This window comes from Roseibacterium elongatum DSM 19469, assembly GCF_000590925.1.
In the GTDB taxonomy this organism is placed as follows: Bacteria; Pseudomonadota; Alphaproteobacteria; order Rhodobacterales; family Rhodobacteraceae; genus Roseibacterium; species Roseibacterium elongatum.
This window is the reverse complement of the sequence record NZ_CP004372.1, coordinates 2,857,737-3,084,413: the sequence shown is the minus strand read 5'-3', so window position 1 is coordinate 3,084,413 and position 226,677 is coordinate 2,857,737. Positions and strand designations below refer to the sequence as shown.

Annotated in this window: 188 protein-coding genes, 4 tRNA genes and 23 pseudogenes (2 of these 215 running past the window's edge); 104 read left to right on the top strand and 111 right to left on the bottom strand. The window is 66.5% G+C overall.

The annotated features are described in order from the left end of the window. The 6 genes and pseudogenes from ROSELON_RS14970 to ROSELON_RS14945 form a co-directional block, all read left to right on the top strand. Positions 1 to 646, top strand: the 3' portion of a protein-coding gene (locus ROSELON_RS14970) for a bifunctional enoyl-CoA hydratase/phosphate acetyltransferase (protein WP_025313130.1). It extends 740 nt beyond the left edge of the window; the window shows 646 of its 1,386 coding nt (coding positions 741-1,386); its start codon lies beyond the left edge, outside the window; the stop codon is at positions 644 to 646. Further along, positions 643 to 1,793, top strand: a pseudogene (locus tag ROSELON_RS14965) (acetate/propionate family kinase). Before ROSELON_RS14970 ends, ROSELON_RS14965 begins: the two are co-directional and overlap by 4 nt. 97 nt (positions 1,794 to 1,890) lie before the next feature. Next, the gene (locus tag ROSELON_RS14960) at positions 1,891 to 2,337 is read left to right on the top strand and encodes a DUF1499 domain-containing protein (protein ID WP_025313129.1); all 447 of its coding nucleotides are present in this window, start codon (positions 1,891 to 1,893) and stop codon (positions 2,335 to 2,337) included. 133 nt (positions 2,338 to 2,470) lie between these two features. Beyond that, entirely contained in the window at positions 2,471 to 3,544 is a 1,074-nt protein-coding gene (prfA, locus tag ROSELON_RS14955; RefSeq protein WP_025313128.1) for a peptide chain release factor 1, read from the top strand. Between the two features lie 205 nt (positions 3,545 to 3,749). Then, positions 3,750 to 4,613 carry a peptide chain release factor N(5)-glutamine methyltransferase gene (gene prmC / locus ROSELON_RS14950; protein ID WP_025313127.1) on the top strand — a complete coding sequence of 288 codons (864 nt, stop codon included), beginning with the start codon at positions 3,750 to 3,752 and terminating at the stop codon, positions 4,611 to 4,613. A 244-nt stretch (positions 4,614 to 4,857) separates the two neighbouring features. Then, complete coding sequence (locus ROSELON_RS14945; protein ID WP_025313126.1) at positions 4,858 to 5,517, top strand: DUF4167 domain-containing protein; 660 nt, start codon at positions 4,858 to 4,860, stop codon at positions 5,515 to 5,517. Positions 5,518 to 5,567: 50 nt separating this feature from the next. On the opposite strand, the gene rsmA is transcribed toward ROSELON_RS14945, so the two are convergent. The 6 genes from rsmA to lptF form a co-directional block, all read right to left on the bottom strand. Further along, positions 5,568 to 6,410 carry a 16S rRNA (adenine(1518)-N(6)/adenine(1519)-N(6))-dimethyltransferase RsmA gene (gene rsmA, locus ROSELON_RS14940; protein WP_025313125.1) on the bottom strand — a complete coding sequence of 281 codons (843 nt, stop codon included), beginning with the start codon at positions 6,408 to 6,410 and terminating at the stop codon, positions 5,568 to 5,570. 172 nt (positions 6,411 to 6,582) lie between these two features. Further along, complete coding sequence (gene pdxA / locus ROSELON_RS14935) at positions 6,583 to 7,575, bottom strand: 4-hydroxythreonine-4-phosphate dehydrogenase PdxA (protein WP_025313124.1); 993 nt, start codon at positions 7,573 to 7,575, stop codon at positions 6,583 to 6,585. A 9-nt stretch (positions 7,576 to 7,584) separates the two neighbouring features. Continuing rightward, positions 7,585 to 8,832 (bottom strand): peptidylprolyl isomerase, encoded by a 1,248-nt coding sequence (locus tag ROSELON_RS14930; protein WP_025313123.1) that lies wholly within the window; start codon positions 8,830 to 8,832, stop codon positions 7,585 to 7,587. Positions 8,833 to 8,977: 145 nt separating this feature from the next. Beyond that, positions 8,978 to 11,149 (bottom strand): LPS-assembly protein LptD, encoded by a 2,172-nt coding sequence (locus ROSELON_RS14925; RefSeq protein WP_025313122.1) that lies wholly within the window; start codon positions 11,147 to 11,149, stop codon positions 8,978 to 8,980. After that, the gene (lptG, locus tag ROSELON_RS14920; RefSeq protein ID WP_025313121.1) at positions 11,146 to 12,240 is read right to left on the bottom strand and encodes an LPS export ABC transporter permease LptG; all 1,095 of its coding nucleotides are present in this window, start codon (positions 12,238 to 12,240) and stop codon (positions 11,146 to 11,148) included. Before lptG ends, ROSELON_RS14925 begins: the two co-directional genes overlap by 4 nt. Next, on the bottom strand, positions 12,237 to 13,376 hold the full coding sequence (lptF, locus tag ROSELON_RS14915) for an LPS export ABC transporter permease LptF (RefSeq protein ID WP_025313120.1): 1,140 nt from the start codon (positions 13,374 to 13,376) through the stop codon (positions 12,237 to 12,239). Before lptF ends, lptG begins: the two co-directional genes overlap by 4 nt. A gap of 213 nt (positions 13,377 to 13,589) precedes the next feature. Here lptF and ROSELON_RS14910 point away from each other — a divergent pair. Beyond that, positions 13,590 to 15,057 (top strand): annotated as a pseudogene (locus ROSELON_RS14910) (leucyl aminopeptidase). Positions 15,058 to 15,064: 7 nt separating this feature from the next. Continuing rightward, a complete protein-coding gene (locus ROSELON_RS14905) occupies positions 15,065 to 15,529 on the top strand; it encodes a DNA polymerase III subunit chi (RefSeq protein ID WP_025313119.1) in 465 nt (154 codons plus the stop codon). 16 nt (positions 15,530 to 15,545) lie between these two features. On the opposite strand, the gene ROSELON_RS14900 is transcribed toward ROSELON_RS14905, so the two are convergent. From ROSELON_RS14900 to ROSELON_RS14880, 5 genes are all read right to left on the bottom strand, one after another. Further along, positions 15,546 to 16,130, bottom strand: a complete 585-nt coding sequence (locus ROSELON_RS14900; protein WP_051508424.1) for a retropepsin-like aspartic protease family protein — start codon at positions 16,128 to 16,130, stop codon at positions 15,546 to 15,548. Between the two features lie 40 nt (positions 16,131 to 16,170). Continuing rightward, positions 16,171 to 16,788 (bottom strand): MarC family protein, encoded by a 618-nt coding sequence (locus ROSELON_RS14895; protein ID WP_025313117.1) that lies wholly within the window; start codon positions 16,786 to 16,788, stop codon positions 16,171 to 16,173. Between the two features lie 108 nt (positions 16,789 to 16,896). Beyond that, on the bottom strand, positions 16,897 to 17,337 hold the full coding sequence (locus ROSELON_RS14890) for an EF-hand domain-containing protein (protein ID WP_025313116.1): 441 nt from the start codon (positions 17,335 to 17,337) through the stop codon (positions 16,897 to 16,899). A 19-nt stretch (positions 17,338 to 17,356) separates the two neighbouring features. Continuing rightward, a complete protein-coding gene (locus ROSELON_RS14885; protein WP_025313115.1) occupies positions 17,357 to 17,851 on the bottom strand; it encodes a cytochrome b in 495 nt (164 codons plus the stop codon). A gap of 120 nt (positions 17,852 to 17,971) precedes the next feature. Next, a complete protein-coding gene (locus tag ROSELON_RS14880; protein WP_025313114.1) occupies positions 17,972 to 19,846 on the bottom strand; it encodes an ABC-F family ATP-binding cassette domain-containing protein in 1,875 nt (624 codons plus the stop codon). 113 nt (positions 19,847 to 19,959) lie between these two features. Here ROSELON_RS14880 and ndk point away from each other — a divergent pair, with 113 nt between their 5' ends. Then, complete coding sequence (gene ndk, locus ROSELON_RS14875) at positions 19,960 to 20,382, top strand: nucleoside-diphosphate kinase (RefSeq protein ID WP_025313113.1); 423 nt, start codon at positions 19,960 to 19,962, stop codon at positions 20,380 to 20,382. Between the two features lie 201 nt (positions 20,383 to 20,583). Here ndk and ROSELON_RS14870 read toward each other — a convergent pair whose 3' ends face one another. The 7 genes from ROSELON_RS14870 to ROSELON_RS14840 all read right to left on the bottom strand — a co-directional run bounded on the left by ROSELON_RS14870 (position 20,584) and on the right by ROSELON_RS14840 (position 28,001). Then, positions 20,584 to 21,639 (bottom strand): cytochrome-c peroxidase, encoded by a 1,056-nt coding sequence (locus ROSELON_RS14870; RefSeq protein ID WP_198020765.1) that lies wholly within the window; start codon positions 21,637 to 21,639, stop codon positions 20,584 to 20,586. Positions 21,640 to 21,772: 133 nt separating this feature from the next. Then, on the bottom strand, positions 21,773 to 22,123 hold the full coding sequence (locus tag ROSELON_RS14865) for a TfoX/Sxy family protein (protein ID WP_025313111.1): 351 nt from the start codon (positions 22,121 to 22,123) through the stop codon (positions 21,773 to 21,775). 616 nt (positions 22,124 to 22,739) lie between these two features. Continuing rightward, on the bottom strand, positions 22,740 to 23,495 hold the full coding sequence (locus tag ROSELON_RS14860) for an ABC transporter ATP-binding protein (RefSeq protein WP_025313110.1): 756 nt from the start codon (positions 23,493 to 23,495) through the stop codon (positions 22,740 to 22,742). Positions 23,496 to 23,516: 21 nt separating this feature from the next. Continuing rightward, entirely contained in the window at positions 23,517 to 24,275 is a 759-nt protein-coding gene (locus ROSELON_RS14855) for an ABC transporter ATP-binding protein (RefSeq protein WP_025313109.1), read from the bottom strand. 12 nt (positions 24,276 to 24,287) lie between these two features. Further along, positions 24,288 to 25,499 (bottom strand): branched-chain amino acid ABC transporter permease, encoded by a 1,212-nt coding sequence (locus ROSELON_RS14850; RefSeq protein WP_025313108.1) that lies wholly within the window; start codon positions 25,497 to 25,499, stop codon positions 24,288 to 24,290. A gap of 4 nt (positions 25,500 to 25,503) precedes the next feature. After that, complete coding sequence (locus tag ROSELON_RS14845) at positions 25,504 to 26,535, bottom strand: branched-chain amino acid ABC transporter permease (RefSeq protein WP_025313107.1); 1,032 nt, start codon at positions 26,533 to 26,535, stop codon at positions 25,504 to 25,506. Positions 26,536 to 26,657: 122 nt separating this feature from the next. Then, positions 26,658 to 28,001 (bottom strand): substrate-binding protein, encoded by a 1,344-nt coding sequence (locus tag ROSELON_RS14840; RefSeq protein ID WP_025313106.1) that lies wholly within the window; start codon positions 27,999 to 28,001, stop codon positions 26,658 to 26,660. A gap of 463 nt (positions 28,002 to 28,464) precedes the next feature. Here ROSELON_RS14840 and ROSELON_RS14835 point away from each other — a divergent pair, with 463 nt between their 5' ends. Then, entirely contained in the window at positions 28,465 to 29,178 is a 714-nt protein-coding gene (locus ROSELON_RS14835; RefSeq protein WP_025313105.1) for a FadR/GntR family transcriptional regulator, read from the top strand. A gap of 17 nt (positions 29,179 to 29,195) precedes the next feature. Here ROSELON_RS14835 and ROSELON_RS14830 read toward each other — a convergent pair whose 3' ends face one another. Then, entirely contained in the window at positions 29,196 to 29,921 is a 726-nt protein-coding gene (locus tag ROSELON_RS14830; protein ID WP_025313104.1) for a DUF1028 domain-containing protein, read from the bottom strand. A 119-nt stretch (positions 29,922 to 30,040) separates the two neighbouring features. Between ROSELON_RS14830 and ROSELON_RS14825 the strand changes: the two genes are divergently transcribed. The 4 genes and pseudogenes from ROSELON_RS14825 (at position 30,041) to ROSELON_RS14810 (ending at position 35,551) form a co-directional block, all read left to right on the top strand. Beyond that, the gene (locus ROSELON_RS14825; RefSeq protein ID WP_025313103.1) at positions 30,041 to 31,618 is read left to right on the top strand and encodes an ABC transporter substrate-binding protein; all 1,578 of its coding nucleotides are present in this window, start codon (positions 30,041 to 30,043) and stop codon (positions 31,616 to 31,618) included. Positions 31,619 to 31,775: 157 nt separating this feature from the next. After that, entirely contained in the window at positions 31,776 to 32,723 is a 948-nt protein-coding gene (locus ROSELON_RS14820; protein WP_025313102.1) for an ABC transporter permease, read from the top strand. Beyond that, positions 32,720 to 34,597: a dipeptide/oligopeptide/nickel ABC transporter permease/ATP-binding protein gene (locus tag ROSELON_RS14815; protein ID WP_025313101.1), complete on the top strand. Its 1,878-nt coding sequence runs from the start codon at positions 32,720 to 32,722 to the stop codon at positions 34,595 to 34,597. The genes ROSELON_RS14820 and ROSELON_RS14815 overlap by 4 nt, the downstream gene beginning before the upstream one ends. Beyond that, a pseudogene (locus tag ROSELON_RS14810) lies at positions 34,594 to 35,551 on the top strand (ABC transporter ATP-binding protein). Before ROSELON_RS14815 ends, ROSELON_RS14810 begins: the two are co-directional and overlap by 4 nt. A 122-nt stretch (positions 35,552 to 35,673) precedes the next feature. Here ROSELON_RS14810 and bfr read toward each other — a convergent pair. The 9 genes and pseudogenes from bfr to ROSELON_RS14770 form a co-directional block, all read right to left on the bottom strand. Then, positions 35,674 to 36,159, bottom strand: coding sequence for a bacterioferritin (bfr, locus tag ROSELON_RS14805; protein ID WP_025313100.1), 486 nt, complete (start codon positions 36,157 to 36,159; stop codon positions 35,674 to 35,676). Beyond that, the gene (locus ROSELON_RS14800) at positions 36,107 to 36,406 is read right to left on the bottom strand and encodes a (2Fe-2S)-binding protein (protein ID WP_025313099.1); all 300 of its coding nucleotides are present in this window, start codon (positions 36,404 to 36,406) and stop codon (positions 36,107 to 36,109) included. The genes bfr and ROSELON_RS14800 overlap by 53 nt, the downstream gene beginning before the upstream one ends. 186 nt (positions 36,407 to 36,592) lie before the next feature. After that, the gene (locus ROSELON_RS18245; RefSeq protein ID WP_156945955.1) at positions 36,593 to 36,742 is read right to left on the bottom strand and encodes a hypothetical protein; all 150 of its coding nucleotides are present in this window, start codon (positions 36,740 to 36,742) and stop codon (positions 36,593 to 36,595) included. Positions 36,743 to 37,049: 307 nt separating this feature from the next. Continuing rightward, positions 37,050 to 37,863: pseudogene (gene phnE, locus ROSELON_RS14795) on the bottom strand (phosphonate ABC transporter, permease protein PhnE). After that, entirely contained in the window at positions 37,860 to 38,669 is an 810-nt protein-coding gene (phnE, locus tag ROSELON_RS14790; RefSeq protein ID WP_025313098.1) for a phosphonate ABC transporter, permease protein PhnE, read from the bottom strand. The pseudogene phnE (ROSELON_RS14795) and the gene phnE (ROSELON_RS14790) overlap by 4 nt, the downstream one beginning before the upstream one ends. Further along, entirely contained in the window at positions 38,666 to 39,487 is an 822-nt protein-coding gene (phnC, locus tag ROSELON_RS14785; protein ID WP_025313097.1) for a phosphonate ABC transporter ATP-binding protein, read from the bottom strand. Before phnC ends, phnE (ROSELON_RS14790) begins: the two co-directional genes overlap by 4 nt. A 68-nt stretch (positions 39,488 to 39,555) precedes the next feature. Beyond that, on the bottom strand, positions 39,556 to 40,506 hold the full coding sequence (gene phnD, locus ROSELON_RS14780) for a phosphate/phosphite/phosphonate ABC transporter substrate-binding protein (protein WP_025313096.1): 951 nt from the start codon (positions 40,504 to 40,506) through the stop codon (positions 39,556 to 39,558). 243 nt (positions 40,507 to 40,749) lie between these two features. Then, positions 40,750 to 41,637, bottom strand: a complete 888-nt coding sequence (locus ROSELON_RS14775) for a UTP--glucose-1-phosphate uridylyltransferase (RefSeq protein ID WP_025313095.1) — start codon at positions 41,635 to 41,637, stop codon at positions 40,750 to 40,752. Between the two features lie 32 nt (positions 41,638 to 41,669). Then, on the bottom strand, positions 41,670 to 43,061 hold the full coding sequence (locus ROSELON_RS14770; protein ID WP_025313094.1) for a WecB/TagA/CpsF family glycosyltransferase: 1,392 nt from the start codon (positions 43,059 to 43,061) through the stop codon (positions 41,670 to 41,672). A gap of 295 nt (positions 43,062 to 43,356) precedes the next feature. Here ROSELON_RS14770 and ROSELON_RS14765 point away from each other — a divergent pair, with 295 nt between their 5' ends. From ROSELON_RS14765 to ROSELON_RS14755, 3 genes and pseudogenes are all read left to right on the top strand, one after another. Continuing rightward, a complete protein-coding gene (locus tag ROSELON_RS14765) occupies positions 43,357 to 43,971 on the top strand; it encodes a response regulator transcription factor (RefSeq protein ID WP_025313093.1) in 615 nt (204 codons plus the stop codon). 109 nt (positions 43,972 to 44,080) lie between these two features. Then, entirely contained in the window at positions 44,081 to 45,580 is a 1,500-nt protein-coding gene (locus ROSELON_RS14760) for a GumC domain-containing protein (protein ID WP_025313092.1), read from the top strand. Then, positions 45,577 to 46,865 (top strand): annotated as a pseudogene (locus tag ROSELON_RS14755) (O-antigen ligase domain-containing protein). Before ROSELON_RS14760 ends, ROSELON_RS14755 begins: the two are co-directional and overlap by 4 nt. Before the next feature lie 213 nt (positions 46,866 to 47,078). On the opposite strand, the gene ROSELON_RS14750 reads toward ROSELON_RS14755, so the two are convergent. From ROSELON_RS14750 to ROSELON_RS14735, 4 genes are read right to left on the bottom strand one after another with little or no spacing between them, the layout of a single operon-like run. After that, positions 47,079 to 48,083: a glycosyltransferase gene (locus tag ROSELON_RS14750; RefSeq protein WP_025313091.1), complete on the bottom strand. Its 1,005-nt coding sequence runs from the start codon at positions 48,081 to 48,083 to the stop codon at positions 47,079 to 47,081. Positions 48,084 to 48,109: 26 nt separating this feature from the next. Continuing rightward, positions 48,110 to 49,102 carry a glycosyltransferase family 2 protein gene (locus ROSELON_RS14745; protein WP_025313090.1) on the bottom strand — a complete coding sequence of 331 codons (993 nt, stop codon included), beginning with the start codon at positions 49,100 to 49,102 and terminating at the stop codon, positions 48,110 to 48,112. 11 nt (positions 49,103 to 49,113) lie between these two features. Continuing rightward, positions 49,114 to 50,040 (bottom strand): glycosyltransferase family 2 protein, encoded by a 927-nt coding sequence (locus tag ROSELON_RS14740; RefSeq protein WP_025313089.1) that lies wholly within the window; start codon positions 50,038 to 50,040, stop codon positions 49,114 to 49,116. 3 nt (positions 50,041 to 50,043) lie between these two features. Continuing rightward, the gene (locus ROSELON_RS14735) at positions 50,044 to 51,312 is read right to left on the bottom strand and encodes an oligosaccharide flippase family protein (RefSeq protein WP_407059664.1); all 1,269 of its coding nucleotides are present in this window, start codon (positions 51,310 to 51,312) and stop codon (positions 50,044 to 50,046) included. Between the two features lie 177 nt (positions 51,313 to 51,489). Between ROSELON_RS14735 and ROSELON_RS14730 the strand changes: the two genes are divergently transcribed. The 3 genes from ROSELON_RS14730 to ROSELON_RS14725 all read left to right on the top strand — a co-directional run bounded on the left by ROSELON_RS14730 (position 51,490) and on the right by ROSELON_RS14725 (position 55,641). Beyond that, positions 51,490 to 52,539, top strand: coding sequence for a polysaccharide biosynthesis/export family protein (locus ROSELON_RS14730; protein ID WP_342665302.1), 1,050 nt, complete (start codon positions 51,490 to 51,492; stop codon positions 52,537 to 52,539). Beyond that, the gene (locus ROSELON_RS19120; protein ID WP_342665301.1) at positions 52,536 to 52,703 is read left to right on the top strand and encodes a hypothetical protein; all 168 of its coding nucleotides are present in this window, start codon (positions 52,536 to 52,538) and stop codon (positions 52,701 to 52,703) included. Before ROSELON_RS14730 ends, ROSELON_RS19120 begins: the two co-directional genes overlap by 4 nt. A gap of 172 nt (positions 52,704 to 52,875) precedes the next feature. Then, positions 52,876 to 55,641, top strand: coding sequence for a phosphoenolpyruvate carboxylase (locus tag ROSELON_RS14725; RefSeq protein WP_025313087.1), 2,766 nt, complete (start codon positions 52,876 to 52,878; stop codon positions 55,639 to 55,641). A 322-nt stretch (positions 55,642 to 55,963) separates the two neighbouring features. Here ROSELON_RS14725 and ROSELON_RS14720 read toward each other — a convergent pair. Both ROSELON_RS14720 and ROSELON_RS19240 read right to left on the bottom strand, forming a co-directional pair. Next, positions 55,964 to 56,038, bottom strand: a tRNA-Asn gene (locus ROSELON_RS14720). A 63-nt stretch (positions 56,039 to 56,101) separates the two neighbouring features. Then, positions 56,102 to 57,051, bottom strand: a pseudogene (locus ROSELON_RS19240) (MBL fold metallo-hydrolase). Positions 57,052 to 57,182: 131 nt separating this feature from the next. On the opposite strand from ROSELON_RS19240, the gene ROSELON_RS14710 reads away from it, so the two are divergent. Continuing rightward, positions 57,183 to 58,364 carry an ATP-binding protein gene (locus ROSELON_RS14710; RefSeq protein WP_342665299.1) on the top strand — a complete coding sequence of 394 codons (1,182 nt, stop codon included), beginning with the start codon at positions 57,183 to 57,185 and terminating at the stop codon, positions 58,362 to 58,364. A 13-nt stretch (positions 58,365 to 58,377) separates the two neighbouring features. Here the strand turns inward: ROSELON_RS14710 and ROSELON_RS17905 are convergent, their stop codons facing one another. Both ROSELON_RS17905 and ROSELON_RS14700 read right to left on the bottom strand, forming a co-directional pair. Beyond that, on the bottom strand, positions 58,378 to 60,078 hold the full coding sequence (locus ROSELON_RS17905) for a calcium-binding protein (protein WP_025313086.1): 1,701 nt from the start codon (positions 60,076 to 60,078) through the stop codon (positions 58,378 to 58,380). Between the two features lie 47 nt (positions 60,079 to 60,125). Then, a tRNA-Ile gene (locus tag ROSELON_RS14700) sits at positions 60,126 to 60,199 on the bottom strand. A 136-nt stretch (positions 60,200 to 60,335) separates the two neighbouring features. On the opposite strand from ROSELON_RS14700, the gene ROSELON_RS14695 reads away from it, so the two are divergent. From ROSELON_RS14695 to rnd, 4 genes are all read left to right on the top strand, one after another. After that, complete coding sequence (locus tag ROSELON_RS14695) at positions 60,336 to 60,749, top strand: hypothetical protein (protein WP_025313085.1); 414 nt, start codon at positions 60,336 to 60,338, stop codon at positions 60,747 to 60,749. A gap of 72 nt (positions 60,750 to 60,821) precedes the next feature. Next, positions 60,822 to 61,871, top strand: coding sequence for a phosphoribosylformylglycinamidine cyclo-ligase (gene purM / locus ROSELON_RS14690; RefSeq protein WP_245605354.1), 1,050 nt, complete (start codon positions 60,822 to 60,824; stop codon positions 61,869 to 61,871). Further along, positions 61,868 to 62,470, top strand: coding sequence for a phosphoribosylglycinamide formyltransferase (gene purN / locus ROSELON_RS14685; RefSeq protein WP_025313084.1), 603 nt, complete (start codon positions 61,868 to 61,870; stop codon positions 62,468 to 62,470). The genes purM and purN overlap by 4 nt, the downstream gene beginning before the upstream one ends. Positions 62,471 to 62,546: 76 nt before the next feature. Next, positions 62,547 to 63,707 carry a ribonuclease D gene (gene rnd, locus ROSELON_RS14680; RefSeq protein ID WP_025313083.1) on the top strand — a complete coding sequence of 387 codons (1,161 nt, stop codon included), beginning with the start codon at positions 62,547 to 62,549 and terminating at the stop codon, positions 63,705 to 63,707. Between the two features lie 8 nt (positions 63,708 to 63,715). Here rnd and ROSELON_RS14675 read toward each other — a convergent pair whose 3' ends face one another. After that, a complete protein-coding gene (locus ROSELON_RS14675) occupies positions 63,716 to 64,162 on the bottom strand; it encodes a hypothetical protein (protein WP_038651733.1) in 447 nt (148 codons plus the stop codon). 122 nt (positions 64,163 to 64,284) lie between these two features. Between ROSELON_RS14675 and ROSELON_RS14670 the strand changes: the two are divergent. Beyond that, positions 64,285 to 64,712 (top strand): annotated as a pseudogene (locus ROSELON_RS14670) (SufE family protein). A gap of 93 nt (positions 64,713 to 64,805) precedes the next feature. Here ROSELON_RS14670 and gltA read toward each other — a convergent pair. Together gltA and gltX are read right to left on the bottom strand one after the other, a co-directional pair. Continuing rightward, the gene (gltA, locus tag ROSELON_RS14665) at positions 64,806 to 66,098 is read right to left on the bottom strand and encodes a citrate synthase (RefSeq protein WP_025313081.1); all 1,293 of its coding nucleotides are present in this window, start codon (positions 66,096 to 66,098) and stop codon (positions 64,806 to 64,808) included. Positions 66,099 to 66,205: 107 nt separating this feature from the next. Continuing rightward, positions 66,206 to 67,624 carry a glutamate--tRNA ligase gene (gltX, locus tag ROSELON_RS14660; RefSeq protein ID WP_025313080.1) on the bottom strand — a complete coding sequence of 473 codons (1,419 nt, stop codon included), beginning with the start codon at positions 67,622 to 67,624 and terminating at the stop codon, positions 66,206 to 66,208. Between the two features lie 109 nt (positions 67,625 to 67,733). Between gltX and ROSELON_RS14655 the strand changes: the two genes are divergently transcribed. After that, positions 67,734 to 69,866, top strand: coding sequence for a ComEC/Rec2 family competence protein (locus ROSELON_RS14655; protein ID WP_342665298.1), 2,133 nt, complete (start codon positions 67,734 to 67,736; stop codon positions 69,864 to 69,866). On the opposite strand, the pseudogene lexA reads toward ROSELON_RS14655, so the two are convergent. The 6 genes and pseudogenes from lexA to ROSELON_RS17900 all read right to left on the bottom strand — a co-directional run bounded on the left by lexA (position 69,860) and on the right by ROSELON_RS17900 (position 74,783). Next, positions 69,860 to 70,551: pseudogene (gene lexA, locus ROSELON_RS14650) on the bottom strand (transcriptional repressor LexA). The gene ROSELON_RS14655 and the pseudogene lexA overlap by 7 nt on opposite strands. A 107-nt stretch (positions 70,552 to 70,658) precedes the next feature. After that, entirely contained in the window at positions 70,659 to 71,858 is a 1,200-nt protein-coding gene (locus tag ROSELON_RS14645) for a molybdopterin molybdotransferase MoeA (RefSeq protein ID WP_025313078.1), read from the bottom strand. Further along, positions 71,855 to 72,342: pseudogene (moaC, locus tag ROSELON_RS14640) on the bottom strand (cyclic pyranopterin monophosphate synthase MoaC). The gene ROSELON_RS14645 and the pseudogene moaC overlap by 4 nt, the downstream one beginning before the upstream one ends. Further along, a complete protein-coding gene (trpC, locus tag ROSELON_RS14635; protein ID WP_025313077.1) occupies positions 72,342 to 73,148 on the bottom strand; it encodes an indole-3-glycerol phosphate synthase TrpC in 807 nt (268 codons plus the stop codon). Before trpC ends, moaC begins: the two are co-directional and overlap by 1 nt. 33 nt (positions 73,149 to 73,181) lie before the next feature. Continuing rightward, positions 73,182 to 74,198, bottom strand: a complete 1,017-nt coding sequence (gene trpD, locus ROSELON_RS14630; RefSeq protein ID WP_025313076.1) for an anthranilate phosphoribosyltransferase — start codon at positions 74,196 to 74,198, stop codon at positions 73,182 to 73,184. Next, positions 74,195 to 74,783, bottom strand: a pseudogene (locus ROSELON_RS17900) (anthranilate synthase component II). The gene trpD and the pseudogene ROSELON_RS17900 overlap by 4 nt, the downstream one beginning before the upstream one ends. A gap of 168 nt (positions 74,784 to 74,951) precedes the next feature. Here ROSELON_RS17900 and ROSELON_RS17605 point away from each other — a divergent pair. Further along, entirely contained in the window at positions 74,952 to 76,793 is a 1,842-nt protein-coding gene (locus ROSELON_RS17605; protein WP_156945954.1) for a divergent polysaccharide deacetylase family protein, read from the top strand. An 85-nt stretch (positions 76,794 to 76,878) separates the two neighbouring features. On the opposite strand, the gene trpE is transcribed toward ROSELON_RS17605, so the two are convergent. The 4 genes and pseudogenes from trpE to ssb all read right to left on the bottom strand — a co-directional run bounded on the left by trpE (position 76,879) and on the right by ssb (position 82,077). After that, entirely contained in the window at positions 76,879 to 78,390 is a 1,512-nt protein-coding gene (gene trpE, locus ROSELON_RS14620; RefSeq protein ID WP_025313074.1) for an anthranilate synthase component I, read from the bottom strand. Next, entirely contained in the window at positions 78,390 to 80,243 is a 1,854-nt protein-coding gene (locus ROSELON_RS14615) for a peptidylprolyl isomerase (protein WP_025313073.1), read from the bottom strand. Before ROSELON_RS14615 ends, trpE begins: the two co-directional genes overlap by 1 nt. 42 nt (positions 80,244 to 80,285) lie before the next feature. After that, positions 80,286 to 81,490, bottom strand: a pseudogene (locus tag ROSELON_RS14610) (aminotransferase). Positions 81,491 to 81,564: 74 nt separating this feature from the next. After that, a complete protein-coding gene (ssb, locus tag ROSELON_RS14605) occupies positions 81,565 to 82,077 on the bottom strand; it encodes a single-stranded DNA-binding protein (protein ID WP_025313072.1) in 513 nt (170 codons plus the stop codon). Between the two features lie 233 nt (positions 82,078 to 82,310). Here ssb and ROSELON_RS14600 point away from each other — a divergent pair, with 233 nt between their 5' ends. Beyond that, positions 82,311 to 82,838, top strand: a complete 528-nt coding sequence (locus ROSELON_RS14600; protein WP_245605353.1) for a lytic transglycosylase domain-containing protein — start codon at positions 82,311 to 82,313, stop codon at positions 82,836 to 82,838. Positions 82,839 to 82,842: 4 nt separating this feature from the next. Here the strand turns inward: ROSELON_RS14600 and ROSELON_RS14595 are convergent, their stop codons facing one another. The 7 genes from ROSELON_RS14595 to ROSELON_RS14565 form a co-directional block, all read right to left on the bottom strand. Continuing rightward, positions 82,843 to 83,058 carry a hypothetical protein gene (locus tag ROSELON_RS14595; protein ID WP_025313070.1) on the bottom strand — a complete coding sequence of 72 codons (216 nt, stop codon included), beginning with the start codon at positions 83,056 to 83,058 and terminating at the stop codon, positions 82,843 to 82,845. After that, a complete protein-coding gene (locus ROSELON_RS14590) occupies positions 83,055 to 84,212 on the bottom strand; it encodes an aromatic ring-hydroxylating oxygenase subunit alpha (RefSeq protein ID WP_051508423.1) in 1,158 nt (385 codons plus the stop codon). The genes ROSELON_RS14595 and ROSELON_RS14590 overlap by 4 nt, the downstream gene beginning before the upstream one ends. Positions 84,213 to 84,369: 157 nt before the next feature. Next, the gene (locus ROSELON_RS14585) at positions 84,370 to 84,975 is read right to left on the bottom strand and encodes a hypothetical protein (protein WP_025313068.1); all 606 of its coding nucleotides are present in this window, start codon (positions 84,973 to 84,975) and stop codon (positions 84,370 to 84,372) included. Further along, complete coding sequence (ilvN, locus tag ROSELON_RS14580) at positions 84,972 to 85,532, bottom strand: acetolactate synthase small subunit (protein ID WP_025313067.1); 561 nt, start codon at positions 85,530 to 85,532, stop codon at positions 84,972 to 84,974. The genes ROSELON_RS14585 and ilvN overlap by 4 nt, the downstream gene beginning before the upstream one ends. Before the next feature lie 107 nt (positions 85,533 to 85,639). Further along, positions 85,640 to 87,298 (bottom strand): BCCT family transporter, encoded by a 1,659-nt coding sequence (locus tag ROSELON_RS14575; RefSeq protein WP_025313066.1) that lies wholly within the window; start codon positions 87,296 to 87,298, stop codon positions 85,640 to 85,642. Between the two features lie 92 nt (positions 87,299 to 87,390). Next, complete coding sequence (locus tag ROSELON_RS14570; RefSeq protein WP_025313065.1) at positions 87,391 to 87,810, bottom strand: universal stress protein; 420 nt, start codon at positions 87,808 to 87,810, stop codon at positions 87,391 to 87,393. A 240-nt stretch (positions 87,811 to 88,050) separates the two neighbouring features. Beyond that, on the bottom strand, positions 88,051 to 89,802 hold the full coding sequence (locus ROSELON_RS14565; RefSeq protein WP_025313064.1) for an acetolactate synthase 3 large subunit: 1,752 nt from the start codon (positions 89,800 to 89,802) through the stop codon (positions 88,051 to 88,053). Between the two features lie 556 nt (positions 89,803 to 90,358). Between ROSELON_RS14565 and ROSELON_RS14560 the strand changes: the two genes are divergently transcribed. The 3 genes from ROSELON_RS14560 (at position 90,359) to ROSELON_RS14550 (ending at position 94,886) form a co-directional block, all read left to right on the top strand. Continuing rightward, positions 90,359 to 91,444 (top strand): TRAP transporter substrate-binding protein, encoded by a 1,086-nt coding sequence (locus ROSELON_RS14560; RefSeq protein ID WP_025313063.1) that lies wholly within the window; start codon positions 90,359 to 90,361, stop codon positions 91,442 to 91,444. Between the two features lie 110 nt (positions 91,445 to 91,554). Then, on the top strand, positions 91,555 to 92,466 hold the full coding sequence (locus ROSELON_RS14555; protein ID WP_025313062.1) for a TRAP transporter small permease subunit: 912 nt from the start codon (positions 91,555 to 91,557) through the stop codon (positions 92,464 to 92,466). Between the two features lie 71 nt (positions 92,467 to 92,537). Continuing rightward, entirely contained in the window at positions 92,538 to 94,886 is a 2,349-nt protein-coding gene (locus tag ROSELON_RS14550) for a TRAP transporter large permease (RefSeq protein ID WP_025313061.1), read from the top strand. A gap of 139 nt (positions 94,887 to 95,025) precedes the next feature. Here the strand turns inward: ROSELON_RS14550 and ROSELON_RS14545 are convergent, their stop codons facing one another. The 9 genes from ROSELON_RS14545 to ROSELON_RS14505 all read right to left on the bottom strand — a co-directional run bounded on the left by ROSELON_RS14545 (position 95,026) and on the right by ROSELON_RS14505 (position 103,808). Beyond that, positions 95,026 to 95,850, bottom strand: a complete 825-nt coding sequence (locus ROSELON_RS14545; RefSeq protein ID WP_025313060.1) for an arginyltransferase — start codon at positions 95,848 to 95,850, stop codon at positions 95,026 to 95,028. Between the two features lie 86 nt (positions 95,851 to 95,936). Further along, complete coding sequence (locus ROSELON_RS14540; protein ID WP_038651724.1) at positions 95,937 to 96,377, bottom strand: RDD family protein; 441 nt, start codon at positions 96,375 to 96,377, stop codon at positions 95,937 to 95,939. 138 nt (positions 96,378 to 96,515) lie between these two features. Further along, a complete protein-coding gene (locus tag ROSELON_RS14535; RefSeq protein ID WP_025313058.1) occupies positions 96,516 to 96,950 on the bottom strand; it encodes a DUF2852 domain-containing protein in 435 nt (144 codons plus the stop codon). 370 nt (positions 96,951 to 97,320) lie between these two features. Further along, on the bottom strand, positions 97,321 to 98,196 hold the full coding sequence (mmsB, locus tag ROSELON_RS14530; protein ID WP_025313057.1) for a 3-hydroxyisobutyrate dehydrogenase: 876 nt from the start codon (positions 98,194 to 98,196) through the stop codon (positions 97,321 to 97,323). A 37-nt stretch (positions 98,197 to 98,233) separates the two neighbouring features. Continuing rightward, positions 98,234 to 99,268 (bottom strand): enoyl-CoA hydratase/isomerase family protein, encoded by a 1,035-nt coding sequence (locus tag ROSELON_RS14525; protein WP_025313056.1) that lies wholly within the window; start codon positions 99,266 to 99,268, stop codon positions 98,234 to 98,236. A gap of 41 nt (positions 99,269 to 99,309) precedes the next feature. Further along, on the bottom strand, positions 99,310 to 100,455 hold the full coding sequence (locus tag ROSELON_RS14520; RefSeq protein ID WP_025313055.1) for an acyl-CoA dehydrogenase family protein: 1,146 nt from the start codon (positions 100,453 to 100,455) through the stop codon (positions 99,310 to 99,312). A gap of 87 nt (positions 100,456 to 100,542) precedes the next feature. Beyond that, positions 100,543 to 101,670, bottom strand: coding sequence for a carboxylate-amine ligase (locus ROSELON_RS14515; protein WP_025313054.1), 1,128 nt, complete (start codon positions 101,668 to 101,670; stop codon positions 100,543 to 100,545). A 92-nt stretch (positions 101,671 to 101,762) separates the two neighbouring features. Further along, complete coding sequence (locus tag ROSELON_RS14510; RefSeq protein WP_025313053.1) at positions 101,763 to 102,182, bottom strand: hypothetical protein; 420 nt, start codon at positions 102,180 to 102,182, stop codon at positions 101,763 to 101,765. A gap of 126 nt (positions 102,183 to 102,308) precedes the next feature. Next, entirely contained in the window at positions 102,309 to 103,808 is a 1,500-nt protein-coding gene (locus tag ROSELON_RS14505; RefSeq protein WP_025313052.1) for a CoA-acylating methylmalonate-semialdehyde dehydrogenase, read from the bottom strand. A 120-nt stretch (positions 103,809 to 103,928) separates the two neighbouring features. Between ROSELON_RS14505 and ROSELON_RS14500 the strand changes: the two are divergent. The 7 genes and pseudogenes from ROSELON_RS14500 (at position 103,929) to ROSELON_RS14470 (ending at position 110,103) form a co-directional block, all read left to right on the top strand. Then, positions 103,929 to 104,844 (top strand): annotated as a pseudogene (locus ROSELON_RS14500) (LysR family transcriptional regulator). Between the two features lie 77 nt (positions 104,845 to 104,921). Beyond that, positions 104,922 to 105,356 (top strand): CBS domain-containing protein, encoded by a 435-nt coding sequence (locus ROSELON_RS14495; protein ID WP_025313051.1) that lies wholly within the window; start codon positions 104,922 to 104,924, stop codon positions 105,354 to 105,356. 160 nt (positions 105,357 to 105,516) lie between these two features. Further along, positions 105,517 to 106,014: a pantetheine-phosphate adenylyltransferase gene (gene coaD / locus ROSELON_RS14490; protein ID WP_025313050.1), complete on the top strand. Its 498-nt coding sequence runs from the start codon at positions 105,517 to 105,519 to the stop codon at positions 106,012 to 106,014. 33 nt (positions 106,015 to 106,047) lie between these two features. Then, the gene (locus ROSELON_RS14485) at positions 106,048 to 106,551 is read left to right on the top strand and encodes a peptidylprolyl isomerase (protein ID WP_025313049.1); all 504 of its coding nucleotides are present in this window, start codon (positions 106,048 to 106,050) and stop codon (positions 106,549 to 106,551) included. After that, positions 106,544 to 107,147: pseudogene (locus ROSELON_RS14480) on the top strand (peptidylprolyl isomerase). Before ROSELON_RS14485 ends, ROSELON_RS14480 begins: the two are co-directional and overlap by 8 nt. Positions 107,148 to 107,253: 106 nt before the next feature. Further along, positions 107,254 to 108,225 carry a DUF3179 domain-containing protein gene (locus ROSELON_RS14475; RefSeq protein WP_025313048.1) on the top strand — a complete coding sequence of 324 codons (972 nt, stop codon included), beginning with the start codon at positions 107,254 to 107,256 and terminating at the stop codon, positions 108,223 to 108,225. 45 nt (positions 108,226 to 108,270) lie between these two features. Next, a complete protein-coding gene (locus ROSELON_RS14470) occupies positions 108,271 to 110,103 on the top strand; it encodes an ABC-F family ATP-binding cassette domain-containing protein (RefSeq protein WP_025313047.1) in 1,833 nt (610 codons plus the stop codon). Here ROSELON_RS14470 and ROSELON_RS14465 read toward each other — a convergent pair. Continuing rightward, on the bottom strand, positions 110,100 to 110,543 hold the full coding sequence (locus ROSELON_RS14465; RefSeq protein ID WP_025313046.1) for a DMT family transporter: 444 nt from the start codon (positions 110,541 to 110,543) through the stop codon (positions 110,100 to 110,102). The genes ROSELON_RS14470 and ROSELON_RS14465 overlap by 4 nt on opposite strands. A 16-nt stretch (positions 110,544 to 110,559) precedes the next feature. Further along, positions 110,560 to 111,246, bottom strand: a complete 687-nt coding sequence (locus ROSELON_RS14460) for a hypothetical protein (RefSeq protein ID WP_025313045.1) — start codon at positions 111,244 to 111,246, stop codon at positions 110,560 to 110,562. A gap of 138 nt (positions 111,247 to 111,384) precedes the next feature. On the opposite strand from ROSELON_RS14460, the gene ROSELON_RS14455 reads away from it, so the two are divergent. Then, on the top strand, positions 111,385 to 111,786 hold the full coding sequence (locus ROSELON_RS14455; RefSeq protein WP_025313044.1) for a c-type cytochrome: 402 nt from the start codon (positions 111,385 to 111,387) through the stop codon (positions 111,784 to 111,786). Beyond that, on the top strand, positions 111,783 to 112,187 hold the full coding sequence (locus tag ROSELON_RS14450) for a c-type cytochrome (protein ID WP_025313043.1): 405 nt from the start codon (positions 111,783 to 111,785) through the stop codon (positions 112,185 to 112,187). Before ROSELON_RS14455 ends, ROSELON_RS14450 begins: the two co-directional genes overlap by 4 nt. Positions 112,188 to 112,218: 31 nt before the next feature. On the opposite strand, the gene ROSELON_RS14445 is transcribed toward ROSELON_RS14450, so the two are convergent. The 3 genes from ROSELON_RS14445 to ROSELON_RS14435 all read right to left on the bottom strand — a co-directional run bounded on the left by ROSELON_RS14445 (position 112,219) and on the right by ROSELON_RS14435 (position 116,633). Next, positions 112,219 to 112,923, bottom strand: coding sequence for a DUF5765 domain-containing protein (locus ROSELON_RS14445; RefSeq protein WP_025313042.1), 705 nt, complete (start codon positions 112,921 to 112,923; stop codon positions 112,219 to 112,221). 492 nt (positions 112,924 to 113,415) lie between these two features. Continuing rightward, positions 113,416 to 115,377, bottom strand: a complete 1,962-nt coding sequence (gene parE, locus ROSELON_RS14440; protein WP_025313041.1) for a DNA topoisomerase IV subunit B — start codon at positions 115,375 to 115,377, stop codon at positions 113,416 to 113,418. A gap of 86 nt (positions 115,378 to 115,463) precedes the next feature. Further along, a complete protein-coding gene (locus ROSELON_RS14435) occupies positions 115,464 to 116,633 on the bottom strand; it encodes a hypothetical protein (protein WP_025313040.1) in 1,170 nt (389 codons plus the stop codon). A 191-nt stretch (positions 116,634 to 116,824) separates the two neighbouring features. Between ROSELON_RS14435 and ppk2 the strand changes: the two genes are divergently transcribed. Further along, positions 116,825 to 117,829 carry a polyphosphate kinase 2 gene (gene ppk2 / locus ROSELON_RS14430; protein WP_025313039.1) on the top strand — a complete coding sequence of 335 codons (1,005 nt, stop codon included), beginning with the start codon at positions 116,825 to 116,827 and terminating at the stop codon, positions 117,827 to 117,829. Positions 117,830 to 117,938: 109 nt separating this feature from the next. Here ppk2 and ROSELON_RS18470 read toward each other — a convergent pair whose 3' ends face one another. After that, a complete protein-coding gene (locus tag ROSELON_RS18470; RefSeq protein ID WP_198020764.1) occupies positions 117,939 to 118,418 on the bottom strand; it encodes a Flp family type IVb pilin in 480 nt (159 codons plus the stop codon). Positions 118,419 to 118,654: 236 nt separating this feature from the next. On the opposite strand from ROSELON_RS18470, the gene ROSELON_RS14420 reads away from it, so the two are divergent. From ROSELON_RS14420 to ROSELON_RS14410, 3 genes are read left to right on the top strand one after another with little or no spacing between them, the layout of a single operon-like run. Next, the gene (locus ROSELON_RS14420) at positions 118,655 to 119,341 is read left to right on the top strand and encodes a DUF1007 family protein (protein WP_025313037.1); all 687 of its coding nucleotides are present in this window, start codon (positions 118,655 to 118,657) and stop codon (positions 119,339 to 119,341) included. Further along, positions 119,329 to 120,237: a nickel/cobalt transporter gene (locus ROSELON_RS14415; protein ID WP_025313036.1), complete on the top strand. Its 909-nt coding sequence runs from the start codon at positions 119,329 to 119,331 to the stop codon at positions 120,235 to 120,237. The genes ROSELON_RS14420 and ROSELON_RS14415 overlap by 13 nt, the downstream gene beginning before the upstream one ends. A gap of 38 nt (positions 120,238 to 120,275) precedes the next feature. Next, positions 120,276 to 121,652, top strand: a complete 1,377-nt coding sequence (locus ROSELON_RS14410; protein WP_025313035.1) for an MATE family efflux transporter — start codon at positions 120,276 to 120,278, stop codon at positions 121,650 to 121,652. A gap of 141 nt (positions 121,653 to 121,793) precedes the next feature. Here the strand turns inward: ROSELON_RS14410 and ROSELON_RS14405 are convergent, their stop codons facing one another. After that, the gene (locus ROSELON_RS14405; protein ID WP_025313034.1) at positions 121,794 to 123,170 is read right to left on the bottom strand and encodes a M20/M25/M40 family metallo-hydrolase; all 1,377 of its coding nucleotides are present in this window, start codon (positions 123,168 to 123,170) and stop codon (positions 121,794 to 121,796) included. Between the two features lie 343 nt (positions 123,171 to 123,513). Between ROSELON_RS14405 and hemA the strand changes: the two genes are divergently transcribed. The 3 genes and pseudogenes from hemA to ispG all read left to right on the top strand — a co-directional run bounded on the left by hemA (position 123,514) and on the right by ispG (position 127,416). Next, a complete protein-coding gene (gene hemA / locus ROSELON_RS14400; protein WP_025313033.1) occupies positions 123,514 to 124,737 on the top strand; it encodes a 5-aminolevulinate synthase in 1,224 nt (407 codons plus the stop codon). A 156-nt stretch (positions 124,738 to 124,893) separates the two neighbouring features. Beyond that, positions 124,894 to 126,138, top strand: a complete 1,245-nt coding sequence (locus tag ROSELON_RS14395; RefSeq protein ID WP_025313032.1) for a helix-turn-helix domain-containing protein — start codon at positions 124,894 to 124,896, stop codon at positions 126,136 to 126,138. Between the two features lie 146 nt (positions 126,139 to 126,284). Continuing rightward, positions 126,285 to 127,416, top strand: a pseudogene (gene ispG / locus ROSELON_RS14390) (flavodoxin-dependent (E)-4-hydroxy-3-methylbut-2-enyl-diphosphate synthase). A 6-nt stretch (positions 127,417 to 127,422) separates the two neighbouring features. Here ispG and ROSELON_RS14385 read toward each other — a convergent pair. Next, a complete protein-coding gene (locus tag ROSELON_RS14385) occupies positions 127,423 to 127,902 on the bottom strand; it encodes a hypothetical protein (RefSeq protein ID WP_025313031.1) in 480 nt (159 codons plus the stop codon). Between the two features lie 93 nt (positions 127,903 to 127,995). On the opposite strand from ROSELON_RS14385, the gene ROSELON_RS14380 reads away from it, so the two are divergent. Both ROSELON_RS14380 and ROSELON_RS14375 read left to right on the top strand, forming a co-directional pair. After that, positions 127,996 to 129,408, top strand: coding sequence for an FAD-binding oxidoreductase (locus ROSELON_RS14380; protein WP_025313030.1), 1,413 nt, complete (start codon positions 127,996 to 127,998; stop codon positions 129,406 to 129,408). Further along, positions 129,408 to 130,124, top strand: coding sequence for a VIT1/CCC1 transporter family protein (locus ROSELON_RS14375; RefSeq protein ID WP_038650469.1), 717 nt, complete (start codon positions 129,408 to 129,410; stop codon positions 130,122 to 130,124). The genes ROSELON_RS14380 and ROSELON_RS14375 overlap by 1 nt, the downstream gene beginning before the upstream one ends. On the opposite strand, the gene ROSELON_RS14370 is transcribed toward ROSELON_RS14375, so the two are convergent. The 3 genes and pseudogenes from ROSELON_RS14370 to putA all read right to left on the bottom strand — a co-directional run bounded on the left by ROSELON_RS14370 (position 130,121) and on the right by putA (position 135,859). Beyond that, on the bottom strand, positions 130,121 to 131,218 hold the full coding sequence (locus tag ROSELON_RS14370; protein ID WP_025313028.1) for an N-acetylglucosamine-6-phosphate deacetylase: 1,098 nt from the start codon (positions 131,216 to 131,218) through the stop codon (positions 130,121 to 130,123). The two genes, ROSELON_RS14375 and ROSELON_RS14370, sit on opposite strands and share 4 nt — an antisense overlap. Then, positions 131,215 to 132,000 carry a BadF/BadG/BcrA/BcrD ATPase family protein gene (locus tag ROSELON_RS17890; protein ID WP_245605460.1) on the bottom strand — a complete coding sequence of 262 codons (786 nt, stop codon included), beginning with the start codon at positions 131,998 to 132,000 and terminating at the stop codon, positions 131,215 to 131,217. The genes ROSELON_RS14370 and ROSELON_RS17890 overlap by 4 nt, the downstream gene beginning before the upstream one ends. 354 nt (positions 132,001 to 132,354) lie before the next feature. Then, positions 132,355 to 135,859: pseudogene (putA, locus tag ROSELON_RS14360) on the bottom strand (bifunctional proline dehydrogenase/L-glutamate gamma-semialdehyde dehydrogenase PutA). 129 nt (positions 135,860 to 135,988) lie between these two features. On the opposite strand from putA, the gene ROSELON_RS14355 reads away from it, so the two are divergent. Beyond that, the gene (locus tag ROSELON_RS14355; protein ID WP_025313026.1) at positions 135,989 to 136,450 is read left to right on the top strand and encodes an Lrp/AsnC family transcriptional regulator; all 462 of its coding nucleotides are present in this window, start codon (positions 135,989 to 135,991) and stop codon (positions 136,448 to 136,450) included. A 66-nt stretch (positions 136,451 to 136,516) separates the two neighbouring features. Here ROSELON_RS14355 and ROSELON_RS14350 read toward each other — a convergent pair whose 3' ends face one another. The 3 genes and pseudogenes from ROSELON_RS14350 to ROSELON_RS14340 form a co-directional block, all read right to left on the bottom strand. Continuing rightward, entirely contained in the window at positions 136,517 to 137,467 is a 951-nt protein-coding gene (locus ROSELON_RS14350) for a glucokinase (protein WP_025313025.1), read from the bottom strand. A 23-nt stretch (positions 137,468 to 137,490) separates the two neighbouring features. Then, a pseudogene (locus ROSELON_RS14345) lies at positions 137,491 to 138,818 on the bottom strand (GH1 family beta-glucosidase). A gap of 10 nt (positions 138,819 to 138,828) precedes the next feature. After that, positions 138,829 to 139,867 (bottom strand): annotated as a pseudogene (locus ROSELON_RS14340) (substrate-binding domain-containing protein). 291 nt (positions 139,868 to 140,158) lie between these two features. Here ROSELON_RS14340 and ROSELON_RS14335 point away from each other — a divergent pair. The 11 genes from ROSELON_RS14335 to ROSELON_RS14285 all read left to right on the top strand — a co-directional run bounded on the left by ROSELON_RS14335 (position 140,159) and on the right by ROSELON_RS14285 (position 152,747). Continuing rightward, positions 140,159 to 141,508: an ABC transporter substrate-binding protein gene (locus ROSELON_RS14335; RefSeq protein ID WP_025313024.1), complete on the top strand. Its 1,350-nt coding sequence runs from the start codon at positions 140,159 to 140,161 to the stop codon at positions 141,506 to 141,508. 123 nt (positions 141,509 to 141,631) lie between these two features. After that, on the top strand, positions 141,632 to 142,609 hold the full coding sequence (locus ROSELON_RS14330; RefSeq protein ID WP_025313023.1) for a carbohydrate ABC transporter permease: 978 nt from the start codon (positions 141,632 to 141,634) through the stop codon (positions 142,607 to 142,609). A gap of 19 nt (positions 142,610 to 142,628) precedes the next feature. Next, positions 142,629 to 143,777: a carbohydrate ABC transporter permease gene (locus tag ROSELON_RS14325; protein WP_025313022.1), complete on the top strand. Its 1,149-nt coding sequence runs from the start codon at positions 142,629 to 142,631 to the stop codon at positions 143,775 to 143,777. Positions 143,778 to 143,802: 25 nt separating this feature from the next. Continuing rightward, a complete protein-coding gene (locus ROSELON_RS14320) occupies positions 143,803 to 145,476 on the top strand; it encodes an alpha-glucosidase family protein (protein ID WP_198020762.1) in 1,674 nt (557 codons plus the stop codon). A gap of 78 nt (positions 145,477 to 145,554) precedes the next feature. Continuing rightward, positions 145,555 to 146,688, top strand: a complete 1,134-nt coding sequence (locus ROSELON_RS14315) for an ABC transporter ATP-binding protein (protein ID WP_025313020.1) — start codon at positions 145,555 to 145,557, stop codon at positions 146,686 to 146,688. Positions 146,689 to 146,721: 33 nt separating this feature from the next. After that, complete coding sequence (locus ROSELON_RS14310) at positions 146,722 to 147,612, top strand: YiiX/YebB-like N1pC/P60 family cysteine hydrolase (protein ID WP_025313019.1); 891 nt, start codon at positions 146,722 to 146,724, stop codon at positions 147,610 to 147,612. A gap of 63 nt (positions 147,613 to 147,675) precedes the next feature. Continuing rightward, positions 147,676 to 148,437, top strand: coding sequence for an SDR family NAD(P)-dependent oxidoreductase (locus ROSELON_RS14305; RefSeq protein ID WP_025313018.1), 762 nt, complete (start codon positions 147,676 to 147,678; stop codon positions 148,435 to 148,437). Positions 148,438 to 148,515: 78 nt separating this feature from the next. Further along, complete coding sequence (edd, locus tag ROSELON_RS14300) at positions 148,516 to 150,321, top strand: phosphogluconate dehydratase (protein ID WP_025313017.1); 1,806 nt, start codon at positions 148,516 to 148,518, stop codon at positions 150,319 to 150,321. Positions 150,322 to 150,377: 56 nt separating this feature from the next. After that, a complete protein-coding gene (eda, locus tag ROSELON_RS14295; RefSeq protein WP_025313016.1) occupies positions 150,378 to 151,019 on the top strand; it encodes a bifunctional 4-hydroxy-2-oxoglutarate aldolase/2-dehydro-3-deoxy-phosphogluconate aldolase in 642 nt (213 codons plus the stop codon). 199 nt (positions 151,020 to 151,218) lie between these two features. Beyond that, the gene (locus ROSELON_RS14290) at positions 151,219 to 151,824 is read left to right on the top strand and encodes an outer membrane protein (RefSeq protein ID WP_025313015.1); all 606 of its coding nucleotides are present in this window, start codon (positions 151,219 to 151,221) and stop codon (positions 151,822 to 151,824) included. A 314-nt stretch (positions 151,825 to 152,138) separates the two neighbouring features. After that, positions 152,139 to 152,747, top strand: coding sequence for an outer membrane protein (locus ROSELON_RS14285; protein ID WP_025313014.1), 609 nt, complete (start codon positions 152,139 to 152,141; stop codon positions 152,745 to 152,747). Between the two features lie 3 nt (positions 152,748 to 152,750). Here ROSELON_RS14285 and ROSELON_RS14280 read toward each other — a convergent pair whose 3' ends face one another. Together ROSELON_RS14280 and ROSELON_RS14275 are read right to left on the bottom strand one after the other, a co-directional pair. Then, positions 152,751 to 153,932, bottom strand: coding sequence for a pyridoxal phosphate-dependent aminotransferase (locus tag ROSELON_RS14280; RefSeq protein ID WP_025313013.1), 1,182 nt, complete (start codon positions 153,930 to 153,932; stop codon positions 152,751 to 152,753). Positions 153,933 to 154,007: 75 nt separating this feature from the next. Continuing rightward, positions 154,008 to 154,172: a hypothetical protein gene (locus ROSELON_RS14275; protein ID WP_198020761.1), complete on the bottom strand. Its 165-nt coding sequence runs from the start codon at positions 154,170 to 154,172 to the stop codon at positions 154,008 to 154,010. A gap of 361 nt (positions 154,173 to 154,533) precedes the next feature. Between ROSELON_RS14275 and cysS the strand changes: the two genes are divergently transcribed. The 4 genes from cysS (at position 154,534) to ROSELON_RS14255 (ending at position 159,170) form a co-directional block, all read left to right on the top strand. Next, positions 154,534 to 155,913 (top strand): cysteine--tRNA ligase, encoded by a 1,380-nt coding sequence (cysS, locus tag ROSELON_RS14270; RefSeq protein WP_025313012.1) that lies wholly within the window; start codon positions 154,534 to 154,536, stop codon positions 155,911 to 155,913. A 91-nt stretch (positions 155,914 to 156,004) separates the two neighbouring features. Next, a complete protein-coding gene (gene cimA, locus ROSELON_RS14265) occupies positions 156,005 to 157,624 on the top strand; it encodes a citramalate synthase (RefSeq protein WP_025313011.1) in 1,620 nt (539 codons plus the stop codon). Positions 157,625 to 157,680: 56 nt separating this feature from the next. Beyond that, on the top strand, positions 157,681 to 158,403 hold the full coding sequence (locus tag ROSELON_RS14260; protein ID WP_025313010.1) for a class I SAM-dependent methyltransferase: 723 nt from the start codon (positions 157,681 to 157,683) through the stop codon (positions 158,401 to 158,403). Then, entirely contained in the window at positions 158,400 to 159,170 is a 771-nt protein-coding gene (locus tag ROSELON_RS14255) for a squalene/phytoene synthase family protein (RefSeq protein ID WP_025313009.1), read from the top strand. The genes ROSELON_RS14260 and ROSELON_RS14255 overlap by 4 nt, the downstream gene beginning before the upstream one ends. 63 nt (positions 159,171 to 159,233) lie before the next feature. Here the strand turns inward: ROSELON_RS14255 and ROSELON_RS14250 are convergent, their stop codons facing one another. Further along, entirely contained in the window at positions 159,234 to 160,475 is a 1,242-nt protein-coding gene (locus ROSELON_RS14250) for an MFS transporter (RefSeq protein WP_025313008.1), read from the bottom strand. Between the two features lie 141 nt (positions 160,476 to 160,616). On the opposite strand from ROSELON_RS14250, the gene ROSELON_RS14245 reads away from it, so the two are divergent. From ROSELON_RS14245 to pgi, 8 genes are all read left to right on the top strand, one after another. Further along, the gene (locus ROSELON_RS14245; protein ID WP_025313007.1) at positions 160,617 to 161,246 is read left to right on the top strand and encodes a DNA-3-methyladenine glycosylase family protein; all 630 of its coding nucleotides are present in this window, start codon (positions 160,617 to 160,619) and stop codon (positions 161,244 to 161,246) included. Further along, positions 161,243 to 161,923: an alpha/beta hydrolase gene (locus ROSELON_RS14240; protein WP_025313006.1), complete on the top strand. Its 681-nt coding sequence runs from the start codon at positions 161,243 to 161,245 to the stop codon at positions 161,921 to 161,923. Before ROSELON_RS14245 ends, ROSELON_RS14240 begins: the two co-directional genes overlap by 4 nt. A 199-nt stretch (positions 161,924 to 162,122) precedes the next feature. Further along, positions 162,123 to 162,719, top strand: coding sequence for an HNH endonuclease (locus ROSELON_RS14235; protein ID WP_025313005.1), 597 nt, complete (start codon positions 162,123 to 162,125; stop codon positions 162,717 to 162,719). 55 nt (positions 162,720 to 162,774) lie between these two features. Continuing rightward, complete coding sequence (gene speB, locus ROSELON_RS14230) at positions 162,775 to 163,731, top strand: agmatinase (protein WP_038650462.1); 957 nt, start codon at positions 162,775 to 162,777, stop codon at positions 163,729 to 163,731. Positions 163,732 to 163,863: 132 nt separating this feature from the next. Continuing rightward, complete coding sequence (gene zwf / locus ROSELON_RS14225; protein ID WP_407059663.1) at positions 163,864 to 165,153, top strand: glucose-6-phosphate dehydrogenase; 1,290 nt, start codon at positions 163,864 to 163,866, stop codon at positions 165,151 to 165,153. Then, complete coding sequence (locus ROSELON_RS19235) at positions 165,143 to 165,310, top strand: hypothetical protein (RefSeq protein WP_407059662.1); 168 nt, start codon at positions 165,143 to 165,145, stop codon at positions 165,308 to 165,310. The genes zwf and ROSELON_RS19235 overlap by 11 nt, the downstream gene beginning before the upstream one ends. Further along, complete coding sequence (gene pgl / locus ROSELON_RS14220) at positions 165,310 to 165,984, top strand: 6-phosphogluconolactonase (protein WP_025313004.1); 675 nt, start codon at positions 165,310 to 165,312, stop codon at positions 165,982 to 165,984. The genes ROSELON_RS19235 and pgl overlap by 1 nt, the downstream gene beginning before the upstream one ends. Positions 165,985 to 166,007: 23 nt before the next feature. Next, complete coding sequence (gene pgi / locus ROSELON_RS14215) at positions 166,008 to 167,621, top strand: glucose-6-phosphate isomerase (RefSeq protein ID WP_025313003.1); 1,614 nt, start codon at positions 166,008 to 166,010, stop codon at positions 167,619 to 167,621. Here the strand turns inward: pgi and ROSELON_RS14210 are convergent. Then, positions 167,618 to 168,106 (bottom strand): acyl-CoA thioesterase, encoded by a 489-nt coding sequence (locus ROSELON_RS14210; protein ID WP_025313002.1) that lies wholly within the window; start codon positions 168,104 to 168,106, stop codon positions 167,618 to 167,620. The two genes, pgi and ROSELON_RS14210, sit on opposite strands and share 4 nt — an antisense overlap. Before the next feature lie 132 nt (positions 168,107 to 168,238). Here ROSELON_RS14210 and ROSELON_RS14205 point away from each other — a divergent pair. Beyond that, positions 168,239 to 170,674: pseudogene (locus ROSELON_RS14205) on the top strand (GcvT family protein). 30 nt (positions 170,675 to 170,704) lie between these two features. Here the strand turns inward: ROSELON_RS14205 and ROSELON_RS14200 are convergent. The 6 genes from ROSELON_RS14200 to ROSELON_RS14175 all read right to left on the bottom strand — a co-directional run bounded on the left by ROSELON_RS14200 (position 170,705) and on the right by ROSELON_RS14175 (position 175,545). Further along, positions 170,705 to 170,778 (bottom strand) — tRNA-Gly (locus tag ROSELON_RS14200). 60 nt (positions 170,779 to 170,838) lie between these two features. Beyond that, positions 170,839 to 172,884, bottom strand: coding sequence for an ASKHA domain-containing protein (locus tag ROSELON_RS14195; RefSeq protein ID WP_025313001.1), 2,046 nt, complete (start codon positions 172,882 to 172,884; stop codon positions 170,839 to 170,841). 105 nt (positions 172,885 to 172,989) lie between these two features. After that, the gene (locus tag ROSELON_RS14190; protein ID WP_245605352.1) at positions 172,990 to 173,181 is read right to left on the bottom strand and encodes a hypothetical protein; all 192 of its coding nucleotides are present in this window, start codon (positions 173,179 to 173,181) and stop codon (positions 172,990 to 172,992) included. A gap of 74 nt (positions 173,182 to 173,255) precedes the next feature. Next, positions 173,256 to 174,245 carry a methyltetrahydrofolate cobalamin methyltransferase gene (locus ROSELON_RS14185; RefSeq protein ID WP_025312999.1) on the bottom strand — a complete coding sequence of 330 codons (990 nt, stop codon included), beginning with the start codon at positions 174,243 to 174,245 and terminating at the stop codon, positions 173,256 to 173,258. Between the two features lies 1 nt (position 174,246). After that, the gene (locus ROSELON_RS14180; protein WP_025312998.1) at positions 174,247 to 175,197 is read right to left on the bottom strand and encodes a methylenetetrahydrofolate reductase; all 951 of its coding nucleotides are present in this window, start codon (positions 175,195 to 175,197) and stop codon (positions 174,247 to 174,249) included. A 30-nt stretch (positions 175,198 to 175,227) separates the two neighbouring features. Further along, positions 175,228 to 175,545 carry a virulence factor gene (locus tag ROSELON_RS14175; protein ID WP_025312997.1) on the bottom strand — a complete coding sequence of 106 codons (318 nt, stop codon included), beginning with the start codon at positions 175,543 to 175,545 and terminating at the stop codon, positions 175,228 to 175,230. 344 nt (positions 175,546 to 175,889) lie between these two features. On the opposite strand from ROSELON_RS14175, the gene ROSELON_RS14170 reads away from it, so the two are divergent. From ROSELON_RS14170 to ROSELON_RS14150, 5 genes are all read left to right on the top strand, one after another. Then, positions 175,890 to 177,047 (top strand): Ppx/GppA phosphatase family protein, encoded by a 1,158-nt coding sequence (locus ROSELON_RS14170; protein WP_025312996.1) that lies wholly within the window; start codon positions 175,890 to 175,892, stop codon positions 177,045 to 177,047. A gap of 162 nt (positions 177,048 to 177,209) precedes the next feature. Next, positions 177,210 to 177,914 carry an RlmE family RNA methyltransferase gene (locus ROSELON_RS14165; protein ID WP_025312995.1) on the top strand — a complete coding sequence of 235 codons (705 nt, stop codon included), beginning with the start codon at positions 177,210 to 177,212 and terminating at the stop codon, positions 177,912 to 177,914. Positions 177,915 to 178,141: 227 nt separating this feature from the next. Then, complete coding sequence (gene guaB, locus ROSELON_RS14160; RefSeq protein ID WP_025312994.1) at positions 178,142 to 179,596, top strand: IMP dehydrogenase; 1,455 nt, start codon at positions 178,142 to 178,144, stop codon at positions 179,594 to 179,596. 34 nt (positions 179,597 to 179,630) lie between these two features. Next, positions 179,631 to 180,791 (top strand): RsmB/NOP family class I SAM-dependent RNA methyltransferase, encoded by a 1,161-nt coding sequence (locus ROSELON_RS14155; RefSeq protein WP_025312993.1) that lies wholly within the window; start codon positions 179,631 to 179,633, stop codon positions 180,789 to 180,791. Between the two features lie 105 nt (positions 180,792 to 180,896). Further along, a complete protein-coding gene (locus ROSELON_RS14150) occupies positions 180,897 to 183,455 on the top strand; it encodes an ATP-binding protein (protein WP_025312992.1) in 2,559 nt (852 codons plus the stop codon). Here the strand turns inward: ROSELON_RS14150 and ROSELON_RS14145 are convergent. Then, entirely contained in the window at positions 183,452 to 184,069 is a 618-nt protein-coding gene (locus ROSELON_RS14145; protein WP_025312991.1) for a hypothetical protein, read from the bottom strand. The genes ROSELON_RS14150 and ROSELON_RS14145 overlap by 4 nt on opposite strands. Positions 184,070 to 184,255: 186 nt before the next feature. Here ROSELON_RS14145 and recA point away from each other — a divergent pair, with 186 nt between their 5' ends. The 3 genes from recA (at position 184,256) to ROSELON_RS14130 (ending at position 188,435) form a co-directional block, all read left to right on the top strand. Next, positions 184,256 to 185,326: a recombinase RecA gene (recA, locus tag ROSELON_RS14140; protein ID WP_025312990.1), complete on the top strand. Its 1,071-nt coding sequence runs from the start codon at positions 184,256 to 184,258 to the stop codon at positions 185,324 to 185,326. Positions 185,327 to 185,479: 153 nt separating this feature from the next. Beyond that, complete coding sequence (alaS, locus tag ROSELON_RS14135; protein ID WP_025312989.1) at positions 185,480 to 188,143, top strand: alanine--tRNA ligase; 2,664 nt, start codon at positions 185,480 to 185,482, stop codon at positions 188,141 to 188,143. Position 188,144: 1 nt separating this feature from the next. Further along, on the top strand, positions 188,145 to 188,435 hold the full coding sequence (locus tag ROSELON_RS14130; RefSeq protein WP_025312988.1) for a DUF1330 domain-containing protein: 291 nt from the start codon (positions 188,145 to 188,147) through the stop codon (positions 188,433 to 188,435). 111 nt (positions 188,436 to 188,546) lie between these two features. Here the strand turns inward: ROSELON_RS14130 and ROSELON_RS14125 are convergent, their stop codons facing one another. From ROSELON_RS14125 to ROSELON_RS14110, 4 genes are all read right to left on the bottom strand, one after another. Beyond that, the gene (locus tag ROSELON_RS14125) at positions 188,547 to 189,158 is read right to left on the bottom strand and encodes a YitT family protein (RefSeq protein ID WP_025312987.1); all 612 of its coding nucleotides are present in this window, start codon (positions 189,156 to 189,158) and stop codon (positions 188,547 to 188,549) included. A 151-nt stretch (positions 189,159 to 189,309) separates the two neighbouring features. After that, on the bottom strand, positions 189,310 to 190,524 hold the full coding sequence (locus tag ROSELON_RS14120; RefSeq protein ID WP_025312986.1) for an NADP-dependent isocitrate dehydrogenase: 1,215 nt from the start codon (positions 190,522 to 190,524) through the stop codon (positions 189,310 to 189,312). Between the two features lie 129 nt (positions 190,525 to 190,653). Further along, the gene (locus ROSELON_RS14115; protein WP_025312985.1) at positions 190,654 to 190,887 is read right to left on the bottom strand and encodes a hypothetical protein; all 234 of its coding nucleotides are present in this window, start codon (positions 190,885 to 190,887) and stop codon (positions 190,654 to 190,656) included. Between the two features lie 13 nt (positions 190,888 to 190,900). Next, the gene (locus ROSELON_RS14110; RefSeq protein WP_025312984.1) at positions 190,901 to 191,554 is read right to left on the bottom strand and encodes an alpha/beta hydrolase; all 654 of its coding nucleotides are present in this window, start codon (positions 191,552 to 191,554) and stop codon (positions 190,901 to 190,903) included. Between the two features lie 202 nt (positions 191,555 to 191,756). Here ROSELON_RS14110 and ROSELON_RS14105 point away from each other — a divergent pair, with 202 nt between their 5' ends. The 5 genes from ROSELON_RS14105 (at position 191,757) to ROSELON_RS14085 (ending at position 195,579) form a co-directional block, all read left to right on the top strand. Beyond that, positions 191,757 to 192,218, top strand: coding sequence for a Fe-S cluster assembly transcriptional regulator IscR (locus ROSELON_RS14105; RefSeq protein WP_025312983.1), 462 nt, complete (start codon positions 191,757 to 191,759; stop codon positions 192,216 to 192,218). 84 nt (positions 192,219 to 192,302) lie between these two features. Then, entirely contained in the window at positions 192,303 to 193,346 is a 1,044-nt protein-coding gene (locus tag ROSELON_RS14100; protein ID WP_038650457.1) for a cysteine desulfurase family protein, read from the top strand. Between the two features lie 143 nt (positions 193,347 to 193,489). Next, positions 193,490 to 195,010 carry a Fe-S cluster assembly protein SufB gene (gene sufB / locus ROSELON_RS14095; protein ID WP_025312980.1) on the top strand — a complete coding sequence of 507 codons (1,521 nt, stop codon included), beginning with the start codon at positions 193,490 to 193,492 and terminating at the stop codon, positions 195,008 to 195,010. Between the two features lie 32 nt (positions 195,011 to 195,042). Continuing rightward, entirely contained in the window at positions 195,043 to 195,354 is a 312-nt protein-coding gene (locus ROSELON_RS14090; protein ID WP_025312979.1) for a heavy metal-binding domain-containing protein, read from the top strand. Between the two features lie 18 nt (positions 195,355 to 195,372). After that, positions 195,373 to 195,579 carry a hypothetical protein gene (locus tag ROSELON_RS14085; RefSeq protein WP_025312978.1) on the top strand — a complete coding sequence of 69 codons (207 nt, stop codon included), beginning with the start codon at positions 195,373 to 195,375 and terminating at the stop codon, positions 195,577 to 195,579. Between the two features lie 30 nt (positions 195,580 to 195,609). Here ROSELON_RS14085 and ROSELON_RS18825 read toward each other — a convergent pair whose 3' ends face one another. Beyond that, positions 195,610 to 195,753, bottom strand: a complete 144-nt coding sequence (locus tag ROSELON_RS18825) for a hypothetical protein (RefSeq protein WP_245605466.1) — start codon at positions 195,751 to 195,753, stop codon at positions 195,610 to 195,612. Here ROSELON_RS18825 and sufC point away from each other — a divergent pair. The 5 genes and pseudogenes from sufC (at position 195,709) to ROSELON_RS14060 (ending at position 201,180) form a co-directional block, all read left to right on the top strand. Continuing rightward, a pseudogene (gene sufC / locus ROSELON_RS14080) lies at positions 195,709 to 196,412 on the top strand (Fe-S cluster assembly ATPase SufC). The gene ROSELON_RS18825 and the pseudogene sufC overlap by 45 nt on opposite strands. Next, positions 196,412 to 197,716 carry a Fe-S cluster assembly protein SufD gene (gene sufD, locus ROSELON_RS14075; protein ID WP_025312977.1) on the top strand — a complete coding sequence of 435 codons (1,305 nt, stop codon included), beginning with the start codon at positions 196,412 to 196,414 and terminating at the stop codon, positions 197,714 to 197,716. The pseudogene sufC and the gene sufD overlap by 1 nt, the downstream one beginning before the upstream one ends. Before the next feature lie 4 nt (positions 197,717 to 197,720). Then, on the top strand, positions 197,721 to 198,833 hold the full coding sequence (locus ROSELON_RS19110; RefSeq protein ID WP_025312976.1) for a Yip1 family protein: 1,113 nt from the start codon (positions 197,721 to 197,723) through the stop codon (positions 198,831 to 198,833). Beyond that, positions 198,830 to 200,054, top strand: a pseudogene (locus ROSELON_RS14065) (cysteine desulfurase). The gene ROSELON_RS19110 and the pseudogene ROSELON_RS14065 overlap by 4 nt, the downstream one beginning before the upstream one ends. A gap of 109 nt (positions 200,055 to 200,163) precedes the next feature. Then, positions 200,164 to 201,180 (top strand): methyltransferase, encoded by a 1,017-nt coding sequence (locus tag ROSELON_RS14060; RefSeq protein WP_025312975.1) that lies wholly within the window; start codon positions 200,164 to 200,166, stop codon positions 201,178 to 201,180. Here the strand turns inward: ROSELON_RS14060 and ROSELON_RS14055 are convergent. Next, positions 201,177 to 202,289: a fused MFS/spermidine synthase gene (locus tag ROSELON_RS14055; protein WP_038650454.1), complete on the bottom strand. Its 1,113-nt coding sequence runs from the start codon at positions 202,287 to 202,289 to the stop codon at positions 201,177 to 201,179. The genes ROSELON_RS14060 and ROSELON_RS14055 overlap by 4 nt on opposite strands. Positions 202,290 to 202,372: 83 nt before the next feature. Next, positions 202,373 to 202,564, bottom strand: a pseudogene (locus ROSELON_RS18955) (fused MFS/spermidine synthase); the annotation flags it as partial. Positions 202,565 to 202,808: 244 nt separating this feature from the next. Between ROSELON_RS18955 and ROSELON_RS14050 the strand changes: the two are divergent. Next, a tRNA-Arg gene (locus tag ROSELON_RS14050) sits at positions 202,809 to 202,885 on the top strand. Positions 202,886 to 203,065: 180 nt separating this feature from the next. On the opposite strand, the pseudogene ROSELON_RS17880 reads toward ROSELON_RS14050, so the two are convergent. The 3 genes and pseudogenes from ROSELON_RS17880 to ROSELON_RS14040 form a co-directional block, all read right to left on the bottom strand. Further along, positions 203,066 to 203,255, bottom strand: a pseudogene (locus ROSELON_RS17880) (transposase); the annotation flags it as partial. Positions 203,256 to 203,413: 158 nt separating this feature from the next. Then, on the bottom strand, positions 203,414 to 205,480 hold the full coding sequence (locus ROSELON_RS14045; protein WP_025312974.1) for a LamG-like jellyroll fold domain-containing protein: 2,067 nt from the start codon (positions 205,478 to 205,480) through the stop codon (positions 203,414 to 203,416). Further along, positions 205,477 to 206,886, bottom strand: coding sequence for a glycoside hydrolase family 68 protein (locus ROSELON_RS14040; RefSeq protein ID WP_025312973.1), 1,410 nt, complete (start codon positions 206,884 to 206,886; stop codon positions 205,477 to 205,479). Before ROSELON_RS14040 ends, ROSELON_RS14045 begins: the two co-directional genes overlap by 4 nt. Before the next feature lie 228 nt (positions 206,887 to 207,114). Between ROSELON_RS14040 and ROSELON_RS14035 the strand changes: the two genes are divergently transcribed. Beyond that, the gene (locus ROSELON_RS14035) at positions 207,115 to 207,282 is read left to right on the top strand and encodes a hypothetical protein (protein WP_156945953.1); all 168 of its coding nucleotides are present in this window, start codon (positions 207,115 to 207,117) and stop codon (positions 207,280 to 207,282) included. Between the two features lie 269 nt (positions 207,283 to 207,551). Here the strand turns inward: ROSELON_RS14035 and ROSELON_RS14030 are convergent, their stop codons facing one another. The 7 genes from ROSELON_RS14030 to ROSELON_RS14000 form a co-directional block, all read right to left on the bottom strand. Further along, positions 207,552 to 207,863 (bottom strand): hypothetical protein, encoded by a 312-nt coding sequence (locus ROSELON_RS14030; RefSeq protein ID WP_025312971.1) that lies wholly within the window; start codon positions 207,861 to 207,863, stop codon positions 207,552 to 207,554. A 9-nt stretch (positions 207,864 to 207,872) separates the two neighbouring features. Continuing rightward, a complete protein-coding gene (locus ROSELON_RS14025; protein WP_025312970.1) occupies positions 207,873 to 208,118 on the bottom strand; it encodes a FeoB-associated Cys-rich membrane protein in 246 nt (81 codons plus the stop codon). Then, the gene (feoB, locus tag ROSELON_RS14020; RefSeq protein ID WP_025312969.1) at positions 208,115 to 210,625 is read right to left on the bottom strand and encodes a ferrous iron transport protein B; all 2,511 of its coding nucleotides are present in this window, start codon (positions 210,623 to 210,625) and stop codon (positions 208,115 to 208,117) included. The genes ROSELON_RS14025 and feoB overlap by 4 nt, the downstream gene beginning before the upstream one ends. Then, positions 210,618 to 210,941: a FeoA family protein gene (locus ROSELON_RS18530; RefSeq protein ID WP_217520175.1), complete on the bottom strand. Its 324-nt coding sequence runs from the start codon at positions 210,939 to 210,941 to the stop codon at positions 210,618 to 210,620. The genes feoB and ROSELON_RS18530 overlap by 8 nt, the downstream gene beginning before the upstream one ends. Before the next feature lie 75 nt (positions 210,942 to 211,016). Next, positions 211,017 to 211,802: a DUF4198 domain-containing protein gene (locus ROSELON_RS14010; RefSeq protein ID WP_025312967.1), complete on the bottom strand. Its 786-nt coding sequence runs from the start codon at positions 211,800 to 211,802 to the stop codon at positions 211,017 to 211,019. A gap of 158 nt (positions 211,803 to 211,960) precedes the next feature. Beyond that, positions 211,961 to 212,146 carry a hypothetical protein gene (locus ROSELON_RS14005; RefSeq protein ID WP_025312966.1) on the bottom strand — a complete coding sequence of 62 codons (186 nt, stop codon included), beginning with the start codon at positions 212,144 to 212,146 and terminating at the stop codon, positions 211,961 to 211,963. 54 nt (positions 212,147 to 212,200) lie between these two features. Then, positions 212,201 to 213,034 carry a BKACE family enzyme gene (locus ROSELON_RS14000; RefSeq protein ID WP_025312965.1) on the bottom strand — a complete coding sequence of 278 codons (834 nt, stop codon included), beginning with the start codon at positions 213,032 to 213,034 and terminating at the stop codon, positions 212,201 to 212,203. A 160-nt stretch (positions 213,035 to 213,194) separates the two neighbouring features. Here ROSELON_RS14000 and ROSELON_RS13995 point away from each other — a divergent pair, with 160 nt between their 5' ends. Then, positions 213,195 to 214,136: a 1-phosphofructokinase family hexose kinase gene (locus ROSELON_RS13995; protein ID WP_025312964.1), complete on the top strand. Its 942-nt coding sequence runs from the start codon at positions 213,195 to 213,197 to the stop codon at positions 214,134 to 214,136. Between the two features lie 4 nt (positions 214,137 to 214,140). Here the strand turns inward: ROSELON_RS13995 and msrA are convergent, their stop codons facing one another. The 3 genes from msrA to ROSELON_RS13980 form a co-directional block, all read right to left on the bottom strand. Beyond that, on the bottom strand, positions 214,141 to 214,656 hold the full coding sequence (msrA, locus tag ROSELON_RS13990) for a peptide-methionine (S)-S-oxide reductase MsrA (RefSeq protein WP_025312963.1): 516 nt from the start codon (positions 214,654 to 214,656) through the stop codon (positions 214,141 to 214,143). After that, positions 214,653 to 215,102, bottom strand: a complete 450-nt coding sequence (msrB, locus tag ROSELON_RS13985; protein ID WP_025312962.1) for a peptide-methionine (R)-S-oxide reductase MsrB — start codon at positions 215,100 to 215,102, stop codon at positions 214,653 to 214,655. The genes msrA and msrB overlap by 4 nt, the downstream gene beginning before the upstream one ends. Before the next feature lie 224 nt (positions 215,103 to 215,326). Beyond that, positions 215,327 to 215,887, bottom strand: coding sequence for a YcbK family protein (locus ROSELON_RS13980; protein ID WP_025312961.1), 561 nt, complete (start codon positions 215,885 to 215,887; stop codon positions 215,327 to 215,329). A 433-nt stretch (positions 215,888 to 216,320) separates the two neighbouring features. Here ROSELON_RS13980 and ROSELON_RS13975 point away from each other — a divergent pair, with 433 nt between their 5' ends. Genes ROSELON_RS13975 through ROSELON_RS13960 form a run of 4 tightly spaced genes read left to right on the top strand, consistent with a single transcriptional unit; the run spans position 216,321 to position 220,611 of the window. Further along, the gene (locus ROSELON_RS13975; protein ID WP_051508480.1) at positions 216,321 to 217,955 is read left to right on the top strand and encodes a L,D-transpeptidase family protein; all 1,635 of its coding nucleotides are present in this window, start codon (positions 216,321 to 216,323) and stop codon (positions 217,953 to 217,955) included. A gap of 37 nt (positions 217,956 to 217,992) precedes the next feature. Beyond that, a complete protein-coding gene (locus ROSELON_RS13970) occupies positions 217,993 to 219,090 on the top strand; it encodes a UDP-3-O-(3-hydroxymyristoyl)glucosamine N-acyltransferase (RefSeq protein ID WP_025312959.1) in 1,098 nt (365 codons plus the stop codon). 33 nt (positions 219,091 to 219,123) lie between these two features. Then, complete coding sequence (locus tag ROSELON_RS13965) at positions 219,124 to 219,393, top strand: acyl carrier protein (protein ID WP_025312958.1); 270 nt, start codon at positions 219,124 to 219,126, stop codon at positions 219,391 to 219,393. Positions 219,394 to 219,399: 6 nt separating this feature from the next. Beyond that, positions 219,400 to 220,611 carry a beta-ketoacyl-[acyl-carrier-protein] synthase family protein gene (locus tag ROSELON_RS13960; protein ID WP_025312957.1) on the top strand — a complete coding sequence of 404 codons (1,212 nt, stop codon included), beginning with the start codon at positions 219,400 to 219,402 and terminating at the stop codon, positions 220,609 to 220,611. Between the two features lie 72 nt (positions 220,612 to 220,683). Here ROSELON_RS13960 and ROSELON_RS13955 read toward each other — a convergent pair whose 3' ends face one another. Next, positions 220,684 to 221,316 (bottom strand): invasion associated locus B family protein, encoded by a 633-nt coding sequence (locus ROSELON_RS13955; RefSeq protein ID WP_084613806.1) that lies wholly within the window; start codon positions 221,314 to 221,316, stop codon positions 220,684 to 220,686. Positions 221,317 to 221,795: 479 nt separating this feature from the next. Between ROSELON_RS13955 and ROSELON_RS13950 the strand changes: the two are divergent. The 4 genes and pseudogenes from ROSELON_RS13950 to ROSELON_RS13935 form a co-directional block, all read left to right on the top strand. Beyond that, positions 221,796 to 223,350 (top strand): annotated as a pseudogene (locus tag ROSELON_RS13950) (helicase HerA-like domain-containing protein). 126 nt (positions 223,351 to 223,476) lie between these two features. Then, positions 223,477 to 225,465: a heme lyase CcmF/NrfE family subunit gene (locus ROSELON_RS13945; RefSeq protein ID WP_025312955.1), complete on the top strand. Its 1,989-nt coding sequence runs from the start codon at positions 223,477 to 223,479 to the stop codon at positions 225,463 to 225,465. 83 nt (positions 225,466 to 225,548) lie between these two features. Further along, entirely contained in the window at positions 225,549 to 225,992 is a 444-nt protein-coding gene (locus ROSELON_RS13940) for a cytochrome c-type biogenesis protein (RefSeq protein WP_038651691.1), read from the top strand. A 76-nt stretch (positions 225,993 to 226,068) separates the two neighbouring features. Continuing rightward, positions 226,069 to 226,677 carry the 5' portion of an enoyl-CoA hydratase-related protein gene (locus tag ROSELON_RS13935; protein ID WP_025312953.1) on the top strand. It continues 168 nt past the right edge of the window, so only the first 609 of its 777 coding nucleotides appear in the window; the start codon lies at positions 226,069 to 226,071; its stop codon lies off the right edge, out of view.

Genomic DNA, 226,677 nt, shown 5'->3' with positions numbered 1-226,677 from the left:
ACGCGCCGTCATGAAGGGGCATCTGCACACCGACCAGCTGCTGCATGCGATCCTGAAGAAGGAGGGCGGGCTGCGTACCAATCGCCGCCTCTCCCATGTCTTCGTGATGGATGTGCCGGGGCTGGATCATTTCCTGTTCGTGACCGACGCCGCGATCAACATCGCCCCCGATCTCGATTGCAAGGTCTCGATCGTGCAAAACGCCATCGACCTGGCCCGCGCGATGGGGATCGAAACGCCCAAGGTCGGCATCCTCTCGGCGGTCGAGACGGTGACGCCCTCGATCCCCTCGACCATCGACGCGGCGGTCCTGTCGAAAATGGCAGACAGGGGCCAGATCACGGGCGGTCTGGTGGACGGGCCGCTCGCCATGGACAATGCCGTCGATCTGGGCGCCGCCCGCACCAAGGGCCTGACCGGGCTGGTCGCGGGGCATGCCGATATCCTCGTCGCCCCGAACCTCGAGGCCGGCAACATGATCGCCAAGGAGTTGACCTTCCTCGCCCATGCCGAGGCCGCGGGCGTGGTCATGGGGGCGCAGGTGCCGGTGATCCTGACCAGCCGGGCCGATGACGACCGCGCGCGGCTGGCCTCGTGTGCGGTGGCCGCGCTCTATGCCCATGCGCAGGCCGGGACCACGGAATGAACCGCGCCATCCTGACGCTCAACGCCGGGTCCAGTTCGATCAAGTTCGGGCTGTATCATGCGGCGGACGACCCTGTCGAAGAGGCGCGCGGCCAGGTCGATGGCATCGGCCCCGAGGCAGCGCTGGTCCTCAGCGACGATGGCGGCCGGACGCGCACGGCCGTGGACGCCCCGGATCACGGCGCGGCCCTTGCCGCGATCATCGCGGCGTTGCGGCCGCGCCTGGCTGGTGACGAGATCGCAGGCGTGGGGCATCGCGTCGTCCACGGCGGGCCATATCTCGACGGGCCGCGCCATATTGACGACGACCTGATCACCTATCTCGACACGCTCTCGCCGCTGGCCCCCTTGCATCAGCCGCACAACCTGGCCGGGATCGCGGCCGCGCGACGGGCCTTTCCGGGGGCGCCCCAGATCGCCTGTTTCGACACGGCCTTTCACCGCGGTCACCCTTGGGTGAACGACACCTTCGCCTTGCCGCGCCGGTTTCATGACGACGGCGTGCGGCGCTACGGCTTTCACGGGCTCAGCTACGACTACATCACCAGCCTGTTAAGGCATGACTTCAATAACATATCTCAAGGCAATGTTATCATTGCGCATCTTGGCAATGGCTCGTCCCTGTGTGCCACGCGGGACGGCGTCTCGATCGACAGCACCATGGGGTTCTCGGCGCTTGACGGCATGCCCATGGGCACCCGGTCGGGGCAACTCGACCCCGGTGTGATGCTCTACCTCATGCAATCGGGCATGGCGGCCGAGGCGCTCACGACGCTGCTGTACAAGGAAAGCGGCCTCAAGGGTCTGTCGGGGATCAGCCATGACATGCGCACGCTGCGGCCTCGGAGGACCCGCGCGCGGCACAGGCCGTGGCCTATTACGCCGCCCGCCTGTCGCGCGAGATCGGCGCGCTGGCGGCCTCGCTCGGCGGATTGGACGGGTTGGTTTTTACCGGCGGGATCGGCGAGAACGCCGCGCCCGTGCGGGCCATGGCGCTTGAAAAGCTCGGGTTTCTGGGTCTGACGCTGGATGACGCGGCCAATGCCGCCCATGCGCGCCGCATCGACAGCGGCCCTGTGCCCATCCTTGTCCTTCCCACGGATGAAGAGCGTGTCATCGCCCGTGCAACCGCGCGCTTGCTGTCGTAGTGGCAGACCTACCACCCCGCACGCCACGCCAAACCCGCTCGAGTGGTCGCGCGTGGCGGGGCTTGATCCATCCGGCCAAATCCCCACCTGAGGTGTCATGCGTATTCTGTTCACCATCGCCATTCTGCTCGTCGTCGTGACCGTCGCCGGTGCGATCTATTTCCGGCAGGTGCCCATGCCCGCCGAGGTCTGGCATGTCGAACCGGCCGACGTCACGCCGCCCACGACGCCCAATTACGTGTTGCTGGGTGGGCGACGAGGCCCCGCGCCACCCAGGGCAGCCCTTGCCGCGACGGCCGACCTTCTCGAACAGGCGGCCACGGCCGAAGGCGCCACCCGCATCGCCGGCGATCTGTCGGACGGGCACGCGACCTATGTGGCGCGCACGGCGCTGATGGGCTTTCCCGACGCCGTGTCGATCCGCCTGGTGCCCGATGGCGATGCCACCCGCGTCGAGATTTTCTCGCGCTCGCGGTACGGCCAGTCGGATCTTGGGGCGAACCGGGCGCGGGTGAACCGCTGGATCGCGCCGCTGGCGCCGTGAGGGCTCCTGACACCGTGACGGTCTGGCGCGGCGACCCCAGGCGCCTCGACGGGCCGGGGCGCGCGCCCGCAACATCCCGCAGGGGCGCGAAGCGCCCTTGACCGCGTGGCCAACGCGCGGCACTTCCCCCGACATGCAACCCGCCAACCTCCCCCTCGATCGCCTGCGCCAGATCACCGATCGCTTCGAGTTTCTCGAGGCCCAGCTCAATGCCGGCCCCGATCCCGACAAGATCGCCGAGATCAGCCGCGAGTACAGCGAACTGAAGCCGGTCGTGGCCCAGATCGCCGCCCATGACGCGCTGCGCAGCGCACTGGCGGAGGCCGAGGCGATGGTGGCCGACCCCGAGATGCGGGACCTCGCCGAGGAGGAAATCGCCCGGATCCGCGCCGAACTGCCCGCGGCCGAACATGCCCTGCGCCTTGCGCTCTTGCCCAAGGACGCCGCAGATGCCCGCGCGGCCATGCTCGAAATCCGGCCCGGCACCGGCGGCGAGGAGGCGGCGCTGTTCGCCGGTGACCTGCTGCGCATGTACACCCGCTATGCCGAGGCGCGCGGCTGGACGGTCGAGATCGTGGATCTTCAGGAAACCGAGCTTGGCGGCATCAAGGAAGTGACGGCGCGGATCGTCGGCGAAGGCGTGTTCGCCCGGCTGAAATACGACTCGGGCGTGCACCGCGTGCAACGCGTCCCCGAGACCGAATCCGGCGGGCGCATTCACACCTCGGCGGCCACCGTCGCCGTTCTGCCCGAGGCCGAGGCGGTCGAGATCGACATCCCAGCCCAGGATATCCGCATCGACACGATGCGGGCCTCTGGCGCGGGGGGGCAGCACGTCAACACGACGGATTCGGCGGTGCGCATCACCCACCTGCCCACCGGGATCGTCGTGACCAGTTCCGAGAAATCGCAGCACCGCAATCGCGAGATCGCCATGGGCGTGCTGCGGGCGCGCCTGTTCGACCTGGAACGTCGCCGCGCCGAAGAGGAACGCTCGGCCGATCGCAAGGCCCAGGTGGGCTCGGGCGACCGCTCGGAGCGCATTCGTACCTACAATTTCCCGCAAGGTCGCGTGACCGACCACCGGATCAACCTGACCCTCTACAAGCTGGGCGAAGTGATGACTGGCAATCTCGACGAGGTGATCGACGCGCTGACCGCCGATGCCCAGGCGCAGATGCTGGCCGAAATGGAGGGGCAGCCATGATCGCGGTTGCGCCGTCTGCGACGTCGCCCGGTGGGGTCGCGGCCTCGTGCCTCGGCGTTGCCGAGGCCTCGTTCGCGCCCGGCGCCCCGTTGGGTCGCCGGGGCACCGGGCCGGACCGGGCGCCACCGCACCGCGCCTGCGCGCGGTGCCACCGCGGTGGTGGGCGCAGGCCGCAGGCCGAGCCACCCCGCAGGCCAGCCAGACCATGACACGCAGCGCCGCGGACTGGCTGCGCGCGGCCACGGCGCGCCTTGCGCCGCTGATCGGCCTGAGCGAGGCGCAACGCGACGCGCGCCTGATCCTGCGCGCTGCAACCGACTGGTCGGCCGCGCGCCTTGTGGCCGAGGGCGCCACACCGCTGGACGCCGGGCCGGAACTGCGGGCCGATGCCATGCTCGCGCGTCGCGCAGGCCATGAGCCGCTGGCCCAGATCCTGGGTCACTGGCCCTTCTACGGTCGCGCCTTCGCAGTGGATCGTAACGTGCTGACCCCGCGTGCCGATACCGAAACGCTGATCGAGCTGGCCTTGTCCGATCCCTTCAAGACCATGATCGACCTCGGGACAGGATCGGGGGCCATTGCCGTCACCCTCCTGGCCGAGCGCCCGACCGCCCGAGGTGTCGCCACGGATCTTTCGCCAGCCGCCCTGTCGATTGCGGCGCGCAATGCCACGGCCCATGGCGTCGCGTCGCGTCTCGATCTGGCGGCGGCCGACTGGTGGGCGGGGATCGGGGGGCGGTTCGACCTGATCGTCTCGAACCCGCCCTATGTGACGGCAGCTGACTATGCAGCCCTCGCCCCCGAGGTGCAGCAGTATGAACCGATGGCCGCGCTGACCCCTGGCGGCGATGGGCTGTCGGCCTATCGGGCGATCCTCGATGGCGTTGCGGCGCATGCAAACCCCGGTGCGCGTCTCCTTCTCGAGATCGGCGCGTTGCAGGGGCAGGCCCTGCGCGACATGCTGACACAGGCCGGGTTTCAGGACGTCTCGATCCAGACCGACATCAACGGAAAGGACCGCGTCGCCATGGGCCGTGTCGGCACAGCACAGGCGGATCGGTGCCGATAGGTCACTGTGGCCGGCGAAAACCGGCTTTTCGGCGTGAAAACCGGGTGATTTCGTCGTTTTGCCCTTGTTTTACCGGGTCCCGCATGTTTACTCAGGTCTGAGCAGACGACACGGCACATGCCATCGTCGGCGTCTTTGCCAAATTTCCGCGGCCCCCTTCGCAGCGCGTTGGACTGCCGCACGAGCGGAACGGGGCCTTGGCCGCGTCCCTTTGCAAACCAGGGCAACTGGATCAAAGAACCACATGAGATCATCTAAGAACCGTTCGCGGTCGAAGGGTAACCGCAACCGCTCTGTCGGGAATATCGTCAACCGTGTCTTCGACAGTTCGGGGCCCGAGGGCAAGGTGCGCGGCACCCCGCAGCAGATCATCGAAAAGTACAACCAGCTGGCGCGCGATGCCCAACTGGCCAATGATCGAGTCGCGGCCGAGAACTTCCAGCAGCACGCCGAGCACTACCTGCGCCTCCTGGCCGAAGCTCAGCGCGAGCAGGAGGCCCGCCGCGAACAGCAGCAGGCACAGCAGAACCAGCAAAACCAGCAGGGCGGCCAGCAGTCGGGCCAGGGCCACTCTCCGAAATCGCAATCCGATGCGCCCAAGGGCGCCGGGGGCGAGCAGGCCAAGACCGACGAGCCGGCCAAACCCGACGAGGCTACCAAGCCCGAGGGCGACTCGAAACGCGATGACCGGCCCTTCGACGCCGTGATGGAGGATCAGGGCGGCGATAGCGGGCTGGTGGAAACCCCGGAAAGCAAGCCCAAGCGCACGCGCCGTCCCCGGCGCGCCCCGACCCAGGAGGGTGGTGAAAAACCCGCGCGCAAACCACGCAAGAAAGCCGAGCCCGACCAGGGCGCGGCTGACGGCTCCGATGGCGACCAGCCACCCAAAGAAGCGGCCGAGTAAGGCAATGATCGCGAAAAACCGCCCCTCGGGGCGGTTTTTCATGCCCCGCGTCAGGGTTTGGCGACCTCGCGGGCCAGGGCACAGAACCCTTCCAGCGACACCTGCTCGGCGCGGTCGGTGGGCGCGATTCCGGCCGCGCGCAACCGCTCCTCGATATCCGGCGCCACCCCTTTCAGGCTGGCGCGCAGCATCTTGCGCCGCTGGTTGAAGGCCGCGGCGACCACCCGGCTCAACACGGCCGCATCGGCGGGAAAGCGCGGCGCGGGCAGGGCCGTCAGATGCACCACAGCCGAGCGGACCTTGGGCGGCGGGGTGAAGGCCTCGGGCGGCAGGCCGAGCGCGATCTTTGCCTCGCATCGCCATTGCGACAGGATGGCCAGCCGCCCATAGGTTTTCGATCCGGGCCGCGCCACGATCCGTTCAGCGACCTCGCGTTGGAACATCAGGGTCAGCGAGTGCCACAGCGGTGGCCAGTCCGGCGGCGTCAGCCAGCGCACCAGCAATTCCGTTCCGACATTGTAGGGCAGGTTGGCCACGACCTTGACCGGCGGCGTCAGATGCGCGGCCCAGTCGACCTCGAGCGCATCGGCATTCAGGATCTCCAGCCGCCCGGGATAGGCCGCGGCGATCTGCTCCAGCGCGGGCAGGCAGCGCGCGTCCTTTTCCACGGCCACCACGCGCCGCGCGCCCTCGGCCAGCAAGCCACGCGTCAACCCGCCTGGGCCCGGTCCCACCTCCAGCACATCGGCCCCGCTCAGATCGCCCGCCACCCGCGCGATCCGCGCCGTCAGGTTCAGATCCAGAAGGAAATTCTGCCCCAGCGATTTCCGGGCCGACAGGCCGTGGGCCGCAATGACCTCGCGCAACGGGGGAAGAGTGTCGATGCCGCTCATGCGCGCCAGATGCGCAGAACTCGCCCAGAGGCGCAAGACCCGGGCCGCGTGAGGCCCCGTAAGGCCCTGGGGCGCAGCCCGCCTGCATCTTTATCCCTCAAATATGCAAAAAGACGCCGAAGGCCTCGGTGCCCGACGGGGGCTAGATGCCCCACGAGGGCGCGCCGCGCGCTCAGCCGGTGTCGCGGGCCGCCCGCGCAACCGCCATCTCGGCGGCCATCTCCAGCGCGGCGATCAGGCTGGCCGGGTCGGCCACACCCTGTCCGGCGATGTCGAAGGCCGTCCCGTGATCGGGCGAGGTGCGAATGAAGGGCAGACCAAGGGTCACGTTCACGCCCTGGTCGAAGGCCAGCGTCTTGATCGGGATCAGGGCCTGGTCATGATACATGCAGATCGCCGCGTCATAGCGGGCGCGGGCGGCGGGGTGGAACATCGTGTCGGCCGAATGCGGGCCCGACAGGGCCAGACCCTCGGCCCTCAGCGCCGCGATCACCGGCGCGATCAGCTCGATCTCCTCTCGGCCCATGGCCCCGCCCTCGCCGGCATGGGGGTTCAGCCCCGCCACCGCCAGCCGTGGCGTCTCGATGCCGAAATCGTGGCGCAGCGCGGCCTCGGTCATGCGGATCGTATCCATCAGCAAGGGCCGTGTCAGCGCCTCGGGCACGTCGCGCAGCGCGATATGGATCGTCGTCGGCACGACGCGCAGATCGGCGCCGGCCAGCATCATCACCACCCGGTCCACGCCGGCCAGATGCGCCAGGTATTCCGTATGGCCGGGAAAGCGGAAGCCCGCACCGTCCTGCAGGGCCTTCTTGTGGATCGGGCCGGTGGTCAGCGCGCCGGCCTGACCGCGCAGCACCAGATCCACGGCGCGCGCGATGCTCGAAATCACGGCGCTGGCGTTCTCGGCGGCGGGCTGTCCCGGCCGGCGCGCGGCGGGGAAGGGATGCGGCAGGACCGGCAGGCCGTGAAACACCGCCGTTTCCGCCTCTGACGGGGCATGGATGGGCGCCAGCGGCACGCCCAACCCCTCCAGATGCGCCGGATCGCCCAGGACGAAGAACGGCAGCCGCCCCGCCAATCTCTGCCAGGCGCGCGCGGCGATTTCCGGGCCGATCCCGGCCGGTTCGCCCAAGGTCAGGACGATCGGGGCACGTGCCGTCATCGCGCTGCCTCAGCCGCCCGTGTAGGAGATGATCGCATCGGCCCGCAATTCCTGCAGATAGCCCGAGGCATAGCTTTCCAGCCGTTGCTGGAACAGGACCTGCTGCACCTCGTCCCGCGCGGTCTCGGGCACGTTGAAGCTGCGCCCGCAGAGCATGGTGAACAACAGCACGGTGCCGTCGCCACGGGTCACATCCAGCGAGGCCTCGTCCTCGTCCAAGGTTGCCAGCGCCGCCGCGATGTCCGAGGGGATCTCGCCCACCGGCTGCGTCACGCGTTCGAACCCGCCGGGCATGAGGCCGTAGAAATCGTCACAGGTATCCACACGGTCGCGCAGGCGCTGCGCCTCGGCCAGCGCCTCGGGGCTGCGCCCGCCGGGAATGGCGACGGTCAGGAAATCGATGCTCGACACCTCGGGCGCGCCGACCGGCGTTTCCGACAGGCCGCGCAACTGGAACAGACCCACCGCGTTGCCCAGGTTGATCGGGTCGGTGACCTGACCCGGCGACAGGCGCATCATCAACTGCTGCAATTGCGGCGGCAGCGCCGTCAGCGGGCGCCAGTCGGTCAGCCCGCCCGCCTCGCGCGAGGGGGCGGCGGAAAACCGGCGTGCGGCCTCGGAAAACCGGGTGTTGGACCCCTGCACATCCGCCGCCAGACGGGCCAGTTCACTGGTCAGATTCGCCTCGTTCTGCGGCGTGATCGGGATGATCAGTTCGGCCAGACGCACGCGCATGCCGCCCGTCGTGATCCCCGAGGCCAGGGCGCGGTCGATCTCGTCCTCGCTGACGCGGGCATCGCGCCCGAAGCGTGCGCGCACCACATTGCGCCAGGTGATGCCGGCCGCGACGAAATCGCGAAAGGTCTCGGGGGCGACGCCCTCTTGGGCCAGCGCGCGCACGAATTGCTCGGCCCCCATATTCGCACGGCCGGCGAATTCCTCGACCCCGGTTTCGATCTGCTCTTCGTCGGCAACCACGCCCAGCCGTTCGCCCGCCTGGTTTTGCAACCGCTCGTCGATGAGGGTTTCCAGAACATCCTCGGCGCCGGTGTCGGGGGCGTTCAGCACCCTCAGGAACTGCTGGCGCTGGCCGATCTCGTAATAGGTCACGATGGAATCGTTCACGCGCGCGGCGGCCGAGAACGGGCTTTGCGCGCTGGCCGTCGAGATGCCGGACAGTGCGGCGGCACAGCCGGTCACAACAAGGCAGAACAGGGCAAAAAGCGTGGTGCGCGGGAACAGGGCGGTCTTGGTCATGCGTGCTGCCATCTATCCGGGTCTGACTGCGGCGGGGCGGGGCAGGGTAGGGCCCGCGGTGGTGCACCGCATATTTCGGTTTCGTCTCTTGCGGGACAGATGGGCCCGCTTGCAGGCCGCATGCAACCCCTTTTGCCGTCCGGTCCTATTGTCGGCAGGACCGGGCCTGACTGCGCCCCTCGCGGGTGGCGCCGAATCCGTTCAGCGCGACCGTCAGCCCGAAAGAGGTCGTCGGCTCCAGCGTGCTGGCGTTTGTATAGCGGCGCGAGACGGTGAATTCCACGTCCACGCATTCATTGGCGTAGCCGATCGACAGGCCGGTGCGGCTCGGTTCATCCTCGACGAAGTCATAGCGCCAATCGACGCCGGCCTGCCAGAAATCGTCGATCCGGTACGAGGCGTCGAACGCCCATTCCGACAGGTCCTCGACCCGTCCCTCGTCGATATCGGCCGCCAGCCAGATATAGCTCGAGGACAGGTCGTATTCCTCGTTGCCCCAAGTCAGGGCCATCTCGTTCGAGGTGAAATCGAAATCCGAGTTGAAGATCGCCCGATTGATCAGCCGCCAGCGGTCGTCCACCCCGACATGGGCCGCGAACAGCCAGTCCGACTGCACGCCATCAAGGCCCGAGCCGGCTGTGAAGGGGTTGATCTCCTCTTCGCGCAGCACAAGCCCTGCGGTCACGCCGGCCGACCAGCCCAACGGGTCCGTGCGGGTATAGATGACGCCCAGATTGGCGCGCGTGCCTTCTTCGCGCCGGTCCGAGCCCGGATAGCGGTCGAGCGCGAAGAGGTTGGCCTCGTCGAACTCGACGATGGCGCTGTCTTCGACCGGGACAGGGTCCCCGCTGGTGCGCGACCAGCCCAGTTGCACGACCGGTTCGATCAGGTGGCTGACGCCACCCTGCGACAGGCGCTGCAACGGCCAGCGCAACTCGACCTGGCCGTAGGGGGTGATGCGCGTCGTTTCGCCGTTGAAATCGGGATCCTCGCGCACGCTGTAGAGATCGGCGAACAGAGCCGCCTCGTAGGTCAGCAGCAAACCGGCTGGCAGGATGGTCGAGCGTTGCCAGTCGATTCCGGCCGTCAGCCGCGCGACATCCGTGCCGAGCGGATCGCCGGTCACCGCGTCAAAACCGATCGCGTCCGAGGGGCGGGCATAGGCCATCGCCTCGAGATTGACCTGGGCGATTCCGCCGATCAGATCCGGCGTGAAGCGATGCGTGTAGCTGCCTTGCACGACCTGCGTGGGCAATTCGTCATTGTTCACCCCGTCGCGCAGCGAATTGTACAGCGTCGCGCCCACCTCGAGATAGCTGTCGGCGGTGACCCGGCTGACGCGCAGATAGCTTTCCAGCAGGTCGGGATCGGGGAAGTCGTAGGTGGTCAGATAGCCTTCGTCGCTGACCGTCTCGACGGCGAAATCCAGCGTCAGGTCGCGCGGCAGATCGAACCTGCCATAGGAAAACAGATAGCCGCGGAAATCGTCATTCGTCAGATCGTCGGCGGTCAGCGCGCCGGTGGCCGTCACGCGGCCATTGCGGAATGCTTGCCGATAGCGCAATTCGACCGTCTGGCTGTCGCCGGTGCCCAGCCACGGCGTCACCGTCACGTCGGCGTGGTCGCCCAGCATGATGAAATAGGGCACCCGCAGTTGCGTCCCCGTCACGTCATCCGAGCGGATCGACGGCGCGAGGAACCCGGACGCGCGATCCAGCGTCGGATCGGGCAGGCGCATCTGCGGCAGATACATCACCGGCACGCCGATGACGCGGAACTGCGCCCCTTCGAAATAAAGCTGCTGTTCCTCGGCGTCGTGGATGACGCGGCGGGCGCGGATTTCCCACAACGGCGTGGGATTGTCGGCGCAAACCTCGCAAGAGGAGGCGACCGCCTGATACATCTGGGTATAGCGCCCGTCGCTGCGGTCGATCTGTGTGGCGGCGATCTGCATCTGCCGGTCCAGTACCAGCCGCGCCGATTGCAGCACCCCCTCCTGCAGATCGGCGGACAACTCGGCGAAATCGGCCAGGATGATGGCGCCACCCGACGGGTCGATCAGGGTGATCGGCCCCTCGACGGTGATCCGGTCGCCGCCCGAGGAATAGGTGATCGCCTCGGCCCTCAGCCGGGTGCCTTCCCAGAACACCTCGACGCCGCCGCGGGCGGTGATGGCCTGTCCGACGTTGTCGAACTGGATGTCGTCGGCGATCAGGGTGGCGGGCACAGCCTGTGCGTTCGTCGCCCCCTGGGGGGTGAACGCGATCAGGCCCGCCGCAAGGGCGGTGCTCAGGATATGACGCGCCCGGCGCTTCATCCATCCTCCGTATGCAACAACAGCCCCAGTGCCAGAAGAATGGCCGCCACGGGGGGCGTCCACGCGACCAGCGATGCGGGCAGCTGTCCGGTCTCACCCAGAACTTCGGCGAAATCGCGGATAAAATACACCCCGAATCCAAGCAAAATCGCCCCCAGAACCAATAAACCCGTCTTTCCGAAGCGCGTATGCCGCATCGTGAAGCCCGCCGCGATCAGGACCATGGCCGACAGCATCAGCGGATTCGACAGCTGCATTTGCAGCCAGATACGATGCTGGGTGGCGGCAAAGCCCGCGGCGTTGAGTTGCGCGATAAAGCCCGGCAACTGGTAGATCGGCACCGTTTCCGGCGCACCGAAACTGTCGCGGATCTGGTCCGCGGTCAGCGTCGAGGGCAGGTCCAGCCGCGCGATCTGCCGGGCGGCCGCCTCGGGGTTCTCGGCCTCGGCAATGGGCCACAGCGTGGCCTGCGACAGCGTCCAGGCCGCCGAGGCCAGACGCGCCTCTTCAGCGCTGATGCGCTGGATCAGCAGGCCGTCCGCGTCGAAGGAAAAGAAGGTCGCGTCGAACAGATGCGTCCCGTCCGAGTTGGTCGCAGCGGCGTGGATCACCGTCTGGCTGTCGGGGGTGCCCTGCCGCAGCCACAGACCTTCGTCGCTGACCGACAGCGTCCGCTCCTCGTCGCCGCGCAGCCGCGCGAAGGTCAGATCGTATTGCTGCTGCGTCGCCGCCACGATCGGGTTGAGGATCGCCAACGCCGCCACGCCCAGCAGAAAGGCCATCGCCACCGGTGAGGCGGCCGAGCGCAGCGCCGAACGCCCCGCGGCGCGCACCACCACCAGTTCCGATGTCCGCGCCAGCCCCAGAAACAGGAACAGCGTGGCGATCATGACGAACAGCGGCAGCCACGCATAAAGCGCGCCGGGCAGGTTCAGCAACGACAGCTGGAACACCGCGCCGAGGCCCGCATCCGGGCCGACGCGCCCCAGATGATCGGCGATGTCGATCGGCATCAGGATGCCGACGAAGACGGCGATCACCATGATCAACAGCCGCAGGAACCGGCGCGCGATATAGACATGCAGGATCATGCCGGCGCCTCGCGCAGCCGGCGCATCAGCCCGCTTTTGCGCCGCCGCCGCGCCGCGGCCAGTCCCAGCAGCGTCAGGGTTATCGTCGCCGCCACCGCCGCCTGAAGATAGGCCAGCGGCCAAAGGGACGCATCGCGCGTGGCGGTGGCCTCGGCCCAGTTCCAGACCACCTGCAAGGGCACGATCAGAACCACCGCGATCAGGATCTGCCGCCAGACCCCAAAGCGCGAGAAATGCCCCAGCATCAGCGTCGCCGCCGCGATCAGCGGCGGGAACATCACGAACAGCGCCCGGCCGATCCGATCATGCCCCTCGTAGAGCACTTCGGCCAGCGGGTCGCGCAGCGCCTCGGCCAGGGCCGTGTCCGCCGTGATCAGCGCCAGGGTGGACATCTCGCGCGAGTCCATGCGCCGGGGGCCGCCATCGGCGATCAAGGCGCCGATATCATAGGCGAAATCGGCGAACTGCACCGTCGAAAGCCGCCCCGTGACCCGGTTGAGGGATTGCGCCATGCCGTCGAACATCACCAGACGCGGCCCCGTATCGGACCGCACCAGAAGGGCGCTGGTGGCGGTATAGGTGACCTCGACATCCTCGCCCGAGGCGTCTTGCAGGAACAGGTCGCGAAACTCGCCCAACTCGGTGATTTCGCGGATATAGACGGTCAGCCCGTCGGCGGGGTGGATGAACTGCCCCTCGCGCAGAAACCGCCCGGTCACATCCTCGCCCACCTCGCTGCGGCGGTCGTTGAACTGCTCGCGCGCGGCGGGGGCCAGGATATTGGCCAGGATCAGCACCAGCAGTGACAGGATCAGCCCGAAGACGAACACGGGCCGCAACAGCCGCGCCGCCGACAGGCCCGCCGTCTGCAACACGACCAGTTCGCTTTCGTTGATCATGCGGTTGAACACGTACAGCGTGGCGACAAAGCTGGCCACGGGCAGGACCAGCAACATGATCTCGGGCAGGGTCAGCGCCGTGAACTCCAGAAACACCCCGAGGTTCTGGCCATCCGCGATCAACTCGCCGAACAGCTCGACCGCCGCCTCGATCCAGTAGACGGACACGAGGACGAGGCTGAAAAAGCCGAACAGCCCCACAAGCTGCGTCAGGATATAGCGGTCATACCGCCCCACGCCGTTCCGCCCCCATCCATTGGCACTTCGTTCCTGTCGGGGGGCCGCATCGTGACGGGCCACCCCACATCCTGCGTTCGGTGGCAGCCGACCGCGCTTATGTCGTTGTAATCCAATTCCATGTCGGTCGTAAGGGTGATCTGGTCAACCGGCCCGCGCCGCCCTAATGTCGCGGCAAGAATGACACGCTGACCTGAGCAGGGGGCCTTCGCCATGACGACGCCGATCACCATCGACTTTACCGAAACCGATCTCGACGCGCTGAAAGAGGCCGGCGGCACGGTGGCCGCGATCGTCACCCCCGAGGGCAAGCTCGACCCAGCCGCGCGGCGCCTGAACCGTCTGACCAAGGGGGCCGTGGCCCGCCTGGTCGAGGCCGCGCGCTTCGACAAGGCCAGGGACGGCGACGCGATCGCGCTGGCTTTTCCCGCCGGGGTGGCCGCCGACACGCTGGTGGTGCTGAAACTGGGCCGCCGCCCCACGCTCGAGGCCGCGCGCAAGGCCGGCGCGGCGCTGGCCCGCGCCCGTGGCAAGGGGCCGCTGACGCTGTGTGCGGGGGCCACCAACAGGATCGAGGAGATCGCCCTTGGCCTTGTCCTGCGCAGCTATGATTTCACCGATCACAAGAGCGGCGAGGCCGACGCGCCCGAAGGCGCCACGATCATGGTCGGCAAACCCGACGCGGCCGCCGCGGCCTGGGCCGACAAGGCGGCGCTGGCCGAGGGGGTGTTCTTTACCCGCGATCTGGTCAACGAACCGGCCAATGTGCTGACCACCACCGAGTTTGCCGAGCGTCTGTCGGCCCTGTCGGCCCTTGGGGTCGAGGTCGAGGTGCTGGACGAGGACCAGTTGGCCGAGCTGGGCATGAACGCCCTGCTGGCGGTGGGCCATGGCTCGGACAGCCCGTCCAAGGTCGTCATCATGCAGTGGAAGGGCGGCGGTGACGCGGCCCCGCTGGCGCTGGTCGGCAAGGGCGTCGTCTTCGACACCGGCGGTATCAGCCTGAAACCCGCCGGCGGCATGGAGGACATGACCATGGACATGGGCGGCGCGGGCGTCGTGGCCGGCGCCATGCGCGCCATCGCGCAGCGCAAGGCAAAGGCGAATGTGGTGGGCCTTGTCGGGCTGGTGGAGAACATGCCCTCGGGCCGGGCACAGCGCCCCGGCGATGTGGTCACCTCGATGAAGGGCGACACGATCGAGGTCATCAACACCGATGCCGAGGGGCGCCTCGTGCTGTGCGATGTCATGTGGTACGCGCAGGAGCGGTTTTCGCCCGCGGGCATGGTCGACCTCGCCACCCTGACCGGGGCGATGATCATCGCGCTGGGGCATGAGAACGGCGGCGTTTTCTCGAACAACGACGCCTTCGCCGATGCCTTCCTGAAATCCGCCGCCGCCGAGGGCGAAGGCGCCTGGCGCCTGCCCATGGGCAAGGCTTATGACGACATGCTCAAAAGCCGCATCGCCGACATGAAGAACGTGGGCGGTCGCGCCGCGGGGTCGATCACGGCGGCGCAGTTCCTGGGACGTTTCGTCAAGGACGACACGCCCTGGATCCATCTGGACATCGCGGGCGTGGCCAGTGTGAAATCCGACACGATGCTGGCGCCCAAGGGCGCGACGGGCGTGGGGGGTGCTGGCCCTCGACCGGCTCGTGCGTGACAATTACGAAGGGTAGGGCGGTTTTGGGGGCGGCCTTTTTCTACCACCTGACGCGCCATCCGGTCGAGGTGACGCTGCGCACCCTGCTGGAGAAATCGCGCCAGCAGGGATGGCGCGTGGCGGTGCGCGGCCGCACCGACGAGGCGCTTGATCGGCTGGATGCGCAATTGTGGCTGGGCCCCGAGGACGGCTTTCTGCCCCACGGCCGTGCAGGCGGGCCCCATGACGCCGATCAGCCCATCCTGCTGACCACCGGGGCTGCGGCCCCCAACCGGCCCGATTGCGTGATCTCGGTCGAGGGCGCCGGGGTCGCCGCGCCCGAGGTCACGGCCCTGTCGCGGGTGATGATCCTGTTCGATGGCCATGACGAGGCCGCCAAGCAGACCGCGCGCGAGCAGTGGCGGTCACTGACCGACGCAGGCGTCGAAGCGAAATACTGGTCCGAGGAATCCGGCCGGTGGGAGATGAAGGCGCAATCGGGCGGGTGAAGCCGGGTGAGGGCTCTCACCGCACCAGTACGAGGCGTTGATCCGAGATCTCGAGCCGGTCAAAGCGTTGCAGATAGCGCATCCCCAGCAGGCTGTCGGGCATCTCGCCGTGATTGATCACGGCCCGAACCCCGCGTTCGACCATCCCGCCCAGTTCCAGCGTCTCGAGGCGCACGGGCGAGGTCTGGACCATGCCATTGGCCGTGTAGGCGCGCCCGGTGTAGATCAGCGCATCCAGGTCGATGCCGGCGCGCGCGGCGTCACGGCGGCTCAGCACCATTTCCGTCGCCCCGGTATCCACGACAAACCGCACCGGCGTGCCATTCACGCCGAGCGTCAGGTAGAAATGTCCGTCGGCGGCCTGCGGCACCTCGATCCGCTGGCCTTGCATCATCACCGATTGGCGCGGCGCAAGATCGTTGCGGATATCGGTGAACAGGCCCACGGCGACGACCGCGCCAAGGAAAATGAAGATCCAGATCGCCGCATATTGCGTCAGCTTTCCGATGTTTCTGCGGTTCGAAGCCACCATCCATCCGGCAATCGCCGTGCCCAGCAAGGCCAGGTAGATCAGGCTTCCGATTTGTTCGCCATTCAGCATCTGCACACCCCTTTGGCCATCATATAGGGCGGGGACGGCGTCAGATCACCGCCAGATCGCGCAAACCGTCGATCACGAATTGCACCGACAGGGCCGCCAGCAGCATGCCCAGCAGGCGTGTGACCACGTTGATGCCGGTTTCGCCCAACAGGCGTTCCAGACGGCCCGCCAGCAGGAACAGCACGAAAACCGCCAGCAGAACGACCGCCATCACCAGGTGGATCAACGCGACATGCAGCAGATCGCCGCCCTCCTGTCCCGTCAGCAGTATCATCGTCGCGATCGAGCCGGGCCCGGCAATCAGCGGGATGGCCAGCGGAAACACCGAAGGATCGTCGGAATGCTCGGCCTCGGCCTGGCCCTGCCGGCGCTGGCTGCGGCGCTCGAACAACATGTCGAGCGCGGTCAGAAACAGCAGGATCCCCCCCGCCATGCGGAAGGCCGGCATCGAGATGCCGAGGAAATTCAGCACCGCCTCGCCCGCCAGACCGAACAGGGTCAGCAAGCCAAAGGCCACGAGGCACGAGCGGATCGCGACCTTGCGCCTTTGCGTGGCGTCCATGCCCGCCGTCAGCGCCACGAAGAGCGGCGCCATGCCGATCGGGTCGATGATGACGAACAGCGCCACGAAGGCAGGAATGTAGACGGCCAGTTCCATGCGCCGACCCCTGCCGCGCCGGGGCGCAAAGGTCAATGGCGCGTGCAGGCCATGGGGCGGGCCGGGCCGCGGGTCTCGGGTGCAAACAAGACACGCGGCCCGGCCCTTTCAGCGCATGAAATCTGCGCTGGTCACGACGCCGTTCCCGTCCCGGTCGATCTGCTCGAGCCAGGCATGGGTTCCGGCGATGAACTCGTCCCGCGTCACGCGGCCGTTGCCGTCGGCGTCATTGGCGGCGCGGCCAAGACCGTCGGCCACCATCTGCATCCTTTCGCGGGCCGGGTCCGGCCCCTCGAAATTCGCCAGGTCGGCGGCCCGCGTCTCGTCGAAGGCGCGATATTCCTCGGTGTTCAGCGTGCCGTCCGCGTCGCTGTCGAACATGGCGAAGACGATGCCGCGCATCTCCTGCAACTCGGCCAGTGTTGCCGTGCCGTCGGCGTCCAGGTCCCACACGCTCAGGAATTGCGCGCCCGGCATGGCGTGGGAATTGGCAAAGGCCACACCCGCCCCCATCGCCAGGATCAGAAGGGTCGGTTTCAGCGGTGTCATCTGTCAATGCCCCCGAATGTCAGGCGACGGGATGTTTCATCCGTGCCATGACGTTGGTTTTTTGGACGAACTGTTGCACCAGCGCGCCGACGACATGCAGCGCGATCAGGGCCAGCAGCGCGACTTTCATCACGTTATGGGCGATCGCTGCCCCCTCGGCCCCGCCGAACCACGCGACCGAGCCCGAAATCGGCATCAGCAGAAGCAGCGCGTAAAAGGCCCATTGCGTGGCCAGGGCGACCTTGGCCTTGCCCGGTGCGCTGTCGGCTCCCGCCGGGGCCGGGGCGCCGTGGCTGACCCGCAGGCCAAGACGCCACAGGGTCAGCAGCGCCACCAGCGCGCCCAGAAAGACATGTTGCGCGATCATCGGATCAAAGGCGATCTCGGCCCCGGCCTGCCAGTCGTCCCAGGCCTGCGAAATCGCGCCCTTGAAGATGTATTGCAGGGCGACGAGGCCCATGATGATCCAGTGAAGGCGGATCTGCGTCCGCGTATATCCGGCGGGGTTGGCCATGACAGGACTCCTATAAATTGCACCTGTCAATAATGTACATCAGCAATATATGTTTTGAAACACCACCGGCGCGTGGCACGCTGTCGCGCCGCGCCCGGATATCGCCAAGGGGGGGGCTGGTCAGCCCGCCTTGGCCCGATCCAGCGCCTCGGCCGCGGCCATCCACAGCGCCTCGGCCCGCGCAAGCCCGTCCTCGACCTCGGCGAACTTTTTTTGCCAGACATCCAGATCGCCGGCGCGATCGTCTTCGTAGAGCGTGGGGTCGGCCAGTTTCGCGGCCAGTTTCTCGCGCATCTCCTCGATCTTCTGGACGCGCGCCTCGGCCCGGCGCAGCTCGGCCCGCAACTCCTTGACCTGATCCTGGCTGGGTCGCCTTGCCTTGGCGGGGGCGGCGGGTTTGTCGGGTTTGTCGGGTTTGGCGGGTTTGGGGGTCTTGTCCTCGCCCCTCAGCAGCATCTGCCGATAGCTGGCCAGATCGCCGTCATAGGGGGCGACGCGCCCGTCCTTGACCAGCCACAGCCGGTCCGCCACAAGGCTGAGCAGATGCATGTCGTGGCTGACGAGGATCACCGCGCCGGAATAGGCGGTCAGCGCCTCGACCAGCGCCTCGCGGCTTTCGATATCCAGATGGTTGGTCGGCTCGTCGAGGATCAGCATATGCGGCGCCTCCAGCGTCGCCAGCAACAGCGACAGCCGCGCCTTCTGCCCGCCCGACAGACGGGCGACCTCGGTCTCGGCCTGATCCGCGCCCAGGCCGAACCCCGCCAGCCGCGCGCGCAGGCGCGGCGGCGCCTCGTCGGGGCGTTCGCGCTGGATGTGTTGCAAGGGCGTTTCGTCCAGATGCAACTCGTCCACCTGGTGCTGCGCGAAATAGCCCACCCGCAGCTTGGACGATGTCGTCACCCGCCCCTCCATCGCCGTCAGCTTGGCCGCCAGCAGTTTCGACAGGGTCGATTTCCCCTCGCCATTGCGGCCCAGCAGGGCGATCCGGTCATCCTGGTCGATGCGCAGGTTCAGCCGCGCCAGAACGGGTGTGCCGTCATAGCCGACCGATGCCCCTTCGAGGTTCACGATGGGCGGCGACAGCTGGTCCGGTTCGGGGAAGGTGAAGACGGTGCGCGCCGCATCCTCGGGCGCGCGGATCGTTTCCATCTTTTCCAGCATCTTGACCCGCGATTGCGCCTGTTTCGCCTTGGACGCCTTGGCGCGGAACCGGTCGACAAAGCTTTGCAGATGGGCGCGCTGCGCTTCCTGCTTTTTCGCGGCCGCGGCCTGCACCGCGCGCTGCTCGGCGCGGGTGCGGGCGAAGGTGTCATAGCCCCCGGAATAGAGCGTCAGCTGCCTGTCGGTCAGGTGCAGGATATGCCCCACCGCCCGGTTCAGCAGGTCGCGGTCATGGCTGATGACCAGAACGGTATGCGGGTATCTCGCCAGGTAGCTTTCCAGCCACAACGCCCCCTCGAGGTCGAGGTAGTTGGTCGGCTCGTCCAGCAGCAGCACATCGGGCTGCGCGAACAGCACGCCCGCCAGCGCCACGCGCATCCGCCAGCCGCCCGAAAAGGCGGAACAGGGCATCTGCTGCTCGGCATCGGTGAAGCCCAGGCCCTTGAGGATCGAGGCGGCCCGCGCCTCGGCCGACCAGGCGTCGATATCGGCCAGGCGCGTCTGGATATCGGCCATGCGGTGGCCATCGGCCGTCTCGGCCTCGGCCATCAGGGCGGCGCGTTCGACATCGGCCTCGAGCACCGTGTCGATCAGCGAGGTCTCCGACGAGGGCACCTCCTGCGCGACGCCGCCGATGCGGGCGCGGGCGGGCACCTCGATGCGGCCGCTGTCGAGCGTCAATTCGCCCCGGATCAGGCGGAAAAGCGTGGTCTTGCCGGTGCCGTTGCGGCCGACGATGCCCACCTTGTGCCCGGCGGGGATGGTGGCCGAGGCGCCCTCCAGCAGGGGGCGCCCGGCGACGGAATAGGAAATGTCGGAAATGCGCAGCATGGGCGCGGTGTGACGCGCCGCGCGCGGGCTGTCAATCATCGCCTTTTCAACCCGCACCCCCCGTGTTAGAGGGCGCGCGATCTTTCACCAACCCCGTTTTACCGGAGCGAGACATGGCCATCCAGCGCACCTTTTCCATCATCAAGCCCGACGCCACCAAGCGCAACCTGACCGGCGCGATCAACGCCAAGATCGAGGCCGCCGGCCTGCGCATCATCGCGCAAAAGCGGATCCACATGACCCCCGCGCAGGCCGGCACCTTCTACGCCGTCCACGCCGAACGCCCCTTCTACGGCGAACTGTGCGAATTCATGGCCTCCGAGCCGGTCGTGGTGCAGGTTCTGGAAGGCGAAGACGCCATCGCCAAATACCGCGACGTGATGGGCGCGACCGATCCGGCCGAGGCCGCCGAGGGCACGATCCGCAAGGAATTCGCCCTGTCCAAGGGTGAAAACTCGGTCCACGGCTCGGACGCGCCGGAAACCGCGGCCGAGGAAATCGCCTATTTCTTCGCCGGGATCGAACTGGTCGGCTGAACGCCCGACAGATCGGACCAACAAGGGGCGGGTGCCGAATGCGGCAGCCGCCCTTTTTTCGTTCCGCCGCCCGTGACCGTGCCCGACTGTGCCAGCCCGGGTCGGGTTTGACCCCCGCCGGAGGGCAGATCGAAAAAGGCCGCCCCTGTCGGAGCGGCCTTTGCGTGGTTTCGGTCCGCGGCCCTGGCCGCAAAGCGGTGCTTACATCGGCTCGGGCAGCGGGGTGTCGGCGGTGCGCGGCGGCAGCACCGGGTGGACGACCTCGGGGATCTCGCCGGTCAGGGTGCGCAGGAAGGCGGCGATGTCGCTGATTTCCTGTTCGCTCAGATCGGCCCCCAGCTGGGCCACGCCCATCACGGCCACGGCCTCTTCCAGTTCCCAGACGACGCCCGAGTGGAAATAGGGGGCCGTCAATTCGATGTTGCGCAGCGGCGCGGCGCGGAAGACATAGTCATCCATCGCGGTTTCGGTCACGGCGAACCGGCCACGGTCGCCCTCGGGCAGAACATCGGCGCCCGGACGCTCGACCAGACCGAAGGGATAATAGTCCTGACCGCCCATGTTCACGCCCGCGTGGCAGGCGGCGCAGCCCTGATCGATGAAGGCCTCGAGGCCGGCAAGCTCCTGCTCGTCGAGCGTATCGGCGCCCATCAGGAACTGGTCAAAGCGCGAGTTCGGCGTTGTCAGCGTGGCCTCGAACGCCTCGATGGCCAGCGCGAAATTGTCGAAGGTCACGGGGTCGTCCTCGCCGGGGAAGGCTTCGGCGAAGGCGTCCACATAGGCCTGCATCGAGTTCAGCGTGTCGATCACGCGTTCGGGCGTGTTGTTCATCTCGACGCCGGCCTGCACCGGGCCGACCGCCTGTTCGGCCAAATCGGCCGCGCGCCCGTCCCAGAACTGGGCGATGTTGAACACGGCGTTGAAGACGGTGGGCGAGTTGCGCGGCCCGGCCTGCCAGCCATGGCCGATCGACGTTTCCAGACCGTCAACGCCGCCGGTGCCGACGTTATGGCAAGACTGGCACGAGAACAGCCCCGAGCGCGACATGCGCGGGTCGAAGAACAGCATCGCGCCCAGATCGACGCGCTGACGGGTGACCATGTTGCCGTCGAGGTCGGGCGTGGAAAGCGGGATCGGCTCGAACAACTCGTTCGCGTACTCGCGCAACTCGTCATTGGCCAATGCGGGACCTGCAATCGCGGTCGCAAGGGCAACAGCGGCGGTAAGCGTGGTACGGAACATGATCTGAATCTCCATTCGTTTGGCGCGCTTCCGGGGAAACTTACTGGAATGATTCCAGATTATGCGCAGGCACAGGGTGATGTGGTTGACCTAGGTCAAGAATTTCTGCGCCTGCACGAATTTTTCTGCGCTGTGCGCATCGGCGTATTCACCGGCGCAGCCCGGTGCCGATCCGGTCCAGCATCCGCTCGAGATCGGGGTCGGCGCCGCCGCTGTTGCGGGCGGTTGCGATCAGGGCATCGAACCTCTCTCGCAGCGCCGTCTTCTCGGCCCCTTTGCAATCGTTCCAAGGCCGCCCCTGCAGCGCCATGACCAGCGCGTAGAAGGCGATGAAATGCGGCCGCGTCCCGGTGTCGACCATGCGGGCATAGGCGGTCTCGGCGCCGATCCGGCGCAACTGCGTCGCCGTGGTGATCCCGGCCCGCGCCAGCGCCTCGGCCTGGGCCGGGCCGATATTTCGGATCGCGGTGACCGGGTCATCCGCCAAAGGATCGCTCATCTTCGGGGCCTTTCGAAGATCAGCCTATCAGATGCTGGCCCAATCCTTGAAGCGCACAGGCTTGGGACGGGGCTTTTTCGGGGCCTCAGGGCGGGGCGGGGTAGGGGGTGTCGAGCTGGGCATGGTCGCCTCGTGTCATCTGCTGCGTCGATGACATCACAGGGTCTGCGCCTTGCGCGGCAGCGACGTGCCCGAAATGCGGCGGAATTGTGGCTGTGGCGGATGGGTCACAGCGCGCGTTGCGCTGCAAAAGAAAAAGCTGACGATCCGACCATGTGGAAGAGAGACGAGGAGGCGGATCGTCAGCCAGTCCTTTCGCGCCGGGCTTTCGGGACCTGCAAAGGAAGGGAGGAGACTGATCCCGAAGCGCCCGGCAAGATCACCGTCGCATGGGCTGGTCGACACGGGTAGGAAAACCGGCGTGCTGCGCCGCGGCATTCATCGTCTGCACAATTCTTGGGCGGTCCTTTCTGTCCCATCTCGGCATCTTGTGCGGTTTCGGGGCGGGTTTCGGACGTTTGGCCCGACTCGCCCGCGAAAACGCCTCGCCCCCCCCCACGCGCGCCAGGGGGCGAGGCGTCGGCCTCTGCGCTGGTGTCAGCCGTGGGGCGGCGTTTCAGATCGCGAGGTATTCCTCGCGCAACTCGGTATTGTCCAGCACTTCCCTGGCGTCGCCGTCGAACACCACCGACCCGGTATCCAGGATCACCGCCCGATCCGCCAGTTCCAGTGCGGCCACGGCATTCTGTTCCACGATGATCGTGGTGATGCCCTGGTCGCGGATCACGTTCAGCGTCTTGGCGATTTCCTGCACGATGACGGGGGCCAGCCCCTCGTAGGGTTCGTCCAGCAGCAGGATCTTGATGTCACGGGCCAGCGCGCGGGCGATGGACAGCATCTGCTGCTCCCCGCCGGACAGCGTCACGCCCTCCTGCTTGCGCCGCTCGCCCAGGCGCGGGAACAACTCGTAGATGCGTTCCAGCGACCAGCCATGGGGCGGGGCGATCTGGGCCAGCTTGAGGTTTTCCTCGACCGTCAGGCCGGGAATGATGCGCCGGTCTTCGGGCACCAGCGCCAGGCCGCTCTGGGCCGCCTCATGCGATTTCATCTCGTGCAGCGGCTTGTGATCCAGCCAGATCTCGCCGTGGCGCAACGCGGGGTCGTCGACGCGCGCGATGGTGCGCAGGGTCGAGGTCTTGCCCGCCCCGTTGCGTCCCAAAAGGGCCAGGATCTCGCCCTCGTGCACGTTGAAGCTGATGCGCTGGACGATGTAGCTTTCGTCGTAATAGGCGTCGATCTCCCAGACCGACAGAAAGGCCGGGGCCGTGGCCGCGTGGTTGGCGTTGGGGTTGAAATCGGATTTCACGTTCATCTGTTGTCCTCCTGCCGGTCCTCAGACCTGCGCTTCGCCCAGATAGGCCTCGCGGACCTTTGGGTGGCCCTTGATGTTCTCGGGGATATCCTCGACCAGCGGCGTGCCCTGGGCCAGCACCGTGATCCGGTCGGCCAGGCTGAAGACCACGTGCATGTCATGCTCGATGATCGCCATGGTGATGTTGCGCTTTTCCTTGATCTCTTTCAGCAGTTCGATCGTGTTGTTGGTGTCGGCCCGCGCCATGCCGGCGGTCGGTTCGTCCAACAGCAGCAGGCGCGGCTGCTGCACAAGGCACATGGCCATTTCCAGGCGGCGCTTGTCGCCCCGCGACAGGGCGGCGGAATGCATGTCCTTCTTGTCGATCATGTTGACCTCTTCCAGCATGCCCTCGGCCTCGTCCAACAGCTCGCGCTCGTTGGCGATGGTCTCGTAGGCATGCAGGCGAAAGGTGCCGTCGCGCCGCGCGAAGACCGGCATCAGCATGTTTTCCAGCACTGTCAGATCGCCGAAGATCTCGGGCGTCTGGAACACGCGGCTGATGCCCATCTGGTTGATCTGGTAGGGTTTGCGCCCCAGCACGCTTTCGCCCTGAAAGGTGACCGAGCCGGTATCGGGGATCAGCTTGCCCACGAGGACGTTGAGCAGTGTGGACTTGCCCGCCCCGTTGGGCCCGATGATCGCGTGACAGGATCCTTCCTGCACCGAAAGGTTCACGTCGCCAAGCGCTTGCAGCCCGCCGAAGCGCTTGTTGACGCCTTTGACTTCCAGGATACCCATAAGCCTCTCTCCTTATTCGCCGGGTTTCGGCGCGGCCGAGGCCGAGCCCTGCGCGCTGTCATCGGCGCGTTTGCGGCGGAACAGGTTCGCGATGCGCTTGCCGCCTTCGACGATCCCGCCGGGCAGGAAGATGACCACCAGCATGAACACGATGCCCAGCGTCAGGTGCCAGCCCTTGCCGACGAACGGGTAGATCACCGCCACGACGAAATTCTCCAGCCCGTCGGGCAGGAAGGCGAACCACTGGTGCAGGATGGTCGAGTTGATGGTCGAGATGATCGATTCCAGGTACTTGATCACGCCCGCGCCCAGGATCGGGCCGATCAGCGTGCCGACCCCGCCCAGGATCGCCATCAGCACCACCTCGCCCGAGGCGGTCCAGATCATCCGCTCGGCCCCGGCCAGCGGGTCCATCGCCACCATCAGGCCGCCCGCCAGCCCGGCATACATCCCCGAGATGACAAAGGCCGCCAGCGCATAGGGGCGCGGGTTGAGGCCGGTATAGGTCATGCGCGAATTGTTCGACTTCACCGCCCGCAGCATCAGGCCAAAGGGCGAGCGGAACAGCCGGATCGCCAGATAAAAGGCCACCGCCATGACGATCGCGCAGAAATAGTAGCCGATATTGAAGGTGAAGGACCACGCGCCCAGCTCCCAGGTGGCGGAACTGCTCATCTCCAGCCCGAAGAAATGCGGCGCGGGGATATTGCCCTCGGCCGTCTGGCTGGCGCCCAGCACGCGCGGGTCGTTCAGCGACAGGGTCAGGCCCGTCTCGCCCCCGGTGATCGGCGTCAGCACCGAATAGGCCAGGCTGTAGCACATCTGCGCGAAGGCCAGCGTCAGGATCGAGAAATAGATCCCCGACCGGCGCAGCGAGACATAGCCGATCACCACCGACAACAGCCCCGCCACCAGCACCGACACGATCAGCGCCGGGATGACGTTCATGGTCAGGAGCTTCATCATCCAGACCCCGGCGTAGGAGCCGACCCCCAGAAAGGCCGCGTGTCCGAAGGACAGATACCCGGTCAGACCGAAGAGGATGTTGAACCCCACGGCGAAGATGCCGAAGATCACCAGCTTTTGCAGCAGATCGGGATAGCCGCCGTTGAACTGCGCCAGGCCCGAGCCCTCGGGGAAGGGGTTCATGATGAAGGGCGCAAAGATCAGCAGCCCCAGAACGATCACGTAGAGGCGCAGATCCGCCTTGTTCAATCCAAGCATGGGATCACTCCTCCATCACGCCCTTGCGGCCCATGAGGCCACGCGGACGGGTCAACAGCACGATGATGGCGACCAGGTAGATGATGACCTGGTTGATGCCGGGAATGAGGTCGATGACCTGCGACATGGAGGCGAAACTCTGCAGCACGCCCAGCAGGAACCCCGCCGCCACCGCGCCGCCCAGGCTGCCCATGCCGCCGACAACGACGACCACGAAGCTGAGCACGAGGAAATCCATCCCCATGTGATAGTTGGGCGACAGGATTGGCGTGTACATCACCCCCGCAAGCCCCGCGACGATGGCCGCGATGGCGAACATGGTGGTAAAGCGCTTGTCGATGTCGATGCCCAGAATGCCCACGGTCTCGCGGTCGGCCATGCCGGCGCGCACCACCATCCCGAAGGTCGTGAATTGCAGAAAGGCAAACACTGCGCCAATGACGATCGCGGCAAAGGCGAAATAGACCAGACGCCAGTAGGGATAGACGATCGCGAAGGGCTCGAACCCGATCAACTGTCCGACATCGAACGACCCGCGAAAGGCGTCGGGCGCCGGGGTCGGGATCGGGTTGGCGCCGTAAAAGGCCTTGACGATCTCCTGCAGCACGATGGCCAGGCCGAATGTCACAAGGATCTGGTCGGCATGGGGCCGCTTGTAGAAGTATTTGATCAGGCCGCGTTCCATCGCGATGCCGATCAACGCCATGATGGGAATGGCCACGATGATCGCCAATGGCACGGACCAGTCGATGATCGCGGCCCCCGTCTCGGCGCCGAACCATTGCTCGACATAAGGCACCTCCACCTGCATCGGATTGCCCAGGAAGTCGGTGCGGGTTTCGTCGATCACGGTGAAGGACAGGTTGAAGATACGGTTCAGCGTCACGGCCACGAAGGCGCCGATCATGAACAACGCACCATGGGCGAAGTTCACGACGCCGAGCGTTCCGAAGATCAGAGTGAGGCCGAGTGCGATCAGTGCGTAGGCCGAGCCTTTGTCCAGACCGTTCAGGATCTGCAGAATGATGGCTTCCATGTCGCGCCCTTGTGGATGTGTCTGCGGAAATCGGGCGCGCGAACGCAGGTATGGCGCCGCGCGTCATGAAACCCGGGCGGATCTGTCGCCGCCCGGGTCTTGGGGTCGGTTGTCAGGCCGCCTCAGGCGCCCGGATTGCAGGTGCCCAGGTTGCCGCCCGCAAATTGCGGGTGGTCCGGGGCATAGGTGACCTGCTCGACCGGCGTGACCTCGACGATCTCGAGAAGGTCGAACTGGTTGTCCGGGTTGGCCTTGCCGCGCACGACCAGAACATCCTTGAAGCACTGGTGATCCTCGGCCCGATACAGCGTCGGGCCGTTGCCCAGACCGTCGAACTCGAACCCTTCCAGCGCCTCGACCACGGCGCAGGGGTTGAAGCTGCCCGCGCGGGTGACCGCATCGGCATAAAGCAGCGTCTGCACGTAGCAGGTATGCGCCGCCTGGCTGGGCGGGAAGCCGTATTTTTCGCCGAAGGACCGGGTGAAGGCCTGGCTGCCCGCGTCCGGCAGCGACCAGTGCCAGTTGGTCGAGCCGAAGATGCCCTGGATCGCCTCGCCGGCGCCGCTGGCCATCAGGCGCGAGAAGAGCGGCACGATGATCTCGAAGTCGCGGCCATTGGCCTGGGCTTCGCGCAGGCCGAACTGCACGGCTTGAGTCAGCGAGTTCACCATGTCGCCGCCGTAATGCACCAGCACCAGCGTATCGGCGCCCGAGCCCAGAACCGGTGTGATGTAGGACGAGAAGTCGCCCGCGCCCACCGGCGTCAGAACGGTGTTCACCGTGTTCCAGCCCACCGCTTCGGTGGCTTCGCGCACGGCCTGCTCGGTCGTGTAGCCCCAGTTGTAGTCGGCGGTCAGGTAATAGGCGTTGCGGTCGGTGCCATAGGCGTTGGCCAGAACCGGCGCCAGCGCCGCGCCCGACATGTAGGAGTTGAAGAAGTGGCGGAAGCCGTTGGCCTTGCGGTCCTTGCCGGTCGTGTCGTTCGAGTGCGTCAGGCCAGCCATGAAGATGATGCCCGCCTCTTGGCAGAGCGCCTGCACCGCCACGGCCACGCCCGAGGACGAACCGCCGGTGACCATGATTGCGCCGTCGCGCTCGATCATCGAACGTGCCGAGGAGCGCGCCGCATCCGATGAGGTCTGGGTGTCGCCGGTCACGTATTCGACACGGCGCCCCAGGATGCCGGTGCCGTCGAGAACCTGGCTGGAGAACGTGTTGAGCATGCCGCCGTCGCCTTCACCGTTCAGGTGTTCGACCGCCAGTTGCTGCGCCCGCAATTCGTCGGCGCCTTCATCGGCATAGGGGCCGGTCTGGGGCACGTTGAAGCCGAGCGTCACCGACGACGAGCCGGGCTCGTTCGTAAAGGCACGGGCGGCTCCCGTGAAGAAGGTCGGCGTGGCCAGCGCAACGCCGGTTGCGGCGCCGGCCTTGAGCAGGCCGCGACGCGAAAGGTTCTTGTCAGTCATGTAATCCTCCCATGGATTTCAGAGCCTGGACCTCCCAATCCAGACACGGGCGACGGACACCCACCCTTACGTTCCGTGAGATGCGTTTTATTATCCAGCGCGGCGGTCCCGCGAAATTTAGTTTTGAAAAGGAGTTTACAACCTTTCGCGCGAGTTGAAAAAAACGAATGAAACCAAATCACAAAAGGCCGTTTTCGCCTGTGCCCGTGGGCTCCGCGCGGCATGCGGCGGGCGATCTCACAGTTCGAAATTCGGTATACCGTGATCGACCGCCGCCGTCTGCCCATGCACCGCCCGCCCGGTCCGGCATCTTGTGGTGGGATGCGCCATGCGCTACCCCGTTCCCTTGCTGCGCGCCCGGATCTGCAGCCTATCGGGATCGGCCATGGAACACAGCCCATCGGGCAAGACGCCCCCAGAGCGACGCAAAGGCGCCTCGGTGCCGGGCCGCCGGTCGCGCCCCGTGCGGGTGGCCGAGGCGATCAAGGATTGGGTCGTCGAGCGCAACATGCAAAAGGGCGACCGCCTGCCCGGCGAGGCCGAGTTGATGGCCCGTTTCGGCATGGCCAAGGGCACCATCCGCGAGGCGATGCGCATTCTTCAGGCGCAGGGGCTGGTCGAAACCCGGACCGGCCCCGGCGGCGGCAGCTTCGTGGGCGAGGTGACGGCGGACCGGGCCAAGGCACTCCTGGCCAATTACTTCTATTTTCAGGACCTTTCGGTGGCCGATATCTACCAGTTGCGCCGCGTGCTGGAACCCGAACTGGCCGCCTCGCTTGCCGGACGCCTCAGCGACGCGCAACTGGCCGAGCTCGAGGCCGTGGTCGCCCAATACCCCGACCCCGCCCGCAGCGCCGAGGAAGAGCGCGACCAGCACGTCGCCTCGCTGGCCTTTCACCGGCTGCTGGCGAATTTCTCGGATAACGCACTCTTGGCTTTCGTGGTCAGTTTCATGGCGCGTATTCTGGCCGACCTGACCGTGTATCGGCGGCTCTACGACCCGCCCAACCGCGATCTGCACGCCCGGGGCGTGGCGTTCCAGCGCGACCTGATCGCCGCCCTGCGCGAGGGCCGTCCCGAAGAGGCCCGCGCGATCATGACCGCCCATATGCAAACCGCCGAGGCGCTGATGCAGGCGCAAGAGGCGCAGGTGCTGCGCCGGTTCATCCCCGAATAGCCGCGCCCGGGCCTGCCTTAGCGCGCCGGTGGCGGCGCGACATCCACGATGGGCTCGGGGTGGTCGGGCACCGCCTCGGGTCGCGGAGCGCGATAGGGGTCGTCCAGCACCGGCACCACCTCGGTCCAGCCGCGATAGGGCTCGGCCTGCGACGCCGCGTAAAGGTCGGCCAATGCCTGCAGTGGCGTGTCGGAACAATCGATCCGCAGCGTCAGCGGCGCGCGGTCGCGCCCCACCACCAGCAGCGCCGCCGATTTCAGGCCGCGCGCATCGCCCCCCGCACGCGCCGCCGCCTGCAACGCCGCCATCAGACGCTCGGGCAGGGGCAGGGCGGCCGCGCCGGCATAGCCCGCCAGGGCCGCGGCGATCACCTCGGGTCCGGTCAGCATGTTGCCGGCCACCACAACGCCGGGGGCCTGCGTCGCATCGGCGAAGCCCACACTGTCGGCCCCGGTGAAGGCCCCGGTCTGACCCTGGGCCGAGAGCGCGGCAAGCTGCCGATGCGCCCGGCCGGGATCGGCGCCCGTCACCTGTGCCACGGCCGCCGCGGCCCCCTGACCGCCCGCCATGGCGCTCAATACGTCCTCACCCCACAACGTCGAGGGCGCCGTGCCCTGGCTGGCCGACAGGCCGCGCGCGGCATCCCCGCGCAGAACCCAGCCGCCGACGCACAGGCTGCCGGTTGCGGCGGCACCGCCCAAAGCGCCCGAAATTTCATCGCGCGCAAGGATCGAAATGGTCACGACCGGTCCCTCCGACAGCTGGGGCTTGCATTTATCATGATAATTTGTCCTGATCTCGCTTATCACAATCAATTGCCGGCAAGGCAATAGCGACAGACCCGATAGGAGAGGATCACGTCATGGCACTTTTGTCCTGGACGCGCCGGATGGCCCTGGCCGGCGGCACAGCACTCAGCCTCGCGCTGGCCGCGGGGCTTCCCGCCGCCGCGCAAACGCCGCCGGGCGTTCTGGTGGTCGGCCAGGTGGCCGAACCGCAGGCGCTCGACCCCCATGCGGTCACAGCGGTGAACGATTTCCGCATCCTGATGAATGTCTATGACGGGCTGGTGCGCTACGCCTCGGGCACGCTCGAGGTCGAACCGGCGCTGGCCACCGACTGGGAGATTTCCGAGGACGGCACCGTCTACACCTTCTCCCTGCGCGAGGGGGTGACCTTCCACGATGGCAGCCCCTTCAACGCCGAGGCCGTGGTCTTCAACTTCGAGCGCATGCTGAACGAGGATCATCCCTATCACGACACCGGCCCGTTCCCGCTGAGTTTCTTCTTCTCGTCGGTCGACAGCGTCGAGGCGGTCGATGACCTGACGGTGCGCTTCACGCTGACCGCGCCCTATGCACCGTTCCTGTCGAACCTCGCCTATCCGACGGGGTTGATCGTCTCGCCGGCGGCGGTGAGGGAACACGGGGCCGAGTTCGGCCGCAACCCGTCGGGCACGGGGCCGTTCACCTTCACCGAATGGCGCTCGAACGAGGCCGTGGTGATCGAGGCCAACCCCGATTACTGGGATGGCGCGCCCGACCTTCAGGCCGTGGTCTTCCGGCCGATCACCGATGCCAACACCCGTGTGGCCGAGATGCTGTCGGGCGGGATCGACCTGATGGTCGAGGTGCCCCCGGTGGCCCTGTCCGAATTTCAGGGCGACGCCTTTGAGATCGTCGAACAGGCCGGCCCCCATGTCTGGTTCCTGATCCTGAACATGCGCGAGGGGCCGTTCACCGAACAGGCCGTGCGTCAGGCCGCCAATTACGCGATCAACAAGACCGCGCTGGTCGAGGATGTGCTCGAAGGCACCGCCGAGGTCGCCGCCGGCCCCACGCCCCCCGCCTTCGCCTGGGCCTACAACGAAGAGTTGGAGCCCTATCCCTACGACCCCGACCGTGCCCGCGAACTGCTGGCCGAGGCCGGTGTCGAAAATCCCGAGATCACCTTTTTCGTGACCGAGGGCGGGTCGGGCATGCTGGACCCGGTCGCCATGGGCACCGCCATTCAGGCCGATCTCGAGGCCGTGGGCTTTGACGTGACCATCGAGACCTACGAATGGAACACCTTCCTGGGGCGGGTGAATCCGGGGCTCGAGGGCGAGGCGGACGCCGCCCAGATGGCCTGGATGACCAACGACCCCGATACGCTGCCCTATCTTGCCCTGCGCACCGAGGCGTGGCCGGAACAGGGCGGCTTCAACTCGGGCTATTATTCCAACCCCGAGGTCGACGCGCTCTTGGAAGAGGCCCGCACCGCCACCGATCAGGATCGCCGCGCCGAGCTGTACCGCGAGATGCAGGTGATCGTTCAGGAAGACGCGCCCTGGGTCTTCGTCGCCAACTGGGTGCAGAACGCGGTGACCAGCGACCGGGTCGAGGGTTTCGCGCTCGAGCCGTCCTTCTTCCTGCTGCTCGACGACGTGGCCAAGAACTGATCCCCGCGCCCCGGGGCGAGACGGCCGCCTTGGGGCGCAACGGAATTCTCGAGAATTCCGGCCAGAAATTCTCGAGAATTTCTGCCTGTGCGTATGCACAGGCTGTGTACGCGCTGTGTACGGCCTGTGACCTGCCATTTTCGCCGGAAAGGGCCCCATGACCCGCTACATCCTCAGACGCCTGATCTCGGCCATTCCGGTGCTTCTGGGCATCTCGGTGATCGTCTTCGCGATCATGGCGCTGATCCCCGGCGACCCGGCCACGGCAATCCTCGGCAGCTATGCCACGCCGGAAAACGTGGCCCGCCTGAACGAGGATCTGGGTCTCGACAAGCCCTTGATACAACAGTATTTCATTTGGCTCGGTAATATGCTGCAGGGCGATTTCGGGCGCTCTTTCGCGTTGAACCGCCCCGTGCTCGACGAGGTGGTCGAGCGCTTCAATGCCACGCTGGTCCTGGCCGGGACCAGTTTCGTTCTGTGCTCGGTCCTGGGCATCGTCGCCGGCGTGATCTCGGCCGCCAATCAGTACGCCTGGCCCGACAAGGGCATCACCTTCGTGGTTTTGTTAGGTATATCAATCCCTTCCTTCTTTCTGGGCATGATGATGATCCTGACCTTCGCGGTGAATTTGCGGTGGTTCCCGGCCTCGGGCATGTGGCCCATCTTCGGCGACCGTGACCTGTTTGCGCTGATCCGTCATCTGACCCTGCCGGCACTGGCCCTTTCGGTTGTCGCCACCGGCGTGGTGGCGCGGCTGTCGCGCTCGGCCATGCTCGAGGTTCTGCGGCAGGATTTCATCCGCACCGCCCGCGCGAAAGGCGTGCCCGAACGCGGCGTGATCTGGCGTCATGCCCTGCGCGCGGCGATGGTGTCGATCATCCCCGTGCTCGGCATCCAGGCGGGGTTCGTCCTGTCGGGGGCCGTCTACATCGAGGTCGTGTTCCAATGGCCCGGCATCGGGCGGATGCTGGTGGACGCGATCCTGCGCCGCGACATCCTGCTGGTGCAGGGCGGCGTGGTGTTCGTGGCGGCCTGCTACGTGTTTTTCAACATCGTGGTGGACGTGGCCCAATCCCTTCTGGACCCGAGGATCAAGACGTGAGTTTTCTGGCGCTGCTCGCCCGCAACCGTCTGGCCCTTGGCGGGTTGATCGTCATGGGGCTGGTGGTGCTGCTGGCGCTGCTGACACCGATCCTGCCGCTGGCGCCGCCCAACGTGACCGATACCGCCAACCGCTTCCTGCCGCCGTTTTCCGAGGGCGCGCTTCTGGGCACGGACCATCTGGGGCGCGATCTGCTCAGCCGGTTGATGTGGGGCACGCGCCTGTCGCTGGCCGTGGGGTTCGCCGCCGCGCTGATCGCCGCCACCATCGGGGCCGCGATCGGGATCGTCGCGGGGTACTATGGTGGACGCACCGACAACATCATCATGCGCGGCGTCGACATGCTGATGGCGTTTCCCTACATCCTGCTGGCGCTGGCCATCGTGGCGGCGCTCGGCCCCGGCCTGATGAACGCGCTGATCGCGGTCGCGGCGGTGAACATCCCGTTTTTCGCCCGCAACATCCGCGGCATCACCGTGGGCATCGCCAACAAGGAGTTCGTCGATGCCGCGCGCCTTGCCGGCCTGTCGGATGCGCGCATCATCCTGACCGAGATCCTGCCCAATGTGGTGCCGGTGATCGTCATCGCAATGTCCACGACGGTGGGGTGGATGATCCTGGAAACAGCGGGCCTGAGTTTCCTGGGCCTCGGCAGCCAGCCGCCGGTGGCTGATCTCGGCTCGATGCTGGGCGAGGCGCGCGCGGCGCTGATCACCAACCCCCACACGTCGGTCGTGCCGGGGGTTATGATCCTGATCATCGTGATGGCCATCAACCTGTTGGGCGACGGCATTCGCGACGCGCTGGACCCGCGCCTGAAATCCGGCGCGCTCAACCGGCCGCTGCCCGCCACACTGGTTGCGCGCGGTCGTCAGCCCGCGCCGCAGGGACAGGCGGGGGTGTTGACGCTGGACAAGCTGGAGACGCAGTTTCACGTCAAGGACCGCAACTATCGCGCGGTGGGCGGTGTCAGCCTGTCGGTGGCGCCGGGCGAATGCCTGGGCATCATCGGCGAAAGCGGCTCGGGCAAATCGGTCACGGCCCTGTCGGTGATGGGGCTGGTCGCCTCGCCGCCGGGGCTGATCGCGGGCGGGTCGGTGCATTACAAGGGCGAGGACCTGATCGGCGCCCCCTATCGGCGCTTGCGCACGCTGCGTGGCCGAGAAGTGGCGTATATCTTTCAGGATCCACTGGCCACGCTGCACCCGCTTTACCGGGTGGGCGATCAGCTGATCGAGGCGATTTCCGCGCACCGTGCCATCGGTCGGGCCGAGGGGCGGCAAAAGGCGGTCGACCTGCTCGAGGCGGTGCGCATTCCGAATGCCGCCGCGCGCATCGACGACTATCCGCACGAGATGTCGGGCGGCATGCGGCAGCGCGTCGGCATCGCCATGGCGCTGGCCAATGACCCCGAGGTGATCATCGCCGACGAGCCGACCACGGCACTGGATGTGACGGTGCAGGCGCAAATCCTGTCGATCCTTGATGATCTGCGCCGCGCGCGCGGCCTTGCGATCATCTTCATCACGCATGATTTCGGCGTGGTCGGGCAGCTGTGTGACCGGGTGGCGGTGATGTATGCGGGCAAGATCGTCGAGGAGGGGCCGACGCGCGCGATCCTCGACACCCCCCGGCATCCCTACACGGCGCGGCTGATGGCCTGCGTGCCGGAACTGGGGGGCGGGCGACGCCGGCTCGAGGCGATCCCCGGCCTGCCACCGGCGGTGAACGACCTGCCGCCGGGCTGTGCCTTCGCGCCCCGCTGCGACCGCGCCAGCGCGGCCTGCCGCAGCGGAGAGATCGCCCTGGCGCGCGACGGGGGGCGGGCGCTGCGCTGCCTGCATCCCGTGGCCGAGCAGGAGGCCGCATCATGACCCCGGCGCTGCGTTTGGAAAACCCTGTCCAAGACCTTCCCCCTCGGGCGGACGCTGTTCGGGGGGGAACGCCCCGGCGTGCGCGCCGTGCACCCGGTCACGCTGGATGTGGCTCATGGCGAAACCCTGGGGATCGTGGGGGAGTCCGGCTGCGGGAAATCCACTCTTGCGCGGATGCTGGTTGGCCTGCTCGACCCCACGACCGGCAGTATCGAGATCGAGGGCGCGCCGCTGGACAAGGCCGATCCGGCCGCCTTTGGCCGGCGCATCCAATACGTGTTCCAGGACCCGATAAGCAGCCTCAACCCCCGCAAGACCATCCGTCAGATCATGGAGGCCCCGCTCAAGCGGCTGCACCGGATGGATGCGCCCCGCCGGGCCGCGCGCATCGCCGAGATCTTCGACACGGTCGCGCTGCGGCACGAGTTTCTGGACCGGTATCCGCACGAGTTCTCGGGCGGGCAGGCGCAGCGCATCGGCATCGCCCGCGCCCTGGCCGCCGAGGCGCGCATCCTGATCCTCGACGAGCCGGTCTCGGCGCTGGACGTGTCGGTGCAGGCGCAGGTCTTGAACCTGCTGGCGGATCTGAAGGCGCAGTTGGGGCTGACCTACCTGTTCATCTCGCATGATCTGGCGGTGGTTGAGGCGGTCTCGGACCGGATCGCGGTGCTCTATTTCGGTTCGGTCGTGGAATTGGGCCGGGCCGAGGAGATCTTCCGCGCGCCCCGCCATCCCTACACGCGCCTTCTGGCCGACAGCGCGCCGGTCGTGGGCCGCCCGCTCAGCGCACCAGAGGCGCGGGAAAGCGAGTTGCCCGATCCGTTGAACCCGCCGCGGGGCTGTGCCTTTCGCGCGCGCTGTCCTCTGGCCTCGGATCGCTGCGCGCACGAGGTGCCCAAGCTGCGCCAGGTCGGGGGGCACGCCGTGGCCTGCCATCACCCGATCGGCACGTGATGCCTGGCGCGTGACGCGTTGGCTGTGCCGGACACAGGTGCGTCGCCCCGGTGCGGCTTGGCCGTTGCCGCCGATGGGGATTGCCGCCGAGGGGCGGCCCCGGCCAGATCGCCGCCGCGCCCTTATTCGGCCTCGTCCATCCTGGACGCGTTGAGATGCGCGTAATTCTGCGCCCCGACGCGGTCGTGCAGGTCCAGTTGGGTTTCGAGAAAATCGATATGACCCTCTTCATCGGCAAGGAGTTCTTCGAAAAGCTCCTTGCTGACCCAATCGCCGACCGAGGCGCAGTATTCGCGGGCTTCCTTGTAGAGCGCGCGGGCCTCGTGCTCGGCGGCGAGGTCGCATTCCAGCGTTTCCTTGGGGGTCTGGCCGGTGCGGATCGGGTCGAGTTTCTGCAGGTTCGGGTGGCCTTCGAGGAACAGGATGCGCGCGATCAGCTTGTCGGCGTGATGCATCTCTTCGATGGATTCCTCGCGGCTTTTCTTGGCCATATGGCCAAGGCCCCAATCCTCTTGCAGGCGATAGTGCAGCCAGTACTGGCTGACGGCGGTCAGTTCACTGCGCAGCGCGCGATTGAGATACTCGATGACCTTGGTGTCGCCCTTCATCCGATGCGTCCTCTTGTTGTTTTGCCGCGCGGCGCAACCCGCGCAATTCCATGGGTACGGGCATGTTATCGTTCTGGCGCATCGTGTCCACGAACAACGCGACACAGCCACCGCAATCCGCCGATTTGCCGAGCGCGCGATAGACCTTGCGCGGCGTGATGATCGCATCGGGGTCCGCGGCGCGCATCCAGTCGATGGCGGCATGAATGTCGTGGTCGGTGATGTTGGTGCAATGGCAGATGATCATGACGTTTCCCGCAGGTCGGGGCCAGCGCAGCACGGCGCCGCCGCGCCGGGGGTCACGCGCGCATCGCCAAGGACGTGCCGAGGGCGTCGGGGCCGTGCGGTGAACCCGCTGCGGCGGCCACCGACCGGGTGGCTTGGGTTGGCGCAGTCGGCGCGGGCCGGAAGGGCCAGCGCCTGCCGGTTTCCGTCACCGCCGGGCATCACGGGTGCCTTCCAGCCGGTCAAGCCACCATTCCAGACCGCCAAGGCGCAGCGGCACGCCTTCGGCGAGAAGGGGCCATACCTCTTCGGGTCTCAGGGCGGGTTCGCGACCTTGCGCCATCGTGGAGCGGGTCATGTCATGCCTGTCCGTCATCTTATGCCCTTTGCTGTGTCAGGCTATGGCGTCCCTGGCCGGATCGGCGCGGGTGGCTTGCATGGCACCTATTCTTGAGTGAATAAGTCGGTTTTGTCAATCCGACTTTTTTGATCGGGATTGGCGTGATCTGTCGCAGGGTGTCCAGCGGATGCACCATCGCGCACGCAGGGGCGCGCCCGGGCGCCACGCATCGGCGTGTGCCGAACAGAGGATGTCGCGGGCACGGCGCAGACCGCGCCCCGCCGCTGCCCGCAGGTATCGACCGCCTTGGGGTGGGCCGGCTGTCTCAGATGATGGCGTGGCGCACCCGGGCCGAGACCCATTCGCTCAGCACGACGGTCGCAAGGATCAGGATCAGGATTACCGAGACCTGGCTCCAGGCCAGGGTGTTCAGCGAGGCTTGCAGTTTCAGCCCGATACCGCCCGCGCCCACGAGGCCCAGGATCGTGCTTTCGCGGATGTTGATATCCCAGCGGAAGACGGTGATGCCCCAGAAGGCCGGCATGATCTGCGGCACGATGCCGTAATTCAGAACCTGTGCGCTGCTGGCGCCCGTGGCCTCGATCGCCTCGATCTGGGTGGCGTCGGTTTCCTCGATCGCCTCGTAAAGCAGCTTGCCGATGAACCCGATCGAGCGCAGGGCGATGGCGACGATCCCCGCCAGCAGGCCCGGGCCGATGATGGCCACCAGCAGCAGAGCCCAAATCAACGAGTTGATCGAGCGCGACGCCACGATGATGAACAGCGCGATGGGCCGCAGGATGGTGGCCGAGGGTGTGGTGTTGCGCGCCGCCATGAAGGCCACCGGCACGGCCATGATGACGCCGCCAAGCGTTCCCAGCGTCGCGATGTTGATCGTATCCCACAGCGGCTGCATCAACTCGGGCAGATACTCCCAACGGGGGGGCGACCATGCGCCCGCCGATATCGGCGGCCTGCCGCGGGGCGTCGGCGACGAAGAACCAGATCGTGTTCTCGGTCATCAACTGCCAGCACCAGACGAACAGGGCGACCAGTGCCAGCCATCCGGCCCAGATCAGCAGGCGCTTGCGCGGGGTGCGATGGGTCCAGACCTGGCTGTAGTGGGTGATCTCGGTCATTGTAGGAACTTCCGCAGGTAGCTGGAGCCATATTCGGCCACCATGACGATGGCGATGATGATCAGCAGGATCGCACCCGCGCTGTCATATTCGTAGCGGTCGATGGCGGTGTTCAGCGTGGCGCCGATGCCGCCCGCGCCGACGATCCCGATCACCGCGCTTTCGCGGAAATTGATATCCAGCCGATAGAGCGACAGGCCGATCAGGCGCGGCATCACCTGCGGCTGCACGGCGTAGTTCACCAATTGCCACCACGATGCCCCGGTGGACCGGATCGCCTCGGCCTGTGTCTCGTCGATTTCCTCGATATCGTCGGCCAGAAGTTTGGCGATGAAGCCGATCGTGGCGAAAGACAGGGTCAGGAACCCGGCAAATGGGCCGAAACCGAACATGGCCACGAAGAAGATGGCGATGATGATTTCCTGCAACGCGCGGCTGACGGCGATGATCGAGCGGCAGATAAAGTAGATCCAGCGCGGGGCCAGATTGCGGGCCGCGCCGATGCCGATGGGCACCGAAATGGCCACGCCGACCACCGTCGAGGTCAGCGTCATGGTCAGGCTTTCGATCAGGCCCTGGCTGATGTCGCGCCAGCGGCTGGTGAAATCGGGTTGCAGGAAGCCCATGATGAAGCGCTGGCCACGGTCGAGCCCGTCATAAACGCGGGCCCAGTTCACCTCGACCGAGCCGATGGCCAGCACCAGATAGACAAGGATGCCAAGCTGCAGCGCGATGCGCCAGCGACGGTCGGTGACGATCTGCGGCGGACGCCGCCACGTCCTGGGGTAGGAGTCGAGCGTGCTCATCGCGCCAGTGCCGCCATTCGGTCGCGCGCGTCGGCCTCGGCCGCCTCCTGTTCCTGATCGCCCCGGCGCATCTCGTGCCAGTCTTCTTCGCCATAGATCGTGGTCAGCGTCGCCTCGGTCAGTTGGTCGGGCGTGCCGTCGAACACCACGCGCCCGGCGCGCAGGCCGACGATGCGCTGCATGAATTGCTGCGCCAGTGGCACGTCATGGATATTGACGATGGCAGGCAGCCCGCGTTCGGCGCAGATCTCGGTCAACAGGCGCATGATCTGGCGGCTGGTCTTGGGGTCGAGGCTGGCCGTGGGTTCATCGACCAGCAGCAATTCGGGGTCTTGCGCCAAGGCGCGTGCGATGCCGACGCGCTGGCGCTGCCCGCCCGACAGGGCATCGGCGCGGTTGTCGGCCTTGTCCAGCAGTCCCACGCGATCCAGCAGCTGATAGGCGCGTTGGATGTCGGCGGTCGGATATTTCCGCATGAAGCTGCGCCAGAAGGGAACGTATCCCAGGCGCCCCGACAGGACGTTTTCCATCACAGTCAGGCGTTCGACCAGCGCGTATTCCTGGAAGATCATCCCGATGCGGCGGCGTTGGCGACGCAGATCGGATTTCGACAGGCCGACCAGGTTCACTTCCCCCAGCATGACCTTGCCTGCGGTCGGTTCCACAAGGCGGTTGATGCAGCGGATCAGGGTCGATTTGCCCGCCCCCGACGGCCCGATCAGGCCCATGATCTGCCCCTTCGGCATATTCAGCGTCACGTCGGACAGTGCCGGATCGCCGGTCTTGTAGGTCTTGGACAGGCCTTCGAGTGTCAGCATTCAGGTGATCCCCGCAAAATCACGCGGGCGGCCCAGAGCCGCCCGCGTTTCGTCCTTGGCAAACAGGTTCAGTCGCAGTCGTACTCGACGCCGTTGAACGCGTCGATGGTGCGGATCACGGCCCAGTTGTCCTGGAAGGTGATCGGGATGAACTGCGACTCCCCGTTGCGGCCGAATTCCTCGGCCAGCGGCGTGCCTTCCCAGTCATAGCTGAAGAAGGCTTCCCGGATGGCCTCCTGCAATTCGGGGGTCAGGTTGTAGACGGTGCCGTAGCCCGTGGTGGGGAAGGTCTGCGAGGTGTAGATCGACACGATCTGGTCTTCGGTCACGACCTCGCGGTCGAGCATCCGGCCCATGACCGAGTTCGCCACGGCGGCGGCCATGTAGTCCTGGTTAGCCACGCCGAGGATCGAGTTGTCATGCGCGCCCGAGAAGACGGCTTCGAAATCCTCGCCCGGCGTCATGTCGAACTCGTCGTTCAGGATTGCCGAGGGGGCCTTGAAGCCCGAGTTCGAGGTTTCCGAGGTAAAGGCCATCTGCTGGCCGCGGATATCCTCGACCGCTTCGATGCCCGAACCGGGGTAGGTGATGATCTCCATCTCGTAGCCGAAGGACCCGTCCTCGGCCGCCATCATCGCGAAGGGGCGGAACCCGGCGCAGGCCACGGCCAGCGGGTTCGAGCCGGTGTTGAAGCCCGCGATATGCAGACGGCCAGCGCGCATCGCCTCGATCTGGGCGGCGTTCGACTGCACCGGGAAGAACTGCACGTCGCGGCCGGTGGCCTCGGACAGGTGGTCGAGGAAATCGGCCCAGACCTCGGCATAGACGGCGGGGTCTTCGACGGGCGTGTAGGCAAAGATCAGCGTGCCGGGATCGATCAACTGATCGGGATCGGTCGGGATATCTGCTATAAGATCGCCATCGGCGTCGGTGTAGCGATCGCCGAGCGCGAATTCGGCATGCACGGGAAAGGCGACTGCGAGCGCGGCAACTGCCGCAAGCGTTGTGTATGTCTTCATGATTCTCCCCAATATCTGGTGTCGCTGCGTGGCGCGTACCGAGTTTGTATAACAACGATATGACAGTTGGGGCCGATGCGGCAATAATCTGTTGCGCATCTGGGCGCGAACCCCTGGCCATGACGCGTCACGGGCTGCGCGGCCTCGCCCGGATCGGCCCGCGGCCCGGAATTCGCCAGCCACCTCTGTGCGACGGTCTCTTAACCTTGCGAAACGCTGACGACCGTAATCACGTCATCGGCGTCAGGCCGCCAGATCCTGCCGCGGGGCGCGGCCCGCGACCGCGCTGTCGATGGCCCGGGCGAGATCGGGGTGATCCAAGGCGAAGGCAACCGTCGCCTTCACATAGCCAGCCTTGGACCCGCAATCGAAGCGGGTGCCCTCGAATTGCAGACCGTGCACCGGGGCATGGCGCGTGTCGGCGTTGATGGCGTCGGTCAGTTGCAACTCACCCCCTGCGCCCGGCCCGATCCTGTCGAGCTGCGCAAAGATCGACGGTGCAAGGATGTAACGCCCGACCACCGCCTGCCGCGACGGGGCACGCTCGGGGGCGGGCTTTTCGACAAGGCCCCGCGCCCGAAACAGGCCGCCGCGCTCAGAGGTCACGTCGAGCACGCCGTAGTTGCGGGTTTCGGACTTGGGCACGGCCATGGTGGCTACCATGTGCCCGCCGAGATCGGCATGGGCGTCGATCATCTGGCGCAGGACCGGTACGTCGGATTTCAGCACGTCGTCGGGCAGCAGAACCGCAAAGGGTTCGTCGCCGATCAAGCGCCGCGCCAGGCGCACGGCATGGCCCAGGCCACGGGGGCGGTCCTGCCGCAGGATCGACATCTTGCCCTCTTCCATGCGGGTGCAGGCCAGCTTTTCCAGAGCGTCATGCTTGCCCTTGTCGGCAAGGTGGCGTTCCAGAGCGGCGGCGGTGTCGAAATAGTCCTCGAGCGCGGATTTGCCCGCCGAGGAGACGAAGATGAACTCCTCGATCCCGGCAGCGCGAGCTTCGTCCACGGCGTATTGGATGATCGGACGGTCGATCAGGGTGATCATTTCCTTGGGCACGGATTTGGTGGCCGGCAGCAGGCGGGTGCCCATCCCGGCGACGGGAAACACGGCTTTGCGGATATGGGTCATGGTCGTGTCCTTTTCGAATTTGTAGGGGCCGGTCAGTAGGCCCCGCGCCCCGAGATCACGGCGCGGAAGGTCAGGGCGATGAGGATCAGATCGAGCAGCAGGCTGCGCGACCGGGCATAGGCGAGGTCCATGTCGATCATCTTGTCGAAACCGATCTCGGCGCGGCCCGACACCTGCCAGATGCCGGTCAGGCCGGGCTTGATCGACAGACGTCCAAGCGCGCGGGCGGGATAGGCGGCGACTTCTGCAGGCAGGGCCGGGCGCGGCCCCACGATCGCCATGTCGCCGCGCAGCACGTTGAGGATTTGCGGCAGCTCATCGAGCGAGAAACGGCGCAGCAGGCGCCCGACGCGCGTCACGCGCGGGTCGTTGCGGGATTTGAAGCAGATCCCGGCGCGGTCCGACGTGGCCAGCAGGGCGGTGCGGCGCGCCTCGGCATCCACATGCATCGAGCGGAACTTGAACACCGTGAACGGCGTGCCATCCTTGCCAACGCGCGTCTGGCGGAACAGGACCGGGCCGCGGCTGGTGGCCGCGATGGCCAGGGCGATGGTCAAAAGCACCGGGCCAAGCAGGATCAGCGCCGCACCCGACAGGCCCAGATCCATCAGGCGGCGCAATAGCGCCACCCGGTCCGTGCCATTGGCGGCGTGGCGCAGGGCACGCGCCACGAAGATGGGGTTGCCCAGCAGGTAACGCCCGGCCATGCGGCGCGGCTCTTGCAGCAGGCGCCAGGCCCATTCCAGCCGGGCGCGGCGCAGCGCCACGGGCGCACGGGCGACAGTGCCGGCGAGGAAGTCGAAACAGGCGCCCACCCCAAGACAGATCCGCGGCACTAGGCGGTCGGCATGCGCGGCGATCCAAGTGTCCTGCATCGGCACGCCAAGCGCAACCAGCAGGATATCCGCCCCCGAGGCGTTGACCTGTGCAATGACCTGCTCGGGGTCCGTGGCATCCGCGTACCCGTTCAGCGTGCCCGCGATCCGCAGGCCCGGCGCCAGGCCGGTCAGGGTGTCGGCGGCGGCCTCGGCGGTGCCGGGACGCCCCCCGAACAGAAAGACCGAGTGGCCCGAGGCGGCAGCGGCCCGGAGCAGGTTCGGCACGAAATCGGTTCCGTTCAGGTTCTCGGGGATCGCCTTGCCGCAAAGACGGGCGGCCAATTCGATGCCGGCCCCGTCCGGCAGGATCATGTCGGCCGTCGCCAGGGCGCGGCGATAGCCTGCGTCGCGCGCCATCGTGTTGATGCAATGCGCGTTGACGAAATGCACGCGATGCCGACCCGGCGCCATCAATGTGGCGATGGCGGCATCGGTCGTGTCGGCCACAAGACGCAGGTCGAACAGGTCGATGTGGCGCAACGGCCTTTGCCGGGCGAATTGTTTGGCGAAATCCGGGTCGCAGAAGGTTTGGAGCGTATCGGGCATGGTGCGATCCTCTCGTGACGGCGTTGCGCCCAAGCTGCCGCCGGGCGGCCGGCGACGCGACCGCGCAACCGGTCTGACACGGGACGAGGAGGTGTGGCCGATCGCTTCGGATGGGTGCCGCCCACGCCGCATTCGGCGGCCGGGCTATACGTTCGGCTAGCCGTTTTCCCCTTTCGGGTTGCGCGGCACGCGCGCATGCGCGAACGGGCGGAAAACGGTCTTAGTCTGGCCAAGGTTTCGGCTATGATGGCAAAGACCGAGTCCCGATGTACCGTATTGCGAGGCGGAGAGCAGAATGCGCATCTTGATAGCTGACGACCACGATCTCTTGCGCGACACGCTGGTCATGTATCTCGAAGGGGTTGGCGGGTTCGACACCGTCGCGGTGCAGGATTTCCCCGCGGCGATGGCGCATTTGCAGGATGGCGCGGCTTTCGACGTCGTTCTGCTAGACCTGAACATGCCCGGCATGAACGGGTTGCAGGGGTTGCGCGAGGCGTTGGCCGCGCGGGACGGGCTGCGTGTGGCGCTGATGTCGGGTCTGGCGACCCGCGCCATCGCCGCCGAGGCGCTGGAGATGGGGGCCGCCGGGTTCCTGCCCAAGTCGCTGCCGGCGAAGTCGTTGGTCAATGCCGTGAAATTCATGGCCATGGGGGAACAGTTCGCCCCTCTCGACTTCATGACCGCCGAGGACGAGACACCGGAACACCCGCTCGCTGCCAAACTGACCGAGCGCGAATTGCAGGTGCTCCAGGGCCTGACCGAGGGCAAGTCGAACAAGGAAATCGCCCGTGATCTGGACCTGACCGAGCCGACGATCAAGCTGCATATGAAGACCCTGTATCGCAAGGTGGGGGCCAGCAACCGCACGCAGGCTGCGCTGATCGCGCGCGATGCGGGCATGTTCTGAGCTATCCGTAAGGGTAGGGTAGGGCACCCCGTCTGCCCCGGCCCTTAGCCGTTGGCGCGGGCGCGCCTTCTTCGCAAATCTGGCAGATCGTCAGGCGAAGGAGACTGCCATGTTCATCCAGCGCGCCCCCAAGGCACCGTCCGCCCCCGACCTGTCCCCCGGGGCCGCCGCGGCCCATGGCAAGTGGCCTGTGCCGCAGGTCATCCGCAGCCCGTTGCGCGCGCTGACATTCCGGCGCCTTCTGCGCGGCGGCCGCCCGAACGACGCGGGGCGTTTGCCGCGCTACGCCGGGTTCTTTCTGCTGGGGGCCGCCGCGATCTGGGCGCCCCTCACGGGATATCTGCAAACGGCGCCGTTGCGCTACAGCTCCGAGATGTCCTTGATCCTGCCGGGCGCCGGCGCGTCGGCATCGGTCAACCTGTCCGAGATCGGGCAGGCGTCGTCTTACGCCGACTCGCCCTATGCCAGCAGCGCCATCAGCCCCACGGTCACCTATCAGCGCCTGATCGGGGCAGATCGTATTCTGGATTCGGCTGCGGAACGGCTGGGGATCGCGCGCAGATCCTTCTGGGCGCCGCGGGTCGAACTGATCGACCAGACGGGGATGATCCAGATCCGCATCACCGGGGTCTCGCCCGAGGATGCGCAGGCGCGGGGCGATGCGCTGCTCGACGCGTTCTTCGCAGAAATCGACGCGCTGCGAGAGGACGAATTGACCGTCCGCGAAACCGGCGGCGTGGGCGCGATCGAGGATTACCGGGCCTCTGTCGCCGCAACGCGCGTGCAGATCGAAACGCTGCAGCGCGAGACCGGGCTGATCTCGGCCGCGCAATATGACGAGCTGGTCTCGGAAACAAACGCGCTGGCGCGACGGCTGGCCACGCAGCGCACCGCATTGCAGGAACAGACCGAGGCGGTGCGCGCCCTGGAAAGCGCCCTGGACGTCACGCCGCAGATCGCGGCGGCGACGCTGCGCCTGCATGCCGACAGCGAGTTCGCCGCCCTGATCGAGGAGATGTCGGCGCAAGCCGCAGCGTTGGCCGAGGCCGAAAGCCGCTTCGGCCCGAACCATCCCGTCGTCCTCGATGCACGGGCGGGGCACGGGGCCACGCGCGACATGGCCCGCCTGCGCGCGGCGACGGTCACGGGCCTTGCCGACGCGCACGTCGCGCAGCTCGATCTTGCCCCGATCGGGGGGCGCGCGGCGCTGCTGGCGGATCTGGTCGAATTGTCCTCGCTCCGGCAGGGGCTGGCCGCCGAGGTCGCCTCGCTCGAGGAGCGTCTGGCCGCCGACGAGGCCCGCATCGCGGCGCTGTTGACCCCGGCCGCGCAGCTTGAGGACCTGCAGCGCGATTTCCAGGTGGCCGAGGCGGTCTTTGCCTCGGCCATGGCGCGGGCCGAAACAACCAAAAGCGACCGCTACGCCTCGTATCCGCTGGTGCAGGTGCTCGAAAACCCGTCGCTGCCGCAGGGGCCGTCCTCGCCGCGCACCAAACTGGCCATGGCCGCCGGAATTGCCGCAACCATGATGTTGCTCTTCGGTCTGCTGCTCGGCTGGCTTCGACGCCCGCTGATCGACAAGCTGATCGTGCGGGCCGAGCCGGAATGACCCTGTCCAATCCCGCCGAACGCATGGTGTGGCATGCGCTGGTCCTGACCTGGCCCTTCTATGCCTTTGGCGCGCTTTACGTGGTCGGGCCGGTTCTGGCCTGGCTGCGTGGGGGGGCTGGCGATCCTGTCGCTCTATCTGGGGCCGGCCATTCGGCGCGATCTGGCGGCGACCGGGCCGATCCCGCCGGTCGTCTGGGGCTGGATCGCGGGCATGGCCGTGATGCTGATCGCGCTGTGGGTCGGGCATGTCGACGTGGGGACTGGGGGCCAAGCAGACGATCAAATCCTCGATCGGTTGGGCCAAGGGCTGGGCCCTGATGGCCCTGTTTCCACTGGCCGGCGCTGTTCTGCCGATCCGCCGCGCGGTTCTGATCCGCGCGCAATGCGTGGTGGGGTTGTGGACTCTTGCGCTGGCCCCGGTGCTGCTGGCCGCGCCCTATATCGGCCTGCCGGAACGGATCTTCACCTCGCCGCTGCGCGCGGTCGGCGGGCCAGGTCCCGAGTATTTCTCGGTCTATTTCTACACCATCGACCCGTCGAGCTGGACGCCCCGCTGGCAGTTCTACGCCCCCTGGTCGCCCTTTGCCGCGCTGTTGGGGGTGATCATGGTTCTGTTCGCGCTCGAAGAGACCGACAAGAGGTGGCGCGCTGTCGGGGTGGCGGCGGGTACGCTGATGATCCTGGCTTCCAAGTCGCGAATGGGACTGGTTGGACTGGTGGCCTGTACGATGGGGCCGCGCATGATGCCGCTGGTGGCGCGGGCCTGGGCCTGGCATGTCGCGGCTGCAGCGACCGCGTCGCTGGCGGTTCTGGGCACGGCGCTGCTGCAACTGATGCAGGATGCCTGGGGGGCGTTTCGCGCGGCGCGGGCCGACAGCACGCGGGTCCGCGAGACGCTGCAACGCATCGCCGGGGAAAGATGGCGCGAAGAGGCCGTCTGGTTCGGCCATGGCACCGTTCAGCCCGGCCCGCATCTGGTGGAATACATGCCCATCGGCAGCCACCACACATGGTGGGGCCTGTTGTTCGTCAAGGGTGCGGTGGGGTTCTTTGCCTTGCTGGTGCCGCTGGTCTGGCAGGTCGCGCTGGCGCTTTACGATGCGGCGCGTGGCCCGCGTGGTCGGTTGCCGCTGGGGATCTGCATGACCATCGTTCTGCTGTCCTTTGGCGAGAATGTCGAGATCGAGGCCTATATGCTGTGGCCCGGGCTGATCGTTCTGGGCCTGCACGCCCGCGAATTGGCCGATGAAAGGGTGCGCGCCGCGGTGCCGGACCCTGCGTGACGGCCGCGCCCGAGACCCCCGTCAAGCGCAGGTGCCAACGCTCGGATCATCGCCGCGCCGACCCTGCAAACGTCGGCACGCGGGCATGTGAGGTCCCAGCCGGGCCAAGACGGTCCAGCCCAGCAGGACAGGCCGCAGCACGGCTCTCCCTCAAACGAAAACCCCGGGCGCGCGCGCCCGGGGTATCCTGGTCGTTCGATGCGGCCCTGCGCCTCAGGCGGCGCGCGCGGTCTCGGCGGGTCGGGTGATCGCACCGATCAACGCGCCCCAGCCACTGGCGAAGCGCGCCTGTTCGACGCGGGCTGCATCCCGCCGGGCGGTCAGGTCGATGGCATGGCGTGTCTCTTGCAGGCGGTTCAGGGCCTCGGCCCAGGCCATCGGGCCATCGCCGTCCACGGCGATTGCGCCTTGGGCCAGATGATCGTGCAGTCCATCGACGCGCGCCGCCAGCAAGGGGCGGCCTGCCGCGCGGGCCTCGAGCGCGACGAGGCCATACGCCTCCCACCGCGAGGGCATGGCCACCGCGTCCACCTGCGCCATGGCCGTCGCCGGGTCGGCCCAACCCCGGAACCGGATGCGCGGGTCACCGGCCGCGAGCGCCTCGAGCGCCTTGCGGTCGTTGCCGTCGCCGTAGATGTGCAACTCGAGCGTCCGGTCGGCGCAGGCGCGAAAGGCCGGAATCAGCGTGTCGAACCCTTTCTGCGGCTCCAGCCGCCCGATCGCGCCCACAACGCGCGGACGTCCGGCGGGCAGCGGCAGCGCCAGGAATGGGGCCAGATCGACGGTCGAGGGGATGACGCACAGATCGTCCGGGCTCACCAGCCCACGGCCCCGCAGCCAGTGCCCCTGCGCCGCGCTGACGGCCACGACCCGGTCGAACAGCGCATAGGCCGTGGACAACAAGGTCAGAAACCGCGCGCGACGAAACACGTTCTGCGCCATGAAGGCCTCGGTATAGCTGTGTTCGACATGGACCATCGGGACATGCGCATGGGTGGCGCGCAACTGGATCAGGGCGGGCAGGCGGCGCCAGCTGATCGACAGATGCGACACGAGGATATCCGCCTCGAGCGCCAACGGCGTCGCGCGCCCGCGCGAGAGGGACACAACCCGGTGCGCCCCAAGGCGCGCCATACGAGGGCAAGAGCAGATATGGTGCAGAACACGCATGACGCCGCCGGCGGTGGTGTCATCGACGAGATGGACGATACGAAGCATGATGTATTCCTTTCGTTTTATGATGATCAGGCGCCGTGCGACGGCCGCAGCATGCGTGCGGCCCGACGCATCAGGTTCGATCCTGCCGCGCTGCGCATCACGCAGGCGGCCGCCAGTGTGGTCAGGGTCTTGGCGGGTTCCTCGGTGATCGGGCGGCGCGAGCTTTTCAGGGCTTCGACGATCAGTGCCCACGCGCGCGGTCCATCGCCCGACGCCACCGCGCGACGTGCGAGGTAACGCAACTGGTAGGCGCGGGCGGTCGGGGCGTGGTCCGCGAAAAAATCGGGCGCGATCGGCGTCAGTTTGCGAACCATATCCTCCCACGAGGCCAGTTGTCGGTCGGTCGCCGCCGACAATCCCGCGCCGTTCACGCGGTAGCGCAGCAGCGCACCGGGCACGCCCTCGATGTGCCAATCCGTGGTCAGGGCCAGCCGCAGCCAGCACTCGATATCCTCGGACTGGGCGAAGGTTTCGTCAAAGACCCAGTCGCGTTCGGTTTCATGGCTTGGCCGGTACGCGATTGCATCGGCGGCCTCGCGGCGCATCACCGCCGCCGACCCGTTCCCGATCGGATTACGCTTGAAGACATGGGCCGCCGTGATGCCCATCAGGCGCGGGGCCTGAACCAGACCAAGCGCGCGATTGTCGTCATCCACCAGCAGGGAGCCGGAAAAGCTGAGGCCGACGCGAGGGTTGGCGTCGAGATGGCGGATATGCGCGGCGAGTTTCTGAGGCTCCCAGATGTCGTCGGCATCGCAAAAGCCGATATAGGCCCCGCGCGCCGCGGCAATCCCGGTGTTGCGGGCGCCGGCAAGGCCGCGGTTCGCCTGTCGCAAGACGCGGATCCGGGCATCCCGGGCCATGGCCTGCGCGGCGATGGCGGGTGTCTCATCATGGCTGCCATCGTCGACGATGACGATTTCCAGATCGCGTTCCGTCTGGGCCCGGAGGGACCTGAGGGTTTCGGGCAGGGTTCGTGTGACATTGAAGGCGGGCACGACGATGGTGGCTTTGGGCATGGCAGGCTCCGTCACTTCGAGGAGAACAGGGCACGGCGCAGGGGCCGCGGGAAAACGGGCGCAAGCAGCGCGGCAAGCGCGGTCGCCGCGCCGCGCCGTAGCGGGAAGAGGAAGGCGACCGGGTTCGTGCGAAGCCCGCGCAAGGCAAACCCGAGGGCAAGCCGCGCCTCGGCATCGAGGCGCAACGCCCTGCGGGCGAGGTAGCGGGCAAAGATGGCCTCGGCCCGCGCATCGGGCCGAACGCCGAAGGTCGCCGCGCTGTCGAGAACCCGTGTACGGCTGTCCCGCATCCGCATGAGGTCAGAGGACAGGCCACCGGGTGTGCGGCGATACAGGACATGCAAGGCCGGATCGCCGATGATCCGGCGGCCGGTACCGACGCAGCGGACCAGCCATTCCAGATCCTCGTTATGGACCAGTCCCTCGTCAAACCCGCCGGTTGCGGCGAACGCCTGACGCGTGACCGACAGGTTCGATGTCGTGCAGACCGGGTTTTCCCCCAGCAGCATGGCGATGGTCACAGGACCATCGGGCACGGTCGACCGGCGCATCCGCGCGCCCGCGTCGCCGTCGAAGAAAGCGACCTGGCCGTACACCGCATCGGGGTCAGCCGTCTCAAAGATCGCGCTCAGGCGTTCCAGCTTGCGCGGCTCCCACAGGTCGTCGGCATCGCAGAACGCCAGGATTTCACCCGTGGCATATGACAGGCCGCCAGTGTTGCGGGCGGCGCTCGGCCCTTTTCGCGGGTTGCGGATGAGGCAGATGCGGTCGTCCTGCGCAGCATGTGCATCTATGATTGAAACCGTGTCATCGGTTGAACCGTCATCGACGCAGATGACTTCCCAATCGCGGCAGGATTGCGCGCGAATGCTCTCTAGCGTGTCCGGCAGCGTGGCCGCGGCGTTGAAGCAGGGCAGGATGATCGAAAAGCGGGGCATGATCTATACCTTGGCGGGTGAACGGGACAGGAAAGCGACCGACAGCGCAGGCCACGCGGCGGCGACCTGCGTGACGGCGGCCACGACCAGATAGCCGATGGCGATGTGCATCAGGCCGAACGGCGCCATGACGATCGTGTTGACGATCAGCGCCGCGGCCATGGCGGTCGTGGCGGTGAACTCGGCGCCGGTACGCGCCTCGGCGCGCAGCCAACCGGCAGCCGACGACCAGATAATCCCCGGAATGGCGGCAAGGCACAGCACCGACACGATGCCGCTGGCGTCCTCCCAGCCGGGGCCGAACAGGATCGGCACGTAGATCGGCGCCATGAGCGATTGCAGAACGACGACCGGCGCGATCAGGCCAAGCGCCAGCACGAGGCTTTGACGCAGCGCGGTGGGGCGATCCCGCGCCTGGCACAGATGGGGGAAGAGCACGGTCGAAAAGGCCAGCGCAAAGGAATTGGCAAGGCCGAGGCCCGCGTTGAACGCCATGAAATAGAGGCCCAGTGCCTCGGCCCCGAGTATCCAGCCGACAATCAGCTTGTCCGCCTGCATGCGCACGGCGCGCACGATCTCGACCCCCAGAACACCGGCGCCGAACCGCACGAAACCCGACACCGGCGCGGGCGGCACCGCCCGGTCCACGCGCCAGGGGTGCAGGCGGCGCATCGCGATCAGCCAGATCGGCGCCGACAGGACACGCGGTAGAACGAGCGCCAGCGGCGAGGGCCAGACAAGCACCAGCGCCGCCGTCAGGGCATTGGCCCCCACGACCTGCGCGCCCGCGATGGTCGCGGTCTGGCGCAGCTTGCCGGCCCGCATCGCGAGCGCCGCCTGCACCAGCCCGGCCGGCATGAACAGGTATTCGAGGGCCAGAAGCGCAATCAGCGCGCCCAGCATGACCTGCCCCGAGATCAGGATCACCGCCGCGCCGATCGCAACCTGCACGGCGACCAGCCCCAGGCACCAGACCCAGAAGATGCGGCGCGCCGTGCGGCAGGCAGCGGGCAGATCGGCATCGCTTGTGGCGATGATCCGGTGCCCGACCCCGTTCTCGGTCAGGGCCTTGAGGATATCCGAGGCCGCCATCGCCGCCGCCGCAACGCCGAGCGCGGCCACATCCATGCTGCGCGCGACGGCGATCACGACCAGCAGGCGCGACGCCTTGGCCGCGCCCTCGGACACGCCATAGGCCAGCAGGTTTCGACAAAAGGGTCCAAGGGTGTGCGACAGGGGCATGGGTTTCCCGCGTTTCAGGTGATGCGCCATGTCTGGGGCAACTGCGCCACAACAGCGAGCGCGCCGCCGGAGGGGGGCATGTCGCACTTGCCCCGTCGCCTATCCGTTCGAATAGTCTGGCTAGACCACGTCGCAGGCGCGCGTCGGGTGCCGTCATGCTAGGGATGACGCCCAACACCGCTCAAACCGGAAAGCTGCACGGATTCGATGACCGATTTTATCTTGAGACTGGCGCTCGGGTGGGCCGCGCTGACCCTTGCGGCCTGTGCGCAGGTGTCCAACCCGTCCAATATCGAACCCGTGGACAGCGGCGGCGGCTATCAGGCGCAGTACCGCGACCCCGACCCGGTGACGCGCAACGCGCCGCCGCGTCTGATCTCGCCGGACCTGAACGCGCAGCAGTGCCATCCGCCCCGTGGCGGGGCCGCGCGACAGGGACCAAGCCACGCCGCGCTGGTCTTGACCGCCGAGCGTTTGACCCGCGGCGACCTGCTGGATGTGCGGGTGGCCGATGACGAGACCTTTTCGGGCAGCTACGAGATCTCGCGCGATGGCACCCTGCGCCTTCCGTTTCTCGATCCGATCCCGGCCCATGGCCGCCGCACCGAAACGGTCGAGGCCGAGCTTGCGACAGCCCTGGTGGCGGGCGGTTTCTACGTCGGGCAGCCGCGGGTCTCGGTGCGTGTGATGGACGCCGCCGGTGTCAGCGTCAGCGTCAGCGGCGCGGTGTTCGAGCCGCGCCCTGTCGATATCGGCGGCGTGGCGGGTGACGAGGTGGACAGCCTGCGCCAGGCGGCGCTGGGCGCCTCGGCCGAGGGGCGGGATCTGGCGGCGGCGCTGCGCTCGGCCGGGGGCATCCGCCCCGATGCCGATCTGTCGGCGGTCGAGATCCGCCGCCGGGGGGTGGTGCATGTGATCGACCTGCGCCCGGTCCTCGACGGTCTCGACCGGGCGGACGTGCCGCTCTTGACGGGGGACGAGGTATTCGTCCCGTCGCGCGGCTGTTTTCAGGACGCGTTGATGCGGCCCAGCCCGATCAGCCCGCCGGGCGTGACCCTGTTCCTGTCGAACCTGACGCAACCGGCTGCGGGCACGCGGTGTCGGCCGTCGGGCGAGAGGTGCGCGAGGTGCCCTATGGCACCCGGTTCCTGCAGGCGGTCGTCGATACCAATTGCGTGGGGGGCGCCCGCGCGACCAGCGCCTGGCGGTCGGCGGCGCTGTTGTCCCGCAATCCGGTCAGCGGTGTCTCGACCGTGATCGAGCGCGATATCGAAGGGATGTTGCGCCGTGCCGATCGCGACGATTACGATCCCTATGTCCTGCCGGGCGACGCGATTGCCTGTTATGACAGCCGGCTGACCAACCTTGCCGATCTGGCCGGGGCGGCGGTGACTGTTGCGGGGGCCTGGGCGCTGCCCTGATCGGGTCAGCACGTGTGCGCTTTCCTTGACCCTGCGCAAGGCGCGGGGATGAGTGGGGCGGCTAGCCTGCCTGCGGGACGCCGGAACTGGCAAGGGGCCCGGCATCGGGCCCCGCAACCCGCCCGACGACATGATATGCCCAGGGATCGACAGGACCTGCAGGACCGCCACCGTGACCGACCTTGATCTGACCGCCATCAACCGCCAGCAGAAAACCGACGAGACGCTACGCTTCCTGATGCGCTGTTTCGGCGATGTCCTGGACGGGCTCGGGGCCCGGGACAGTGCCGCGGCGCTGCCCTGGCAGGCCCTGTGGGACGGTCCGGGGCAGGGGCAGGGGGTGCCCGATCTGACCTCGGAAGATTTGCGCGCCTATGTGATTGCCTTGCAGCTTCTGGCTCAGTCCGAGGAAAACGCCATCGCGCAAACGCGTCGGGCCGACGAGGCCCGAGGTGGTCTGGACCAAGATGCCGGCTCATGGGACCAGCATTTCGCCAGGCTGAAGGCGGCCGGCCATGATGGCCCCTCGCTGGCACGGGCGCTGGCCAAGATCCGGGTCGAGCCGGTCCTGACCGCACATCCCACCGAAGCCAAGCGGCGCACCGTGCTTGCGCATCACAGGGCGCTTTACCGGCTGCTGGTCGAGCGCGAGAACACCATGTGGACCGACGCAGAGCGCAGCGATCTGCGCACCGCCGCCTGCACCGAGATCGAGCGGCTGTGGCGCACCGGGCATGTCCATCTCGAAAAGCCGACCGTTGCCGATGAACGCGCCAGCATCCTGTACTATCTGTCCACGGCGCTTCCCGAAACGCTGCCATGGATCAACCACCGGCTTGGCGCTGCGTGGCACCGGGCCGGGTTCGATCCCGATCTGCGCGCCGAGCGTCGCGGGCGGCCCCAGCTCCGCTTTGGCGATTGGGTCGGTGGCGACCGCGATGGCCATCCGCTGGTCGACGCCGCCACGACACAAGACACGCTGACCCTGTTTCGTGCCGAAGCGCTGGCCCTGCATGAAAGACAGCTTGCGGCTCTGGCCGAGCGTCTGAGCCTGTCGGAACACCGCTTTGCGCCGCCGGACGCACTCTTTGCCTGGATCGACCGGCGGGCCGCCGCGTTGGGAGAGGCCGGCGCGGCGGCGGTTGCGCGCAATCCCGGCGAGCCCTACCGCCAGGCGGTGAACCTGATTGCCGCCGCGCTGCCCCCGGCCGAGGGTGAGATCGGGCCCGGGCGCTATACCGAGGCACGGGCCTATCACGCCGAGTTGCTGCACCTACGCCGCTGGCTGATCGAGGCCGGGGCCGGACGCCTGGCCGAGGCCGATCTCGACCCGCTTCTCGATCTGGCGGAATGCTTCGGGTTTCATCTGGCAACGCTCGATATCCGGCAGAACAGCGCCTATCACGACCGCGCGATGGCCGAGCTGCTGCAAGGCTCCGCCGGCCCTGAGGGGGCCGCGTTCCCCTCCTGGCCAGCCGCGCGGCGCGCCGACCTGATGCGCCGGGAATTGGCGACGCCGCGGCCCTTCGTTGCGCCCGGCACCTCGGTCGGGCCCGTGGCCGACGACATGCTGGCCCTCTACCGGGTACTGGCCCGGCATGTGGGCCGCCATGGCACCGCGGGGCTTGGGGCGCTGATCGTGAGCATGACCCGAGGGGCCGAAGACCTCTGGGCCGTCTACCTCTTTGCGCGTGAGGCGGGTTTGCTCCAACACGGGCCCGACGGGCCCTGGCTGCCGCTGCCCGTCGTGCCGCTGCTGGAAACCATCGACGATCTGGAGCGCTGCGAAGAGGTGCTGGAGGCGTTTCTCGATTGCGACGTGGTCTGGCGGTCGCTGATGACCCAGGCCGAGCGCTCGGGCGAAGACCTGCCCGTGCAGCAGGTCATGATCGGCTATAGCGATAGCGGCAAGGATGGCGGCGTGGTGGCCAGCTTCTGGGCGCTGTACCGGGCGCAAACCCGGCTCGTGGCGCTCGGGCGTCGGCGTGGCGTCCGCATCCGCTTTTTCCATGGCCGCGGCGGTGCGATCGGGCGCGGGGCGGGGCCGACGCATCGCTTTCTCAGCGCGCTGCCCCCCGGCGCGGCGGGCGGCGACCTGCGCATGACCGAACAGGGCGAGACCATCGCGCAGAAATACGCCAACCGCGTGACCGCCGCCCACCATCTCGAATTGCTGATGGCCGGAACCCTGGGCGCCACCTTGCACCCCCGCACCGACCCGCCCGAGCTTTTGGCGGCGATGGATTTCCTCGCCGAGACCAGCTTCGCCGCATGGCGCGCCCTGGTGGAGGCCGAGGGGTTTCTGGAGTTCTTCGCCGAAGCCACGCCCATCGATGTCATCGAGCAGAGCCGGCACGGCTCGCGACCTGCGCGGCGGACCGGCAAACGCAGCCTGACCGACCTGCGGGCCATTCCCTGGGTCTTTGCCTGGAATCAGGCGCGGTTCCTGCTGCCCGGCTGGTATGGTCTTGGCACGGCATTGGAACGCCTGCAGACCGAGGCGCCCGACCAGTTCGCCGCGCTTGTCAACGCCAAGGCCGAGGCGACACGCTGGCCCCCGATCCATTTCCTCGTATCGAATGCGGCGACCGCGCTGGCCCGCGCGGATACGGCCCAGATGCAGGCCTATGCCGGGCTGGTTCAGGATCGGGAGGTGGCAGAGCGGTTCTTGTCGCGGATCCTCGCCGAACACGCCCGCACGGGCGCGATGCTTGGCACGATTTACGGCGCTCCGCTGGCCGAGATCCGGCCCGAGGTCCAGCAGGGCCTCGACCGGCGCCATGCTGCCCTGGTCCCCTTGCATGCCAAGCAACGCAAGCTCCTCATGCAGTGGCGCGCCGCACAGACCGCCGGCGACGAAAAGGCCGCCGGCGACCAGGTCCATGACCTGCTCCTGACCGTGAACGCCATCGCGGCCGGTATCGGGGCGACAGGGTAACCGGCCGACATGGCCGGACCCTGCCCATGGCACGTCCCGACCGGCCGTAACAGGGCATGCCGCAACCCGGGCGCATGGCCGAGCGTCCGTGCCAATCATCCAAAAGCCGCCCGGCAATCGGCGCCCCGCCGCGTCTCGCGCGCTGCGCCCGTCCAGCCATCTCCGGCCCCAGTACGTCCGGGGAGACCGCAAGCCCGAGACAAGCAGTCATCTAAAGCCGTAAGAGGATGGGCAGTACCGACCCGTCTCACGCCGGACGGTCGTCTCGACTGCAAAACCCGGGCCCATGACCCACGTTTATCGGCTCAGGAAAGAGTTTTATTGGCTCCGGCGGTAGGGATCGAACCTACGACCAATTGATTAACAGTCAACTGCTCTACCGCTGAGCTACGCCGGAACTGGCGGTGCTATAGCAAGTGGCTTTTTGCCCGTCCAGTAGCAGAGGCAAGAAATTTTCCCTTTACGGGGAAATCGCTTCGAACCGCATGTCGGCGGACGGGGCATCGAGGGCTCGGGCCAGGTTTCTTTCATCGAGATCAATGAGATGGGCCAGAACATTCCTGGCCGCTGCGGGCATCAGGGCCGGGTCGACATCGGTGTAGACCGCCTGCGCGATCTCGGTTGCGGTGGCCGGGCCAGCCTTTTGCAATGCGGTCAGGATTTGCGACTCGCGCGCGCGACGATGGGCCAGCAGCGCGGCGGCGCGGGCCTGGGGCTCGGTCACGGGATCGCCGTGGCCGGGGTAGTAGATCCGGTCCGTGCGCCCGGTCAGGCGCGCCACCGATGCCATGAAGGTCGTCATGTCCCCATCCGGGGGCGAAACGAGCGAGGTGGACCAGCCCATCACCAGATCGCCCGAAAACAACGCCCCCCGCCAGACGAAACTCAGGTGATTGGCCATGTGGCCGGGCGTCTCGATCACCTCGATCCGCCCCCAGTCCCCGTCGATCGTCATGCCCTCGCGCAGCGGCGCAGTCGGGGGCAAAGCGGTCATCCACCCCCTCACCGCCGCCAATGCCTCCGCTTTGGGCGAGGGCCGCCATGATCGGGCGGCGGCCCCAGTCCGAGGGGCCGGCGGCCAGGATCTCGGCACCCGTGGCCTGCGCCAGCGGGGCCGCCAATGGGGAATGATCGAGATGGGAATGGGTCACGAGGATCTTCGTGATCTGCTCCCCCCGGTCCGAGGGTGGAGAGGATCGCGTCGAGATGGGCCTCGTTCAGCGGCCCGGGGTCGATCACGGCCACGTCCGACCCTGCCCCCGCGCTGTCGGGTGCGCCGAGCAGCCAGGTGTTCGTCCCGCGATAGGTCATGGGCGAGGGGTTGGGGGCCACGACCAACCGCAAGCCGGGGTCCAGCCAGTGCGCGCCGCCCCTTTCCTTCCCGTCCGTCGCGCGTTTAGATGCCGCCATGTCGCCCTTTTCCTGGATCAAGCGTTTCCTGCCCCGCGGGCTGTATGGCCGGGCCGCCCTGATCCTGATCGTGCCCGTCCTCGCGGTGCAGCTTGTCGTGTCCTCGGTCTTCATTCAACGCCATTACGAGAATGTCACCCAACAGATGGCCCGCGCCCTTGCGCTGGACATGGCGCTGGTGCTCGACCGGTTCGCGACCGAGGGGCTGGAGGCGGGGCGTCGAGACGGCCGAGGCCCTCGATATCGAGGTCAGCATCCCGCCCGCGGGCCTGACCGAGGATCGGCGGCTGTTCTACGATCTGTCGGGTGTGGTCATGATCGACGTGATGCGCGCCAGCCTGCCGGGGGTGGTTGCGGTGGATCTGATGGATGTGGACAACGACGCGGTCGTCTCGATCGGCGCGGCACCGGGGCGCCCGGCGATGGACCTGACGGTCAGCCGCCGCCGCGTTTCGGCATCCAATCCGCACCAGATGCTTGTGATCATGGGGATGACGGGTATCTTCATGACCGGACTGGCCTACCTGTTTCTGCGCAATCAGCTGCGTCCGATCCGTCGGCTGGCCAAGGCGGCCGAGGCCTTTGGCAAGGGGCGGCGGGTTCCCTATGATCCGGCCGGCGCCTCCGAGGTACGCAGTGCCGGGCGGGCCTTTCTGGACATGCGGGCGCGGATCGAGGGGCAGATCGAGCAGCGGACCCTGATGCTGTCGGGGGTGAGCCATGACCTGCGCACGCCGCTCACGCGCATGCGGCTCGGGCTGTCCATGCTGGACGAGACGCCCGAGGTCGAGGACCTCGTGCATGACGTGGAGGAGATGCAGAGCCTTCTGGACACGTTTCTTGAATTCGCCCGAGGCGAGGCGCTGGACGACCCGGTGGAAAGCGACCCGGTGGCCATCGCGCAGCGCGTGGTCGACAATGCCCGGCGCACCGCGGGCGATATCCGCTATGTCGGGCCGGACAACGCCGCGCCCGTCCTCATGCGGCCCGACGCCGTTCACCGCGCGCTGGCCAATCTGGTGTCCAACGCGCTGCGCTATGGAGACAGGTCGGTGCTGACCCTGACCATGCTGGACGGGGCGCTGCGCTTCTCGGTCGAAGATGACGGGCCGGGCATCGCGCCGGCGGACCGGGCCGATGCCGTGCGGCCATTCCTGCGGCTGGACGCGGCGCGCAATCAGGATCGTGGAACGGGTGTCGGCTTGGGGCTGGCGATTGCCACCGATATCGCGCGCCGTCACGGCGGCACGCTGCGCCTGGGGGAAAGCGCGCGGTTGGGCGGATTGCGGGTGGATCTGGTGTTGCCGCGGTAGGCGGGCAGGGTGCCTAGAACAGAAAGTCGCCGGCGTCGAAGCCGCCCGTATAGCCCATCACGATGATCGCGTCGCCGCCATCGAAGGCCAGCCGCGTGTTCACGCCATTGTCGGTGATCGTCAGATCGCCCAAGCCCGAGACCTGTGTGTGGCCCGTGAAATTGATCTTGTCGACCCCATCCTCCCAGTCGACGAGGTAATCCAGCCCGCTGCCATCGCGGAACACGAAGACATCCGCCCCCGTCCCGCCAAAGAACGAGTCGAAGCCCGCCCCGCCATCCAGCGTGTCATTATCGGCGCCACCCGCCAAGACATCGTTGTTGGACCCGCCGGTCAGCATGTCGTTTCCACCCGCCCCGACCAAAACGATGGCGTCGCTGACGCCGCTGGCATCAAGATGATCGTGGCCGCCGCCTGAATTGACCCGTTCGATGCCCGTCCCGAAAAGGGTGAAGGTGAAATCGCCGTCATCTTGCAGAAACAGCAGGTCATATCCGGCGCCGCCGTTGAAGGACAGATCGGTTGAGTCGCCGAAAATGCGGTCGGCCCCTGCGCCGCCGGAAAAGCTGTCCGCGCCGCCATTGCCGAACAGAAAGTCATCTCCATCGCCGCCGATCAGCGCATCCGCATCCGCGCCGCCGGACAACTGGTCGGCGTCTGAGCCACCAATCAGCGTGTCATTGCCCGCAAGACCAGACATCACCATCGAGGTCGTCACACCAGTGCCGTCGAAGCGGTCGTTACCCGCCCCGCCCAGAACGCGCTCGATACTCGTGCCGGCCAGCGCGATATCCACCCCCGAGGCATCCACGACGATCAGGCGATCATAGCCCGCCCCGCCGTCGAACTGGGAATCGTCCCCGTCGATATAGAGGTCATCTGCCCCGGTCCCGCCCAAGAAACTGTCAGCACCATCATTGCCCTGCAGAACATCGGCCCCAGAGCCGCCGATCAAAAGGTCGTCGCCCAAACCGCCCCGCAGCACGTTGCCGTCGCCCGCCGTCGCGGCGAGGGTGTCGTTGCCGGCAAGGCCCTCAAGGCTGTCGGCACCCGTACCCCCCTCAAGGCTGTCATCGCCTTCGCCGCCATTCAGCGTATCGTCCCCGGCGCCGCCCAGAATGGTGTCATCCCCGTCGAGACCGTAGATGACCTCGGCCACCTGGATGCCGTCGATCCGATCGGCGAATTCCGTTCCCACGACATCCCCATTCAGCGGGGCTGCGACATCGTCCATCATGTCGCTGAAATCCTCGATTCCGTTTGCCTGACCGGTCGTCACGCCGTCGGGCATGCTGGTCAAAGGGTCGAGGCCGGCGGCGGCCAGCAAGGCGCCGATGAAGGTGTTCGAATTGGTGCCAAGCGCGTTGTAGGGATAGCCGTCCTCTTCGAAAAGGCGCGCATAGGCCACCATCAAGGCCCAGGCCTCGTCATCGTCGAGCGGCCCGAAATCGAGCTGCGTGGCAAAGCGGTCCTCGGGCGTGTCGCCGTCGCGATTGTCGGCCGACACCGCCATCGGAACGTTCACCTCGAACTCCATTTCCGTGCCAAAGACCGCGTCATCGGCCGGTCCGCTACGCAGCACCCATTCATTGCCATCCGTGTCCCGATAGACGAGATAGACGTGAACGAAATTCAGAAGATCGATGTCCTTGGCTTCGATGAAGATGCCCGGGGCGCCGGTCGTGACGGTCGGGGCAGGGGACAAGGGTGCCATGGACATCTGCTCAACCTTCCCGTGATCGCCCTCGCGGATGCGGCCGGTAGGCCCGGAGGGACTCGAACCCCCAACCAAGGCGTTATGAGCGCCCTGCTCTAACCGATTGAGCTACAGGCCCGCCGCGCCCGAGGCTTATCAGACCGCCCCCGCCCGTCAAGCCATCACGCATCCACCCCGGCAGCGGCACGCTTGCCGTGGCGCGCGCCTGCGCCTATTGCAGTGCCATAGCCATCACACAGGCGGTAGGATCGGTCATGCCCTCACTTTCTGCCCTCGCGGCGCGCTATCTCGTCTGGATCGTGGCGCTGCGTTTTGTCTATGCGGCGCTCATTTCATTCGCCGGGATCCCCAATTCCCTTGCGACCGGGGTCATTCTAGCCTCGGTGCCGGCGGCGGATGTGGGGATGCGCGCCGCGCGGTCGGCCACGCGGGGCCTCGGGCTGCGCGACTGGGGGGTGATCTGGGCGATGATGCTGGGCCTGTATCTGTTGCTCAACGTCGTGTTGCCCGCCCTGTTGATGCCCGCCATCCGTGCGATGCTGGGCGATCCGGCCGGGTTGAGCAACCAGGCGATGCTGGTGGGCTCGACGGCGCTGATGCTGGCGCTGTTTTTGTGGATCGGCCGTCGGGCGGCGGGGGCGGATGCACCCGGCAACCGCAACGGCTGAACGTGCCGCCGCCGGATGGACCTTGTCCGCCGCGCCTGCTAGGGGCCTGTCAAACATGTGGGAGGTGCCGATATGGCTGATCGCAAACCGGGTCTGACCTATGCCGAGGCCGGCGTCGATATCGAGGCCGGCAATGCGCTGGTGGATGCCATCAAGCCCGCCGCCGCCGCCACGCGCCGTCCCGGCGTGATGGAGGGTTTGGGCGGTTTCGGCGCGCTGTTCGATCTCAAGGCCGCGGGCTATGCCGACCCGGTTCTGGTGGCGGCGACCGATGGGGTGGGCACCAAGCTCAAGATTGCCATCGACACCGGGCATTTCGACACGATCGGCATCGACCTTGTCGCCATGTGCGTGAACGATCTGGTGTGCCAGGGGGCCGAGCCGCTGTTTTTCCTCGACTATTTCGCGACGGGCAAGCTGGAGGTCGGGGCCGCGGCGCGCATCGTCACCGGCATTACCGAGGGCTGCCGCCTGTCGGGCTGTGCCCTGATCGGGGGCGAGACGGCGGAAATGCCCGGCATGTACGCGCCCGGCGATTTCGATCTGGCCGGGTTCGCCGTCGGCGCGATGGAGCGGGGTCACAGCCTGCCGGCTGGGGTGGCGTCGGGCGATGTGTTGCTGGGGCTCGCCTCGGACGGGGTGCATTCCAACGGCTATTCGCTGGTGCGCAAGGTCGTCGACCGCTCAGGCCTCGACTGGCATGCGCCGGCCCCCTTCGCCGAGGCGTCCGACCTGGGCGCCGCCCTGCTGGCGCCGACGCGTCTCTATGTGCAACCGGCGCTGACCGCGATCCGGGGCCGGGGGCGTGCATGCGCTGGCCCATATCACGGGCGGCGGCCTGACCGAGAACCTGCCGCGCGCTCTGCCCGTGGGGCTGGGCGCGCAGACGACCTGTCGTCCTGGCCATTGCCCCCGGTCTTTGCCTGGTTGGCCGCCGAGGGCGGGTTGGACACGCCGGAATTGCTGAAGACGTTCAACGCGGGCATCGGCATGGTGCTGGTGGTCTCGGCCGAGCGCGCCGACGATCTGGCCGCGCTGCTGAGCGCCGAGGGTGAGCGCGTGCACCGCATCGGAACCGTGGCCGAAGGGCAGGGGGTCAGCTACGCCGGAACGCTGGCGTGACACGCCGCGTCGCGATCCTGATCTCGGGCGGCGGCTCGAACATGGTGGCCCTGGCCCGGTCGATGACCGGCGACCACCCGGCGCGGCCCTGTCTGGTGCTGGCCAATGACCCCAAGGCCGGGGGGCTGGCGCGCGCCGCAGACATGGGCATTCCCGTGGCCGCGGTCGATCATCGCCCCTTCGGCAAGGATCGCGCCGGGTTCGAGGTCGCCTTGACGGTGGCGATCCGCCCCTACGCCCCGGATATCCTGTGTCTTGCGGGCTTCATGCGGGTTCTGACCGCAGGGTTCGTCGGCCAGTGGCAGGGGCGGATGTTGAACATTCACCCCTCGCTCCTGCCGAAATATCGCGGGCTCCACACCCATGCCCGCGCCATCGAGGCCGGCGATGCCGAGGCCGGCTGCACCGTCCACGAGGTGACACCAGAACTGGATGATGGCCCGATCCTCGGGCAGGCACGTGTGCCTATCCTTCCGGGGGACACGCCACAGACCTTGGCGGACCGCGTGCTGGTGCAGGAGCATCGGTTGTACCCCGCCGTGCTGCGCCGCTTCGCCGCCGGGGATCGCAGCCCTGTTTTCCTCGACGATGCGGGGTGATCGCGCACTCTTTCCTTTCGCGCGGCGCTCGCCTATCACCGAGCGCAGCATTCTCTGCCCCAGTAACGGATGACCCGTGCCCAAGACCCTGACCACGACCGACGCCCTGGCCGATTTCTGCGCCCGGGCCGCTGACGCCCCCTATGTGACAGTCGATACCGAGTTCCTGCGCGAGCGGACCTATTACGCCCAGCTGTGCCTTGTGCAGCTGGCCCTGCCGGGCGAGGGGGACGATGACGCCGTTCTGGTCGACCCGCTGGCCGACGGGATGGACCTCGCGCCGCTGTATGCGCTGTTTCGCAACAGATCCGTGGTCAAGGTGTTTCACGCCGCGCGTCAGGACCTGGAAATCTTTCATGTCGAGGGCGGCGTCGTGCCCGCGCCGCTGTTCGACACGCAAGTCGCGGCAATGGTCTGCGGTTTTGGCGATCAGGTCGGCTACGAGACCCTCGTGCGCAAGATCGCCAAGGCCAGCCTCGACAAATCCTCACGCTTCACCGACTGGTCGCGGCGACCGCTCAGCGACGCGCAAAAGACCTATGCCCTGGCCGATGTGACCCATCTGCGTCAGATCTACGAACACCTCTCGGCCCGCCTCGCGACATCGGGGCGAACCCACTGGCTCGAGGAAGAGCTGGCGACACTGACCGATGCCGAGAATTACGTGGTCACGCCTGAGGATGCATGGAAACGCCTGAAGCTGCGCACGACCTCGCCCAGGCTGTTGGCCGTGGCCCGCGAACTGGCCGCCTATCGCGAACGCACGGCACAGGAAAAGAACATCCCCCGCAACCGCATCCTCAAGGATGACGCGTTGATGGAACTGGCCTCGACCAAGCCGAAATCGGTTCAGGACCTGTCGAAATCGCGGCTGCTTCTGCGCGATGCGCGCAAGGGCGCGATTGCCGAAGGGTTGGTCGCCGCCGTCAAGCGCGGCCTCGACACGCCGCCCGACAAGGTTCCGCATGTGCCCAAGGCGCGTGATCGGTCCGGGATGAACCCGGCGCTGGCCGATCTGCTGCGCGTGCTGCTCAAGGCCAAGGCCGAAGAGGCCGGCGTGGCGGCCAAGCTGATCGCCTCGGCCTCGGATCTCGACGATATCGCCTCGGGGCTGCATGACGGGATCTGGGCCACCGGCTGGCGGCGCGAGGTGTTCGGCGATGATGCGCTGCGCCTGATCGAGGGCAAGATCGCCCTGTCCGCGATCGGGCAAAAGGTCAAGATCGTGACCGTCTGACCGCCGCGTCAGCGGCGGCTGACCGACCGCCTGTTGGCCTGTCCGATCACGAGGATCGTGCGCACGCCCTCAAGATCGCCGCGTCCAAGTGCCGTCGCGGCGACGATCTCGCGCGTTGCGGGCGCGCCCTGCGGCTGCTGTGTCAGGGGCGGCGCGGCGCGAAACTCGAAGATCAGCGTGCCGTCTTCGCGCCCCGCCGGAACGAGATCGGCCTGCCAGTAGCCTTGCGTCGGCACGATCCCGGTTGCCCGCAGGATCGCGCCCGAGCTTGTGCCCTCGACGCTGAGCGCGGCCACCTCGGCCACCAGCGGGCGCGGATCGGCCGGATCGACCTCGGTCTCGACGACGCGCACGCGCTCTTCGCGGTCGCCCCCGAACCAGGTCATCGGGTTCAGGCGGCTGTCACAGGCCGCAAGGGTCAGGATCAGCGACAGGGCGACAAGGGCGCGCGGCATGGGCAACCTCCGGGTTTTCATTGCGCCGCTGTCTATCCGATTGCCCCTGCGATGAAAAGCGCCACTGGACTGTCGCGGCCGGTCCGCCTACCTCATGGGCGTTGCAGATCAAGGAACCGACCATGGCGACCGAAGCCTTCGAAGATATCGCGGACACGTTCGACTTTCTCGACGATTGGGAGGAGCGCTACCGCCACGTCATCGAACTGGGCAAGGCGCTGCCGCCGCTGGATGACGCGGTCAAGGTGCCGGCCACCAAGGTCGATGGCTGCGCCAGCCAGGTCTGGATCCTGCCGCGCATCGAGGGAGAGGGGCCCGCGGCGCGTGTCGTTTCGAGGGCGACAGTGACGCCATCATCGTGCGCGGCCTGATTGCCGTGCTGCACGCGCTGTATTCCGGGCTGACCGTGGCCGAGGTTCTGAAGGTGGACGCACAGGCCGAGTTGGCGCGGCTCGGTCTGGACGAGCACCTGTCATCGCAGCGCTCGAACGGGGTGCGCGCCATGATCGCGCGCATCCGCGATCTGGCCGCCGAGCGGATGGCATCTTGACGTGATGCTTCAGCGTCGCCTGTCAAGTCATTGCGGTACATGAAAAAAGGCCACCCGAGTCGGGTGGCCTTGTCGGTCGTGCAACCGGCCGGCTCAGCGGTCCTCGATCTCGACATAGTCGCGATGCGTTTCGCCGGTATAAAGCTGGCGCGGGCGTCCGATCTTCATCGCCGGATCGGTCAGTTGCTCTTTCCACTGGCTGACCCAGCCCACCGTGCGGCTGACCGCGAAAATGGGCGTGAACATCGAGGTCGGAAAGCCCATCGCCTCGAGAATGATGCCCGAATAGAAATCGACGTTCGGGAACAGTTTCTTCTCGGCGAAATAGGGATCTTCGAGGGCGGTCTTTTCCAGTTCCATCGCAACTTGCAGGATCGGGTTGTCCTCGACGCCCAGCAGGTCCAGAACCTCGTGAGCCGATGTCTTCATCACCGTCGCGCGCGGGTCGTGGTTCTTGTAGACGCGGTGGCCAAAGCCCATCAGGCGGAACGGATCGTTCTTGTCCTTGGCGCGGTCGATGAATTCGGGAATGCGATCGGGCGTCCCGATTTCCTTGAGCATTTCCAGGCAGGCCTGGTTCGCCCCGCCATGCGCCGGACCCCAGAGGCAGGCGATGCCGGCCGCGATACAGGCAAACGGGTTCGCGCCCGAGGACGAGGCCAGACGCACCGTCGAGGTCGAGGCGTTCTGCTCGTGATCGGCATGGAGGGTAAAGATCCGGTCCATCGCACGGCTAAGGATCGGGTCGACCTTGTATTCCTCGGCCGGCACGGCAAAGCACATGCGCAGGAAGTTCGAGGCATAATCCAGATCGTTGCGCGGATACACGAAAGGCTGGCCGATCGTGTATTTATAGGCCCATGCCGCGATCGTCGGCATCTTGGCGATCAGGCGGTGGCTGGCGATCTCGCGCTGGCGCGGGTCGTTGATGTCGGTCGAGTCGTGGTAGAAGGCCGACATCGCGCCGACCACGCCCACCATGACCGCCATCGGGTGGGCATCGCGGCGGAACCCGCGAAAGAAATTGCCCATCTGCTCGTGGATCATCGTGTGATGCGTGATCGTGGTCTCGAATTTCTCGAGGTCGGCCGCATTCGGCAATTCGCCATAAAGCAGCAGATAGCAGACTTCGAGGAAATGCGATTTCTCGGCCAGCTGGTCGATCGGGTAGCCGCGATGCAGCAACTCGCCCTTGTCGCCGTCGATGAAGGTGATCGAGCTGTCGCAGGACGAGGTCGAGGTAAAGCCGGGGTCATGCGTGAAAACGCCGGCCTGGCCGTAAAGCTTGCCGATATCGATCACATCGGGTCCGGCACTGGGGGACCGAACCGGCAACTCGTAGGATTTGCCGTCGATGGTCAAGGTGGCGGTTCTGGTGTCTGCCATTGTCGTCCCTTCTCCAACTGAACTGCCGCGCGGGGCGCGCGGGCAGGGGATAGGGGCCGGACGCTGCCGTCGCGGACCCCACGCTGAGTGTGCGCCCCGCCCTGCACTCACTCGGGGCGGGAGGCGGCGTCCGTCAGGCGGGCGATGGTTTCGTCCCGACCGATGACGAGCATCATGTCGAACACGCTGGGGGTCACGCTGCGCCCGGCAATCGCTGCCCTGAGCGGGCCTGCCAACTTGCCGAATTTCATGCCGTGCCCCTCGGCCGCGGCATTCAACGTGCTCTCCAGCATCTCTCGCGTCCAGCTAACATTCTGCAACTGCGCAGTCAATTCTCGCAGTATACCACGGGATACCGGGTCGAGCGCCCTGGCGGCTTTCTCATCCGGGGCGATGGGCCGTTCGGCCAAGACGAATTGGGCTTTTTCCATCAGATCGGGCAGCGATTTGGCCCGATCCTTGAGGCAAAACATCGCAGAGGCAAGTCCCGCTTTCTGCGACTGCGAAAGCGGCGTCTCTTCGGTGACTGCACGGAACCTTTCGATTTCCGCGACGATATCGGCGTCCTCCATGCGCGCGATATGCCAGCCCGCGACGTTCTCGAGCTTTTTCATGTCCAGCCGCGCGGGCGATTTGCCGATTCCCGTCAGGTCAAACGAGGCCTGCGCCTGCGCATCGGTGAACAACTCGTCATCGCCATGGCTCCAGCCCAGACGGGCCAGATAGTTGCGCATCGCGGCGGGCGGATAGCCCATTGCGGCATACTCCATCACGCCAAGCGCGCCGTGGCGTTTCGACAGTTTCTTGCCGTCCGGGCCGTGGATCAGCGGGATATGGGCCCAGACCGGCTCGGGCCAGCCCATGGCATGGTAGATCTGGGCCTGCCGGGCCGCATTGTTGAGATGGTCGTCGCCGCGGATCGCATGGGTCACGCCCATGTCGTGATCGTCCACGACGACGGCCAGCATGTAGGTGGGCGTTCCGTCCGAACGCAGCAGCACCATGTCGTCGAGCTGCGCATTTTTGACCGTGACCCGGCCTTGAACCGCATCCTCGATCACGGTTTCGCCGTCGCGCGGGGCCTTGAGCCGGATGACAAAGGGCGCGCCTGCGGGGTGGTCGGCCTCGGGCGCGTCGCGCCACGGGCTGAGAAACAGGGTCGAGCGGCCCTCGGCCTTGGCCTGATCGCGAAAGGCCTGGATCTCGTCGGGGGTGGCGTAACACTTGTAGGCATGGCCCGCGGCCAGCATCTGCTGGGCGACCTCGGCGTGCCGCTCGGCGCGGGCGAACTGGCTGATCACCGGCCCGTCATGGTCGAGGCCCAGCCACGCCAACCCGTCCAGAATGGCCTGTGTCGCCTCGGGGGTCGAGCGCGCGCGATCGGTGTCCTCGATGCGCAGCAGGAACTTGCCCCCCCGTCCACGGGCGAAAAGCCAGTTGAACAAGGCGGTCCGCGCCCCACCGATATGCAGGAACCCGGTGGGCGAGGGGGCGAAACGTGTAACGACAGCGTCTTGATCGGCCATGTGATCCCTTTCGGGCGAGTGTCGAGCGCTCGCCCGCGTTAACCAGTTCGAAACCATGTCTTGGATAGACAAGGGGGGACTTACTCGACCGTGACGGAGGGGCGCAAGGGTGCGGACGGGCCAGATCCTGCCGGCGTTGAACGCGGTGCAGCAGGGGCAGCGCGGGGCCCTGATGCCATGGGCGCCGGTTGCGCTGGCCCTGGGGGTGGGGACGTATTTCGCGCTGCCGGTCGAACCCGGCCTCGCGGGCTATGGTCTTGCCCTCGGGTCGGGCGCGGGGGGGCTGGCGCTCTACCTTTGGCGGCGCGAGGGGTTGGGTCCGTTGGGATTGGCCCTTTTCCTGATGGCCGCAGGGGTCGCCGTGGCCGGCGCACGGGCGCATCTTGTGGCCGGTCCCGTGCTCGATTTCCGCTACTATGGCGTGATCGAGGGGCGCGTTGTCGGCATCGACCGGTCCGCCTCGGACGCGCTGCGCCTGACGCTGGATCAGGTCCGCCTCGACGATGTCCGCCCAGAGCGTGTGCCGACCCGTGTACGTGTCTCGCTGCATGGCGCGCAGCCTTGGCTCGCCCCCGCGCCGGGGATGCGGGTGATGATGACCGGGCATCTGTCCCCGCCCTCGGGGCCGGCCGAACCGGGGGGCTTCGATTTCCAGCGGCATGCCTGGTTCCTGTCGCTTGGGGCGGTGGGCTACACGCGCAGCCCGGTTCTGCTGGCCGAGGCGCGCGCGCCCGGTGCGGCCCCGCTGTTCCACCTGCGCATGCAACTGTCACAGGCGATCCGCGCCGAGATCCCGGGACAGCCCGGCGCCTTCGCCGCGGCGGTGTTGACGGGCGATCGCTCGGGGCTCGAGGCCGGGCCGGTCGAGGCGATGCGCGCGGCCAACATCGCCCATCTGCTGGCCATCTCGGGCCTGCATATGGGCCTGCTGACGGGCTTCGTCTATGCCGCGCTGCGGACGGTGCTGGCGCTGATCCCGGCGCTGGCCCTGCGCTACCCGATCCGCAAATGGGCGGCGGTCGCCGCGCTCGGGGCCGGGGCCTTCTACCTCGCCTTGTCGGGGGGCAATGTCGCGACCGAGCGGGCCTTCATCCAGGTTGGGGTGATGTTCGTGGCCGTGCTTCTGGACCGGCGCGCGGTCACCTTGCGCTCGGTCGCCATCGCGGCTCTGATCGTTCTGGTCCATCGCCCAGAAACGCTGATGTCGCCGGGTTTCCAGATGTCCTTTGCCGCGACGACGGCGCTTGTGGCGGTGTTCAACGGCTTGCGCGGACAGGCGTGGATGCTGGCCTGGCCGCGATGGGCGAAATGGGGGTTTGCCCTTGTCGTCTCCTCGGCGGTGGCAGGTGCGGCAACCGCGCCTTTCGCGGCGGCCCATTTCAACCGGATCGCCGTTTACGGCCTTTTGGCCAACCTTCTGACCGTGCCGGTCATGGGCAGCGTCGTGATCCCGACCGCCGTGCTGGCGGCGCTGCTGTGGCCCCTGGGGGCGTCGGCGGTGGCCTTTGCGGTCATGGAACCGGCGCTGGCCTGGATCCTGGGGGTGGCCGACCGGGTCGCGGCCCTGCCCGGCGCCACCACGCCGGTGGTCACGCCCCCGGCCGGCTGGCTGGCGGCGATTGCCCTGGGCGGGCTGGTCGTGATCCTGTGGCAGGGGCGTCTGCGATGGCTGGGGGCCGTGCCCGTTCTGCTGGCCATGCTGCTCTGGACCGAGGCCGAGCGGCCACGCGTGCTGATTTCCGACAGCGGCGGTCTTGTCGGTGTCATGACGGGGCAGGGGCGCGCCCTGTCGCGCCCGCGCGGGGATGGGTTCGTGGCCCGGATCTGGCTGGAAAACGATGGCGATCTGGCGGATCAGGCCAGGGCGGCGGACCGGGCCGGGTGGCGCGACGACGGGCGTGGCCGCTCCATCGAGCTGCCGGATCTGCGCATCTGGCATGGGGCCGGTCGGCGTGCCCTGGCCGAGGCCGGGGCGGCCTGTCTGTCCCATGACCTGGTGATTCTGTCCGAGCCTCTGGCCAATGCCGATCTGCCGGTTGGTGCAGGCGCGCCCGATGCCGAAGCGGGGTTGCGCAACGCGCAAGCCCCCTGTCGCGTGATGGACCGCGCCTTTCTGGATACCAACGGCGCCGTGGCGCTGGTTCGCGCTGGTGGCACGGCCGAGGTCACGGTAGTCACCTCACGCGACTGGCAAGGCGACCGCCTCTGGAGCCCGCGTCACCGCCGCGCGCGCGCTCAATAGGTGCGGATCAATCCGACCAGCTTGCCCTGAACGGTCACCTGATCGTCGCGCAACACGCGCGTCTCATACGCGGGGTTTGCCGCCTCGAGCGCGATCATCCCGCCCTTGCGCCGAAACCGCTTCAGCGTCGCTTCGTGCCCTTCGACGAGGGCGACGACGATGTCGCCGTTGTCGGCGCGGGCGGTTTCCTCGATCACGACGATGTCACCATCATTGATACCGGCCTCGATCATCGAGTCGCCGCGCACCTCGAGCGCGTAATGCGACCGCCCGCTGCCCAGCATCTGCTGCGGCACCGCCACATGGGCGGCCACATCGCTGATCGCCTCGATCGGGGTGCCGGCGGCGATGCGTCCCATCACCGGCACGTCCAGTGCGGCCGCCTGCACCGGCATCGCGCCGGGGGGCGGCGCGGCATCGGGGCGGTCGCCCTCGATCGACGGCGGGGGGCGAACCCCGCGCTTTCCATGCCGTCGGGCATCTTGACGATTTCGATGGCGCGGGCGCGATGCGCCAGCCGCCGGATGAAGCCGCGCTCTTCCAGGGCGGTGATCAGCCGGTGAATGCCCGATTTCGAGCGCAGATCCAGCGCGTCCTTCATCTCGTCAAAGGACGGTGGCACGCCATCGCGCTGCACCCGCTTGTGAATGAATTCCAGCAGATCGCGCTGTTTGCGTGTCAGCATGACCCAATCCTCCTGCTGCCGGGGCGGGGAATATGCCCGTCCGCTCGATCCTCGTTCACCTTGTGTTCTACCGCTGTTCGCGCTCCGTGTCAACGAAACGGGGCGGATCAGGTGATGAGGGGCCCCAGAGGCAGGTAGTCGACGATATCGCCCATGCGTCGTTTGCCGTCGTCGACCGGGCGCACCAGCAAGGCGTTGGCACGGCTGAAGATCGACAAGAGCGAACTGTCCTGCCGGTCAAAGGGGGTGATCTCGGGCAGGTCGGCGCCAGGCACGACCTCGGCGCGCATGTAGTGCTCGCGCGGGCCATTGGGGTCGAGATCGTCCATGAGGCGGGCCCGCCGCCGGCGGCGCGCCCCGGCCGGCAGGCCGAGAAACGCGCGCAGCATGGGCACGAGGAACAGGTGCCCACAGACCATGGCCGAGACCGGGTTGCCGGGCAGGCCCAACAGCGCCCCCTCGCCAAGCCGTCCCGCCATCAGCGGTTTGCCGGGGCGCATGGCGATCTTGTAGAAGGCACGTTCGAGGCCGAGGCCCGCGGCCACCTCGCCCACAAGGTCATGATCGCCCACCGAGGCCCCACCCACGGTCACGATCAGGTCGGCGCCTTTGGCCAGGTCGAACACGGTCTCCAAGCTCTCGCGATTGTCGCGGGCGATGGGCAGCAGGCGGGCATGGCCGCCCTCGGCCTCGATCAGCGCTTTCAGCCCATAGGTGTTCGAGGCGATGATCTGGTCGGGGCCGGGGTCTTCGCCGGGGCTGACCAACTCGTCCCCCGTGGCGATCATGGCCACCTCGGGGCGGCGGGTGACCGACAGGGTGGGGGCGTTCATGGCAGCGGCCAGTGCGATATCGGCGGGCGACAGGCGGCGCGGTGCCTCGATCCGGGCGCCGGCGCGGAAATCGGCCCCCGACGGGCGCAGATGCAGCCCGCCATCCAGCGTCTTGCCTAGGGTGATCGTGTCGCCATTGACGGTCACGTCCTCCTGGATCACGATGCGGTCCGCGCCCTCGGGCACCGGCGCGCCGGTGAAAATGCGCAGCGCCTCGCCCGGCCCGATCCGGCCCGACCACGCGCGGCCGGCGGGCGCTTCGCCCACGACGCGCAGGCGGCGGCCCGGGATCGCCTCGATATCGCGCAGGGCATAGCCATCCATGGCCGAGGCGGCGAATGGCGGCTGATCGCGCTTGGCAAAGACGGGATCGGCCAGAACGCGGCCCGCCGCCTCGGACAGGGGCACGGTCTCGGCCTCGAGCGGGCGGGTCAGGGCCAGACAGGCCGAAAGCGCTTCGTCGACCGTGATCATGCACGCTCCTCGGCCTGGTAGCGGCCGGATTTGCCGCCATCTTTCAGAACACGCGCAAGCCGCCGATCTCCATGGATTTCTCGGCGGCTTTCAACATGTCATAGACGGTCAATGCGGCGGTCGAGGCGGCGGTCAGCGCCTCCATCTCGACGCCGGTTTGTCCGGTCGTCTTGACCGTGGCCGAGATGCGCACACCTGGCAGCGCGTCGTCGGGGGTCAGATCGACCGTGACCTTGGTGACCGGCAGAGGGTGGCAGAGCGGGATCAGTTCGGCCGTTCGCTTGGCCCCCATGATCCCGGCGAGACGCGCCACGCCTAGCACATCGCCCTTCCTGGCATCGCCCGTGGTCACCAGCGCCAGCGTCGCGGGTTGCATGCGCACATGGCATTCGGCCACGGCGATGCGCGACGTGACTGCCTTGTCAGAGACATCGACCATATGGGCCTGTCCGCCCCCGTCGAAATGGGTGAGCTTGCCCGCCATCACGCGCCCACCGGCAGCGGGTCGGCCAAGAGCGCGCGGGTGGCCGCGGTCACGTCATCCTGCCGCATCAGGCTTTCGCCGATCAGGAAGGTGCGCGCCCCGCAGCGCGCCATCTCGGCCAGATCTTCGGGCGTGAACAGACCGGATTCCGAGATCACCATCCGATCCTCGGGCACCCGCGCGGCCAGGGTCCGCGTGGTGTCGAGTGTCGTCTCGAACGTGTTGAGATTGCGGTTGTTGATGCCCAGAAGCGGGCTGGCCAGCTTCATCGCCCGGTCCAGTTCGGCCCCGTCATGCACCTCGATCAGCGCATCCATGCCCCAGTCGCGCGCGGCATCTTCCAACTCGGCGGCCTGCCCATCCTCGACCGAGGCCATGATGATCAGGATGCAATCGGCCCCCCAGGCCCGCGCCTCGGCGACCTGGTAGGTGTCATAGAGGAAATCCTTGCGCAGACAGGGCAGGTTGGACGCGGCGCGCGCGCGGCTCAGATACTCGGGCGCGCCCTGGAAAGACGGCGTGTCGGTCAGCACCGACAGACAGGTTGCCCCCCCGGCCTCGTAGGCGCGGGCCAGCGCGGGCGGGTCGAAATCGGCGCGGATCAACCCCTTGGACGGGCTGGCCTTCTTGATCTCGGCGATCAGCCCGTAGCCGGTGGCCGACGCCTTGCGCAATGCCTCGCCAAAGGGGCGGATGCGCGGGGCGGCGCGCGCGGCCTCTTCCACCGTGCTGCGGGGGCGGGCGGCCTTGGCAGCGGCGACCTCGTCCAGCTTGTAGGCCTTGATCTTGTCGAGAATGGTGCTCATGCGGCCCCTCGGAATGATGTCTGTTTGTGCCGGTCAGGCGGCGGATGTCACGCGCGCAAGCGCCTCGACGGCGGCTTTGGCGCGACCGGAATCGATACTGTCGGCGGCCATTTCAGCCCCCTCGCGCAGTCCGTCTGCCTTGCCCGCCACCACCAGCGCGGCGGCGGCATTCAGCAGAACGGCATCGCGGTAGGCCCCCGGCGCGCCATCCAGCAGCGCGCGGAACGCAGTGGCATTCTCGGCGGGCGTGCCCCCCAAGATATCGCGGAACGGGTGTTCGGGCAGGCCGGCCTCTTCGGGGTGCACCTCGCGGCCGGTGATCTTGCCGTCCTTGAGTTCCGCGACCGAGGTCGCGCCCGAGATCGAGATCTCGTCGGTGCCGTCAGACCCATGGACCAGCCACGCCGCCTCGGACCCCAGCGCCTGCAATGTCTCGGCCATGGGAAAGATCAGGTCGATGGCGAAGGCGCCGGTCAACTGCCGCTTGACGCCTGCCGGGTTGGTCAGCGGCCCCAGGATGTTGAAGATCGTCTTGCAGCCCAGTTCCTGCCGGACGGGCATGACGTGCTTCATCGCCGGGTGATGCATGGGCGCCATCATGAAACCGATCCCGGCCTCGGTCAGGGCGCGTTCGACGACCTCTGGCCCGACCATCACGTTTACGCCCATCTCGGTCAGCGCATCCGCCGCCCCGGATTTCGACGACAGGTTTCGATTGCCGTGCTTGGCCACAGGCACGCCTGCCCCCGCCACGACAAAGGCCGTCGCGGTCGAGATGTTCAGCGTGCCCTTGCCGTCGCCGCCCGTGCCCACAATGTCCATCGCGCCCTCGGGCGCTTTGACCGGGGTGCATTTGGCGCGCATCACGGCGGCCGCGGCGGCGTATTCGGCCACCGACTCGCCCCGTGCGCGCATCGACATCAACAACCCCGCGATCTGGGCGGGGGTGGCGCGCCCCTCGAACAACTCGTCAAAGGCATGCTCGGCCTGCGCGCGCGACAGCGGCCCCTCGGAGGCGGCAAAGATCAGGGGTTTCATCGCATCGCTCATGCGGGAACGGCCTCCTTGGCCATGTCGAGGAAGGTCTTCAGCATCGCATGCCCGTGTTCCGAGCGGATGCTTTCGGGGTGAAACTGCACGCCCTCGATGGGCAGCGATCTGTGCCGCAGGCCCATGATGGTGCCGTCGGGACAGGTCGGCCGTGATCTCAAGATCGGTCGGAAGGCTGTCGCGCGCGACCACCAGCGAATGGTATCGCGTCGCCTTGAGCGGCGAGGGCAGGCCCGCAAAGACGCCTTTGCCCTCGTGGCGGATCTCGCCCATCTTGCCATGCACGATCTCGGTGTGGCGGATCACCGTGCCGCCGAACGCCTCGCCGATCGTCTGATGCCCCAGGCAAACCCCGAAAAGCGGCACGCCGGCCCCGGCGGCGGCGCGGGTCAGCGGCACGCAAATGCCCGCCTGCGCCGGGTCGCAGGGCCCGGGCGACAGCACGATGGCCTCGGGGGCCATGGCCAGCGCCTCCTGCACGCTGAGGGCGTCATTGCGGACCACCTTCAGATCGGCCCCCAGCTCGCCCAGATAATGGACCAGATTGTAGGTGAAGCTGTCGTAATTATCGATCAGCAGCAACATCGCGTCCGCCTTTCGCGAAAAGGGGTGAAGGCGCCGGGCGCCCGATGTATACATGTCCCAAAGCCGCGTGCCGGGGTCAAGGCAATGACGACCGGGACAAGACGGCGCGGACGAGGCGACGCGCAGGGCCGGATCATGGCCTGACGCGTATGGCAGATGGAGGGATCGATGGGCGGTGGGATCATCCGGGGCGTGATCTGGGGCGGCCTTGTGGCGGTTGTGGTTGCGGGGGCCGTATCCTTGTCGACGCCGCTGCCCGAGCGCGGCGCGCGCACCGCTGTGGCACCGGCGACAGGCGCGCCGGAGGTGGGCGACAGCAGCCCGGTGGGGCTGGGCCGCACGACCGATGCAGAGCCCGAGACCGGCACCCAGACGACCGATGCGGAAGGGACCAGCGGTTTGGGCGAGGCCGCGTCGCCGACCATCGGTCCCGACGCAGACCCGGTGGCCGAAGGCGAGACGACGGCCCTCGCGCCAGAACCGTCGGGCGCGGATGACGGGGTACAAGCCCCGGCCACGGCCGCAGAGGGCGCGTCATCGGGCCCCGCGACGGCGATCCCGCTGCCCGCCGGGTCCGAGTTCAACCGTCCGCCGCCCGAGGAAGCGGCCGCATTGCCCGAAACCGATACCGCGCCGCAGGCCACTACACCACGCGCGCCCGCCGAGCCCGGGGGCACGGTGCCCCAGGCGCTCGATACCGCGCCGGCCCCACAGCCCGACATCGCCGTCTCGCCGACCCCGCCGGTGCCCGCGGCCCTGGCCGCCATCGACATGGACGCGCCCGATCTGGGCGGCGGTGACCCGCAACCCGGCGTGGCGGCCACGGGGCCGGGCCCGTTGCAGACGCAGGGCCCCGAAACCGCGCCAAGCCCGGAAACGGCCCCGGCCCCGGTGCCGGACGCGACCGAGCCTGTCGCGGGTGACGATGACGGGCCACCGCCGACAGCGCCCGCGGACACCGCCCCCGCGCCCGAGGTGGCCACGGCCCCCGCGCCGGTTCTGGACGACGACACCCCGCTGCCGCCCGTTCGCCGCCTTGTCCCGCCGCAGGGGGCCGCCCCCCTTGGGCTGGTGACCGAGGACGATCTGGCCGTGCCGGGCGGGCCGATGCCCCCCGCCGCACCTCAACCCGCGCCACAGCCGGGCGGGGCCGAGATGCAGACAGCCGAAGACCCCGCGGCCCCCGCCCCGCCGCGCAGCCTGCGGGTTGGCGCGCCCGGCGCCCTGCCGCAGGTGGCGGCGCCGGACAGGCCGGACGCGACGGTCGAGGGGGCGGACCCGGCGGCCGAGGCCGACATGCCCGACGCGGCCGATGCGGCCCAGGCCGGCGCGCTGGCGCGTTACGCGGTGCCCTTCGATGCCCAAGGCGACGAGCGTCCGCTGATCGCGGTGGTTCTGATCGACGATCCCGAGGCTGGCCTGGACATCGCCACGTTGACCCGGTTTTCCTTTCCGGTCGCCTTCGCCATCGACCCGCTGCGCGCCGATGCCGCGAGCCGCGCCGCCGCCTTTCGCGCTGCGGGGTTCGAGGTGCTGATCCTCGGCGGCGGTCTGCCCGCCGGGGCCACGCCGCAGGATGTCGAGGTCGCCCTGGCCGAGGCCAACCGCGCCGTGCCCGAGGCCATCGCGCTGCTCGATACGCCGGACAGCCGCATCCAGTCGGATCGCCCCGTTCTGGATGCGGCCGTGGGCCATGTGGCCGGGCGTGGGCAGGGCATGCTGGCCTTTGCCCGCGGCCTGAACGCGGCCGAGCAAACCGCGCTGCGTGCGGATGTGCCCGCCGTGACCCTGTTCCGCCTGCTCGATGACGAGGACCAGCGCGCCACCGTCATCACCCGCTACCTTGGCCGTGCCGAGTTCGCCGCGCAGCAGGAAGGCGCGGTTGTCGTCGCGGGCCGCACGCGGCCCGATACGGTCACCGCCCTGTTTTCCTGGGCGCTGTCGGGTCGCAACGAGGGCGTGGCGATTGCGCCGGTCTCCGAGGTGTTGCGCCGCGCGCTGTCGGAGTGACCAACGCGCGGTGGACGGGCGGAAAACCCGGGTTTTCCGTGCCGTTTTCGCCGGCGAAAACGCGCCCGGGCGCAACCGATCTTCCCTAGAGGTTGCCGCGCCCGGTGAACAGGCCCGCATCCTCGGCCGCCTTGCGGATGGCGCGCGACTTGTTCACGGTTTCCACGAACTCGGCCTCGGGGTCGCTGTCATAGACGACACCGCCGCCGGCCTGGATATAGAGCTTGCCGTTCTGAACCACGGCGGTGCGCAGCGCGATGCACATGTCCATGTCGCCGCCGGCGCTGAAATAGCCCACGCCGCCGCCATAGACGCCGCGCTTTTCGGGCTCCAGCTCGTCGATGATCTCCATCGCGCGGACCTTTGGCGCGCCCGAGACGGTGCCAGCGGGCAGACCCGCCAACAGGGCCGACAGCGCGTCATGCTCGTCGCTCAATTCGCCCACCACGTTCGACACGATATGCATGACATGGCTGTAGCGTTCGACGATGAATTCCTCGGTCGGGTGCACGGTGCCGATCCTGGCGACACGGCCCACGTCGTTGCGCCCCAGATCCAGCAGCATCAGGTGTTCGGCCAGTTCCTTCTCGTCGGCCATCAGGTCGGCCTCGAGGGCGCGGTCTTCCTCGGGCGTCGCGCCGCGCGGCCGGGTGCCCGCAATCGGGCGGATCGTGACCTCGCCGTCAAAGACCCTGACCAGGATCTCGGGGCTGGCGCCCACCACCTGGAAGCCGTCGAAGTTGAAATAGAACATGAAGGGCGACGGGTTCGTCCGGCGCAGCGCACGATACAGCGCAAAGGGCGGCTGCGGGAAATCGACCGTCCAGCGCTGCGAGGGCACGACCTGAAAGATGTCGCCCGCGCGGATGTAATCCTTGGCGGTTTCCACGGCGGCGAGATAATCGGACTTGGCGAAATTCGAGACCGGCTCGCCGACGGGCTGCGCCGCGCCCATCTCCCGGGCGGCGGCGGGCGGCGCGCGTTCCAGATCGCGCAGCGCGTCCGAGACCCGTTCGGCGGCCTGGGCATAGGCGGCCCGCGCCGACAGGCCCGAGGCGACCCAGGCCGGCGCGACCACGGTGACCTCGCCCTTGACCCCGTCCAGCACCGCCACGACCGAGGGGCGCATCAACACAGCGTCCGGCAGCCCGAGCGGATCGGGGTTCACGTCCGGCAGATGCTCGACCAGCCGGATCATGTCGTATCCCAGATAGCCGAACAGCCCGGCGGCCGCCGCCGGCAGGTCGGCGGGCATGTCGATGGCCGATTCCGCCAGCAGCGCGCGCAGCGCCTCGAGCGGGGGCCGGGTGCAGGGCTCGAACGCGTCGCGGTCATAGCGGGCGCTGCGGTTCAGGCGACTTTCCGTGCCGCGGCATTGCCAGATCAGATCGGGTTTCATCCCGATGATCGAGTAACGGCCGCGCACTTCGCCGCCGGTCACGGACTCGAGGATAAAGGCGTCGCGCCCGGCCTCGGTCAGTTTCAGCATCACCGATACCGGCGTATCCAGATCGGCGGCCAGGCGGGCATAGACCAACTGGTTCCTGCCGGCGGCCCAGCCGGCCTCGAAGCTTTCGAAATCCGGGGTCAGGGCCATCAGGGGAACTGCGAATGCACGGCGTTGATGACGCCCTGGTCAAGCTGGATGCCGGCCTGCGCCTCGAGCGCGCGCCCGAAACTTTCGAAAATGTCCTGGGTCAGCGACTGCGTCACGGTCTGCGACATGATCTGCAACAGGATCGCGGTGTCCGGCGCATCGCGGGCCGCGGGGTTGATCGCGTCGAGGCGCACGATATGGGCCGCCTCGGCCGCGGGAACCATGACGATATCGCCCGGCTCGTCCAGTTGGAACGCCTGCGCCACCAGTGTGGGCGGCAGACCGGGCACGAAATCCTGGCGCCGGATCATGCGTTCCTGGGTGAGATCGCCCAGATCCTCGAGCGGCGCGCCGGTGGCCACTTGTCCGACAAGCTCCGAGGCGCGGTCTGCCACGGCCGCGCGCAGGGCGGTGGCGCGCCAGGCCGCGGCGACCTCGTCCTCGATCTCGGCCAGCGGCGGCAGGGTGGGGGGCACGACCTCGTCCAGGCGCAGGGCAAACAGCCCGCCATCCGACAGCTCCAGCAGTTCGGGGAAATCCCCCTCGCGGACCGCGTCGGCGGCGTCGCGAAACGCATCATAGGCGGCAATCGCCTCTTCCGAGGTTGCGGTATAGGCGATCGAGCCCAGCGTCATGTCCGTGGTCTCGCCCAGTTCCTCGAGCGTCGCGCCCGAGGCCAGGTCGTCGTCGATCATCTCGCGCATGTCGTCGATCCGACGCCGCGCGGCCTCTTCCGCCAATTCCTGGCGCAGATCGTCACGCGCCGCGTCAAAGGACACTTCGCTGGCCTCGAGCACGGCATTCACACGGTAGAGCGCCGGCCCCAGCGAGGATGGCAGGGGCCCGAGAATTTCGCTTTCGGTGTCGTTGAAGATGACCTCGGATGCGTCGGCCGGCAGGTCGCCGGCGGCCACCTCGCCGATATCGACATCGTCGAGGGTCAGGTCACGCTCGCGCACAAGCGTGTCGAAATCGGTGTCGCCGGCGGCGATGGCATCGGCGGCCTCTTGCGCGGCGGCCTCGCTGCCGAAGGCCAGCCGTTCCAGCAGCCGGCGTTCGGGCTGCACATACAGGTCGATCCGGTCGTCATAGAGCCCGCGCAGGGCCTGTTCGTCGACCGCGACCTGATCCATGATCTGGTCGGGGGTGATCCAGGCATAGGTGATGCCCTTGGCCTGCGGCCGGGTGAAGCGCTGCGGGTTTTCGTCGTAGTAGCTGGCCAGATCCTGCGCCGTCGGGTCGGGCAACCCGTCCTGCAGATCGGCCTCGGTGACCGTCAGGATCGAGATGTCGCGCGTTTCGCCCTGAAAGGCGACCAGCGTTTCGGAATAGACCGAGGGGGCCGAGAGGCCACCGACGACGGCAACCTGCAGCAAGGAGCGCGCCGTGTCCGCGCGCACGTCCTCTTCGAACTCGGTCGCATCTAGTCCCTGCTGTGACAGCACGAACTCATAGCTTTCACGGTCGAAGGCGCCGTCGACACCGGCGAAGGCGTCGATTTCGGTGATCTGGCGGGCGACCTCCTCGTCGCCGACGGACAGGCCCATCGCCAGGGCCTCGTTCGACAGCGCGGCGCGGGCCACGAGCGCCTGCAGCACGGCGGTATCGACGCCTTGCGCGCGCAGGTCGGCCAGGTTGATCGGCTCGCCGGTTTCCGCGATGCGGGCGCGGATCTCGCTTTGCAGGGCGCGGGCATAGTCGTTGGCCGTGATTTCGACCTCGCCGATCTGGCCCACGCGCGTCGCCGACCCGCCGAACGAGCCGATGCCGAACCCCGCCAGGGCCACGAACAGAAGGCCGAGCAAGACCCAGACGAACAGGTTGGAGGCCTTTTTGACAGCCGTTTTCGCCATTCCTTCAGCGTCCTTTCATCGTCACATCGCCGCCCGTCCGACTTACGCGGAAGGTTGGGGCGGGGCAAGGGTGGCCAGGCGGCGCGTCACCTCGGCCAGACCCTCGGCATCGGCATTGGCGAAGGCGATGCGCAAGGTCGCCTCGGCCTGGCCGCTGCCGCCCTCGGGCTTGAGGGGGCCGAACATGGTGCCGGGCAGGGTCAGCAGGCCGGCCGCGTCCACCAGGTGGCGCGCCACGATGTCCGAGGGCGCATCGAACGGGGGCGCACATAGGCGAAATAGGCGCCGCAGCCCAAGAGCCGCCAATGGGGCAGGCGCTGGAACCCGGCAATCACCGCATCGCGCCGCGCCAGGATCTCCAGCCGCTCGCCGGCCAGCCAGGCGCCGAGGTTGCGCCATCCCCCACCACGCGCGCCGACCTGTCCCAGCTGCGGCGGACAGATGGCCACGGTGTCGAGGAATTTTTCGACCTCGGCCAACCGAGCCTCGGAGGTCATCAAGGCGCCAACCCGGTGGCCGGTCAGGCGGTAGGCTTTTGAAAAGGAGTAGAGATGGACCAGCGTCTCGTCCCAGTCGGGATCGCTGAACAGGTCATGCGGCGCGTCGGTCGAGGAATGGAAATCGCGGTAGGTTTCATCGACCACCAGGGCCAGACCACGGGCGCGGGCCAGATCGCGGAAGGCGGCGATCAACGTGGGCGGGTATTCGACGCCCGCCGGGTTGTTGGGCGTGACCAGGACGATGGCGCGCGTGCGGTCTGTCAACAACGCCGCCGCGCGATCGGGATCGGGCAAGAGATCGTCGCCCGTGGGCAGGCCGATCGTGGCCACGCCCTGCATGTCCAGCCACATCTTGTGGTTGAAGTAATAGGGCAGGGGCAGCATCACCGCATCGCCCGGCGCGGCGATGGTCGCCATCGCGGCGCAGAAGGCCTGGTTGCAGCCGGCGGTCACCGCCACTTGCGCGGGGCGGATCGTGCCGCCATAGGCCGCCGACCATTGACCGGCCAGTTCGTCGCGCAGCGCGGGATGTCCCAGCACCGGCCCGTAGAGATGCGTCGCGTCCTCGTCCATCACGGCGCGGGCCATGGCCTCTTTCAGGGCGTCGGGGGGCGGGTCCACCGGCGCGGCCTGGCTGAGATTGATCAGCGGGCGATCCGCGGCAAAGGTCTTGCCCGCGATCCAGCGGCGCGCCTCCATCACCGGTGGCGCGAAGGTGCCCCTGACGTTCGGATTGATCGGCTGCATTGCCTGGCCCCCTGACCGCCGCGCCACAGGCGGTCGGCTGTCGATGTTGGTCTGCGCCATACGCGATCCCGGTGTCAGAACGGGATCTCGTCATCCATGTCGTTGCCGCCGGACGGGCCGCCATAGCCGCCGCCCGAGGGGCCGCCGCGATCGTCGGGAAAGCTGGAGCCGCCGCCATAGCCGCCGCCCTGCGATCCGCCGTAACCGCCGCCGCCGCCCCCGCCCTGGCCGCTGTCACGCCCGTCTAGGAAGGTCAGTTCCCCGGCATAGGGGCGCAGGACGACCTCGGTCGAGTAGCGATCCTGCCCGCTCTGGTCCTGCCATTTGCGGGTTTCGAGCTTGCCCTCGATATACACTTTCGAGCCCTTGCGAAGGTATTGCTCGGCCAGGCGTGCCAAGTTCTCGTTGAAGATCGCGACCGAGTGCCATTCGGTCCGTTCGCGCCGTTCGCCGGTGTTGCGATCCTTCCACGTCTCCGAGGTGGCGATGCGCAGGTTGCACACCTTGCCCCCGTTCTGAAAGCTGCGCACCTCGGGGTCGCGGCCCAGATTGCCGATCAGGATCACCTTGTTGACGGAACCGGCCATCGTCGTCCTCCATGCCTCTGACAACTTGTCTCTGCGCGCCAGGACCGATTCCCGCACGCAATTGTTCGAGGCGTTTAGAACACCACAGAAGTTTTAATAAAACCCTTAACACTCGGGCGCGGCGACAGGCTGGAAAATTCGCGAAAAATGTGTATCGTCGCGCGGTCTTACAGTTGTTGGAGAGCAAGATGCGGGCTTTGTCGTCCCTTTGCCGTCTCGGTCTTGCGGTGGCCATGACCCTTCCGGTCGCGGCCTGGGGGCAGGGCGTGCCCGAGCGGTTCAACCGTGCCTTCGACGTGCTGGATGGGCGTGCAGCGACGCAATACCAGTTCTCGGCGCGTCTGCGCCCCGATGCCGACAGCCGCGACGGCGTTCCGGCCTATGTCGGCGGCTATACCGGCCCATGGCTCGAGGTGGCGCGGGCCGCGGCGCGGCGCCATGGCATCCCCGAGGATCTGTACCTGCGCCTCGTGCATCAGGAAAGCGGATGGAACCCCGAGGCGGTCAGCCACGCCGGCGCCATCGGTCTTGCCCAGTTGATGCCGGATACGGCCACCCTGCTGGGGGTCGATCCCACCGATCCGAGCGCGAACTTGGATGCGGGCGCGCGGTATCTTGCGCAGCAATACCGCGATTTCGGACGCTGGGACCATGCGCTGGCCGCCTATAACGCGGGGCCAGAGGCGGTGCGCAGCCATAACGGCATCCCGCCTTATGCCGAGACGCAGGATTACGTGCGCATCATCCTCGGCACCGGCTAGGCGCTCAGGGGCGGTCCGCCCCAAGGGCGACCAGGGTCGCGCGCAGCGATTGCGCGCGCGGGTCGCCGGCCTCCAATGCAAAGACGAAGGCCTGTGTCAGGTAGAACGCCGCCGCCGGGCTGTCGCTGACCTCGGCCGCCTCGGCATAAAGGCGGATCAAGGCGGCGCGATCATCCGTTTCGTGGGCGGACAACAAAGCGGCATCGAGCCTCGCGCTCATGCCGACCCCTCACGCAGCGCCTGCATGCGCGCGGCCACCCAATCGTGAAAGCAATGCGTCGGCCCGTCCATCGCGGGCGAAAACCGCCCGCCATCGAAACCGCTGGCGAAGCGCCCGCGCTGCATCCCCTCGACCACGAAGATGTCTTCGACGAAGACGCCTTTCCACTGCGTCGCGTTCTTGGCGCGCATCACCTCGTCGGTGCCGGGCCGGGCGTAGTAGATATGGACATGTTCGCGGGTGCGGTCATGGGCCACGGGTTCGAGTATGATCGCAAAGGTATGGTCGCGGTGCACGCCAAGCAGCAGGTTGGGATAAAGGGCCACGTATTCCGCGCCCGTGTCCCACTTGTCGCAGAGCCCCTCGAAATCGGGAAAGACCTCCTCCATCGTGCCGCGCAGCTGGCGGTAGACAAGGGTGCCTTGCCCCGAATACCGGCCGGGCTGCGCGATATGATAGTGATCCTCCAGCCGCGAATAGCTGTTCAGCCCGGGATGGACCCAGGGCAGGTGGTAGCTTTCGCAATAGTTTTCGACGGCGAGCTTCCAGTTGGTATTCACCTCGAGCGTGAAGCAGCTGTCGCTGCCGCCGTGATGGAGCGGACGGTCGAATTCGGCCCAGCGGGCGATCAGGTCGGCATGCACCTGCGTGAACGCGGGCGCGTCGCCCGACAGGTTGATGAAGACGACATCCATCCAGATATGGCTGCGGACCTCGACCAACCCGAGCGTGGCGCGGTCGATGCCTGGATGGGCGTTCTGGCCCGGCCCGCCGACATGAGGCGTGGCGACAAGGCGGCCATCCTTGGCGTAGCACCAGGAATGATAGGGGCAGCGGATCGCGCCCTCGATCTTGCGCGGCGCGTCGACCAGGATCATGCCGCGATGGCGGCAGATGTTGAAAAAGACGCGCACCATGCCCGCCTCGTCGCGCAGCATCAACAGCGGCTGGCCGAGGAAATCGAGTGGCCTTGCATCGCCCGGTTCGGGCACGTCGGCGCCCACGGCAAGGGCGGCCCATGTCGTCTCGAGGACGGCGCGGGTTTCCTCGGCGATCGTGGCGGGGTCGGTGTAATGGGCATTGGGCAGGCCATTGGCTTGCTCGATCGGGGCGCGGACGCGGTCGAACACGGTCTGGCGGATGTCGTCGGGCATGTCCGGGCCTCCTTGACGAGAACGCTGGCAGTGTCCTGACGGTGACGGCGGCGGTTCGCGGCGTCTTGCCCGCGGGCGACATAGGCCGTGTCGTGAATCGCCCGACACCGCGCCGCGCAAAGCTGCGCCTTGCGCAAGCGCGTCGCCGGGCGGCGGCTCAGTCGGCGAAGGGGTCGGGAATGGGGCGGTAGCCCTCCAGCCGCCCCCGGTTGGCGCCCCAGATCGTGTCGAGATAGGGGCCATGTGCCAGGATCACCGCGTCGAGACGTGCCTGGCCGGCCGTGTCCGGGCTGGCCTGCGCCAGGGGCATGAGGCTGACGAAGGACAGCACCGCGCTGCTGCCCTCGATCTCGTAGGTGGTGAAGATGGCAGCGCGCTCGTCGAGGGCCGCGGCGCGCCCCCGCCCGGCGAAGACGATCCCCTCGGACCCGAAGCGCGCGACCAGATCGGCCTGTGTCGTCTGTCCGAAGCTCAGCCCGGGCAGGGGGGCGGGACGGGGGCCGCCTTCGGCATTCCAGATCTCGATATAGAGGGTCGATCCGGTGCGGGCATCGCTGGTCACCGACATGGCCGTGCCGTCGGGCCGACGCCAGAGCGCATAGGCGAAGGGGCCTTGCACCTCTTGCCCGATCGGGTCGGGCAGATCCTCGGGCAGTGGAGCGCCAAGGCGGACGCTGCCCAGATCCTGCGCGGCCAGCGGCGTGGTGAGCGCGATGACAAGGGCCAATGCGCGGGCCACCCCACGGGTGTAGCGGCCGGTCACACCCCGCGCGCGATGGCCGCCACGCCCGTGCGGGCCAGGCGCACATCGCCCAAGGGGCGCATCAACTCGCAAAAGGCGTCGACCTTTTCCGGCGTGCCGGTGATCTCGAAAACGAAGGATTCCAGCGTCGAGTCGACCACATTGGCGCGAAAGATCTCGGCGATGCGCAGCGCCTCGACCCGGTGTTCGCCCTTGGAGACGACCTTGATCAGGGCCAGTTCGCGGCTGACGAAGGGGCCTTCGACGGTCAGGTCCGATACCTCGTGGACGGGCACCATGCGGTCGAGCTGCATCTTGATCTGCTGGATCACCTGCGGCGTGCCGCTGGTCACGATGGTGATGCGCGATCGGTGCCCCTCGCGGTCGACCTCGGCCACGGTCAGGCTTTCGATATTGTAGCCGCGCCCGGAAAACAGCCCGATCACCCGCGCCAACACCCCGGCCTCGTTCTGCACGAGAACGGCCAGCGTGTGGGTTTCGACCTCTGCCGACATGTGGCTGCGGAGGTCGTAGGCGGAGTGGCTGCTGGAGCCTTTTTCGATATTGAGCGGCGGCATTGACCCGGATCTCCCTGTGACGTGGCCCCTGAATACACGTGCCCCCGCCGGGATCAAGCGCGAGTCCGGGGCGGGGGCGGGTTTTGGTCAGACCACGGTGGGTCGGATCAGGTATTGGCGCGCTCGGCATGCAGGCCGCGCCAGATAGCGTAGCACAGCAGCAGCAGGACCACGGTGAAGGGCAATCCGGTGGAGATCACCATCGCCTGCAGCGAGGCAAGCCCGCCACCGATCAGCAGCGCGATCGCCACCAGCCCCTCGAAGGTGCACCAGAACACCCGCTGCGGCACCGGCGCGTCGATCTTGCCGCCCGCCGTGATCGTGTCGATCACGAGGCTGCCCGAGTCCGACGAGGTGACGAAGAACACGATCACCAGGATGATGCCGAGGGTCGAGGTGATGCCCGCCAGCGGCAGGCTTTCGAGCATCGCGAACAGAGACAGTTCCGGGCTGTAGGAGGCGATGACATTGGCATAGACCGCCGAGTCGGTGGTGTTCGCGATCATGTCGTTGATCGCGGCGCCGCCGAAGACGGCCATCCACAGCAGGCACACCAGGCTGGGGATCAGCAGCACGCAGATGATGAATTCGCGCACCGTGCGGCCGCGGCTGACGCGGGCGATGAACATGCCGACGAAGGGTGACCAGCTGATCCACCACGCCCAGTAGAAGGCCGTCCATCCCTCGCGGTATCCGTCATCCTCGCGGCCGAACGGGTTGGACAGCGGCACCACCTCTTGTGTGTAGGCCAACAGGCCCTGACCGAACTCGGTCAGGATGGCGGCGGCCCCGGCGGTGAACAGAACGAAGATCAGCAGCAGCAGCGCCAGCCCCATGTTGATCTCGGACAGGATCTTGACCCCGCCATCCAGACCGCGCAGTACCGAGATCAGCGCCACGGCGGTGATCGCGCAGATCAGGATCACCTGCACGGTCGTGGTGTTGGGAATACCGTAGATGTATTCCAGACCGGCATTGGCCTGTTGCGCCCCGAACCCCAGCGAGGTCGCCAGCCCGAACAGCGTGGCGAAGACCGCGAGCGTGTCGATGATATGCCCCGGCCAACCCCAGACGCGTTCGCCGAGGATCGGGTAGAAGGCCGAGCGGATCGTCAGCGGCAGGCCCTTGTTGTAAGTGAACAGCGCCAGCGCCAGTGCCACCACGGCATAGATCGCCCAAGGGTGCAGCGCCCAGTGGAACGAGGTCGCCGCCAGCGCCATGCGCCGCGCCGCTTCGACGTTCTCAGGGATCAGCGCGCCGTCTTCGGTGAAGGGCCGCACGACGCCAAGCGGTTGATCACCCCACGGGGTGCCGAAGTAATAGGCCGGCTCCAGCACGCCGAAGAACATCAGGCCGATGCCCATGCCCGCGGCGAAGAGCATCGCGAACCAGCCCGCGTAGCTGTAATCGGGCTTGGCCTCGGCGCCGCCGAGGCGGACGCTGCCGACCGGCAGGACGATCAGCACGAGGCAGAATATCACGAAGATGTTCGCCGACATCAGGAAGAACCAGTCGAAATTCGAGGTCAGGGCGGGCCGCAGCCAGCCGAAGAAATCCGCCGCCTGCGTCGGCGCCAGAAGCGCGTAGGCCACGAAGGCCACGATCGACAAACTGGAGATCAGGAAGACCGGGTTGTGGATGTCGAAACCGAAGGGGCCTACCGCCCCCTCGATATTGTCCTGACCGATGTCGTAATCGGTGTCGATGAGGTCCACCTCGCCCTCGGGCTGGGGTATCCCCTGCATGTCCGTGTTGTTGTCCGTCATTCGAGTTCCCTTTGAGGTTGGCCGCTGCGCGCCGGTGGGCCGGCGCCTGTTTCGCGGTCGGTCTTGGGGTCTTTGTCTCGTCTTGCGCGCGCTCAGTCGTCGTCGCGAACGATCATCACCGAATGGTGGCTGAGCGACGCGAGGTGGCCGCCGTGACTGCCCAGATCGAAGCGCTTGGGGATATGCGATCCCATGATGATCAGATCCGCGCAAAGATCCTCGCCCGCCTTTACCAGCTGCTTGTCGAGGTCGACCGCGGGGTCATGCGAGGTGATCGGATCCGACGCGACATCGGCGATCCCGCGCACCTCGGCCTGGGCCGCGGCGAAGTGGGCCAGCTTTTCGGCGAATTCCTCGGGCGTGTGCGCGACCGAACTGGGCTGCGGCGTAGTCACGCCGACATAGGTCACGCGCGCCTCGTAATGGCGCGCCATGTCGGCTGCCACCGCAAGCGCGCGATCGAGCTTCTCGGCATGGCCGAGATCGACCGGAACCATGATGTGTTTGAACACGTGTCCCTCCGGTTTTGTTGGTTTCGTTGCATCTGCGATCCCGTTGGATCGTGAAGGACCGCACCTCAACATGACGAAGGTCGAGATGGAAGGGCCGAAACCGACATTTTCGATGTCGCTTTCGTCACCCACGCCGCGCCGAGGTCGTGTTTCGATCGTCCGACACGGGCTCGGAATGGAAAACGGGCGGGCCTGCGCGGCCCGCCCGTGACACTGAATTCCGTGCCTTTCGGCAGTCGCTCAGACCAAGACCGCGCCGCCCGCCTGGATCACGCCCTGCGTGTCGGCCTCGCCCAGGAGCATCTCGTTATGCGCCTTGCCAGAGGGGATCATCGGGAAGCAGTTTTCGTGCTTTTCGACCACGCAGTCGAAGATGACCGGGCCGTCATAGTCCAGCATCTCCATTATCGCGTCGTCCAGATCGGCCGGATCGGTGCAGAGAATGCCCTTGCAGCCGAAGGCCTCGGCCAGCTTGACGAAATCGGGCAACGCCTCGGACCAGCTGTGCGAGTAGCGCTCGCCGTGCAGCAGTTCCTGCCACTGGCGCACCATGCCGAGGCGTTCGTTGTTGAGGATGAACTGCTTGACCGGGGCGCGATACTGCACCGCGGTGCCCATTTCCTGCATGTTCATCAGCCAGCTGCCTTCGCCGGCAACGTTGATGACCAGCGCGTCGGGATGGGCGATCTGCACCCCGATCGAGGCGGGCACGCCGTAGCCCATGGTCCCCAGGCCCCCGGATGTCATCCAGCGGTTCGGGTCCTCGAAGCCGAGGAATTGCGCGGCCCACATCTGGTGCTGGCCCACCTCGGTCGCGATGTAGCGGTCTCGCCCCTTGGTCAACGCCTCGAGCCGTTCCAGCGCGTATTGCGGTTTGATGACCGCGTCCGAGTTGGTGTAGCGCAGGCATTTCACCGCGCGCCACTGCTCGATCTGCTCCCACCACTTGGCCAGTGCCTCGGACCGGGTCTTGCGGCCGCGCGCCTTCCAGATGCGCAGCATGTCTTCCAGCACATGGGCCACGTCGCCGATGATCGGGAAATCGGCGTGGATCACCTTGTTGATCGAGGACGGGTCGATGTCGATATGGGCCTTGCGCGAGCCGGGGCTGAAATCGGCGATGCGACCCGTGATGCGGTCGTCGAACCGCGCCCCGATATTGATCATCAGGTCGCAGTCATGCATGGCGAGGTTGGCCTCGTAGAGCCCATGCATGCCCAGCATGCCCAGCCATTTGTCGCCCGAGGCCGGGTAGGAGCCCAAACCCATCAGCGTCGAGGTGATCGGGAACCCCGTCGCCTCGACCAGTTCGCGCAACAGCTGGCTGGCCTTGGGGCCCGAGTTGATGACGCCGCCCCCGGTGTAGAAGATCGGGCGCTCGGCCTGTTCCATCGCCTCGACCAGCGCCTCGATCATGGCGGTGTCGCCCTTCACGCGCGGCTGATAGCGGCTCTTGACCTGGGGTTTGGGCGTGTAGGTGCCGGTGGCGAACTGCACATCCTTGGGCAGATCGACCAGAACCGGACCCGGGCGGCCATGCGTCGCGATGTGGAACGCCTCGTGGATCGTGTCCGACAGTCTGTCGGTGTCTTTCACCAGCCAGTTCATCTTGGTGCAGGGGCGGGTGATCCCGACGGTGTCGGCCTCCTGAAAGGCGTCGGAGCCGATCATGAAGGTCGGCACCTGGCCCGTCAGAACAACGATCGGGATCGAATCCATCAGCGCATCGACCAGCCCCGTGACGGCGTTGGTCGCGCCCGGGCCCGAGGTGACCAGAACGACGCCCGGCTTGCCCGTCGAACGGGCATAGCCCTCGGCCGCGTGAACGGCGCCCTGTTCGTGCCGCACCAGGATGTGACGGATCTCGTTTTGCTGAAAGATCTCGTCGTAAATGGGTAGCACCGCGCCGCCCGGATAGCCGAATACCGTATCGACACCCTGTTCCTTCAGGGCCTCGATCACCATCTTCGCGCCTGTCATCTGGCGTGTCATCGCGGATGTCCTTCCATTGTTGTCTCCCGCTCTGTTCCCTTGGGCTGCGGCCCTGCGTTCCGGCACAAAAAAACCCCCGGCGTTTGTCCGAGGGCGCATGGGGTACCGATATGGCTGTCGTTACCGACCCATGCGCGTCCGATCTACTACTACAAGAATGAGGGTCATGACCCGTGGTCCCCTGTGCGAAACTGCGCGCGACACTAGAAAGCCGCCACAGGGGCGTCAACCGTCAAAACGCCCGCTGCGCCCTTTCGCCCGAACAATGTGTCGCAGCATGGTGTGCGGGCGAAAGATTCCGTCGCCGCAAGCGGCCATCGCGACGGTTTCGACTCGGCTGGCGCGACATCGGGGCGCATCACCTTTTCATCCTGCAATCAAGGGTTGAGTGCGGCGAAAACGGGCGATTTTGGTAAGGAAATTTTACAAAAATGTGCGCTTGCGATGCGGAAAGGTGTTTTCTGCGACCATCCGCTTCGCTAACGTGCCGCCACTGACAGTCAAAAAAAGACCCACGATCCGAGGGGTCGTGGATATCCAAATGGGAGGATACCTAATGGATCGTCGTTCATTCCTGCGCACGTCGGCACTCGGCGGCGCGGCAGCCGCGAGCACGTCTCTGGCTGCACCGGCCTACGCGCAGGGCAATCGCACCCTGACCATGGTCACCTCGGTGCCGGACGGGTTCGCCATCTTCGATGATGCGGCCTCGCTTGCCGCCGACATGATCACCACGATGAGCGATGGCGCGCTGACCATCAACAAGATGCCCGCGGGCTCGCTTGTGGGTGCGTTCGAGGTGTTCGACGCCGTGTCGTCCGGCCAGGCCGACATGTATCACTCGGCCGAATACTACTTCCTCAACCAGCATCCGGCCTTTGCCTTCTTCACCTCGGTGCCCTTCGGCATGACCGGCCCCGAGCTGATGTCGTGGTATTACCATCGCGGCGGCATGGACCTGCACCACGAGCTGGCCAGCCTGTTCAACCTCAAGTCCTTCATGTGCGGCAACACCGCCATGCAGCCCGGCGGCTGGTTCAACAGCGAAATCACCTCGGCCGACGATCTGCAGGGCCTGCGCTTCCGCATGCCGGGTCAGGGCGGTCAGGTGCTGGGTCGTCTGGGTGCATCCGTCCAGAACATCCCCGGCGGCGAAATCTACCAGGCGCTGGCCTCGGGCCAGATCGACGGCGCGGAATGGATCGGCCCCTTCGCGGACGAGCGCATGGGTTTCCAGGAAGTCACCTCGATCTACTACACCTCGGGCTTCCACGAGCCGGGCTCGGCGCTGGCGCTGTCGGTCAACCTGGATGTGTGGGAATCGCTGACCCCCGCGCAGCAGAAGATGATCGAAGTCGCCTCCGAGGCGGTGCATGCCAACAACCTGGGCATGTCGCTGGCCGAAAACGGCGCGGCGCTGGCCCGTCTGCAGGCCGAGGGCGTGCAGGTGCGCGAATTCCCCGACGACGTCTGGGATGCCTTCGGCCGCGCCGCCGCCGAAGTGCGCGAAGAGAACATGGGCGACCCGATCTACGCAGAGGTCGCCGAGAGCTACTTCGCCGCAATGGAAGAAACCGCGGCGTGGTGGCAGATCGGCGATGGCGAATACATCCGCCAGCGCAACCGCGTGAACGCGGGCTGATCGTACCCTGATCCTGTGATCCGTCCGGCCCTCGCGGCCGGGCGGACCGTCTTTCCGCGACCAACTCGATTGGCGACGCGCCCATGCGGGGCCGCGTCCGGGAGAGTGCCATGCTCGACTTCCTCTTGTGGGTGCTGCAGAACTTCGCTCTGGCGCCATATCATCTGTTCCTCGCCATCACGAACCCGGCTGCCTGGCTGGATTGGAGCAACCCCGAAGCGGTGATGCGCTTCATCTACTACGGCGCGTCGGTCGAGTTTTTCTTTGTCGTTTTCACCACCGTCATCGTGATCACCGCGCTCGGCATGGCCTGGAAGCGCGAGATCCTCTGGACCGGTGTCCGCATCCTCGAAGGATTCGCGAACGTCGTCGGGCGCACGGCGGCCTGGGCGGGCCTGCTCATGGTCCTGATCCAGGTCATGATCGTGTTCCTGCAGCGCATTTTCCGAGTGGCCGAAATCCAGCTCGGGCCGCTCGGGACGGCCGTGGCCATGGACCTCAGCTGGTGGGCCGAGGGACTGAAATTCTACAATGCGCTGGTGGTCTGCCTTTGCGTCTCCTACACCTTCGTGCAGGGCGGGCATGTGCGGGTCGATCTGGTCTATTCGGCGGTCAAGCACCGTACGCGGCGCGTCATCGACATGTTCGGCTGCATCTTTTTCATGCTGCCGGTGGTCGTGATCACCTATCTTTACGCGTGGTTCTTCATGTGGCGTCACCTGATGACGCCGTCGGTCACCTCGACCAGCGATCTGGACCGCATGTTGATGCAATCGCGCATCTTCCGTTGGAATGTGGAAACCATCGGTTTCAGCCCGAACGGGTTCAACGCCTATTTCCTGTTCAAGGTGCTGATCGTGCTGTTCTGCGTTCTCGTCTTCCTGCAGGCCGTCGCGTTCTTCTGGCGCTCGTATCTGGAATGGGTCGAAGGCGAGGAGAGCGCCGGCAAGTATCTCGATCGCGACCAGATCGGGGACGAGGCCGAGGAAATCGAACACGCCATCCACTCCGGGTCGACCTGATCCGGGGCTCAGACCGGCACCCATAATCACAAAAATGCGGCAAAGACGCACGAGCTAGGGGAACTCAGAACATGCCTTTCGGATTGGATGGGGTCGAGGTTGGGTTGATCATCGTCTTCCTGACCCTTTTTGCCGGCATCATGACGGGTTTTCCGGTGGCCTTCGCCATCGGGGGGGCAGGGGTCATTTCCTTTGCGATCATTGCGGCGCTCGACAGTGCCGGCCTGCTGATCCACGAGGCCATCGATACCAGCTCGGCCGAGTATGGGGCGCTTCTGGCCGAAGGGGTGGTCCGAGACGCGATATCGACATTCCGATACCCGGAATTGCCACGCATAGAAGAGCCCCTGTTCCCCGGTGGTTGGGAACAGGCGATGGAGCGCAACCTGTCCTTCATCGTCAACCGGATGAACGAGCGTGTCATCGCGGGCCAGTCCATCGAGACGCTGCTGGCCGTTCTTATGTTCGTGATGATGGGCATCACGCTGGAACGCTCGAAGATCGCCGAGGATCTTCTGACCACCATGGCGCGGGTCTTCGGGCCTCTGCCAGGCGGCCTGGCCGTGTCGATCGTGATTGTGGGCGCCTTCCTGGCGGCCTCGACCGGCATCGTCGGCGCAACCGTGGTGACGATGGGTCTGCTGGCCCTGCCGACGATGCTGCGCAACAACTACTCGCCCGAGTTGGCCACCGGCGTCATCGCGGCGTCGGGGACGCTTGGGCAGATCATTCCGCCCTCCATCGTGATCGTTCTTCTGGGCACCCTGGTGGGCGACCTCTACGCCACGGGTCAGGAAACGCGGGCGCAGCTTGCCGGCTGTTCGGACGCGCTGACCTATCTTGGCGAGCCCGCGGTGCTATCGGTCGGCACGCTGTTCCAGGCGGCGCTGCTGCCGGGCCTGTTCCTGGCCTTCCTCTACGGGGCATATGCGTTCGGCTTTGCGCTGGTGCGGCCGGCCAGTGCGCCGCCGGTGCAGATGGCGGGCGGCGGCGGCGAGCCGATCACCCGCAACGAGGCGCTGACCTGGTATCTCTTTGCGCCTTTGGGCCTGATTGCCGCCGTGGTGATGGCCGCCTCGGTTGGGGTCGTCGGCAGCCAGAGCATCATCGTGTCTGACTACGCCGAACAGGAAGAGCGTGCCGCCCTGCGGACCAATGTCTCGGAAACCTGTCAGGCCGCCATGATCGAGTTGCACGGGCAGGAAGCCTGGGACGAGTCGGTCGCGACGCGTGCCGCAGGTGGTGCCAATGCCGATAACGGGCCGGTCGAGTTGACCGAGGAAGAACTGGTCGAAGCGCGTGCCGCTGCCCTCGAGAACGCACCGCCGATCGGGTCGGGCGTAGCGACGATCTTCACGTTGCTGGCGCTGATCCTGATCATCGCCCGCGGCGTCTCGCCTTCGTCCAACCCCGCCCCGCTGATCGCGGGGGGTGTCGGGGTGGTGCTGGCCTTCCTGACCGATGTGCTGTTCATCGGGCCGCTGACCGGGGCGGGGGCGACCTTCCTGATCATGGCCATCCCCACCATCCTGACGCTCTATGGCTGCCGGACGGCGATGGGGCGGCTGTCGCAGAACGAGCTGCTGCGCGTCGTCTTCCCGCCATTGGTGCTGATCGTTGCGGTTCTCGGATCGATTTTGGGCGGCATCACCAACCCCACGCCGGCGGCGGCGCTTGGCGCGGCCGGCGCGATCATGCTGGCGGCCTATCGCAAGCTGAAAGAGGAAGAGGGCTGGTCCAAGATCATCATCTGGGCGTCGTTTGCGCTGGTGATCATGATCCTGGTCGGCGTCAATTTCGACCTGCGTGTCACGCGCGAAGACATCCCGTTCGAGGATTGGGCCGCCTATGTCATCGCGCAGGGTGCCTATCACTTCGCCTTCTTCGGCCTGCTTTACGCCTGCTGGGTCCTGCTGCGGAACAGGATCCTCGGGCCGGTTGTGCGGGAAACGGCCAAGGTCACCTCGATGGTCTTCACCATCCTGATCGGGTCGCAGTTGCTGAACCTCGTGCTGATCTCCTTCGGGGGCGAGCACTACATCCAGCAATTCCTGCGCGCCTTTGACAACGAGATGGTCGTGTTCCTGGTGGTCATGCTGATCCTATTCATCCTGGGCTTCGTGCTCGACTTCCTAGAGATCATCTACATCGTGATCCCGATCGTCGGGCCGGTGATCTACGGCGGGACGCTGGACCCGAAATGGGTCACGATCATGATCGCGGTGAACCTGCAGACTTCGTTCCTGACGCCGCCATTCGGGTTTGCGCTGTTCTATCTGCGCGGCGTGGCGCCGAAATCGGTGACCACCGGCAATATCTACCGCGGCGTGATCCCGTTCGTCGGCATCCAGGTGCTTGGCCTGTCGCTGCTGTGGCTGTTCCCGGGCATCGTGACCATCGTGCCGGATCTGTTGCCCTGATCCGGCGGCGGCCTGTACGACACACGAGAAAAGGGGCCTGCCGGCCCCTTTTTTCATGCCGATGACTTGGCAGATGCGATGTAACGCGTCGCGTGGGGGCGTGTTCGGCGCCCGCCGGGGACCGGCAGGGCGCGCGGTGTCAGTCCTCGCCGCGCAGGTCGGGCAGGTTGATCTGTGCCACCTGCTGCGCAATCGGATCGATCGACAAGGGATGCGTCTGATCCGAATAGCCTTCGGGGTCGCCAAGGGGTTGCCAGGCGCCGTTGGCATAGACTTCGAGGCCCGGAAACTCGGCCTTGTAGCCCATCTTGGCCGATCCCGGCACCCAATAGCCCAAGTAGACATAGGGCAGACCCGCCTCTCGGGCCAGGGCCACGTGATCCAGGATCACATAGGTCCCCAACGAGGATTGCGCGCGATCGGGCTCGAAGAAGGAATACACAAGGCTCAGACCATCATCGAGAATATCGGTCAGGCAGACGGCCGCCAACGGCGTCTCGTCATCGCTTTCGTCGCGATACTCGATCACGCGGGTCTTGATCGGTGTCTCCTCGATCATGGCGGCAAACTCGAACACGTCCATGTCTGCCATCCCGCCATCGGCGTGGCGCGCATCGAGATAGCGGCGGAACAGGCTGTACTGCTCTTCCGTGGCCCAGGCCGAGCGCGGCGTCCGCGACAGGTGGGCGTTGCGTTTCAGGATGCGGCGTTGGCGCCGCCGCGGGGCGAACTCGGCCACATTGATCCGCGCCGACAGGCACGCCATGCAATCGGTGCAGGAGGGGCGATACAGGACGTTCTGAGATCGGCGGAACCCCTGCTTCGACAGGGCGTTGTTCAGGGCCTCGGCCTGCTCGCCCTGCAGGGCGGTGAACAGCTTCCGCTCGCGCCGCCCGTCGAGATACGGGCAGCTTTGGGGGGCCGTCACATAGAACTGTGGCGCGATGGGAAGAGTGTGACGCATGGAACCTTACAAAAGTATTTGCCCCGCAGCCTGCAATAGCAGCCCGACGCAGAGCAACAGCTTTTTGTCGGATTGATGAAGGGGCGTCAGCCGGGCCTATTGAGGGCGGCCGTGCCAAGCACGAGGTCATGCAAACCGTGGTGACGACGCGACAGGGCGATCGAGCCGGCCGATATGATTTGCAGGATCATCGAGGCCGAAAAGAAGAGGTACAGCGCGGTATGCGCCGCCGCTTCGCCCCCCGCGAGGATCCCGCCGGTCGGGCCGCGCAGTTGCAGGTTCATCAGCCGCATCCCCAGGGTCGCCGACCACGCGCTGATCGTCGTCCAGCGATAGAGGAACGACACACCCAGATAGACCAGCGGCCAGATCCACAATAGCGCGGTCAGGGTGATCAGCCCGAGGATCAGGGTCGTCAGCGTGATGACGATGACATCGACCAGCCAGGCAAACAGGCGTTTAGCGGGCACGCCGTCATAGAAGGCGCTGTCATAGTCGGGATCGGGCAGGGCGGTCGAACGGGGCATGACCAAGGACATGGCGGTTGTTTCCGGCGATGAAAAGGGGGGGATGTGGCGTGGCCGCACCCCCGTAGCACTTGGGACACAAGGCGGGGGGGCGGTGATCCGGGACGCAGGGGGGTACGCCCCGGAGGCGATCGGCGTTTACGCCTCGGCCGAGTCGGCCTTGGCGGTCTTGGCGCGCTCGTCCATGAACTGGTCGAATTCCGACTTGTCCTTGGCATCGCGCAGCCGCTGCAGGAAGGATTCGAAGGCCTCCTGTTCCTCTTCAAGGCGGCGCAGCGTATCGGCCTTGTAGGCGTCGAACGCACTGTTGCCCGAGGACTGGAAGCGATGGCGCGTCATGGCGTGGCGGCGGGATTTGCAGGAAGCGTTGAACATGCGTTTACTCCAGATCATGTAGGCAAGCAGGGCCAGGCCGATGGGCCAGAACAGGATGAAGCCAAGGACCATGGCGGCGATCCACGCCCCCTTGCCTCGGGCATCCAGCCAGGCCTCGCTGCGGGCCAGCCAGTTTTGGGCAGAGCCGTCGATCGGCCTGTCGGAAAGGCCGGACGTCTCGGTTGCGTGCAGGGTCATGTGGTCTACTCCTCTCATGCTCGGTGAATGTAAATGTAAATTACATTGACAAAGATGGGGCGCAGGTCGGCGCGGCGCAAGGGGAGAAAGTTAATCTTTTTCACATTTTTCGCATTGCCCGAAATCCGTGTTGAAACCCAGTGGCTTGCGCCGGAAAAAGATGTCGATCCCACAACAGAAAACGCCCCGCCGTAAAAGGCGGGGCGCAAGTCGTGATCTTACGAGGGTCGCCGCAGGTCGATGCGCGTCACGTGAGGTGCACCATACAATTCATATGTCGGCACCGGTGCACTGCGACTAGATCTTGGGTCTTGCGGCTAGTGTGCCACATAATGGCAACAGGTCAAGACAAAATCACCGCAGCTTTGTGTCAGGTCTTTCGACCGCGGGCCTCAAAGCGCGGCAGCATCGCCGAAAAGTCCCGTCCTGCGCCATCCTCGGTCTCGACGAAGCCGGCATAGAGAGTGGCGGCGAGGTGCCCCATGGGCGTGTCGGCATCGGCCGCCGTGGCCGCTTCCTGGCTCAGGCGCAAGTCCTTGAGCATGAGATCGGCGGCAAATCCGGGGGTGTAATCGTTATCGGCCGGGCTGGTGGGGCCGACGCCAGGGGCGGGGCAATAGGTGTTCATCGACCAGCTTTGTCCGGACGAGGTCGAGACCACGTCGAACATCGCCTGACGGTCCAGCCCCAGCTTGTCGGCCAGCGCAAAGGCCTCGCAGGTGGCGATCATCGTCACGCCCAGGATCATGTTGTTGCAGATCTTGGCGGCCTGCCCGTTGCCCGCCGGCCCGCAATGTACGGCCTTTTGTCCCATCACGTCGAACAGGGGCTTTGCGGTGGCAAAGGCCGCCTCGTCGCCGCCCACCATGAAGGTCAGCGTTCCCGCGGCAGCCCCGCCGACCCCGCCCGAGACCGGCGCGTCGAGACAACCCAGGCCCTTTTCGGCGGCCATCGCCGCGACGTCGCGGGCCGAGGCCACATCGACGGTCGAACAATCGAGCAGAACCGCGCCCGGCTGCATCGCCGGCAGCACCTCTGTGGCGACGGCGCGCAGGATGTCGCCATTCGGCAGCATGGTGATGACGACCTCGGCGCCTGTCGCCGCCTCGGCCGCGCTAGCGGCTTTTGTCACGCCCTCGGGGGCGGGGGCGGCCAGATCGAACCCCGTCACCTCGTGCCCCGCGGCGACAAGGTTCGCCGCCATCGGCGCGCCCATGTTCCCCAACCCGATGAATCCGATCTTCATGCCTCTCCCTCCCGTTTCGGCGTCTCAGCCAGCTGTGTCAGAGTTTCAGCGCCTGCGTCCCCAGCGGCAACAGCATCTGCGCCACATCGGCCACGCCGGGGCCGTCGGGCGCATCATGGCGCCATGTCGGGTTGCGGTCCTTGTCGATGATCGTGGCACGGATGCCTTCGAGGAAATCGCCATGCTCCATCGCGCGATAGGTAAAGCGGTACTCCTGCTCCAGCGCCGCTTCGATCGTGTCGCGCAGGCGGACGCGGTGGATGATCTCGACCGCGCAGGCCATCGACAGGGGCGAGTTGCGCCCGATGGCTTTCATCGCCTTGTCGCGCAGGTCCCCGTCGTGATGGGTCAGATCCACCAGAATGTCGCGCAGGGTCTCGCCCGAGAACAGCCGGTCGATCTGGCCCTGGGCCTGTTTCAGGGGGCTGTCGGGCACGGTCTCGGCGGCGCGGTCCACGGCCTCCCAGTCGCCGTTTTCGCACAGCGTGTCGATCAACGCGGGCCAGCGGTCGCGCGGGATGAAGTAATCGGCGAATTCAGCGTGGATCGCATCGCCCGGTCCCATCCGGTCGCTGGTGACGCCGAGGTATTCCCCCAGACGCCCCGGTGCCCGCGACAGCAGCAGCGATCCGCCCACATCGGGGATCAGGCCGATCCCGGTTTCGGGCATGGCGATCTGGCTTGTTTCGCAGACCACGCGATGCGACCCGTGGCACCCGACACCGACACCGCCACCCATTGTGAAGCCCTGCATCAGGCTGACGACGGGCTTGGGGAAGTTGAACATCTTGGCGTTCATGCGGTATTCGTCCGCCCAGAAGCGGCGGCCATAGTCGAAATCGCCCGCCTTGCCGGTCTCGTACATCACCGCGATATCGCCGCCCGCGCAAAACGCCTTGTCGCCCTCGGCATCGATGATGAGCAGGGCAACCGCGTCATCCTTGGCCCAGGCGTCGAGCGCGGCCTCGATCTTCAGGCACATGTCCCATGTCAGCGCGTTCAGCGCCTTGGGGCGCGTCAGCGTGATGCGTCCGGCGCGGCCCTCGACCCGGATCTGGATGTCGTCACTCATTCTCTCGTCTCCGTAGGGCGCGCCTTGGCGCAGCGCGGCTCTCAGCCGCGCTCGGCCAGCATCTGGCGCGCCACGATCAGGCGCATGATCTCGTTCGTGCCTTCGAGGATCTGGTGCACCCGCAGATCGCGGACGATCTTTTCGATCCCGTAATCGGCCAGATAGCCGTAGCCGCCATGCATCTGCAGGCATTGATCGGCGACGCGGCTGCCCACCTCGGTGACGTGTTTCTTGGCCATGGCGCAGAACTTGGTGGCGTCGGGGTGGCCCTCGTCCAGTTTCCACGCCGCCTGCCGCAAAAAGGTACGTGCGGCCTGCAACTCGATCTCCATCTCGGCCAGACGGAACTGAAGCGCCTGGAACTGGTCGATGGGTTTGCCGAAGGCCTTGCGCTCGCCCATATAGGCCAGCGTCGCGTCCAACGCGGCCTGCGCGGCCCCCAGCGAACAGGCCGCGATGTTCAGCCGTCCGCCATCCAGCCCCGCCATGGCATAGCGGAAGCCGTGGCCTTCCTCGCCCAGAAGGTTTTCCGCCGGCACCTTGCAATCGTCGAACTGCACCTGCCGCGTGGGTTGGCTGCGCCAGCCCATCTTGTCCTCGAGCCCGCCAAAGGAAAGCCCCTCGGCCCCGTCATCGACGATGATCGAAGAGATGCCGCGCGGCCCGTCCTCGCCCGTGCGGGCCATGACGATATAGGCATCCGAATAGCCGCCGCCCGAGATGAAGGCCTTGGTGCCGTTCATCACGTAGCCCTCGTTCGTGCGCTCGGCCCGCGTCTTGAGCGCCGCCGCGTCCGAGCCCGAACCCGGTTCGGTGAGGCAGTAGGAAAAGAAGGTGTCCATCGTCAGCGCGCGGGGCAGGTAGCGGTCGCGCAGATCGTCGCTGGCATAAAGGTCCAGCATCTTGGCGCACATGTTGTGGATCGACAGAAAGGCCGCGACCGACGCGCAGGAATGGCTGAGCGCCTCGAAGACCAGCGTCGCGTCCAGCCGGCTCAGCCCCGACCCGCCGTTTTCCTCGGAGACATACAGGCCGCCGAACCCAAGCTCGGCCAGCTTGGGCCACAAGTCCTTCGGGATCGTGCCCTCGGCCTCCCAGGCCTGCGCATGGGGCGCGATCTCGGCCTCGCCAAAGGCTTTGGCCATGTCGAAAATGGCGTCTTGTTCCTCGCTCAGTGCGAAATCCATGGCAGACCCTCCCTTGCCGTCCATGCGTGTAATTGAACGCTCGTTTAATTACCGACTGTTGCAGCAGTATTGCAAGGCCCGCCCGCGTCACAAATCGGCGTGGAATTCCTCGATCAGGTGGCCGACCACGTCGCGCATGGCCGCGTCATGATCCTTTCCGGCGGTGCGGGCACCGGCATAGACGCCCCTCTGCCGCTCGGACGAGGTGCCACCTTCGATGATCTCGCGCAGGCGCAAAAGGTCGGGCAGGCAGCCAAGCGCCTCGGCATCCTCGGTCAGGATCTCGATCAACTCGTCGATCAACGCGCCCACGGGCGTGATCGTGCCGCGCCCGAAATCGATCAGCCCCTCGGTCACGCCGTAACGCTGCGCGCGCCAGCGGTTTTCATTGACCAGAAAGCGATCATAGACCCGCCAACGCAGGTTCTGCTGGCGCAGCCGCACCAGCATCCGCGTCAGGCACTGGATCAGCGCGGCGAGCGCCAGCGTGTGTTCCAGGCGCGGCCCCACATCGCAGATGCGGGTTTCCAGCGTCGGGAAGCGGTGCGAGGGGCGCAGATCCCACCAGATCTTGGTCGTGTCCTCGATCAGGCCAAGTTCGATCAGCGTGCCGGTGGCGCGTTCATACTCGGCCCAGGAATGAAAGACCGGCGGCAGGCCCGTGCGCGGCAGGTTGTCGAACACCGTCAGCCGGTAGGAGGCAAGCCCCGTATCCACCCCCTGCCAATAGGGCGACGAGGCCGAAAGCGCCAGAAGATGCGGCAGGAAATAGGTCAGCTGCCGCATCAGATCGAGGCGCATCTCGTCATCGGGAATGCCCACATGCACATGCATCCCGCAGATCAGCATGCGCCGCACGACCCCGCCCAGATCCTGCGCCAACTGGTTGTAGCGATCCTTGTCGGTGTGGTGCTGCACCTTCCAGTCGGCGAAGGGGTGGCAGGACACGGCGATGGGCGCAAGGCCGAACTCGGCGGCGCAGGCGGCGACCGTGCTGCGCAGGTGTTTCAGGTCGGACCGCGCAGCGTCGATATCGGCGCAGACGGTCGTGCCGATCTCGATCTGGCATTGCAGGAATTCCGGGCTGACCTGCCCCTCCAGCTTGCTGGAGCAGGTCTCCATCAAGGCTTCGGGCGCCTCGGCGAGGTTGCCCGTCTCCTTGTCGACGAGAAGGTATTCCTCCTCTATGCCCAGTGTGTAGGCGTCTTCGGCCATCGCGGCCACCCCCGTCTCCCCGTCACGATGCAGGGGTCAGGAAACAGGCTGACGCACGGGATGCCAAGCAAAAAACTTTGCGCGGCCCGTGGTCAGGCAAGCGTGCCCACCAGGTCGGACAGGCGCACCTCCGGCAAGCCAAGAAGAGAAAAGGCCTGCGCTTCGTCCTGCTGGATGACGACAGCGGGTTTTTCCATCCCATCCCAACTGCGCTGTGCCATGCGGGCAATCGCGTAGGTGGCTGGCGTGGGCGCAAAATAAAGAATGAAGGAGGGTGCGATGCCGGCCATGAACGTGCAGGCCATTTCAGCCTGAAAGGCCATCAGGCCCGGTATGTCCTCTTCGATCCCGGTGGCTTGGGAGAGATCGATCAGAAACCTTTGCCCGGGGCGGGCGAGCGGATGGGCGGCGTAGCTGCGGAAAGACTCGAAGCTTTCGCCAATGCCCACGACGCCCGAGTAGCGCACGTGAACCAGGTTCTTGTCGGGTAGAATACGAACGCGTACGGACATTTTTCGGTTGGAACAGATTTTGACGATGACAACCGTTTAGGGGCTAGGGGCCTGAGTTTCCAGAAAAAACGCCCCACGAATGGATCGTGGGGCGTTTGTGACGCCGCTTTCAGACGGATCTGGTGGTCAGTCCATCGCCTTGAAGTTGAACGCCGCGCCTTCCTTGATGCCTGAGGGCCAGCGCGACGTGATCGTCTTGGTGCGCGTGTAGAAGCGGAACGCGTCGGGCCCGTGCTGGTTCAGATCGCCGAAGCCCGATTTCTTCCACCCGCCAAAGGTGTGATAGGCCAGCGGCACGGGGATCGGCACGTTGATGCCCACCATCCCGATATTGATGCGGTTGGCAAAGTCGCGGGCCGCATCGCCGTCGCGCGTGAAGATCGCGGTGCCGTTGCCGTATTCGTGGCTCATGGCAAGGCCGATGGCCTCTTCGTAGCTGGCCGCGCGGACGGTGGACAGGACCGGGCCGAAGATCTCGGTCTTGTAGATGTCCATGTCCGGCGTGACCTTGTCGAACAGATGCGCGCCGACGAAAAACCCGTCCTCGTAGCCCTGCAGGCTGAAATCGCGCCCATCGACGACCAGCTCCGCGCCCTGCTCGACGCCGGAATTGACCAGCCGCAGGATGTTTTCCTTGGCCGCCGCGGTCACGACCGGGCCGAAATCGACATCGTCGCCGGCCGTGTAGGGGCCGACCTTCAGCGCCTCGATGCGCGGCACCAGCTTCTCGATCAGGCGGTCGGCGGTTTCCTCGCCCACCGGAACGGCGACCGAGATCGCCATGCAGCGTTCGCCCGCCGCGCCATAGCCTGCGCCCACCAGCGCGTCCGCCGCCTGATCCAGATCGGCATCGGGCATGATGATCATGTGGTTCTTGGCGCCGCCAAAGCACTGCGCGCGTTTGCCGGTCTCCGCCGCGCGGCTGTAGATGTATTGCGCGATCGGCGTCGAGCCGACGAAGCCGACGGCTTGGATCGTCTCGCTGTCAAGGATGGCGTCCACCGCGGCCTTGTCGCCGTTGATGACTTGGAACACACCGTCCGGCAGACCGGCCTCTTTAAGAAGCCCTGCGATCATCATCGGGCAGGAGGGGTCGCGCTCGGACGGTTTCATGATCATCGCGTTGCCGGCCGCCAGTGCGGGCCCGAGCTTCCACAGCGGAATCATGGCGGGGAAGTTGAACGGCGTGATGCCTGCCACCACCCCCAGCGGCTGGCGCATGGAATACATGTCGATGCCGGGGCCGGCGCTGTCGGTGAACTCGCCCTTCAGCAGATGCGGCGCGCCGATGCAGAACTCGATCACCTCGAGTCCGCGCTGCACATCGCCCTTGGCGTCGGGAAAGGTCTTGCCATGCTCGCGGCTGATCGCCTCGGCCAGCTTGTCCATGTCGCGGTTGAGCAGGTCGACCAGCTTCATCATGACCCGTGCGCGGCGCTGCGGGTTGGTGGCGCCCCAGGCGACCTGCGCCTCGGCGGCGGCGGCGATGGCGGCGTCCATCTCGTCCTGGCTGGCCAAGGCGACCTGTGCCTGAACCTCGCCGGTGGCCGGGTTCATCACGTCGGCGGTGCGGCCCGAGGTCCCGGCCACATGCGCGCCGTTGATCCAATGTCCGATCTGTTCCATCTCGTCCTCCCTTGGGGTGTGGTGCAATCTCTCTTTCTGGGCGGCACTCTAGTCTTGCAAAGACGCGGGCAAAACAGAAAGGTTGCCAAAGTCATTTTGCAAAAATGCAAGGGTGGGGCGATGCGGAACTGGGATGACATGCGCGTATTCCTGGCGACGGCCCGCGCCGAAAGCCTGACAGGCGCGGGGCGCGATCTGCGGATGGATCCCGCCACGGTGGGCCGGCGCATCGCCCGGCTGGAGCAGGGGCTGGCCACGACGCTGTTCGTGAAATCGCCCCAGGGCTATGCCCTGACCGAGGCGGGGCAGGAGTTGATGCACCATGCCGAGGTGGCCGAGGCCGCCCTGCGGGCCGGAACCGGGGCGGCGGGGGAGTGCCGGCGCGGGCCTGTCGGGCACCATCCGCATCGGGGCGCCCGATGGCTGCGCGACCTATCTGCTGCCGCAGGTTTGTGCGGCCATCGCCGCCGCCCATCCCGCGCTCGACATCCAGATCCTTGCCTTGCCGCGGGTGGTCAACCTGTCCCGGCGCGAGGCCGATCTGGCCATTGCCGTGTCGCGGCCCAAGACCGACCGCCTGCGGGCCGAGGCGCTGTCGCCCTATCGCCTGTCGCTGGCGGCCTCGGCCGCGTGGCTCTCGGCGCAGGGCGCGCCGCAATCGCTGGCCGATCTGAGGGGCGCGCGCATGATCGGCTATATTCCCGACATGATCTTCGATGCCGAGCTCGATTACCTGTCTGCACTGGGGGTCGAGCATGTGCCCGTCGCGTCGAACTCGATTTCGGTGCAGTTGCAACTGGCCCGGGCCGGGGCCGGTTTGGCGGTGGTCCATGACTTCGCCTTGCCCTTCGCGCCCGAGTTGCAGCGCGTCCTGCCCGATCAGGTGGCCCTGTCGCGGACCTTCTGGATGGTCAGCCATGCCGGACCGCGCGATGCGCGCCTTGATCGGATCGGCACATTGCTCCGCGATGGGCTACGGGCGGAGATCGCGCGGCTTGAGGGGAATGCCCTGCAAACGCCGGCCACACAGCGTTAATCCTTGACAGTTTGTCGCGCACCGGGACACGCTCAACCTGAGGGAGAAAACAGGAACCGTACCGGGAGGAGACGCGCATGATCGTGCAACAGATACTCAAGGCGAAATCGGATGACGGTGTCGTCACGCTGCCGCCGGGGACGACGGTCGAGGCCGCAGCCAAGATGCTGGCCAGTCGCCGGATCGGGGCCATCGTGGTCTCGCCCGATGGCAAATCCGTCGCCGGCATCGTGTCCGAGCGCGATATCGTGCGCGAGGTCAGCCAGAAGGGGGTGGCCTGCATGGCCGACACCGTGGACAGCATGATGACCACCGAGATCGTGGATTGTGCCCTGGCCGACACCTCGGACGCGGTGCTGGCGCGCATGACGCAGGGTCGGTTTCGCCACATGCCGGTGATCGAAGCGGGGGAAATGGTCGGGCTGATCTCGATCGGGGATGTGGTCAAGGCCCAGTTGCAGACGCTGGAAATGGAAAAATCCGCGCTGGAAGGCATGATCAAGGGGTTCTGAGCGGGGCAGAATTTTCCGGAAAATTCTGCGGCCCGGTATCGACGGCCCGCTGCCATGACGGGCCTTGGCCCGCGCCGTGACGGGTGGGCTTTTCGGGTTGCATCCCCCGGCGCAATAATGTTGCGTCAGCCGCAAAGAGACGAGACGGGAACGGCAGCCGATGCGCACAGGTCTTTATCCGGGGACATTCGACCCCATCACGCTGGGTCATGTCGATATCATCAAGCGCGCCTGCAAGCTGGTGGACAAGCTGGTGATCGGGATCGCCATCAACCGCGACAAGGGGCCGCTGTTCGACCTCGATGAACGGGTCGCCATGGTCGAGGCGGAATGCGCCAAACTGTCCGACAAGACCGGAACCGAGATCGTCGCCCATCCCTTCGAGAACCTGCTGGTCGATTGCGCGCGCGATGTCGGCGCCGAAATCATCGTGCGCGGTTTGCGCGCGGTTGCCGATTTCGAATACGAGTTCCAGATGGTGGGCATGAACCGGTTTCTGGACGCCGAGATCGTGACCGTTTTCCTGATGGCCGAGGCCGACAGGCAGCCCATCGCCTCGAAACTGGTCAAGGAGATCGCGCGTCTGGGCGGCGACGTCAGCCATTTCGTCCCCGCCGATGTCGAAACCGCGCTGAAACGGAAATTCGCCCAGCCCTGAGCGCCGGGCCAGCCAAAGGAAAGAGCGTTACACATGGCCGAGATCAAGGACCCCGAAAACACCATCTTTATGGAGCTGAAAGGCGGCACCGTCACCATCGAGCTGTTGCCCGACATCGCGCCCAAGCATGTCGAGCGGATGAAGGAACTGGCCCGCGAGGGGGCCTATGACGGGGTCATCTTTCATCGCGTGATCGACGGCTTCATGGCCCAGACCGGCGATGTCGAGCATGGCCAGGCCGAGGGGGGAAACATCCGCCGGGCCGGCACCGGCGGCTCGGACAAGCCCGATCTGCCGGCCGAGTTTTCGCGCATTCCCCATGATCGCGGCACGCTTGGGGCAGCTCGCTCGCAGAACCCGAATTCGGCCAACAGCCAGTTCTTCATCAACTTCGCCGACAACCATTTCCTGAACGGCCAGTACACCGTTTACGGGCGGGTCATCGAAGGCATGGAGCATGTCGATGCCATCACCCGCGGAGAGCCGCCCGCGACCCCCGACAAGATGATCAGCGTCAAGGTGGCCGCCGATGCGTAAGCCTGCCCTCCTTCTTGCGCTTGCCGGGATTGCAACCGGCCCGGCGCTGGCCGCGGGCCTCGAGATCGAGGTCGAAGGCGATGCCAGCGGGCACCATCGTGATCGACCTCTTCGAGGAGGTGGCCCCGAACCATGTCGAGCGGATCGTGACACTGGCCGGCGAGGGGGCCTATGACGATGTGGTGTTTCACCGTGTGATCGACGGCTTCATGGCCCAGACCGGAGATGTGCAATACGGGCGCATCGGCATGGACATGCGCTATGCCGGACGCGGCGGATCGGATTACCCCGATCTCGATGCCGAGTTCTCGGATATTCCCTATGAACGGGGCATCGTGGGCATGGCCCGCGCCGCCAGCCCCAACAGCGCAAACTCGCAGTTCTTCATCATGTTCGAACCCGCACCGCCGCTGAACGGGGATTACACCGTGGTCGGACAGGTGGTCGAGGGCATGGAGATCGTCGATGCCATCAAGCGCGGCCGCGGCCGAAACGGCGCCGTCATCGGCGAGCCCGACCGCATGGTGGCGCTGCGTGTGCTCGAGGCCGATCCGGTTCCCCCCGCCACCGACGGCGAGACAACCGACGAAGGCTGAGGCCTGTCGGCACTGACGCCGAACCACAAGCGCGTGAGGGGGCCTGTCGCGGCCCCCTTTTTCCTGTCAGCCTTCGGGAACGTCATGTTCCCCCGGAGGTCTGACCATGCCGTATCGACGCCTGGTGCCGCTTTTGCTGACGCTGTGCCTCTGGGCCGGGATGTCCAGCGCCCAGTCCGCTGCCATCGACCGTTCGGCCTGGCCCCTGACCGATTTCGAGACGGCCATCGTGGATCTGTCCGAAATCCGCTCCGGCGGGGTGCCGCGCGATGGCATTCCCGCACTCGATGATCCGGCGATGCGCCCGGCGGGCGAGGAAACACGCCTGGGCGGGGCGGAGCCGGTGCTGACCTTGTCGCTGGGGGACGCGCCGGCGCGCGCTTATCCGCTGCGCTACCTGACATGGCATGAAATCGTGAACGACACGGTGGCCGGTATTCCCGTCGCCGTCACCTTCTGCCCGTTGTGCAACACGGCCCTGGTCTTTGACCGGCGGGTCGACGGGCGGGTTCTGCGGTTCGGTGTCTCGGGCAATCTGCGCTTTTCCGACATGATCATGTTCGATCGCGAAACCGAAAGCTGGTGGCAACAGGCCGTCGGCCGCGCGATCGTCGGCACCTTGGCGGGGGCCGAATTGACGGCATTGCCGGCCTGGGTCGAAAGCTGGGACAGCTTTCGCCAGAGCCATCCCGACGGGCTGGTGATGGACGAACCCGACGCGCGCCGCCCCTATGGCCGCAACCCCTATGTCGGATATGACAGCAGCACACGGCCCTTCCTTTACGATGGAGAAAACCCGCCCCACGGGATCGAACCGCTGGCCCGTGTCGTCCGTGTCGGCGAGCGGGCCTGGCCGCTGGCGCGCCTGGCCGAAAGCGGCACCTTGACCGAGGCGGGGGTCACGATCACCTGGCAGGCGGGCACGGCCTCGGCACTCGATACGGCCGAGATCGCCCGTGGGCGCGACATCGGACAGATCCGCGTGCGCGACGCGTCCGGGGCGGATGTCGTCCATGACGTGATGTTCGCCTTTGCCTTCCATGCCTTCTGGCCCGACGGACAGTGGATGCTGGAGTGAGGCCGCCCATTGACCTGACCGGGCATTGGCCATAGCTCGGCGCGCATGGCCCGTGCTCCTCTGCTGCAACTGACCGATATCGCGCTGACCTTTGGCGGCGACCCCGTGTTCGACGGGCTCGACCTCGTGATTCACGAGGCCGACAGGCTGTCGCTGGTCGGGCGCAACGGGTCCGGCAAATCCACGTTGATGAAGGTCATGGCGGGGCTGATCGAACCCGATCGCGGGGCGCGGGTGCTGCCCGAGGGGGTGTCCACCGGCTATCTGGAACAGGATCCGGATTTCTCGGGCTTTGCCACGCTGGGGGATTTCGCCACGGCGACCTTGGGCCCGTCCGAGGCCTGGCGCGTCGAGGCCGCCGCCGAGGGGCTGAAACTGTCGCTCGAGGCCGAGACCGCGCGCGCCTCTGGGGGCGAACGCCGCCGTGCGGCGCTGGCCCGGCTTATGGCCGAGGCGCCGGAACTGATGCTGCTCGACGAGCCGACGAACCACCTGGATATCGAGGCGATCGGCTGGCTCGAGGCCGAGCTGTCGCGCACCCGCGCGGGCTTTGTGCTGATCAGTCACGACCGCGCGTTCCTGCAGGCCCTGTCGCGCGCGACGCTTTGGCTGGATCGCGGCGTGGTGCGGCGCATGGATCGCCCCTTTGACCGGTTCGAGGAGTGGCGCGACAAGATCTGGGAGGAAGAAGACCTTGCGCGCCACAAGCTGGACCGCAAGATCAAGGCCGAGGCGCGATGGGCGGTCGAGGGCATCAGTGCCCGGCGCAAACGCAACATGGGCCGCGTGCGTGCCTTGCAGGACCTGCGCGAGACGCGCGCCAACATGATCCGTCGTCAGGGCACGGCGGCCATGGCGCTCGAGGCGGGGCCGCAATCGGGCAAGCGCGTGATCGAGGCGCAGGGTATTTCAAAGACTTACGGCGATCAGGTGATCCTGAAACCCTTCGATCTGCGCGTGTTGCGGGGTGACCGCGTGGCCTTTGTCGGCCCCAATGGGGCCGGCAAGACGACGCTCTTGAAGATGCTCACTGGCGAGGTTGCGCCCGATACCGGCAGCGTCACCCTCGGCACCGGGATCGAGATGGCGGTGTTCGATCAGACCCGCGCCGCGCTCGACCCCGAGGCGACCTTGTGGGAAAGCCTGACGAACGACCCCAGCATCGGCATTTCGGGCCGGTCCGATCAGGTTCTGGTGCGCGGCACGCCGCGCCATGTCGTGGGGTATCTCAAGGATTTCCTGTTTGACGACGCACAGGCCCGTGCGCCGGTCAAATCCCTGTCGGGGGGCGAAAAGGCGCGTCTCTTGCTGGCCCGTATCATGGCGCGCGAGTCTAACCTGCTGGTGCTGGACGAACCGACCAACGACCTCGATGTCGAAACGCTCGATCTTCTACAAGATATCCTCGGCGAGTATCTCGGCACCGTCCTTCTGGTCAGCCATGACCGTGATTTCCTCGACCGGGTGGCCACGCTGACCGTGGCCCTGGAAGGGCAGGGGCGTGCCGTGGCCTATGCGGGGGGCTGGTCGGACATGCAGGCGCAGCGCGCCGCGTCGGGTACGGACGCGGCCCCGGCGAAACCCGCCGCATCCGCCAAACCGGTCGAAAAGCCCGCCCAGCCGTCTGCGCCTGCGAAACCGCCGCGCAAGGGCGGGCTCAGCTTTACCGAACAACATCGATTGGATGCACTGCCGGCCATGATCGAGAAACTGGAGGGCGAGATCGCCAAGCTTTCCGATCTCTTGTCGGAGGCCGAGCTGTACACCCGAGATCCGGCCAAGGCCGACAAGGCCACGCAAGCCTTGACCGAGCGGCAGGGCAAACTCTCTGCGCTGGAAGAAGAGTGGCTGGCCCTGGAGGAAAAAGCCGGCGGCTAGCCGCGCGGCGCCAGTTGCGTAATCGCAACGCCCACTGCCATGGCCAAGATGCCCAGCATGCGGGTGAGTGAGACCGGCGTGACCTGCGCGCCGAACAGGCCGAAATGGTCGATCGCGGCGGCGGACACCAATTGCCCCAGCAGAACGAAAAACACCGCGTTGCCCACGCCGAAGGTCGGGGCCACCCAAGTGATGCTCAGCACGTAAAAGGCCACGAACAGCCCTGCGGTGAACAGGTGCCAGGGTTGCCCTGGCAGGGCGCGCACGGCCCCCATGCCCGTGATCAGCGTCACCAGAACCGCCGCCGCAAAGGCCACGACGAACAGCACCACCGCCGCCGCGGCCGGCGAGCCGATATTCGCCCCGAGCCGCGCGTTCAGCGCCGCCAGCAACGGAATGCCGATACCGGCAAGCAACATGATCACGGCCTGATGGGGCATTGAACGGCGGTCCTTTTCACGAGCAGATGCCAATCAGATCGGCTCCGTCCCAGGGGATGACCTCTTCGATATCGTCGGCGCGCGATTGCAGCGGCGTGACCGGCATCACCTGGCCCAGCAACCGTTCCAGCCGCACGCTGCGGGCGCCTTGCGGGTCAACCGCGCGACAACAGACATATTCTTCTACAAGAGATGCCTGTTGCTCATAGCCATAGTCGAGGAACCGGCGCGTATCGTCGGGGTCGAACAGATAGGGGTCCTCGATCCGGGCGTGTTCGGCAAAGGCGCGAAACGGGTGATATCCGGTGACCGCGCGGTTCTGCCATTGCCAGACATGGGTCATCTCATGGGCAATGAACATCGCGGCGGCCAGACTGCGCCGTCCGTTCCGCTGGCCGACATAATCCTCGAGAAAGATATCCTCGCGGACATGGAGCGTGTTGAACAGGGCGATCCCGCCCGTGCGTCCGCTGACGATATCGGTCTCGGGCGGCGGATAGAGCCGTTCGCGGCAGGTCACCTGCGGGCGCGCGGGATAGGACTGTACCCCCAGGCCGACCAAAGGGTTCTCGACGATGCGGACCGGCGCGGCGGCGAAGGTGCTGCCCTGCAATTCGGCCATATAGGCGCGTTCGCCCTCGGTCAGGGGGCGTCCGCAGGCCATCAGCCCAAGGCACAGCAGCAAGATCGTGAACCGTTTCATCACGCGCAGGTTTGCGCGCTTGGCCCGCCATGTCGAGGGGGCATCGTCAGGCTTGACACCGACCCCGGCACGGCGACGATGGGGCCTACAGGATGGCGTCGCCACGGGGGCGCTGCGCAAAGCGAAGGAGATCCGATCATGAAACCGCTGATGATGGCCGCTGCGCTGGCCCTTGCCGCGGGGGGCGCCACGGCCCAGGACGCCGGCGAAGGGGCTTTGCTGTATCAGGCCTATTGCGCGGCCTGTCATGGCGAAAGCGGTCAGGGCGACGGACGCATGGCCGAGTTGCTGACCATCCAGCCGACCGTCCTGACCGAGTTGAGCCTTCGCAACGGCGGCAGCTTTCCCACGCTGCGGGTGGTGCGCCAGATCGACGGGCGCGATCCGATCCTGGCCCATGGCGGCGACATGCCGATCTTCGGCCGCTGGTTCGAGGGGCAGGGGCCCGATGTGGCGCTGGCCACCGCGGCGGGTCAGCCGGTGATGGTGGCCCGGCCCATCGCCGATCTGGTGGCCTATTTGCTGGAGATCCAGGAATGAGCGCGCGATTTGCCGTGGCCGCGGGAACGGCCATGCTCAGCCTCGGCGCGCCGGCCCTTGCGCAGGATGCCGAGCGGGGCGCGCGTCTTTACGCCGAACACTGCGCGGTCTGCCACGGCGCGGGCCTGCGCGGCGACGGGCCGATGGCCGAGGTCCTTCTGGTCTCGCCGCCTGACCTGACGGGCATTGCGGCGCGTTATGACGGGACGTTCCCGCGCGCGGGCGTGGCCTGGCGCATCGACGGGCGCGACCCGATCCTCAGCCACGGGGGGGACATGCCGCTGTTCGGCTTCGTCTTTTCCGAGATGTCCGAGGTGCTGCGCAGCGAGGGCGGCCAGACCGTCGTGACATCTGCCGAGGTGCTCGACCTGATCTCCTTTCTCGAGGCCAATCAGAGGTGATCCGAGGCCCCGGCGGGCCGCGTGTCGCCGCTCAGGCCGGGGCGACCTGCCGGCGCACCAGCGGGCTGAGCGCGATGAGGACCAGACCGATCGAGAACAGGCACCAGACCGCCGGCATTTCGTTGGGCATGTCGGTCAGTGCGATGGCCAGGACCGGCCCCAGAACAAGGTGGATGATCACCAGACGCCAGGCCCCATAGACCAGCGGCAACACGAACACCGCCAGCATGTAGTCGGGATAGGTCCAGCCCCCCGGCATCTCGACGCCCAGAAGACGCGAGGCCAGATCATTCAACGGCATGTCCCAGGCCAGGTGCCAGGTGCCGGTGATCGTGCACCACTCGGCCCCGCACAAGACGGTGCCCGGCCGGCACATCCCGGCCCAGTCCAGCGGCACCATCCGCGCCAGCAGCAGGACCGAGGCCACCCCCGCCGCCGCCAGCACGGCGACCTGCGCGCGCCGCGATAGCATGGGCGCGGCGATGGCCATGGCAAAGGCGTTGATGAAGATCGGTTGCAGCGAGATATGCACCCAGGACAGGATCGTCGCCCAACGGTTCGAGGGCGTGCCACATTGGTCGATCACGTGGTAGCCCCAGACCTGCAACGCCTCCATCGCGGCGAAAAAGGCCAGCGTGACCGGGATGGCCATCGGGTCGCCGCGCTTGATCGTGACCACGGTCGCCACCGCGCCCACGCCAACCATGGCGAGGCTCGCCCCTTCGCTCCAGCACATTGGCTTGTCCCTCCGTCAGGGCAGAGTGTTGTCCTTGGGGCAGGGTGGGTCAAGCGGGACCGTGGCGGCGGATGGGCGCAGGGTTGTGGTAAATGCAATAATTTGCCGATGACCTGCTTCTAGACAGTTTTTTTCAATGGACCCAGCCGGAACAGCACCGCAGGTGCCCGGCCAGCGCCTGCCCGCCCCATCGGGCTGGCGCTTTGTCTGGGCTGGGTGCGTCGTTCATTCGGAGCGATGACTTGGCTGGAATAAAGTGCGGAGAACGCAGGGTGCAGCGCCACCCCGCGGGCAGGCGCTGGCCCCTCGTGCCGCATCGAGACCTTCGTGTCGCGATTGGCAGGCGCAAAGAAAAATGCGGGCCTCTCAACCCTTCTTTAACCTTTCCCTGCTACACACTCTGGCATTCGAGTCTCCTTCCCCTCATTTCATCCTTCTGCCCAAGGGGTTTGCCCCATGCCGCGTCATGTCTTGGCGCCGATTTCGGCGCGTCTATACATCCAACTCTTCCACGAACCGCGCGTTCTCCTGGATGTACTGGAAGCGCAGTTCCGGCTTCTTGCCCATCAGGCGCTCCACCAGGTCGCCGGTCTCGCCCGGCACCTCGTCGTCGATCGACACCCGGATCAGCTTGCGGCTGGCAGGGTCCATCGTGGTCTCTTTCAAATCCTTCGCGTCCATCTCGCCCAGGCCCTTGAATCGCGAGACGTCGATCTTGCCCTTGCCGCCCAGACCCTTTTCCAGCCATGCGTCGCGTTCGGCCTCGTCCAGGCAATAGACACGCCGCGCCCCTTGGGTCAGGCGGAACAGCGGCGGGCAGGCGAGGTAAAGGTGCCCCTTGTCGATCAGCGGGCGCATCTGGCTGAAGAAAAACGTCATCAGCAGCGAGGCGATATGCGCCCCGTCCACGTCGGCGTCGGTCATGATGATGATCTTCTCGTAGCGCAGATCCTCGATGTTGAACTTGGTGCCCATGCCGACGCCAAGCGCCTGGCATAGGTCGGAAATCTCGGCGTTCTGGCCCAGTTTCGAACTGGCTGCGCCCAGCACGTTCAGGATCTTGCCCCTGAGCGGCAGCAGGGCCTGCGTCTTGCGGTCCCGGCCCATCTTGGCCGAGCCGCCCGCGCTGTCGCCCTCGACGATGAACAGTTCCGTGCCCTCGCGGGCCGAGGTCGAGCAATCGACCAGCTTGCCGGGCAGGCGCAGGCGCTTGGTGGCCGATTTGCGCGCGGTTTCCTTCTCGGCGCGGCGGCGCAGGCGTTCCTCGGCGCGCAGTACGAGGAAATCGAGGATCGACCCGGCCGCCTTGGTATTCGCCGCCAGCCAGTTGTCGAAATGGTCGCGCACGCTGGCCTCGACCAGCCGCGCGGCCTCGGTCGTTGCCAGCCGGTCCTTGGTCTGGCCGACGAATTCCGGCTCGGCGATGAAGCACGACACCAGCGCGCAACCGCCCGAGGTCAGGTCGTCGCGGTTGATGTTGCCGGCCTTCTTGTTGCCGACCAATTCGCCATAGGCGCGGATGCCCTTCAGGATCGCGGCCCAGAACCCGGCCTCGTGCGTGCCGCCCTCGGGTGTTGGCACGGTGTTGCAGTAGGACTGGATGAAGCCGTCGCGCGCGGGGCTCCAGGTGATCGCCCATTCCACCGATCCCGGCACGCCGAACCGGGGCTGGAACTCGACCTTCCCGGCAAAGGGCGCGTCGGTGTAGGTGGCGGAGTTGCCCAAGGTTTCGGTCAGGTAATCGGCGAGGCCGCCGGGAAAGTGGAACGTGGCCTCGGTGGGCGTCTCGCCATCGTCGATCGCCGATTTCCAGCGGATCTCGACCCCCGAAAACAGATAGGCCTTGGAGCGGACCATCTTGAACAGGCGCGCGGGCTTGAACCGGTGATGACCAAAGATCTGGTCATCGGCATGGAAGGTGACCGAGGTGCCGCGTCGGTTGGCCGTCGCGCCCAGTTTCGCGACGGGCCCTTGCGGGATGCCGCGCGAGAACTCCTGCGCGAACAGCTCGCGGTTGCGCGCCACCTCGACCGTCAGCCGATCCGACAGGGCATTGACCACCGAGACGCCCACGCCATGCAGACCGCCCGAGGTCTGATACGCCTTGCCCGAGAACTTTCCGCCCGCGTGCAGCGTGCACAGGATCACCTCGAGCGCCGATTTGTCGGGGAATTTCGGGTGCGGATCGACCGGGATGCCGCGCCCGTTGTCGCGGATCGTGACCGCGTAATCCGCGTGCAGCTCGACCTCGATGCGGTTGGCATGGCCGGCGACCGCCTCGTCCATCGAGTTGTCGAGCACCTCGGCCACGAGGTGATGCAGCGCGCGCTCATCCGTGCCGCCGATATACATGCCGGGGCGTTTGCGAACGGGCTCCAACCCCTCGAGAACTTCGATCGAGGAGGCGTCATAGTCTTGCGGCTCGGGCGTGCCGGACAACAGGTCGTTGGGCATGGGGACTGCTCTATCTTGTGTAGGCTCGACCCCATATTGGCAGGTTTGGGGGGCGGGGAAAAGAGAGCCGCGCCGCCCCGCCTGTCTCAAAGCTCGGAAAGCGGCGTCTGCGGCGCCAAAAGCTGCAGCGGCCCGATCTCGACCGGGCCGATATCGGGGGTGAAGTCCGGCTCGAAGGGCGAGAAGGCCTCGAGCCCGCTTTGCCCCTCGACAAAACCCAGGCTGCCATAACCGTCGCCGCGCATCTGGTGATAGGCATCCTCGTGGACGGCCGGGTCGGTGCCGAGGTATTCGTGCATGCCGTCGCTCAGAAAGCTGGACACTGCCGCGCAACTGTACTCCCTCGGTTCGGACAGGGCGCTGCCCAGTCCGGGATACCCGCCGACCGAGCCCACGAAATCGAGCACCCGGTCGGGGTCTTCGTAGCTCAGGGCCCGCGTTTCCCAGTCCGGCGCGTCGGGCGGCGACAGGGAAAACCGGCCTTGCAACATCAGCGCAGCGTTGGCGCATCCATTGGCGCGCAGCGCGTCGAGATCGCGTGTCAGCACCGGCGCCATCGCGATCGGGGCCACCTCGATCGCGTACTGGCTGGCCGCCCCGACCGTGTCCACGGGCAGGACATCGTCGGCCGTGTAGGCCAGCATGTCGGCCAGCAGTCCGGGCGTGATCGACACGGCGCGTTCGGCCATGAGGCGCGACAACCCGGCAAACGTCATCCTGGGATTGTCCGTTTGCCAAAGGTTCAGCGCCGGCAGTGACAGGTGGCCCTGCGGATGCAGCACGCGGTCCACGCGCCAATAGCCTTCGTTGTAGCTTTGCCAGGAATAGCGGCCGGCCATGAAGATCAGGCCACAGGCCCCGTCGCACCGATCCCCCGCGGCGACGGCCGTGGGGATGCCATGGCGCCCGTATTCATCCTGAAACCGGTCCAGCGCCTCGGCAATCCGCAAGGCTAGGTCGATATCGCCGCCGGAACTGTTCAAGCACAACCGATGCGTGCCGTAGGGAAAGCCGTAGAACAGTGCTGGCGAAAAGGGGAGTTGCTTGTCACTCGCTTCCATCGGCGGCGGATCCGAGAGAACGGCGGAAAGGGCCTCGAGATCACCGGGGGCAAGCTCACCCGCCAGGCGCAGGGTGCAGCCCATTTCCTCCATGTCCGGCGTCACGGTCGTCTCGATGGTGGCGGCCTGCAAAGGCAGGCCAGATAGGTCGGCGCCAAGCAGGGCGCAGAGGGTCAAACGGGAAAACCGGGCCATGCGAAACCTCCCTTTGTGTGCGGCATGGATCGCTTGCCACCCTAGGGATTGCGCCGTGTGGTCACCATGATTTCCGTCAAGATGCCGAATGTGACGGTTTATTGACATGTCTCAAGGCGCAACCATCGCGTGTATGCGATGATCGCAAGACAGAAAAAGAACGCATAGCCTGTAGCGAAGGGACAGTATCCGTGAATGAAATCGCAGCCGACCAGAACACCGTGACCGATCCGATCCCGGCCGTTGCCGACGCCCAGGCCAAGACAGGCGAGGGGGCCAGCAGTGCGACCGCCGACAAGGGCCCGTCCGTCCGCGCCCGGGGGCGTGGGGCACAGGGACCCTCGCCGGCCGAGATCCGGCAGGCTTTCGAAACCGGTGAATATCCATATCAGACCAAGCTCAGCCGCCGCAGCTACGAGGCGCAGAAAGCCAAGCTGCAGGCCGAGTTGCTGAAGGTGCAGAAATGGGTGGCCGAGACGGGGCAGAAGATCGTCATCCTGTTCGAGGGGCGCGATGCGGCGGGCAAGGGCGGCACGATCAAACGCTTCAACGAGCACCTGAACCCGCGCGAGGCGCGCGTTGTGGCGTTGAACAAGCCCACCGACGAAGAGCGCGGCCAATGGTATTTCCAGCGCTACATCCAGCACCTGCCGACGGCCGGTGAAATGGTGTTCTACGACCGGTCCTGGTACAACCGCGCCGGTGTCGAGCGGGTGATGGGCTTTTGCGAGCCGAACGAATACCTCGAATTCATGCGCCAGACCCCCGATCTGGAGCGTATGCTGGTACGCTCGGGCATCCGCCTTTACAAATACTGGTTCTCGGTCACGCAAGAGGAACAGCGCCGCCGCTTCGCCTCGCGCGAGACGGACCCGCTGAAGCGGTGGAAACTGTCGCCAATCGACAAGGCCTCGCTCAACAAGTGGGACGACTACACCGAGGCGAAGGAGGCGATGTTTTTCTACACCGACACGGCCGATGCGCCCTGGACCGTCATCAAGTCCGACGACAAGAAGCGCGCGCGCCTGAATTGCATGCTGCATTTCCTCGACAGTCTCGACTACCCGGACAAGGATCTCCGCATCGCGCATGCGCCCGATCCGCTGATCGTGGGGCAGGCGGGGCATGTCATTCACAAGGCCGAGCACATTCTGGGCGCGTCGCTGCACCCCGATACCCGCAAGGCCCGGCCCTGAGCGGCCCCAGGGCGCCCACCACCTCGCGCCCGCCACCGCGCGGGCGCGTTCACGTCAATAGCGCCGTCTCCAAGGGGGGCGGCGCAGCCGTTTCGCTTAAGGCGCGGGGTTAGCCGGTTTCGACCTCTTGCACACCCGCGGCGCCACCAATCCCGAAATAGTATTCCAGCACGGCATCCGGCACGATGTTGCGCTGATGGGCTACCGAGGCCAGCGCGAAAAGCTCGGCGGCCTCGTGCGGTGTGATCGTTCCGTCCTCGATCTTCTGGATGCCGTCCTGCAGGGCATTGATGATGTCCTGGTTCATGGCGGCATTGGCGATGGCGAAGAGTTCCGCGGCCTGCTCTTCGGTCAAAAGGCCGCTTTCGTAGAGCGGTTCGAAATGCGACGAGTCGAAGGCGATATAGCTGTCGTTGAGTTGACGCGAGCGCAGCTCGGCGTCAATCTGCTGGGTCAGGTTGTTGATGCCACCGGTGACAATGGCCGTCGCGGCGATGGTCATGCTGACCACGGCGGCGCTGAGGACGGTGTAGTCGACCGTAATCGCCCCGTCTTCGGCGCGGAGATATCTGAAAATTGAGTCTCGCACGGCTTTGGTAACTCCCCTAGCTGTGGAAGGTTGTCACGCAATAGGGGCGGAAATGTGGCGGATCTGGGTAGGTTTTCGCAACAATCCCCGTGCTTTGTCGCAACAATCCCCCGATTAAGAAAGAATTAAGGTTTCGTGCGCCGTAGCGGCGGCAGTCTCGGCGCTGGCTTGCGCAATCGGCCTGGGTGCCATGGCGTCCGACTTGCGCGGTCGACCGGTCTGGGTCTAATGCGCGCATGGCTTTTGCTGTCTTTCATCATCCGCGTGCGCTTGCGCTTTGCGCCCTGATCGGCATCGGCGGTGCCGGGTCTGCGGCGGCGCATCCGCATGTTTTCATCGATGCCGGGCTGACCCTGTTTCACGACGCTGCCGGACGGGTGGCCGAGGTCGAGGTGACCTGGCGCTACGACGAACTGTACACCCTGATCCTGTTGCAGGATCTCGACCTCGACCCCGATTTCGACGGGGACCTGACCGAGGACGAGATTGCTCAGACGCTTGGCTTCGACCTGAACTGGAACAGCGGTTTCGAGGGGGGGCTTGAGCTGTCGCGCGGCGACGTCGCGCTGCGGATCGGTCCGCCCCGGCCTCAGGCGCTGACCCTTCTGCCCGAGGGGCGGCTGGAAACGGTCCACCGGCGCGAGGTCACGGGCGATCCCGGCGGTGATGCGGCCCTTGTGGCGGCCATCTACGATCCGGCGTTCTATATCGCCTTCGAGGCGATCCTTCCCACCGAGGTGCGGGCCCCCACGGGTGGCCCGGCCCCGTGCAGTGTCGAGTTGCTGCGCGCCGATCTGGACGCCGCCTATGCCGAGCTTGAGACCGCCCTGGCCGAGATCGGCGGCGTCGTCGCGGCCGAGGACAATTTTCCAGCGGTCGGCGCCTTGTTCGCCGACAGGTTGGTGGTGGCATGCGACGGGTGATCGCCCTGTCCCTTCTGGCGGGTCTGATCGTCATCGCGGCACTCTATCTCAGTGGCGGCGACAGGGTTATCGCCGCCTGGGCGACCGAGGGGCAGAGGACAGCGCAAACGGCGATGGCGCGCGCCCTGCGCGCCCTGCGGGCGGGCGAGCCGGGGGCCTTTGCGGCCTTGATCGCGGTCTGCTTCGGCTACGGCTTTTTCCATGCGGCGGGCCCGGGGCATGGAAAGCTGCTGATCGGCGGGTACGGCGCGGCGCGGCGCGTCGGGGCGGGGCGACTGGCGGGGGTGGCGCTGATGGCCAGTCTTGCGCAAGGGGCAAGCGCCGTCGCTCTGGTGGGCACGGGCCTGTGGCTGCTGGGCTGGGGGCGGCAGCAAATGACCGACATGGCCGACCGCCTGTTCGATCCACTGAGCTATGGCGCCATCGCGCTGATCGGCCTGTGGCTGGCCTGGCGGGGGCTGCGCAGCTTGCGCCGGCGCGCCGCGCAAAAGGCGCCGGATCATCCCCATCACTGCGACGGCCCGGTCTGTACCACATGCGGTCATGCCCATGCGCCGGACCCCGCGCAGGTGGCCCGCGCCAGTTCGCCGCGCGAGATGGCCGCGTTGATCGGCGCGGTGGCCCTGCGGCCCTGCACAGGTGCGCTGTTTCTTCTGATCCTGACCGCGCGGATGGAGATTTTCGGGCTGGGAATCGCCGGGGTGCTGGCGATGGCCCTCGGCACGGCCTCGGTGACGGTCGCGGTGGCGCTGGCGGCCGTCTGGGCGCGGCGCGGGGTGGTGGACGGGCTGAGCGGCAGCGCGGCGCGCCTGGCCGCCGTGCAACCGGGCATCGAGATCGCGGTGGGGCTGTCGATCGCCTGGATTGCGGGAACGATCGCGCTGGCCGCGCTCTGAGGCTTGCCCCGCGCCGGGCGCGCGCCTAAAGGCGGGTGATGACCTTCGCCGACCACCTCAAACGCACCCTGGTGCTGGGCCTGCCGTTGATCGGCGGGCAATTGGCGCAGGTTGCCATCGGCTTGACCGACACCGTGATGATGGGGTGGTACGGGGTCGAGGAACTGGCCGCCGTGGCCTTGGGGTCGTCGTTCTTTCACATGCTGCTGATCCTCGGCATGGGGTTCGGCCTGGCGGTGATGCCGATGGTCGCCTCGGCCGCCTCGAACGAGGATGCCCGACAGGTGCGGCGGGTCACGCGCATGGGATTGTGGATCGCGATCCTGTTTTCGATCCTCGCGCTGCCGGTCTTCTGGTTCTCGGGACCCATTCTGTTGGGCCTGGGGCAGGAGCCGGACCTGTCCCGGATGGCTCAGGATTACCTGCGGATCGCCGGTTTGGCGATCGGCCCGGCCGTCCTGATCACGGTGCTGCGCAGCCACCTGTCGGCGCTCGAGCGTCCGCGCGTCGTGCTATGGGCCTGGCTTGCGGGTGTCGTGCTGAACATCGCCATGAACTGGGTGCTGATCTTCGGCAATCTCGGGGCGCCCGAACTGGGCGTGCGGGGGGCGGCCATCGCCTCGCTGGGGACGCATCTGCTGATTTTGCTGGTGCTGGCGGTCTATGCAGCGCGGGCGCGGGGCCTGGCCGAGTACACGCTTTTCGCGCGCTTCTGGCGCCCCGACTGGGAGGCGTTCCTGTCCGTTTTCAAGCTGGGATGGCCCATTGCCCTGACGCTGCTCAGCGAGTCGGGCCTGTTCATCGCCACGATGGTGATGATGGGCTGGATCGATACCGAGCATCTGGCCGCCCATGGCATTGCGCTTCAGATCACCTCGGTCGTGTTCATGGTGCATATCGGGCTGAGTTCGGCCGCGACGGTGCGGGCGGGCCGCGCCCACGGGCGCGGCGACACCGAGGGGCTGCGGCTTGCGGCCTGGGCAGCGCTGTTGCTGTCGGCGGTGACGGTCGCGGCCACCGTCCTGGGCTTCGTCACCTTGCCCGAGGCGCTGGTGGGCCTGTTCGTCGATCCCGGCGACCCCCTTCGGCCGGCGATCGTGGCGCTGGGTGCGCAGCTGCTGGTGGTCGCGGCCTTCTTTCAGTTGGCCGATGCGGCGCAGGTCATGGCACTGGGGCTGTTGCGCGGGGTTCAGGATACCCGCGTGCCGATGATCTACGCCGTCATCAGCTACTGGGGGATCGGTATCCCCTGTGCCTGGGCGCTGGGGTTTCCGGCCGGCCTGGGCGGTGTCGGGATCTGGCTGGGCCTGACGGTGGGTCTGATCGTGGCGGGCGCGTTGATGATGGCGCGCTTCTGGCGGGGGGCCGGACGCGGCAGCGCGGGCGCGCCGATCACGCCTGCGCCGCGGGTCTGAGGGATGTCGCCCGGCGCTACGCGCCGCGCGACCCGCGTTCGAGGTTTTTCGCCCTGCGCTGCGCGCCGGGCGACCGGGGCGAGAGGGGCTGTCTGCCCCTCTCGCGCTCTCCCCGAGCATGTTTTCGGGATAAAGATGGGATCAGGCGGCAAACCCGTCCAGGATGCGCGCCCAGCTGCGCATGCCGCGGTGAAAGCTGTTGAGATCGTATTTCTCGTTCGGCGAGTGGATCTGATCATTGTCACGGCCGAATCCGGCAAGCAGCGAATCCATGCCCAGCACGGTCTTGAAATACCCGGCCACCGGGATCGACCCGCCGCCGCCGATAAAGGCCGCTTCGCCCGGCCATTCGGCGCTGAGGGCCTGGCGCGCCATCTCGAAGGCGGGATGCGAGATATCCATGCGCGACGCGGGCGAGGCGCCATGCGATGCGAACTCCACATGACAGTCCAGCGGCATCTGCTGGATCACCCAGTCGCGGAAGCTTTCGCGCAGAACATGCGGGTCCTGCCCGGCCACGAGGCGGAAGCTGACCTTGGCATGCGCCTGCGAGGGCAGCACCGTCTTGAAGCCGGCCCCGGTATATCCGCCCCAGATGCCGTTCACCTCGGCCGTCGGGCGCGACCAGATCATTTCCAGCGGGGTGCGATCGTCCTCGCCGGCCGGATGTGTCAGGCCGACCGCGCCGAGGAAGCGCTCGGCGTCGAAGCCGAGGTCGCGCCACTGCTTTTTCAGCGTCGGAGACGGCTCGGCCACGCCGTCGTAGAAACCCGGCACCCGCACATGTCCATGCGCGTCGTGCAGATTGGCCAGAACGCGGCTGAGCACGCGGATCGGGTTCATCGCGATGCCGCCGAACAGGCCCGAATGCAGGTCCTTTTCGGGGCCGGTGACGGTAATTTCCTCGCCCAGCAGGCCGCGCAGTTGCGTGACGATGCCCGGCACCCCCTCGGCATAGAGGCCGGTGTCGCAGATCAGGGCGATTTCGGCGGTCAGTTCCTCGGCATTGGCCTTGAGGAAGGGCACCAGTGAGGGCGAGCCCGATTCCTCTTCGCCTTCGAGGAAGATGGTGACGCGGGCGGGCAGGGTGCCGGTCTCGGCCTTCCAGGCGCGGCAGGCCTCGATGAAGGTCATCAACTGGCCTTTGTCGTCGGCCGCGCCGCGGGCGCGGATCACCTTGCCGCTGTCGGTCTGCTCGATGGCGGGATCGAACGGGTCGCGGGTCCACAGGGCAAGGGGGTCGACCGGCTGCACGTCGTAATGGCCGTAAAAGAGGATGTGACGCCCGTCGGCCGGCCCGCCATGGGCCACGACCATCGGATGCCCGTCGGTCGCGCGGACCGAGGCGTCGAATCCCAGCTCGGCCAGCGCCTGGGCCAGCCAGTTGGCGGCGCGGGCCACGTCATCTGAATAGGCCGGGTCCGTCGAGACCGAGGGAATACGCAACAGGTCGAACAACCGCCCGGTGGCGGCGTCGAGATCGGTATCGATGCGGGAAAGGACAGCGTCGAGCGACATGGGGACCTCTTCTTGCAGGTTGAGCCGGGCAAGGGCACGGTGCGCACCCGGCGACGCGCGCCCGACACTACGCCGCCGCGCGCCACTGTCCAGCCGATAGCGCATGCGCCCATCGCACGCCGGGCGAGGGATGACGCTACGTCGCGGCGCGATCGGGACGACCACACGCAAAGGTTGACACAGGTCAAGGTTCCAAGCGCGTCGATTTGTAACTTGGCCTGGCTGGGTCTGGCGTCCTAAGTGAGATCGCGATGAGGGCAGAGATGTCCGACCAGACGAAGCCAGCGTCTTGAAAGGGTCCGCGCGCACGACCTGTGCGGCCCAGCCGGAAGGGAGACCGCCAGTGAATTACGACCGCGCGCTTGCCGAAGCCATCGACCGCCTGCACGAGGAAGGGCGCTATCGCACCTTCATCGATATCGAGCGCCGGAAAGGCCAGTTCCCCCATGCCGTCTGGACGAAACCGGACGGCACCGAGCAGGAGATCACCGTCTGGTGCGGCAACGACTATCTCGGCATGGGGCAGCACCCGGTCGTGCTGCAGGCGATGCATGATGCGTTGGAGGCGACGGGCGCGGGGTCTGGCGGCACGCGCAACATCTCGGGCACCACGGTCTATCACAAGGCGCTTGAGGAAGAACTGGCCGATCTGCATGGCAAGGAGGCCGCATTGGTCTTTACCTCGGCCTATATCGCCAATGACGCGACGCTGTCGACACTGCCGCGCCTGTTTCCCGGGCTGATCATCTATTCCGACGAGTTGAACCACGCCTCGATGATCGAGGGGATCCGCCGCAATGGCGGAGCCAAGCGCGTGTTCCGCCACAACGACGTGGCGCATCTGCGCGAGCTGCTCGAGGCCGACGACCCCGACGCGCCCAAGCTGATCGCCTTCGAGTCGGTCTATTCGATGGACGGCGATTTCGGCCCGATCGAGGCGCTGGTAGACTTGGCCGAGGAATTCGGTGCGTTGACCTATCTCGACGAGGTGCATGCGGTGGGCATGTATGGCCCACGCGGCGGCGGGGTCAGCGAGAAGCTGGGCATCGCGCATCGCGTCGACATCATCAACGGCACCCTGGGCAAGGCGTTCGGCGTCATGGGCGGCTATATCGCGGCCTCGGCGCGCATGTGCGACGCCGTGCGCTCCTACGCGCCCGGGTTCATCTTCACCACGTCGATTCCGCCGGTCGTGGCGGCCGGGGCGGCGGCCTCGGTGCGGCACCTGAAAACCGACCAGGCGCTGCGCGACCTGCATCAGGAGCGGGCCAAGGTGCTCAAGCTGCGGCTCAAGGGGCTGGGGCTGCCCATCATCGATCACGGCAGCCATATCGTGCCGGTGATCGTGGGGGACCCGGTACACACCAAGAAGATCTCGGACATGCTGCTGAGCGATTTCGGTGTGTATGTGCAACCCATCAATTTCCCGACCGTGCCGCGCGGCACCGAGCGTCTGCGCTTCACGCCCTCTCCGGTCCATGACCCGAAGATGCTGGATGGGCTGGTGCATGCGATGGATTCGCTCTGGAGCCACTGTGCGCTGAATCGCGCCGAACTGGCGGGTTGACCCTTTCTGCGGGTGCAACGCCCGCCAACTCCATGCTAAACCCGGATCAAGCGCGGCGGGGCTAGGGAATCGCCGCGCGCTGGGGTAACATCTGCGCAAAGCTGCACGGCGCACCGCGATATCTGGTGCGACCAAGGCGTGAGTGGGGCAGGCCGCATGGGCCAGAACGATGGTCAGTATTGGGACGACGACGCCGGCGGGATTGATGGCCCCGACGGGATGGACGAGTCCGTGATCAGCGCCCCCGATTTCGAAAACTACGATCTGAGCGATGTCGCGCTTGGCGATCTGATGCGGGGCGAGCGCGCGACCCTTGGCAAATCCCTGCTCGATGTCGAGCGCGAGCTTCGCATTCGCGCCACCTACATCGCGGCGATCGAAAACGGCGACGTGGCGGCGTTTCAGTCGCCGGGGTTCATCGCGGGCTACGTGCGGTCCTATGCGCGCTATCTTCAGATGGACCCGGAATGGACGTTCCAGCGCTTCTGCGAGGAAACGGGCTTTCGCGGGGTGCATGGGCTGTCGTCACGGCAGGCGTCCGAATCGCGGCGCAGTGCCCTCGACGTGCCGCGGCGGGTCGATCCCAATGACGTGATGGCCCGCGCCCCGATCGGGTTCGCGCAGGAGCGCGACCCGGTCTTTTCGCGGATCGAACCGGGCGCGCTCGGCTCGATGGCTGTGCTGGTGGTTCTGGCGCTGGGGATCGGTTACGGGGCCTGGGCGATCCTGCACGACATCCAGAGATTGCAGATCGCCCCGGTGGACGACGCCCCCGCGCCCCTGGCGCAACTCGATCCACTGGCCGGCGCGACCGAAGGGGCGTTCGATGTCGAACAGGGGTTCGATATCGCCGTGCCGGGTGCCGAAACAATGGGTCGGCTCTATCGCCCGACGCCGCTCGAGGCGCCGGTGGTGACGCCCCGCAACGAGGCCCTGGCCACCCTGGATCCCGACGAGGTCGGAACCCTGACCGGCCTGCGCGCCAACCCCACCCTCGACGAGGGCGATGTCACCGTCGCCGAGGTCACCCCCGAGGCCGACGCCGCCCCCGTTCGCGTGACCGAAGCCGGCAGCGACGAGGTTCTGCTTTTTGCCGTGCGACCGACATGGGTGCGGGTGACCTCGCCCTCGGGCACCACGCTGTTCGAGGGCACGCTGAACGCGGGCGACAGCTATATCGTCCCCGACTCCGAGGGGGCGCCCTTGCTGCGCTCGGGCAACTCGGGCTCGCTCTATTTCGCGGTGAACGGGGTCACGCTGGGGCCGGCCGGGATCGGGGCGTCGATCGTGCGGGATGTCGAACTGACGGCCGATGCGATCAGCGCCAATTTCGCCATGGCCGATGCAAGCGCCGACCCCGATCTGCCCGAGGTTGCCGAACTGGTGCTGGGCGGGCAGTGAGGCGCGCAGGGGTTCGGTCGGTGGCGCGGGCCGTCACGGACCGGATCATACCGACGCAGGCGGGCTTTTGCCGTGTTCGGGGCGTTGTCGCCCCGGCCTGACAGGATTATTCTCCGACGCAACGCAGTCATTGCAAAGGCCCAGCCATGTCGCACAACTCCATCCGTCCGTGGCGCGATATCGAACGCCGCAAGAGCCGCAAGATCCATGTGGGCAATGTGCCCGTGGGGGGGTGCCCCGATCAGCGTGCAGACCATGACCAACACGCTGACCACGGATGTGAAGGCCACCATCGCGCAGATCCAGCGCTGCGCCGAGGCCGGGGCCGACATCGTCCGCGTTTCGGTGCCCGATGCCGACAGCGGCAAGGCGATGAAAGAGATCGTACGCGAAAGCCCGGTGCCGCTGGTGGCCGACATCCACTTTCACTACAAGCGCGCGATCGAGGCCGCCGAGGCCGGGGCCGGATGCCTGCGGATCAATCCCGGCAATATCGGGGACGCGGCCCGCGTGAAAGAGGTCATCAAGGCCGCGCGCGATCATGGCTGTTCCATCCGGATCGGCGTGAATGCCGGCAGTCTGGAAAAGCACCTGCTGGAAAAATACGGCGAGCCATGCCCCGACGCGATGGTCGAGTCGGGCCTGGATCATATCAAGATCCTTGAAGACAACGATTTCCTGGACTTCAAGATTTCCATGAAAGCGTCCGATATCTTCATGACTGCCGCCGCCTATCAACAGCTCAGCGAGCAGACGGATGCGCCCTTTCACATGGGCATCACCGAGGCGGGCGGCTTTGTCGGCGGCACGGTGAAATCGGCCATCGGGCTGGGCAACCTCTTGTGGATGGGCATCGGCGACACGATGCGCGTCAGCCTGTCGGCCGACCCCGAGGAAGAGGTCAAGATCGGCTTCGAGATCCTGAAATCGCTTGGTCTGCGTCACCGCGGCGTAAACATCATCTCGTGCCCGTCCTGCGCGCGTCAGGGGTTCGACGTCATCAAGACGGTCGAGACACTGGAAAAGCGGCTTGACCACATCAAGACGCCCATGAGCCTGTCGATCATCGGCTGTGTGGTGAACGGGCCCGGCGAGGCGCTGATGACCGATGTGGGCTTTACCGGCGGCGGGGCCGGGTCGGGCATGGTCTATCTGGCCGGCAAGCAGAGCCACAAGATGTCCAACGACCAGATGATCGACCATATCGTCGAACAGGTCGAGAAAAAGGCCGAGGAACTGGAGGCCGCCCGCGCCGCCGAGGCACAGGCCGCCGAGTAGCCGCGCTCAGGGGCGGGCGGCCCGCGGCCCATTGTGCAGAAGGGCGCGCAAGCGACTCTGGCGGTGGGCAAAGAACAGCCGCGCAAACAGCGCCACGGCCCCCGTGCGCCAGCCGGCCTCGATCTCGACGCGATCGGTATAGTGGCTGCCGCCGGCCCCGTCAGGTCGGATGATGATCCAGTGGTCCCATCGCCGGATCATGGCGGAATGGCCGTTGTCGCGCGCGACAAGGGCGTCCTTCTCGGGCGTGGCCTCGGGGTAGGATATGTCGATCACCTGCCGCCCCAGCGGCACCCAACCGATCCCGTACATCGCAACGACATGTGGGCCTGGGGCAAACCTTGCCGGCCAGTCGGGCGGGTCCACCGGCGCGAACCGGATCAGAGGCGCCGCGATATGACACAGCACGCGCGGCGACGTGACTGCGGCCAGCACCGCGTCGGGCGGGGCGTTCAACCTTGTGTGTCGCGTGACGATCTGCGTCATCTGCGATGCCTTTCCCAGTCGCGCCGCGCACTGGCCGAACGACGCGCGCCCGCCTAAGATGCCATGGATCAGGTCGCGGGAAAGGGAAAACCAATGGCGCTGCTGGCGGATCTGCCCAGAAACGAGGATGGGATCGCAACGGCGTTGGACGTCTTGCGGCAGAACCTGGGCGCGGCACGGGTGGAAACCGGTCAGGCCCTGCGCGAACAGCATGGCCACACCACCACCTGGCTGCGCAACCAGCCCCCTGATGCGGTAATCTTTCCGACCTCGACCGAAGACGTGCAGGAGATCGTCCGGACCTGCGCCGCCTATCGCGTGCCGATCATTCCATTCGGCACGGGCACCTCGCTGGAAGGGCATGTGAACGCGCCGGCGGGCGGCATCTGCCTGGACATGTCGCGGATGGATCGCATCCTCGCGGTGCATCCCGAAGATATGGACGTGGTCCTGCAACCCGGTGTGACACGCAAGGCGCTGAACACGCATTTGCGGGACACGGGCCTGTTCTTTCCGGTCGATCCCGGCGCAGATGCCTCGCTTGGCGGGATGGCGGCGACCAGTGCCAGCGGCACCAACGCGGTGCGCTATGGCACGATGAAGGATAATGTGCTGGCGCTGAGGGCCGTTCTGCCCTCGGGCGAGGTGGTCAAGACCGCCGCGCGGGCGCGCAAGACCAGTGCGGGCTATGACCTGACACGGTTGATCGTGGGCTCCGAGGGCACGCTTGGGATCATCACCGAGATGACCCTGCGTCTGCAGGGCATCCCCGAGGCGGTCTCGGCTGCGACCTGCTCCTTTCCCAGCGTCAAGGCCGCCTGCGACGCGGTGATCGCCACCATCCAATACGGCCTGCCCGTCGCCCGGATCGAGTTGCTGGATGCGCTGACGGTCAAGGGGGTGAACGCCTATTCCAAGCTCAGCCTGCCGGAAACGCCGCTGTTGCTGCTGGAATTCCACGGGACCGAGGGCGGCGTGGCCGAGCAGGCGGAGGTTTTCGGCGAAATCGCGGGCGAGGCCGGGGGAACGGGCTTTGCCTTCACCACCCGCGAGGAAGAGCGCAACCGCCTGTGGCAGGCCCGGCATGACGCCTATTGGGCCTCGCTCGGGCTGCGGCCGGGGGCCAAGGGGATTTCCACCGATGTCTGCGTGCCGGTCAGCCGGCTGGCCGATTGCGTCGCCGCCGCCCAGGAGAAGGCCGCCGAGATGGGCTTTGTCGCGCCGGTCGTGGGCCATGTGGGCGATGGCAATTTCCACGTTCTGCTGCTGATCGACGTGGACGAACCGACCGAGATCGCGGCGGCCGAGGCCTATATCGGCTGGCTGAACGATCTGGCGATTTCCATGGACGGGACCTGCACAGGCGAACACGGGATCGGGCAGGGCAAGGCCGCCTATCTCGAGGCGGAACTGGGGCCCGGCGCCATCGCGATGATGGGCGCGATCAAACGGGCGGTCGATCCGCTGAACATCCTCAACCCCGGCAAGATGCGGTTGCCCGACTGATGCGCCCGGACGGACACGGCATCCCCTCGGCCCATGACGAGCCGCACCTGTCGGGGCGCGCGGGGTGGCTGCGCGCGGCGGTCATGGGGGCCAATGACGGCATCCTGTCCACAGCGTCCTTGCTGGTGGGGGTGGCGGCGGGATCGGCCGACAAGGTGACGATCCTGTTGGCCGGGGTCGCGGGCATGACGGCGGGCGCCCTGTCGATGGCGGCGGGCGAATATGTCTCGGTCTCCAGCCAGGCCGATGTCGAACGCGCCGATGTGGCCCGCGAGCGCAAGGAACTCGAGCGCAACCCGCAGGGCGAGTTGGACGAGTTGATCGCCATCTACCAGCATCGCGGCCTGTCCGCCGATCTGGCCGAACAGGTTGCGCGGGAGCTGACGGAGAAGGACGCGCTCGGTGCGCATCTGCGCGACGAGATCGGATTGACCGATCTGTCGCCGCCACAGCCGGTGCAGGCCGCCGTGGTGTCGGCCGCGACCTTTGCCGCCGGTGCGGCGGTGCCCCTGGTCGTGGCCATGCTGATGCCGATCGAAACGGTCAAGCTGGGCGTGGCCACGGCGACCTTGCTGGCCCTGGCGTTGCTCGGGGCGCTCGGCGCACAGGCCGGCGGCGCACCGCGCGGCCGTGCGGCGCTGCGCGTGGTGATCTGGGGGGTGGCGGCCATGCTGGTGACCGGGGCCATCGGCGCATTGGTGGGCCAGGCCCTCTAGACGGGCAGGGGCCGCCACTCCTGTCCGTCGAGGCATGACAGCGTATCGCCGTCCAGGCGCAGCAGGCGCGCCGCGTCCCCCTCGGACAGGCGGTTGGGGGTGCCGAAAAGCAGGCGATGCGGGCGGTCGAAGCCCATCGGCATCACCTCGGTCAGGGGGCGTTTGGTGCATGTGGCGATATGGCAAAGGCCCTGCACGAGGCTGAGATCCGCGCCGGCCAGCGTGCCGTCGGCCAGGGTCAGTTTGCCTTTCGCGCGCCGGATCTCGCGGCCGTTCAGTACGAAGCTGCGCCGGTGGGTGCCGGCGACGGCCATGGCGTCCGAGACCGGGATCGCCGCCTCGAACCGGGCCTGCAGGGCGACACGCAGCGCGGCGTCATGCACATGATGGCCATCGGCGATCAGCCCGAACCACTCGGCCCGGTCGAGCGCCGCGCCCACAAGGCCGGGCGCACGATGATGCAGGCCGGACATGGCGTTGAACAGATGGGTCACCATCCGCGCCCCGGCCGCCAGGGCGGCACAGGCCGTGTCGAAATCGCAGTCGGAATGGCCAAGCGCCACGATGATGCCCGCCCCGGTCAGCCGCGCGATCTGTTGCGGGCTGGCCCGTTCCGGGGCCAGCGTGATCATCAGCACCCCGAGGCGCCGTTTGGCGGCCAGATAGGTGTCGATATCGGCATCGGTCAGATCGCGCAGCATCGCGGGATCATGCGCGCCGGGAAGGGCAAGGTGCGGCCCCTCCAGATGCAGGCCCAGGATGCCGGGATCGGCCGATTTCGCCGCCGACGTCAGCGAGATGACCCGCGCCGTTCGGCGGCGGTCGTCCGAGATCAGGGTCGGCAGGATGGCGGCGGTCCCCAGGCGGCGATGGCCGGCCAGGATCTCCAGCACGTCGCCGGGGGCCTCGCAATCGCCCAGCATGCGCCCGGCCCCGCCATTGACCTGCAGATCCAGCGGCGCGGGGCAGATCACCGGGGCGTCCGTTTGCGATGTGCCCTTGCGGATGGACCGGATACGCCCGCCGGCGATCTCGATCTCCATGCCGCGCCGCCAGCCCGCGCCATCCAGCAGGTCGATGCCCGAGCAGATCATGGCAGGCCCCGCGCCAAGGACAGTGCACCGTCCAGCGGGCGGCCCAACGGGGGGCGGCAGGCCGCGCGCAGTTCCGTCGGCAGATGGGGGCGCAGCAGATCCCCAAGACCGCCAGTCAGCACCAACGCCTCGCCGGGGCGATGGCCCACGTCGCGCACCCCGTCGCTCAACGCGGTGCAGGTGTCGGCGATCAGGCGTTTGGCCATCGGGGTGTCCGCGTGCCGCAGCACCAGACGCGCCAGTTGCGCGAAATCGCCGGGGCTGGCCGCGCGCGCAAACAGCACGGGATGCGGCGGCGTCGCCGCGATCAGGGCCTGTGCCAAAGGGTCGTCCGGCAGTCGGCCATCGGCTACCCGCAGGCTGAGCGACAGGGCCCGCCGCCCCATCCAGGCGGCCGAGCCCTCATCGCCCAGCTGGGCCCCCCAGCCCCCAACGTGGCGGATCGATCCCGCGGCTTTGCGAATGAAGAACGATCCGGTGCCCAAACTGGCCAGCGTACCGTCCGCGCCCCCCAGCGCCCCGGCCAGGGCTGTGACGCTGTCATCGACCACCTGGGCCGGAAAGGGCAGCCGGTTGGCGAACGCATCGGCCATGCCGGGCAACCGCGCGCCCGCAAGGCCCGCGCAAACCCGCGCGCCCGGCAGGTCCGTCAGATCGGCCATCTGCAGCCCGGCCGCTGACACGGCCTCGCGCAGGGCGGCGCGGATCGAGGCTTTCGGCCACGTCCGGGTCGGTGACGATGTTGGCCGGGCCGCCACGGGCCTCGACAGGCTCGGCCCCATCGACCGACAGCGCCACCCGGCAGCCGGTGCCACCTCCGTCGATGCCGATGTCGATGCGCCGCGCCATTCGGCTGTCCCCGTCCGGTGATGATCGGGGCGATCTAGACCGCGATTGTCGGCGGGCGTCAATGACCGGTGCCGCGCGGTCCTTTTTGCGGCCGGGCGGGGCCGCAGGCACACGCTGTGGACAAGTCTGGACGTCCCGTCGGGCCCGCAACCTGAGCGCCGCCTGCCAAACTTTTGAAAGAGCAATGAAAACCGCAGATATGGCCGTTGCCAGCGCGCCATGGCGCCGCTGCATAGCCCGGTGGACAGCCCCCGAACGCGCATGGTCGCGCCCTCGCGGCCTTTGCGTTACCCGGCCGCGGCCAAAAGCTGCGCGTTGCCCCCTGCGGCGGTGGTGTCGATGCACAAATGCCGCTCGAGGATCAGGTGGTCCGCCGGGTCGGCCTCGCTGATCAGCGGCACGATTGCGCCGTCGCGATCCGCCAAGGCCCGCGCGATGGGGCGCAGCACTGCCTCATCGGCCCAGCAGATCACCGCCTCGATGCGGCCAAGGGTCGCCAACCAGTCGGGCGGTACGGTGCCGGACAGCCCCTCGGCCACGCCGGGGGCGACGGCCAGGGCGCTGCACCCGGCCGCGCGGGCCAGGCGGGCCTGGGCCTCGGCGGCCTGGGCCGTGGGGCCGAGGCGACAGGACACGGCCCCGCGGATGCGTGCTCAGGCGGTTCGACTCGCCGGTCGGGCCGGGCATGACCTCGGTTGACAGGGTGGTGTCGCGCGGATCGGGCAAGGCGGCCAGCGCGGCGTCAAGGGCGTCACGGGTCACTTGGGTCGCGGGCGGGGGCGCATCGGCCGGGTCGATGTGGCGGGCCGCCTGCGCGAACCGGGCAAGGTAATGCGGCCCGCCGGCCTTGGGGCCGGTGCCCGAAAGCCCCTCGCCGCCGAAGGGCTGGCTGCCGACCACGGCCCCGATCTGGTTGCGATTGACATAGGTATTGCCCACGCGGATCGCGCCGCAGACCTGTTGCACCCGGTCGTCGATGCGGCTGTGCAGGCCAAAGGTCAGGCCGAAGCCCTTGGCGTTGACCTCGGCGATGATCCTGTCCAGATCGCGCGCCTTGTAGGTGGCCACATGCAGCACGGGGCCGAACACCTCGCGTTGCAGATCCGCGATGCCGCCGGGCAGGGACAGAAGGGTCGGGGGCACGACATGGCCTTGGGCGGGCCGGGACAGTTCGGCGATCACGCGACCGTCGGCGCGAAACGCCGCGATGTGCTCCATGATGTCCGTGGCGGCCTCGGCGGTGACGACCGGCCCGATATCGGTCTTCAGATGCCACGGATCGCCAAGGGACAGCTCGGACATCGCGGCCTTGAGCATCTCGATGACGCCGTCAGCGACATCCTCCTGCACATAAAGCAAGCGCAGCGCCGAGCAGCGCTGCCCGGCCGATTGAAAGGCCGAGGCGAGGATGTCGCGAACCGCCTGTTCCGGCAACGCGGTCGAGTCGACGACCATCGCGTTCAACCCGCCGGTTTCGGCGATCAGCGGCGCGTCGGGCGCCAGATGCGTGGCCATGGCGCGGTTGATGCCCTGCGCCGTGGCGGTGGACCCGGTGAAACACACGCCGGCGATACGCGCATCCGCGGTCAGGGCCGCCCCCACCTCGGCCCCTGTGCCGGGCAGCAATTGCAGCGCCGCGCGCGGCACGCCGGCTTGATGCATCAATTGCACCGCGCGGTGCGCGATCAGGGCCGTCGTCTCGGCCGGTTTGGCCAGCACGGCATTGCCCGCCGCCAAGGCCGCGGCGATCTGGCCGGTGAAGATCGCCAGCGGAAAGTTCCACGGGCTGATACAGGTGAACACGCCGCGCGCGGGGGCCTCCAGCCCCTCGGCCTGGTCGGCATAGTAGCGCAGGAAATCGACGGCCTCGCGCAACTCGCCCACCGCGTCGGGCAGGGTCTTGCCCGCTTCGCGCGCGAGCAGGGCGAAGATCTCGCCGTGATGGGCCTCGTAGAGATCGGCGGCACGGCGCAGCACCGCGGCACGGGCGGGGGCGGGCGCGGCCCAGGGAGCGGCGGCGGCCAGGGCCGTCTCGATATCGGCAGCAGAGCTTTCCTGCACGTCGCCGGGGCGATCATCGGGGCGCGCCGGGTTTGCAACAGGGTGCACCGGGCCGCCCTGCGCAGGGCCGGCCAAGAGCGGGGCGGCCTGCCAGCGGGCCGTCGCAGAGGGCGCGCGGGCGGCGTCGATCCGGGCCAGGGTCATCGGATCGGCAAGGTCGAAGCCCTGCGAATTGCGCCGCGATGGGCCGAACAGGTCCTCGGGCGGGGTCACGGCCGGGTTTGCGGCGGCCCGGTCGAGCGCGTCGAACGGGTCGGCGGCGACCGTTTCGACGGGCACCTCGGCATCCAGAACCTGATGCACGAAGCTGGAATTGGCGCCGTTCTCCAGCAGCCGCCGGACAAGGTAGGCCAACAGGTCGCGATGCGCACCGACAGGCGCGTAGATCCGGCAGCGCGTACCATTCTGCTGGCGCACCAGATCATGCAGCGCCTCGCCCATCCCGTGCAGGCGCTGAAACTCGAAGGCCGTGGGGTCATCGGCCATCTCGAGGATCGCGGCCACCGAATGGGCGTTGTGCGTGGCGAATTGCGGATAGATCCGGTCGGTCATGCCCAAGAGCTTGCGGGCGTTGCACAGATACGAGACATCGGTCGCCACCTTGCGCGTGAAGACCGGGAAACCCGGCAGCCCCTCGACCTGGGCGCGCTTGATCTCGGTATCCCAATAGGCCCCTTTCACAAGGCGCACCATGATGCGTCGGTCCAGCCCCTCGGCCAGGGCATGAAGCCAATCCAGCAGCGGCGCGGCCCGTTTGCCATAGGCTTGCACCACCACGCCGAACCCGTCCCACCCCGACAGGGCGTCGTCGGCCAGCACAGCCGCAATGACATCGAGCGAAAGGTCCAGGCGGTCGGCCTCTTCGGCGTCGATGTTCAGGCCCATCCCGGCGGCACAGGCCGCCCGCGCGAGGCGGCGCACGCGCGGCACAAGTTCGGCCATGACACGGTCGCGCTGTGCGGCCTCGTAGCGGGGGTGCAGGGCAGACAGCTTGATCGAGATGCCGGGATTGGCCCGGATATCGTCGGACCGGCAGGCCGCCGCCAACCCTGCGATCGCCTGCGCATAGGCATCGAAATAGGCCGCGGCGTCGGCGGCGGTCATCGCCGCCTCGCCTAGCATGTCATAGGAATAGGTGTAGCCCTCGGCCTCTTGCGTGGCGGCGCGGGCCATGGCGTCGGGAATGGTCTCGCCCAGCACGAACTGGCGGCCCATTTCGCGCATGGCGCGGCCCACGGCGGCGCGGATCACCGGCTCGCCCAAACGGCGCACCGCACCGCGCAGCACGTTGGCCATGCCCTCGCCATCCTGTAGCACCCGCCCCGTCAGCATCAGCGCCCAGGTCGAGGCATTGACCAGCGAGGAGGAGGATTTCCCGAGGTGATGGCCCCATGCCGAGGGGGCGATCTTGTCCTCGATCAGCGCGTCGATCGTGGGCGCGTCGGGCACCCGCAACAGCGCCTCGGCCAGGCACATCAGGGCCACGCCTTCACGGGTGGACAGGCCGTATTCGGCCAAAAACAGCTCCATCAGGCCGGGGCGGCTGTCATTGCGCAAGGCGGTGACGAGGCGCGCGGCGCGCGTCACTGCGGCCGCCCGCATGCCCGCATCGGGGGCATGACGCCCGATCAGCGCCCCGAGGATCCCGTCCTCGTCGGCATAATGCGCGGCCCGCACGTCCGCGCGCAGGTCGGACAGGTGGCGAAGGGACGGGGGCAGGTCATAGGGCATCGCGAAACCTCTGTTCTCGGACGGGCCGGCGTTTGAAACAGGGTACAGCAGTCTGCACAGGCGAATTTCCTTGACTGTTGGGTTTTGGGGGCGCTTTTCCTGAAATGCATCCGGAGGAAGGGAAGACAGATGTCTGATACAGGGCTGCTTGATCCATTCGACCGCAAGATCCTCGACGTGCTCAGCCGCGATGGCCGCCTGCCGATCACCGAGATCGCGCGCCGGGTCGGTCTGTCCAAAAGCCCGACGCAGGCGCGGCTGCGCCGGTTGGAACGCGACGGGGTCATTCTCGGGTATCGGGCTTTGCTCGACCCGGCCAAGCTGGACCGGGACCATGTGGCCTTTGTCGAAGTGCGCCTGACCGACACGCGCGAGGCGGCGCTGACGGCCTTCAACGCCGCCGTGCAGGCCGCGCCCGAGATCGAGCAGTGTCACCTGATCGCGGGGCAGTTCGATTATCTGCTGAAAATCCGCTGCCGCGACATGCGCGCCTATCGCGACGTGCTGGCCGAGGTCGTGTCGAACCTGCCCTATCTGGCCTCGACCTCGACCCATGTGTCGATGCAGGCGGTCAAGGATGCCGCGCTGTGACGTCGGCCGGGGGCGGAAAACGCGCGTTTTCCGACCGGAAATCTCGAGATTTCCGCCCCCCGGTTTTCAGAGTCTCGCCAGGTGCGAGGCGCAGCCGGTCAGCGCGGCGTAATCGTCGGTCACGACGGTGACGCCGAACTGTTCCATGAACCCCGAAAACCGCCCCTTGTCGCGAAAGGCGTCGCCGAACCCCATCTCGCCCAGCCATGGCAGGAAGTGACGCGTCACGCCGCCGATCAGATAGATGCCGCCAAAGGGCAGATGCGACAGGGCCAGATCGCCGATGACGACGCCCATGACCCGCACGAAAAGGCGCCCGGTCGCCACTGCCTCCGGCTCGTTCTGCGCCATCGCCGCGAGAATGTCGCCCGGCGTGGCCTCGCGCCCGTGCAAGGCGCGGTGCAGGCGGCTGACCCCGCGCCCCGACAGGACCTCTTCGACCGAGGCATGGCCATGCCCGTCGGTCAACTGCAGCACCAGTGGGAGGAGCGCGGCCTCGCTTGCGGGTAGCGAGACATGACCGGCCTCGGATGGGGGCACGAACCGGCCCGCGCCGGTGTCGAAAACCGGGCAGGCGTTGAAGCCCGTGCCGATGCCGACCACCAGTTTCGCGGCCTGCTCGGTATGGCTGGGCTGGGGCAGGATGGCGGTCAGGTTCTCGGACGCGATATGGCCGATGGCGTGGCCCTGGGCCTGCAGGTCGTTCAGGACTGCGACCTTGTCGGCGGTCAGGGCCTGGGCCAGCACATCGCGGTCGATGCGCCAGTCGAGATTGGTCAGCTGCGCGACCCCGTCGCGCACCGGCCCCGCAGCGGCGACGCACACCCCGTCGATGTCGGCCGGCGTCACGTCGGCCGCGCCGAGATAGGCGTGCAGAACCGTGGCCAGACCCGCGTGATCGGCATTGCGAAAGCGGCGGATGCTGTCGGGCGCGATCACGGGGCCGCGGGCCAGCGCGACGCGGGTGTTGGTGCCGCCGATATCGGCCACGAGGGACAGGCCGCTGTCATCATGCATGGGGCAGGATCCGGTTCGATATGTCAGCGCGCGTCGGGGTGTTGACGCCACCACCGCGCCAGCGCCTCATAGGATGCTTTCGGGGTTCTTGCCAAGCTGTCGAAATCCACGTGAACGAGGCCGAACCGTTTCTCGTAGCCGAGCGACCATTCGTAATTGTCCATCAGCGACCAGACGAAATAGCCACGAACGGGGGCGCCCGCGTCGATGGCCTGCCGCACGGCGTGCAGATGGGTGTCGAGATAGTCGATGCGCGCGAGGTCGGGCTGGCCCACCACATCGGGGTTGGCCATTCCGTTCTCGGTCACGTAGATCGGAAGGTCGCCGGAATACTCGGTCGCGGTGCGGATCAGAAAATCACGGAGGCCGTCGGGGTAGATTTCCCACCCCATTTGCGTGGTTGGCAAAACGGGATCGGCCGCGACATAGTTCGGCCAGGGGCCCTCGGCATGGGCAATGCGCGAGCGGGTGTAGTAATTGACACCGATCCAGTCGAGCGGTTGGCCGATCAGGGCGAAATCGTCTTGCCAGCCCGCGGGCAGATGCGGCTCCAGCCCCTCGAGCACGAGGGCGGGATAGGCCCCCTTGAACAACCCGCCGAGGAAGAACCGATTGTAGATCGCATCGTAGCGCCCGGCAGCGGCGCGATCGCGGGGCGTATCGCTGGCCGGATGCGACCATTCGAAATTGCATACGGCCCCCAGATTGCGCATGCCCAGGCCCCGCATCACCTCGATCGACCGTCCGTGACTGCTCATGACGTGATGCATGGCCCGCGCGGTGGCGCGGATATCGCGCAGACCCGGCGCATGGGCCCCGTCGAAATGCGACAGCCAGCCCACGCACCACGGCTCGTTGATCGGGGCGGCCGACCAGACGCGGTCGCCGATGCGCGTCATGACGGTTTCCGTGAACTCGGCGAACCAGTTGGGCATGTCGGCATTGCGCCAGCCCCCCTTGTCGGCCAGGGGCTGCGGCAATTCCCAGTGATGAGGGTGGCGGCGGGCCTGATCCCGCGCGCCAGCATGCCATCGACCAGCCTGTCGTAGAAATCGAGCCCCTCGGGATTGGGCGTCCCCGTCCCCTCTGGCAGGACCCGCGCCCAGGAGGTCGAGAAGCGATAGACATCGGCCCCGAGGTCGCGGATCAGGTCCAGATCCTGGTCCCAGCGATGATAATGGTCACAGGCACGCGCGCCGGTCTCGGCGCGGACGACATTGCCGGGCGTGGCGGCGAAACTGTCCCAATGACAGGGGCCGGCGCCGCCATACTGGTGGCCCTCGATCTGGTAGGCCGATGTGGCGACCCCGAACAGGAAGCCCTCGGGAAAATCCTGGCGGCTGTGGGTCATGCGGGGGTCCTTATTCCACGGGGGCGGGGCCGGTCGAGCGGCCCAGTGACAGTTCGGTTTCCCAAAGCTCTTGCAACGGCGGCTGGTCGGGCGCACGGATCAGGGCGATCAGCATCTCGGCACAGCGTCGCCCCCGCGGCCCGGATCGACGAGCGCGTCGCGGTAAAGGGCGGCCCCGCGGGCGAGGTCAGCGCGTCATTGCCGAGATAGGAGAGCTCGTCGTCATGGCAGATGATCGAGACATCGCGGCCCAGCACAAGCCCCGCCTCGGCGATGGCCCGGCGCGCGCCCATGGCCGGAATGATCGAGGAACACATGATCGCCGTCGGCGGCACGGGGTCCGCAAGCAGGGTGCGCGTGGTCGTGAACCCGTACTGTTCGGTCATCACCCCCTGGTGAACCCAGTCGGGTTGTGTCGTCACGCCCCGCGTCGCCAGGGCCTCCTCCATGCCCTTGCGGCGCCGGGCGGCGAAATCGAGCGTTTCCTGCCCGTTGATCAGGGCGATGCGGCGATGGCCGAGGTCCAGCAGAAACTCGGTCGCCCGGCGAAAGGCGCGAATATTGGCGATGTCGAGCCAGCTATAGGCGCCGTAATCGCCGGTTCGCCCATGGACGAGAAACGGCATCTTCAAGTCCTGCAGCAGGGAAATGCGATGATCCTCGACCCTGGGCGATTGCACCATGACGCCATCGACCGACCCGGTGGCGGCCAGGTTGCGGTAGGTGTCGTCGATCGCCTCGGCCGCGACCATGGACAAAAGCAGATCGTAGCCTTCACGGGCATAGACCTCGCCGGCGCCGGCCAGGAAATCCGAAAAGATGGGATTGACGGTTTCCTCGCGCCCGGTCAGCGGCACGACATGGCCAATGGTCATGGCGCGCCCCGTGGCCAGCCGCCGCGCGCGAGCGTTGGGCGTGTAATTGGCTGCCTTGGCCGCGGCCAGAACACGCGCACGGGTTTCCTCGCGCACCTCGGGGTAGCCGTTGAGCGCCCGGCTGACGGTGGTCATGGACAAGCCGAGCGAGTCGGCCAGTTGCCTGAGATTCATGGCGAAATGCGTTCCAAAGCGCTTCGGGTCCTGGCGGCACGCTAGCGGGGCAGGCCCGGAAGTGTCAAAGATTTCAAACCGCCCGCTTTTTCTGCACCTGCGAAATAAACCCTGTTTTTACCGCAATTTACCAATGCTGCATTGACAGACTCACATGCATCCGAAACGGTTGTGCCAACCCAAAGCGCTTTGGCGGCGGGGCGGTTTTCGTGCCCGATCCATGGCCGGTCGCTTGGGACAACAAACATGTCGGGGGACCGCCCCGGCACCGAAACCGGGAGGTATTTCATGATGAAGACCCGTCTATTCACCAGCGCGGCCATTCTGGCGCTGTCGGCCAGCGGTGCGCTGGCCGAGGCCCATGGTGGGCTGATGTTCCCCGTGGGCGATGGCGCGTTCAACTGGGACAGCTACGAAGCCTTTTCGGAAAGCCACGACTATTCCGGGCAAACCCTTACCATCACAGGCCCCTGGACCGGTGCTGATGCCGCGCTTGTCAACTCGGTGCTGGCCTATTTCGCGGCCGCGACCGGGGCCGAGGTGCAGTATTCCGGCTCGGACAGTTTCGAGCAGGATATCGTCATCGCCGCGCAGGCGGACTCGGCCCCCAATATCGCCGTGTTCCCGCAGCCGGGCCTTGCCTCTGACATGGCCGCGCGCGGGTTCCTGACGCCGCTGGCCGAGGGCACGGATGCGTGGATCACCGAAAACTACGCCGCCGGCCAATCCTGGGTCGATCTGGGGTCCTATGCGGGCCCGGACGGCGCGGAGGCGCTCTACGGCTTCTTCTACAAGGTCGATCTGAAATCGCTGGTCTGGTACAGCCCTGAGCAGTTCGACGAAGCCGGCTACGACGTGCCCGAAACCATGGAAGAGTTGCGCGCGCTGACGCAGCAGATCGTGGATGACGGCGCAACGCCCTGGTGCATCGGGCTGGGGTCTGGCGCGGCCACCGGTTGGCCCGCGACCGATTGGGTCGAGGACATGATGCTGCGCACCCAGCCGCCCGAGGTCTATGACCAGTGGGTCGCCAATGAAATCGGGTTCGACGATCCGGCCGTGGTCGCGGCGATCGAGGAATTCGGCTGGTTCGCCCGCAATGAAGACTACGTCAATGGCGGGGCCGAAGCCGTGGCCGCGACCGATTTCCGCGACAGCCCGGCGGGCCTCTTCACCTTCCCGCCGGAATGCTACATGCACCGTCAGGCGTCGTTCATTCCCACCTTCTTCCCCGAGGATGCCGATAGCGACTTCTTCTACTTCCCGGCCTATGCCGAGGGGGATCTCGGCAATCCGGTTCTGGGGGCGGGCACGCTCTTTGCCATCACCGAGGATGCGCCGGTCGCCCATGGCCTGATCGCGTTCCTGCAAACGCCCATCGCGCACGAGGTGTGGATGGCGCAGTCGGGCTTCCTGACGCCGTTCTCGGGTGTGAACCCCGAGGTCTTCGCCAGCGACGACCTGCGCAACATGAACGAGATCCTCCTGAACGCCACCACGTTCCGCTTCGACGCCTCCGACCTGATGCCGGGCGAAATCGGGGCCGGGGCCTTCTGGACCGGCATGGTGGATTACGTGACCGGCGAGGATGCGGCCACGGTCGCCGCCGCCGTGCAGGAGCGGTGGGACACGCTGGATTGAGCGCGGCGCACTTGATCGCCCTCTGAGTCGTTTGCCCGGCCCGTCGCACTGGCGGGCCGGGCTTGCCCCCGGCAGGGGCGGCGGCCCCGCCACCGGTTTCACACGCCAGGGAAGGACACGCGCATGTCGCCGATCGTTCAGGGTATTGTCACCATCATCATCGGCGTGGGCGGCTGCATCGCCTATTTCTACTTCGCCAATCTCGTTCTCGACAAAGTCATCTTTCCGGCGCGCGGTGAAAAGGCCGGCCGCAACATCAACCGCGCCAATGCGGTGCGGCCCTGGATTTTCCTGTTTCCGGCGATGTTCGCCCTGGGGCTGTACCTCGTCTACCCGGTGATCGGCAGTTTCATCCGCTCGCTCTACAATCGCGCGGGTGACGAGTTCATCGGGCTTGCCAATTATGCACAGCTGCTGACATCGGACGATTTTCGCATTGCCTTCTTCAACAACATCCTGTGGGTGATCTTCGTGCCCGCAGCGGCGACGTTCTTCGGTCTTCTGGCGGCACAGCTGACCGACCGTCTGAAATGGGGCAATGTCGCGAAATCGCTGATTTTCATGCCGATGGCGATCAGCTTCGTGGGTGCGTCGCTGATCTGGAAGTTCGTCTACGCCCAGGACCCCGATATCGGCATCATCAACGCCATCCGCGCGACCCTCGGGGCCGATCCGCTGGACCCGTTGCAAATCCCGTTCTGGAACAACTTCTTCCTGATGATCATCCTGATCTGGATCCAGACGGGGTTCGCCATGGTGATCCTGTCGGCGGCGCTCAGGGGCATCCCCGAGGAAACGGTCGAGGCCGCGATCATCGACGGTGCCAACCCGTTCCAGATCTTCTTCAAGATCAAGGTTCCGCAAATCAAATCGACCATCATGGTGGTCTGGACCACGATCACCGTCCTGGTGCTCAAGGTGTTCGACATCGTCTACACGATGACGGGCGGCAATTTCGATACCGAGATCCTGCCCAGCTACATGATGGATTTCATGTTCCGCGATGACGGGCTGGCGACGGCGGTGGCCTTTGTCATCATGGTCACCGTCCTGCCGGTGATGATCTGGAACATCCGCCAGTCGCGCGCCGAGATGCGCTGAGCCCGCGAGGGGGAGAGACATGGACAATATCGCCGGCAAGAAATCCTCGCTCGTCTGGGCCGCCAATATCTCGGTGCTGATCCTGGTGCTACTGTGGCTGATCCCCACTGTGGGCCTGTTCGTCTCGTCCTTTCGCGACCGCGATCAAATCTCGGCCTCGGGCTGGTGGGTGGCGCCATTTTCGGTCGAATTGACCTACCGCACCCGTGCCGACGCCGATCCGCGGCAAGAGGGCGATCTGTGGTTCTACCAGGGCAACATCTTCGAGACGGCCGAGGTGCGCGAGAGCTTCGAAAGCGGGGAAAGCAGCATCGCGGCCTTCGGCCTGCGCGGGCGCGAGCCGGGGGCCTTCCCGGCGGGGACCGAGGTCGAAAACCGCGATGGTGGCACCATCACCGTGAATGCCGACGGCTCTTACATCTACACCGCGACAGACCCCGACGATCGCGGGCCGAGGGTCTATTTCGTGGCCGAGACGCCGCCCGATTTCACCCTCGACAATTACAGGACGGTGCTGACCGCCGACAACATGGACCGTGCCTTCATCAACACGCTGACAGTGACGATCCCGGCGACGATCATCCCCATTCTGATCGCGGCCTTCGCCGCCTATGCACTGGCCTGGATGGAGTTTCCGGGCCGGGCGTTGCTGATCGCGGGGGTTGTTGGGTTGTTGGTGGTGCCCTTGCAACTGGCGTTGGTGCCGCTCTTGAACCTGCACAACACCATCGGCATTGGGCAGAGTTTCCTGGGGATATGGCTGGCGCATACGGGCTTCGGCCTGCCGCTCGCCGTTTACCTGCTAAGGAACTACATGGCCGGCCTTCCGCGCGACATCATCGAAAGCGCCAAGGTCGATGGCGCGACGGATTTCCAGATTTTCGTGCGGATCATCCTGCCGCTCAGCTTTCCGGCGCTTGCGTCCTTTGCGATTTTCCAGTTCCTGTGGACGTGGAACGACCTGCTGGTGGCCAAGGTGTTTCTGCCCTCGGCCGGCGACAGCCAGGTCATGACCGTGAAAATCGCCGATGACCTGCTGGGCAGTCGCGGCGGGGATTGGGGGATCCTCGCCACGGCGGCCTTCGTCTCGATCGCCGTGCCGCTTCTGGTGTTCTTCACCATGCAGCGCTACCTGGTGCGGGGCCTTCTGGCGGGTTCGGTGAAGTGACGATGAGACAAGGACGAGCGCGCCCATGAACCTAATGCAGGATCTTCCCCAGGATCAGACGATCGCCCCCGACCGCGACTGGTGGCGCGGTGCGGTGATCTACCAGATCTACCCGCGCAGCTTTCAGGACAGCAACCATGACGGGGTGGGCGATCTGGCCGGCATCATACACCGTCTGCCCCATGTGGCCGAACTGGGCGTCGATGCGATCTGGATCAGCCCGTTCTTCCGCTCGCCCATGCTGGATTTCGGCTATGACGTCAGCGACTACCGCGATGTCGATCCGATGTTCGGGACCCTCGGCGATTTCGACGCGCTGATCCACCGCGCGCATGAGTTGGGGCTCAAGGTGCTGATCGACCTCGTCCTGTCGCATACCTCCAGCCATCATCCCTGGTTCCACGAAAGCCAGTCCAGCCGCGACAACCCGAAAGCCGACTGGTATGTCTGGGCCGATGCCAAACCCGATGGCAGCCCGCCGAACAACTGGCTGTCGATCTTCGGCGGCTCGGCGTGGGAATGGTCGGGCGACCGCATGCAGTATTACCTGCACAATTTCCTGAAAGAGCAGCCCGACCTGAACCTGCACAACCCGCAGGTGCAGGAGGAGTTGCTGAGCATCGCGCGGTTCTGGCTGGATCGGGGTGTGGACGGGTTCCGCCTCGACACGATCAATTTCTATTTCCACGATCAGAAATTGCGCGACAACCCGGCTCTCGACCCGGCGCGACGCAACGCCACCATCGCGCCCGAGGTGAACCCCTATAACTGGCAGGAACACCTCTATGACAAGAACCAGCCCGAGAACCTGGATTTCCTGAGACGGGTGCGCGCGCTGCTGGATGAATACCCCGCCGCCACGATGGTGGGCGAGGTCGGCGATGCGCAGTACGGCATGCAGATCCAGGCGGAGTATACCAGCGGCGACGACAAGGTGCACATGTGCTATTCCTTCGAGTTCCTCGCCTCGATCCCGCCCACCGCCGAACGCGTGGGCGAGGTGATCACCGATTACGAGGCGACGATCGGCGATGGCTGGGCCTGCTGGGCGTTTTCCAACCATGACGTGGTGCGCCATGCCAGCCGCTGGAACCTTGGCGAAGATGCGCGGCGCCTTTACGCGGCACTCCTGATGTCGTTGCGTGGGTCGATCTGCCTCTATCAGGGCGAGGAACTGGGCCTGACCGAGGCCTATGTCTCTTACGAGGATCTGCAAGACCCGTATGGCATCCGCTTCTGGCCCAAGTTCAAGGGCCGCGATGGCTGCCGCACGCCGATCCCGTGGATTTCCGACAACCAGAATGGTGGGTTTTCCGATGCACAGCCCTGGCTGCCGGTCGCGGTCGAGCATCTGCAACGCGCGGTCAGCGAACAGCAGGGCCGCGACGACAGCACGCTTGGCTTCTACCGCGCCATGGTCGGGTTCCGCCACAGCTATCCGCCACTGATAAAGGGCGGGATGGAGCTGATCCGCGCCGCCGACGGGGTTGTGGCCTTTGTCCGAGACCACGACGGCCAGCGCCTGTTCTGCGCCTTCAACCTGACCAATGCGGGCCAGCCGGTGACCCTGCCCGAGGGTGACTGGCGGCAGGATCTGGGCGCCCCCTTCACCACCGTGATGCGCGACGGCGAAGTGACGCTGCCACCCTATCAGGCGTTCTTCGGCGTGGCGGAAACGGACAGGGCCGGGGCGGGCTGACAAAAAGACGTGCCGCGCCATGCGGTGGCGGACCATGGCCGGGGTGGCGCGGACAGGATTTGGGAGGAGACGGGGACAATGGCGAACCTCAAGTTGAGCGATGTCGAAAAGACCTATGGCGGCACGGTTCAGGTGCTGCGCGACATCGATCTCGAGATCGAAACCGGCGAGTTGATCGTCTTCGTCGGCCCTTCGGGCTGCGGCAAGTCCACCTTGCTGCGGATGATCGCCGGGCTGGAAAAGATCACCGGCGGCACGTTGGAAATCGACGGGATGGTCGTCAATGACGTGCCCCCGTCGGAACGCGGCATCGCCATGGTGTTCCAGTCCTACGCGCTCTATCCGCATATGACGGTTTACGACAACATGGCCTTCGCCTTGAAGATCGCAGGCAAGTCCAAGGACGAGATCGACCGCTCGGTGCGCGCGGCGGCCGACAAGTTGCAACTGACCAATTTCCTGGATCGTCTTCCCAAGGCCCTGTCTGGCGGGCAGCGGCAGCGCGTGGCCATCGGGCGCTCCATCGTGCGCGACCCAAAGGTGTATCTCTTCGACGAGCCGCTCTCGAACCTTGACGCAGCGCTGCGTGTCGCCACGCGGATCGAGATCGCGCAGCTGAAGGAACAGATGCCCGACAGCACCATGATCTACGTCACCCATGACCAGGTCGAGGCGATGACGCTGGCCAGCCGTATCGTGGTTCTGGCCGGGGGGGGCATCGCCCAGGTCGGCAGCCCGCTGGATCTGTATCAACGGCCCAATTCGACCTTTGTCGCGCAATTCATCGGCAGCCCGTCGATGAACCTATTGGGCGGGCGGATCGTCGGCACCGGCGAGACGACGATCCTGCAACTGCACGAAGGCGCGGGCACCATCACGTCGCATTACCCCTCGCGCCCCGAGGATGAGGGGGCCGAGGTCAAGGTCGGCATCCGCCCCGAGGACATGGTCCAGACGGACGGGGCCGATTACGCCTATTCCGGCAAGGTCGATATCACCGAGGCTTTGGGCGAGGTCACGCTGCTTTACTTCGAGAAATCGGCACCGGACCATGACCCGGTCATCGGCAAGCTCACGGGCATTCACAAGGACAAGCGCGGGCAAGAGGTGCACCTGACGGCAGCGCCGGAAAAGGTGCATGTTTTCCGCGATGGCATCTCGCTGCTCTATCGCGACGAAAAGGTCTTTCTGCCCGGTGTGCAGCCGCACTAGGCGCTGCGCCCCCGCCTGTGCTAAGCGCACGGCATGGGCAGGATCCGTCAGTCGATATGCCGGTGGGCCGGGGCAGGGGGCGCGATTGCCGGCCTCGCGGCCTGTGGTGCCGCGCCGATCCCCGATCTGCCCAGCCGCGGCCCCGAGCCTGCCGCGGCTTTGGTCGCCGGGTGCTGCCGCGCAGACGAGACCTACCCGGACTGGATGATCGGCATCGCCGATGCCAATATCGAGCTTCTGCGCCAGATCGGCCTGATCCAGTTGCGGCCCGGGCGCATGACACGACAGGCCGAGGCGACCCGCATCGTGCAAGAGGCGTTGCGCCCTCTCGATACCGTCTTTGTCCATTCCGAGAACCGGATGTCCGGCCACCTGATCCCGGGGCAGTTCACCCATGGCGCGGTCTATATCGGCACCGAGGCGCAGTTGCGCGCCGCCGGTCTGTGGCATCTGCCCGCCTTGGCGCCATACCGTGACCAGATACGCGCGGGGGCGGTGTTCCTCGAGGCCGTCGATGGGGGCGTTCGGTTGATCGACCCCGCCACTGTCTTGAACACCGACGCGGTGGTCATCCTGCGGCCCGAAACCGGAAACCGCGCCGCCATCCTGCGCCGGGGCATCTCCCATATGGGCGTGCCGTTCGACATGCGCTTCGATGCGGCCGATCCCAGCCATCTGTTTTGTGCCGAACTGATTTCCCTGATGTATCCGGCCGCCGATTTGCCGCGGCTGACCGCCTATGGGCGCGAAACCATCCTGATTGACGCGATCGTGGCCGGGGCCTTGACCGGCGATCTGCCGTTTGCCGTGGTCGGCTATGTGGAAACCAACGCGCGGGGCGGGGCACGGGCGCTGTCCACGCGCGATCTGGCATGGCGGATCCGGCAGGCGTGGGACGATGCGGGTCCGCGCGAGGGAAATTGACCTCGGCCCGCGCGGGCTGTTAATTGAACAAGTGTTCATTAAAGCGGCGGAGGAGCGCGGCACATGGAAATCACACAGGCAAAGGTCATCGTCACCGGCGGCGCGCGGGGCCTTGGCGGGGCAACCGTTCGATACCTCGCAGGGCAGGGCGCGCGTGTCGCGATCTTCGATATCGGGGGCGATGACGGGGCCGCGCTGGTAACCGAACTCGAAGGCGTCAGCTTTCACGAGGTGGATGTCACCAAGGAAGAGGCGGTGCTGCAGGGAATTGCCGCGGCCAAGGCGGCGATGGGCGGTCTGAACGCCGTGGTCAATTGCGCGGGCATCGTGACCGGGGCCAAGACGGTGGGCAAATCGGGGCCCTTCGACCTGTCCGCGTTCCAGCGCACCGTCGACATCAACCTTGTCGGGTCGTTCAACGTGGCGCGTCTGGCCGCCGCCGAGATGGCCGGCAATGACCCCAATGACGAGGGCGAGCGCGGCGTGATCGTCAACACGGCATCGATTGCGGCCTTCGAAGGGCAAAAGGGGCAGGCGGCCTATACCGCGTCAAAGGCCGGCATCGCCGGCATGACCCTGCCGATAGCGCGCGACCTTGCCAGCCTGGGGATTCGATGCAATGCGATCGCGCCGGGCCTGTTCCTGACCCCGATGCTGGAGAGCCTGGGCGACGAGATGATGGCGGAACTGGCCCGCGACGTGATCTTTCCCAAGCGCCTCGGGCGGCCCGAGGAATTCGCCAGCCTGGCGGCCTTTCTGATCGCCTCGCCCTACATGAACGGCGAAACGATCCGCATCGACGGGGCGCTGCGCTTGCCCGCATGAGCGGTTTCGCGATTCGGGACTGGAATTGTTAGCGCTAACGGGTTATCTCTCCGGCAACACCGACTGGAGGGATGCCCCATGCCACTCGACGACCGGATCAAATCCGTCACCGACCGCATCATCGACCGCTCGCGCGGCCCGCGCGCGACCTATCTCGACCGGATGCGCAGGCTGGCCGAAGACGGGCCACGCCGCGCGCATCTGACCTGCGGCAACCAGGCCCATGCCTACGCTGCTATGGGCGAGGACAAAACGGCCCTGGTGGATGGCCGCGCGCCCAATATCGGGATCGTGACGGCCTATAACGACATGCTCTCGGCGCATCAGCCCTTCGAGACCTTTCCCAACCGCATCAAGGCCGCCGCCCGGCGTGCCGGGGCCACGGCGCAGGTGGCCGGCGGCGTGCCGGCCATGTGCGATGGGGTCACGCAGGGGCAGGTCGGCATGGAACTGAGCCTGTTTTCACGCGACGTGATCGCGCTTGCGACGGGCGTTGCCCTGTCGCACAACACCTTTGACGCGGCGCTGTACCTCGGGGTCTGCGACAAGATCGTGCCGGGCCTGATCATCGCGGCGGCAACCTTTGGCTACCTGCCGGGACTGTTCGTGCCGGCCGGTCCGATGCTCAGCGGCCTGCCGAATGACGAAAAGGCCAAGGTGCGCCAGCAATTCGCCGCCGGCGAGGTCGGCCGCGACAAGCTGATGGCGGCCGAAATGGCGTCCTATCACGGGCCGGGCACCTGCACCTTCTACGGCACGGCCAATTCGAACCAGATGCTGATGGAGTTCATGGGTCTGCACCTGCCCGGGGCGAGTTTCGTCAACCCCAACACCGACCTGCGCGACAAGCTGACCGAGGCCGCCGCCGAACGCGCCGCCGCCATCACGGGGCTTGGCAACGACTACACGCCGGTTTGCCATATCCTGGATGAGCGGACATTCGTGAACGGGATGGTCGGCCTGATGGCGACGGGCGGATCGACCAACCTGGTGATGCATCTTGTGGCCATGGCGCGGGCCGCGGGCGTCATCCTCGACCCGGCGGATTTTTCCGATATCTCCTCGGCCACGCCCCTGATGGCGCGGGTCTATCCCAACGGCCTCGCTGATGTGAACCATTTCCACGCCGCGGGCGGGCTGCAGTTCATGATCGCCGAGCTGCTCGCGGCCGGGTTGCTGCATGACGACACGCTGACCGTCGCGGGGCGGGGCCTTGGCCGCTACACGCAAGAGCCGAAGCTCAAGGGCGATGCCCTGGTCTGGGAAGACGGCGCCCGCGACAGCCTGAACGACAAGATCCTGCGCCCGGTGGACAATCCGTTCCAGAAGACCGGCGGTCTTGTCGAGCTGTCCGGCAATCTGGGGCGAGGCGTGATGAAGGTGTCGGCCGTTGCGTCCGAGCGCCACGTGATCGAGGCGCCCGCCGCCGTGTTCCACGATCAGGAGGACGTGAAGACCGCCTTCCGCGCGGGCGATCTGAACCGCGATGTCGTGGTCGTCGTGCGCTTTCAGGGGCCGAAATCCAACGGTATGCCGGAACTGCACGCGCTGACCCCCATCCTCGCCGTGCTTCAGGACCGCGGCCACAAGGTGGCGCTGGTCACCGACGGGCGCATGTCCGGGGCCTCGGGCAAGGTGCCCGCGGCGATCCATGTCTCGCCCGAGGCGCTGGATGGCGGATTGCTGGGGAAACTGGCCGATGGCGACCTTGTCCGCGTCGATGCGGTGGCCGGACGGCTGGAGGTCCTGACGCCCGAGGTCGCAGCCCGCGACGCGGTGCGGCCCGATCTGAGCGGCAATGCGCATGGGGTCGGGCGCGAATTGTTCGAGCTGTTCCGCCAGACGGCCGGGCCAGCCACCGATGGGGCCGGTGTGGTCGTGTGACCGCGCCACCCGTGCCGAAAGACACGTTTGTATCCGCTGAAAAGGGTGTTTCATCCATGGATCCACAGGCTCAATCCGCTGCAACCCGCGATATCGCCGCGCTTGCGCCGATCATTCCCGTCCTTGTGATCGACGAGGCCGACAAGGCCCGTCCACTGGCCGAGGCCCTGGTCGCCGGCGGTCTGCCGGCGCTGGAGGTCACGCTGCGCACGCCCGCGGCGTTGGAGGCGATACGGGCCATGGCCGATGTGCCGGGCGGTGTGGTGGGGGCCGGGACGCTGCTGAGCCCTGACGATGTGCGCGCCGCCAAGGAGGCCGGGGCGACATTCGGTGTCTCGCCCGGCGCCACGGACAGGCTGATCGAGGCTTGTATCGACGCGGACCTGCCGCTGCTGCCGGGTGCCGCCACGGCCAGCGAGGTCATGGCCTTGGTCGAACGCGGCTACGACATGCTCAAGTTCTTTCCGGCCGAAGCGGTTGGCGGCGCCCCGGCGCTCAAGGCGATTGGCGCACCGCTGCCAAAGGTGGCGTTCTGCCCGACCGGGGGTGTCACGATGGACAATGCGCCAAGCTATCTGGCGCTGCCCAACGTGCTGTGTGCCGGCGGCTCCTGGGTGGCGCCGCGCGCGGCGGTCGCCGCCGCGGACTGGGCGCGCGTCACACAGCTTGCGCGCGAAGCGGCCGCGCTCGAGCGGTGATCCGCCCAGGGCCGCGTCAAGGGTGACGTGGCGTCGTTCCGTCGTTGGCTCTCAGCGGATTTCTGCCGGTCTAGCAAGGAGTTGCCGAACACAGAGGCGTGATTGGCAATCTCGCGGTTCGTTCTCATATCCGATGACACGCCCGCCATCCCGATTGGGCTTCTGAGTGGGTCGTTCGAGCAAAAGAAAGGACTAGAACATGAAATTCGCATTTGTCGCAGGCATCGCCGCGGCCAGCCTGGCCGCAGTTCCGGCGCTGGCGGGCGGTGTGGCCGAACCCGCCCCCGAACCGGCCTATGTGCCGACGCCCGCGCCGATGCCGGTGAGCGCCGACTGGACGGGTTTCTACGCCGGTGGTCAGCTTGAATACGGCCAGGCCGAAGCCGACGGCCCGACGCTGGACGAGGATGAAAACGGCGCGCTCTACGGCCTGTTCGGCGGCTATCGCTACGACTTCGGCGATATCGTCCTGGGTGCCGAGTTGGATCTGAACGCCGCCGATATCGACATCGACAATGTCGGTGCGCTCGACTCGGTTCAGCGCCTTGGCGTCGAAGCCGGGTATGACGCCGGTCCGGCGCTGCTGTATGCGACCGCCGGCGCCGCCTATGCCACGATCGACGCAGCGGGTGGCGGCACGCTCGAGGATGATGGCTATTTCTACGGTGTCGGGATGGACTATGCCGTGACCGACAGCGTGACGGTCGGTGCCGAACTGCTGCACCACACCTTCGACGATTTCGACAATACCGGGATCGACGCCGCGGCCACGACCTTCGGTATCAACGCCGCCCTGCGCTTCTGATCCGCGTCGCGTAGAAGGCAGAATGGACCCGCTCCCGCCATGGGGGCGGGTCTTTTGCTGCCTGCTGCGGCGGTGCTGTCCGCCCACCGGCGGAAACCCGCCGATCCCAAAGGGCCCGGCCGCTGTTTCTCGCCGAGATCCCGGAATTTTGCGTTGCAGAAAGATCACGGCGTCGGCGGGGGCACGGCCGCGGCACGTTGTGGATGCGACCAGCGCAGATTACCGCTTTTACAAAGTCACAAGCGGGTCCTGCGGCCCCGATCGCGTCCGTCACGCGGTCAGCCGCGCGGCCCGAGACATAAAGGACGAGCCCCATGATCCGTTGCCTGAGCGCCCTTGCCGCCACCGCCACCGCCGCCACCACCCTTGTCGCCGGCGCCGCCCTTGCGGGCGGCACGGTGCCCGCACCGGCGCCCGCGCCCTACATCGCCCCCCTTCCGGCCGAGGAAAGCTGGGGCGGTTTTTATGCCGGTCTTAGCTTTGCCGGAACCGATGGCGTCGTGGAGAGCGTTGTCGATTTCGACATCGAGGGCGAAATCTACGGCGGCTTCTTCGGTTACCGTGTCGATTTCGGGTCCTACGTGCTGGGCGGCGAAATCTCGGTCATGCATGGCGAGATCGAGGACAACATCACCAATTCGTCGATCGACACCATTGCCCGCAGCGGGTTCGAGTTCGGCTATGATCTGGGCTCGGCCCTGATTTACGGCACGGCCGGCGTGAACGGGTTCTACGGCTCGAACACCGGTCTCGGCGACGATGACGACATGGGCTATTTCTACGGGATCGGTCTGGATTACCGCGTGGTCGACAACATCCTGGTGTCGGTCGATCTGATCCGCCACGAGGTGACGGACTTTGAAAACACCGGCGTCGATATCGGTCTGACCAGCCTCGGGCTGGGCGTGGCCTACGAATTCTGAGCGTCAGACCTTTTCGGCCTGGCGGACGGCAAAGGCAAACAACCGGTCGATGGCCTCGGCGAACTCGGGGTCGGGCAGGGTCAGGGCCACGCGCACATGCCCTGCCGCCGCGGACCCAAAGCTTTCGCCCGGCATGACGGCGACATGTTCGGCATCGAGCAACGCCTCGGCAAAGCCCCGGCCCGTCATGCCTGTGCGGCGCACGTCCAGCATCACGTACATCGCGCCCTGCGGCGGAATGGCCGAAAGGACCTGCTGGCGCGCCAGACACGCCAGCACCATGTCGCGCCGACGCAGGAACGGGGCCGCGACGCGGGCCGCGGTTTCGGGGCCGCTGCGCAGGGCGAAAAGCGCGGCCTCCTGAATGTAGCCGGGCACGCCATAGGTCGTGTGCGTGGCGAGGGTGATGAGCCGCTCGATTGCCTCGGGCGGGCCAGCCACCCAGCCCAGGCGCGAGCCGGTCATCGCATGGCTTTTCGACAGCGACCCGACCGTCAGCGTGCGGTCGGCCATGCCCGGCAGCGCCGCAAAGGGCACGTGCCGGCCCTGCCAGACCTGGCTGTCATAGACCTCGTCCGAAATCACCCAAAGGTCCTGCGCTTCGGCCACGCGGGCGATGCCGGCCAGGGTGGCCTCGTCATAGACCGCGCCGGTCGGGTTGTTGGGGGAATTGATCAGCAGACTTGTCGCGCCCTCGGCCGCAGCGGCGAGGCGGGCTTCCTCGGGCTGAAATCCGACCTCGGCGCGGGTGGGCACGGCGACCGGCACCGCCCCGACCGCCCGAATGGTGCCCGGATAGGTCGCGTAATAGGGATCGATCAGCAGCGCATGATCGCCCGGATCGCAGGCGGCGTGATGGGCCGCGAAAAGGGCCGCTTGCCCGCCGGGCGTGATCAATACGTTTTCCGGGCCAAACGCCCGCCCGGTGGCCGCGCCAAGGTGCTCGGCCACGGCGCGGCGCAAGGGCGCGATGCCCGGCACAGCGGCATAGCCGGTGTGGCCGGCACGGGCCGCGCGGTGCATTTCGTCCAGAATGGCCGGGTCGGTGCCTGTGTCATGTTCGCCGATGGTTAGCTCCAGAATGGGCAGACCGGCGGCCTTCATGGCGCGGGCGCGCGAAAACAGCGACCAGCCATCGTCGCCGTTGCCGGTCAGGCCGGTGATCTGGCGGGAAAGTTTCGGCATCGGGGATCTCCGCGGCGGGGGACAGGCGCGGGTGCACCCAGCCAGTTTTTCGCCCTGGCCACAAGGGCGCGCGGATCAGCGCGGCTGCAGGTCGCGCAGCACCATGAGGTAGCTTTGGTTGATGCGTGCGCGCAGTTCATCGGGCGAGGTTTCCCATGGCAGCATCGCCCAGGCCCCGTCGGGCAGCCATGCATGGGACGCGGCGCGCCCCTGTTCCATCAGCACGCCTGCCGCGATCATCCCGTTCAACCGCACCGACAGGCCCGCCCCCCACCGTATAAGCGGTGAACATGCGGCTTTCGATCTTCCAGACGACCGTTCCGGGCCCGAACGGCGTCGTCCGCAGGGTTCCGGGCAGGGTTTGACAATGGGTGTCAACGAAATGTTCGCGCATGATATCAATTTATCGCGGCTCGTTTTGGAATGACACCCCCGGTTTCACGCCATGATCTGCGGTCGTTGCGGCCCTGTCGCCTCGGGCGGGTTGGCCGCATCGGGGCGATGGCCGCGCCGATCCGGGCGCGCCCGACTCCGAGGTTTCAAAGCCGGGTCGAACCTGCTAGGCCCCCTCGCGCGCAAGCGACGACGAAAGGTCCGCAAGATGGTCCAGATCCGCCTGAGAAACTCGAAAACCCGTAGCGTCGAGGCCTTCACCCCGATCGACCCCGACAATGTGCGGATCTACCTGTGCGGCCCCACGGTCTATGACCGCGCGCATCTGGGCAATGCCCGCAATGTCATCATGTTCGATGTGCTCTACCGGCTGTTGCGTCATGTCTATGGCGCGGGGCACGTGACCTATGTGCGCAACTTCACCGACGTGGATGACAAGATCAACGCGCGCGCCGCCGCCACGGGCCGCCCCATCGCCGAGATCACCGAAGAGACCATCGGCTGGTATCACGACGACATGGACGCCCTGGGCAACCTGCGCCCAGACCACGAGCCGCGCGCCACCGCCTATATCGCCGAGATGATCGCCATGATCTCCGACCTGATCGCGCGCGGCCATGCCTATGAGGCCGAGGGGCATGTGCTGTTTTCGGTGGCCAGTTACCCCGCCTATGGCGCGTTGTCGGGCCGCTCGGTCGAGGACATGATCGCCGGCGCCCGCGTCGAGGTGGCACCCTACAAGCGCGACCCGATGGATTTCGTGCTGTGGAAACCCTCCACCGACGATCTGCCCGGCTGGGACAGCCCCTGGGGCCGGGGCCGACCCGGCTGGCATATCGAATGCTCGGCCATGAGTTATGCGCTTTTGGGCGAAAGCTTCGACATCCACGGCGGCGGCAACGATCTGATGTTTCCCCATCACGAGAACGAGGTCGCGCAAAGCTGCTGCGCCCATCCCGAGGGCGGGTTTGCGAATATCTGGATGCATAACGAGATGTTGCAGGTCGAGGGCAAGAAGATGTCCAAGTCCCTTGGCAATTTCTTCACCGTGCGCGATGTGCTGGACGGGCATGACGGCATGGCCCCCGTGCCGGGCGAGGTGATCCGCTTCGTCTTTCTCTCGACCCATTATTCCAAACCGATGGACTGGACCGCCAAGAAGGCGGCCGAGGCGGAAAAGACCCTGCGCAAATGGCATGCCATGGTCGAGGGCGCCGAGGCCGGGGCCGTTCACCCCGATGTTCTGGCCGCGCTGGCCGATGATCTTAACACCGCCGGGGCGATCACGGTGTTGCATCGTCTGGCGGGCGAGGGCGACGCGGCCGCGCTGAAAGCCTCGGCTGAACTGCTGGGCCTGTTGACCGAGGAGATGGCGGGTTGGTTGGGCGACAATGTCGATCTGTCCGCCCATGCCGACCGCTTGGCCGCCGCGCGGGCCGCGGCGATGGAGAGCAAGGATTTCTCCGAGGTGGATCGCCTGAAATCGGCCCTGATCGAGGCCGGGATCGAGGTGCGGATGTCGAAATCGGGGGTCGAGCTGGTTCCCGGGCCGGGCTTTGACGCGGCCAGGCTGGAGGGTTTGTCATGACCGCGGTGTGCGTGCGAGCAGCCCGTAGGGCGGGACGTGTTCCGCCGCGAGGGGATGGCGGGACACGTCCCGCCCTACGCGGAGCCTACAGATGACCGAGCGGCTTTATCTCTACGACACCACCTTGCGCGATGGGCAACAGACGCAGGGCGTGCAGTTTTCGACCCCCGAGAAGCAGCGCATCGCGCAAGCCCTCGATGATCTGGGCCTCGACTATATCGAAGGCGGCTGGCCCGGCGCCAACCCCACCGACAGCGCGTTTTTCGAGGCCGCGCCCGAGACGCGGGCGACGCTGACGGCCTTCGGCATGACCAAGCGCGCGGGGCGGTCTGCCGAGAATGACGATGTGCTGGCGGCGGTGATGAATGCGGGCACGCGCAGTGTTTGCCTTGTGGGAAAGACCCATGATTTCCACGTCACCGAGGCGCTCGGGATCACGCTCGACGAGAATGTCGAGACTATCCGCGCCTCACTCGCCCATCTGGTGGCCCAAGGGCGCGAGGCACTTTTCGATGCCGAGCATTTCTTTGACGGCTACAAGGCCAACCCGGCCTATGCGCTGGACTGTTGCCGCGCGGCGCTGGACGCCGGGGCGCGATGGATCGTGCTGTGCGATACAAATGGCGGCACGCTGCCGGGCGAGATCGGGCGCATCGTGGCCGAGGTGATCGCCGCCGGTATTCCCGGCGACCGGCTGGGCATTCACACCCATAACGACACCGAAACCGCCGTGGCGGGCAGTTTGGCGGCGGTCGAGGCCGGGGCGCGCCAGATTCAGGGCACGCTGAACGGGCTGGGCGAGCGCTGCGGAAATGCCAACCTGACCACGCTTGTTCCGACCCTGCTGCTCAAGGAGCCATGGGCCAGCCGCTATGAAACGGGGATCACGCGCGACGCGCTCAAGCGCCTCACGCGCATCAGCCGCATGCTGGACGACATCCTGAACCGCGTGCCGACGCGGGCTGCGCCCTATGTCGGCTCGTCCGCCTTTGCGCACAAGGCCGGCCTGCATGCCAGTGCCATCGTCAAGAACCCGGCCACCTATGAACACATCGACCCCGCCGAGGTGGGCAATGCCCGCATCATCCCGATGTCGAACCAGGCCGGGCAGTCGAACCTGCGCCGCCGGCTCTCGGAGGCCGGGATCGAGGTGGACAGGGCAAACCCCGCGTTGGCCGAGATCCTGACGGAGATCAAGGCGCGCGAGGATCAGGGCTATTCCTACGACACCGCGCAGGCCAGTTTCGAGTTGCTGGCAAGGCGCGCTTTGGGGCAGATGCCCCGCTTTTTCGAGGTCAAGCGCTACCGCGTCACCGTCGAGCGGCGCAAGAACAAGTACAACGAGACGGTCAGCCTGTCCGAGGCCGTGGTCGTGGTGAAGATCGGGGGCGACAAGAAACTGTCGGTGTCCGAGTCGATGGATCAGACCGGCAGCGACCGGGGCCCGGTGAACGCACTGGCCAAGGCGCTTGGCAAGGATCTGGGGCCCTACCAATCCTATATCGACGATATTCGTCTGGTGGATTTCAAGGTGCGCATCACCCAGGGCGGGACCGAGGCCGTCACCCGCGTCGTCATCGACAGCGAGGATGCAACCGGGCGGCGCTGGTCCACCGTGGGCGTCAGCGCCAATATCGTCGATGCCAGTTTCGAGGCGCTGCTGGATGCGATCGAATGGAAACTGGTTCGCGACGGGGCGCCCGCTATCTGACGGGTGGGGACAGACCCGTCGCGGACCGTTCACAAGGGGCTGACATGGGGGCTCACATGGGCGCGTTCGACGCCGAAAACTTCTTCATCCTGCATGCCGACCTGCCCCGCGAGGGGCCGGGCGAAACGGCGGATGTGGCCTGGGCCGCCGAAGTTGCGGGCCTGGAGCCGGCGGCGCGGATCTGCGATGCCGCCTCGGGGCCGGGGGGCGATATCGGGGCCTTGCTGCGCGCCGCGCCCGAGGGCCATGTAACGGCGATCGACCGCCACGCCCCGTTTATCGAGGCCGCCCGGGCGCGCTGGGGCCAACATGACCGCGTGACGCTGCGTGTGGGCGATTACCTCGATCTGCCGGATCGCTACGACCTGATATGGTGCGCGGGCGCGGTCTATTTCGCCGGGATCGAGACGGCCCTGACCACCTGGCGCGGTGCATTGACCAAGGGCGGGGTCATCGCGTTTTCCGAGCCCTGCCTGTTTTCGGACAGTCCCAGCCAGGGCGCCGTCGACTTTTGGCAGGGTCACGCGCCGTTGACGGATGCGCGCGGCATTGCCGCGCGCGTGACCGCATCGGGGTTCGAGACGCTGGCCACGCGCCGCATCACCGATATCGGCTGGGAAAGCTATTTCCGCCCGCTGCTGGATCGCGTGGCAACCCTCCGCCAGGGCGCCGACCCGCGCCTGACCGCCGTGCTGGACGAGGCCGAGACCGAGGCGCGCGCCTGGTGGGCGCACAGGCGCGAAACCGGCTATCTTCTTTGCGTGGTGCGGCCGGCATGAGCGTCGCATCCTGTGCCGAGCTGGTCGCGCGCGCCGACCCCGAGCGGTTTCGCGCCACGATGGCCGCGCCCGTCGCGGCGCGCGAGGTTCTGTTCCCGCTCTATGCCTTCAATATCGAGGTCAGCCGCGCCCCCTGGGTCACGAAAGAGCCGATGATCGCCGAGATGCGCCTGCAATTCTGGCGCGACGTGGTCGAAGAGATCGCCGCGGCCCGCCCGCCGCGCGCCCACGAGGTTGCGGCCCCGCTGGCACAGGTGGCTGACCCGCAGGTGGCGCCGTTGCTGGATGGGCTGATCGCCGCACGCCGGTGGGACATCTACCGCGATCCGTTCGAGGACGAGGCGCATTTCGACGCGTATCTCGCGGCAACCGGCAGCAACCTCGCCTGGGCGGCGGCGCGGCTGCTGGGCGCGCCCGAGGCGGCCGAGCGGGCGGTGCGCGACCATGCCTGGGCCGCCGCGCTGGCCGGGTTCCTGCGTGCGGTGCCGGAGCTTGCGGCGCGCGGCCGCGTGCCGCTTGTCGATGGCCGCCCCGAGGCCGTGGCCGACCTAGCGCGGCAGGGCCTGGCGCGGCTGGAGGCGGCGCGGGCGGCACGCCGGACGGTGCCACGCGCGGCGGCGCCGGCGCTCTTTGCCGGATGGCAGGCCGAGGCGATCCTGACCCAGGCGGCCCGCACCCCCGTGCGCGTGGCCGAGGGGACATTGGGCCAAAGCGAGGCGGCGTCGCGGCTCGGCCTGCTGCGCCTGTCCCTGACCGGGCGCTGGTAGGCGCGGCGCGGGCATGCGGCCGGGGCCGGTGTGATGCCGCGTATGATCCGTCGGGCGGTCGCCCTAGACCAGCATGTCGCGCGGCCGCAGGGCCAGCCAGATCAAGGCGCCCCCTGCCAGCGCAAGGAAGGGGATCATCGCGATGTTCACGGCGGTCCATCCCGCCTGCGTATCGGTTCCCGAACTCATCAGAAAGCCCGAGGCCAGCGAAGCGATCGTCACGCAGCCGAAGACCAGGAAATCGTTCAAACCCTGAACGCGGCCGCGCTCGTGCACCTCGTGGGCCTGTGTCAGCATCGCCGTGGCCCCGATGAAGCCGAAATTCCAGCCGACGCCCAGCAGGACGAGCGCGCCGAAGAACTGGTAAAGCTCGACCCCGCTCAGGGCCACGGCCCCGGCCAGCGCCAGCAGGAACAGCCCCAACGCCACGATCCGCATCGCGCCGAACCGCGCGATCAGGTGGCCGGTGACGAAGGATGGCGCGAACATCGCGATCACATGGGCCGACACCACATCGGCCGCCGATCCGGTGGTGAAGCCGCATCCGACGACCGCCAGTGGCGTCGAGGTCATCATCAGGTTCATCAGCGCGTAGGAGACCATGCCGCAAATGATGGCGACCGCAATCCTTGGATCGCGCAGCAACTCGGCATAGCTGCGCCCGGCGCCGGCCCTGGTCGCCGCGCGGTGCGCCGCCGTGGGTTTGGGAAGATCGAGAAACAGGAACAGCGCCATGCCCACAAGATTGATGAGCACCACGAAGACATAGCTGCCGAGGAATGGAATGACCGTGGCATCGGTCGTCAGCTTGACCATCTGCGGGCCGATCAGCGCCGAGATCAGCCCCCCCGCCATCACGTAGGAAATGGCCTTGGGGCGGAAATTTTCGGATGCGGTATCGGCGGCGGCAAAACGGTAGAAGCCCTGCGCCGACATGTAGATGCCCGTGACGTAGGACCCCGCCAGAAACAGGGCGAAGCTGTTGCTCCAGAGGCCATAGGCCGAGATCGCGGCCCCGATGGCGCCGGCCACCGCGCCGATGAAGAACCCGGCCCGCCGCCCGAAGCGCTGCATCAGCGGTGACAGCCAGAGCGCCGTCGTCATCGAGCCGAACACGATCAGCGAGATCGGGATCGTGGCCAGCGCCGGGCTGGGGGCGATCATCAGGCCGGCAAGCGCCCCGACGGTGAAGATCATCGGCATCTGGCTGCCGAGGATCGCTTGCGCGGCCACGAGTACGGCGACATTGCGTCTGGCGCGGCTGTCTCCGGCGATGTCTTCTGGGGTCAGGCTGGCGTCGGTCATGGCCTGACGGGTATAGGATGGCGGGCGTTCGGTCCAGAGGGCGCGGACCGGGGCGATGGTGGCACACGTGGCGCAGCGAGGGGTTTTCCACCCCTCGCGCTCCCCGGAGAGGTTTTTGGCCAAGATGAAGGGGCAGGGCGGGTGAGCGGCAACTCCCGGATCGAAACCGCGGCGGATCTGGCCCGCGGTGCAGCGCGTCTGGTGGCGCTCGAGCCGCGCTTTGCCCCGATCGTGGCGGCGGGTCCCCTGCCGTTGCGGCGCCGGTCGGACGGGTTCGGCGCGCTGATGCAGGCGATCGTCGCACAACAGGTGTCGACCGCCAGTGCTGCGGCGATCTGGGCGCGGCTGGAGGCGGCCGGGCTGAGCACCGAGCCGGCTGTGGCCGCGGCGTCCGAGGACGCCTTGCGCGGCTGCGGCCTCAGCCGGCCCAAGATGCGCTATGTCAGGGCCTTGGCCGATGCCGGCGTCGATTGGCCCGCCTTGCGCGCCGCCGATACCGAGGCGGTGGTCGCGTCCCTGATCGCGCTGCCGGGCATCGGGCGTTGGACCGCTGAGATCTATGCCACATTTGCCCTCGGCCATGGCGATGCGTTTGCCGCCGGGGATCTGGCCTTGCAGGAGGCGGCGCGCCGGCTGTTCTACATGGCTGAGCGGCCAAGTGAAAAGACCCTGCGCGTGATGTCCGCGGAATGGTCGCCGGTGCGGGCGGTTGCCGCGCGGGCGCTGTGGGTCTACTACCGGTGGGAAACCGATCGCGAGGGGGCGCTGTGACACGGGTTCTGGACTATGGCCGCAAACCGGCCGCATCGGGCAAGGCGTCGAGCCTTGTGATTTTCCTGCACGGCTATGGGGCCGACGGCAAGGATCTGCTGGGCCTCGCCGACCCGTTGGCCCCGCACATGCCGGACACCGTTTTCGTGGCCCCGGACGCGCCAGAGCGGTCCGCCATGAACCCCATGGGGTTTCAGTGGTTCCCGATACCCTGGATCGACGGATCCTCCGAGGAGCAGTCGGCCGAGGGCATGGCGCGGGCGATCGAGGATCTGAACGCCTTTCTTGACCGCATGATGGAGGAAGAAGGGCTGTCGGCCGCACAGGTGGCGTTGGTGGGCTTCAGCCAGGGCACGATGATGAGCCTGCATGTCGCCCCCCGCAGGCCCGAGGCTTTTGCCGGCGTGGTTGGCTTTTCGGGGCGCCTGATGCAGCCGGACGGTCTGGCCGAAGAGGTGGTCGTGCGCCCGCCGGTTCTGCTGATCCATGGCGACCGCGACGACGTGGTGCCGCCGCAATCCCTGCCCGAGGCCGCCGAGGCGCTGCAAAAGGCGGGCTGGGACGAGGTCTATGCCCATATCATGAAGGGCACGGCGCACGGGATTGCGCCCGATGGGTTGTCTGTTGCGCTGGCTTTTTTGCGGGACAAGCTTGGGATCGAAGGGGGGGGCGGCTAGCGGCCCGGTATTTGCGCACAACGCCCAGCCAATCGTCACGAAACTGTCAGCATCCTGCGGTAACAGACCCGCGACACCCACAGCATCTAGTTTTTCTTGCCGCATGGGTAGGGCTAGATATAGTGGGCGCATGGCTGGGGCGGGTGCTCCCGCTCTGGTGCCGAAAACGTGGGCAGTCAGGGCGAGGACGGAGTCACAGATGCAAGGTGCGACCGAGGCGGAATTCAGAACCCACTTCGTGAGAGAGCCAGGGGCGCTCAAGGACCATCCGGCGCTGGTTCTGAACGCGGATTACAGGCCGCTCAGCTATTATCCCCTGTCCCTTTGGCCCTGGCAGGAGGCCGTCAAGGCGGTCTGGCTGGACAGGGTGCAGATCGTGGCCGAGTACGACGCCTTCGTGCATTCACCCTCGACCCAGATCCGCATCCCCTCGGTGGTTGTGCTGAAAGACTATGTCAAACCCCAGAAGCGCGTGGCCTTCACGCGCTTCAATCTTTTTCTGAGGGACGAGTTTTCCTGCCAGTATTGCGGCGCCCGCGGCGATCTGACCTTCGACCATGTCGTGCCGCGCGCCAGTGGCGGGATCACCAGCTGGGAAAACGTCGTTGCGGCCTGTTCCAGGTGCAACCTGAAGAAAGGGTCCAAATCCTTGCGCCAGTCGGGCATGGCCCTGCGCAAGACACCGCGTCAGCCCGGGGCCGAGGAATTGCGCAACATGGGGCGAAAGTTTCCACCGAACCACCTGCATGAAAGCTGGCTCGATTTCCTTTACTGGGATGCCGAGCTGGAGGCGTGACAGCCCTGCGTTGCGGCGCTAGCCTCGCTGTGACGTGACCCCGAGAGGCGCCCCGATGAGCGAGACCCGTTGGACCCCGATTTCCGGTGCCGTGCTGCCGCGCTATGCCGGTGTGCCCAGTTTCATGCGCCTGCCGCAGATCGCGCCGGACGATCCGCGCGCCGACGAGGTCGAAATCGGCCTGATCGGCATGCCATGGGACGGCGCGACGTCGAACCGCCCCGGCGCCCGCCACGGGCCGCGGGGCCTGCGCGATGCCTCGACCATGATCCGCGAGATGAACCGTGCGACGGGGCAGGTGCCGTTTTCGGCAGCGCGTTGCGCCGATATGGGCGATGTCGCCATGAGCCCGGTCAATCAGGACGAGGCGTTGTCGGCGGCCGAGGCGACGATTGCGGCGATGCTGTCCAGGCAGATCCGCCCGGTCATGGTCGGGGGCGACCATCTGTGCACGCTGACGGTCTTGCGTGCGCTGCGCCGGGCGCGGGGCGCGGCCTTCGGCCTGATCCTGCTGGACAGCCACACCGATCTCTACCCACCCTATTTCGGCGGCAAGACCCTGACCCATGGCAACCCGTTCCGGCAGGCCATCGAAGAGGGCTGCATCGACCCGCATCGCACCTTCATGGCCGGGATGCGGGGCACGGCCTACAACACGTCGGATTTCGACTACGGGCGCGACAAGGGGGTGCATATCCTGCCGATCGAGACCTGCATGGCGCGTGGATGGTCCTCGGTCATGGAGGAGGCGCGCGCCGTGGTCGGAAGCGACCCTGTCTATGTGAGCTTCGACATCGATTTCGTCGATCCGGCCTATGCGCCGGGCACCGGCACGCCCGAGGTCGGCGGCCCCACCAGTTTCGAGGCGCTGCAATGCGTGCGCGCGCTGCGGGGGCTCGACATCATCGGCAGCGATCTGGTCGAGGTCTCGCCGCCCTTCGATCCCTCGGGCACGACATCGTGGCTGGGCGCGTCGATCCTGTTCGAACTGATTTGCGCAATGCAGTCCTGACACGGGCGTCGGACATGATAGGCTGCGGGCGATCCCAGCCGCCGCGCAGGGTGCTGGACTCGCGGGCGCGGGCGGTGTATCGCCTGTGAAACAAAAGCCGTTAGCGCTAACAGTCACGATTTGGAGCACCTTATGGTTTCGCGAGTCATCCCGGTCGAGTCGTTTGATCTTGTCATTTTCGGCGCCACCGGCGACCTGGCCCGCCGCAAGATCCTGCCGGCGCTTTTTCGCAGGTTCTGCGACGGGCAGATGCCCGAAGAGGCCCGGATCATCGGGGCCGCGCGGACCGAGCAAACCCCAGATGCATGGCGCAGTTGGGTGGCCGACAGCCTGAGCGAGTTCGTATCGCCCGCGCTGACCGAGGCCCATGTCGACGTCTTTCTGGAAAAGCTCGACTACATCGCCGTCGATGCGAGGGGCGAGGCGGGATGGTCCGATCTCAAGGCGCGGATGCGCGACGATGTGGTGCAGGCCTTCTACTTTTCCGTCGCGCCCGCCTTGTTCGGCGATCTGGCCGAGCGTCTGCACCGCTTCGGCATCGCCCATGGCGCGGCGCGGATTGTCGTGGAAAAACCCTTCGGTCGGGATCTGGCAACGGCCAGGGCGCTGAACGCGACGTTGGCGGCCCATTTCGAAGAAGGCCAGATCTACCGGATCGATCACTACCTGGGCAAGGAAACCGTTCAGAACCTGATGGCCGTGCGCTTCGGCAATGTGCTGTTCGAACCGCTATGGAACGCGCAATATGTCGATCATGTGCAGATCACCGTTGCCGAGGCGGTCGGTGTGGGAGGGCGTGGCTCCTATTACGACCAGTCCGGCGCGATGCGGGACATGGTGCAAAACCACCTGATGCAGTTGCTCTGCCTGACGGCGATGGAACCCCCCAGCCGGTTCGAGCCGGACGCCGTGCGCGATGAAAAGCTCAAGGTCATCCGCGCCCTGCAACCCGTCAGCGCCAAGGATATCGTGCGCGGCCAGTACGAGGCTGGCGACACGCCGTCCTATGCCGAGGATGTCGAGGAAACCGACAGCCGGACCGAGAGTTTCATTGCCATGAAACTGCATATCGCCAATTGGCGCTGGAACGGCACGCCGTTCTACCTGCGCACCGGCAAGCGGCTGAAGGCGCGCAAATCCGAGATCGTGGTCATCTTCAAGGAACCGCCGCATTCGATTTTCGACGAAGATGCGGGCAGCCGGCCCAATGTGCTGTCGATCCGCCTGCAACCCGACGAAGGGATCGATCTGAGCGTCACCATCAAGGAGCCGGGACCGGGCGGCATGCGCCTGATCGACGTGCCGCTGGACATGAGCTTTGCCGATGCGCTCGGCCCCGAGGCGGCCGATGTGCCCGACGCCTATGAACGCCTGATCATGGATGTGACTCCGCGGCAACCAGACCCTGTTCATGCGCGGTGACGAGGTCGAGGCCGCCTGGGCCTGGACCGACCCGCTGATCGAGGCGTGGCAGGAGCGCGGCGATCGCCCCGTCCCCTACGAGCCGGGTAGCGCCGGACCCGAGGAAAGCGCCATCCTGATGCACCGGGACAGCCGACGCTGGCGGGAGTTGAGCTGATGCGGAACCTCATCGAATATCCCGACCGCGAGGCCATGATGCTGGATCTGGCCGATCTTATCGCCAGCGAATTGGCCGAAACCCTGCTGCACGAGGATCGCGCCACCTTGTCCGTGCCCGGTGGCACGACGCCGGGGCCCATCTTCGACGTGCTCAGCGAACAAGCGCTCGATTGGGACCGGATCTCGGTCGTGCTAAACGACGAGCGGTGGGTCGGCGAAGACAGCCCGCGCTCGAACACCGCATTGCTCAAGCAGCGTTTCCTGATCTCGCGGGCGGCGGCGGCCACCCTGGTGCCGCTCTATGCGCCGGTGCCCACCCCCGAAGAGGCGCTGGACGAGTTGTCACTGGGCCTGAAGCCGCATCTGCCGATCTCGGTTCTGCTGCTTGGCATGGGGGCGGACATGCACACCGCCAGCCTGTTTCCCGGCGCAGACAATCTTGCGCTCGCCCTTGGCAACCAGGCGCCGCCGCTGGTCGCCATGCGCGCCGACGGGGCCGGAGAGCCGCGCATCACCTTGAGCGCGCCGGTGCTCAAAGGGGCCTTGCGCACCCATATCGTCATCACCGGCCCCGAGAAACGTGCAGCCATCGAGCGGGCGGCGCATCTGTCGCCCGACAAGGCCCCTGTGCGTGCCGTGCTGGCGCAAGCGACCGTGCATTGGGCGGACTGATCTGAGAACGAGGACGGAAAAACATGGGTATCTGGTCGGATCTCACGGCGCATAACGCGGCCAAGTCGGGGCGGCGCATCCTGTCGCTGTTCGACAACCCCGACCGGGCGGCGGATTTCTCGCGCCGGGTCGATGGGCTGCTGTTCGATTTCTCGAAGACCCAGATCGATGCCGGCGCCTTGTCGCTGCTGCTGGAGCTTGCGCGCGCCGCGCGCGTCGAGACGCGCCGCGATGCCATGTTCGCGGGCGAAAGGATCAACGATACCGAGGATCGTGCCGTCCTTCATACGGTCTTGCGCGCCCCCGGCGGCAGCGTGCGCGTCGATGGCGTCGATGTCGTGCCCGGCATTCTGGAGACCCGCGCGCGCATGGCCGCGTTCGCCGAGGCCGTGCGCAGCGGGGCGATCACGGGGGCCGGCGGGGCCTATACCGATGTCGTGAATATCGGCATTGGCGGCTCGGACCTGGGGCCTGCCATGGCGACGTTGGCGCTTGCGCCCTACCACGATGGCCCGCGGCTGCACTACGTCTCCAATGTAGATGGGGCGCATATAAACGACGCTTTGCAAGGCCTTGACCCAAAAACCACGTTGGTGATCGTCGCCTCCAAGACATTCACCACCATCGAGACCATGACCAATGCCGAGACGGCGCGCGCCTGGATGGCGGCCGAGGTGGCCGAGCCGGCCAGCCAGTTCGTGGCGCTGTCGTCGGCCACTGACAAGACGGCGGCCTTCGGGATCGACCCGGCGCGCGTTTTCGGCTTCGAGGATTGGGTCGGCGGGCGGTATTCGCTTTGGGGGCCGATCGGGCTGGGCCTGATGCTGGCCATTGGCCCCGCGCAGTTTGCCGAGTTTCTTTCGGGCGGCCACGCGATGGATACCCATTTCCGCGAGGCCGACATGGCCGACAACCTGCCGGTTCTGCTGGCTCTGGTGGGCATTTGGCACAACCAGGTGCAGGGGCACGCGACGCGGGCGGTTCTGCCCTATGACCAGCGGTTGTCACGCTTGCCGGCCTATCTCCAGCAGCTTGAGATGGAAAGCAACGGCAAGCGCGTGGCGATGGATGGCAGCGACCTGCAGCGCGATAGCGGCCCGATCGTCTGGGGCGAGCCGGGCACGAACGGACAGCACGCCTTCTACCAGCTGATTCACCAGGGCACGCGTATTGTGCCGTGCGAGTTTCTGGCGGCGGCCGAGGGGCACGAGCCGGGCCTTGCCCATCATCACCGGCTGCTTCTGGCCAATTGTCTGGCCCAGTCCGAGGCGCTGATGCGCGGTCGCAGCCTGGACGAGGCACGCGCGCTCATGTCGGACAAAGGTCTGTCGGGCGACGAGTTGGAACGTCAGGCCCGCCACCGCGTCTTTCCCGGCAACCGCCCCTCGACCACGTTGATGTACCGCAAGCTGACGCCCTTCGTTCTGGGTCAGATCATCGCCCTTTACGAACACCGGGTTTTTGTCGAGGGCGTGATCCTGGGGATCAATTCCTTCGATCAATGGGGTGTCGAACTGGGCAAGGAGTTGGCCAAGGCGCTCGAGCCGGTGCTGGCCGGCGATGCGGATGGCGGCGACAAGGATGGCTCCACCCGACAACTCGTCGCCTTCGCGCAAAGCTTCAGGTCAGCCGATTAAACCTCGGAAATTGCGCCATCTTCTTTCGTGAAAGCGGTGCGGCCTTCCTGGGGTATCGCATAGCGCCCCGGTCCGTCACGATCGAGCAGCACGATGATGGCCTCGCCCGCGGCCGTCTGCTTGGCGGGCCCTTGCTCGGTCGGCAGCCAGACGGCGAATTCCATCGTGAAAGAGGTGGTGCGCATGGCCCGTGTGCGCCCTGTCACGATGTAATCCATGCCCGAGAACATCTCGGCCAAGTAGTCGCAACTGGTCCTCTTGAGCACCAGGCGCGGGCTGTTCGGCCCGTAATCGGTGACCTTGCGCGCCTTTAGATACGGCAGGCGAAAACTTTCGAACCAGCGCAGATAGGCGGTGTTGTTCACGTGCCCCAGGGCGTCGATCTCGCCAAAGCGGACACGGTCGGCCAGCCCGAAGGTCCAGGGCTCGGGGATGCCCAGTGATCGCAGGGTCGGGGCGTCAAGCGGGGTGTGATAGCGCAGCATGTCCCCGATCTGCCGCGCCGCGCCGCGACAGGCAAGGTGATTTGCGCGTTTTCACCCCATGGTGTCGCGGATTGACCAGAGCCTTTCCACAGCTCTCGACACCCTAACGTCAGACCCAGACCGGAGGATGCCATGCGAACCCACGCCCAAGCCGTTGTCATCGGAGGTGGCGTGATCGGCTGCTCGATCCTCTATCACCTCGCCAAGATGGGGTGGGCCGAGGTGGTTCTGCTGGAACGTGACGAGTTGACCAGCGGCTCGACCTGGCACGCGGCGGCCAATATCCATGGCCTGCATGACAGCACCAATATCAGCCGCCTTCAGCATTACACCATGACCCTTTACAAGGAGTTGGAGGCCGAAACCGGCCAATCCTGCGGCGTGTTCCAGCCCGGATCGCTGTATCTGGCGCAGACCGAGGCCCGTGAACACCAGTTGCGCCTGCAAGAGGCCAAGGCCCGCCGCTATGGCATGAACTTCCACGAGGTCAGTCGCGATGAGGCCGAGCGCCTGCACCCGTTGGTCGATTTCGATGGCGTCCGCTGCATCATGTTCGAACCCGATGGCGGCAATGTCGACCCGTCGGGTGTGACCCATGCCTACGCCGTGGGCGCGCGCCGGCGCGGGGCCGAGATCCACCGCTTCACCCCCGTCACCGCGACCGAGGCGCAGCCGGACGGCACGTGGATCGTGCGCACGCCCAAGGGCGACATCCGCACGCCCTGGGTGGTGAATGCGGCGGGCCTTTGGGGGCGCGAGGTGGCGGCGATGGCGGGGTTGAACCTGCCGCTGATCCCGACCGAGCACCAGTATTTCGTGACCGAAACCATCGCGCAGGTCGCCGCGATGGACCGGCGTCTGCCCTCGGTCGCGGATCGTGACGGCGAGTATTACCTACGCCAGGAGGGGCAGGGCCTGCTGGTCGGCGCCTATGAGAAAGACGTGCGGTTCTGGGCCGAGGAGGGGACGCCGCATGGGTTCGGACACGAGTTGTTCCCCGACGATCTGGATCGGATCGAGGACAATATCATGCGCGCCATCGACCGGGTGCCGGTGATCGGCGAGGCCGGGATCAAGCGCGTCATCAACGGCCCGATGATCTGGTCACCGGACAGCGCGGCGCTGATGGGGCCGGTGCCGGAATTGCCCGGCTATTTCTGCTGCACCGGGATCATTCCGGGCTTTTCGCAATCGGGCGGGCTGGGCCGGCTTGCCGCCGAATGGATGGTCGAGGGCGAGCCGTCGCTCGACATGTTCGACTGGGACATGGCGCGGTTTGGGGCCTGGGCCGGCAAGGATTTCACCCGCGCGCGCGTCGGTGACCAATATGCGCATCGCTTCAAGATCCATTTTCCGGGCGAGGAACGCGGGGCCGGTCGCCCTGTGCGCACTCGGCCCGTGCACGCGCTGCAAAAGGACATGGGCGGGGTGTTCGGCCTGAACTACGGTTGGGAACATCCGCTCTACTTCGACGCCGACACGCCCGACAGCGCCGGGTTCACACGCCAGCCCTGGTGGGACAGCGGGGCCGCGAGGCGCGCGCCCTGCGCCAGACCGGCGGCATCATCGACATCTCGAATTTCGCCAAATATCGCGTGGCCGGGCCGGGGGCCGAGGACTGGCTGAATGCCGTGTTCGCAAACCGCATGCCGCGCGCCGTGGGCCGGTCGTGCCTGACGCCGCTGATCGGCAGGCGCGGCGGCATTGCCGGGGATTTCACCGTCACCCGTCTGGGGGAGGAGGAGTTCTGGGTCCTCGGCTCGGGCATGGCGGAACGCTATCACCAGCGGTTTTTCCGCGCCGTGCCACTGCCCCACGGCACGACATGCGATAGCCTGACCGAGGCGGTCTGCGGCTTCAACATCGCCGGGCCGCAGTCGCGCGCACTGCTCGCGACGCTGACCGAGGCTGACCTGGCGAACGCGGGATTTCCTTTCTTCCGCGCGCGCCGCATGACGGTCGCCGGGGTCGACTGCGTGGCGATCCGCGTCAGTTTCACCGGCGATCTGGGATGGGAACTGCACTGTGCCGTGGGCGATCAGCTTGCGCTTTACTCCGCACTCATCGACGCGGGGCGGGGTCTGGGCATCGGCCCAGTCGGCAGCCGTGCCCTCTTGAGCCTGCGGGTCGAAAAGGGCTACGGAAGCTGGGGGCGCGATTATTCCCCCGAATACTGGCCGCAGGAATGCGGGCTCGACGGTCTGATCCGCGAGGACAAGGATTTCCTCAACAAAAGCGCCTGGTTGGCGATCAAGGACAGTCCCCCGCGCGAGCGCATGGTGATGCTGGAGATCGAGGTGACCGATGCGGATGCAACGGGGGGCGAGCCGATCTTCCTGCCCGATGGCACGCCGGTTGGACAGGTCAGTTCCGGCGCCTATGGCTATTCGGTCGGCGCCTCGCTGGCCATCGCCTATCTCAAGGCGGATCACGCACGCCCCCGGCACGATGGTCGCGGTCGCGATCCTGGGCCGCCCGCACGCCGCACGCGTCCTGTCCGAGCCTCCGTTCGACCCCGACGGCATGCGGCTGCGCGATCTTCACCCAGCCGTGGAACCTGCGCAGTAGGCCCTGACGCCGGCCGAGTTGTGGAAGATCTGGAGCGGGTAACGGGAATCGAACCCGTAACTTAAGCTTGGGAAGCTCGCGTGATACCTTTTCACCATACCCGCGCTCTGAGGCGGTGGGATACTGCCCTTTCACGGGGGCCGTCAAGGGGCAGACATGCGGGATCAGCCGCGCCGCCGCCGCCGGCGCCCGCTGCCGTCGCCCCCGCCTGCCGACGCGCCGAAATGCACCTGGGGCAGGGGCGCAACCCGCGCCAGGGCCGGGAAGGGATCGGTTGCATGCGGGATCGCGTTGGCGTTCACGAAATGCTCCTGAAAGCGCGGCTCGACCGCCGTTTCGACCTTGTGAATCTTGCGCACCGTCTGCTCGATCTGGCTCCGCGCCGCGCGGTTGCAGAGCGCGATGCGCGCGCCATGGCCGGCGGCGTTTCCGGCGCTGGTCACCTTGTCCAGGGCCGCGTCGGGGATCATGCCCAGCACCATCGCGTGTTTCGGGCTGATATGCGCGCCGAAGGCCCCAGCCAGCACGATCCGCTCGACCTTGTCGACGCCGCGCTGGTCCATCAGCAGGCGGGCCCCGGCATAGAGTGCCGATTTCGCCAGCTGGATCGCCCGGATATCGCCCTGCGTCACCAGAATGCGCGGCCCGCCCTCGGCGGTCGCGTCATGCAGCAGATAGGCATAGGTCCGCCCCTGCGCCTCGCATCGCGCGCTGCCCGTCGCCTCGGGCCCGCCGATCAGGCCCGAGGGGTCGAGCAACCCGGCCATGCGCATCTCCGCCACCGCCTCGATGATGCCCGAGCCGCAGATGCCGGTGACGCCCGTGTCCATCGTGGCCGCGGCAAAGCCGGGATCGGTTGACCACAGATCGCAGCCGATCACCTTGAAACGCGGCTCTTTCGTGTCGTGGTCGATCTCCACCCGTTCGATCGCGCCGGGTGCGGCGCGTTGTCCGGCGCTGATCTGCGCCCCTTCGAAGGCCGGCCCGGTGGGCGAGGAACAGGCCAGAACGCCCTCTCTGTCGCCCAGCAGGATCTCGGCATTGGTGCCCACATCGACGATCAGGGTCAGCTCCTCGGCGCGATTGGGGGCCTCGGCCAGCGCCACGGCGGCGGCATCGGCGCCGACATGGCCCGCGATGCAAGGCAGCAGGTAGGCCTGCGCGGCGGGGGCGATCGGCGTCAGGCCCAACTCTGCGGCCGACAGGGTGACACTGCCCGCCGTCGCCAGAGCGAAAGGTGCCTGGCCAAGTTCCACCGGATCGATCCCCAGCAACAGATGGTGCATCACCGGGTTGCAGACGACGACAACCTCAAAGATCAGCGCAGGGTCGATCCCCCCCTCGGCCGCGATCTCGCCGGCCAGCGTCGCCATGGCCTCGCGCACCGCGTGGGTCATCTCGGCATCGCCGCCGGGGTTCATCATGGCGTAGGAGACCCGGCTCATCAGGTCTTCGCCAAAGCGGATCTGCGGGTTCATCAGGCCCGACGAGGCCAGAACCCGCCCATCGCCCAGGTCGCACAAATGCGCCGCGATGGTGGTCGAGCCCAGGTCGATTGCCAGCCCGTAAAGCCCGCCCTCGTGCAGCCCTGGCCAGATGTCGAGGATGACAGGCTTGTCCTGTCCGGCGGCCTGATGCAGCGCGACACTGACCTGCCAATTGCCCTTGCGCAGGGCCGGTTGAAGCTTTTGCAGGATCGAAAGCGGGGCTGTGACGCCCTCGATCTGCCACTGGTCTTTCAGGGCCTGCGCCAGACGCTCGAAATCGCCCGACGGATCATGCATGTCGGGCGCCTGCACCTCGACCATGACCAGCCGCGTGGCCGGGTCCATGGTTATGGGTCTGTTTGACGCCGCCTTGCGCACCACCTGGCGGTGAACCTGGCTTTCGGGGGGCACGTCGATGACGATATCGCCCTGCACGGTGGCCTGGCAGCCAAGCCGCCGACCGGATGTCAGCCCGCGCACGCGGTCATAGCGTTCCTCGACGGCGTTCCAGTCGCTCAGCGCGCCCTCGCGCACCGTGACGCCATGCTTGGGAAAGTCGCCGTAGGACGGCGCCACCTGGCATTTCGAACAGATCCCGCGCCCGCCACAGACCGAATCGAGATCGACGCCCAACTGTCGCGCGGCCGTCAAAACGGGGGTTCCGGCGGGAAAACGGCCGCGCTTGCCCGAGGGGGTGAAGATGACGAGAGGGTCCTGGGTCATGCCAACCTTTGTGCGGTGTCGCGCAGATAGATCGTGCCACGGCAGGGAAGAAGAATTTTCAAGAAAATTCTTCGGCCCGAATAATCTTCTTGAAGATTATTCGTCTCAGACAAGGACGCGCAGATCGGCGCGGGTGCAGATGATGATGAACTGTCCGCCGGCTTCCAGCAGGTGAAAGCCGCGGCGGCGCACCTCAAGCTCCAGCGCGTCACGTCCGATTTTCCGCTCCACATCTGCGACGCTGCGCCGAACGACGCCCCCGGTTTGCGCGGATCGGGCCGAGAAGATCTGGCTCATCCACTGGTCATTGGCAGAGAGGGGGCGCAGGCAGGTCATGGACCCGAGTTTGCCCCATCCCGGTTAACAAAGCCTTAGCCCGCACGCCGCCGTCCGCCGCGCCGTCCGCCGCGCCCGCCGCTGCTGGCCTGGGCGGCCTTGGCGGCCTCGGGAAAAGGCGTGCCCTCCTTCACGGCGTCCAGCACGCGGGCGAATGTGATCCACTTGCCGCCATTGCGGTCGTGATCCATCAGGAAATTCGCGGCGTTCACCGCCTCCATCTCGACCGAGCGGACCGGGTTCATGATCGCGCTGGTCATGCCCGCGCCGATGGCCATGGGCAGGAAGGCCGCGTTGATGCCATGGCGGTTGGGCAGGCCGAAACTGATATTCGACGCGCCGCAGGTCGTGTTCACGCCCAGTTCGCCCCGCAGACGCCCCACCAGTTCGAACACCTGCTTGCCCGCGGTCGCCATCGCGCCGATGGGCATCACAAGCGGGTCGACCACGATGTCATGGGCCGGAATGCCGAAATCGGCGGCGCGTTCGACGATCTTTTTCGCGACGGCAAAGCGCACGTCCGGGTCCTCGGAAATCCCGGTATCGTCGTTCGAGATCGCCACCACCGGCACGTTGTATTTCTTGACCAGCGGCAGGATCGTCTCCAGCCGTTCTTCCTCGCCGGTGACCGAGTTCAGCAGCGGGCGGCCATTGGCCATTTCCAGCCCGTTCTCCAACGCGCCGGGGACCGAGCTGTCGATGCACAGCGGCACGTCGACCAGCGCCTGCACCTTTTCGATCAACGCCTTCATCAACATCGGCTCGACGAAATTGTTGTCGGCGTAGCGCGGATCCTCGGCCATCTTGTTGGTGAAGACCGCGCCCGAGTTCACATCCAGCACCATCGCCCCGCAGGCGACCTGTTCCAGCGCGTCGCGCTCGACGGTCGAGAAGTCGTCCATCTCCAGTTCGGCGGCCAGTTTCTTGCGGCCGGTGGGGTTGATGCGCTCGCCGATGACGCAGAACGGCTCGTCAAAGCCGATGACGACGGTCTTGGTCGCGGATTCCAGAACGGTGCGGGTCATGTCAGGCGGTGCTTTCCGGGTGGGTGTTTGCGGGTTGCGCCGAGGGGCCGCCATTGGCGATGGCCCATTCGGCATTGGTGCGGATCCCGCCGAGCGGGAAGAAATGGATGCGCTCGATCAGGCTGTCGGGATGGGCGGCCTTGTGCGCCGCCAACGCGCGCAGGATCTCGGTCGGCTCCATCGGCTTGACCAGTTTCGTCACATCTCTGGCCCGGCGCTGCAACACGCCAAGCGAGGGGCCGACACCGCAGGCGATGGCGAACTTGATCAGGGTTTGCAGTTTCGCGGGCCCCGCGATGCCCAGGTGGATGGGCAGGTCGATCCCCTCGGCGCGCAACCGCTCGGCCCAGGCAATGACCGGGCCCGCATCGAAGGCGAACTGGGTCGCCAGCGCCATCTTGGCGTCCGTCCGCTCGGAAAACGCCTGTTTCCACCGCAGCGCATCCATCACGGCCCGGTCGCCCCCCTTGGGGTCGATGTCGCGGTTGCCCTCGGGGTGGCCCGCCACATGCAGGCGCTTGAACCCCGCCTTGTCGAAGAGGCCCGTTTCCAGAAGCTGCATCGAGCAGTGAAAGCGGCCGCGCGTTTCGGGAATGCCCCCGGCCAGGATCAGCCCCTCGGTCACGTTGGCCTCGTCCTGATACCGCGCGATCCAGTCGGAAAGGGTCTGCGCATCGGGGATCGAGCGGGCGGGGAAATGCGGCATGACCTCGAACCCGTCACGGGCGAGGCGGCGTGCGGTATGCACCATGTCCTCGATCGGGGTGCCATCGATATGGGCGATGTAGATGCGCGTACCGGCAGGCAAAAGGGCGCGGAAATCCGCCACCTTGTCGGCGGTGCGCGGCATCACCTCGATCGAATAGCCCTGCAGCAACGCTTCGAGTGACCCGGAGGCCCGAGTGACGGGATGCGCGCGGGCCGTGGGGCTGCGAAAGGACAGAAGGGCCATGAGGATCTCCCGAAATGAGGGCAAGGTCGGTCAGGTCGCCGGGGTGGTGACGGCATCCACCCCTTCGGCCGCAATCAGGCGCTTGAGGCGCGCCGCATCGTATTCGGCCTCCAGCCGCGCGGCCGTCGCGGCGGCGATCTCGTGCGGATCGCCGTCGACCTCTCCGATCTCGGCTCGGCGCCACTCGCGCAGGTAGGCGTCCTCGTCGCGGGCGCCGATCTTCATCGCGACACGGTCGATGGCCTGTTCGAAACGCTCGGGCAGCGGCGCCTTCGCACCGCGTCGGCCCTTGCCCACGATCACCTGGGCGGGGATGTCGCGCCAATAGACGAGCGTGACGACGGGCATTCGGATCTCCTGTTCGCGTGTGGTGGTCCTGCGTATCCGACCCCAGAGTATGACCGATGCGCGGCGGCCCCGGTGCCAATTTCGACATCGTGCCGCCCGTGAGCGACCAAGTTCGTGATTTTCCGCCGTCGCGCCTTGGTGGAAAGGACGCAGCGCAGTCATGCGGGTGTCGAACAGGGTCGGGCAGCATCCCCTCGGGGCCCAATGACCGGGCACGCATGCGCGGACGCGCCAGATGCCGGGCTGCGCCGGTCGGTGCGGCCGGGGTGTCGGCGAGGACATGTTGTGTCATGGCGAGCACATGGCTAGGATCGACATAACCAACCAGATTTCGGAGGCGCCCCATGTCGCGCAAGCGATCCCGAGGTGCCGGCCCGTTCCCCAGACCCGTCGCAACGGTCACGCCGCCCGCGACCCCGCCTGTCGAACGTCGACCTGCACCCGCCCCCCGCCCGGACCCGGCGGACCTTTATGCCGCGCTGGATCTCGGGACCAATTCCTGCCGGATGCTGATCGCCCAGCCCAAGGGCAATCAGTTGCATGTCGTCGACAGCTTTTCCAAGAGCGTTCAACTGGGGCAGGGGCTGGAGGCCTCGGGCCGGCTCTCGCGCGCGTCGATGGCGCGGGCCGTGGGGGCGCTCAAGATCTGTCACAAGAAGCTGGCCAAACACCGCGTGGAGCGGATGCGCCTCGTGGCGACCGAGGCGTGCCGGCGCGCCAGCAACGCCGCCGAGTTCATCGACCTGGTGAAACGCGACACCGGACTGGCCCTGGAAATCATCCAGCCCGAGGAAGAGGCGCGGCTTGCCGTGGTGTCCTGTGCGCCTCTGGTCTCGACCCGGACCGAGCAATTGCTGGTGGTCGATATCGGCGGCGGATCGACGGAACTGGTCTGGATCGACCTCAGCCGGGTGCCGCGCCTGGAACGCCCCCGCGCGATCATGCGCCTGCACCAGGGCTTCGACAACGCGGATTCGATCTTTCCGCGCGCCAAGGTGGTGGACTGGATCTCGATCCCATTGGGGGTGGCGACACTCAAGGACATGTATCGCGACGTGACCGACGATGGTGCGCGCTTTGCATTGATGAGCTGGTTTTTCGAAGAGCAACTGGCCGAGTTTTCCCCCTATGACGACGCCGCCGAACAGGCGCGTGACGGGTTCCAGATCATCGGGACCAGCGGCACCGTGACCACGGTGGCGGCCAGTCATCTGGGCCTGCGCAGATACGATCGCAACAAGGTCGATGGTTTGCGCATGACCTCGGACCAGATCGACATGGTGATCAATCAGTATCTCGCCCTCGGGCCGGATGGGCGCCGCCGCGACCCTCGGATCGGACGGGATCGCCAGACCCTGATCATGTCGGGCGCGGCGATCCTGCAGGCGTTGCTCAGGGCGTGGCCGACCGATCGATTGAGCGTGGCCGATCGTGGCCTGCGCGAAGGGCTGCTCTATGCGCAGATGTCGGCCGATGGCGTGTTGGAGGATGGGCCGTTCTGACACCCGAGGGATTGCGCCGGCTTTGCCGTCGCCCGGGAAAAGCGCCGCAAGGGGCATCGAGCCCCTTGCGGCGCTTGCGCGCTCCGCGCGGGCATATTTATTGGATAAAGATTGGAACTGGGGATGCGCCCGGCAGGGCGTGTCGCGGGAAAGGGCAACGGCATGCCGAAGAAGACCACGAGCGGGCGCGGGCAGCGCGATTTGCGGGTGAAGGTGAAGACGGCGCGCGGACGCAAGCTGTCTTCGACCCGTTGGCTGGAGCGGCAGTTGAATGACCCTTACGTCGCACGCGCCAAGCGCGAGGGCTATCGTGGGCGGGCGGCGTTCAAGATCCTCGAACTGGACGACAAGTACCGCTTTCTCGTTCCCGGCGCGCGGGTGGTCGATCTCGGCTGCGCCCCCGGCGGCTGGTGCCAGGTCGCGGTGCCCCGGATCAATGCACTGGGGGACAAACCCGGCAAGGCGGTGGGGCGGATCATCGGCGTCGATCTGCAGGAGGTCGAGCCCATCGCCGGGGCCGAACTGCATGTCCTCGATTTCATGGAAGAGGGCGCCGACGACAAGGTCAAGGCCTGGCTCGGGGGCAAGGCCGACGTGGTGATGAGCGATATGGCCGCCGCATCCTCGGGGCACAAGCAGACGGACCACCTGCGCATCATCGCCCTGTGCGAGGCCGCCGCCGAGCTGGCCTTCGACGTTCTCGAGGAGGGTGGCACCTTCGTGGCCAAGGTCCTGGCCGGGGGGGCCGAAGGGGGGCTGCAGACCCTGCTCAAACAGCGGTTCGACGAGGTGGCCAATGTCAAACCGGGCGCCTCGCGCGCGGACAGTTCCGAGAAATTCGTGGTCGCAACCGGCTTTCGCGGCTGATTGCCTGGCCGGTCCTGCGATCTTTATCCCAGGAAAATGCCCGCCGGAGGCACCAGCGCCGCAAGGGGCTCGATGCCCCTTGCGGCGCTTGGCCCGGGCGGCGTGCAGGGCACGGCGCAGCCGCCCGGCCCGCGCGCCGGCGGTCGCGGCCCATATTTGGCTCTTTCCCTCGCGTCCACCACATGAGATAGGGACGTGCCAACACGAACCCTCCCAGGAGATGCCCGATGGAGATTCGCGAGGCCCTCACCTTCGATGACGTTCTGCTGGTTCCGGGGGCAAGCTCGGTCCTGCCTTCCGACGCCGATACGCGCACCCGTGTGACCCGGGCGATCAAGCTCAACATCCCGCTGTTGTCCTCGGCGATGGATACGGTCACCGAAAGCCGCATGGCGATTGCCATGGCGCAGGCCGGCGGCATGGGCGTGATCCACCGCAATCTCGATATCGAGGCGCAGGCCCGCGAGGTGCGTCGCGTCAAACGCTTTGAAAGCGGCATCGTCTACAACCCCGTCACCCTGCGCCCCGATCAGACGTTGGCCGATGCCAAGGCGCTGATCGAGCGTTACAATTTCACGGGCTTTCCGGTCGTGGACGACAAGGGGCATGTCGTGGGCATCGTCACCAATCGCGACATGCGCTTCGCGACCTCCGACGACACGCCGGTGCGGGTGATGATGACCTCGAACGATCTGGCCATGCTGCGCGAGCCGGCCGAACTGGAAGAGGCCAAGAACCTGATGAAGGCGCGCCGGATCGAGAAACTGCTGGTCGTGGACGCGGCGGGCAAGTTGACGGGCCTGTTGACGCTGAAGGATACCGAACAGGCCGTGTTGAACCCGCAGGCCTGCAAGGACGAGCTTGGGCGCTTGCGCGTGGCCGCCGCCACCACCGTGGGCGACGCCGGCTTCGAGCGGTCCGAGGCGCTGATCGACGCGGGCTGCGACCTGATCGTGATCGACACGGCCCATGGCCATTCCGAAGGCGTCGGCGCGGCCGTCAAGCGGGTGAAAAGCCTGTCGAACGCGGTGCAGGTCGTCGCCGGCAATGTCGCCACCCATGATGCCACGCGGGCGCTGATCGACGCGGGCGCGGACGCGGTCAAGGTGGGGATCGGGCCGGGGTCCATCTGCACCACGCGGGTGGTGGCCGGCGTCGGCGTGCCGCAACTGACCGCGATCATGGATTGCGCGCGGGCCGCCGCCGACAGCGACACGCCGATCATCGCCGATGGCGGCATCAAGTTTTCCGGCGATTTCGCCAAGGCGATCGCGGCGGGCGCGCATTGTGCCATGGTGGGCAGCATGATCGCGGGCACCGACGAAAGCCCCGGCGAGGTCATTTTGTATCAGGGCCGGTCCTTCAAATCCTATCGCGGGATGGGCAGCCTCGGCGCCATGGCGCGCGGTTCGGCCGACCGCTATTTCCAGAAGGATGCCGCCAGCGACAAGCTGGTGCCCGAAGGGATCGAGGGGCAGGTGCCCTACAAGGGCGGTGCGGGGGCCGTCATTCACCAGATGATCGGCGGCCTGCGGGCGGCGATGGGCTATACCGGCCACGCCACCGTCGACAGCATGCGGGGCCAGTGCCAGTTCGTGCGGATCACGGGCGCCGGGTTGAAGGAGTCGCATGTCCATGACGTGCAGATCACCCGCGAAAGCCCGAATTACCGAGGAAGCTGACGGCGGTGCGATGCGCATCTGACGAGGGGGGGGCATGACCCCGGCGGCCCGCGTCGCGGCGGCGATCGCTGTGCTGGACGACTGGCGCGACGGGATGGCGGCGGAACAGGCGCTGACCCGCTGGGCGCGCGGCGCGCGCTATGCCGGGTCCAAGGATCGCGCGGCGGTGCGCGATCATGTCTATGACGTGCTGCGACGCGCCGAAAGCTGCGCCCGGATGGGCGGGGGCCGCACCGGTCGCGCGCTGCTGCTGGGGCTCTTGCAATTGCAGGGGGCTGATCCGGCCCAGGTCTTCACCGGGCTGGGCCATGCCCCGCCGCCTTTGACCGCGGCCGAGGCCGCGCCCCCCGCCGCGCCACCGCCCGCCGATTGCGATGTGCCAGCCTGGTTGCGCGCCCCCCTCGCGGCGGCGGTCGACGCGCCCGATGCGCTGTTTGCAAGCTTTTCCGAGCGGGCCCCCCTGTGGCTGCGGGTCAACCGGCGACGCGGCACGCCGGCCGAGGTGATCGCATCGCTGGCGTCGGACGGGGTGGCGGCGCGGGCCACGCCGCTTTGTGCCACCGCGCTCGAGGTCACCGAGGGCGCCCGCGCCCTGCGCCGTGCGGCGGCCTATCTCGGGGGGCAGGTCGAACCGCAGGATCTGTCTGTGCAACGCGCGATCGCGCGCGTCGATTGGCCGAAAACCGGTCGGATTCTCGATTATTGCGCCGGCGGCGGGGGCAAGGCGCTGGCGCTGGCCGATCGCAGCGCGGCCCGTCTTTTTGCCCATGACGCCGATCCACGGCGCATGGCCGACCTTGGCCCGAGGGCCGAACGGGCGGGGGTCGAGATCGTGCAGCTGGCCACGTCCGATCTACAGCGGGTCGGCCCCTTCGATGCGGTTCTGTGCGACGTGCCCTGTTCGGGCTCGGGCACTTGGCGGCGCGACCCCGAGGCCAAGTGGCGCCTGACGCCCGCGCGGCTGGACAAGCTCAAGGCCACGCAGGATGCCATTCTCGACGCCGCGGTCCCCATGGTGCGCCCCGGCGGGCATCTCGTCTACATGACCTGCTCGCTGCTTGAGGTGGAAAACCAGGCCCGGATCGCCGCCTTTCTGGCGCGACATCCGGGCTGGGCCCTGCGGCATCAGGCCCTCGACACCCCGCTTACAGCGTCGGACGGGTTTTTCTGCGCCCTCCTGACGCGGTCAGAGTGATAGCGGCCCCCATGGGCCGTTTTTTGCGTGCCCGCCACCTTTTTTGCGGCATTTTAGGTTTTGTTTAACCAATTCACGCTCGAATGCCGGGATGGGCATGCTGGTATGCGCGCAGAACAGGAGCAGCCGCAGATGGAGGCCGAGGGGAGCGACAAGGCGCAAGGGGGCAGGCTGGCGGCAAGGCCGGCCGACGGGCCGCGGCCGCGTCGCCTGGCCGGCCCAGTCGTCGGCATCGCGCGGCAGCCTGCGCTGATCCTGGTGCTTGGCTGTATTGCGGCCGTCGCGGCCTGGCTCGCGCCGCGCGCCGCGCAGCAATTCGCCCTGCTGGCCGTGGCGGGGGGGCTGTTTTCAGTCTCGGCGGTGCTGCTGATCCACGATGCGTTTCTGCGGTACCGGCGCCGGAGCGATCTTCGCCTGGCCATGCGCCTGTCCCAGCATGATCCGTCGCCTTGCGTGCTGGCCGACCCGTCGGGCGCCATCGTCATCGGCAACCCGGCGGCCGAACGGCGTCTGGCCCTACGCGTCGGTCAGCCGGTGGCGCAGGCCGTGACCGCGCTTGTGCCCAATGCATCGGCGGTGACCTTCCGGCTGGTTTCGGGGCTGGCGCGGCGGCCCTCCTGTTCGGAAACCGTCATCACGCCCCGCGGGCCCGTCCGCCTGAGCGTGCAGCAGGTTCCGGGCGGGGCCCTGTGGCGGGTCGACGACCTCGCCGAGACCGCCACCCGCGCCGGCGCGGGCATCGGCCTGCCGATGATGATCGTCAGCCAGAACGACACGATCCTGACGATGAACGAAGCCATGCGCGAGGTGCTGGGCGCGCGGGCCACCCGGCTCGAGGATCTGTTTCCGGCCTTGCCCCTGGTTGCGGGGCGGCGGACCCGCATGCGCGGGGCCGAGGGCTTGATCGAGGTGATCCCGATCGTCGTCAACGCGCGCGACGGGCGGCGCGAGATCTACACCGTGCCGGGTCTGGCCGAACCCCCGGCGGCCTCGGTCGCCGCGCGCGCCTTCGAGGCGCTGCCGGTCGCGTTGCTGCATATCGGGTCCGAGGGGCAGGTGCTGGCCTGGAACCCGCATGCCCAGACGCTCCTGGGGGTCTCACCGCAGGATCTCGGGCCGCTGTCGCATTTCGTCGAAGGCTTGGGGCGCCCGGTGCAGGACTGGGTGTCCGACACCCTGGCCGAACGGGTGAAACCCCGGCCCGAGGTCGTGCGCGCGCGCCGGCGCGACGACGAATGCTTCCTGCAGATCTCGCTGTCGCGCATCACCGATGCAACCGGGCCGTCGCTATTGGCGGTGTTGCATGACGCCACCGAGTTGAAGACGCTCGAACAGCAATTCGTCCAGAGCCAGAAGATGCAGGCCATTGGCGAGTTGGCCGGGGGGATCGCCCATGATTTCAACAACCTGCTGACCGCCATCACCGGCTATTGCGACCTGCTTCTGTTGCGGCACGACCAAGGCGATCCCGATTACGGCGATCTCGTCCAGATCAATCAGAATGCCAATCGCGCCGCCAGCCTGGTGGGGCAATTGCTGGCCTTTTCGCGCAAGCAGACCCTGGAGCCCGAGGTGCTCGACCTGCGCGACACGATGGGCGAGTTGACCCATCTGCTGAACCGCCTGGTCGGCGAGAAGGTCACCCTGACCCTCAGCCACGATCCCGGCCTGTTGCCCGTGCGGGTGGACCGGCGGCAACTGGACCAGGTGCTGATGAACCTGGTGGTCAATGCCCGCGATGCGATGGCCGAGGGCGGTGAGATCCGGGTCGAGACCCGCGTCGTGCGCCTGGGCGAGCCGCTGCACCGCGATCAGGCCATCGTCCCGATCGGCCAATACGTCACCATTCGCGTCCGCGACCAGGGCCATGGCATCCCGCCGGACAAGCTGGACCGGATTTTCGAGCCCTTTTTCACCACCAAACGCGTGGGCGAGGGGACGGGGCTGGGCCTCTCGATGGCCTATGGGATCATCAAGCAGACCGGGGGATATATCTTCGTGGACAGCGTGGTGAATGCGGGCACCACCTTTACCATCTACATCCCCGCCTACGACCTGCCCGACAGTGCCGCCTCCGCCGTGCCCGAGCCGGATTCGGCCGAGCGGATCGCCGAAAGGCTGGCCGCCGAAACGGCCGCCGCGGCGCCACGGATCGCGCCGCCCGCACACGATGACGCGCCGCATGCCGACGCGCCCGACGACCCCGCGTGCGATCGGCCCGCGCCGCAACCCTCGCAGCCCGCCGCAGAGGCACAGGCGTCACCGCCCCCTCCCGCCGCACCGGCCCAGAGCGATCCGGGCGACCGGGTCGTGCTGCTGGTCGAGGACGAGGCCCCGGTCAGGGCCTTTGCGTCGCGCGCCTTGCGTCTGCGCGGCTATACCGTGCTCGAGGCCGAAAGCGCCGAGGATGCCTTGGCCGTGCTGGATCGCACCGAGCACGAGATCGACCTTTTCGTCACCGATGTGGTGATGCCGGGGCGCGATGGCCCGTCCTGGGTGCGCGAGGCGCTCGGCGCCTATCCCGACGTGAAGGTCGTCTTCGTCTCGGGCTATTCCGAGGATGCCATCGACGAGATGTCGATGGGCATTCCGAATTCCGTCTTCCTGCCCAAACCCTTCACCCTCTCGGAACTGACCGAGACGGTGCGGCGACAACTCCCCTAACGGCCGAGCTGCAGCCGGCCGTCACACAGAGCGTCCCAAAGGGCGAATTCCTCGGACGCGTCGCGTCGCAGCCGCGCCTCGGTTTGCGGGCTCAACCCGGGGGCGCCATTGGGCGAGACGTTGCGCGATGGCAGATCGAGCGACACCGACAGACGATCCTCGAGAAAGGCCACGACATCCCCCATCCGGTCATGGCGAAACAGATGATCGACCCCGACGGCCCCGTCTTCATAGTCGAGAAACCGCGACTGTCGCCCGACACGCGCGGGTTCCGACGGCGCGTCTCTCAGCCAGTCTTCGACGAAGGCGTCGAAACCGAGGCCCGCGGTCGAGGTCGGCGCGCCAGCGATCGCATCGCGCGCGCGGTAGCGATACCAGCTCGACAGCCAGTCGACCGGCTCGCGCATCACCGCCACCAGATCCAGCGGGCGGCTGCCGCGATGCTCGAAGAACCGCGCCAGCTGGTTGCGGTAGCGGCGCACCGTGCAGTGCTTCATCTGCGGCGGGTTCACAATGGCGGCGTCGGCATGGGGTAAAAGCGCCTCTTCCAGGGCCGTCGTCCCGGTTTTGGGCACGGCCATCAGCACCAGTTTCGCCTTCCAGAAGATCAGCATTTCCAGCCCTTTGCGAAAAAACCTGCGCCGCTAACCCTTTCTTAACGCCTCCACGCGATCTTGGGGACAAGGAAAATTCACCTTGAAATGTTCGCGTTTTGTTTGATACTCGAAATCGGAACAAGAGGTGAACAAGAGCACTGCATTGCCGCCCCGGCGGCTGCATGACATAAGGGGTCAACTGACATGGCAATGGCGAACCTTCTCGACATGACCGACCGCAAATCCGCCGACAAGCAAAAGGCGCTCGACAGCGCCCTGGCCCAGATCGAACGCCAGTTCGGCAAGGGCTCGATCATGAAGCTGGGTGGCGACAACGCCATGCCCGATATCGAGGCGACCTCGACCGGCTCGTTGGGGCTGGATATCGCGCTCGGCATCGGCGGCCTGCCCAAGGGACGGATCATCGAGATTTATGGCCCCGAAAGCTCGGGCAAGACGACGCTGACGCTGCATGTCGTGGCCGAGGAACAGAAAAAGGGCGGGGTCTGCGCCTTTGTCGATGCCGAACACGCGCTCGATCCGCAATACGCCAAGAAGCTCGGCGTCGATCTGGACGAGTTGTTGATCTCGCAGCCCGATACGGGCGAGCAGGCGCTCGAGATCACCGACACGCTGGTGCGCTCGGGCGCGGTCAGCCTGGTGGTGGTCGATTCGGTCGCCGCCCTGACGCCCAAATCCGAGCTTGAGGGCGACATGGGCGACAGCAGCGTGGGCGTACATGCCCGCCTGATGAGCCAGGCCATGCGCAAGCTGACCGGCTCGATCGCGCGCTCGAACTGCATGGTGATCTTCATCAACCAGATCCGCATGAAGATCGGCGTCATGTTCGGCAGCCCCGAGACGACCACGGGCGGCAACGCGCTGAAATTCTACTCGTCCGTGCGTCTCGACATCCGCCGCATCGGCTCGATCAAGGATCGTGACGAGGTGGTCGGCAATGCCACCCGCGTCAAGGTCGTCAAGAACAAGGTCGCGCCGCCCTTCAAGCAGGTGGAATTCGACATCATGTATGGCGAAGGCATCTCGAAAATGGGCGAATTGCTGGACCTGGGGGTCAAGGCCGGTGTCGTCGCGAAATCCGGCAGCTGGTTCTCGTACGGCGACGAGCGGATCGGCCAGGGGCGGGAAAACGCCAAGACCTTCCTGCGCGAGAACAGCGACATCGCGCTGGCCATCGAAGACAAGATCCGCGCCGCCCATGGCCTCGACTTTCACATGGCCGAGGATGATCCGGACATGGTTGAGGACGGCTGAACGCCGCGTGATCCGAATAATCGAGGGGCGGTCCGGCGGGCCGCCCTTTTTGCTTGATCCCCTCGCGATCCCACCCGCCCCATGGACAGCACGCATGGGCGGGGTTACATCAGCCCGGACCTGCCGAAACCTGCCCGGAAGTGACCGCCCGACATGGCCAGCCTGAACGATATCCGCTCCACCTTCCTCGACTATTTCCGCCGCAATGGCCACGAGGTCGTCGACAGCTCGCCGCTTGTGCCGCGCAACGACCCGACGCTGATGTTCACCAACTCGGGCATGGTGCAGTTCAAGAACCTCTTCACCGGGGTCGAACACCGCGACTACAGCCGCGCGGCTACCAGCCAGAAATGCGTGCGCGCCGGCGGCAAGCATAACGATCTCGACAATGTGGGCTACACCGCGCGGCACCACACGTTTTTCGAGATGCTGGGGAATTTCTCCTTCGGGGACTACTTCAAGGATCAGGCCATCCCCTATGCGTGGGAATTGCTGACCCGCGATTTCGACATCCCCAAGGACAAGTTGCTGGTCACGGTTTACCACACTGATGACGAGGCGGCGGAGATCTGGAAAAAGGTCGCGGGCCTGCCGGACGAGCGGATCATCCGCATCCCGACCTCGGACAATTTCTGGCAGATGGGCCCGACCGGCCCCTGTGGCCCCTGCACCGAGATTTTCTTCGACCATGGCGAGCAGATCTGGGGCGGCCCGCCGGGCAGCCCCGAGGAAGACGGCGACCGCTTCATCGAGATCTGGAATATCGTCTTCATGCAGAACGAGCAGTTCGAAGACGGCTCGATGCGCGCGCTCGACATGCAGTCGATCGACACCGGCATGGGGCTGGAACGGATCGGCGCGCTGTTGCAGGGCAAGCACGACAATTATGACACCGACCTGATGCGCTCGCTGATCGAGGCCAGCGCCAACGCCACCAGCGTTGATCCTGACGGGCCGAAGAACGTGCATCACCGCGTGATCGCGGACCATTTGCGCTCGACCTCGTTCCTGATCGCCGATGGCGTGATGCCCAGCAATGACGGGCGCGGATACGTGCTGCGCCGGATCATGCGCCGCGCGATGCGGCATGCGCATCTGCTGGGCGCGCAGGACCCGCTGATGTATCGCCTCGTGCCCGCGCTGGTCAGCCAGATGGGGCAGGCCTATCCCGAGCTGGGGCGCGCGCAGGCGCTGATCACCGAGACGCTGAAACTGGAAGAGGAACGGTTCCGCCAGACGCTGGAGCGCGGATTGCGCCTGCTGGAAGACGAGGTGCAAGACCTGCCCGAGGGCGCGGCGCTGCCGGGCGATGCGGCGTTCAAGCTTTATGACACGTATGGCTTCCCGCTCGACCTGACGCAGGATGCACTGCGCGAACAGGGCCGCACGGTCGACACCGACGGCTTCGACGCCGCCATGGCCGAGCAGAAGGCCAAGGCGCGTGCGGCGTGGTCCGGCTCGGGCGAGCAGGCCGATGCCGCGATATGGTACGATCTGGCCGAGGATCACGGCGCGACCGAGTTCCTGGGCTACGACACCGAAAAGGCCGAGGGCGTCGTGCTGGCGCTGGTCAAGGATGGGGCGCAGGCCGAACGTGCGGCCAAGGGCGACACGATGGCCATCGTCGTGAACCAGACGCCGTTTTACGCAGAGGCCGGGGGGCAGGTCGGCGATACCGGCACGCTGAGGACCGAAACGGGCCGCGCGCGGATCACCGATACCAAGAAGGTCGCGGGCGTGTTCCTGCATATGGCCGAGGTCGAAGAGGGTGAGATCAGCGCCACTCAACCCGCCGAGTTGGAGGTCGATCACACCCGTCGCACCACGATCCGCGCGAACCATTCGGCCACGCACCTGCTGCACGAGGCGCTGCGCCGCGCGCTTGGGGATCACGTCGCGCAACGCGGATCGCTCAATGCGCCGGATCGGCTGCGGTTTGATTTCAGCCATGGCAAGGCGCTCAGCCCCGAAGAGATCGACCGCGTCGAAGAAGAGGTCAACGCCTTCATCCGCCAGAACGCCGCCGTGGAGACGCGGATCATGACACCTGACGCGGCGCGTGACCTGGGGGCGCAGGCGCTCTTTGGCGAAAAATACGGCGACGAGGTGCGCGTCGTGTCGATGGGCACGCTGTTCGGTTCGGGCAAGGGGACGGATGGCAGGACCTACTCGCTTGAGCTCTGCGGTGGTACCCATGTGCGCCAGACGGGCGATATCGGCGTCTTCGTGGCGCTTGGCGACAGCGCCTCGAGCGCGGGGGTGCGCCGGATCGAGGCGCTGACCGGCGAGGCGGCCTTTGCCTATCTCAGCGAGCAGGACCGGCGCATGGGGGCGCTGGCGGCCGAGCTGAACACCCAGCCGGGCGAGGTACTGGACCGGGTGCAGGCCCTCAAGGACGAGCGGCGCAAGCTGGAAAACGAGGTCGCGCAGTTGCGGCGGCAACTGGCCATGGCCGGCGGTGGCGCCGCGGAGGCGCCGAAAGCCCGCGAGGTGAACGGCATCGCCTTTCACGCGCAGCTGCTGTCGGGTGTGACGGGCAAGGACCTGGCCGGGATCATCGACGAGCACAAGGCGCAGATGGGATCCGGCGCGGTGCTGCTGATCGCGGATACGGGCGGCAAGGCCGCCGTGGCCGCGGGCGTGACCGGCGATCTGGTCGCGCGGGTTTCGGCCGTGGACCTGGTGCGCGCCGCCGTCGAGAAACTGGGCGGCAAGGGCGGCGGTGGCCGGCCCGATTTCGCGCAGGGCGGCGGCAAGGATGCCGGCGCCTCGGACGCGGCCATCGCGGCCGCGGAAACCGTGTTGAAGGAGGCCTGAGATGCCCGTTGCCTATTGGATCGCCCATGTGACCGTCAGCGACGAGGAGGCCTATGGCCGCTACGCCGCGCTGGCAACGCAGGCCATCACCGCGCATGGGGGGGAGTTCCTCGCCCGGGGCGGCGCGGCCATCCAGAAGGAAGGCCGCGCCCATCCGCGCAACGTGGTGGCGCGGTTCCCGAGCCTCGAGGCGGCCAATGCCTGCTACGAGAGCGCGACCTACCAGGAGGCGCTGAGCCATGCCAAGGGCGCGTCGGAGCGTGACCTGGTGCTGGTGGAAGGCATCGACTGAGGGATTGCGCCGTCTGCGACGTCGCCCGGGCAAGCGCCTCGGGGGGCCTTGAGCCCCCCTCGGCGCTGGTGCCTCCGGCGGGAGTTTTTCGACCAAGATGAAAGGGCCCAGTCAGCGCCCGATATAGCGATCCTTGCGGTGGTTGGTGGCGACGATCAGATTGGTCACCACAGCGCCGAGGAGCGACCAGCCGACCAGCACCGGATCGAGCACGAAGGCGGCAGCGGCGAAAAGCGCGGCGTCGAAGCCCAGCTGGACCCAGCCCGCCTGAAGGCCCGCGCGGTCCTGCAAAAAGAGGGCGAGGATGCCGATCCCGCCGAGCGACGCGCCGTGCCGGAAGAGGACGATCAGGCCCAGGCCGATGCAGCCGCCGGCAAGCAGCGCGCCGAGCGCCGGGTCGAGCCGGTCGAAGGACAAAAGCGCCGGGAAGACGTCGGACAGGATCGAGACGAGCGCCACCGCGATCCCCGTCCTGAGCGTGAAACGCCAGCCCATGCGCAGCACCGCGAGGATGTAGAAGGGCAGGTTCACCACGAAGAACACCGTGCCGAAGGACCAGTCGGTCAGATAGCTGAGCAGCACCGCAAGGCCCGCCGTCTGCCCGGTGACAAGGCCCAGATGGGTGAGGAATTGCAGCCCAAGCGCGCACATGGCCGTGCCAAGCAGGAACGCCTGGGCATCCTCGAGCGGGGAATGGGTCAGGAAGTGCTGCGGTTCGGCCATGGGCTGCCTTGTTTCCGCGCGGCGGCGAAAGCGCAAGGGGCAAATGGCGTGACGCCGGCGCGGCGGACGGGGCCGCTCGGGCGTCCCTTGCCGGGCGTGATCGCGATCGGGGTGCGGGGCGCATGCCGCCGCCCCCCGCACCGCCGTGGCCTCAGCCCGCGAGAGCGTTGGTCAGGTTCTCGTCGATCTTTTCCAGAAAGCCGGTCGTCGTCAGCCATTTCTGGTCGGGGCCGACCAGCAGGGCGAGGTCCTTGGTCATGTCGCCCGCCTCGACGGTTTCGACCACCACGCGTTCCAGCGTTTCGGCGAAGCTCTGCAGCTGGGCATTCCCGTCCAGTTTCGCGCGACGCTTCAGCCCGCCGGTCCAGGCGTAGATCGACGCGATGGAATTGGTCGAGGTCGCCTTGCCCTCCTGGTGCTGGCGGTAGTGGCGGGTGACGGTGCCATGCGCGGCCTCGGCCTCGACGATCTTGCCATCGGGGGTCATCAGCTGGCTGGTCATCAACCCGAGCGAGCCGAAGCCCTGGGCCACGGTGTCGGACTGCACGTCGCCATCGTAATTCTTGCAGGCCCAGACGAAACCGCCGTTCCATTTCATCGCGCAGGCGACCATGTCGTCGATCAGGCGATGTTCGTACCAGATGCCCGCCGCCTTGAACCGGTCTTCGAACTCCTGCTCGAAGACCTGCTGGAAAAGCTGCAGGAACTGCCCGTCATATTGCTTGAGGATGGTGTTCTTGGTCGAGAGATAGAGCGGCCAGCCCATGTTCAGTGCGTAGTTCATCGAGGCGCGGGCGAAATCGCGGATCGAGTCGTCGAGGTTGTACATCCCCATGAACACGCCCGAGGCGGGGGCGTCATAGACCTCGTGCTCGATCACGGTGCCGTCTTCGCCGACGAATTTCATCGACAGTTTGCCGGGGCCGGGAAATTTCATGTCGGTGGCGCGATACTGGTCGCCGAACGCGTGGCGGCCGATCACGATGGGTTTGGTCCAGCCGGGCACGAGGCGCGGCACATTGCGGCAGATGATCGGCGCGCGGAACACGACGCCGCCCAGGATGTTGCGAATCGTGCCGTTGGGGCTGCGCCACATCTTCTTGAGGCCGAATTCCTCGACGCGGGCCTCGTCGGGGGTGATCGTGGCGCATTTGACGGCGACGCCGACCTCCTTCGTCTTTTCGGCGGCGTCGATGGTGATCTGGTCGTTCGTGTCGTCCCGCGCCTCGATCCCGAGATCGTAGTAGAGCAGATCGACATCCAAATAGGGCAGGATCAGCTTGTCCTTGATGAAGGCCCAGATGATGCGGGTCATCTCGTCGCCATCCATCTCGACAATGGGGTTTTCGACCTTGATCTTGGTCATCTTGTGCCTCGTCCGGTGCTGGGGTTCGCGCCGTCTTTAGCGGATGATCGGGGTGGAGGAAAGTACTGTATGCCGTCGCATACCTAAAATATTTCCGCATGGCTTAGGGCCGGTTTGACCGGCTGGGGGTCAGTCCTGCGGCTTGGCCGTATGGCTGGCCATCTTGCGGGCCAGCAGGCGGCGTGCGCGCTGTTCGGCCAGGCGCACGCGCACGAAGGTGCGGAACATTTCCTCGGTCGTGGGCGACGAGGTGCCGAGCGCGCGGGCGATCTCGTCGATCAGTTGCTCATCCCCAGTTTCCTCGCTGGCCTTGATGACGTCCTGCGCCAGCTTGTCGGCAAGGGCTTCGGTGATGGCACTCATGGGCAGTGATCCCTCAGCGTGTCGACTCGGTCAGACGACGCTTCACATAGGTTTGCACGGTCTCGATCATCGGGTCCATGTAGGGATCCTCGAAGAAGTGGCCGGCACCTTCCATCTCTTCGTGGGTGATGGTGATGCCCTTCTGTTCGTGCAGCTTGTCCACGAGGATGCGGGTATCCTGCGGCTTGGCGAAGCGGTCGGCCGAGCCGTTGATGATCAGCCCCGAGGACGGGCAGGGCGCGAGAAACGAGAAATCGTACATGTTCGCGGGCGGCGAGACGCTGATGAAGCCCGTGATCTCGGGCCGCCGCATGAGCAGCTGCATCCCGATCCATGCCCCGAAAGAGAACCCTGCGACCCAGCAATGCTTGGCATTGGGGTTCATTGATTGCAGGTAATCCAGCGCCGAGGCGGCATCGGACAATTCGCCGACGCCCTGGTCATATTCGCCCTGGCTGCGCCCCACGCCGCGAAAGTTGAAGCGCAACACGGTAAAGCCGATCTCGTGAAAGGCGTAATGCAGGTTGTAGACGACCCGGTTGTTCATCGTGCCGCCGAATTGCGGGTGCGGGTGCAGGATGATGGCGATCGGGGCGTCCTTGACCTTTTGCGGGTGATAACGGCCTTCGAGCCGACCCTCGGGGCCGGGAAAAATCACCTCGGGCATCAAGTTCTCCCTCGTGCGGGGCGTGGCCCGGACCCTGTCACCTTGACGAGGCGGCCGCCGCTCCCTTAAACCACAGCATATGCAGGCCCTGTCGCGATGCCGCGGGCCTTTGCATGTCGCAGTTAAGCGTGACGGACCAAAAGGTCAATGATCGCGGGAGGTTCGCGCGCCAAACGCGCCGGCCATCACGGAGGGTAGGGCGATGAAGCTGTCCACCAAGGGGCGGTACGCGATGGTGGCGATGGTCGACCTTGCCCTGCAGGACCCCGACAGCCTCAGCCCGCTGTCCGAGATTTCGCGGCGACAGGACATTTCCCTGCCGTATCTCGAGCAGTTGTTCGTCAAGCTGCGGCGCGCGGGGCTGGTGGCCTCGGTGCGCGGGCCGGGCGGGGGGTATCGCCTGGCGTTGCCCCCGGCCGAGATCCGCGCGGTCGACATTTTCGCCGCCGTCGATGAAACGGTCAGCGCGATGCACAAGGGGGCCGGGGCCTCGGGCGGGGTGTCGGGCAGCCGGGCGCAAAGCATGACCAACCGCCTGTGGGAGGGGCTGAGCGCCCATGTCTACGTGTTCCTGCACCAGACGCGTCTGTCGGATGTGGTGCGCAACGACCTGACCCCATGTCCGGCCGTGCCGCATCTTTTCGAAGTCGTGGACGACGTTTAGGCCCATATCCGGTCTGGCACCGGCGGCCGTCGCTTCCTAAATGAGGGGCAGGGCGGCAGCAAGCCGTCGTGAAGGACGGCGCAGATGGGCCGCATCTACCTGGATCATAACGCGACCATGCCGCTGCGCCCACAGGCGCGCGCGGCCATGCTCGAAGCGATGGACCTCGTGGGAAATCCCAGTTCGGTCCATGCCGAAGGGCGCGCCGCCAAGGCGATGATGGAACGCGCGCGCAGCCGGATTGCCCAGGCCATCGGGGCGCAGTCCGCCGATATCGTCTTTGTCTCGGGCGCGACCGAGGCCGCCGCCCTGGCCTTGGCGGGGCGGGGGGTGCATGGCGCGGGGATCGAGCATGACGCCGTTCGCGCCTGGATCGCCGAGGATTTGCCGGTGGCCGCCAATGGGCGGGTCACGGTGGACGATCCGGCGCGCAGCACCTTGCAGGCCGCCAATTCCGAAACCGGCATCCTGCAGGATCTGCCCGCGGGCCTGGCGGTCAGCGATTGGACGCAAGCCTTTGGCAAGATCCCCCTCGCCTTTGACTGGTCGGGCATCGATATGGCCCTGATCTCGGCCCACAAGATCGGCGGCCCCAAGGGAATCGGTGCGCTGATCCTGCGGCGGGGCCTGGACGTCGCGGCCCGGATCAAGGGCGGCGGACAGGAGATGGGGCGCCGCAGCGGGACCGAGAACCTGATCGGCATTGCAGGATTTGGCGGTGCGGCCGAGGCCGCCATACAAGATCTTGAGAACGGCCTGTGCGAGCGGCTGGACAAACTTAGAAATATTCTAGAAAGTGCTCTGGACCTTCCGACAAGAGAGACTATTTTTGTCGGACAAGAGAGCCCGCGTCTGCCCAACACCTCGTGCATCGTCACGCCGGGATGGAAGGGCGAGACGCAGGTGATGCAGATGGATCTGGCCGGTTTCGCGATTTCAGCGGGGTCGGCCTGTTCCTCGGGCAAAGTCAGATCGAGCGCGGTTCTGCGCGCGATGGGGCTGACCGACGCAGAGGCGGATTGCGCGATCCGCGTCTCGCTCGGGCCCGATACGACCGAGGCAGAGGTTCTGGCCTTTGCCGAGGCCTGGCTGGGGGCGCATGCGCGCTTTCGCCGGCGTGCGGGATAGCCCCGGGCGCCATGACGGTCGGGCCGCCGAACAGGGCAGGGTCGCCGCTGCGGCCCTGAGGAAACGAGGCGGTCCGGGCCGCAACGACGAGAGACGAAGAACAACGCTGGCCGGCCGGTGCCGCCGGCCCATCGGAGGTATCCATGACCGCACTTGAGACCGAAGTCAAAGAAGGCGTCGAGCGGGAAACGGTCGAGGCCGTCCAGGCCCTTGGTGGCAAGTACAAATACGGTTGGGAAACCGAGATCGAGATGGATTACGCTCCCAAGGGCGTGAACGAGGACATCGTGCGTCTGATCTCGGAAAAAAACGGCGAGCCGGAATGGATGACCGACTGGCGGCTGCAGGCGTTCAAGCGCTGGAAAAAGATGGACGAGCCCGACTGGGCGATGGTGAACTACCCGCCCATCGACTACCAGGACCAGTATTATTACGCCTCGCCCAAGTCGTTCGCGGAAAAGCCCAAGTCGCTGGACGAGGTCGACCCCGAACTGCTGCGCACCTATGAAAAGCTGGGCATCCCGCTGAAGGAACAGATGATCCTGGCCGGTGTCGAGGGTGCCGAGGAAACCCCGTCCGAGGGCCGCAAGGTGGCCGTGGACGCGGTGTTCGACAGCGTCTCGGTGGGGACCACCTTCAAGAAGGAACTGGCCGAGGCAGGCGTGATCTTCTGCTCGATCTCCGAGGCGATCAAGGACCACCCCGAACTGGTCAAGAAATACCTCGGCTCGGTCGTGCCGATCTCGGACAATTTCTTTGCCACGCTCAACAGCGCCGTCTTCTCGGATGGCTCGTTCGTCTACGTGCCGCCGGGCGTGCGCTGCCCGATGGAGCTGTCCACCTATTTCCGCATCAACGCCGAAAACACCGGCCAGTTCGAGCGCACGCTGATCATCGCCGACAAGGGCAGCTATGTCTCGTACCTCGAAGGGTGCACCGCGCCGATGCGCGACACGCATCAGCTGCACGCGGCTGTGGTCGAGCTGGTCGCGCTTGAAGATGCCGAGATCAAGTATTCGACCGTCCAGAACTGGTATCCGGGCGACGAGAACGGCAAGGGCGGCATCTACAACTTTGTCACCAAGCGCGCCGATTGCCGCGGCGATCGGTCCAAGGTGATGTGGACGCAGGTTGAAACCGGCTCGGCGGTGACGTGGAAATACCCGTCCTGCATCCTGCGCGGCGATGACAGCCAGGGCGAGTTTTACTCGATCGCCATCGCCAACAACATGCAGCAGGCCGATACCGGCACCAAGATGGTGCATCTGGGCAAGAACACCAAATCGCGCATCGTGTCCAAGGGGATCAGCGCGGGCAAGGCGCAGAACACCTATCGCGGGCTTGTGTCGATGCACCCCAAGGCCAGCAACAGCCGCAACTACACCCAGTGTGACAGCCTGCTGATCGGCGACAAATGCGGGGCCCACACGGTGCCCTATATCGAGGTCAAGAACAACACCAGCCGGGTCGAGCACGAGGCGACGACATCCAAGGTCGATGACGACCAGATGTTCTATTGCCGCCAGCGCGGCATGGACGAGGAAGAGGCCGTCGCCCTGGTCGTAAACGGGTTCTGCCGCGAGGTGTTGCAGGCGCTGCCGATGGAATTCGCCATGGAAGCGCAGCAGCTTGTCGCGATTTCGCTGGAAGGATCGGTGGGCTGACGCCCGCCGCCCGCGGTCAACGGAGTGAGACCATGATCACCACCACCACGCCCGGCATCGATGGGCGCCAGATCGTCGAGTACAAGGGCATCGTCGTGGGCGAGGCCATTCTCGGCGCCAATGTCTTCCGCGATCTCTTTGCCGGGATCACCGACATCATCGGCGGCCGGTCCGGCGCCTACGAGCAGGAACTGGGACGCGCCCGCGAGACGGCCTTGCAGGAAATGCAGGATCGCGCCCGCGACATCGGCGGCACCGCCGTTGTCGGCGTCGATCTGGATTACGAAGTGATCAACAACATGCTGATGGTGTCGGCCAGCGGTACGGCCGTGGTTTTGGCTTGAGGCGATGGAGATACACCGATGAAGAAAAATGCATTCCGCAGGATTAACGTGTCGCAGCGCGCCATCACCGATCACGTCAAATCCCTGATCCGCAGCATGGACATGAGCCTTGACGCGGGACGCGTGCACGCTGTCGTGCGCGTGCCGCAAGGTGACCCGGCGCGCCAGCGTGACGCCAGCCCCGAGGCGCTTGCCCGCGACCGGGCCGCACGCCGACTACGCTAGGCCCGAGGCTCAGGGCCGACCTCCGAATATTCAGACACCGCAACCGCGCAGGACGCCGCGGCAGGCGAGGAGAAAAAAATGCTCGATATCAAGAACCTGCACGTTAAACTCGAAGAAGAGGACAAGCAGATCCTCAAGGGTGTCGATCTGACGGTCGAGGCCGGCAAGGTGCACGCCATCATGGGGCCGAACGGCTCGGGCAAGTCGACGCTCAGCTACGTGATGTCGGGCCGCGACGGCTACGAGGTGACAGACGGATCGGCGACGCTGGACGGCGAGGACATCCTCGAGATGGAGCCCGAGGAACGCGCCGCCGCCGGACTGTTCCTGGCGTTCCAGTACCCGGTCGAGATCCCCGGCGTGGGCAACATGACCTTTCTGCGCACGGCGCTAACGCGCAGCGCAAGGCACGCGGCGAAGACGAGATCAGCGCCGGCGATTTCCTCAAGCTGGTGCGCGAAAAGGCCAAGACCCTCAAGATCGATGCCGACATGCTCAAGCGTCCGGTCAATGTCGGGTTCTCGGGGGGCGAGAAAAAGCGCAATGAAATCCTGCAGATGGCCATCCTCGAGCCGACCATGTGCATCCTGGACGAGACCGACTCGGGCCTTGACGTGGATGCGATGAAACTGGTGGCCGATGGCGTGAACGCGCTGCGCGACGAGGGCCGCGCGTTTCTTGTCATCACGCATTACCAGCGGCTGCTGGATCATATCAAACCCGATGTCGTGCACATCATGGCAGACGGCCGCATCGTGAAGACCGGCGGCCCGGAACTGGCGCTCGAGGTCGAGCATAACGGCTATGCCGACATCCTTGGGGAGGTGGCGTAATGGCGCTGGCCCAAGTCAAACAGGATCTGACCGAGGCGCGGCTGGCCACCCTGTCGATGCCAGAGGGCGAGGCGAACTGGGCGCGCGACGCGCGTGCGGCGGCCGTTGCGCGCGTGCGTACCACGGGCCTGCCGACCCGGCGGGACGAATACTGGCGGTTCACCCGGCCCGACAGCCTGACGCAGGCCGAGCCCGACCGCGCCGCCGTGTTCGATGCGGGCGACGAGGCGCCGCTGTTCGACGGGGTCGCGGCGCTGAAGATCGTGTTCGTGGATGGCGTCTTTGACGCTGCGCAATCGGATGATCTCGATCTCGAGGGCGTCGAGATTGCCCGCCTGTCCGAGGTGATGGCCAAGGATATCCATTGGAGCCGCGATCAATACGGCGTTCTGGAAACCCGCGGGCAGGATCCGGTGGCGCGCCCCCTTGCGGCACTCAACACCGCCTTTGCCACGGATGGGGTCGTGATCCGCGCGACGGGCAAGGTCGCGCGGCCGATCCATCTGGTCTATCTGCATGCCGCCGAGACCTCCGACGCGATCCTGCATCACCTCGTCAAGGTGGACGAGGGCGCGGATGTGACCGTGCTGGAGACCGGCCCGGCGGCGGCGCGTTTCAACAAATGCATGGAGATCGAGGTGGCCGATGGCGCGGCCTTTCACCATGTGCGGGCCCAGGGGCGCGACCATGAACGCCGCGCGGCCACGCATATGTTCGCCCGCGTCGGGCGCGAGGCGGTCTACAAATCCTTCACCCTGACCGCCAATGGCGTGATGACCCGCAACGAGCATGTCGTCGAGATGGTCGGCGACGACTCGCTGGCCCATGTCGCGGGCGCGGCGATGGGCGATGGCGCCTCGGGCGCGTTTCACCATGACGACACGGTCTTCATCACCCACGACGCCGAGCGCTGCGAAAGCCGGCAGGTTTTCAAGAAGGTGCTTCGCAACGGTGCCGAAGGGGTGTTCCAGGGCAAGATCCTGGTAAAGGAAGGCGCGCAGAAGACCGACGGCTACCAGATCAGCCAGGCGCTGCTGCTGGACGAGGACAGCTCGTTCCAGGGCAAGCCCGAGCTTGAAATCTACGCCGACGATGTGCAGTGTTCGCACGGATCGACCACCGGGGCGCTGGATGAAACGGCGCTCTACTATCTGCGGTCGCGCGGCGTGCCCGCGGCGCAAGCGGCCGATCTGCTGGTGCTGGCCTTTCTGGCCGAGGCGATCGACGAGATCGACGACGAGCGCCTGCAGGACGACATTCGTGGGCGGCTGGACAGCTGGCTGGAGCGGCGGCGGCAGGGGTGATCGCATGAGCCTGACGGGCGATATCGTGGCCACATGGCGCCGTCCACGGCAGGTCATGCGCAAGCTGCTGGATATGGGCCAGCGGGAGGATAGGGCGCTGTTCTTCCTGATGCTGGCCTGCGGGCTGATCTTTGTCTCGCAATGGCCGCTCCTCTCGCGGCAGGCCTATCTGGACCCGTCCGTGCCGCTGGATGCGCGGATCGGCGGGGCGCTGTTTGCTTGGATTCTCTGGATGCCGATCTTTGCCTATCTGCTGGCCGCGCTCAGCCACCTGATCGCCATCCCGCTCGGCGGTCGGGGCAGTTGGTACGCCGCGCGTCTCGCCCTTTTCTGGAGCCTGCTTTGCGCGACACCGGCCTGGCTGCTTTACGGGCTGGTGGCGGGCTTTGTCGGGCCGGGGCCGGCCGAAACGGTGACGGGTGGCATTCTGGTCGTGGTTTTCCTTACCTTCTGGGGGTGTGACCCTGCGCGAAGCGGAAACAGCCCCTGCGTCGGAGACGCCCACATGACGGATCTGCAACGGCTGGGCCGCCTTGTGCGGCTGGCACGTGATACGGTGGCCAACCCGCGCGAGGGGGCCGTCACCCTGCTGTCCTTTGCCCCGCCGGCACAGGCGCTGTGGCTGATGTTCGCCATCGTCGTGGTGATCTCGTTGATGCTGGGCGAGGTCGTGGCGCTGCTGGCCGGTCTGCCGGGCGACGGGCCGTTGACGGGCCCGCTGCAGAACTCGGCCATCTCGCTGGGTCTGGTGCAGGCGGGGTTCCTGTTTCTCATGGCCCATGCGATGCACAAGATCGGGCGGGCCTTTGGCGGCACCGGCCAGTTTCAGGAGGCCCTCTTGCTGGTCGTCTGGCTGCAATTCATCTTCAATCTGCTGCAGCTGGTGCAAATCGGCGCCCTGCTGGTCATTCCGCCGATCGCGGGGCTGATCACGATCCTGGCGATCATGCTGTTCTTCTGGCTGCTGGTGAATTTCGTGAGCGTTCTGCACGGCTTCACCTCGCTCGGGATGGTCTTTGCCGTGACCGTCTTTTCGGGCTTTGCCATCCTCTTCGCGCTCAGCCTGATCCTGACCATGCTGGGCCTTGCGACCGTTCCGACCGGAGCACCGACATGACTTACGACATCGACGCCATCCGGGCCGATTTCCCGATCCTCGCGCGCGAGGTGAACGGCAAGCCATTGGTCTATCTCGACAACGGCGCCTCGGCGCAGAAGCCGCAGGTCGTCATCGACGCCATCACGCAGGCCTATGCGATGGAATATGCCAATGTGCATCGCGGGCTGCATTATCTGTCGAATCTCGCCACCGAGAAATACGAGGGCGTGCGCGGCACCATCGCGCGCTTTCTGGGCGTCGGGGACGAGGACGAGATCGTTTTCACCTCGGGCACGACCGAGGGGATCAACCTGGTCGCCTATGGATGGGCCATGCCGCATCTGCAGGCGGGTGACGAGATCATCCTGAGCGTGGCCGAACATCACGCCAATATCGTGCCGTGGCACTTCCTGCGCGAGCGGCAGGGCGTAATCCTGAAATGGGTGGATGTGGACGCCAATGGCGATCTCGACCCGCAGGCGGTGATCGACGCCATGGGCCCGCGCACGCGGTTGGTGGCCCTGTCGCATATGTCGAATGTGCTGGGCACGGTGTTCGACGTGAAACCGGTGATCGACGCGGCCCACTGCCCGTGGCATCCGCGTGCTGATCGACGGCTCTCAGGCCGCGGTCCACATGCCGGTGGACCTTGATGCGCTTGGTGCGGATTTCTACGCGATCACCGGCCACAAGCTTTACGGGCCGTCGGGATCGGGCGCCATCCACATCCGGGCCGAGGTGATGGATGAGATGCGCCCCTTCATCGGCGGCGGCGACATGATCCGCGAGGTCAGCAAGGACGCGGTCGTCTATAACGACCCCCCGATGAAGTTCGAGGCCGGCACACCGGGCATCGTGCAACAGATCGGTCTGGGCGTCGCGCTGGAGTACATGATGGGCGTGGGGATGGAGAACATCGCCGCCCATGAACGCCACCTGACACAGTACGCGCGCCAACGTCTGGATGGGCTGAACTGGCTGCAAGTGCAGGGGAAATCCGCGTCCAAGGGGGCGATTTTCTCGTTCACCATCGACGGGGCTGGGCACCCGCATGACATCTCGACCGTGCTGGACAAGCGCGGCATCGCGGTACGGGCGGGGCAGCATTGCGCCGGCCCGCTGATGGAGCATATGGGCGTGAACGCCACCTGTCGCGCGAGTTTCGGCATGTACAACACCACGGCCGAGGTGGATGCGCTGGTTGACGCGCTGGAGCTGTGTCACGAGCTGTTCGCCTGAATTTTCAGCATTCGGCACGGTCTGAAAGCGACATCGTAACGTCGCTTGTGGAACAATCGCGATCCGCCTGCTATCCCTGCTGCAACCGTAGCAACCATAGGGGATGGCCATGAATGCGCTGACCAATGCCGACGAAATTTCCGAGATCGCCTTTGGCTTCATGGGGTCCAAGGCGCTTTTCGCGGCGTTGGAGCACGGGGTCTTCACCAGTCTCGCGGGCGGCGCGTCGGATGCAGCCTCGGTAGCCAAGGCCAGCGATCTTGATACGGATCGGGCGGAAACCCTATTGACCGCGCTGGCGGGGCTGGGCCTTGTCGTGCCGCAAGGGCAGGGGCAGTTCGTCAATTCCCCGGCGGCCGAGGCGTTTCTGGTGAAAGGCGCGAAATACGATTTCGGCGATTACCTGCGCCTTCAGGTCGGGCGGCAGATGTATGGCCTGCTGGATCAGATCGACGATGCCCTGACAGGGGCCCTGCCCGAAGAGGCCACGGCCTCGTATGCCGAATGGTTCGCCGACCCGGACGAGGCACGCCTCTATTCCGAAAGTCAGCATTCAGGGTCGCTGGGGCCGGCACGGCAGTTGATCAAGCGGCTGGACCTGTCGCAGGCGACGCGCCTGCTGGATGTGGGTGGCGGCACCGGAGCGTTCGCCATCACCCTGTGCGAGGCCAATCCCGGTCTGAGCGCCACCATCGTCGATTTCCCGACTGTCGCGGCGCTGGGTCGGAGCTACGTCCAAAAGGCCGGCCTGTCGGATCGCATCAGCTATATCGAGGGCAACGCGCTGGAAACCGATTGGCCGGGCGGGCAGGACGTGATCCTGATGTCCTATCTGTTTTCCGGCGTTCCGGGCGTCACCCATGACGGGTTGATCCGCGCCGCGATGGAGCGGCTCAATCCCGGCGGCCTGTTGCTGATCCATGACTTCGTCGTGCATGCCGACCGGACGGGGCCGAAACTGGCCGCGCTCTGGCAATTGCAGCACACCGCCTTTACCCCGCGCGCCCGCTCGTTGGACGAGGGGTGGCTCGTCTCGGCGCTGGATCGCGGCGGGTTCGAAGATGTGACCGTATCCGAGATGATCCCCGAGATGACGATGCTGGCCGAGGCCCGCAAACCTGCCTAGTCGGATCGTCCGATCAACCGGTCGATGGGCGCATAGTCATCGGTCAGGATCTGCCCGCGGACACTGGCCAGTTGCGCGACCAGACCGTCAGCCAAAGCGCCAAAGCGCATGCGGTCGGGGGCCGGCACCGTGAAGCTGGCGACCTCGGTCGGGGCCGCACCGCCCACGACCACGAAGACCATGCGGCTGCCCGGCACGGGCTGCACCTGGTGGGTCCAGACCTCGACCACGGGAAAGACCGTCCGCATCGTGGCCACGATCGAGGACAGGGCATAAAGCCGATCCTCGTAATCGATCACGTTCATCAGAAAACTGCCGCCCGCGCGCAACCGGTCGGCGGCCAATTGAAAGAACTCCTGCGTGACGAGATGCACGGGGACGACGACATCGGTAAAAGCATCGCCGATGATGATGTCGTAGCGGTCGTCGGGCCGGGTCAGCAGGGCGCGGCGGCCATCCTCGTGCAGGATTGTGGCGGTGTCGGGATCGAACCAGAACGCCTGCCGCGCCAAGTCGGTGACGGCCGGGTCGATCTCGGCCACCGTAATGTCGCCGGTGCCCGCCGCGGCAAAGGCGCGGGGCACGGCATAATTGCCGCCGCCGATGTGAAAGCTGGTGAAGTCGGCCCGCCCGGCGCGCCGCATCGACAATTCGTCCAGCATGGCCGTGTGCTCGGTGAATTGCACCTCGGGCAGGTCGCGCGCGCTGATCCCGTGGGCGAGGTGGTCGATCACCATGAGATGCACGGGCCGGTCGGGATTGGCCGACAGGTCCTCGACCCGCAGGCAGAAATACCGGCTTTCCACGTCGCAGGGCGCGGGCGCGGCCAGGGCAAGGCCGCTCACCCCCACCGCGCCCAGTCCCGCGACAACAGCCAGCGGCAGCCTGCGGGACCGCGCCAGCCAGAAAAACAGCAGCCCCGACAGCACGTAGACAAAGGTAACCACCACCAGCGTCAGCGCCGAGCCCAGCCACGAGATGAAGACGAACCCCGCCAGCAGGGTCCCCGCGATGGCCCCCACGGCCCCCGAGGCGAACATCGCCCCCAGCGCCGGGCCCGAGCGTTCGGCGGTGGTGACGGCGATCTGGGCCAGGACCGGGGCCGGCACCCCGGCGAAAAAAGGACGGCAGGAAAAAAGGCGATCATGGTCAGGGCGGTGATGCCGCTCACGGGGTCTTGCAGCGCGCCGAGCACCGGCCCGGCCACGGCGGGCAGGATCAGGATGGCCCCGGCGGTGGTGCCCGCGGCGGCCAACAACGCGCCCCCCGTCCAGGCCAGCGCCGCATTGGCGGGCTTTTCCGCCAGGCGCCCGCCCCACCAGTGACCCGCCGAAAACCCCGCCAGCACGACGGCGATCACCGAGGTCCAGGTGTAAAGTGACATGCCGACATGCGGCGCCAGCATGCGTCCGGCCACGATTTCCACCACCAGAGAGGCCGCCGAAATGCCCCCTTGCAAGATCACCAGCAGCCAGAGCGGCGTTGCGCGCGTCATGACCTGTCCTCCTCCCGTTCGCCTGTGCATCCAAGACCAGGCGACGGGCCAAGGCAAGCGCCAGCGTACCGGGCGATTTCCGCGGCATGGGCCATTGCAGCGATTTCCGCAATCGCCTATACGGCAAAGCGTGGCACCCGTAGCTCAGCTGGATAGAGCGCTGCCCTCCGAAGGCAGAGGCCATAGGTTCGAATCCTATCGGGTGCGCCATCTTACCCCTTTACGGCCAACAAAATAAGGAACCTTGGCAGACTGCCGATTTTCTACGTGCCATCCGGCGGGCCATCCTGAAAACGGTTCAATCCGAAGGCTCCCTCGCCAATTCGCGAGGCAGCGTCACTGACAGCAGGGCGTGGGCGTATGATGCGCGGAAGCCTCTCAGACAAGCAGGCGGCTATAGAGCGTCTTGTGAGGGCCATAGGCTAGCGGCGCATCCCCACCATCGTAAGCCATTGCGATTGATGAAGATAATGCCGCTCAACACGCGCCGGTCATCGACACGTGGTTTGCCGTGGGACTTCGGGAAAAAGGGTTAGAGGCGCGCCATCTGCGTGTCCGTGAGCCAGAAAAGACCAGACATGTTCACCGCTTGGTTTCGAACCGTGAATCACGTCCTAATGCGGAAATCAATGGGTCCTCAGCCTGCAGTCATCAGCGCCAACTATTGGCGGCGTCCTTGAATTTCAATTTGACGGTCACTTTCCAAAACAAATTCCGTTTGGGAAAGACCCGAAATCGTCATTCCGAAATTGACCAGACAGTGACGTCTACGTCTCGTTCAGTCCTGCTGTCGGGCTCGGTCAGCGCCAAGTGGACGTGATTGGCCTGCTCGCGGGATGGAAAGACCCGAAACGCCGCGCTGCCCCCGGTGTCGGTGAACAGGGTCACGAAAGACCCGTCGATGAAGATGTCGAACATCTGTGTTTCGGCGGGCAGCGTTGCCCAGAGCGTATCGGACCGACTGTGCGGCGTGAGCGAAGATCTGGAAAAGTCGAGCGACAGGCGCTGGTCTTCTGGATACCAGGTCAGGATCGTGGCCTCCTCCAGGTCCGCGGTGGCCCGCAGGGCGATGCGGATCGGTGAGAGATTGTCCAGATCGAGATCCAACCGCACACGGCCATGGTCGAGGTCGCTGGCGACGCTTTGCCACTCCGGGCCCACGGTGGCCGCCGATTGCGCCGGCGCATCGAAAAGCGTCCCGATATCGGGCATCGGATCTTGGCACAATCGGTCGTCGCCCTCGCAGAGCGACACGATCCGGGGCAGGCCGAAGCCGTGAATCCAGCCTGCTTCCAGCCGTTCCTCGCCAGTGCGGTTCTCCTCGGGCACTACGCCAACGGCAACGTGCGAGCTTTCGTTGTAGCGTGCAAAGGTATGCGCCAGTTGGGTGCGAAACAGGTCCAGCAATTGCGGTTGCGGGTCTTGAGGGGTGAAGCGTGTGCCGTCCCAGTCGCCCAGCCAGTATTGTGTACGCGCCGGCGCTCCCGGTTGCACGGTCGTCACGAAAAGGGCCCATTGATCGCCGATCGGGAAAAGCTTGGGCAGTTCCCAGTATTCACCGAAACGCTCCACCTCGCCGATGTCGAGGGGGCCGTCGAAACGCCAATCGATCAGATCCTCCGACCGGAAAGACAGGATCTCGGGGCGTTGCCGATCGGCCGTGCCCGACCCGATCAGCATCAGCCAGCCGTCTTCCTGCCGCAGGATGAACGGATCGCGCATGTCTTGGTATCCGGCCGGCGTCGACGTGATCACGGGGTTCTGCGGGCTTTTGTTCAGACCCTCCCCCTCGTCCTGCGCCAGCCCGACCGAGGCCCATTGGCCATTCACACCGGTATAAAGTGCCGTGATGACCCCATTGGGCCCTTCGAAGGTGTCGCCGACCCAGACGCCCTGGCTGTCAGCGCCCGGTGTCGGCCACAGCGCTTGGGGGCGCGGTTCCCATGTCAGCAGGTCGTCGCTAACCAGATGCCCCCATTGCATGAGGTCCCACCAAGGCCCGTTCGGATTTGCCTGGTAGAAGAGGTGCCATTCCCCATCGCTGCGGAAAAAAGCGTGCGGCTCATTCGTCCAGCCAGCGGGTGGAACAGGGTGAAAGAGCGGCCGGTTCGGATCGTCGTCGAGGCGGGTGCGGGCGATGGACAGATCGGGCGCAGCGGCGGGCGGTTCGGCTACCTGCCGTGACGCGCCGATGCGGATATCGTCCATCAAACCGTTGAAATGTCCGGTGGGGAACGTGCCGTCCATCAAGGGTGCATCGGGATTGCGGCCGATAACGACCTCCGGGCCCGGCGACACTCCATCGCCCAACGCGTGACCCTGCTGCGCGACCGTCTCGCCGTTGAGGGTCAGGCGGATGGTCTCGGCATCGACGGTAACGGCGACCGTGTTCCATTCGAAAAGACGTACCGGGGTGTCGGATACAAGTTGAAGCGGCTCATCGTCGGGGTTGTGGAAACGCACCATCGGGTAGCCCCAGCGGTTCATGTCCAGACGCAACGTGGTGTCGCCGACTAGATGCACCAGACCGGCGGTATTGGGCGAATGGGATCGCGGCGCAATGACGGCCGATACGGTAAAGGGCAGGGCGGGCGGATCCGTCCGGCCCGTGACTTGCGTCGAATAACCATCGAAGTCGAAGGCTTGCCCCGTCACGCCGGGTTTGAATTCGACCGGGTGATAGGGCGAGATCACGCGACGTTCACTCAGGCCCGTATCACCGTCGAAATCGATCACCAAGTCATCGGCCTGCGCGGGCAGGGTGCCCAGCAGCAGGCCGGCGGACAGGACGAGGGTGCGCATCATTCCGACCCGGACAGCGCGGTGTCGGGCGCTGCAAGCAGCGTCGACCGTGCGTCGTTCAGCCCGATCCGCACCAGCGGGGCGGGCGCACCGATGAATTCCCGTTCGCTGTCGGGGTCGCTGGCAAACCCGTAGGGCGTGTTCACGTAGCTCATCACCTGCCCGTCCGGCAGCACGAGGTAGGAATAGGTCTGGTTCGGCGCGGCGGTTGGATTGCCCATGACCAGTCCCGAGCCATTCATCGCGGTGAAGGTGCCGCGGATGTCGCCATCGGCGTTGTAGAACCCGTAGAGCCCTTCGGGTCCGCTCAGACCATCGGCGAAGGTGAAGCTGTGGGTCGAGAAAAAGACGTAGAGCCCGTCATCACGCACGACCACATGCGGGCGCTCCAGTTGCGAGGAGACGCCGGGGGCTGCGATGATCGGGCGTTGCAGCGTCCAGGTGCCGTCGATCTTTTCGGCCAGACCGACAACGCCGTTGAACGGATCCGGCATGCCGGCGCCATTGGCGGTGAACAGGATGTATTCGCGTCCTGTCTCTTCATCCAGCCAATAGTGCGGGTCGCGCATGCCGTAGATGACGCTGCCGGGAACGTAGGCGGCCTCGGTGACGTAGATCTCACCATCGGCCTCCAGGATCATCTGGTGCTCGCCGAAATCGGAAAAAGAAACCCCGGTATCGCCGGCTGAGAGGGAAGCGGTCACCAGTGCCATGCGCTGTTCCGTGTTGGGGCGACCCGCGCCGGGGTGGCTGGTGCCCAACGCACGGGGCGGTTCGTCGGCTTCGAGGCTTTCGGCATCAAGCGCGCCGACGGCGGTGTAGTAGAAGGTGATCTGGTTGCTGTCAGGGTCATAGATCGTCGATCCGGCCCATTGACGTGATCCCAACGCCTCTGTGCGCTCGAAAATCACGCCGCCGGGCGTCCATTCACCGTCGCGCGTGTACCAGTAACGCCAGGTCGACCGCGTGTAGAAAGGGTAGTCTGACCCCGCATCCGTTTCGCTGGACAAGCCCACCATGACGACCCAATCGTCTATCATGGCGACTGCGCCGTCGGGGGTGCGAACGGGCCATGCGTCCCAAACGTAGACGCCTTCCTCGAACGGGGCGGTGTCGGGGATCAGGTAAGGAAACGTGTTGCCGGCATTCAGCGCGATCCCGGACGCGGCCGCTGCGGACCATTCCGAGACATAGGTGCCGTTGAAGGTGAATGCCTCGGGCGTTTGCAGGGCGTCGGGGATGTCGCTGTTGGAAAAGTCGACTTCGCCGCTGGCCGCCGAGCCGACACTGCCGGAGGTGGCGGCCGCAGGTGCGGCTTCGGCCGGTTGCTCGTCCGCGCCGGGCGACGCGAGCGCGGGCGCGGCAATGAGGCTGAGAAGAACAGGGGCGACAAATGTCTTGGGCAGCATGACAGCAATCCTCGTGTAATAGATTGCTAGTCCAACGCCGTATATGCCGACTGGTTCCGGCTAAGGGTCTGCCAGATGCCCGGCGCAACCCTCGAAATCGGCCCGCCAAGCTAGGAAAACACCGCCCCTTTCGAAGTCGCATCGCCGCGCCCAGTCCGCGTGCTGCGGAACGCGCTGAGACCGGCCAAAGTCACCAAACAAACAGGGTCCAAGCTTTTTTCGAACGCCATGAGCCGATTGAAAATCGTCCTAGCCATCGCGGGGGCCCCCGTCGTCCTGATCGGGCTGATCTCGACCAAGATCGACCGTGGGCCGCTGTCGTCACCGTTCATCGCGCTCGGGGCGGGGGTGGCTTTTGGCCCTGTCGCCGTCGGGCGGATGGAACCTTCGGCGTGAAGTCATCCCGACGCCATCCTCACACAGGCCGCTTGGCTGACTTTGGCGGTGTCGGTCATGGGCATTGCCCTGCGTACACCTGTTGAGGATTGCCGCCGGTTCGCGCGTCCGGTCGCGATCCGTCTCACCTTCGGCATGGTGCTGTTGTGGGCAATCTCTTCGCGGCTGGGGTAGAGCGTGGGGTCATGTGGGCATTGAGGGCGCGACGAAAGGCGCCGGGATGGGCCCGGCACCGATCCGGCCTTGCCCGTCAAGGGGCGCGGCATGCCTCAGTAGACATCGTCGCTGAGGATTTCGATCTGGTGGCCCTCGCCGGCGTCGAAGAGCACGCGGAACGTGTCGCCGGGCTTGTCAAAGACGAACTCGCTGTTTTCGTCCAGCGCGGCGTCGATCGCGACATTGCCGCCGGCGTCATAGACAACCATCCGCACACCCGAGGTCGAGGAGCCATCCGAGAAGCCGCCTTCGCACAGCACGGTGCCGTCGCCATTGTCGTAGCAGGCGCAGATCGGCGTGTGGGCGGCGACCGACCCGGCCGAGAGGACGAGGAAGGGAAGGGCGAAGAGGGGACGCAAAGACATTGTGAACTCCTACTTGTGGGTGTCGGTATCGGTTTTGGGTTGGGTGAAGGATGTGGCCACCGGACAGGGGCCGGTCTGCGTCGTGGCGCAGCCTGTGCAATCGCCGCAGCCACCGCCCGATTTGAAGCGTTTGCGCTTTTTCACGACGCCGCGGACCAGATAGGCCAGGGCCAGGGCCGAGAGAAACAGGATCAGCGCTGTGTCCGGCAGGTGCCCGCTGGTCTCGGCGGCGAGGTCGATAGTCGGGTTGGTCATGGGGCCACGTCCTCGATGTCGGGGGTGCCTCGGCGTCTGAGATCGGGCAGCCATGGCTTTGGCAGCGCCACCAGCAGCAGCAGCGCGAAGGTGCCCAGCCAGACCGCCGTCATCGCCTCGAGCCCTGACAGGTCAAGCGCGCTGGCACCCTGGAAGACGGCAGAGGCCACGACAAGGCCGAGAATGGTGGGAAAGATGATCGAGAAGGTCATCCAACCCGTCGACTGCGTCTGCACCCGCACCATGATCACCGTGGCCAGACAGGGCGGATAGAGCGCGAAGAACAGCATCAGTGCCACCGCCGACAGGGCCGTGCGCCCCTCGGCGCGCTGTTGGTCGCCCATGCGATCCTCGAGCGCGCGGTTCTCGCCCTCTTCCTGGTCGAACAGCACGCCCAGGGTCGCGACTGAGCTTTCGCGCGCGGCAAACGAGGCCAGAAGCGCGATATTGATGCGCCAGTCGAAATCGGCGAATTGCGTCACCGGTTCCAGTCCGCGCCCGACATGGCCGAGGAAACTGCTTTCGATGCGCTCGGATTGCATCTCGCGGCGCAGCGTGTTGCGCGCATTGGCCAGGTCGCGCATGGCGGCAAAGGCGGTGCGGTCCGCATCCGCGCGGGACCGCAGCACGAAGGGCGCGACATTCGGGTGATCGTCGCGCACCCCCTGGTCCAGCGCCTCGGCCGCCGCGCGGCTGGCGGCGTTCAGGCGGCGCGCCTTGTAGGTGCTGTGGACGTTGATGAGGGCGATCAACTCATCCGGCGTATCGACCGCGGCCAGATGGGGGGAGCCCTCGAGCGTGGCGTAGAACTCGGCGATGGCCGCCTCGCCGCGGCTCTGGTACTCGGCCATGCGCTCGGACGGAACGCCCGGAAATTGCAGCAGCACGAAGATCACCACCGCGATGGCCACCACCACGGTGCCGACCTTCTTGATATACATCCAGGTCCGGTCCACCGCGCGGCGCGCCACGCCGGTGACGGTCGGCATGTGATAGCTGGGCAGTTCCATCACGAAAGGCGCCGTGGGCTGCGCCGCCAGCACCGAGGAGGTCAGAAGCTTGGCCACCAACAGCGCGGCCAGCACCGTGATGGTCGACAGGTAGAACAGCATCAGCCCCTTGGCGTCGGGAAAGTAGATGTTGATCAACAGCGTATAGAGCGGGATCTTGGCCATGCAGTTCATGAAGGGCACGGTCAGGATCGTGGCCAGCCGGGCGCGGGCATCGGGAATGCCCTTGGTCGCCATCACGCCGGGGACCGCGCACCCCCCGGCAAAGACGCCGCCCAGGATGAAAGGCAGCGTCGATTGCCCATGCAGGCCAAAGCGATGCAGGATCCGGTCGAGGATGAAGGCGATGCGCGCCATGTAGCCCGAATCCTCCAATATCGCGATCAGCGCGAAGAGGATCAGGAAGATCGGCACATAGTTGAGCAGAGTATTGATCGAATCGACGATCCACAGCCCCAGCGAGCGGATCTGCGGATCGACGAGGAACCCGGCATCGGGCAGGACACTGGCGGCCATGTTGCGCAAACCTGCCAGCACGGGCCACGTCACCTTGGTCAGCTCATAGCCCTGCACGATCGACAGCTGGTAGATCACCCAGATCGTCGCCATCAGGAAGAGCGGCGCGAAGACGCGGTTGAGCAGCACCCGGTCGATCCGCTCGGAAACCGAGATCATGCCGTGTCGCGTGTCGGTCACGCAATCGCGCAGGATTTCGGCGGCATGGCGGTCGCGAGTGGCGCTGATATGGTCCCCGGCGCTCAGGCCCTCGACCCGCTCGAACCGGGCGCGCATCCCTTCGGCGTCCTGCAGCAGGTCGGTCTGACCCAGGCGGCCGGCGCGGCCGATGGCCTCGGCGTCATCCTCGAGCAGTTTCACGGCATGCCAGCGCGCCATGCGGCCATCGAGGCCGGGGATCGCGGCAAGCCGCGCGTGCAGCGCCGCGACATCGTCTTCCAGCGGGCCGTAATTCAGGGTCGCGGGCACGGCCTGCGGGCCTTGCGCGGCCTCGGCGATGGCGTCGCGCAAATCCTGCCCGCCCTTGCCCGCGCGTCCCACCATCGGCACCACCGGCGCGTTCAGCCGCCGCGACAGGGCGGGCAGGTCGATTTCGAGCCCGCGGCGCGCGGCGGCATCCATCATGTTCAGCGCCACGACGACCCGAAACCCCATCTCCATCAGCTGAAAGGTCAGCGGCAGCGAGCGGCGCAGGTTCGTGGCGTCGATCACGTTGACGACGACATCGGGCGGATCCTCGAGCAGGACCTGACGCGAGACGCGCTCTTCGGGGGAGAAGGCCGACAGGCTGTAGGCGCCGGGCAGGTCGGTCACCTGATAGCGGCGCTCCTCGAACATGTAGGCGCCCGATTTCTTGTCGACCGTTACGCCCGGATAGTTGGCGATGTGCTGCTGCAGACCTGTCAGGATGTTGAAAATCGTCGACTTCCCGCAATTCTGCTGCCCGGCCAGGGCAACGCCGTATGGGCGGGTGTCAGTCATCGCTCACCTCGACATGGCGCGCCTCGGTGCGGCGCAGGGCGATGAAGGTGTCGCCGACCTGAACCTCGACTGGGTCGTAAAGGGGCGCATTGCGCAAGACCTTGATCTCGCGCCCCGGCTGAAAGCCGAGGTCGAGCAGACGCTGCCGTGCGGGGCCGCAACCATGCAGCCGGCGCACGGTGCAGATGGCGGGCGGGGCCATCTGATCGAGGCTTCGCGCGCCACCCGCACACACCCCGCCCGAGCCGCAGGGGCCATGGCCCCCCTGACGATGCCGGTGCCTGCGTCTGTGCCGCCAGCCATATCCCTTGATCATCGCGCTTGTCCTTTTGTCTGTCCGGGGCACGGGGTCGGCCCCCGCGCGCCCCGGACGCATGCGGCCGCTGACGGCTCACTCCATGTCGTAGGCCCGGATCCAGATCACCGCGTCCTGGCTAAGCTCAGCGCCCTCGTGCTCGGTCTCGGGGCCGGCGCCGAGCGCGGCGAAGCCCCAGAACCCGGCGCGCGGCACGCCGAAGGTGAACACGCCGTTCGCGTCGGTCAGGGCCACGATGGCCCCGCCCGGCATCGGCTGGGCGGTGGCTTCGCCGGCGCTGAAGGTCTCCATGTCGGGTTCTGCGGCGAGGTACTCGATCTCAATTTCGGCGCCCGGCACCGGCTCGCCATCCGACAGAAGCTGCGCCGAAAAGGTCGAGCCCGCGATCACGTTGTAGGGGCGGTTCAGCGGCACGAATTCCGTCGGCAGGCCCACCGGTTCGCTCCAATCCGTGGGGATGCCGCCCTTGTTGAGATAGACCGTGGTCAATTGCTGGATGTAGATGCCCTCGGCCTCTTCGAAATAGGGCTCGGGCACCAGGGCCACCGTGTAGTCGCCATTGCGCCGCACGGGCAGGGTCGCCTGAAAGGCGGCGGCCGAGTTATGCGCCCCAGTAAAGGTGACGGGGGTCAGACTGTCCGAGATGTCGACCCGCTCGCCACGAAAGACGTAGAACACCTCCTGCGGCGTGCCCATGTCCATGGCGTGCCCGTTCTCGTGCGGGTGCCAGAAGGTCAGCAGCAAGGGCATCTCGCCGGGCGATGTCGGGTTGGCCTCGGGGTTGTAGATCAGTTGGAAATGCGCCGCGGCCGGATTGGCCAGGGCAAGGGCCGCCAGCGTGGCGCTCAGCAGACGTTTCATTGGACAGTACTCCGCATGTGATGTCCGGGCAGATACGGTTCTGCCCAATCGAAAGGTGGCTTCAGCACAGGCTGTGGCGTGGTGACGACCCGAAAGTCCGAGTTATTCCGTCAAGAATTGCTAAATCGCAGAAAGCCCCCTTGATTCCTTGATTTGGATCAAGCCGGAAAAAGAATATGGCCCGCATGACCGCCTGCCCCGGCGTCAACACCGATGACGGTCAGGGGCAGGTCATGGGGTAGGGCCGGCGCCCCGGCATGGCGAAAGCCGGCACGCGCCAGCCGCTGCGCCGCGCGCCGGATCGCGATGGTTTTCGGGTGGGGCCGGCCGCGCCGAAGCCTCATGCGCCAAGACACGCGGACAGGCGCAAGACTGGGGGCGGGTCGATCGCCCGCCGGTCAGGCGGCGGGACGCAGGCCCAGAAGCGCCCGCGCCTGCGCGACGGTGGCGACGGGCCGCGCGTAGCGCTCGCACAGCTCGACCGCGCGGGCCACCAGCACCGCGTTCGATGGGGCGAGGGTGTCTTTGTCCAGACGGACATTGTCTTCCAGCCCCGTGCGCGCATGTCCGCCTGCGGCAATCGACCAGTCGTTGACCTCGATCTGGTGACGGCCGATCCCGGCGGCGCACCATTCGCTGTCAGGCAGAAGGCGCTGCATGGTGTCGACATAGAAATCGAACACGCGTTTGTCGGCCGGCATGGCATTTTTCACGCCCATGACGAACTGCACATAGGTCCGGGGCGCAAGGCGTCCGTCGGCCTGCATCTTGGCGGCTTGGAAAATATGACTGAGATCAAAGGCTTCGATCTCGGGCTTGATGTCATACTTGAGCATCTCGGCGGCCAGCCAATCGACCAGATCGGGCGGGTTCTCGTACACGCGGGTCGGAAAATTGTTCGAGCCCACGGTCAGCGAGGCCATGTCCGGCCCGAGCGGCAGCATGCCGCCGCGTTCCGCACCGGCCCCCGACCGGCCCCCGGTCGAAAACTGCACGATCATGCCGGGGCAGTGTTTCGTCAGCTCTTCCTGCAGCCGGGCAAAGCGCTCGGGGTCCGAGGTCGGGGTGCCATCCTCCTGGCGGACATGGGCGTGGCAGATCGTGGCGCCGGCCTCGAAGGCGGCCTGGGTCGACTCCACCTGTTCCGCGATGGTGATGGGAACGGCGGGGTTGTCCTCCTTGCGGGGCACCGATCCGGTGATGGCGACGCAGATGATGCAGGGTTTCGACACGGCGCGCACGGTCCTTCTTGCTGTGACTTGCAGGGGCGGTGGGCCGAATCCGGCGCGCGCCCGTCCATCCTTGGTCCCCGATTGCGCGACGGGAGGCAAGCGGCCGCTGGATCGAAAAAGCCTGTTTTGCGCCGCCGGATTTGCCCCTAGAAGGTCGGCCATGGGTATTTTGACCGTCACGCTGAACCCCGCGCTGGATCTGGAAACGGAAACGCCCCGGCTGGTGCCGGGACAGAAGCTGCGCTGTGCCGCGCCGCGCCGCGATCCGGGTGGCGGCGGCATCAATGTCTCGCGCGCGATCGCCATTCTGGGCGGTCGGGCCGATGCGGCCATTGCGGTGGCCGGGCCAATCGGGGCGGGGCTGGTGCAACAGCTGGAGGGGCAGGGGATTCGCGTGCATCATCTGCCCGCCCCCGGCGAGACCCGGCAGAACCTGTCGGTGATCGAAACCGAGACGGGGCAGCAGTTCCGCTTCATCTTTCCGGGGCCGGATTGGGGCCCCGAGGATGTCACCCGCCTGCTGGTGGCCTTGCCTGGGCTGGCCTTGGCGGGGGATTTCGTCGTCCTGTCGGGGTCGTTGCCGCCCGGTGTCGACGCGCAGGTTCTTGTCGATCTGGCGCGTGTACTGACCGACCGGGGGGTGCGGGTGATCGCGGACACCTCCGGCCCGGCCCTTGCGGCGCTGGCGGGGGCGGGTCTGAACCTGGCGATGTTGCGGATGGACAGCGCCGAGGCCGAGGACCTGCTGTCGCGCGAACTGTCCCATCACAGCGACAGCGCCCGTACGGCCGAGGGGTTGGTGCGCGCCGGCGCGGCCGAGATCGTCATTCTTGCACGTGGTGCGGAGGGGTCGGTTCTGGTGTCGTCCGAGGGGCGGTGGTTCGCCCCGGCGGCGGATGTGCCGGTGGCCTCGGTCACCGGGGCGGGCGACAGTTTCGTGGCCGGGGCCGTGCTGGCCCTGTCGCGCGGGCAGCCCTTGCCCGAGGTGCTGCAATGCGGCGTGGCCGCGGCAAGTTCGGCGGTGACCACCGCGGCGACCGAGCTGTGCGACCGCGCGACCTACGAGCGTCTCTTGCCGCTCTGTGCCGCGCGGCCGGTCTGAGCCGTCACTCGGCCGCGTCGCGTTTGGGCAAAACCCAGTTCGGGCGCGGGAAATGGCAGGTATAGCCGTTGGGAATGCGCTCGAGGTAATCCTGATGCTCGGGCTCGGCCTCCCAGAAATCGCCGACGGGTTCGACCTCGGTCACCACCTTGTCCGGCCACAGGCCCGAGGCGTTGACATCGGCGATGGTGTCCAACGCGCATTGGCGCTGTGCATCATCGACGAAGTAGATGGCCGAGCGATAGCTGGGGCCACGGTCGTTGCCCTGCCGGTTCGGCGTGGTGGGATCGTGGATCTGGAAGAAGAACTCGAGCAACTGCCGATAGCTGATGCGCGTGGGATCGAACCAGATCTCGATCCCTTCGGCATGGCTGCCGTGGTTGCGATAGGTCGCGTTGGGCACGTCGCCGCCGGTGTAGCCGACGCGGGTCTTTTCGACGCCGGGCAATTTGCGGATCAGGTCCTGCATGCCCCAGAAACAGCCGCCCGCCAGAACGGCGCGTTCGCGTTGGTCGCTCATGCGATATCCTCCACTTGGTCGAGATAGGCCCCGTATCCTTCGGCCTCCATGTCGTCGCGGTGGACGAAGCGCAAGGATGCGGAGTTGATGCAGTAGCGCAGCCCGCCACGGTCGCGCGGGCCGTCGGGAAAGACATGGCCGAGGTGGCTGTCGCCATGGGTCGAGCGCACCTCGGTCCGGATCATCCCGTGGCTGAGGTCGCGCAATTCGGTGACATGCGCGGGCTCGATCGGCTTGGTGAAACTGGGCCATCCGCAGCCCGACTCGTACTTGTCGGACGAGGCAAAGAGCGGCTCTCCCGACACGATATCGACATAGATGCCCGGTTCCTTGTTGTGCAGATAGGCGCCCGTGCCGGGGCGCTCGGTGCCGCTTTGCTGGGTGACGCGGTATTGTTCGGGGTCGAGCGCCGCAATGGCGTCGGGATCCTTGGTGTAGCGTGACATGCGCGGGGTCGTCCTTGGTTCTGGGTGGTGCATCACCATATGGGGGCGCGATGCGCCCTTGTCCAAGCCGCGGCGGTCACGTTCTCACGGCGGCGGGTCACGCCAGCGCGCGCAAGAAAAAAGCCCCGGCCTGGGGCCGAGGCGTCACGAAAGGTGTCTTGGGTCTTGCGGACAGGCCTTGGCAGCGACCCGTCTCGGGATTGGCGGCTTTGGGCCGCGGTGTCTCAGGACCCCCAGCTGCGCACCGGGCCGCAATCCATATGCACGAAATTCGAGCGCGAGTAGCGCCCGACACCGCCGGCATTGCAGGCACGCGCGGCCTGGAACATCTGGCTGACGGTGCGCGACTGCATTTGCAGATCAGCCGCCTCGCCCACCATGTGGCGCGAACGGCGTGCCACCCCCGACGAGCGGCGGCGCAGCATGGCGTTGGTTTCCGGGCTGCGATAGCCCGATAGCAGGGTGTAGGGTTCGGACGTGTCCATCAGGTTGTGCGCCGCCGACATGATGTCGATCGTGCGCACGCTGATTTCGTGGACGCCATCGGTGCGCCAGTCGCGCATGAAATAGTTGATCTCCTCCAGCGCGGGGGCGATGTATTCGCCCTCGATCCAGTAGATCATGTTCAGGCTCTCGCCCGCCCGACCGTTATACATGCGCAGGCGGCGTACATCGCCTGCGCCGCGCAGGAACCCGGTCGCATTCGCCATCACCGGCGCCGCCGCAATGGTCGTCGCGGCGAAGGCGCGCAGAATTGCGCGTCGCGAAAACGTCGAATTTGTCATTGGTTCGTTTGCCCCTTGGTTGCTCGTTCTCGTCATCACGGCCGCTGTTGCCGCGGCCTTCACGTCATTTTGAGCCTGTCCCCTCAGGCAGTGTGGGATGAATGACACAATCGAAATCTTTCTGAAAGCACAGATCGGTCCCCCATGGTTGTAGCCGACATTTTGGGCGGGATTTCGCCCATTTGGCGGAGTCTCGCCGGCCAAAATTTGCGTCTCGCCCCTCACGAAAGGGCCGCGATGCCGCAGATCGTGTGCCGCGCGGGTATCACGGGCCGCTCCGAAACGGAGGGAACCCGCCGTTGTGTTTCTCGGTTATATCCTGAAACACTTGCCAAATCGTGAATCGACTCGCAGGGGATTTGTGTCTGTAGTGGTGTCATTGGACTGCGATATGACGGCGCGCGCACATCGGACAGGACAGAGGTTTGAAGACATGACATTGAAATTCACAAAGACACCGCTTTTCGCCCTGGCGTTGGCGGCGTTGCCATTTGCCGCCCCGGTGGCCACGGGGGTGGGCGTGGGGATCGGCCTGACGCTGGCCCCGGCCCCGGTTCAGGCGCAGGCATTTTCGGCGCTCAGGCAGGCGATTGCCGAGGCGTCCTCGGAAAACGAGTCGCTGGCGGCCTTTTACCGAGAGCGCGATTTTCAGCCGGTCTGGACCAGCGCCGAGGCCGCCGATCGCCGCAATGCCCTGATCTCGGCCTTGCAGGAGGCGGGCAATCACGGCCTGCCCACCAGCCGCTACGATATCGACGGTCTGATCGAGACATTCCGCAACGCGACGAACCCCTATGCGCGCGGGCAAGCCGACGTGATGGCGTCGCGCCTATTCCTGCAATATGCAAGCGATGTGCATTCCGGGTTCCTCGAACCCGGCGACATCATCTCGGACTTCTACCAGGAACTGCCGCGGCCCGACGCGCGCGAGCTGCTGGCCGACTTGCTCGACTCGAACCCGCATGCCTTCATGGCCAGCCTGCCGCCGCAGGATCCGGGCTATACCCGGTTGATGCGGACCAAGTTGCATCTTGAGCGCCTGGCGCAAACCGGCGGGTACGGCCCGCGCGTCCAGGCGGGGGCCCTGCGCCCGGGCGACAGCGGCGGCGCCGTGATTGCGCTACGCGACCGTCTGATGGCGATGGGCTATCTCGACCGGTCGGTGACCGCCACGTACGACGCACGCATGCAGCAGGCTGTGGTCGAGTTCCAGCTGGACAACGGGATCAACGCCGATGGCGTCGCCGGCGGCGAAACCATTCGCGCGGTGAACCGCTCGGTCGAGGATCACTGGAACGAGGTGGTTCTGGCGATGGAACGGCATCGCTGGCTGAACGAGGGTGGCGAGGTGCCGGATCGGCTGATCTTCGTGAACCTGACCGATTTCCACGTGCGGGTGATCGACAATGGCGAGACCACTTTCATCACGCGCTCGGTCGTGGGGGCGCGTGATCGGCAGACGCCCGAGTTCTCGGACGTGATGGAGCACATGGTCATCAACCCCAGTTGGTATGTGCCGCGGTCCATCGCGATGCGCAGCTACATTCCCAACATCCTGGCCGGTGGATCGACCTACATGCAGCTGATCGCCAACGGGCGGGTGGTGAACCGCAATGCGGTCGACATGAGCCGCTACTCGGTGTCGAGCTTCCCGTTCGATCTGCGCCAGCCGCCGGGGCCGCGCAATGCGCTGGGGACGGTGAAGTTCATGTTCCCCAACCGCCATGCGATCTACCTGCATGATACGCCCGAGCAATACCTGATGGAGCGCGAGGTGCGCACATTCTCGTCGGGCTGTATCCGCCTCGATGATCCGCACGAGTTCGCCTATCATCTCCTTGCGCGCCAGACCGACGACCCGGTGGGCCTGTTCCAGCGCATTCTGCGCACCGGGCAGGAAACTCAGGTGAACCTCGATGTCGAGATCCCGGTGCACCTTGTTTACTGGACGGCCTGGGTCGACGATGACGGCACATTGAACTTCCGTGACGATGTCTACGGGCGCAACGCGCGGCTCAGCCAGGCGGTGCGTGCGAACGGGGTGGTCATGCCCGAGCGGGCAAGCTAAGCCTGCCCCCGCAGGATGACAGGCGGGGGTGGCCGCAATGGCCCATAGCATCAAGGATATCGCGGCGGCGCTTGGGGCAGAGGCCCTTGGCGCCGCCGAACTGTTGGTGACCGGCGTGGCCGAGCCCTCGGCCGCGGGCCCCGATGACCTGGCCCTGGCGATGAGCGCGCGCTATGCCGCCGGACTGGCCGAGGGGCAGGCCCGCGCCGCCGTGATCGGCCCGGATATGGATTGGCAGGCCTTTGGGCTGCAGGCGGCCATCGTCGCGCCGCGCCCGCGCTATGCCATGGCGCATGTCACCGCCGCGATGGATCCGGGCCCGCAGATCGCGGCGGGCATCCATCCCAGCGCCGTGATCGACCCCAGCGCACAGATCGGTCCCGGCGCCGCGATCGGTCCGCTTGTCGTGATCGGGGCCGGGGTGCGGATCGGTGCGCGCGCCCGGATCGCGCCCCATGTCAGCATCGCCGAGGAAACGGTGATCGGGCAGGACGCCTTGCTCCATGCGGGGGTGCGGATCGGCGCGCGCGTGCGCATCGGGGATCGGGTGATCGTGCAGGCCGGCGCGGTTCTGGGGGGGGACGGGTTTTCCTTCGTCACGCCCGAGAAATCCCGTGTCGAGGCCACCCGCGAAAGCCTTGGCCGCGCCGAAGCCTCGGACACCGCCGCGCAAAGCTGGACGCGCATCCATTCCCTGGGTGGTTTGGTGATCGGCGACGATGTCGAGATCGGCGCCAATGCCGCCATCGACCGGGGCACCGTCGCCGCGACCGAAATCGGGTCCGGCACCAAGATCGACAACCTTGTGCATATCGGCCACAACTGCCGGATCGGGCGCGACTGCCTGCTCTGCGGTCAGGTGGGGTTCGCCGGCTCGGCCACGTTGGGAGACCGCGTGGTGCTGGGCGGGCAATGCGGGGTGTCGGACAATATCGTGATCGGCGACGACGTGGTCGCGGCCGGCGCCACCAAGATCTATTCCAACGTGCCCGCGGGCCGGATGCTGATGGGCAGCCCCGCCGTGCGCATGGAAACCCATGTCGAGATGTACAAGGCCCTGCGCAGATTGCCGCGCCTGGCCAAGACGGTCGCGGAAATGCAGAAAGCCGTTTTCAAGTCGGGCCGGACGCCTTAAACGACGCGCGAGGGCGAGTGCGAGGAAGGGTCGATGACCGAAAATGTGCGTGACAAGGTAGTCGAGATCATCGCCGAACAGGCCGTGCTCGACGTCGAGGACGTCAAGATGGACTCGACGCTGGAGGATCTCGGGATCGACAGCCTGGGATTGGTCGAGTCGATTTTCGCCATCGAGGAAGCGTTCGATATCCAGGTGCCGTTCAACGCGAACGAGCCGGAGCAGAGCGATTTCGACATCTCTTCGGTGGCGGCCATCGTGACGGCGGTGAAAGGCCTCGTCACGGAGCAAAAGGGCGGCTGACCCGCGATGCGCCGTGTCGTCATCACCGGCCAGGGCACGATCAACGCGTTGGGCCATGACGTGCCCGCGACGCTGGAGGCCATGCGCGAGGGGCGGTGCGGCATCGGCCCGCTGCAATTGCGCGATGTCGACAGGCTGTCGGTCAGGATCGGTGGCCAGGTCACGGATTACGACGCCGAAACCCTGTTCAACCGCCAACAGATCGCGCTTTATGACCGGTTCACGCAATTCACGCTGATCGCCGCCCGCGAGGCGCTGGATGGGTCGGGGCTGACCTTTGCCGGCGATCTTGCGACGCGCTCGGGCGTGGTGTTCGGCACCGCCGGCGGCGGCGTGAACACCTGGGACGAGAATTACCGCTCGGTCTATGAAGAGGGCAAGAACCGCGTCCATCCCTTCGTCGTGCCGAAGCTGATGAACAATGCCGCCGCCAGCCACGTCTCGATGGAATGGAACCTCAAGGGGCCCAGCTACACGGTGGCGACCGCCTGCGCCTCGTCGAACCATGCCATGGGGCAGGCGTTCCAGTGCATCCGCGTCGGTGCCTGCGACGTGATGGTGACCGGTGGGTCCGAGGCGATGCTGTCCTTTGGCGGCATCAAGGCCTGGGAAGGGCTGCGGGTGATGTCCAAGGACGCCTGCCGCCCGTTTTCGGCCAACCGCAACGGCATGGTGCAGGGCGAAGGCGCGGCCGTCTTCATCTTCGAGGAATACGAGCACGCGAAAAGACGCGGGGCCGAGATCCTGGCCGAGGTGGTGGGCTTTGCCATGACCTCGGATGCTGCCGATATCGTCATGCCATCGAAGCAAGGCGCGGCGCGGGCCATCTCCGGGGCGCTGGCGGATGGACGTCTGAACCCCGAGGACGTGGGGTATATCAACGCGCATGGCACCGGCACCGCCGCCAACGACAAGGTGGAATGCGCCGCCGTCGCCGATGCGTTCGGCCAGCATGCCGATGATCTGATGATCTCGTCCACCAAGTCGATGCACGGCCATCTGATCGGCGGCACCGGCGCGGTCGAGTTGCTGGCCTGTATCATGGCTTTGAAGGACGGGGTGATCGCGCCCACCATCGGCTACGAGGAACCCGACCCGGAATGCGCACTGGACGTGGTGCCGAACGAGGCCCGCGAGGCCAGGGTCGGCGCCGTCCTGTCCAATGCCTTTGCCTTTGGCGGGTTGAACGCCGTTCTGGCCCTGCGCAGCGCCCCCTGACGATCATCCGCCCCGCAACGAAAAACGGCCCGTCACCGGGACGGGCCGTTCCGTTGGGGTGTCGCGCGCGGGCTACTCTTCGGCGGCGGCCTCGGCCTGACGTTCGCGGATGAAGGCCACCAGTTCCTCGTGCCGGGCCTGCAGCGCCTCGTAGGCGGCGGTGAAGCCGCGCAGCGACGCGGTCAGCGGCACCGGAACGCCCCCGATCTCGCCGGCCTCGCCGCGCACCAGCGCGAAGATCTGGATGAAAGCATCGCCGCCGGCCTGGAACATGTCGACATTGGTCTGGTTCATCGGGATGCGCGCCATGCAGCCGGACGCATCGCACATCGTGAAGGGCAAGCCGCCCTCTTCGCCATCATCGACGCGCAGGCGGATGCCCGGCGCAAGCAGGGTTTCCAGGGGCGTCATGATCAGGGCCGTGGCCACCTGGCCCTCGCCGGGGTTGAAGGGAACGTTCACGCGGAACACCGAAACGGCGTTGTCGTCCTCGTCGCGCATCAGCTGGAACATCTCGCAGCGTTCGGGCGTACCCTCTTCGGGGGCGCGGATGCAGCGCAGATCCCAGTCGCTGAAGGTTTCGGCCACGTAGGGCTGTCCGGGCTCGGCCGAGGCGGCGTCCTGCGCGTTGGCCGACAGCGGCAATGCCACCGCTAAAAGGCCGGCCGCCACGATCATGCGAGAGGTGGTGCGGAAATCTGTCATGCGTTTGGTCTCTTCCTGTTGGTCTGAGCCTGTCTCGGGTCCGGACGATCGCCTGTTCGCTAACACGAAGCGGCGCGTCTGTCAGGGCCGTTTTCGGCACCGGCAGAACCTTGCCGGCGCTCCCCGCACCCGAGCGACCAGAAAGGAAAAGGGTCCGACAAGCGGACCCTTTGATTTTTTTCTCTCCCTGTCGGACTGGCCGACTTCTGCGGCGAACGCTATGCCAGCGTTTGAAAGCCGTCAACAGGGCAATTTCGAGTTTTCGACACCGGCCGCACTGTTTTTTCAAATCGCTTTGAAACGCAGGCCTTGCGGTATGGCCGGACTGAAAAAAAGGCCGCGCCATGGGCGCGGCCAGTCGACAGGGAGGATGTCGCCCCACACAGCAATCGCAGCGCCGGGACGCCATCACACTGGCATGGAATGGTTAACGGAGTATTGTGTGCCGGACAAAAGACACGGCGCGGAGCAGGGGTTTGATGGAAAACGGGATTTTCGTGGGCGGCGGCGGCCCGGATTTCGGCGAGGCGCAGCATGTTCTGCTGAATTACGCAAACCGGCACGGGTTGATCGCGGGGGCGACCGGCACGGGCAAGACGGTCACGCTGCAGATTCTGGCCGAAAGCTTTTCGTCGCGCGGGGTGCCCGTGATCCTGTCGGATGTGAAGGGCGATCTGTCCGGGTTGGGTCAGGCGGGCAGCCCCGGCTTCAAGCTCCATGATGCCTTCATGGACCGGGCCGGCAAGATCGGCTTTTCCGACTATGCCTATCGGGGCTTTCCGGTCACCTTCTGGGACCTCTTCGGGCAACAGGGGCATCCGGTGCGCACCACCGTGTCCGAGATGGGGCCATTGCTGCTGGCGCGCCTGCTGGACCTGACCGAGGCGCAGGAGGGCATCCTGAACATCGCCTTTCGCGTCGCCGATGAGCAGGGCATGGCGTTGCTCGACCTGAAGGATCTGCAGGCGCTGCTGGTCTGGGTGGGGGAAAACCGCAAGGATCTGAGCCTGCGCTACGGCAACGTGTCCACGGCCTCGATCGGGGCGATCCAGCGGCGCCTTCTGGTGCTCGAGGGGCAGGGGGGCGACAAGCTGTTCGGCGAACCTGCCCTGGCGCTGGACGATCTGTTCCTGACCGATGCCCAGGGGCTGGGCCGGATCAACATCCTGGCCGCCGACAGGCTGATGCAGTCGCCGCGTCTTTATGCGACGTTCCTGTTGTGGCTGCTGTCGGAGCTTTTCGAGGAATTGCCCGAGGTGGGCGACCCCGACAAACCCAAGCTGGTCTTTTTTTTCGTACGAGGCGCATCTGCTGTTCGATCGCGCGCCGCGCGCGCTGGTGGACAAGGTCGAGCAGGTCGCCCGCCTGATCCGGTCGAAAGGCGTGGGCGTCTATTTCGTGACCCAGAACCCGGCCGATGTGCCCGAGGATATCCTGGGACAGCTGGGCAACAGGGTGCAGCATGCGCTGCGCGCCTATACCGCCAAGGACCGGCGCGATCTGCGTCAGGCCGCCGAGAACTACCGCGACAACCCGCGGCTGGATATCGAGGATGCGATCCGCGAGGTCGGCGTCGGCGAGGCGGTCACATCGTTTCTGGAACGCAAGGGCATTCCCGGCATGGCCGAGCGGACGCTGATCCGCCCGCCCTCCAGCCAGCTAGGCCCGATCGACGCGGGCACGCGCGCGGCGCTGATCGCGGGCTCGCCGCTGGCCGGCAAGTATGACACCGCAATCGACCGTGAAAGCGCCTTCGAGATCCTGCAGGCCCGCGCCGAACAGGCGGCGCGCGAGGCCGAGATGGCCGAACGCGCCGAGGCCGAGGCCGAGATGGCCGAACGCGAATACCGCGCGGGGCGGCGCTATACCGGCAGTCGGGTCAGCCGCTCCAGCGCGACGCCGACACGTCGCAGATCCTCGCGTTCGGATTCCGTGGGCACCGCATTCGCCAAGAGTTTCGCGCGCCAACTGGGCACGCAAAGTGGACGGGCGGTGGTGCGCGGCATCCTCGGCGGGCTGTTTCGCGGGCGGTGACGCGCCGATCACGACCGCGCGATCACGGCGCGGTCATTAGGAAAATCCGATGCGCTGCACTGACGCATCCACTTGGCGGCGGCGGCCCATCTGCCTATTGTGTCCGGCACAGACGAAAGGCTTTCCATGATCGTAGAACTCGGACATTTCGCCCTGATCCTCGCCTTCATGGTGGCGATCTTCCAGATGATCGTGCCGATGATCGGTGCCGCCCGCGGACAGGCCGCGTGGATGGCCGTGGCCGAACCGGCCGCGACCCTTCAATTCGTGCTCACCGCCTTTTCCTTCGGGGCGCTGACCTATGCCTTCGTGACCTCGGATTTCTCGCTTAACCTTGTGGTGGCCAATTCGCATACGCTCAAACCGATGCTCTACAAGATCAGCGGTGTGTGGGGGAACCACGAGGGATCGCTGCTGTTGTGGGTGCTGATCCTGACACTGTTCGGGGCCTGCGCGGCCTGGTTCGGCAGCAACCTGCCGCCGACGCTCAAGGCGCGGGTTCTGGCCGTGCAATCGGCCGTGTCGGTGGCCTTTTTCGCCTTCATCCTGTTCACGTCGAACCCGTTCCTGCGGCTGGAATTTCCGCCCTTTGACGGGCGCGACCTGAACCCGCTGTTGCAGGACCCCGGCCTCGCCTTCCATCCGCCATTCCTGTATTTGGGCTATGTGGGCTTGAGCATGGCGTTCTCGTTCGCGGTCGCCGCCCTGATCGAGGGCCGTGTCGACGCGGCCTGGGGCCGCTGGGTGCGGCCCTGGACCTTGGCGGCATGGCTGTTTCTGACCGTCGGCATCGGCCTGGGCAGTTGGTGGGCCTATTACGAACTTGGCTGGGGCGGCTTCTGGTTCTGGGACCCGGTTGAAAACGCCTCGCTCATGCCATGGTTGATCGCGGCGGCCCTGCTGCATTCCGCCATAGTCGTGGAAAAGCGCGAGGCGCTGAAAAGCTGGACGATCCTGCTGGCCATCCTCGCCTTCGGCTTTTCGCTGATCGGCACGTTCATCGTGCGCTCGGGCATCATCACCAGCGTGCACGCCTTCGCCAACGATCCCGAGCGGGGGGTCTTCATCCTGCTGATCCTCGGGGTGTTCATGGGCGGCTCGCTCCTGCTGTTCGCGCTGCGGGCCAGCGCGATGGAGGCCAAGGGCGTCTTCGGCCTCGTCAGTCGGGAAAGCGGGCTGGTGGTGAACAACCTGCTGCTCGCGGTGTCGACCTTCGTCGTGTTCATCGGCACCATCTGGCCGCTTCTGGCCGAGATGTTCTTTGACCGCACGCTGTCGGTGGGCGCGCCCTTCTTCAATGCGGCGGTCACGCCCTTTGCCTTTGCGCTGGCGGCGGTGCTGCCCATCGGGGCGATGCTGCCTTGGAAACGCGCCCGGATCGGGCGCGCGCTCAAGGCGCTGGTGCCAGCGATGATCCTGGCCATCTCGGTCGGGCTGCTGGCCTTCACCATCTTCACCGGGCATTCGGTTCTGGCCCCGATCGGCGTGGCGCTGTCCGTCTGGCTTGTCGCGGGCGCGCTGGTCGATCTGTGGTCGCGCACCGGGCGCGGCTCCGTCGGCAACCGCATGGCGCGCCTGACACGCCTGCCGCGCGCCGACTGGGGCAAGACGCTGGCGCATGCGGGGGTTGGCATCACGCTCTTTGGCATCGCCACCCTGACCGGGTATCAGCGCGAGGATATTCGCGTGGCCCAGATCGGCGAGCCCTATATCGTCGGGGCCTATGAGATCGAGTTGCAGGGCGTGGACGAGAATGTGCGCGGGCCGAATTATCTGTCGACGATGGCCAGCGTCGCGGTGCGCGAGGCCGAAAGCGGGCGTTTGATCTCGGTTCTGAACCCCGAGCGTCGGATCTACCCGGTCGCCGGCATGCCCACCACCGAGGCAGGCATCAACAACGGCTTTACCCGCGATGTCTACGTGACGCTTGGCGACCCGCAGGACAATGGCGGTTGGGCGTTGCGCACCTGGATCAAGCCCTTTGCCAACTGGATCTGGGGCGGCACGATCATCATGGCCATCGGCGGGCTGTTCAGCCTGTCGGATCGCCGCTACCGCGTCGCGGCTGGGGCCGCCAAGCAGCGCGTCGAGCCCAAGGGGGTACCCGCCGAATGATGTGCCTGTCCCGCATTCTGGCGCGGATCGTCCATGGCCTGCGCGGGCTGTTTGCCCGCGGGGCGGCGATCCTGGCCGTCCTGATGGTCGTCACGGCCTCGCCCGTCCTGGCCGTTCAGGCCGACGAGGTGCTGGATGATCCGGTGTTGGAAGAGCGCGCGCGCGACATCTCGGCCAATCTGCGCTGCGTCGTCTGCCGGGGTGAGTCGATCGACGAATCCAATGCCACCGTGGCGCGCGACCTGCGCCTATTGGTGCGCGAACGTCTGGTCGAAGGCGATAGCGACGAGCAGGTCATTTCCTACATCGTGGATCGCTACGGCGAATATGTCCTGATGCGCCCGACCTTCGGCGGGGCCAATATCCTGCTCTGGGCGGCCGGTCCGCTGATGCTGCTGATCGGCATCGGCCTTGCTGCCGCCTATCTGCGCCGCCGCGCCCAGGCCACCGCCCCGACCGAGGCCGCCCTGAGCGCTGAGGAACAGGCGCGCCTGAAGGAAATCATGGGCGACGGCCCCTCGGCCTGACGCTGCGTTTTGGCTTTTCGCTCCGCGACCGCCCGGCTAGGGTCGCGCCCGTCAAGGATTTGGGAGCGACCGGACGATGCAGTACGAGACCATCACCCGCACGGATGCCGACGGCGTCGCCATAATCACCTTTTCGCGGCCCGAGGTGATGAACGCGCTGAACACCCAGATGCGCGCCGAACTGACCCACGCCGTCAGCCATGCCGGGCACGAGGCGCGCGTCGTGGTCCTGACAGGCGAGGGGCGGGCCTTCTGTTCGGGGCAGGATCTGGGCGACCGGGCCAATATCGCCAACCTCAATATCGAGCGCACGCTGCGCGACGAATACATCCCGATGCTGATGGCGATCGTCGATTGCCCCGTGCCGGTGATTGCCGCCGTCAACGGTACGGCGGCCGGGGCGGGCGCCAATCTGGCGCTGGTCTGCGATGTGGTCATTGCGACAGACTCCGCCAGCTTCATCCAGGCCTTCACGCGGATCGGCCTGATCCCCGATGCCGGCGGCACCTGGGCGTTGCCGCGTCAGATCGGGTTGGCCAAGGCGATGGGTGCGGCGCTGTTCGCTGACAAGATCAGCGCGCAACAGGCCAGCGACTGGGGCATGATCTACGAGGCCGTCGCCGACGAGGCGTTCGAGGATCACTGGCGCGCGCGGGCGGCGTATCTGGCCAGTGGCCCGACCGAA

What these genes read in the sequence shown, in the direction of transcription:
- ROSELON_RS14760 (WP_025313092.1), top strand. Translation starts at nt 44,081, where the DNA reads ATGTTCATCCAGCGCGCCCCCAAGGCACCGTCCGCCCCCGACCTGTCC.
- ROSELON_RS14435 (WP_025313040.1), bottom strand. Translation starts at nt 116,633, where the DNA reads ATGGCCCGGTTTTCCCGTTTGACCCTCTGCGCCCTGCTTGGCGCCGAC.
- alaS (WP_025312989.1), top strand. Translation starts at nt 185,480, where the DNA reads ATGGCCAGCCTGAACGATATCCGCTCCACCTTCCTCGACTATTTCCGC.
- ROSELON_RS14545 (WP_025313060.1), bottom strand. Translation starts at nt 95,850, where the DNA reads ATGCGTCACACTCTTCCCATCGCGCCACAGTTCTATGTGACGGCCCCC.
- ROSELON_RS14770 (WP_025313094.1), bottom strand. Translation starts at nt 43,061, where the DNA reads ATGCCCGATACGCTCCAAACCTTCTGCGACCCGGATTTCGCCAAACAA.
- ROSELON_RS14475 (WP_025313048.1), top strand. Translation starts at nt 107,254, where the DNA reads ATGCCGTATCGACGCCTGGTGCCGCTTTTGCTGACGCTGTGCCTCTGG.
- ROSELON_RS14535 (WP_025313058.1), bottom strand. Translation starts at nt 96,950, where the DNA reads ATGACCCTGCACGCAACCGAGACGTCCGGCCTTTCCGACAGGCCGATC.
- ROSELON_RS14170 (WP_025312996.1), top strand. Translation starts at nt 175,890, where the DNA reads ATGTCGCGCAAGCGATCCCGAGGTGCCGGCCCGTTCCCCAGACCCGTC.
- ssb (WP_025313072.1), bottom strand. Translation starts at nt 82,077, where the DNA reads ATGGCCGGTTCCGTCAACAAGGTGATCCTGATCGGCAATCTGGGCCGC.
- ROSELON_RS14855 (WP_025313109.1), bottom strand. Translation starts at nt 24,275, where the DNA reads ATGGGTATCCTGGAAGTCAAAGGCGTCAACAAGCGCTTCGGCGGGCTG.
- pgi (WP_025313003.1), top strand. Translation starts at nt 166,008, where the DNA reads ATGGGTATCTGGTCGGATCTCACGGCGCATAACGCGGCCAAGTCGGGG.
- ROSELON_RS17890 (WP_245605460.1), bottom strand. Translation starts at nt 132,000, where the DNA reads ATGGGGCCGAGCCTGTCGAGGCCCGTGGCGGCCCGGCCAACATCGTCA.
- pgl (WP_025313004.1), top strand. Translation starts at nt 165,310, where the DNA reads ATGCGGAACCTCATCGAATATCCCGACCGCGAGGCCATGATGCTGGAT.
- ROSELON_RS14645 (WP_025313078.1), bottom strand. Translation starts at nt 71,858, where the DNA reads ATGATCACGGTCGACGAAGCGCTTTCGGCCTGTCTGGCCCTGACCCGC.
- cysS (WP_025313012.1), top strand. Translation starts at nt 154,534, where the DNA reads ATGGTCCAGATCCGCCTGAGAAACTCGAAAACCCGTAGCGTCGAGGCC.
- ROSELON_RS14040 (WP_025312973.1), bottom strand. Translation starts at nt 206,886, where the DNA reads ATGCTGCCCAAGACATTTGTCGCCCCTGTTCTTCTCAGCCTCATTGCC.
- ilvN (WP_025313067.1), bottom strand. Translation starts at nt 85,532, where the DNA reads ATGCCGCCGCTCAATATCGAAAAAGGCTCCAGCAGCCACTCCGCCTAC.
- ROSELON_RS14615 (WP_025313073.1), bottom strand. Translation starts at nt 80,243, where the DNA reads ATGGCGAAAACGGCTGTCAAAAAGGCCTCCAACCTGTTCGTCTGGGTC.
- pdxA (WP_025313124.1), bottom strand. Translation starts at nt 7,575, where the DNA reads ATGACGGCACGTGCCCCGATCGTCCTGACCTTGGGCGAACCGGCCGGG.
- ROSELON_RS14310 (WP_025313019.1), top strand. Translation starts at nt 146,722, where the DNA reads ATGGGCAGGATCCGTCAGTCGATATGCCGGTGGGCCGGGGCAGGGGGC.
- trpD (WP_025313076.1), bottom strand. Translation starts at nt 74,198, where the DNA reads ATGAGCGATGCGATGAAACCCCTGATCTTTGCCGCCTCCGAGGGGCCG.
- ROSELON_RS14900 (WP_051508424.1), bottom strand. Translation starts at nt 16,130, where the DNA reads ATGCTGAATGGCGAACAAATCGGAAGCCTGATCTACCTGGCCTTGCTG.
- msrA (WP_025312963.1), bottom strand. Translation starts at nt 214,656, where the DNA reads ATGAGCGACCAACGCGAACGCGCCGTTCTGGCGGGCGGCTGTTTCTGG.
- ROSELON_RS14280 (WP_025313013.1), bottom strand. Translation starts at nt 153,932, where the DNA reads ATGCCGAAACTTTCCCGCCAGATCACCGGCCTGACCGGCAACGGCGAC.
- ROSELON_RS14145 (WP_025312991.1), bottom strand. Translation starts at nt 184,069, where the DNA reads ATGCTGATCTTCTGGAAGGCGAAACTGGTGCTGATGGCCGTGCCCAAA.
- ROSELON_RS14105 (WP_025312983.1), top strand. Translation starts at nt 191,757, where the DNA reads ATGAAGCTGTCCACCAAGGGGCGGTACGCGATGGTGGCGATGGTCGAC.
- ROSELON_RS14210 (WP_025313002.1), bottom strand. Translation starts at nt 168,106, where the DNA reads ATGCTGCGCTATCACACCCCGCTTGACGCCCCGACCCTGCGATCACTG.
- ROSELON_RS14465 (WP_025313046.1), bottom strand. Translation starts at nt 110,543, where the DNA reads ATGCCCCATCAGGCCGTGATCATGTTGCTTGCCGGTATCGGCATTCCG.
- ROSELON_RS14175 (WP_025312997.1), bottom strand. Translation starts at nt 175,545, where the DNA reads ATGCCCGTCGTCACGCTCGTCTATTGGCGCGACATCCCCGCCCAGGTG.
- ROSELON_RS14505 (WP_025313052.1), bottom strand. Translation starts at nt 103,808, where the DNA reads ATGGAACAGATCGGACATTGGATCAACGGCGCGCATGTGGCCGGGACC.
- ROSELON_RS14315 (WP_025313020.1), top strand. Translation starts at nt 145,555, where the DNA reads ATGGCGAACCTCAAGTTGAGCGATGTCGAAAAGACCTATGGCGGCACG.
- mmsB (WP_025313057.1), bottom strand. Translation starts at nt 98,196, where the DNA reads ATGAAGATCGGATTCATCGGGTTGGGGAACATGGGCGCGCCGATGGCG.
- recA (WP_025312990.1), top strand. Translation starts at nt 184,256, where the DNA reads ATGGCAATGGCGAACCTTCTCGACATGACCGACCGCAAATCCGCCGAC.
- ROSELON_RS14750 (WP_025313091.1), bottom strand. Translation starts at nt 48,083, where the DNA reads ATGCTTCGTATCGTCCATCTCGTCGATGACACCACCGCCGGCGGCGTC.
- ROSELON_RS14395 (WP_025313032.1), top strand. Translation starts at nt 124,894, where the DNA reads ATGGGCCAGAACGATGGTCAGTATTGGGACGACGACGCCGGCGGGATT.
- ROSELON_RS14555 (WP_025313062.1), top strand. Translation starts at nt 91,555, where the DNA reads ATGCTCGACTTCCTCTTGTGGGTGCTGCAGAACTTCGCTCTGGCGCCA.
- sufD (WP_025312977.1), top strand. Translation starts at nt 196,412, where the DNA reads ATGGCGCTGGCCCAAGTCAAACAGGATCTGACCGAGGCGCGGCTGGCC.
- ROSELON_RS14350 (WP_025313025.1), bottom strand. Translation starts at nt 137,467, where the DNA reads ATGCATGATGACAGCGGCCTGTCCCTCGTGGCCGATATCGGCGGCACC.
- ROSELON_RS19235 (WP_407059662.1), top strand. Translation starts at nt 165,143, where the DNA reads ATGCGCGGTGACGAGGTCGAGGCCGCCTGGGCCTGGACCGACCCGCTG.
- speB (WP_038650462.1), top strand. Translation starts at nt 162,775, where the DNA reads ATGAGCGAGACCCGTTGGACCCCGATTTCCGGTGCCGTGCTGCCGCGC.
- ROSELON_RS14860 (WP_025313110.1), bottom strand. Translation starts at nt 23,495, where the DNA reads ATGAACGTGAAATCCGATTTCAACCCCAACGCCAACCACGCGGCCACG.
- ROSELON_RS14445 (WP_025313042.1), bottom strand. Translation starts at nt 112,923, where the DNA reads ATGTGCTGGAGCGAAGGGGCGAGCCTCGCCATGGTTGGCGTGGGCGCG.
- gltA (WP_025313081.1), bottom strand. Translation starts at nt 66,098, where the DNA reads ATGGCAGACACCAGAACCGCCACCTTGACCATCGACGGCAAATCCTAC.
- guaB (WP_025312994.1), top strand. Translation starts at nt 178,142, where the DNA reads ATGGAGATTCGCGAGGCCCTCACCTTCGATGACGTTCTGCTGGTTCCG.
- ROSELON_RS14695 (WP_025313085.1), top strand. Translation starts at nt 60,336, where the DNA reads ATGCCCTCACTTTCTGCCCTCGCGGCGCGCTATCTCGTCTGGATCGTG.
- ROSELON_RS14125 (WP_025312987.1), bottom strand. Translation starts at nt 189,158, where the DNA reads ATGGCCGAACCGCAGCACTTCCTGACCCATTCCCCGCTCGAGGATGCC.
- ROSELON_RS14850 (WP_025313108.1), bottom strand. Translation starts at nt 25,499, where the DNA reads ATGCTTGGATTGAACAAGGCGGATCTGCGCCTCTACGTGATCGTTCTG.
- ROSELON_RS14710 (WP_342665299.1), top strand. Translation starts at nt 57,183, where the DNA reads ATGTCACCCAACAGATGGCCCGCGCCCTTGCGCTGGACATGGCGCTGG.
- ROSELON_RS14870 (WP_198020765.1), bottom strand. Translation starts at nt 21,639, where the DNA reads ATGGAGATTCAGATCATGTTCCGTACCACGCTTACCGCCGCTGTTGCC.
- ROSELON_RS13965 (WP_025312958.1), top strand. Translation starts at nt 219,124, where the DNA reads ATGACCGAAAATGTGCGTGACAAGGTAGTCGAGATCATCGCCGAACAG.
- ROSELON_RS14305 (WP_025313018.1), top strand. Translation starts at nt 147,676, where the DNA reads ATGGAAATCACACAGGCAAAGGTCATCGTCACCGGCGGCGCGCGGGGC.
- ROSELON_RS14100 (WP_038650457.1), top strand. Translation starts at nt 192,303, where the DNA reads ATGGGCCGCATCTACCTGGATCATAACGCGACCATGCCGCTGCGCCCA.
- ROSELON_RS14590 (WP_051508423.1), bottom strand. Translation starts at nt 84,212, where the DNA reads ATGCCCGACGACATCCGCCAGACCGTGTTCGACCGCGTCCGCGCCCCG.
- ROSELON_RS14025 (WP_025312970.1), bottom strand. Translation starts at nt 208,118, where the DNA reads ATGACCAACCCGACTATCGACCTCGCCGCCGAGACCAGCGGGCACCTG.
- ROSELON_RS14595 (WP_025313070.1), bottom strand. Translation starts at nt 83,058, where the DNA reads ATGAGCGCGAGGCTCGATGCCGCTTTGTTGTCCGCCCACGAAACGGAT.
- ROSELON_RS14825 (WP_025313103.1), top strand. Translation starts at nt 30,041, where the DNA reads ATGGCACTTTTGTCCTGGACGCGCCGGATGGCCCTGGCCGGCGGCACA.
- ROSELON_RS14380 (WP_025313030.1), top strand. Translation starts at nt 127,996, where the DNA reads ATGGCGCTGCTGGCGGATCTGCCCAGAAACGAGGATGGGATCGCAACG.
- coaD (WP_025313050.1), top strand. Translation starts at nt 105,517, where the DNA reads ATGCGCACAGGTCTTTATCCGGGGACATTCGACCCCATCACGCTGGGT.
- ROSELON_RS14195 (WP_025313001.1), bottom strand. Translation starts at nt 172,884, where the DNA reads ATGACCCAGGACCCTCTCGTCATCTTCACCCCCTCGGGCAAGCGCGGC.
- prfA (WP_025313128.1), top strand. Translation starts at nt 2,471, where the DNA reads ATGCAACCCGCCAACCTCCCCCTCGATCGCCTGCGCCAGATCACCGAT.
- ROSELON_RS14495 (WP_025313051.1), top strand. Translation starts at nt 104,922, where the DNA reads ATGATCGTGCAACAGATACTCAAGGCGAAATCGGATGACGGTGTCGTC.
- ROSELON_RS18245 (WP_156945955.1), bottom strand. Translation starts at nt 36,742, where the DNA reads ATGACCCGCTCCACGATGGCGCAAGGTCGCGAACCCGCCCTGAGACCC.
- ROSELON_RS14775 (WP_025313095.1), bottom strand. Translation starts at nt 41,637, where the DNA reads ATGACCCATATCCGCAAAGCCGTGTTTCCCGTCGCCGGGATGGGCACC.
- ROSELON_RS14385 (WP_025313031.1), bottom strand. Translation starts at nt 127,902, where the DNA reads ATGACGCAGATCGTCACGCGACACACAAGGTTGAACGCCCCGCCCGAC.
- ROSELON_RS17905 (WP_025313086.1), bottom strand. Translation starts at nt 60,078, where the DNA reads ATGGCACCCTTGTCCCCTGCCCCGACCGTCACGACCGGCGCCCCGGGC.
- ROSELON_RS14355 (WP_025313026.1), top strand. Translation starts at nt 135,989, where the DNA reads ATGTCTGATACAGGGCTGCTTGATCCATTCGACCGCAAGATCCTCGAC.
- rsmA (WP_025313125.1), bottom strand. Translation starts at nt 6,410, where the DNA reads ATGAGCGGCATCGACACTCTTCCCCCGTTGCGCGAGGTCATTGCGGCC.
- ROSELON_RS13970 (WP_025312959.1), top strand. Translation starts at nt 217,993, where the DNA reads ATGGCCCATAGCATCAAGGATATCGCGGCGGCGCTTGGGGCAGAGGCC.
- ROSELON_RS13945 (WP_025312955.1), top strand. Translation starts at nt 223,477, where the DNA reads ATGATCGTAGAACTCGGACATTTCGCCCTGATCCTCGCCTTCATGGTG.
- feoB (WP_025312969.1), bottom strand. Translation starts at nt 210,625, where the DNA reads ATGACTGACACCCGCCCATACGGCGTTGCCCTGGCCGGGCAGCAGAAT.
- ROSELON_RS14235 (WP_025313005.1), top strand. Translation starts at nt 162,123, where the DNA reads ATGCAAGGTGCGACCGAGGCGGAATTCAGAACCCACTTCGTGAGAGAG.
- trpE (WP_025313074.1), bottom strand. Translation starts at nt 78,390, where the DNA reads ATGGCCCTGACCCCGGATTTCGAAAGCTTCGAGGCCGGCTGGGCCGCC.
- ROSELON_RS14550 (WP_025313061.1), top strand. Translation starts at nt 92,538, where the DNA reads ATGCCTTTCGGATTGGATGGGGTCGAGGTTGGGTTGATCATCGTCTTC.
- ROSELON_RS14745 (WP_025313090.1), bottom strand. Translation starts at nt 49,102, where the DNA reads ATGCCCAAAGCCACCATCGTCGTGCCCGCCTTCAATGTCACACGAACC.
- ROSELON_RS14885 (WP_025313115.1), bottom strand. Translation starts at nt 17,851, where the DNA reads ATGGCCAACCCCGCCGGATATACGCGGACGCAGATCCGCCTTCACTGG.
- ROSELON_RS14320 (WP_198020762.1), top strand. Translation starts at nt 143,803, where the DNA reads ATGAACCTAATGCAGGATCTTCCCCAGGATCAGACGATCGCCCCCGAC.
- lptG (WP_025313121.1), bottom strand. Translation starts at nt 12,240, where the DNA reads ATGATCCTGCATGTCTATATCGCGCGCCGGTTCCTGCGGCTGTTGATC.
- trpC (WP_025313077.1), bottom strand. Translation starts at nt 73,148, where the DNA reads ATGAGCACCATTCTCGACAAGATCAAGGCCTACAAGCTGGACGAGGTC.
- ndk (WP_025313113.1), top strand. Translation starts at nt 19,960, where the DNA reads ATGGCCATCCAGCGCACCTTTTCCATCATCAAGCCCGACGCCACCAAG.
- ROSELON_RS14675 (WP_038651733.1), bottom strand. Translation starts at nt 64,162, where the DNA reads ATGCCGCGCGCCCTTGTCGCCCTGTCGCTGATCCTGACCCTTGCGGCC.
- ROSELON_RS14890 (WP_025313116.1), bottom strand. Translation starts at nt 17,337, where the DNA reads ATGACACCGCTGAAACCGACCCTTCTGATCCTGGCGATGGGGGCGGGT.
- ROSELON_RS13960 (WP_025312957.1), top strand. Translation starts at nt 219,400, where the DNA reads ATGCGCCGTGTCGTCATCACCGGCCAGGGCACGATCAACGCGTTGGGC.
- ROSELON_RS14945 (WP_025313126.1), top strand. Translation starts at nt 4,858, where the DNA reads ATGAGATCATCTAAGAACCGTTCGCGGTCGAAGGGTAACCGCAACCGC.
- edd (WP_025313017.1), top strand. Translation starts at nt 148,516, where the DNA reads ATGCCACTCGACGACCGGATCAAATCCGTCACCGACCGCATCATCGAC.
- ROSELON_RS14925 (WP_025313122.1), bottom strand. Translation starts at nt 11,149, where the DNA reads ATGAAGCGCCGGGCGCGTCATATCCTGAGCACCGCCCTTGCGGCGGGC.
- bfr (WP_025313100.1), bottom strand. Translation starts at nt 36,159, where the DNA reads ATGAAGGGCGACACCAAGGTCATCGAGTATCTCAATCGCGCGCTGCGC.
- ROSELON_RS14375 (WP_038650469.1), top strand. Translation starts at nt 129,408, where the DNA reads ATGCGCCCGGACGGACACGGCATCCCCTCGGCCCATGACGAGCCGCAC.
- ROSELON_RS14045 (WP_025312974.1), bottom strand. Translation starts at nt 205,480, where the DNA reads ATGATGCGCACCCTCGTCCTGTCCGCCGGCCTGCTGCTGGGCACCCTG.
- ROSELON_RS14740 (WP_025313089.1), bottom strand. Translation starts at nt 50,040, where the DNA reads ATGCCCCGCTTTTCGATCATCCTGCCCTGCTTCAACGCCGCGGCCACG.
- ROSELON_RS14895 (WP_025313117.1), bottom strand. Translation starts at nt 16,788, where the DNA reads ATGGAACTGGCCGTCTACATTCCTGCCTTCGTGGCGCTGTTCGTCATC.
- ROSELON_RS14260 (WP_025313010.1), top strand. Translation starts at nt 157,681, where the DNA reads ATGGGCGCGTTCGACGCCGAAAACTTCTTCATCCTGCATGCCGACCTG.
- ROSELON_RS13995 (WP_025312964.1), top strand. Translation starts at nt 213,195, where the DNA reads ATGGGTATTTTGACCGTCACGCTGAACCCCGCGCTGGATCTGGAAACG.
- ROSELON_RS14845 (WP_025313107.1), bottom strand. Translation starts at nt 26,535, where the DNA reads ATGGAAGCCATCATTCTGCAGATCCTGAACGGTCTGGACAAAGGCTCG.
- ROSELON_RS14735 (WP_407059664.1), bottom strand. Translation starts at nt 51,312, where the DNA reads ATGGCGCATCACCTGAAACGCGGGAAACCCATGCCCCTGTCGCACACC.
- ROSELON_RS14765 (WP_025313093.1), top strand. Translation starts at nt 43,357, where the DNA reads ATGCGCATCTTGATAGCTGACGACCACGATCTCTTGCGCGACACGCTG.
- msrB (WP_025312962.1), bottom strand. Translation starts at nt 215,102, where the DNA reads ATGTCACGCTACACCAAGGATCCCGACGCCATTGCGGCGCTCGACCCC.
- ROSELON_RS14470 (WP_025313047.1), top strand. Translation starts at nt 108,271, where the DNA reads ATGGCCCGTGCTCCTCTGCTGCAACTGACCGATATCGCGCTGACCTTT.
- ROSELON_RS14030 (WP_025312971.1), bottom strand. Translation starts at nt 207,863, where the DNA reads ATGTCTTTGCGTCCCCTCTTCGCCCTTCCCTTCCTCGTCCTCTCGGCC.
- ROSELON_RS14575 (WP_025313066.1), bottom strand. Translation starts at nt 87,298, where the DNA reads ATGACGGACAACAACACGGACATGCAGGGGATACCCCAGCCCGAGGGC.
- ROSELON_RS14840 (WP_025313106.1), bottom strand. Translation starts at nt 28,001, where the DNA reads ATGACTGACAAGAACCTTTCGCGTCGCGGCCTGCTCAAGGCCGGCGCC.
- eda (WP_025313016.1), top strand. Translation starts at nt 150,378, where the DNA reads ATGGATCCACAGGCTCAATCCGCTGCAACCCGCGATATCGCCGCGCTT.
- ROSELON_RS17605 (WP_156945954.1), top strand. Translation starts at nt 74,952, where the DNA reads ATGGGCGGTGGGATCATCCGGGGCGTGATCTGGGGCGGCCTTGTGGCG.
- phnD (WP_025313096.1), bottom strand. Translation starts at nt 40,506, where the DNA reads ATGAAGACATACACAACGCTTGCGGCAGTTGCCGCGCTCGCAGTCGCC.
- cimA (WP_025313011.1), top strand. Translation starts at nt 156,005, where the DNA reads ATGACCGAGCGGCTTTATCTCTACGACACCACCTTGCGCGATGGGCAA.
- parE (WP_025313041.1), bottom strand. Translation starts at nt 115,377, where the DNA reads ATGCCCAACGACCTGTTGTCCGGCACGCCCGAGCCGCAAGACTATGAC.
- ROSELON_RS14035 (WP_156945953.1), top strand. Translation starts at nt 207,115, where the DNA reads ATGAGCCGATTGAAAATCGTCCTAGCCATCGCGGGGGCCCCCGTCGTC.
- ROSELON_RS14960 (WP_025313129.1), top strand. Translation starts at nt 1,891, where the DNA reads ATGCGTATTCTGTTCACCATCGCCATTCTGCTCGTCGTCGTGACCGTC.
- ROSELON_RS13955 (WP_084613806.1), bottom strand. Translation starts at nt 221,316, where the DNA reads ATGACAGATTTCCGCACCACCTCTCGCATGATCGTGGCGGCCGGCCTT.
- phnE (WP_025313098.1), bottom strand. Translation starts at nt 38,669, where the DNA reads ATGAGCACGCTCGACTCCTACCCCAGGACGTGGCGGCGTCCGCCGCAG.
- ROSELON_RS14180 (WP_025312998.1), bottom strand. Translation starts at nt 175,197, where the DNA reads ATGGCCCTTCTGTCCTTTCGCAGCCCCACGGCCCGCGCGCATCCCGTC.
- ROSELON_RS14515 (WP_025313054.1), bottom strand. Translation starts at nt 101,670, where the DNA reads ATGGCCGAAGACGCCTACACACTGGGCATAGAGGAGGAATACCTTCTC.
- ROSELON_RS14730 (WP_342665302.1), top strand. Translation starts at nt 51,490, where the DNA reads ATGACCGATTTTATCTTGAGACTGGCGCTCGGGTGGGCCGCGCTGACC.
- ROSELON_RS14820 (WP_025313102.1), top strand. Translation starts at nt 31,776, where the DNA reads ATGACCCGCTACATCCTCAGACGCCTGATCTCGGCCATTCCGGTGCTT.
- ROSELON_RS14060 (WP_025312975.1), top strand. Translation starts at nt 200,164, where the DNA reads ATGAATGCGCTGACCAATGCCGACGAAATTTCCGAGATCGCCTTTGGC.
- ROSELON_RS14455 (WP_025313044.1), top strand. Translation starts at nt 111,385, where the DNA reads ATGAAACCGCTGATGATGGCCGCTGCGCTGGCCCTTGCCGCGGGGGGC.
- ROSELON_RS14005 (WP_025312966.1), bottom strand. Translation starts at nt 212,146, where the DNA reads ATGAGGCTTCGGCGCGGCCGGCCCCACCCGAAAACCATCGCGATCCGG.
- ROSELON_RS14410 (WP_025313035.1), top strand. Translation starts at nt 120,276, where the DNA reads ATGACCTTCGCCGACCACCTCAAACGCACCCTGGTGCTGGGCCTGCCG.
- ROSELON_RS14335 (WP_025313024.1), top strand. Translation starts at nt 140,159, where the DNA reads ATGAAGACCCGTCTATTCACCAGCGCGGCCATTCTGGCGCTGTCGGCC.
- ROSELON_RS14330 (WP_025313023.1), top strand. Translation starts at nt 141,632, where the DNA reads ATGTCGCCGATCGTTCAGGGTATTGTCACCATCATCATCGGCGTGGGC.
- ROSELON_RS14250 (WP_025313008.1), bottom strand. Translation starts at nt 160,475, where the DNA reads ATGACCGACGCCAGCCTGACCCCAGAAGACATCGCCGGAGACAGCCGC.
- ROSELON_RS14275 (WP_198020761.1), bottom strand. Translation starts at nt 154,172, where the DNA reads ATGATCGCGGCAGGCGTGCTGATGGAACAGGGGCGCGCCGCGTCCCAT.
- ROSELON_RS14285 (WP_025313014.1), top strand. Translation starts at nt 152,139, where the DNA reads ATGATCCGTTGCCTGAGCGCCCTTGCCGCCACCGCCACCGCCGCCACC.
- ROSELON_RS14865 (WP_025313111.1), bottom strand. Translation starts at nt 22,123, where the DNA reads ATGAGCGATCCTTTGGCGGATGACCCGGTCACCGCGATCCGAAATATC.
- ROSELON_RS14085 (WP_025312978.1), top strand. Translation starts at nt 195,373, where the DNA reads ATGAAGAAAAATGCATTCCGCAGGATTAACGTGTCGCAGCGCGCCATC.
- ROSELON_RS14370 (WP_025313028.1), bottom strand. Translation starts at nt 131,218, where the DNA reads ATGATCTGCTCGGGCATCGACCTGCTGGATGGCGCGGGCTGGCGGCGC.
- ROSELON_RS13940 (WP_038651691.1), top strand. Translation starts at nt 225,549, where the DNA reads ATGGTCGTCACGGCCTCGCCCGTCCTGGCCGTTCAGGCCGACGAGGTG.
- ROSELON_RS14115 (WP_025312985.1), bottom strand. Translation starts at nt 190,887, where the DNA reads ATGAGTGCCATCACCGAAGCCCTTGCCGACAAGCTGGCGCAGGACGTC.
- ROSELON_RS14485 (WP_025313049.1), top strand. Translation starts at nt 106,048, where the DNA reads ATGGCCGAGATCAAGGACCCCGAAAACACCATCTTTATGGAGCTGAAA.
- ROSELON_RS13980 (WP_025312961.1), bottom strand. Translation starts at nt 215,887, where the DNA reads ATGACAAATTCGACGTTTTCGCGACGCGCAATTCTGCGCGCCTTCGCC.
- ROSELON_RS14120 (WP_025312986.1), bottom strand. Translation starts at nt 190,524, where the DNA reads ATGACCAAGATCAAGGTCGAAAACCCCATTGTCGAGATGGATGGCGAC.
- purM (WP_245605354.1), top strand. Translation starts at nt 60,822, where the DNA reads ATGGCTGATCGCAAACCGGGTCTGACCTATGCCGAGGCCGGCGTCGAT.
- ROSELON_RS14010 (WP_025312967.1), bottom strand. Translation starts at nt 211,802, where the DNA reads ATGAAACGTCTGCTGAGCGCCACGCTGGCGGCCCTTGCCCTGGCCAAT.
- zwf (WP_407059663.1), top strand. Translation starts at nt 163,864, where the DNA reads ATGGTTTCGCGAGTCATCCCGGTCGAGTCGTTTGATCTTGTCATTTTC.
- sufB (WP_025312980.1), top strand. Translation starts at nt 193,490, where the DNA reads ATGACCGCACTTGAGACCGAAGTCAAAGAAGGCGTCGAGCGGGAAACG.
- ROSELON_RS14325 (WP_025313022.1), top strand. Translation starts at nt 142,629, where the DNA reads ATGGACAATATCGCCGGCAAGAAATCCTCGCTCGTCTGGGCCGCCAAT.
- gltX (WP_025313080.1), bottom strand. Translation starts at nt 67,624, where the DNA reads ATGGCCGATCAAGACGCTGTCGTTACACGTTTCGCCCCCTCGCCCACC.
- phnC (WP_025313097.1), bottom strand. Translation starts at nt 39,487, where the DNA reads ATGCTGACACTCGAAGGCCTGTCCAAGACCTACAAGACCGGCGATCCG.
- ROSELON_RS14600 (WP_245605353.1), top strand. Translation starts at nt 82,311, where the DNA reads ATGACCCTTCCGGTCGCGGCCTGGGGGCAGGGCGTGCCCGAGCGGTTC.
- ROSELON_RS14185 (WP_025312999.1), bottom strand. Translation starts at nt 174,245, where the DNA reads ATGACCCGCACCGTTCTGGAATCCGCGACCAAGACCGTCGTCATCGGC.
- ROSELON_RS14525 (WP_025313056.1), bottom strand. Translation starts at nt 99,268, where the DNA reads ATGAGTGACGACATCCAGATCCGGGTCGAGGGCCGCGCCGGACGCATC.
- prmC (WP_025313127.1), top strand. Translation starts at nt 3,750, where the DNA reads ATGACACGCAGCGCCGCGGACTGGCTGCGCGCGGCCACGGCGCGCCTT.
- ROSELON_RS14415 (WP_025313036.1), top strand. Translation starts at nt 119,329, where the DNA reads ATGCGACGGGTGATCGCCCTGTCCCTTCTGGCGGGTCTGATCGTCATC.
- ROSELON_RS14520 (WP_025313055.1), bottom strand. Translation starts at nt 100,455, where the DNA reads ATGGATTTCGCACTGAGCGAGGAACAAGACGCCATTTTCGACATGGCC.
- ROSELON_RS14420 (WP_025313037.1), top strand. Translation starts at nt 118,655, where the DNA reads ATGGCTTTTGCTGTCTTTCATCATCCGCGTGCGCTTGCGCTTTGCGCC.
- ROSELON_RS14290 (WP_025313015.1), top strand. Translation starts at nt 151,219, where the DNA reads ATGAAATTCGCATTTGTCGCAGGCATCGCCGCGGCCAGCCTGGCCGCA.
- ROSELON_RS14510 (WP_025313053.1), bottom strand. Translation starts at nt 102,182, where the DNA reads ATGTCCGTACGCGTTCGTATTCTACCCGACAAGAACCTGGTTCACGTG.
- ROSELON_RS14110 (WP_025312984.1), bottom strand. Translation starts at nt 191,554, where the DNA reads ATGCCCGAGGTGATTTTTCCCGGCCCCGAGGGTCGGCTCGAAGGCCGT.
- ROSELON_RS14190 (WP_245605352.1), bottom strand. Translation starts at nt 173,181, where the DNA reads ATGAGCCAGATCTTCTCGGCCCGATCCGCGCAAACCGGGGGCGTCGTT.
- ROSELON_RS14460 (WP_025313045.1), bottom strand. Translation starts at nt 111,246, where the DNA reads ATGAAACGGTTCACGATCTTGCTGCTGTGCCTTGGGCTGATGGCCTGC.
- ROSELON_RS14540 (WP_038651724.1), bottom strand. Translation starts at nt 96,377, where the DNA reads ATGCCCCGTTCGACCGCCCTGCCCGATCCCGACTATGACAGCGCCTTC.
- ROSELON_RS14255 (WP_025313009.1), top strand. Translation starts at nt 158,400, where the DNA reads ATGAGCGTCGCATCCTGTGCCGAGCTGGTCGCGCGCGCCGACCCCGAG.
- ROSELON_RS14150 (WP_025312992.1), top strand. Translation starts at nt 180,897, where the DNA reads ATGCGCGCAGAACAGGAGCAGCCGCAGATGGAGGCCGAGGGGAGCGAC.
- ROSELON_RS14560 (WP_025313063.1), top strand. Translation starts at nt 90,359, where the DNA reads ATGGATCGTCGTTCATTCCTGCGCACGTCGGCACTCGGCGGCGCGGCA.
- ROSELON_RS13975 (WP_051508480.1), top strand. Translation starts at nt 216,321, where the DNA reads ATGACATTGAAATTCACAAAGACACCGCTTTTCGCCCTGGCGTTGGCG.
- ROSELON_RS14155 (WP_025312993.1), top strand. Translation starts at nt 179,631, where the DNA reads ATGACCCCGGCGGCCCGCGTCGCGGCGGCGATCGCTGTGCTGGACGAC.
- ROSELON_RS18530 (WP_217520175.1), bottom strand. Translation starts at nt 210,941, where the DNA reads ATGATCAAGGGATATGGCTGGCGGCACAGACGCAGGCACCGGCATCGT.
- ROSELON_RS14930 (WP_025313123.1), bottom strand. Translation starts at nt 8,832, where the DNA reads ATGACCAAGACCGCCCTGTTCCCGCGCACCACGCTTTTTGCCCTGTTC.
- ROSELON_RS14880 (WP_025313114.1), bottom strand. Translation starts at nt 19,846, where the DNA reads ATGCTGCGCATTTCCGACATTTCCTATTCCGTCGCCGGGCGCCCCCTG.
- ROSELON_RS14130 (WP_025312988.1), top strand. Translation starts at nt 188,145, where the DNA reads ATGCCCGTTGCCTATTGGATCGCCCATGTGACCGTCAGCGACGAGGAG.
- ROSELON_RS14450 (WP_025313043.1), top strand. Translation starts at nt 111,783, where the DNA reads ATGAGCGCGCGATTTGCCGTGGCCGCGGGAACGGCCATGCTCAGCCTC.
- ROSELON_RS14405 (WP_025313034.1), bottom strand. Translation starts at nt 123,170, where the DNA reads ATGTCGCTCGACGCTGTCCTTTCCCGCATCGATACCGATCTCGACGCC.
- ROSELON_RS14800 (WP_025313099.1), bottom strand. Translation starts at nt 36,406, where the DNA reads ATGATCATCTGCCATTGCACCAACATCACCGACCACGACATTCATGCC.
- ROSELON_RS19110 (WP_025312976.1), top strand. Translation starts at nt 197,721, where the DNA reads ATGAGCCTGACGGGCGATATCGTGGCCACATGGCGCCGTCCACGGCAG.
- ROSELON_RS14165 (WP_025312995.1), top strand. Translation starts at nt 177,210, where the DNA reads ATGCCGAAGAAGACCACGAGCGGGCGCGGGCAGCGCGATTTGCGGGTG.
- ROSELON_RS14565 (WP_025313064.1), bottom strand. Translation starts at nt 89,802, where the DNA reads ATGACACGCCAGATGACAGGCGCGAAGATGGTGATCGAGGCCCTGAAG.
- ROSELON_RS14090 (WP_025312979.1), top strand. Translation starts at nt 195,043, where the DNA reads ATGATCACCACCACCACGCCCGGCATCGATGGGCGCCAGATCGTCGAG.